A 230,686-nucleotide genomic window follows, 5' to 3' on the forward strand; every position below is an offset into this window, starting at 1 on the left:
CGTGCAATGGGGCAAGGAAGCCGCCGCTCACCTGGATGCCCTGGGCATCGATTACTAAGGAGGAGCAAGCGTGGCAACGCCAAAGAAGAAGCAGGGCAAAACGAGCGATCAGCATGGGACGACGCAGGTCAAGGGAACGCTGGCGCAGGATTATGTGACGGTGGTGGGGGCGTCTTACATCAGTCTTGTGGCAAATATTCGTGGTCAACGTGGCAATATGATGAATTTCATCAATCAAGGAATTCGTCAGCTCAAAAGCTATCCGCCCTCCACGCAGAGCTATTCCATTCAAAGGGCTTTTTTTATATTCAAGGATGAGTACGACCCAAAACTGCTGGCCGAAGTCAAAAAAATAGTGACCGAGCGTTACGGTGCCGAGTATCGCGAGTACGACTCCATTTCACAGTTGGTTGACTTTGTTGCCACGCGAAAGCGCCGGGGCAGGGAGATCAAGCAGATGGACTTTTTCTCTCATGGTGTCGTGGGCAGTATTGAGCTGGGATACGAACTCGATAAGCGCGATAGCTATCGGTTGCGTGATGCTCAGGCTCGTATGTTCACACCGGATGCCTTCGCCTATGGCGCAAAGATTTATTCCTATGCGTGCCGGACGGGGTTGGGAATCAATGCAGACTTGAAAGTGGGAGAGAATGAAAATCCTCACTACGAGCTCAGCTTGGCGCAAGTCATGGCGGACGCGACCGGAGCTGCGGTTTGGGCATTCCCCCGGCGTAGTCTGTATGACCAGACTTACGGAACCGACGAGGAACGTGCGACGGTGGAAAAAGCACCGGCCAAACTGGAAGCCGATAAGGCTGCGAGCCGCGCATACCGCAAAAAGCTTAGCGATTATCAGAGACGTTTGAGCGCTTATCGAGCGGCGCAGAAGGATGCCAATGCGCAACTGTCGAATGAGACTGCGCCCGCAGTTCCTGTCAAAACATTGAGTGAAAGGGATGCCGCGTTGTTGAAGCAGGCCCAAGGTAGGGAGCGCTACAAGGACACACTCGGGTATCCATTAGATGCTGAAGGCGCTATTCATGGGGTTCGGTCTGGCAATACACCTGACGGCGTTCCTAAAAAGCTGTGCGAATACAAGCCCGCCAAATGACCGCCTGCATGAAGAAATTGAATGTTTTTTCCGTAATAGGCCTATGTGCGGTGGCGGTGCTTATTGGTCTTGATCTCGTTGGCAAGGAAGACGAAATGTCCTCAAAAGTGATGATGTATTACGGTATCTGGAGTCCTGACGACAATCGTTTCGATGCAACCCGTTGGTTTGATAGTGGAATGTATCGCCGTCGCATCTTGGGTACGCCTCCTGAAGCGAGTGTGGAAACCATGTTGCGCAACAAGCCCCTGCCGATTACCGAACGCATGAATGAAGACCTTGTCGCTATTGCGGGTGTAGCACTTGAGTATGATTTCCCTGAAGTGAACACAGACTCATTGATTAACCAGCCTCCAGCCCTCAGCCATCGAGTCCGCTACTGGATCAGTAAATTCGAAAAGCCTGACAAACCGGTCGATCTCTACCATCTGTTTCTCAAGCTGGATCAAAAACGTTTTGTGATCGCTTTCAGCCGAGACGCGCAGACGGGGGATTTGATCGATGACAACAGTGCAACACTGGTTTATGCGAATCAGGAGTCCGACGCTGAGTACGTTCGGATATTCAAGGAACTGGATGAAGCTGAACAGCGCCAGCGTTGATTGAGAGGGCGCCGAAGCTCATTGCCCCAGAGCTGTGAAAAAAACCACTGATTGAACAGGACGCCTTCACCGGCGCCCCAAAGCCCCAATCAAAACGCAAAACACGAACACCCGAACGCCCCCCAAAACCCTTGAAAGTCACTGACCGGTGCCGACGACAACCGCGCCCGCTCGTGGCTGTGGGCATGCACCGCGCACGCGCCCACGCATTGATGAACCTGAGCCGTCAGCGGCGCCAAGGGTTTCCAGTGCCCCGGTACATTCACCACCGGCGACCACTCAGGCACGACCGGGATAGGCGCAGGCCCCAGTTTTTCGAACTCGGCTGTGCCGTAGACGATCTTGCCGTCGACAATGGTCAGCACTGATTCGATCCATTTGATGGCTTCGTCTTCGATGTGGAAGTAATCCGCCGACAGCGCAATCAGGTCCGCCAGTTGTCCGACTTTGATCTGGCCTTTCTTGCCTTGTTCGGAAGAAAACCAGGCGCTGCCGTGGGTGAACAATTCCAGCGCCGTATCCCGACTCAAACCTTGCGGGTACAGCGCCAGCCCGCCGACTGTGCGGCCACTGACCAACCAGTACAGGGAAGTCCAGGGGTTGTAGCTGGAGACTCGCGTGGCATCGGTGCCGGCGCCCACCGGTACACCCTCGGCCAGCATGCGTGCGATCGGTGGTGTCGCTTCGGCCGCCTTCGCGCCGTAACGGTCGACAAAGTACTCGCCCTGGAACGCCATGCGGTCCTGGATGGCGATGCCGCCACCGAGCGCTTTGACCCGCTCAATGTTCCGTGGGCTGATGGTTTCGGCATGATCGAAGAACCATGGCAAACCGTCGAACGGAATATCCCGGTTGACCTTCTCGAACACGTCGAGCATGCGGCTGATGGATTCGTTGTAGGTGGCGTGCAGGCGGAAGGGCCAGCGCTGTTCCACCAGATGCCGCACCACCGGCTCCAGCTCCTGCTCCATGGTCTGCGGCAGGTCGGGGCGGGGTTCGAGGAAGTCTTCGAAATCGGCTGCCGAGAACACCAGCATTTCTCCGGCACCGTTGTGCCGCAGGAAGTCATCGCCCTGACCGTAATGGGAGGTGCTGGTCCAGTTTTTGAAATCGGTCAGCTCTTCCTTGGGTTTTTGGGTGAACAGGTTGTAGGCAATGCGCACCGTGAGCTGCTGGTCTTTGGCCAGTTGCTGGATGACTTGATAATCGTCCGGGTAATTCTGATAACCGCCGCCGGCATCGATGGCGCTGGTGACGCCCAGCCGATTGAGTTCACGCATGAACTGGCGGGTCGAGTTGACTTGATACTCCAGCGGTAATTTCGGTCCCTTGGCCAGGGTCGAGTAGAGAATCATCGCATTGGGCCGGGCGATCAGCATGCCGGTGGGCTCGCCATTGGCATCGCGCTGGATTTCGCCGCCCGGTGGGTTCGGCGTGTCGCGCGTGTAGCCGACCACTTTCAACGCCGCGCGATTGAGCAGGGCGCGATCATAAAGATGCAGAACGAACACCGGGGTGTCTGGCGCGGCCTTGTTCAATTCATCGATCGTCGGCAAGCGCTTCTCGGCAAACTGGAACTCGTTCCAGCCACCGACCACCCGCACCCATTGCGGCGTTGGTGTGCGATCGGCCTGATCCTTGAGCATGCGCAAGGCATCGGCCAGAGACGGTACGCCTTCCCAGCGCAGCTCGAGGTTGTAGTTCAGGCCGCCACGAATCAAGTGCAGGTGAGAGTCGTTGAGACCGGGAATCACCGTGCGGCCATGCAGGTCGATGATTTGGCTGCCGGGACCTTGCAGGGCCATGGCCTGGGCGTCGCTGCCGACCACCACGAAGCGCCCGTCCTTGATCGCGACGGCACTGGCCTGGGGTTTCTTGCGGTCAACGGTGTGCAGGCGTCCGTTGTACAAAATCAGGTCGGCTGGGGTATCGGGCATGGCTTTACTCCCTGCGAATATTGGGCTGACCCAGGCACCGACGGCACCTACCGAGAGGCCTTGCAGTACGCGGCGACGACTGAAGTCGTTGTGCTCGTCAGGTGGGCTCATGGCAGCGCTCTCCACAAAGTTCTTCACAAAGAAGCGGGGATCAACAGCCGATGTCTGACGCATGCGGCCAGAAGGAATATAGTCGGCAAATCCACAAATAGCCGTTTTCCGAGGGCGAAAACGACGAATCCCGCCACGAGGGGCGGGATTCATTTGCAGCCAGACATGCTCCCGAAAGACGGGAGCGGCGTGCTTAGGCCGGGAACAGCTCGGACAGTTTCATCGACAGCATCATGTCGCCTTCAACGCGTAGCTTGCCGCCCATGAAAGCCTGCATGCCGTCGGTTTCGCCGCTGACGATGCCTTTCATGGTTTCACTGTCCAGCACCAGCGTGCAGTTGGCGTCGGCGTTTTCGCCTTCCTGGATTTCGCAAGTACCGTCTTTGACGATCAATGCGTAGTGCTTGTCTTCGTCGGTGATGTTGAAACCGAATACCAGGTCCAGACCGGCAGCAGCGGCTGGGTTGAACTTGGCTTTCATTGCTTGTACGGCATCAGCTACGGAGGTCATGGTTCGATCCTTTCTTGGGTAATAAGAGCTGGGTGATTACAGCCAGGGTCACAAGTAGTCCGGACTCAGCGAAATGTGATGAGTTCCGGAGCCTTCAACAGTTGCAGGTGCGCATGACTGTTGAAGGAAGCCAGGGTCACCTCGCGACCACGAAACTTGAGTAGGTTGAGCGAGGTGTTGACGATTTGCCAGTTCAATTCAAAGGCCTGTTTTGCGGGCATTTGTGTAATGAGGTGGAGCAGGGCAGTGATAGTGCCGCCGGAGGTGAACACGGCGATTTTCTGGGTATTGTCCGCTTGTTCGAGCAATCGATGCAGACCGCTCTGTACGCGATCGACGAAGCCCAGCCAGCTTTCCAGTCCCGGTGTGTCGTAGGTGCCGGCAAGCCAGCGCTCAATGATCAAGGCAAAAATGCGTTGGAATTCAGCACGGTTTTGTGCGGCATTGCGCAGGATATCCAGCGCATGAGGCTCGTCTTCCAGCATCGCCGGCAGCAGGGCGCGGATCACTGCGTCGGCATCGAATTCATTGAAAGCGGAATCGATTTCCAGGACAGGCACCGGCATGCCGACGGCCGCGAACTGTTCCAGCGCACTGTTGGCGGTGTGTTGCTGGCGGCGCAGGTCGCCTGACAGGCAGCGATCGAAGCTGACACCGAGTTCGGCAAGGTGCTGACCGAGGACTTCTGCCTGGCGAATACCGGTCGGCGACAAGACGTCGTAGTCGTCTGCACCAAAGGAGGCCTGGCCATGTCGAATCAAGTAGATACTGCCCACGTCCGCGTCATCCCGGTACGTTGAAGGTTTGGCGAGGTTATGAGGATGGCGGTGAGCTGTCAATGAAAAAACATACGCTTGTTTGAAATGCCCGTTACAGGCCTGTTGCCAGAGGTTTCATGGCTGGTCGTAGGGGCGGCGGATGGGTATGCTGGAGCTATCCCGCGCGTGTTTAACCCGCGCATTGATTGAAGGAGTCCATGTGGAGCTTTTGTTCGAATACGCCATTTTTCTGGCCAAGACCGTGACGTTGGTGATCGCCATTCTGGTGGTCCTGGCCAGTTTTGCGGCGTTGCGCAGCAAAGGTCGGCGCAAGTCGGCCGGGCAGTTGCAAGTCAGCAAACTCAATGATTTCTACAAAGGGCTGCGTGAACGCCTGGAGGAAACCCTGCTCGACAAGGATCAGCTCAAGGCCTTGCGCAAATCCCAGGCTAAAACCGATAAAAAGCAAAAGAAAAAGCCCGAGGCCAAACCACGGGTGTTCGTGCTGGATTTCGATGGTGACATCAGGGCATCGGCCACTGAGAGTCTGCGCCACGAAATCACCGCGCTGCTGACCCTCGCCACGCCCAAGGATGAAGTGGTGCTGCGCCTGGAAAGCGGCGGCGGCATGGTTCATAGCTATGGCCTGGCGTCTTCGCAACTGGCGCGGATTCGTGAAGCCGGCGTGCCGTTGACCGTGTGCATCGACAAGGTCGCAGCCAGTGGCGGCTACATGATGGCGTGCATCGGCGAGAAGATTATCAGTGCGCCGTTCGCGATCCTCGGCTCGATCGGTGTTGTGGCACAGTTGCCCAACGTCAATCGCCTGTTGAAAAAACACGACATCGACTTCGAGGTACTGACGGCTGGCGAGTACAAGCGCACCCTGACGGTGTTTGGCGAAAACACCGAGAAGGGCCGGGAGAAATTCCAGGAAGACCTGGACATCACCCATCAGCTGTTCAAGAACTTCGTTTCCCGCTATCGCCCGCAATTGGCCATCGACGAAGTGGCCACCGGAGAAATCTGGCTGGGCATGGCGGCGCTCGACAAGCAACTGGTGGATGAACTCAAGACCAGTGATGAGTACCTTGCCGAACGCGCCAAGCAGTCCGAGCTCTATCACTTGCATTACGCCGAACGCAAAAGCCTGCAGGAGCGCATCGGTATCGCGGCCAGCGGTTCGATCGATCGCGTATTACTGAGTTGGTGGAGCCGATTGACCCAGCAACGCTTCTGGTAGTAATCGTTTACGCACGACACAAAAAAGCCCTGAACCGTATTGTCGATTCAGGGCTTTTTATTGGACGGCGTGTTTAGCGGCGACGGAACAGCGGCAGCGGTTCGTCGGTGGCGGCCTGATAGGTCACCGAGAAGTCCTTGAGACTTTCCAGGGCTTCGTACGGGTCTTTATCGGCGCGAATCGCAAACGCGTCAAAACCGCAGCGGTGCAGGTAGAACAACTGGTCGCGCAGCACATCGCCGATCGCCCGCAGTTCGCCTTTGAAACCATAACGGTCACGCAGCAAGCGAGCGTTGGAGTAGTTGCGCCCGTCGGTGAAGGCCGGAAAGTTCAAGGCGATCACCTGGAACTGATCCACGTCATCACCGATTTCCTCGGCTTCTTCATCGGCATCCAGCCACACACCCAGGCCGCCATCGCGGGCCTTGAGCATACGGCTGTGTTCGCGCCACAGTTGCAACGGGACGATCAGGTCGTCGCAGTTGCTGATCTCGTCGATGTTGAAATCTTTCGGCAGCAAGTGCCAGGTTTCGTCGACGACTTCGTTGTTCTTAATTATTCGCTGCATAGACGCGCTCCTTGAAGAGGTCGATGCCGATACGCTGATAGGTGTCGATGAAGCGTTCGTCTTCGGTACGTTGTTCGATGTACACGTCGATCAGCTTCTCGATCACGTCAGGCATGGCTTCCTGTGCGAAGGACGGGCCGAGGATCTTGCCCAGGCTTGCATCGCGACTGGCGCTGCCACCCAGGGAAACCTGGTAGAACTCTTCGCCTTTCTTGTCGACCCCGAGAATGCCGATGTGGCCGACGTGGTGGTGACCACAGGCGTTCATGCACCCAGAGATGTTCAGGTCCAGTTCGCCAATGTCGAACAGGTAGTCCAGGTCGTCGAAACGGCGCTGGATCGACTCGGCGATCGGGATCGACTTGGCGTTGGCCAGCGAGCAGAAATCACCGCCAGGGCAGCAAATGATGTCGGTCAGCAAGCCGATGTTCGGTGTGGCGAAACCTTGCTCGCGCAACTCGCTCCACAGGGAGAACAACTGGCTTTGCTCAACGTCAGCCAGAATGATGTTCTGCTCGTGGGAAGTGCGCAGTTGACCGAAGCTGTAACGGTCGGCGAAGTCGGCAACGGCATCGAGCTGCTTGTCAGTGATGTCGCCCGGCGCAACGCCAGTCGGCTTCAGCGACAGCGTCACGGCGACGTAACCCGGCTTTTTGTGCGCGAGGGTGTTGCGGACGCGCCAGCGGGCGAAGCCTGGATGCTGTTTGTCGAGCTCGGCCAGTTCGGCCGCTTGATCGTCCAGAGACTTGTAGTCCGGATCGACAAAGTGTTTGGCCACGCGATGCACTTCGGCCTCGGTCAGCGTGGTCTGGCCACCGCGAAGGTGTTCCATTTCCGCGTCGACTTTCTGCGCGAACACTTCAGGTGTCAGGGCCTTGACCAGAATCTTGATCCGCGCCTTGTATTTGTTGTCGCGACGGCCGTAGCGGTTGTAGACCCGCAGGATGGCATCGAGATAGCTCAGCAAGTCCTGCCATGGCAGGAACTCGTTGATGAAGGCGCCCACCACCGGTGTACGGCCCAGGCCGCCACCGACCAGCACACGGAAACCCAGTTCGCCCGCGGCGTTGTGCACGGGCTCAAGGCCGATGTCATGGACTTCAATGGCCGCCCGGTCAGACGTCGAACCGTTGATGGCAATTTTAAATTTACGCGGCAGGTAAGCGAATTCCGGGTGGAAGGTGGTCCACTGACGGACAATTTCGCACCATGGACGCGGGTCGATCAATTCGTCGGCCGCGACACCGGCGAACTGGTCGGTGGTGACGTTGCGCAGGCAATTGCCGCTGGTCTGGATCGCATGCATCTGCACGGTCGCCAGTTCAGCCAAAATGTCCGGGATGTCTTCCAGGGCCGGCCAGTTGAACTGCACGTTCTGCCGGGTACTGATGTGGGCGTAGCCCTTGTCATAGTCGCGGGCAATTTTGGCCATCATTCGCGTCTGGCGCGAAGTGAGCTGGCCATAAGGCACCGCCACCCGCAGCATCGGCGCGAAGCGCTGGATATAAAGGCCATTTTGCAGGCGCAGGGGGCGGAATTCTTCTTCGCTCAGCTCGCCTGCCAGATAGCGTCGGGTCTGATCACGGAACTGCTTGACGCGGTCCTCGATGATCCGCTGATCGTACTCGTCGTATACGTACATATAAGTCCTGTTCTCAGGCTTGGGCCGGTTTGGATATAGCTGCGTTTTCGCTGGCTTTCATCCGATACAGCCTCGGCAATTCTGCGCGCACGGCCGCGCACTCCCAACGGAGCCGTCGCAAGATACCAGTTTGCAGTTATGCGCAAAAGTGATGTTTGAGTATATGCAAAGAACCAAAACGACTAATGAAACTCACCAGGATAAAACCCACATTTGTGGTGCGGGCAATCATCGTCTTAACTGTGCTCGAGTCTTTATGCAATCACCGATAAAACCGACAAGAGGCGATGCAATGAGCAATCCAACCAAAGCAAGGAAAAGCGATAGCACGGTCGATGCTTGGGCGATTTTGTTCCTGATTATCCTGGTCGTGGGCACAGCGGTGTTCTGGGTCAGCCATCAATAAACGACCCCGTCCGGGGCCCGGCGCCCGACGATTGTCGGAGCAAGCCGGAATGATAAGGGCCGTTTTTATAGGGCTTCGCTGGCTATCGCGCGGTGAATTTCCGGGGCTCGGACGATTGAAGTTCTTCAAGCGTGTGCAACTGATCGGTCACGGGCCGACCGACGCCGCTACCCGTTCTGCTTGTAAGCCCCGGCGAACTGATCAAAAAAGCAGGTTCATACCCCCGCCAGATGCACTATCAGTTTCACGATGGCAAACAGCGTCAACGCGAATACCGCCGTGAACAGGATTCCCAGAATCACGAAATGACTGGGCTTGCCATGAGTGAAGTCCCGGGCCCGGTTCTTTCCGCTCTGCACCCCGAACGCCGCTGCCATGACACTGTGGAGCATCTGCCAGAAGCTCGGCGGCTTGTTGTCGACTGGATCGTCCATAAATCCCTCGTTTCCTGGTATGTCCTCAAAGCATAGTCAATCAGGGCGCGACCCGGATCGAAGTCGTTCGTAACAAAAATCATCGCTCACGCAATAACTATCTACCGCAAATGCCCTGTCCTGAAATGGTGTCCTGTCGCTTCATTTGTCAGGAGATACACATGTCCGCCACGCCTCCCTCTTCGTCCATAACGGCGAACACTGCGCTTGTACCGTTAAAGCCACAGAGAACCAGTATTCATAGCGAACTTCTTGAGCAGATGGCGCCTGAATGGCTGATTAATGCCACGCCAGCAAGACGTCATGCGATGAAACAGGCCGGCACGTTCTCGCCGGACTGGTATCAGCGCGCCTCTTCTACGCAACAACAGGCACTGAAAGAATGTTTCAACGCCAGTTTTACCTCACAGACCCACTTGGACAAGGCGATGTCCTCGCTTCAGGACATCGATACATTTGCTGAGCCGTTGTTGCGCAACGCACTGAAAGATCAATTCAGCGTAGATGTAGACGTCAGCAAAACCCTGTTGTGTCTGCGGCGCCCCCTGGAAATCAGCGATCTTGAAATTGAAGTAGCAGACTTCGAGGTCTTGAAACTTTCGCTGCTGCAGGCAGCGTTGCATAACTTCGAAGCGTCCGAATGTGAGGACGATGCTTTTCATAAAAAATCCGGCTTTCTGATAGAAACTTCGACACCCGGCATTTTTCAGCCTGTCACCGTTGGTGTGACGGTGAGGCAGTTCCTGATGCTCTGTCGCAATCTGGACATCGGGGCGAAGTATCAGACGTACGTGAAGGCATTTTTCCAGGCGGCGGAAACGACACTGCGCCAGCTATTCATGACCAGTCAGAAAGACGCGCTAAGGGCGGCTGCCGAGCTGGCCCTGCTGAAAAAGGATATCGAGCGCAAAGACTACGAAATGATCTTTCCGTCATTGATGGAAACATTCATCCCTGGCAGGGCAACAAACAAGTCTGGTTTCGTGACCTGAGTTTGATGAAGCGCCGGATGACAGGTTGCGTGGTGTTCGTTATCAGTGAGAAGTATCGCTACACCGATGAATTCATTGTTTACATTCCCCATGATCCGCAGCACCCGCTCAAGCGCTATTCCACTTCGCAGTTGCATGAAGTGTTCAAGCGCCAGTTCACGGCCGGGAACGCAACGCCGTCCGGTGGTGATGGCCCGACGGCCTACCAGCGATTCTTCAGCCAGTTCGTGGCCTATGCCGACCATCCTTACTACTTCAGCCAATTCACTCGAAAAGCCGCGGACGCTCCAGCGGATCCCTTTCATTCGGTCTGGCTGAAAGTTGTGCAGTTCTTTCCGCCGTTTTCTTCCATCGCCCGTATCAAAGAGTTGCCTCCCGAGCGACAGGGCAAGCGGGAGCCGGTCGAGGATCCTTACCTCAACCCGTTCGGCATCCTTCAAAAAGGCGGTGGCCTGTGGTCTGACAATACTCATCTGTGGACCTATCTCTATGAGCAAAGCTGTGAAAAGGTCATTGCCGATGCACGCAGCCATGCAGTTCCCACTGCCGATGTCGATGCCAAAGTGCGCGCGCAAAAGATCAGTCATCTCCTGGAAGTCGGCATGCTGGCATTGAACATGGTGTCGATGTTCGTACCGGTGTTGGGCGAGGTCATGATGACGGTGATGGCGGGTCAATTGTTGTACGAAACTTTTGAGGGCGCGATCGAATGGAGTGAGGGCGACCGGGAAGCCGCCAAAGCGCACCTGATCGATGTGGCGCAAAACCTGGCGATGATTGGCGTGATGGCCGGCGTGGGCAAAGGGCTAGGCAAGCTGATGACGGTGGAGCCCGAACCGGTGATCGAGCGCCTGGAGCCGATCAAGCGAGCCGATGGCCAGGCCCGCTTATGGAAGCCGGATCTGAGCGGCTATGAAAGCGACATTGCGCCAGGCAGCCACTTCACCCCTGATGTGCTGGGGCAACACCGGGTAAACGGCAAGACCTATATCCGCCAGGCGGGCAAGGTCTATGAAACGACCTACGATGAGCCGCTGAAAAAATGGCGCGTCCAGCACCCGGCCGACGCCGATGCCTATCAGCCAATACTCGAGCACAACGGCCACGGTGCCTGGCGCCATACCCTGGAACGTCCGCTCGAATGGGATCGCCTGACGCTGCTGCGGCGCATGGGCCATGTGACTGAGGCGCTGAGCGATGAGCAACTGCTCAAGATCGCCGACGCCGTGGGCGTCAATGACAACGCCTTGCGCAAAATGCACCTGGATCATTTGCCGCCACCGCCTGAACTGGCTGACGCTTTGCGATTGTTCACGGCTGATCATGGGGCGGCGCAAATCAGTGAGCAGATCAGCGGCGAACTATTTACCGGGATGTTGCAACGAGCTTGCCCCGGGCTTAGTGAGTCCGCAGCGCAGAGGGTCCTGCTGGATGCCAATGCCGAAGAGCTGGCACGCCTGGAAACAACGCGGCGAATTCCGTTGAAAATGCTCGAGGAGGCTCGTTGGTATGCGCAACAGGGGCGAGTGAGTCAGGCTTTTGCCGGTTTGCATCTGCCGCGCATGGCATCGGCTGACAGCCAATGGCTCGCGCTGCATACGCTGGAAAAACTGCCGGGCTGGTCCGACCAGGTACGCCTGGAGATACGCGAGGGCCACGTCAACGGGCCCCTGATCGATGGCATTGGCAGCGAGTCCGCCGCAAGCCGCGCCTATGTCGTCAAGAACGGGCCGGTCTATCAGGCGTTTGATGAGCGGGGAGCTGCACTCAATGACATGCCCTCGAGCGGCGACAACTTTTTCGCCTCAATCATGCACGCGTTGCCTGATGAGTCGCGCCAGGCATTGGGCGTTCCGCGTGTCAGCCAAAGTGCCGATCTGCAGAGCGCGGTTATCGACTCGGCAACCAGGCATCGCGTTGAACTGGCGCAACGGCTGGAGAAACGAAACGGCAGGAACAAAGTGTTCAAACCACCCATACGCGTCAATGACCGCCTGGTGGGTTACTACGCCAGTGGGCGCGGACCGGGTGTCAATCCTCTGCTGGTGACTCGCGTGCGTGATGTCTATCCGGTGCTCACCGATCGGCAAGCCAACGGATTTATCCTTCGGCAGTTGCGGGCAGGAAAAACCGACGCACAGATTTATGACCTGTTGCAGGCGCGTCGGCATGAATGGGAGGCGCTTGTGTCAACCCTCGATCAATGGGTTGGAGAATCGACCGGCGACGCTTTGCTACGGTCAATGTTGGGGGGCAGGGCGAGCGTTGCGCGAAATATCAAGGAATGCTGGCGTTACTCGCCATTGGCCGAGGGCAGCGTGCACTTCAGTTCGCTTGATTTGATTTGTGATGATCCGCTTCCATCACTGTCGGCGGACTTTTCTCACGTGCGGGATTTGCATGTGCGAGGACGGTGTGTCACGGATGCCAATATCGATGCACTGCTGGGACGTTTCCCCAAGCTGAAAAACCTCAGGATCAATGCGACAGGAAATGAGTTCAGTAATGTTCCCCAGGCATTGAGCGGGATGCAGGAGCTCACTGGCCTGAGCCTGTATTCAGCCGCGCCCTATGCAGCCGATATGCCCTCAAGGCTGAGCACGTTGACCACGCTTGAGGAGCTCAGTATTTATTCTTCGGGTTACACACCCATGGTTCTGGACGTCAGCCGTTTACGCAATCTACACAAACTGGAGGTCATTGCGCCTTCGTTGTACCAATGGCCCGCCGGTGTTCTTGAATTACCTCACCTTGAACGCCTTAACCTCAAAGGCACGGGCATCAGGACATTGCCTGACGCCATGTTCGAGGCACATGAACGACTGTGGTCCGGGTTGTCGCTGGACTGGTCGAACTTTCCCCGGGACAACTTCAAACCGGCCTATGAATATGTGAAACAACACCCTGAGCACCTTATCGATCTGGAGGAAATGGTCAGCGATTACTGCAAGGGTGAGCTCAGCCGTCTAGGCGAAGGCGGGCGCGAGTCTTCCAGCGCCATGTTCAACAGGTTTGTCGAACAATGGCACGGAGCCCAGTCGAGGTTCGAGGCCGTGGACGCCCTGAGCGAGGAATATGGCGTGCTTGATCGGCAACTCAATGGATGGACCGGGCGTGCGATGCAGAGGCAACTGGACGTTGCCGAGGTGATCAAGCGATCAATGGCGTCGGTTTCCATTAGAGCCTGTTGGCGTAACGGCGTATTCGAACGCTACGGTTCGACGGCCGATGCCTCGGTGCTTGATCTCTCGAATTTGCAGGCGCAAGAGCTCCCCGAGCTGCCCGGCGGAGCGTTCTCACACGTTCAGACGTTGTACATGAAAGGCGTGCAAGCGACTACCGAGCAAGTGCGCGACTTTGTTCGCGGGTTTACCGAGCTTCAGACCCTCGATCTGAGTGCCAGCGGTTTAACCGAAATTCCCATTGCACCTGGTGATCTTGCGAAGTTGAAACGTCTGAATCTTTCCGGTAACCGAATTGTGGTCGAGCCTGCCGTTCAGCAATGTATTGATCAGTTGCAGTCCCTCGAATACCTGGACTTGAGCCATAACCCGCTGAACGTTCTGGATGTTAGTGCCATGAGTCGCCTCAAGGCGTTGAATCTGGGGGCGACGGATCTGCATGAGTGGCCCACCGGGGCACACAGTCTGCCGGAACTGACCTGGCTGGATTTGCGTGACAGCCAAATATCTTCGTTGCCGGAAGCGGTGCTTGAAGATGAAATGCTGATCAAAACCCATCTGACCGGAACCCCGTTGACCCCGCAAGCTCAAGCCGCGCTTGAAGCGGCCTGGCAGCGATTGGAAATTGCCAAAGGCCTGCCCGCCGGTGCACTGGGCAGGTTCGCCCAGGAGGCGGTGCCGACAACCTTCCCGCCGGCAGAAAGCGGCTTTTCGCTTGCTCGCCATTTGCTGGCGCTGCCACCAGCCCCGGTAGGTGAAGGCGCTGCGCAGTTTGCCAAACGCTTGCAACGGCTGAATCCGGCGCTGGCCGATGATCAAGCCTGGCAAGCGATTGAATTGCTGCGCAGGCGCGGGGCAACGGATATTCAGATCAGCGAACGGATGGCGGCATGGGATCAGACTTTTGAAACGCTGACGCGTGAATTGAATGGTTGGCTATATACCCGTGAATCCCGTGGTGCTGACTGGAGAGTGTCATCCGATACTCGCAGGCTGGCGGCTTTGCGAATCCTGCAGAGCTGGCGCGAAGGCCTGATCGTCGAGGACGGTGAAGCGAGCCATGAGTTGAACCTCAATGGCCTGCAACTGGGGGATCTTCCCGAACTGCCGGCCGTATTCGCCCATGTGAGCTCCTTGAACCTGACTGGCGTTCGGCTTTCCGCCCAGGGCAGTGACGGGTTTCTGAAGGCGTTTACCCACGTCAAGACGCTCAAGCTCAATGGCAACGAGCTGCAGGCAGTGCCCGAGCCGATTCAGCACATGGTTCAGCTTGAGCGACTGGAGTTGTCCGAAAACCGGTTGGATGACCCGGGGCACTTGTATGCATCGTTGAGCCATCTTGAGCATTTGAAATGGCTGGATCTGAGCTACAACAAACTGGAAAGCTTTGATGTCGGCGTTTTTGAACGACTTGTGACGCTCGATTTGCGCAACAACAATCTGACCGAGTGGCCGCAAGGTGTGCTCGATTCCAGCGCTCTGGAAACCCTGAACCTGAGTGGTAACGACATCACCTCGATTCCTTCGCAGGCCCTGGATGGCAGCCATGATGCATTGATGTCCGGCACAGACCTGAGGGACAACTACAATTTGTCGCTTGAGAGTCTTGAGCGACTCAGGGTGTACCGCGACACCGGTGATCGCGGCATCATTCTGGGGCTTTCGCGCTCTGAGCTTGATGACTGGATTGCCGATGCTACCGGCGATGGTTGGAGTGACAGTGCAAGTGAAAGCGTCGAGTCTGATGAAATTCTCCCTGATGTGACGCCTGACACCGCACAACAAGCGCCATGGCTGGCCAATGTGCCTCCCGATGAACTGGCCACCAAAAATCAGATCTGGAATCAATTGACGGCAGAGCCGGACAACGGTGCATTCTTTCATTTGTTGTCGCGGTTGCAGGACACGCGCGAGTTCAGTGTGGCCAATGCCGACCTGACACGACGGGTATGGACTGTTATGGAAGCCGCCGCCAGCAATACCGAACTCAGGGAGACAGTGTTCGCCAGTTCGAACACGCATGGCACCTGTGTCGACGGTCGAATCCTTACTTTCAGTGGGCTGGAAAGCAAAGTGTTCATACACAATGCCTTGCTCGATATTCCTGGCGGGCCTGCGGGGGCAAAGGGCGAAGCGTTGTTGAAGTTATCCAGGCGGCTGTTCCGGCTGGACAAGGTCGACGATCTGGCGACGAAAGCTGCCGCCCGTACGGGTCACGATGAGGCAGAAGTGCGCCTGGGTTATCGAATTGGCCTGACTCGGGGCTGGAGCGACGGCCTGGACCTGCCGGGGCAACCGAAACATATGACGTATGCCTCGGGAGTGACGCCCGGGCAATTGGCTCAGGCTCGTACCGAGGTGATGAATGCAGAGCAGGGCGATGGTTTTTTTGAAGACCTGATCCAGCGTGACTACTGGGTGGACTACCTCAAGGAGAAATATCCCGAAGCGTTCAGAGCATTCGATGAGGCGGATACTGCGCAGGAAGTTGATGATGCGGCTGACGATCCCGCGTTCATCGACAAGCTTTTTGATCTTGCGGCTGCGCGCAACGGGAAAATGATCGAACTGTCCCGAAAAGAAGTCAGGGAGATTGAAGCGGCTGCCAGCAGTGCAGGGCAATCGGGTATATCGAAGAGTCTGACCGGGGTATCAAACCTTTAAAACATGACGGCTGATCAGGCCTCCGACGCCGGTTTATCCGACGTGGGGGCCTGATCATGCTTACCGTCGCTTAGTTGTCATAGCCGAGGTTAGGCGCCAGCCAACGCTCGGTCACGCTCAACTCCTGGCCTTTGCGCGAGGTGTAGCTCTGCACCTGATCCTTGTCGATCTTGCCCACGGCAAAATACTGCGCCTGTGGGTGAGCGAAGTACCAGCCGCTGACCGCTGCCGCCGGGAACATGGCGTAGTGCTCAGTGAGAAACACGCCGCTGCGTCCGGCCTTGAGTTCTTCCGCCTCCGGGTCCAGCAGTTTGAACAGCGTGGCTTTCTCGGTGTGATCCGGGCAAGCCGGGTAGCCCGGAGCAGGGCGGATGCCGGTGTATTGCTCTTTGATCAGCGCCTCGTTGTCCAGCGACTCGTCCTTGGCGTAGCCCCAGTAGTCTTTACGCACCTGTTGGTGCAGCCACTCGGCACAGGCCTCGGCCAGGCGGTCGGCCAACGCCTTGACCATGATCGAGTTGTAGTCGTCGCCCGCATCCTGATAGGCCTTGGCCACTTCTTCGGCGCCGATCCCGGCGGTGGTGATGAAGCCTCCCACGTAGTCGGTCACGCCGCTGTCTTTGGGCGCCACGAAGTCGGCCAGGGAGAAGTTCGGTTTGCCGTCAGTCTTGATGATCTGCTGGCGCAAGTGATGCAGCTTGGCCAACGGCTTGCCGTCATCGCCGTAGACCTCGATGTCATCGTCACGCACCTGATTGGCCGGCCAGAAGCCGAACACCGCACGGGCGCTGATGAGTTTCTCGTCGATCAGCTTGGCGAGCATTTCCCGGGCATCGGCATACAGCGCGGTGGCGGCTTCACCGACCACTTCGTCGTTGAGGATGCGCGGAAACTTCCCGGCCAGGTCCCAAGAGATGAAGAACGGCGTCCAGTCGATGTATTCGGCCAGAACGTTAAGGTCGATGTTGTCCAGCACCTTGGCACCGGTGAACGTCGGTTTGACCGGTGTGTAGCTGCCCCAGTCGAATTGTGGCTTCTTGGCGATCGCTGCCGGGTAACTCAGGCGTTCGGTACGGGCGCTGCGATTGGCGGTGCGCTCACGAACGTCGATGTATTCCAGGCGGGTCTTCTCGACGAAACCGGCCTTCAGCTCTTTGGACAGCAATTGCGTCGCCACGCCCACGGCGCGGGATGCGTCGGTGACGTAGATCACCGCGTCGTTGCTGTACTTGGGCTCGATCTTCACCGCCGTGTGCGCCTTGGAAGTCGTCGCGCCACCGATCATCAAGGGCAGATGGAAGTCCTGACGCTGCATCTCGCGGGCCACGTGAACCATTTCGTCCAGCGAAGGCGTAATCAAGCCGGACAGACCGATGATGTCGCATTTCTGTTCTTTGGCGACTTGCAGGATCTTCTCCGCCGGCACCATCACGCCAAGGTCGACGATGTCATAGCCGTTACAGCCCAGCACCACGCCGACGATGTTCTTGCCGATGTCGTGTACGTCGCCTTTGACCGTAGCCATGAGGATCTTGCCCTTGGCTTCCGGTTTGTCGCCTTTTTCCAGTTCGATGAACGGGATCAAGTGGGCCACGGCCTGCTTCATCACCCGGGCGGATTTCACCACTTGTGGCAGGAACATTTTACCGGCGCCGAACAGGTCGCCGACGATGTTCATGCCGGACATCAGCGGGCCTTCGATCACTTCGATCGGGCGCGCAAAGGACTGACGCGACTCTTCGGTGTCTTCGACGATGTGGGTGGTGATGCCCTTGACCAGCGCATGCTCCAGACGCTTGTTGACGTCCCAGTTGCGCCACTCTTCGGTCTCGGCTTCCTTGACGCTGCCGTCGCCCTTGTACTTGTCGGCGATGGCGAGGAGGGCGTCGGTGCCTTCCGGGGTGCGGTTGAGGATCACATCTTCGACGGCATCGCGCAGTTCGGCAGGGATCTGGTCGTAGATCTCCAGTTGGCCGGCGTTGACGATACCCATGGTCAGGCCGTTACGGATCGCATACAGCAAGAACACCGAGTGAATTGCCTCACGCACCGGGTTGTTGCCACGGAACGAGAACGACACGTTCGACACGCCGCCGGAGGTCAGCGCATACGGCAGTTCGTCACGGATATAGGCGCAGGCATTGATGAAGTCCACCGCGTAGTTGTTGTGTTCTTCGATGCCAGTGGCCACGGCGAAGATGTTCGGGTCGAAGATGATGTCTTCCGGCGGGAAGCCGACTTCGTTGACCAGAATGTCGTAGGAGCGTTTGCAGATTTCTTTCTTGCGCGCTTCGGTGTCGGCCTGACCGGCTTCGTCGAAGGCCATCACCACCACGGCGGCGCCATAGCGCTTGCACAGTCTGGCGTGATGAATGAACTGCTCGACGCCTTCCTTCATGCTGATCGAGTTGACGATGCCCTTGCCCTGGATGCACTTGAGGCCGGCTTCGATCACTTCCCACTTGGAGGAGTCGATCATGATCGGCACGCGGGAGATGTCCGGTTCACCGGCGATCAGGTTGAGGAAGGTCACCATGGCCTTCTTCGAGTCCAGCATCCCTTCATCCATGTTGATGTCGATTACCTGGGCACCGGCTTCGACCTGCTGCAGGGCGACTTCCAGGGCTTCGGTGTAGTTGTCTTCACGGATCAGACGGGCGAATTTGGCGGAACCGGTGATGTTGGTCCGCTCGCCGACGTTGACGAACAGCGAGCTGCGATCAATGGTGAACGGCTCCAGGCCCGACAGGCGGCAAGCCTTGGGAATGTCCGGAATCTCACGCGGCGCATAACCGGCCACCGCGTTGGCGATGGCTTCGATGTGGCCCGGCGTGGTGCCGCAGCAACCGCCGACGATGTTCAGAAAGCCGCTTTGGGCGAACTCTTCGATGACCTTGGCGGTTTGCGCCGGCAGTTCGTCGTACTCGCCGAATTCGTTGGGCAGGCCGGCGTTCGGGTGTGCGGAAACGTGGGTGTTGGCCTTGTTCGACAGTTCTTCTAGGTACGGGCGCAGTTCACTGGCGCCCAGGGCGCAGTTCAGGCCAACGGAGATCGGCTTGGCGTGAGCCACCGAGTTCCAGAACGCTTCGGTCGTCTGGCCGGAGAGGGTGCGGCCGGAGGCATCGGTGATGGTGCCGGAGATCATGATCGGCAACTCGACGCCCAGTTCTTCGAACACGCCTTGCACGGCGAAAATCGCCGCTTTGGCGTTGAGGGTATCGAAGATGGTTTCGATCAGGATCAGGTCGGCGCCGCCTTCGATCAGGCCTTTGGTGGCCTCGGTGTAGTTTTCCACCAGCTCATCGAAGGTCACGTTGCGGTAGCCGGGGTTGTTGACGTCGGGCGACAGCGAGCAGGTGCGGCTGGTCGGGCCGAGCACGCCTGCAACGAAGCGAGGCTTGTCCGGGTTCTCGAGAGTTTTCGCATCGGCAATCTTGCGGGCCAGGCGAGCGCCTTCTACGTTCAATTCGTAGGCGAGTTCTTCCATGCCGTAATCGGCCATGGAAATCCGGGTGGCGTTGAAAGTGTTGGTTTCCAGGATGTCGGCGCCAGCGTCCAGATAGGCCTTCTCGATGCCGCCAATCACGTCAGGACGTGTCAGCACCAACAAGTCGTTGTTGCCTTTGACATCGCTCGGCCAGTCGGCGAAGCGTTTGCCACGGTAATCCTGCTCCTCGAGCTTGTAGCTCTGGATCATCGTACCCATGCCGCCATCGAGAATCAGGATGCGCTCTTTGAGGGCGTGCTTGAGAGCTTGAAGGCGAACGCTGCGATCGGACATTTGGACTACTCGGTAAGGCCATGACGAAGGGCCGGAATGATAACAAACCTGTGCGCTTTTGGAGCATGTGCGGGTTTTGCATGAATATCGTTCATGTTGGTGCGCAGGCCAGACCGGTAGAATCGCGGCGTTTTCTCATGATCAGGACCAGGGATATGTCGTATCGCGTCGTCACCAGCCTATTGATGCTGTTTTTAAGCGGGGGCGCCGCTGCGCAAGGTCCGGACATTTCCTACGTCCGGGACGTTCAACCGATCTTCACTGAAAAGTGCGTGGCCTGCCATGCCTGCTACGACTCCGCCTGTCAGCTCAACCTGGGCAGTGGTGAAGGGGCGGCCCGGGGGGCAACCAAGGCGCCCGTCTATGATGGCGAACGCAGACAGGCCGCAGCGCCGACCCGGCTGTTTTATGACGCCTTTGGCAAACGCGCCTGGCAGCAGAAAGGCTTTTATTCGGTGCTCGACGCCCAAGGCAGCCAGGCGGCGCTGATGGCGCGGATGCTCGAACTGGGCCACAGCACCCCATTGCAGCCCAATGCCAAACTACCGGAAGAGATCGTTCTGGGGCTGAATCGGGAAACCCAGTGCGCCATGCCGACGGAGTTCGACGGCTATGCCGTCTCTCACCCCAAAGAAGGCATGCCGCTGGCGGTCACCGGCCTGACCGATCAGCAATACCAGACGTTGCAACGCTGGCTGGCCTCCGGCGCGCCGATCGATGAGCAGGGACTGGTGCCCAGCGCCAGGGAAGCCTTGCAGGTGGTGCAGTGGGAAAACCTGCTCAACGCACCGGGCGCCCGGGAAAGCCTGGTGGGACGCTGGTTGTTCGAGCACTGGTTTTTGGCGCACCTCTATTTCAAGGACGGTGAGCCGGGGCATTTCTTTCAATGGGTACGTTCGCGCACGCCGACGGGCCAGCCCATTGACTTGATCAACACCCGTCGCCCGAATGACGATCCGGGCACTCAGGTCTACTACCGTTTATGGCCGGTGCAAGGCGTGATCGTGCACAAGACCCACATCACCTATCCGCTCAGCGCGGCGAAGATGGCGCGGATCAAAAGCCTGTTCTACAGCGCCGACTGGCAGGTCAACGCGTTGCCAGGTTATGGGCCGGAACGCCGGGCCAATCCGTTCGCCACGTTCGAGGCGATTCCGGCGCAGGCGCGTTATCAGTTCATGCTCGATAACGCCGAATACTTCGTGCGCACCTTTATCCGTGGCCCGGTCTGCCGTGGTCAGATCGCCACCGACGTGATTCGCGATAACTTCTGGGCGTTGTTCCAGGCCCCGGAGCATGACCTTTACATCACCGACCCGAATTATCGCGGTCAGGCCACGCCGCTGCTGGCGATGCCGGGGCAGAACGATGACGTCGGCAGTGTCCTGAGCCTGTGGCACGACTACCGCGACAAACGCAACGAATACGAGGCCCTGCGCCGGGACAGCTATGCCGACTTGCCAGCTCCGAGCTGGTCGAGCCTGTGGGCCGGTAACGACAATGCGTTGCTGAGCATCTTCCGGCATTTCGACAGCGCCTCGGTGAACAAGGGGCTGATCGGTGAGGTGCCGCAGACGATGTGGCTGTTCGATTTCCCCTTGCTGGAGCGCACGTATTACCAGTTGGCGGTCAACTTCGATGTGTTTGGCAACCTGTCCCATCAGGCCCAGACCCGGCTGTACTTCGATCTGATTCGTAATGGTGCCGAGCAGAACTTCTTGCGCTTGATGCCGGCCGACTCACGGGACGGTTACCTCGACGATTGGTATCAGAACGGCGGCCAGCTCAAGATGTGGCTGGATTACGAGTACATCGACAACGACAAACCCACGGCGCTGACGCTGGACGAGAAAGACCCGAAACGCGATTTCGCCCTGCAATTGCTGGCCCGGTACGGCGAGCTCAATGCCAATCCCGACCCGATCAACCGTTGTGACAATGCCTACTGCTCGCGACCGAACATCGACCCGGCATTGCAGAACGCCGAGCAGGCCCTGAGCCGCCTGACTTCGCGCCCGGCGGCGGGGATGAAAGTCATCGATCAGTTGCCGGAAGCCACGATGCTGCGTATCGAGAGCCAAAGCGGCAAGCGCGAGATCTACAGCCTGCTGCGCAACCGGGCCCACAGCAATGTGGCGTTCCTGCTGGGGGAGTCACGGCGCTATCAGCCGGGGCTCGATACGTTGACGATTTATCCGGGGGTGCTCAGCAGCTACCCGAATTTCATGTTCAACATTCCCGCCGGGCAAGTGCCCGCTTTCGTTGACGCAATGGAAGCCGCGAAGGATGCTGCCGGTTTCGAGAAAATCGTCGAACGCTGGGGCATCCGCCGCAGTCATCCGCAATTCTGGCAATATTTTCATGACCTGAGTCGCTATATCCGCGACACCGACCCGGTGGAAGAGGGCGTGCTGGACATGAATCGCTACGAGAATCTTTGATTGAAGGCCTGAAAACGCGCCCCCCGAACCCTGGCTGAACCCCTGCAGGAGCGAAGCTTGCTCGCGAAAGCGGTCTGACATTCAGCATAGATGTCGACTGTTGGGCCGCTTTCGCGAGCAAGCTTCGCTCCTACAGGGGGCGACGGTGATCAGATGTTCATCGACAGGCACACTTTCCCGACAAAAATACTAGGACTTTGTGCGGCGCGATGATTGGCGTAAACTGCGTGCAAGCCTGCGAGGAGTTTCCATGACCGCTATTACCATTACCGACGCCGCCCACGATTACCTGGCTGATCTGCTCTCCAAGCAGAACACCCCGGGTATCGGCATCCGCGTCTTTATCACCCAGCCTGGCACCCAATACGCCGAAACCTGCATTGCCTATTGCAAGCCGGGCGAAGAAAAACCTGAAGACACGGCGCTGGGGCTTAAAAGCTTCACCGCTTACATCGACTCGTTCAGCGAAGCCTTTCTGGACGATGCGGTAGTCGACTACGCCACCGACCGCATGGGCGGCCAGCTGACCATCAAGGCGCCAAACGCCAAAGTACCGATGGTCAACGCCGACAGCCCGATCAATGAGCGCATCAACTATTACCTGCAAACCGAGATCAACCCGGGACTGGCCAGCCACGGCGGTCAGGTCAGCCTGATCGATGTGGTCGAAGACGGCATCGCCGTGCTGAAGTTCGGCGGCGGTTGCCAGGGTTGCGGCCAGGCAGACGTCACCTTGAAGGAAGGCATCGAGCGCACCTTGCTCGAGCGCATTCCCGAGCTCAAGGGCGTTCGTGACGTGACCGACCATACGCAGAAAGAAAACGCCTACTACTAAGGTGTTCGCTGCGACATAAAAAAAACGGTGCCCGTGAGCACCGTTTTTTTATGGGCGATCGATACCTGTTTTTGATCGTTCCCACGCTCTGCGTGGGAACGCCTCAACGGACGCTCTGCGTCTGCTCTTGGGACGCGGAGCGTCCCGGGCTGCATACCCACGCAGAGCGTGGGAACGATCATCTCAGGGTCTGTAGAGGTGCGCATGCCCCGCGCGATACAACGACGATTCACTGAAGTGATCGCTGCCCAGCACCCGACCCACCAGAATCAGCGCGGTGCGGCGAAATCCCTTGGCTTGAACCTTCCCGGCGATATCCGCCAGGGTCCCCACCGCCCAATCCTGATCTGGCCAGGTCGCCCGATGAATCACCGCGATCGGGCAATCGGCGCCGTAGTGTGGCAGCAGTTCGGCGAGGATTTTCTCCAGATGATTAACCCCCAAATGAATCGCCATGGTCGCGCCATGCTGCGCCAGGCTGCCCAGCTCTTCGCCGGCCGGCATCGCGGTCTTGTCGGCGTAGCGGGTCAGAATCACGCTCTGTGACACATCCGGCAAAGTCAGCTCGGCGCCCAAAAGCGCCGCGCAGGCGGCGGTGGCGGTGACGCCGGGAATGATTTCGAAAGGGATGTCGAGTTCACGCAGATAGCGAATCTGCTCGCCAATCGCGCCATACAGACTCGGATCGCCGGAATGCACTCGGGCCACGTCCTGCCCGTTGGCATGGGCAGACTTGATCAGCTCGATGATCTGTTCCAGGTGCAATTCGGCGCTGTTGACCACTTGTTCGGCGTGATGGCCCTCCAGCACGGCGGCGGGCACCAGGGAGCCTGCATAGATGATGACCGGGCAGCTACGAATCAGCCGTTGGCCTTTGACGGTGATCAGTTCCGGGTCGCCGGGGCCTGCGCCAATGAAGTAGACGGTCATCGTCGTTTCCTGTCAGAAAAAGGGTATGGGCACGCTTCAGATGAAGATTGCTCATGATCGAAGGCGGGGATTATCGGAGATTTTACGCGGCGCTGGCCAATGCAAGGGTGGCCTGGGCGTATTTTTGTCGTGGAATCAGCAACTTTGCCGGTGCTTGGGCCAATTGTTCGGCCAGTGCCAGCGCGGCACTTTCCGCGACGCCGTAACAGCCGGTGCGTTCGAACGCGATGTCCGAGTGGTGGCTGAGTTGCGGTTCATAACCGGCCAATTGTTCGCTGCTGAAATACATCAACGGCAATGCCAGTTGTTCGGCCAGTTCGATCAGGGCGGGCTCTTCGCGCTTGAGGTCGATGCTGGCCAGGGCCTTGATCTCCCGAAGCTCGATTTGATGGGCCTGTAACGCTTGATCAAGCAGCGCCCGCAGCGTGCTGACGGGGCAGCCGCGCTGGCAGCCCAGGCCGACCACCAGGGTCGGCGCTGCGCCGGCGTCAGTCATGCGGAGTATTGGCCATCGCTTTTGCGGCGGAACAACCAGGCGCTGATCAGGCCCAGGGCCAGCCAGAACGCCATGTTGGTCAGCTGCGAAGCGATTTTGAACTGCGCTTCCAGGGCTTGCGGCGCCAGCATGGAATGGACTTCCGGTTGCGGCGCGCCAATCACATGAGGCACGCCAAGAATCGCCACGCCGAGGAGCTTCATCAGCCAGTGGCGGCTGAATGCGATCAGTGCGATACCGACAGCGGTGGATGCGGCGGTGCCAATCCACCAGATCTGCCGTTGCGCCAGATCCGCCGCGGCAGTGCCTGGCAGTTCAGGTGGCAGGCCGAGGGTTGGCGCCAGCACGAACGTCGCGTAACCCGCCAGGCCCCAGAGCAGGCCCTGAGAGGTACGGCGTGGCGCGCGCAACGTGTAAAGGCCCGCGAGCATCAGGGCGAAGCCGACCGCTACCACCAGATTGCCGCCGGTGGTCGACAGCACGCGCTGCCAGCCATCTTCAGGTTCCCAGGCTTCGGCATCGTGGGTGTGAGCGGTGACAGCGCCCGCGGCATGCTCGTGGATTTCAACCGCGGCTGGCTCGGATTTTTCGTAGGTCTCGGCCTGCAAAATCAGCGGAGCCACCCAGAAGCTTTGCAGCAGGGTCAATAGCAGGGCGGCCAGCAGCCCGGTGAAACCTGCGGTTTGCGCGATACGCTTGATCATTTCGGCAGGTCTCAGTGGCACGGGAATGCAGCGCTGTGACGGGTATCGTGCGCGGCGTTGTGCACCGCTTCGATGTGCGAGAAACCGGCGAAATACACAAGGCTGGCGCCAAGGATCGACGCACAAAAAGCGGCGGTCAGGCGTTGGCTCAGGGTAGAAGTAGTGCTGATCGTGCTCTTTTTATCGGTGTTGGAGCCGGTGCTGCTGATGATCGACATGGCGCTTCCCTCTGGTCTGTCAGCGGGTGAATAGAGCGCATGAAAACCGCCGCACGCCGGGGCACGCAGAGATTTCGAACAGCGCCCGCCCACCGCGGGTTTGTTATTCAGTGAACGTAAAAGTCACTTTGTGTTGCGGGCCGGTCTCCGGGCTCGCGAGGGGCAGGGCTTGCGCCCAGACCTGCAAGCATCACCTTCCCATGCCATATGACAGGCACAGTGGATCTGACGCTTCACTCGCTTACCGTTGCGGGGGCAGCACCGGACTGACATGGCTTTAGAGTAAAGCACATGATTCACCGGTTTCCCGTTTCACCCTGTGAAGGGCACCCGTAACAAGGCGTGTAGGAGAGCATGGGCGGGGGTTGGGCGTCAATTGGCAAGGGTTCTCACTTGGATGCCCAATGCTGATTGGCTCTTGTAGGAGCTGCCGAAGGCTGCGATCTTTTGATGTTGCTTTCAAAAACAAGATCAAAAGATCGCAGCCTTCGGCAGCTCCTACTCAGTGATTGACCCGCCCCCACACGATGCGTAGCCTTGCGCTTTCGAGGTTCTTCGGCGTTTGCCGAAGCTAAGAAGGGAACGCGGTCGATGCCGCGGCTGCCCCCGCAACTGTGAACGGTGATGTTCGCTGCCACGCCACTGCAAGCCCTGATCCATCAGGTTCGCGGGAAGGCGCAGCAAACGCCAGTCGAAGGATTGGCACACCGTCAGCCAGGAGACCTGCCTCGATACAGATTCTCACTACAACCGGGCGGGGTGATCCGGTGACGGAACTCTTGCGCGCGTGCATCCGCCGCTGCGATTGTCGTCCCGTATGCCCGCCATCTCGCCAAAGGGCATCCGATGAAAACACTGGCCAAACTCCCCGTCACCATCGTTACCGGCTTCCTCGGCTCGGGCAAAACCACCTTGCTGCGCCACATGCTCGACAATGCCCAGGGCCGTCGTATCGCGGTGATCGTCAACGAGTTCGGCGAACTGGGCATCGACGGCGAAATCCTCAAGCAATGTTCGATCGGTTGCACCGAAGAAGAAGCCAACGGTCGCGTCTATGAACTGGCCAACGGCTGCCTGTGCTGCACCGTTCAGGAAGAGTTCTTCCCGGTGATGCGCGAGCTGGTCGCCCGTCGCGGCGACCTCGACCACATCCTAATCGAAACCTCGGGCCTGGCCCTGCCAAAGCCTTTGGTTCAAGCCTTCCAGTGGCCGGAAATCCGCAGCGCCTGCACGGTTGACGCGGTGATCACCGTGGTCGACAGCCCGGCCGTCGCGGCTGGCACCTTCGCAGCGTTCCCCGATCAGGTCGATGCCATGCGCAAACTTGACCCGAACCTGGACCACGAGTCGCCGTTGCACGAGCTGTTCGCCGACCAACTGGCCAGCGCCGACCTGGTGATCCTCAACAAGGCCGATCTGATCAGCGCTGAAGACCTGGCCCGTGTGCGCCTGGAAGTCGCCGAAGAGCTGCCGCCAGCGGTGAAAGTCATCGAAGCCAGCAGCGGTCGTCTGCCACTGGACGTGCTGATCGGCCTTGGCGCTGGCTCCGAAGAACACATCGACAGCCGCCACAGCCATCACGATCATCACCACGAAGGTGAAGACGGCCATCACGATGAGCACGACCACGACGCATTCGATTCCATCTCGATCGAGCTGCCGCAAGCCGACGAAAGCCTGCTGCTGGACGCGCTGACTCAATTGGTGGTTCAGCACGGCATCTTGCGGGTCAAAGGTTTTGCAGCGGTGCCGAACAAACCGATGCGCCTGCTGATCCAGGGCGTGGGCACGCGTTTCGACAAGCATTTCGACCGTCAGTGGGGCGCTGAAGAAGCGCGCAGCACCCGTCTGGTGTTAATCGGTCAGGGCCTGGACGCCGCTGCGCTCGAAGCGCAATTGCGCGCTGCGCTCAGCGTTTAAGCCATGCACCTGCTCAGGACCCAGCCCGGCGGTTTCGTGTCGGATGACAACATTGCCGACCTTGGACAAACCCCCGCCGAGCTGGTGATCCTGTGCAGCGGCGATTCCAGCCTGGCGTTGCTCGCCGAAGCGGCGCAGCAGTTGCCCGACGATTACCCGAGCCTGCGTCTGGCTAACCCGATGCAGGTGCAGAATCACGCTTCGGTCGATCTCTATGTCGACGAAGTGCTGCGCCACGCCAAAGTGATTCTGATCTCGCTGCACGGTGGCATCGCCTATTGGCGTTACGGCATCGAGCGTCTGGTGGAGTTGTCCGAGCGCGGCGTGCAGCTGATTCTGGTGCCGGGGGACGATCGCCCGGACCCGGAGCTCAGTGACCTGAGCACCGTAACTGCGCAAGAACGCGACCGGCTCTGGCACTTCCTGCGTCAGGGCGGCATGGCCAACGCGCTCGACCTGTTTCGCTGCCTCGCCAGCCGTTGGCTGGGCCGCGACTATCCATGGTCCGAGCCACAAACCCTGCCACGCACCGCGATCTACCACCCGCAAAAAAGCCCCGCTGAGTTGAGCGATTGGCAAGCCGACTGGCAAGCCGATCGGCCGGTGGCGGCGGTGCTGTTTTACCGCTCGCATTTGCAGGCGGCGAACACCGGTTTCATCGATATTTTCTGCCAGCGTTTGCAAGCGGCGGGGTTGAACCCGTTGCCGATTGCGCTCGCCAGTTTGAAAGAGCCCGGCTGCCTGACGATGGTCGAGGACTTGCTGGATGACGTCGAGGCGGGGGTGATTCTCAACACCACCGGTTTCGCCCAGTCCAGCCCCGAAGCGCCGCACCTGCGGCCGTTTCGCCGCAATATTCCCGTGATCCAGGCGATCTGCGCCCAGGACAATGAACCCGGCTGGCGCGCCAGCGAACAAGGCCTCGGCCCACGGGACCTGGCGATGCACATCGCACTGCCAGAACTGGATGGGCGAATCATCAGCCGCCCGATCAGTTTCAAGGATCTGGCGTGGCGTAGCGAGCGCAGTCAGTCCGACGTGGTCTGCTACCGGCCTGCACCTGCGCGCATGGATTTCGTTGCAGAACTGGCCCGGCGCTGGATCGATCTGGCGCGGGTGCCCAATGGCGAAAAACGCATCGCCCTGATCCTCGCCAATTACCCGACTCGCGATGGGCGCATCGGCAATGGCGTCGGCCTCGATACTCCGGCTGCAGCGTTGAACATCCTGCGCGCCCTGCATGCCGAAGGTTATCCGCTGCCGGCCGAGTTGCCGCACAGCGGCACTGCGCTGATCCAGCAACTGCTCGGCGGCGTGAGCAACGACCTCGATACTCTCGACCAGCGTCCGTGCCATCAAAGCCTCGCGCTGGACGATTACAACCTGATGTTCAACGCGCTGCCCGAGGCCAATCGTCAGGCGGTGCTGGAGCGCTGGGGGGCGCCCGAAAAAGATCCAATGTTCCGTGGCGGGCGAATGATGATCGCCGGACTGCGCTTCGGCCTGACCTTCGTCGGCATTCAACCGGCCCGGGGGTATCAGGTGGACCCGAGCGCGGTCTATCACGACCCCGACCTGGTGCCGCCCCACGGCTATCTGGCGTTCTACTTCTGGTTGCGCAACACCTACGGCGCTCACGGCGTGATCCATGTGGGCAAGCACGGCAACCTCGAATGGCTGCCGGGCAAGGGCGTCGGGCTGTCGGAAAACTGCTGGCCGGACGCATTGCTCGGGCCGTTGCCGAACATCTATCCGTTTATCGTCAATGACCCGGGCGAGGGCGCCCAAGCCAAGCGCCGTACGCAGGCAGTGATCATCGATCACCTGATGCCGCCACTGACCCGCGCCGAAACCTACGGTCCGCTGCGCAATCTCGAAATGTTGGCCGACGAATATTACGAAGCGCAATTGCTCGATCCGCGCCGCGCCCGGGAACTGCAGCGCGACATTCTGCAACTGGTGCGCGACACGCACATCGACCGCGAACTGCAACTGGACGAGAAGCTGGACAGCGATGCCGATGCGGCGATCTGGTTACCGCGTCTGGACACGTACCTGTGCGACTTGAAGGAATCGCAGATACGCGATGGCCTGCACGTATTTGGTGAGTCACCAGTGGGACGGTTGCGCATCGACACTTTATTGGCCTTGCTGCGTATTCCTCGCGGCGATGGTCGCGGGGCGCAATCGAGTTTGTTGCGGGCGCTGGCCAAGGCGTTTGCGTTGGGGTTTGATCCATTGGATTGCGTTTTGGCCGAGCCGTGGAGCGGGCCGCGTCCTGCTGAGTTGCAAACCCTCACTGATGAAGTCTGGCGCACCGCAGGTGATACCCGCGAACGCCTGGAACTGTTCGCCGCTCAACTGATCTCGCAGGCACTGAGCACACCTCAAACCAACCCCGGCCCCTGTGGGAACGAGCCCTTGTGGCGAGGGGGCTTGCCCCCGTTGGGTCGCGAAGCGGCCCCAAAAAATGGGACTGCTGCGCAGTCCAACGGGGGCAAGCCCCCTCGCCACAAAGGCTCGCTCCCACAGGAGGGTGATTGGTCGCAAGTGAATGCCATCATCGACAGCCTGCGCGAAATCGTTGCCCCACGCCTGGACGCCTGCGGCCCAGCGGAAATGCGCGGCTTGCTCGACGCCCTCAGCGGCCGATTCGTCCCCGCCGGCCCGAGCGGCGCACCAAGCCGCGGACGGCTGGACGTGCTGCCCACCGGGCGCAATTTCTATTCGGTGGATGTGCGCAATCTGCCGACCACCACCGCCTGGCGCATCGGCTTCCAGTCAGCAAACCTGATTCTTGAGCGGCACTTGCAAGACCACGGCGATCACCTGCGTCAGCTCGGCCTGTCGGTCTGGGGCACCGCGACCATGCGCACTGGCGGCGATGACATCGCCCAGGCCATGGCGCTGATGGGCGTGCGACCGGTGTGGGCGACGGGCAGTCAGCGGGTCGACGATTTCGAAATTCTGCCGTTGAGTTTGCTGGACCGCCCACGGGTGGACGTTACCTTGCGCGTCTCCGGATTTTTCCGCGATGCCTTTGCCAATCTGATCCGGCTGTTCGACGCGGCCGTGCAAGCGGTCGCCGCGCTGGATGAACCCGACGATTTCAATCCGTTGGCGGCCAAGGTTCGTGCCGAGCGCACAGCGTTGATGGAATCGGGCCTGGATGAAGACGCGGCGCGGCGGCAGGCCGGCTGGCGCATCTTCGGGGCCAAACCGGGTGCTTACGGAGCGGGCGTGCAGGGCGCCATCGACGGTCGCCTGTGGCAAAGCCGTGAAGACCTGGCCGAGGTTTACCTGAACTGGGGCGGCTACGCTTACGGCGGCTCTGACGAAGGCACCGCCGCCCGCGAACAGTTTGCCCAGCGTCTGAGCCAGGTGCAGGCGGTGCTGCAAAACCAGGACAACCGCGAACACGATTTGCTCGATTCCAACGACTATTACCAGTTTCAGGGTGGCATGCTGGCGGCCGTTGAAAGCCTCAGCGGTGAAGTCGCGGCCAGTTATCACGGCGACCACAGTCAGCCGGATTTGCCGAAGATTCGCACCTTGAAGGAAGAGTTGAATCGGGTGATCCGTTCCCGGGCGGCCAATCCGAAATGGATCGACGGGGTCAAGCGCCATGGCTATAAAGGCGCATTCGAACTGGCGGCGACGGTCGATAACCTGTTTGCGTTCGATGCCACCACGCAGCTGATCGATGACCACCAATATGCGTTGCTGGCGGACGCTTATTTGCTCGATCCGGCGACCCGGGAGTTTGTCCGCGAACACAATCCCCATGCCTTGCGCGACATGACCGAACGGCTGCTGGAAGCGCAGCAGCGGGGGCTGTGGAAAGAGCCGGGCGAGTACCGCGAGGCGCTGGTGAATTTGTTGCTGGACATAGAAGAAGAAAGTTAACGCGCTTAAACCTGACGGATCGTTCCCACGCTCCGCGTGGGAATACAGCCCGGGACGCTCCGCGTCCCTTCCAGAGCCGAACGCGGAGCGTCCGTTGAGGCATTCCCACGCAGAGCGGGGGAACGATCACACCATCGACCACACGAGTAATGCCACATGACCGACACCCCACATTTCCCACTCTCTGCCGTGGTCGGCGCCGATGACTTGAAACTCGCGCTGTACCTGACCGCCATCGACCCGAAAATCGGCGGCGTGCTGATCGAAGGTCCACGGGGCATGGCCAAATCGACCCTGGCCCGAGGCCTGGCGGACCTGTTGGCCAGCGGTCAATTCGTCACCTTACCCCTGGGCGCTACCGAAGAACGGTTGGTCGGTACCCTGGATCTTGACGCGGCCCTGAGCGAGGGGCGCGCACAGTTTTCCCCCGGCGTATTGGCCAAGGCCGACGGCGGCGTGCTGTATGTCGATGAAGTCAACCTGCTGCCCGATCACCTCGTGGACTTGTTGCTCGATGTGGCCGCCAGCGGCACCAACCTGATCGAGCGTGACGGGATTTCCCATCGGCATTCGGCGAAGTTTGTGCTGATCGGCACCATGAACCCGGAAGAGGGCGAGTTGCGTCCGCAATTGCTCGACCGCTTTGGCTTGAACGTCGCCCTCAGTGGCCACACCGCACCCGCCGAGCGGGGTCAGATCATCCGTCGTCGACTGGATTTCGACAGCAACCCGCAAGGGTTCTGCGCCGAGTGGGAAAGCCCCCAACAGGCACTGCGCGAGCGTTGCCAAAAGGCGCGCGCGGCATTGGCGAGCATTCCCCTGGACGATGTCGCGCTGGCGCAGATCACCGAGCGTTGCTTTGCCGCTGGCGTCGATGGCCTGCGAGCCGATCTGGTCTGGTTGCGCGCGGCCCGGGCTCATGCGGCCTGGCGCGGAGCGCTGACCATTGGCGAAGAAGATATCGACGCGGTCGCCGAGTTTGCCTTGCGCCATCGTCGTCGCGAACACTCGCCACCGGCGCCGCAACAATCACCCGCAGCGCAGCCGCCTTCCAATCAGAACGCCAATCCGAGCGAAGGTCAGGGCCAGTGGGGCGAAATGCCCGCCCAGGCGCTGCCGGTCGGCGCACGACGTGAAGTGCCGAGCTGGCCAAAAAAGCCCTAGGCATTCGCCCTCGATCAGACGCGGGGGCGAATGCCAGACCCCGTGCAGGACGGCTTGATCACGGTAAGCAGGGCAAGCGCCACGCGGCCCTGAGCGGATCGATCAATTGGCCCGGCACCTTGCTCAATGGCCGACCGCGTCAACGCGACGATGTGTTGTTTCACCTGCGCACCCGCAGCCCGCATGAATTATGGCTGGTGATCGTCGATGCCTCGGCCTCGACCCGGCGTCATCAAGCGTTGAGCGATGCCAAGGGACTGCTGGCACAACTGTTCGACGATGCCTATCGGCAGCGTGCGCGCCTGGCGTTGCTGACGGTCAGCGGCCATGTTCCGAGATGGCAGGTGCAAGGTTTGAAAGCCTCCGCTGGTTTGCGCGACTGGCTCGATGGGCTCGGGGCCGGCGGCGGTACGCCGATGCTGGCGGCGTTGGGCGAGGCAGGGCGCTGGCTGGTGGCTCGGCAAAAACGTTTTCCGGCAGAGCAGCAACGGCTGCTGCTGGTGACGGATGGACGACTGAAGGAATGGTCAGTGTTGCCGGCGCTCGATTGCCCGGGGCTGCTGATCGACATCGAGCGCGGGCCGATTCGTATTGGCCGGGCTAAAGTGTTGGCAGCGCAGTTGCAGGTTGATTATCGACATATCGATGAGCTGATTTCAGGTTGAGTTTTGTGCTGACAGTATTGGCCCATCGCGAGCAGGCTCGCTCCCACGTTTGATTTGTGGCGTGTGGGAGCGAGCCTGCTCGCGATGGCATCACCTCGGAATCGGATAGTCGCAGCTCATCTGCATCGCTACCCCATGCTGCTGTAAGCAACCTCATCACAGGAGTGACCCATGCGCGTTCTAGCCCGTAACGATCAGGACGATTTCCGCGTCAAAGCCTACGCTGGCACCAACGGCGTGTTGCTGGCGATCGATCTGGCCGAACCCCGCCGCAAGGGCCTGCTGGGGTTCGCCATCGAAAAACAGCAAGGCAGCAAACCGTGGCTGTTTCTGTTCAACAGCCTGACCTTCCCCGGCAAGGCTCATACGTTCCCCCAGTTCCACGCCACCCCCAGCGATGCCGCGCCATTGCAGAAATTTCGCTGGGCCGATTACGCGGTCAATCCGGGCGTGACAATCCATTATCGGGTTCACCTGGCCTACGGCACCGCCGATGCGCCGCAGCTGGGTGAGTTCCTGGAACTGACGCTCACCACCGACAATGGCCTTCCAGCGGGCCAGAACGTTATCTTCAACCGGGCGGTGGCCGCGAGTCAGGCCTTCCAGCGCAAATTCGCCGACCTCGATGCGCTGCTCAGCGCCAACAAGAAACTGCCCATCGAAGAATGGCCCGATGCCCCGCGACAATGGCTGGAAAACGGTCTGCTCGCACGCTTGCTCGGGTTCATTGAACGGGCCGAGGATGGCCGGTGGGCGCTGGACGTCGCGATCTATGAGTACCAGTTGCAGGTGATCGTCGATGCGGTGAACGCCGCTTTCGAGCGCGGCGTAAAGGTTCGGATTCTGTACCACGCCCAACCGGACGAGGACACCACGGCGCTGAACGAAGCCAGCCTGGAAAAAATCCCGGCGGCGAACAAGCGCGGGCGGGTCACTCACAACATTTTTCACAACAAGTTCATGGTCCTGAGCCGGGTCGACGCAGCGGGGCAGCATCAGCCCGAAGCGGTACTGTGCGGCAGCACCAATTTCACCGCCAACGGCGTTTATCGTCAGGCCAACGTGGTGCATGTGCTGGACGACGCCCGGATCGCTGCCAGTTATCTGCAAACCTTCGAACAGGTCTGGGCCGTGCCCGCAGACGTCGGCGCCACCCGGGAATGGCTCACGGAAAACAATCCGATGCAGCCGGCGCAGGCACTGTTCGCCGGCTTCTCACCGCGCTCGGGCCAAGGCGACCTGCGTGAGTTCGTCGACATCATCAACGCCGCCAAAAAAGACCTGCTGTTCGTCACGGCGTTTGCCTTGCCAGACGAAGTGCTCAACGCCTTGCTCGGCCTGCCTCACGACGACATCTTGCGTTATGGCTTGCAAAACACCGTCAGCCGCATCACCGGTTTCCACGCTGATCGCACCGCTCAATTTGCCGCCACTGCGCTGCTCAATACCGGCCTGGAAGGCTGGCTCAAGGAAAACATGAAAGGCCAGAAGGGCAGACTGCTGGTGCACACCAAAGTCATCGTCGTCGACTTTACCAGTGACACACCGACGATCATCAGCGGCAGCCACAACTTGAGTGAGGCAGCCAGCAACGGCAATGATGAGAACTACCTGATCATCCGTGGCGACACCGACCTGGCCGATCGTTATGGGCTGGAACTGCTGCGCTTTTACGAGCATTACCGGTTCCGCTACTTCGCAAAAAAACTGGCCCTCAAGCAGGTCCGACCGTTGGCTGCGGACGACAGCTGGACCGATGATTATTACCTCGAAGGCGATCTGCGCATGTTGTCGCGGTTGCGTTTTGCCGGACGATAAACAGCCTGGCGGGCTCCCTGTGGGAGCGGGGCTCACGATAGCGGCAGATCAGTCAACATAGATGTTGAATGTAAGGCCCTCATCGCGAGCAGGCTCCCACAGAGCGAGCCCTGCTCGCGACAGCAATCTGTCAGCCGCCTCAAACATGACTCGACAGCCGTACATTCAACAGCTCCCGTGCCCGAGGTGCAGTGCGTAGAGTGCTGAGGGTTTTCTGCAACCACGGCAAGTCGTGGCGGGGTGTGCGGGTAATCGGTTGTTTGGGCCTGAGCTTGCCGATGTGCTTTTTGAAATTTTCTTCCAGGGTTTGCCGGGTGCCAATACCCTTGAGTTTCTTCAGCAGTCTCCCTTCCTTGTAGAACAACACAGTCGGTGTGCCGGTGACATCCGGATGCCTGGGGGACTCGCTCGTGTTCAGCATGTAGACCTGCGCGTGATCCCTGTACTGCTCGGCAATGGTGCGGAAAAGCGGCTCGGCCATTTCGCAGGCGGGACAGTGTTGGTTGCCGAAATACAGGATCACCGGGCGCCAGGTTTTCAGGGCTTTGCGATAGGCCGGAGCCAGCGTTGATGGGTGAGTCATCGAACTCATTGAAATCTCCTTTTCAAAGACTATCGAAGGCCTGTTGACGTTAAAGGAGGCAAGCAGGTGGGTCTACTATCAGAAATTACAGGTGAGGCTCTGTTTCATTTTGAATCGTTATGGCTTCCATCGACAGCGTCGCTGACACGTTTACCCATTGCTTCGCCGTCCCGGTCAAAGACCCGAACGGCGTGGCCATTGCGACTTTGTGCATCGTTGCTCCACGGGTCGATGCGAAGAACAATTACAACGACTATCGTCGAGTATTGATCAACAGCGCCAAAGCCTGGCCCGGCGTATCAACGAATAACGGTGGCTGCCTGCGGCCGCGAGAGTGAGGGGATCGACCATGTATTCCGCCAAACATACAGCTGCCGTGGAGAAGGGCTTTGCCCACACCGGTGCCAATCTTGTGCGCGACGTCAGCCTGCCAGCGTTGGTGCTGCACCGTGACGCGCTGGAGCACAACATTCGCTGGATGCAGGATTTTGTCAGCAACAGCGGCGCGGAACTGGCGCCCCACGGCAAAACCAGCATGACCCCAGCGCTGTTTCGCCGCCAACTGGACGCCGGTGCCTGGGGCATCACCCTGGCCAGCGCCACGCAAACCCGCGCGGCGTACGCCCATGGTGTGCATCGGGTGCTGATGGCCAACCAATTGGTCGGCACGCCGAACATGGCGCTGATCGCCGATCTGTTGGCAGACCCGACCTTCGATTTCTATTGCATGGTCGATCATCCGGATAATGTCGCGGACCTCGGCGGCTATTTCGCTTCGCGCGGTCTGCGCTTGAACGTGATGATCGAGTACGGCGTGGTCGGCGGTCGTTGCGGTTGCCGTACCGAAGCCGAAGTGCTGGCGCTGGCCAAGGCGATTGCGGCGCAACCGGCATTGGCGCTGACCGGCATCGAGGGTTACGAAGGGGTGATCCACGGCGATCACGCCGTAAGTAGCATCCGTGCGTTCGCTGATTCTTTGGTACGCCTGGCGGTGCAATTGCAGGACAGCGGCGCGTTCGCCATTGCCAAGCCGATCATCACGGCGTCGGGTTCGGCCTGGTACGACTTGATCGCTGAATCCTTCGAAGCGCAGAACGCCGGCAGACGTTTCCTCAGCGTGCTGCGTCCTGGCTGCTACGTGGCCCACGACCATGGCATCTACAAGGAAGCGCAATGCTGCGTGCTCGATCGTCGCAGCGACCTGCACGAAGGTTTGCGCCCGGCGCTGGAAGTCTGGGCCCATGTGCAGTCGTTGCCGGAACCGGGTTTTGCGGTGATCGCCCTGGGCAAACGCGACGTCGCCTATGACGCCGGTTTGCCGGTGCCGTTGCGGCGTTACAAGGCTGGTGTGGTGCCAGCAATCGGCGAGGATGTGAGCGCCTGCAAGGTGACCGCGGTGATGGACCAGCACGCGTTCATGACCGTGGCGCCGGGGGTTGAGTTGCGGGTGGGCGATATCATTTCGTTCGGTACTTCGCACCCGTGCCTGACATTCGACAAATGGCGCATCGGGTGTCTGGTCGATGAGCAGTTGAATGTCATCGAAACCATGGAAACCTGTTTTTAAGGTTCCAGACCGAGGTGCGGTGATCGCGAGCAGGCTCGCACCCACCTGATTCGCTGTGACGGTGAGTCATTTGAAGTGCCGGCGCAGAAGGTCGAACGGGGAGTCGATACCATGGTGGCGAGGGGGCTTGTCGGAATACCGCATCACCCCGTTCGGCTGCGAAGCAGTCGTAAATCCTGCGCACTCGGTGTGTCAGGTCGGTCAAGGTCACAGGTTTTGGGGCGGCTGCGCCACCCAACGGGGGCAAGCCCCCTCGCCACAGGGCCCTGAAGCCAAGCCCATCAATCCCGGTAAAACACCTGCACCAGGTGATAACCGAACTTGCTCTTGATCGGCCCATGCACCACCCGCAGTGGTTTTTTGAAGATCACTGCATCGATCGCACCGACCATCTGCCCGGGCCGTACTTCGCCCAGGTCGCCGCCGCGTTTGCCGGACGGGCACGTGGAGTATTTCTTGGCCAGCACATCGAAGGCTTCGCCCTTGGCGATGCGTTGTTTGAGCTGCTCGGCTTCTTCCGAGGTTTTCACCAGAATATGGCGGGCTTGGGCTTTCATTGGCAGTACCTTGCAACGGTGGTGGCTATGTTGGTGCCAGCGTGGGGCGCGCGATTATGCCTTAACTCAGTCCGCTTGGCCGATCATCGTGCGAATCTTGTTGGCCAACAGGTCCATTGAAAAAGGTTTGGCCACCATGTCCATGCCTTCCTCCAGGAAACCCTGGCGTTCGGCGGCTTTCTCCGCATAACCGGTCATGAACAGCACCTTCAGGCCCGGACGATGCTGACGCGCGATTTCCGCCAGTTGCCGACCGTTCATGCCCGGCAACCCGACATCGGTCACCAGCAGATCGACCCGCAGGTCGGATTCCAGCAAGGGCAGGGCGGCCTTCGCGTCTTCGGCTTCATGGGCGTGATAACCCAGTTCATTGAGCAGGTCGAGCACCAGCATACGCACCGCCGGATCGTCTTCCACCAACACCACCGTTTCACCGGCCACCGCTGCTGGAGTTTCGCCAGTGAGCGGCTCCAGAGCATGCTCCGACACCGCGACGTGCAGGCGTGGCAAATACAGGTGAACGCTGGTGCCCTGGCCCGGCAAACTGTGAAGGCTGACATGCCCGCCCGACTGTTGGGCGAAACCATAGATCATCGACAGCCCCAGGCCGGTGCCCTGGCCGATGGGTTTAGTGGTGAAGAACGGGTCGAAGGCCTTGGCCAACACTGAGGGTGTCATGCCGGCGCCGTTGTCACTGACGGCAATCATCAGGTAATCCCCGGCCCTGACCGGTTCCAAAGGGGGGACATCACGCCCGTCAAGATGAACGTTGGCGGTTTCGATCAGCAGCTCGCCACCTTCGGGCATCGCATCCCGGGCGTTGATCACGAGGTTGAGCAAGGCGTTTTCCAGTTGGCTGACGTCGGTGCTGACGGGCCAGACTTCATCGGCCAGCTTTATTTTTAGCTCGATAGAATCGCCCTTGGTGCGGCGGAACAAATCTTCCAGGGAATGCACCAGCTGATTGGCATTGAGCGGCTTGCGATCCAGCGACTGACGCCGGGAGAACGCCAGCAGGCGATGGGTCAGGGCAGCGGCGCGGTGAGCCGAGGACACCGCGGCTTCGGTAAAGCGACCGATCTCGGCGGCGCGCCCGTCGGCGATGTAGCGTTGCATCAGATCGAGGCTGCCGATGATGCCGGTGAGCATGTTGTTGAAGTCATGGGCGATGCCACCGGTGAGCTGTCCCACCGCTTCCATTTTCTGCGCATGGCGCAAGGCGTCTTCGGCGCGCTCGCGTTCGAGCATCTCGTTCTGCAACCGCTGGTTGGCTTCGGCCAATTGCTGAGTGCGAGCGCTGACGCGTTCTTCAAGGGTTTCGTTGAGGTTGCGCAGGGCTTCTTCGGTCTGTTTGCGCTCGGTTTCGTCGATCACGAAGATGTAAAAACCGTTGACCGCACCGTCCGCGCCATGACGTGGCAGGTAGTTCATCAGGGCCTGGCGGGTGCTGCCATCGCGGTGCGCGGCGCTGATGCTGAAACTGCAGGCCTTGCCTTTCAGCGCCTCGGCAATGTATTCGGCGCGCAGGGCATAGGCTTCGTCGCCCAGCACTTCACGCACGGTACGGCCGTAAAGCTCTTGGGGCGTCAGGCCGTACCATTCCAGGTAGGCGGCATTGTTGAGGCGAAAGCGCTCCTCACTGTCGACGTAACTGATCAGGATCGGCATGGCGTTGATGATCAGTTGCAGCTCGGTCTGGCTCTGGCGCAAGGCCTGCTCGATGTGTTTGCGTTCGGTCAGGTCGAGTGCCGCGCCGAGGAAACGAATCGGTCGGCCATGGTGATCCTTGTAGCAACGACCCCGGGCAAACACCCAGCGCAATTGGCCGTCGGCTTGCAGCAAGCGATATTCCTCGGCGTACTCGCTGCCATGGGTAATGCAGTGCTTGATGCTGCGGGCAATCATCGCCCGATCTTCCGGATGCACGCCGTGAAGGTATTCGCTGATCGGCAATTGGTTCGCCAGGTTTGCGTCAACGCCATGCAGTTGGGCGAAGTGGGCATCGGCGATGAAACGGTCTTCGCCGATGTCCCAGTCCCAGGTGCCGACGGCATCGGTGGCGGCCAGTGCCAGTTGCAGACGCTGCTCGGTTTCGTGCTGGGCCTTGAGGCTGGCGGCGGAGCGTTGTTCAAGTTCCAGGGCGATGCGGCGGCGTTCGTTGGTTTCGATGGCCGTGACCAGAATACCGGCGACTTCGGCACTTTCATTGCGAATGGGGCTGTAGGTCAAATCCAGCCAGAAGTCGGAATCTCGCCCATCGCGCTGCAAGGTAAAGCGTTGTTCGCTGTAGGTCCGCACCTGGCCTTGTAGGACGGCGCTGTAAATCGGGTCGGTGAAGTCTTTCAGTTCTGGCCAGATCAGGTGCGTTGGTTGTCCGAAAGCGTGTGGGTGCTTGCTGCCGGCGAGGAACGCGAAGCCATCGTTGTAGATCTGGGTGAGCTGCGGGCCCCACAGCAACAGCATCGGCATTGGCGAGTGAATCACAATGTCCACGGCGGTGCGCAGGCTCTGCGGCCAGTGATCGGCGGCGCCCAGCGGGTTGTTTGTCCAGTCCAGTCGGGCAATCAGGGCCTGGGCGTCGCTGGCGGTCGGTGGTGCGTTCATTACATTGTCCTGCGTGTCAGTCGGTGTGGCGGCGTCTACTATCCTTGCAGGGCGGTAGACGCGGGATGACCCGTAGGGGGTCATGTTTTCAATTGAATGCTTCGCGGGTGTTTTTTGCCATGGAAATCGATGCACTGTTGCAAATGCTGTCCAGCCGCAATGGCTCCGATCTTTACCTGTCCACGGGCGCGCCACCCAGCGCGAAATTTGACGGTGTGCTCAAAGCCCTGGCCGAACAACCGTTCAAGCCCGGGGAAATTGCGGCCATTGCCGCGTCCATCATGGACGCCGAACAGCGCCTGGAGTTCGATCGCGAACTGGAAATGAACCTGGCGGTTTCCCTGGCCGGGGTCGGGCGCTTTCGGCTCAATATCTTCAAGCAGCGCAACGATGTGTCGATCGTGGCGCGCAATATCAAACTCGATATTCCACGCTTTGAAGACCTCAAGCTGCCTCCGGTGCTGCTCGAGACCGTGATGCTCAAACAGGGGCTGATCCTGTTCGTCGGCTCGACCGGCTCGGGCAAGTCGACCTCGCTGGCGGCGCTGATCGATTACCGCAACCGTCACAGCAGCGGCCATATCATCACCATCGAAGACCCGGTCGAGTTTGTTCATCGGCACAAGAAGTCGATCATTAACCAGCGTGAGGTCGGCGTCGATACCCGCAGTTTTCATGCGGCGTTGAAAAACACCCTGCGCCAGGCGCCGGACGTGGTGCTGATCGGCGAGATCCGCGATCGAGAGACTATGGAGCACGCGCTGGCGTTTGCCGATACCGGTCATCTGGTGATTTCCACGTTGCATGCCCACAACGCCAATCAGGCGCTGGACCGCGTAATCAACTTTTTTCCGGAGGAGCGCAGGACGCAACTGCTTCATGACCTGGGCAATAACCTCAAGGCCTTTGTTTCCCAGCGATTGGTACGTACCCGCGACGGGCAGCGCCGGGCGGCGGTGGAAGTGATGCTGGGAACGCCGACCATCGGCGACCTGATCCGGCGCAACGAACTTGGCGAGCTCAAGGGGATTATGGAGAAATCGTCAGAAGCGGGAATGCAGACCTTCGATGGTGCGCTGTTCGGTCTGTTTGCCGAGGGCGCGATTGATGAGGCAGAGGCGTTGAAACATGCGGACTCGGTGAACAACTTGCGTCTGCGCCTGAAAATGCACGCCGAGGCTACGCCTGGGCCCCATACACCGCCAGGTGAGTGGAATTTGATGGACTGAAGAGGTGCCGACACTGATCAAAATGTCCAAACAGGCTCGTGTGGCGAGGGGGCTTGTCGGAATGCCGCATCACCCCGTTCGGCTGCGAAGCAGTCGCAAACCGGACGGATGCGGTTCCACTGAGGCACCCTATCTGCTGGCTTTGGGAGCGCTTCGCACTCCAACGGGGGCAAGCCCCCTCGCCACATAAGCCGCACAGTGGATCTACGGTTCAATCATTCAATTCAGGGCGGTCGCGAAACTGCTCCAATGCCTCGGGATTGGCCAGTGCATCGGTGTTCTTCACCTTCTGGCCATGCACTACATTCCTCACCGCCAGTTCGACCACTTTGCCGCTGATGGTCCGCGGAATATCGGTCACCGCAACAATCTTCGCCGGCACATGCCGTGGCGTGGTGTTGGCGCGTATGACCTGGCGAATCTGTTGCTGCAGCGTTTCATCCAGCTCGACACCGTCGCGCAACTTCACGAACAGCACCACCCGCACGTCATCCTGCCATTGCTGGCCGATGGCGACGCTGTCCAGCACCTGCGGGACTTTCTCCACCTGACGATAGATTTCCGCTGTGCCGATGCGCACGCCACCGGGGTTGAGCACGGCATCGGAACGCCCGTGGATCAACAGGCCACCGTGGGGCAGTTGTTCGGCGTAATCGCCTTGGGCCCAGACGCCGGGGAACAGGCTGAAATAGGACTTTCGCAACTTCTCCCCGTCAGGGTCATGCCATAAACCGATGGGCATCGCCGGAAAATGTCGGGTGCACACCAGCTCGCCTTTTTCCCCGACCACTGGCGTACCGGCGTCGTTCCAGACTTCGACCGCCATGCCCAGGCCCTTGCACTGTATTTCGCCACGGCGCACCGGCAGGACCGGATTGCCAATCACAAAGCACGAAACGATGTCGGTGCCGCCGGACATTGAAGACAGACACAAATCGGACTTGAACGCGCGGTAGACGTAATCGAAGCTTTGCGGCGACAACGCGGAACCGGTGGACAGCACGGTTCTCAGGCTGCTCAGGTCATGGCTGTCGCAGGGCTTCAGGCCAATGCTTTGCAATGCGGTGAGGAACTTGGGGCTGGTGCCGAAGACGTTGATGCGTTCGTCGTCGATCAGGTCGATCAAACGCTCCGGGCCTGGATGAAACGGCGAGCCGTCGTACAGCACCACGGCGCTGTCGACGGCCAGGGCCGAGACCAGCCAGTTCCACATCATCCAGCCGCACGTGGTGTAGTAGAACAAACGGTCGCCGGCGCCGAGATCGGTATGCAGCCCATGTTCCTTGACGTGTTGCAGCAGTACGCCGCCGGTGCTGTGAATAATGCACTTCGGCACGCCGGTGGTGCCGCTGGAATAAAGGATGTACAGCGGATGAGCGAAGGGCACGGGAACGAATTGCGGCTCGCCGCCCGGGTCGTAGAAATCGTCCCAGAGCGTCACATTGGCCTGGCTGTGGAAGTCTGCGATGCGCGCCTGGGGCCGTGCATAAGGCACAACGATCAACTGCTGCAAGGACGGCAGTTGCCCGAGGATTTCATTGACCTTGGCGGTCTGGTCAATCTCTTTGCCGGCGTAGCGATAACCGGCGCAGGTGATCAGCACCTTTGGTTCGATCTGGCCGAAGCGGTCGATCACCCCATGCGTACCGAAATCTGGCGAGGAACAAGACCAGATCGCCCCCAGACTGGTGGTGGCAAGCATCGCCACCAATGTTTGCCAGGTGTTCGGCATGCACGCGGCCACGCGATCGCCCAGGCCGACGCCGGCGGCTTTCAGGCCGTTTTGGAAACCGGCGACCAGGCTTGCCAGTTCGGCCCAGGTCAGCTGTTCCCGTTGGCCGTTTTCGCCGATGGCCACCACCGCCACGGCATCGTCGCGACGGCGCAGCAGGTGTTCGGCGAAGTTCAGCGTGGCGCCGGGGAACCACTGGGCGCTGGGCATTTGTGCGCCCTCAATCAGCACCGCGTCTGGCTGATCGTGAAAACGGATGTCGAAGAAATCGACGATGGCCTGCCAGAACGCTTCCCGCTGATCGATGCTCCATTGGTGCAGGGCAGGGTAGTCGGCGATCTTGAGGTTGTGTCGCTGATTGATCGAGCGCCGAAAGGCCTCCATGCGGGACTTGCCGATGCGCTCGGTGCCGGGTTGCCAGAGGATGTCGGACATGGCTTGGCCTCTCTCGTTCCCACGCTCTGCGTGGGAATGCCTCAATGGACGCTCCGCGTCCGCTTTGGGACGCAGAGCGTCCCGGGCTGCATTCCCACGCAGAGCGTGGGAACGATCAGTGTCAGGGGGGCTAGCGGCGGCTTACTGCGCCAACCACCCACCATCAATATTCCACGCGGCCCCACGCACCTGGCTACCGGCTTCGCTGCATAAAAACAGCACCAACTCGCCCAGCTGCGGCGGCGTCACGAATTCCAGCGACGGCTGCTTCTCGGCCAGCAAATCATGTTGCGCCTGCTGCGGGTCGATCCCGGTCGCGGCGCGATCATCGATCTGCTTCTGCACCAGCGGCGTCAGCACCCAACCCGGGCAGATGGCGTTGCAGGTGACATTCGTCGTTGCGGTTTCCAGACCGACCACCTTGGTCAAGCCGATCACACCATGCTTGGCCGCGACGTACGCCGCCTTGCCCACCGAACCGACCTGGCCATGCACGGACGCGATGTTGATGATCCGCCCCCAGCCCTTGCTGCGCATCCCTGGCAAGCTCAAACGGGTGCTGTGAAACACCGACGACAGGTTGATCGCCATAATCGAGTCCCAGCGCTCCACCGGAAAATCTTCCACCGACGCCACGTGCTGGATGCCCGCATTGTTGACCAGGATATCCACGCCGCCGAACTCACGCTCGGCGTATTCGATCATGTCAGCGATTTGCGCCGGGTCGCTGACGTCGGCGGGGTGATGGCCGACCTTGCCGCCGCTTTTATTATTGAGCTGTTCCACCTCGGCGATCACCCTGGACGCATCGCCGAAACCGTTGAGGATCAGGTTGGCGCCGGCCTTGGCCAGGCTCAGGGCGATCCCCAGGCCGATGCCGCTGGTGGAACCGGTGACCAGTGCGGTCTTGCCCGAAAGAGTCGTCATGAATACCTCACACAATGCCAGTGGCGTAGAAAGTACCGATCACCACAAAAACAGCGAGTGTCTTGATCAGCGTAATACAGAAAATGTCTTTGTAGGCCTCGCGGTGGGTCAAACCGGTGACCGCCAGCAACGTAATCACTGCGCCGTTGTGCGGCAGGGTGTCCATGCCGCCACTGGCCATCGCGGCGACCCGGTGCAGCACTTCCAATGGAATGTTGGCAGCGTGGGCGGCGCTGATGAACGTCTCGGACATCGCCGCCAACGCAATACTCATGCCGCCCGACGCCGAACCGGTGATGCCGGCCAGCAGGGTCACGGTAACCGCTTCGTTGACCAGCGGGTCGGGAATGCTCTTGAGCCAGCCGGACAGCACCAGAAAACCTGGCAGCGAGGCGATCACTGCACCGAAACCGTATTCGGACGCGGTGTTCATGGCTGCCAGCAGTGCGCCGCTGACCGCACTTTTACTGCCTTCGGCCAACTTTCTGCGAATCGTCTGAAAGCTGAACACCAGCACCATGACGATGCCCACCAGCAAGGCCGCTTGCACCGCCCAGATCGCCGTCAACTTGGCGATGTCGGTGGTCACGGGGGTTGCCATGCCTGGCAGTGCGACGCTGTGGGTTTTGCCGTACCACAGCGGAATCCAGCGGGTGAACAGCAGGTTCATCAGCCCCACCATCAACAGCGGCGACAAGGCGATCCATGGGTTGGGCAGCTTGATGTCCGGCGCGGTTTCCGGTTCGTTGCGCAGTGCTGAGCCATACCCTTCACCGCTGCGTTGAGCTTTATTGCGCTGACTCTGCAGGAACAGCATGCCGGCGCAGAACACGAAAATCGTGCCGATCACACCCAGCCACGGTGCGGCCCAGGCGGTGGTGTTGAAGAAGGTGCTGGGGATGATGTTCTGGATCTGCGGCGTGCCGGGCAGGGCATCCATGGTGAAGGAGAATGCGCCAAGGGCGATGGTCGCCGGGATCAGGCGCTTGGGAATATTGCTCTGACGGAACATCTCGGCGGCGAACGGATAAACCGCAAACACCACCACAAACAGCGATACGCCGCCATAAGTGAGCAGGGCGCAGACCAATACGATCACCAGCATGGCTTGGCGAGTGCCAAGCACGCGAATGGCCGCCGCGACGATGGAGCGCGAGTAACCCGACAACTCGATCAGCTTGCCGAACACGGCGCCGAGCAGGAACACCGGGAAATACAGTTTGACGAAGCCGACCATTTTTTCCATGAACACCCCGGTGAAGACGGGGGCAACGGCGGAAGGGTCGGTGAGCAGGACGGCGCCGAGGGCGGCGATCGGAGCAAAGAGGATAACGCTGTAGCCACGGTAAGCAGCCACCATCAGCAGCGTGAGAGCTGCCAAGGCAATGATCACACTCATGGTGTGTCTCCTTCGATTGTTATTTTTGTAGGGTGGATCTTTTGTAGGAGAGGGCTTTAGCGAGTTTCGTGCCAGAAGATAAGTTATTGAAATTTAAGTAAATTATTTGTTGGTGAGACAGTTGCGTGGGTTTTTGTCTCTGTATTGAGATTTTTGGTGGCTGGGCTGATGCTTCCGCGGACAAGCCTCGCTCCTACAGGATTGGGGATTTTCGCGCCATTTGCCTTACCCGTTGGAGCGAGGCTTGCCCGCGAAGAGGCCTGTCTACCAATGGAGATCAGTGTCTCTTTATGGAGACTCGGCAATCCCCAACGCCACCATCTTCTTGTACAACGTCGACCGCCCCAGCCCCAATCGCGCCGCCGCTTCGATAACCTTCCCATCGCATTGCGCGAGGGCAGATTCAATCAACTGTCGATCAAACCGTTCGCGAGCCTCACTGAAGGTTTCATGGGTCACCGGTTCGATGGCCAAGGGCGCCACACGTTGCACCGGGATAAAACTGCCAATCGCCGCGCGGATATCCGCCACGTTCAGCATCAAATCATCACTGAGCAACGCCGCGCGCTCCAGCACATTGCGCAGTTCGCGGATGTTCCCCGGCCAGGCATGTTGGCCCAACAAATCCAGGGCTTCGCGGTCCAGTTCGTGCTGACTGCGCAACTCTTCGAGAATCGCTTCACTGAGGGCCGGCACGTCGTCGAGGCGATCGCGCAGGGGCGGGACCTGAATCGGCAGCACATTCAGGCGGTAATACAAATCGGCACGAAACTCGCCGCGTTTGATCGCCGCTTCCAGGTCGGTGGAGGTCGCCGCGATTACCCGCACATCGCTCTGAATCACTTCATTGGAACCCACGGGCTCGAATTCCTTTTCCTGCAACACCCGTAGCAATTTGCTTTGCAGCGGCAGCGGCATGTCGCCGATCTCATCGAGAAACAGCGTGCCGCCCTGAGCAATTTGCAATTTGCCGGTGCGGCCCTTGCGATCGGCGCCGGTGAATGCGCCGGGGGCGGTGCCAAAGAACTCGGCTTCCAGCAGCGACTCAGGGATCGCCGCGCTGTTGATGCTGACGAAGGCTTTGTGTGCCCGAGGCGAGGCGTCGTGAATCGCCTGGGCCAGCAACTCTTTGCCGGTACCGGTTTCGCCCAGCAGCAACACCGGTGACTCGGCGCTGGCGCTACGCCGGGCGCGGCGTTTGACTTCCAGGCTGGCGGCGCTGGTGCCGATGAAATGGGCGAAGTTGTATTTGGTCTGCCGTGCCCGCAGCAGCGAGCGGGTGGAGGCGAGTTCTTCCTGCATGCTCAGGTAGCGCTTGAGCATCGGCGACAGGCTGCGCAACTCATCAAACAGGGCAAAGCCGATGGCGCCAATCACTGCGCCGGCATCGTCATGAATCGGCAGACGCATCACCACCAGCGGTTCCTTGGGGGTGTCTTGCATGTCCAGCAGGATGGGCCGTCCGGTGCGCACCACCTCTCGCAACAGGCTGCCAGGGATCACGCTTTCACAGGCCCGGCCAATCGCACCTGCGGCCGACTCGAGACCGAAACGCCGGGCATAACGCTCGTTCATCCAGACGATGTTCGCATCGCGGTCGACAATCACCGTGCCTTCGCTCGATTGCTCGATGATTTCGAACAGCGAGCGGATCGCCAGGGTACGAACGCGCTGGTAGTCCTTGAGGCTTTCGGTGGTGTTCATCGGGCTTCACTGTCCAGGATGTGTGGTGTTTGTTCGGGTGCCTTCGCGGGCAAGCCTCGCTCCTACGATCACCTCGACCTGTAGGAGCGAGGCTTGCCCGCGAAGGCCGCGACGCGGTCCAACGATATGACGCAGATTATGCCCACCCCGGACGCGCCGCCGCCAACAGCTCTTTGGTATACGGGTGCTGCGGCGAGTCGAACACCGTGTGGCTGGCGCCGCTTTCCACTACTTTGCCATCCTTGATCACGATCATGTCGTGGGCCAGTGCGCGTATCACCGCCAGGTCATGACTGATGAACAGGTAGGTCAGGCCGTATTTTTCCTGAAGCTGACGGAGCAGGGCGACCACTTGTTTTTGCACCGTGCGGTCCAGCGCCGAGGTCGGCTCGTCGAGCAGGATCAGCGCTGGTTTCAGCACCAGTGCGCGGGCAATGGCAATGCGTTGGCGTTGGCCGCCGGAGAATTCGTGAGGGTAGCGATGACGACTTTGCGGGTCGAGGCCGACTTCTTCCAGCACCCGGATCACCTGGGCTTCGCATTCGTGCGGGGTGGATTGGCTATGAACTTCAAGGCCTTCACTGATGATCTGCGCCACGGACATTCGTGGGCTGAGGCTGCCGAAGGGGTCCTGGAACACGACCTGCATTTTTTTGCGCCACGGCCGTAGCTGCTTTTGCGTCAGGCCATCAAGGGCCTCGCCCTGAAAGCGAATGCTGCCTTGCGAATCGAGCAAGCGCAGGATCGCCTGACCGAGGGTGGATTTGCCCGAACCGGATTCACCGACGATGCCCAGCGTCTTGCCATGCTGAACATTCAGACTGATGCCATCCACCGCGCATAGATAGGTTTTACGCTGGAACAGGCCGCCGCCGATGGTGAACCGTACGTGCAGATTATCCACTTCCAGCACGTTTTCACGTTCGCCCCGGGGCAGCGCTTCACCTTCCGGCTCGGCGTTCAGCAGCATGCTGCTGTAAGGGTGTTTCGGTTCGGTGAACAGCGTTTCGCAAGGTGCCTGCTCGACGATTTCCCCGGCGTGCATCACGCACACCCGCTGGGCCATGCTGCGCACCAGATTGAGGTCGTGGCTGATCAGCAGCAGCGACATGCCAAGCCGCTGCTGCAGGGATTTGAGCAGCGACAGGATCTTGCGCTGCACCGTCACATCCAGCGCGGTGGTCGGCTCGTCGGCGATCAGCAATTGCGGCTCGCAAGCCAGGGCCATGGCGATCATCACTCGTTGCCGTTGACCGCCAGACAATTGATGGGGATACGCCTTGAGCCGTTCTTCGGGCTTCTGGATGCCTACCAGTTGCAACAACTCCAGAATCCTTGCTTGTGCCGCTTTGCCACCCAACCCTCGGTGCAGCAGCAGGGTTTCGCCGATCTGTTTTTCAACGCTGTGCAGCGGGTTTAGTGAGCTCATCGGCTCCTGGAAGATCATCGCAATCCGGTTGCCGCGCAGCTCGCGCAAGGTCTTGATATCGGCGCCGATCAACTCCTGACCTCGATAGCGAATGCTGCCGGTGGTTGTCGTGCCGTTTTCAGGCAGCAGTTGCAGGATCGAGTGGGCAGTCACCGACTTGCCGCAACCCGACTCGCCGACCAGCGCCAGGCACTCGCCGGGGCGGATGTCCAGGCACAGATTGTGTACCACGGTCTGGCCGCTGAAGGCCACGTTGAGGTCACGGATTTCGATCAGGTTGTCGCTCATATCAATAATCCGCTTCAAGACCGAGGATCAAAGGCATCACGTAATGCCTCCCCGATAAACACCAATAAAGAAAGAATCAGCGCCAGGGTGAAAAACGCCGTCAGCCCCAGCCACGGCGCTTGCAGGTTCTGCTTGCCTTGACTGATCAATTCGCCCAGCGATGCACTGCCGGCCGGCATGCCGAAGCCGAGAAAGTCCAGTGCCGTGAGGGTGGAAATCGCCCCGGTCAAAATGAACGGCAAATAACTCAGGGTCGCATTCATCGCGTTGGGCAGGATGTGCCGCACGATCACTTTGCGGTCGGTCAGGCCCAGTGCACGGGCGGCCTTGACGTATTCCAGGTTGCGCCCGCGCAGGAATTCGGCGCGCACCACATCCACCAAAGCCAGCCAGGAAAACAGCGCCATGATCCCCAGCAGCCACCAGAAATTCGGCTCGACGAAGCCGGACAGAATGATCAACAGGTACAGCACCGGCAGCCCCGACCAGACCTCCTGCAAGCGCTGGCCCAGCAGGTCGACCCAGCCACCGTAATAGCCTTGCAGCGCCCCGGCGGTGATGCCGATCAAGGCGCTGATGAAGGTCAGCGCCAACGCGAACAGAATCGACACCCGCGCCCCGAAAATCACCCGGGCCAGTACGTCGCGGGCCTGATCGTCAGTGCCCAGCCAGTTGACCTTCGACGGCGGGCTCGGCGCCGGTTGGTTGAGGTCGTAATTGGGCGTGTCGTCGCTGAACGGGATCGGAGGAAACAGCATCCAGCCGCCGTCCTTATGAATCAGCTTCTGTACGTAATCGCTGCGGAAATCGGCCTGGAACGGCAGTTGCCCACCAAACTCCTGCTCGGTGTGGCGTTTGAACGCCGGAAAGTACAGCGAGCCCTGATAACTGACCACCAGCGGTTGGTCGTTGGCGATCAGCTCGCCGCCCAGGGTCAGCAGAAACAGGCCGACAAACAACCACAGCGACCACCAGCCACGGCGGTTTTTCTTGAAACGCTCGAAACGGCGACGGCCCAGCGGCGAGAGCTTGAACATCAGGCATTCCTCGCGGCGAAGTCGATGCGCGGGTCGACCAGGGTGTAGCACAGGTCGCCGATGAGTTTTATCAGCAGGCCGAACAAGGTAAAGATGAACAGCGAGCCGAAGACCACCGGATAGTCCCGTGACACCGCCGCTTCGTAACTCATGCGACCCAGGCCATCGAGGGAGAAAATCACCTCGATCAGCAGCGAGCCGGCAAAAAATACGCTGATGAACGCCTGCGGAATCCCCGACACTACCAGCAGCATGGCGTTGCGAAACACATGGCCGTAAAGCACCTGGCGCTCGCTCAAACCCTTGGCGCGGGCGGTGACCACGTATTGGCGGGTGATTTCATTGAGGAAGGAGTTCTTGGTGAGGATCGTCAGGGTGGCGAAACCGCCCACCACCAGCGCCGTCACCGGCAGCACCAGGTGCCAGAAGTAATCGGCGATTTTGCCCAGGGTCGACAGCGACTCGAAGTTGTCCGAGACCAGCCCGCGCACCGGGAACCAGTTCAATGAGGTACCGCCGGCGAACACCACGATCAGGAACATCGCGAACAGGAAGGCCGGCATTGCATAACCGATGATGATCGCGGTGCTGCTCCAGATATCGAAATGGCTGCCATGGTGCACGGCTTTGCGGATGCCCAAGGGAATCGATACCAGATAAGTGATCAGCGTGGCCCAAAGCCCGAGGGAAATGGTCACCGGCATTTTTTCCAGAATCAGGTCAGTAACCGTGGCACCGCGAAAAAAGCTCTTGCCGAAGTCGAGGTGGGCGTAGCTCTTGAGCATCAGCCACAGACGCTCCGGGGCCGGTTTGTCGAAGCCATATTGCTTTTCAATCTCTTTGATCAGCTGCGGGTCGAGCCCTCGGCTGGCCCGTGAGCTGCCGTGCATGGTTTCGCTGGAACCGCCACCGACACTCGCAGCGCCAATGCCCTGCAATTGCGCGATGGCCTGTTCCACCGGGCCACCGGGCGCGGCCTGGACGATGACAAAATTGACCAGAAGAATGATCACCAGCGTCGGAATGATCAGCAGCAAGCGCCGCAGTATGTAAGCCCACATCAACGCGGCCCTCCGGGTTGGCCGCGTCTGATCAGTTCGGCGGTCATCTGTTCATTGGTCAGGGGCGTGGTGCTCACTTCCCACCAACTCTCGATAGCTTCGTCATTGCTTGCCTGTACAGAGGGGATGCCAAAGCGGTTCCACCACACGGTCGAGCTGCCTGGCGGGTAATAATTGGGAATCCAATAGAAGTTCCATTGCAGGACACGGTCCAGGGCATGGGCGTAGCGCAGCATGTCAGCCTGGGTAGTGGCGCGGACCAGGCCGTTGACCAGCGTATCGACCGCCGGGTTCTTCAGCACCATGTAGTTGTTGGAACCGGGATCGTTGGCGGCCGCCGAGCCAAAGTAGTTGTACAACTCGTTGCCCGGCGATGTGGTAACCGGGTAGCCGGTGACGATCATGTCGTAGTCCCGGGACATCAGGCGGTTGACGTACTGGGAGGCGTCGATGCGGCGAATATTCAGGTCGATGCCGATTTGTTTCAGGGTGCGCTTATAAGGCAGCAGTAAACGCTCCATGCCGTTCTGGCTGATCAGGAATGTGAAGCTCAGCGGCTGATCTTGGGCGTTGACCAGTTGATCGCCATCGGGTTTCCACCCGGCTTGTTGGAGCAACCCCAGGGCTTGCAACTGTTTGTCGCGAATCAGGCCGCTGCCGTCGGTTTTCGGCGCTTCGAAGACCTGGGTGAAGACTTCATCGGGGATCTGCCCGCGCAGCGGTTCGAGAATGGCGAGTTCGCCAGCATCGGGCAGTTTTCGGGCAGCGAGGTTGGTATTGGAAAAGTAGCTCTGCTGGCGGATGTACATCTCGCGCATCATCTGCCGGTTGCTCCACTCGAAATCCCAGAGCATGGCCAGCGCCTGGCGCACTCGACGGTCCTGGAACATCGGGTTTTGCAGATTGAACACAAAACCCTGGGCCGCTTGCGGTGCCTCTTTGGCCAAGTGCGCCTTTTGCAGACGACCGTCGCTCAGGGCCGGGCTCTCATAGCCAATGGAGTAGGCGGTGGCGGAGAATTCGCGGTTGTAATCGTAGGCGCCCCCTCGCAAGACCTGACGGGCGACGTCGGTATCGCCGAAATACTCGATGCTGAAATGATCGAAATTGTAGAGGCCGCGGCTGACCGGTAAATCCTTGGCCCACCAATCGGCGTTACGCTCGAAGGTGATGCTGCGCCCGGAGTCGACCTTGCTCACGCGGTACGGCCCGCTGCCCAGTGGCAGCTCGTAACCACCGCCGTTGGCAAAGTCGCGGGTTTTCCACCAATGTTCGGGAAGCACCGGCAAGGTTGCAAGGTCGAGGGGCAGGGTACGGTTTTCGTTGCTCTTGAAGTCAAACCGAATGGTGAGTGGCGACTCTATTTCGACGCCTTTGACGTCGGCGAATTGCGTGCGATAGCGCAGGCTGCCCTGAGTCATCAGCAAGTCGAAGGTATAGCGCACGTCTTCGGCGGTGATCGGCTTGCCGTCGGCGAAACGGGCCTTCGGGTTCAGGTAGAAACGCAGAGACAAGCCATCGTCCGAGCGTTCTATCTGCTGCGCCACCAGGCCGTATACGGTATAGGGTTCGTCCAGCGAGCGCTGGGCCAAGGGCGAGTAGATCAAGCCGTCGATTTGCGTGACCCCGATGCCCTTGTCGATGTACGGCAGGATATGGTCGAAATGACCGATTTCCACCGCTGAGCGACGCATCGTTCCGCCCTTGGGCGCTTGCGGGTTGGTGTAGGCGAAATGGCTGAAGCCAGCAGGGTATTTCGCCGGTTCACCGTACACGGTCAACGCATGTTGCGGTGCAGCATTCACACCCGCGGCACTTAATAGCAGCGCCACGGCAGTGAACAACAAAGTGGGGAAAGCCAGTCGCATTGTCAGCCTTGGAGCCGGGGAGTGGAAAATCACAATTTGTACGCTAGCGGCGCGTCCCTCGCCAGCCGTATCACGTAACGAAAACACAACGGCCCGCCAAAAGGCGGGCCGTTATGGAGCAAACTCAAAGCGTTAATCAGTCCTGACGACTGGTCACTTCCAGCAGGTGGTAACCAAACTGGGTCTTGACCGGGCCTTGCACTACGTTGATCGGTGCGCTGAAGACCACGGTGTCGAATTCCTTGACCATCTGGCCCGGGCCGAACGAACCCAGGTCACCGCCCTGGCGGCTGGAAGGGCAAGATGAGTTGGCTTTGGCGACTTCGGCGAAATCGGCGCCAGCCTCGATCTGGGCCTTGAGTTCGTTGCACTTTTCTTCGCTGGAAACCAGGATGTGACGGGCAGTGGCTTTTGCCATGGGAAAATACTCCATTCAATGTTTAATAAAATGCGGAGCCTACCGGATTCAGTGGGCTATTTCTTCCTCAAAGTTCCGTCTGTTTCATGCAGCGTTTTATAGGCCGGCATTTCGCAAGCGTTCGGCATGTTGCACGTACAAGGAGATCGGGTCGATACCCCGGCGCACCTGACCGGTTGTCTGGCCGAGGCTGTCCAGATGATCCAGCGAATAATCCGAACGGATCACTTTGCCCAGATGGGAACTGAATCGACCGACCATGCCGTCATTCTGCTCGGCTTCGGTGGTGAAATAGTGAGAGAAGGCCCGCAGAAACCCATGCAGCGGATTGAGTGCGTGGAGTCCCTCATCGAGGGTGTTTCCCTGCAAAGTGCCGCTCCAGGAATAGTAGCGCACGCCATTGACCTGATCGCGCCCCTTGCCGCCCCAGGTTTTCGGCAACCCTTGTGGGTACTTGTCATTGAAGGTGCCGACGCCTTCGGTGGTCAATGCATTGAGCGCGGCAACGGCGTTTTGCGGCAGATGCCGATTGCCACTGAGCAATGACAGGAAATCGGCGAACAGCGTGGCCACCGCTGCGGCAACGTGCTCCGGCAGGCGCCCGGGGATCAACGCCTTACGCAGGAAGTCGGCCAGTTCCGAGCCATGATTCGGCCCGCTGACCGAGGTCACCGAGGCGACCATCTCGGGTGCTTGTGCCCCCGCATACCGTACCGCCAGTGCCCCCTGACTGTGACCGATCAGGTTGACTTTGCTTGCACCGGTTCCCCGTAGTACCCGATCGATCTGCGCTAACAGTTGCTCGCCGCGGGTTTCATTGTTGTGGGTCGCCGACAGATGCGGGATGAAGACCCTGGCGCCGGCGCTCCTGAGGGCCAGTTTGACGTCATGGAACAGTTCCAGGTTGCCGATGCGATCGAAGCCGAAAAGCCCGTGAACCAGCAGGATCGGATAGTGAGTGGTTGCATTCCGTAGCATGTGGATTCCTTTTTCGCAGTAGATCAGGTGTGTGCTCGAGGGGGCACTCTAAAGCACACCAGCTGCTCGGCGATGTATGAAAAAGCCGCTGTAACCCGATGAAAACGGAATAGAAAAAGTACGAAAGTTCAGATGAACACGAGGCCTTGGTCGGAATATCCGGACATCTTTTTGACGATGGTTGATCGCTTCCTCGCAATGACCTACTTGTGAGACGTCGTTTTTCCGCGCAAACCGACGCCTTTGCCCTGCATCACGAATCAGCGTCGTGGGGTTCAATAGGTTTCGTTCGATGCTGACCTTCAAGGCGGCATCTATTCCAAGGACCGGAGCGTATGAATGACTATTTACGAAGCGGCAAACGTGAACGTTGTAGAGCAATGCATGGCGCCACCACGGCTGGAGCAGGCGGAAAATGCCATGCTGGATCCATCCGAAAGGAAAGCCATTGTCACTGTTGCGCCCTATCAGGCCATGGCCTGCGGCGACAAGCTGGTCTTGTCCTGGTCAGGTATCGATGCCGAGGGTCAGGGGTATCGGCATGAAGTAACGCGGTTTGTCAGCGAAGCCCAGGTGGACAGGATCATTGTCTTTAAGGTGTCGGACGTACACATCGCCGCACTGGACGGCGGATCGCTCGAGGTTTACTACACCTTGTACAGTGCGCTTCATCGTAAGCCTTTGGAGTCCAGGCGTTTACAGTTGAATGTCGGTGATGTCCGGCCGGATTTGCTGCCTGTGATTGTGAACGATGCGGTGGGCGGCGCACTCGATCCCGACAGGGGCGCCGAGGGCGCGCGCGTTACGATCAGGCCGTATTCCCGGATGGCGGCTGGAGATCGGGTCTTGCTGTCCTGGGCTGGCGGTACGCCACAATCGAGCTTCAAAGACGCATTGAAAATCGAGTCTTTTGCAGTGGGTGGCGAACTGTCGTTTTGGGTCAGGCCCGAATCGATTGCCCCTGACCTTGGTGCAACCGTTACGATCAGCTATTGCGTCGAGCAAGAAGGCCAAGCGCCTCGCTTCTCGGAGCCTGCACAGTTATTGATCGGCCCTCTGGAGCGAGGACCGCTGTTGCCGCCCTCGGTGCTGGAGGCTGATGAGGGGTGGCTGGATCTGCAAGATGCAATCGATGGTGTCACCGTCGTGATCGACAATGCCCAGGCAGAAGAGGGTGAACTGGTTTATCTGAAATGTGACGGGGAGTATTTCAATCATCGCGATGATCGTGAGATCTCCAAAGAAATGGCCGGTCAACCGCTGGTATTTATCGTTCCTTACAGGTTTTGGCGCGAGCATCGGGATTTGACGGTCCGGGTAGCCTATTCGGTCGAACGTCTCGATGATGTGAGCCAACAGTCCGAAGTCACGTTGGTACACGTGCAGTCGTAACCGGTTCAAGGCAACCGCCATCCCGTTTTCGCTTGGAGAACTGGATGGCGGCAACGACTGGTCATTTCGATTGTTGGGTACAACGCTGCGCACGAAGTTGCTCGGCTGCCTGCTGCAACAATTGTTCTGTACCGGTCCAGCCGAGGCAGCCATCCGTTACCGACACCCCGTAACGCAGCGACGGGCTCAGCGCTTGGCAACCTTCGAACAGATGGCTTTCGATCATCATGCCAATCAACGATCGATCACCCTGCAAGCGCTGTTCAAGCACGTCGTTGAATACCGCTGGCTGACGCAATGGGTCTTTGCCGCTGTTGGCGTGGCTGCAGTCGACCATGATCCGCGCCGGAATCTTGAGCCGGGTCAAATCGCTGTGCACTTGAGCGATGCTGTCACGGTCGTAGTTCGGCCCGCGATGGCCGCCACGCAATACCAAGTGGGTATCTGGGTTGCCCTGTGTCTGGATAATTGCAGGGTGCCCTTGGCTATCGACGCCGAAATGACGATGCGGATGGGCGGCCGAGCGCATGGCGTCGCTGGCGACAGCCACACCGCCGTCGGTACCATTCTTGAACCCTACCGGCATGCTCAGGCCGCTGGCCATTTCCCGGTGGATCTGTGATTCGGTGGTGCGGGCGCCAATGGCGACCCAGCTCAGCAGGTCGTCGAAGTAGCCGGCGGCCATCGGTTGCAGCAGCTCGGTGGCAACGGGTAAGCCCAACTGGAGCATTTCGCGCATCAATTCCCGGGACAGCGTCAAACCGCCGGCCATGTCGTCGCTGCCATCCAGGTGCGGGTCGTAGGCCAGGCCTTTCCATCCCACCGTGGTGCGCGGTTTTTCGACGTAGGCGCGCATCACTAGCAGCATCTCGTCGCTGACTTCGGCGGCCAGGCGGGCAAGGTGAGTGGCGTATTCGAGGGCGGAACGGGGATCGTGAATCGAGCACGGACCGACGATGACCAGCAGACGGGAGTCTTCACCGTTGAGGATCGCGCGAACCGCTTGGCGGTGGGCGGCGACTTGCCGGGTCAGGGCGTTACTGAGGGGTAATTGCTGTTTGAGCTGCAATGAGCTGGGCAGACGCAACGTCAGCGCTTCATTGGCGGGGTTCAGAGTGGACAGCGGCAGAGCAGAGACGGACGAGTTCATATTCGGGCTTCCTGGGCTGGCGGCGGGTTCGTTCCCGCGTGCTCGGCCCTATTGGGGTGTTCGACAATTGGCCGGATTGGCTGCGTGTGTGTGCTTGCCACCTGTGGGTGACCGATCGGAGGCGGCAGGCTGTCCCGAGCGGAGGCTGGTAAATCGCCAGGCGGAAAAACTGTCGTAACGGTAATAAGTGGCGTAGTTCATGTCGTGAATCCTCAAATTGTCGGGTGTGACGCAAAAATGTTCAGGGCTGAAAAAACAAAACCCCCGGTCGGGAGGCCGACCGGGGGTTGAGAATTCTCTGGTGGCGACCCGTTTGAAGTGGGCGCCGTGTGGGTATCAGGCGCGCCAGTGGCTAAACCAATACCCAAAATAAAAGCTGACCGAAGTACAAACGTCATTCGCCCGGGCAGCCGCAACCGAGCGCGGGGCGCTGGCGGTACGAAGCTGTGAGAGGGCGTTGAGCATGGTCTGTCTCCGATGAATGCGCCGAGCTTACTAGAGGCTGGTACGCGGATTCAATCAGAAAATGCTATCGATGATCATGGGCTTGTCTATCGCTTGAGTACATCGGTGGGTGCTGATCAAAAAAACGGTTACGCTCCTGATACAGCATCGATCGATGACGGTCTAACGACTATCATGGCGGGGTTACGCAGAAGCCTGATGGTTATTGCTCGCCGCAATGCTGACGGCTGGAAAGAGCAAATCGTGGCTGTGGCGGAGGCTTGAATGGGTTTCGAATTGCGTCCGGCAACGTCCAGGGACCTGGACTTTGCCCGTGACCTGACTTGTCGAAATATGCTTCGTTACTACATTCAACATCAGCTGTTGTGGCTGGACGAGGCCTTTGATGTCGCCTGGGAGGGGCGGGAAAACTGGTTGATCGTGCGTGATGACACACTGATGGGTTATGTCAGCCTGAGCCGTGACGCCAACGCCTTGTATATCCGCGAATTGCATGTATCAGCAGCGTACCAGGGGCAGGGCGCCGGTTCCTGGGCGATCGATCAAGTATTCGCCATGGCATGCAAGGAACGACGTCCGGCATTGCGTCTGACGGTCTTTGAAAATAATCCGGCAAAAAAGCTTTACGAAAGAAAAGGCCTGAAGGTGGTCGGCAAAGACCAGTGTTTCCTGAGAATGCAGCGTGATATCAATGGACTGCATCGCTGAAACACACTGGTGGCAAGCCTCGCAAGAAGATTTGACACTTTTTATATGCTGCTTTCCGCTAGGTCTGCCAGTTGCTTTTTGCTAAGGTGTCCGACAACCAATAAGACCAATTCGCGAGGTGTCTGCTTGATTAGGGTGCTAGTAGTCGATGACCATGATCTCGTTCGTACAGGCATTACACGAATGCTGGCTGACATCGATGGCCTGCAAGTAGTCGGCCAGGCTGAGTCAGGGGAGGAATCCCTGCTTAAAGCGCGCGAGTTGAAACCTGATGTAGTGCTGATGGACGTCAAGATGCCCGGGATCGGCGGTCTTGAAGCCACGCGCAAGTTATTGCGCAGTCATCCGGACATCAAGGTCGTCGCGGTCACCGTGTGTGAAGAAGATCCGTTTCCTACCCGGCTGTTGCAGGCCGGTGCCGCAGGTTACCTGACCAAGGGCGCCGGATTACCGGAAATGGTCCAGGCCATTCGCCTGGTGTTTGCCGGGCAACGCTATATCAGCCCGCAGATTGCCCAGCAACTGGCGATCAAGTCGTTCCAGCCAACCAATGATTCGCCCTTCGACGCCTTGTCGGAGCGGGAAATCCAGATTGCGTTGATGATTGTCGGTTGTCAGAAGGTGCAGATCATTTCCGACAAACTGTGTCTGTCGCCAAAAACAGTGAATACCTACCGTTACCGTATTTTCGAGAAGCTTTCGATCAGCAGCGATGTCGAATTGACGCTGTTGGCGGTTCGTCACGGCATGGTTGATGCCAGCCTCTGAAAATGACTGAAATCTTCGATCCAAGTGCTTTTCTGTCGACGGTCAGTGGTCGGCCGGGCGTCTATCGCATGCTCGATAGCGAGGCGCGCCTGCTGTATGTCGGCAAAGCGAAAAATCTCAAGAAGCGTTTGGCGAGCTATTTCCGCAAAACAGGTCTTGCCCCCAAGACCGCTGCGCTGGTAGGCCGTATCGCCCAGGTCGAAACCACCATCACGGCCAACGAAACCGAAGCCTTGCTGCTTGAGCAGACGCTGATCAAGGAATGGCGTCCGCCGTACAACATCCTGCTGCGCGACGACAAATCCTACCCTTATGTCTTTCTTTCGGATGGCCAGTTCCCACGCTTGAGCATTCATCGCGGGGCGAAAAAGGCCAAGGGCAAATATTTCGGTCCTTATCCCAGCGCCGGGGCGATTCGCGAAAGCCTGAGCCTGCTGCAAAAGGCGTTTTTTGTTCGTCAGTGTGAAGACAGCTTCTACAAGAACCGGGCGCGTCCTTGTCTGCAATACCAGATCAAACGCTGCAAGGCGCCGTGTGTGGGGCTGGTGGAACCCGAGGTGTATGCCGAAGACGTACGCCATTCGGTGATGTTTCTTGAAGGACGCAGCAACGCTCTGGCGGACGAGTTGTCTGCGGCCATGGAGGAAGCGGCGGTCAATCTCGAATTCGAGCGCGCCGCCGAATTGCGTGATCAGATCTCATTGCTGCGTCGGGTCCAGGACCAGCAAAGCATGGAAGGCGGAACAGGCGATGTCGATGTGATCGCGGCGTTCGTCAACCCAGGCGGCGCCTGCGTACACTTGATCAGCGTGCGCGGTGGTCGGGTGTTGGGGAGTAAGAACTTCTTTCCGCAGGTGGGTATTGAGGAAGACGTTTCTGAAGTCATGGCAGCGTTTCTTGGCCAATACTTCATCAGCAGTCCTGAGCGGGACTTGCCAAGCGAGCTGATCGTCAACGTGGTTCACGAAGATTTTCCGACCCTGATCGCAGCCATCGAAGCGCTGCGCGGTCGTGAATTGACCATCAGCCATCGAGTCCGCGGCACCCGGGCGCGCTGGCAGCAATTGGCAGTCACCAATGCCGAACAAGCGTTGGGCGCACGTCTGGCTAACCGCCAACACGTTTCGGCACGTTTCGATGCCTTGGCCGAAGTGCTGAAACTGGACGAGCCACCGCAACGTCTTGAGTGCTATGACATCAGCCATTCCAGCGGCGAGGCCACTGTGGCGTCCTGCGTGGTGTTCGGCCCGGAAGGCCCGATCAAGTCCGACTACCGCCGCTACAACATCGAAGGGGTTACGCCGGGCGATGACTATGCCGCGATGCACCAGGCCTTGACCCGACGCTTCAGTAAACTGAAGGAGGGCGAGGGCAAGTTGCCAGACATCCTGCTGGTCGACGGCGGTAAAGGCCAGCTGTCAATGGCTCGTGATGTGCTTAACGAACTGGCTGTACCCGACCTGATTTTGCTGGGTGTTGCCAAGGGCGCAACGCGCAAGGCCGGTTTTGAAACCCTGTACCTCAATGACGCGGCGCATGAATTCACCTTGCGTGGCGATTCCCCCGCGCTGCATTTGATCCAGCAGATCCGCGACGAAGCCCACCGTTTCGCCATTACGGGGCACCGCGCACGTCGTGGCAAAACTCGCCGCACGTCTACACTTGAGGGCGTTGCCGGTGTCGGACCGACGCGTCGGCGCGATTTGTTAAAACATTTTGGTGGATTGCAGGAGCTGTCTCGTGCCAGCATCGAAGAGATCGCCAAAGCACCCGGAATCAGCAAAAAGCTCGCAGAGTTGATTTATGCAAATCTGCACAGCGAGTAGAATGCCCAACTCACCTCGTAGCCAGTTGTGCCGATGAATATCCCTAATCTGATTACCGTTCTACGCGTTCTGCTCATCCCGATCTTCATTTTGCTGTTTTACTTGCCTTACCACTGGAGCTATCTGGCGTCTGCCTCGGTTTTCGCCTTTGCCGCCGCGACCGACTGGCTCGACGGGTATCTGGCCCGTCGTCTGGAACAAAGCACACCGTTCGGGGCCTTCCTCGATCCTGTTGCAGACAAGTTGATGGTCGCCGTTGCACTGGTTCTGCTGGTGCAAGAACATGGCAACCTGTGGCTCACACTGCCGGCCGCCGTTATCATCGGTCGCGAAATTGTTGTCTCGGCGCTGCGCGAGTGGATGGCCGAACTCGGTGCCCGTGCCCATGTAGCGGTGTCGAACCTGGGCAAATGGAAAACCGCCGCGCAGATGCTGGCGCTGGTGATCCTGCTGGCCAACCCTTCGGACTTCAGCTTCTGGGTCCTGATGGGGTACGCCTTGTTGCTGGTGTCCGCCGGCCTGACGTTGTGGTCCATGGTCCAATACTTGCGGGCTGCCTGGCCGCATCTGAAGACGGACGTGGAAAAGAAATAAACTTTTTTTGAATCAAGGGGTTGACGGGGGATGTGGATTCTATAGAATGCGCCTCACCAAGACGCGGGAATAGCTCAGTTGGTAGAGCACGACCTTGCCAAGGTCGGGGTCGCGAGTTCGAGTCTCGTTTCCCGCTCCAATTATTTTTCTATAGACTTCCATTGAAGTATGTAGAAGTTGAAATCAGGACCTTCGGGTCCTTTTTTCGTTCCGGCGTGAACCACTGAAATCCAGCGCCATCCAGTGCTTTTAAGTCCTGAATTGAGTCTCGAATGAGAGTCTTGAATTCGGACAAGCACCGTCGCCGTGATGAGGCGCGTGCTTTGGTTGCTCAGGGCGTCACCCTTATGAGCATCGTAAACAGCAGCGTCGCGCAGTTCGTAGCGCAGCGGAGCACACTTTTGAAGCAGTGTTTGATCAGTGGGCCGAGTTCCGCAGACTGAGCCTGAAGAAAGGTCGCCAGAGCACGCTTTCGCAGATCTTGAGAATCTTCAAAAAAGAACCCCTGCCAACGCATGGCCGGCTGTCCATCTACGACAAATTGCCACGACCAGTTCGACTTTCTAAGCGGAATCGAACAACGCGAGGCGTTAACGACAGCGGAAAAATGTCGGACTTGGTTCAAGCAATTATTCCGATACGCCTTGGTGAAGGTTGGGGGCTTGACCAAAATCCACGTCGGATCTTGATGTGGTAGCGCTTCCCAAGCTTCCCCCCCACACACAATCCCTTTCTCCATATGAACGAGTTGCCTGCGCCCAGGGTTTTCCCGAAACATTGCGCAACCTCAAAGAGGTATCGCCCGCCGCCTACCTGACAGCTGCTCATTGGCCCTCGAATCATGTCTCCGAGCACCCGGTCGGCATCGATATGTGCCTTGCGATCCAGCTCAAATCCTTCGGCAAAGTTTTTGACGCATAGGCAAGCGTCTCGGCCAGAAATCCATGTTATGGCACTTTCAAGTAAGGATGGCGCCGCATTGCAATCACCAGCGGCGACGTTCCGAGAGACTGCGGGCTCAAAAAACTTCCCTCGGAGACAAAAAAATGCCCGTCATTATTTGCGAGTGCAAAGTCGGAATCGAAGCTAGCGTTAAGGCCGAGCTCGCGAGCGAGTTCACTAAGGCGATTAGAGAGATCATCCTTTCGCCGCTCGACTTAATCAGCGTCGTATTCCATGAAAGCACTTCCGAAAACACCTACCGTTCGGGAGAGCCCACTTCCGAAACACTGCTCTTCTGCCACATACGTGATGGCCGCAGCGACGGAGCCATCCTGTCTCTGGCCAAAAAGGTGAGTTTGATTTGGAGCACATCCACCGGACAGCCGGAAGATGAGGTCGAGGTTCTCGTCACACAGTATCCCGCCAAATTTGTCGTGCGCGATGGTGAGCGCCTGCCCGAGGCCCCTCGCGTGTGAGGGTCGTGCGGCTTGCTCGGACTAAGGGGAGCGCCCTTGTCTATGTAAGGGCTGTCGTTGGCCGTGAGGTCTCGGCCTCGAATGTGGTTACCTGCGCCACATGCTGAACCTCATACCGAAAATAAAAATAAAAGGAGACAAGGCAATGAAGTCAATCTGCCCCGAGCTGGCAACAGCACATTCAAGCCTGCACCGGATAGATATTCACAAACTGGCCGACGAGGCCAAGTTCAACAACTTTCACTGGTCCGTGCTGATCTGGTGTTTCGTGATCCTGGTGCTTGACGGCTACGACCTGGCGGTCTCCGGCATCGCGCTTCCGTCGATCATGGAGGCGATGAATGTCGAGGCCGCGACTGCGGGCTTCATGGCCAGTTCGGCGCTGTTCGGCATGATGTTCGGTGCGATCGGGCTCGGCGCGCTGGCCGACAAGATCGGCCGCCGCTGGGCGATCGCGATCTGCGTGTTCTTCTTCAGCGTCTTCACCGCGGCCGCCGGGTTCACCAACGACCCGATTACCTTCAGCGTGATGCGCTTCCTCGCCGGGCTCGGCATCGGCGGCGCGATCCCGAATGCGGCCGCGCAGATGACCGAATACTCGCCGAAGAAGGTGCGCAGCGTGATGGTCGCGCTGATGTGCTGCGGCTACGCGGTCGGCAGCATCCTCGCCGCGCTGCTCGGCAAGCAGTTCATCGAGACCTACGGCTGGCAATCGGTGTTCATCGCCGCGGGCGCCCCAGTGGTGCTGATCCCGTTTCTCCTGAAGTACATGCCTGAGTCGCTGCCGTTCCTGATCAAGAAGCACGACGACACGCATCTGCGCGAAGTGGTCCGGAAGATCCGGCCGGACATGCGGCTCGAGCCGCACGAGGAGTTCCTCGTTCCGGTCGAGGACAAGGCCGAAGGTCCGACCGTAGGCAGGCTGTTCCTGGACGGCCGCGGCTTCAGTTCGGTGATGTTCTGGGTCGCTTTCATGAGCTGCCTGTTTATGCTCTATGCGCTCAGTTCGTGGCTGGTCAAGCTGATGGGCATGGCCGGCTACAGCCTCGGTTCCGCGCTGAACTTCCTGCTCGCCTACAACGCCGGTGCAGTCGTCGGCGCCGTCGGTGGCGGATGGCTCGCCGACAAGCTGAACATCAAGTTGGTGACGAGTGCATTCTTCGCGGTCGCCGCGCTCTCGCTGACGCTGCTCGGCTACGGCGCGCAGCCGCTGTACCTGATTGTTGCCGTCGTCGGCGCGTCGACGCTGGGCACGCAGATCATGCTGTACGCGTATGCCGGGCAGTTTTACCCGACGTCGATCCGTTCGACGGGGCTCGGCTTTGCGTCCGGGGTCGGGCGCATCGGCGCGATCGCGGCGCCGATCGTGATCGGGCAGTTGGTCTCAATGAAGCTGCCGTTGGAGCAGAACTTCCTCGCCATTGCAATGGCCGCGATGATCGGCTGTGTCGCGACTGCTCTCATCAAGTACAAGTCGTCGGCCTCTTCGCACAGCCACGACCCGAGCGCGGTCGGGCAACGGCCTTGATGCTCGAGACCTACTCGCTGATCTGCCCGCTGGGAAGCGGTGCGGCAGCGGGCCGGCGCTGATGAATCGGGTTTCATCTGACGACCAACCACGGAGATCTCCATGTCACGCAAACTTGAAGGCAAGATCGCAATTGTTACCGGTGGATCTACCGGAATCGGGCTCGCTACGGCTAAGCGGTTCGCTAGTGAAGGAGCGCATGTCATCGTCACCGGCCGACGACAGTTCGAACTCGACGCCGCGGTGTCCGAGATTGGTAACGCCACCGGCATCCGGGTCGACTCATCGAATATGGCTGAACTGGACACACTGTTTGATTGGGTGAGATCAGAAATCGGTCGGATCGACGTATTGTTCGTCAACGCCGGCGGCGGCTCGCTGCTGCCGCTTGGGAAGATTACCGAGGAGCAGTATGACGACACGTTTGGCCGTAACGTCAAGGGCGTACTGTTTACTGTTCAGAAGGCTTTGCCATTACTTGCGGACGGCGCATCAGTGATCTTGATTGGCTCCACTGCCGCCAGCGGCGGCACCGAGGCATTTAGTGTCTATGCCGCCTCAAAGGCCGCCGTACGCTCATTCGCCCGTAACTGGATTCTCGATCTCAAGGGTCGCGGCATCCGGGTCAATACGCTCAGCCCCCGGGCCCACCAAGACACCGGGTTTCTTTGGCTTGATCGGCCCCGACGCTGCACGGCAGCAGGGAATGCTTGATGCTCTGGCCTCGCGGATCCCAATGGGCCGCGTCGGCGATCCGGACGAAATTGCCCAGGCGGCAGTCTTTCTTGCGTCCGACGATTCAAGCTTTGTCAACGGTATCGAATTGTTCGTCGACGGCGGTAAGGCCCAGATATGAGTATTGCAGCAGGCGGGCGGGGGCACGGCCCATTTCCAAAGGAGCCGCTTCATGTCCCAGCTTTGCCCCTTTGCTGCATTGGAGGTGACTGAGGAAAACTGGCTGAAGCCAAACTGCACTTCGCCTTCGCTGGTATGGCGCAAATCGGAGGGGGCGCACCACACCAGCCGTCGCACTGAACGTGTGCAGCCGGGTATGTGTTCTGGGGCACAGTAGCGTGTGTTCGACGGCATCCCCTCAGCAATTGGCAGCCGACGGAAAGCCTCTTTCCGAGAGGTTGGCGGTCGAGCGCCAGACGCTCATCTTCCTTCATACTGAGAGGCAACCATGGGCAAGACACAAGACAAAGTCATCATCACCTGCGCCGTGACGGACGCCATCCACGCTCCGAGCATGTCGTCATACCTGCCGCTGATACCCGACCAGATCGTCGAGCAGTCGATCGGAGCCGCCCAAGCAGGCGCAGCCATCCTGCACCTGCATGCACGCAAACCATCGGACGGGCAGCCGACCCCGGCCCCGGCGATCTTCGACAATCCGCGTCAGGTTTGGCCACCTTTCTTTACATAGCTAGATTTCCGTCAGTTCGAGGCCGGACATCGCCATGAAGGAGGGAGTCCTCAGGTAGAACAGCGAGGTGTAGTTGCTAAATCGAAACGATGCAGCGGAACCGCGCATCCCTGCGTTTTTGCACGACTTCACCCTGGAGCGGTTCAACCGCTACCCGCATGCGCACAGAAACTGTACGCGTATTGAGATCATGAACCAGTGCCTTCAGCGCCCGTAGTGCGCCCGGTAACGATAGTGACGCTGAGCGTTTCATGCCGCTTCCAGCGCACCGATTCTTTCATGCACCTCGCCTACCCGTGCCAGCAATTTGTAAATGGTCCTCGTCTTGAGTCGGTTTGCGTAGCGGAAATCAATGCCCCTTGAATTCGAGCTCCAGACGCGGCGTACCGGCCTTCAGGGCCTTGATGGCCGAAGCAAGCCCGTTCTTCACGTCTTCTGTCTCGAACAAGGGCATGGCAATGTTGAACATCACATCGTCGGCCGCCTGGATACCGCCGTTCGCCCAGGCTCGCAGCAAGGCTTTGTGAGCTGCGTGGGCGCGTGTGGGGCCATGCACAAACTTCGCGGCGAACGCATGCGCCGTTGCAAACAGTTCGGCATCGGCGACGACGCGGTTGATTACGCCGAAGCGCTCCATCGTCGCGGCGGGGACACGCTCGGAAGTCAGCGCCCATTCCATGGCTCGTACGCGTCCTGCACGTTCGGCGACGCGGTAGATGCCGCCCAACAGGGTTACTAGGGCAAGCGACTGTTCCGGATGGCAGAATGTTGCGCTTTCGGCGGCAAAGATTACATCGGCACGCAACGCCAGTTCGAAACCACCGCCTGCGCACAAGCCTTGCACCACGGCGATGACAGGCAAGGGCAGACGCTCGAAGCGATTGAAGACATCCATGTAACCCTCGAAGCGTGCACGCAACTGGCGGGGGGTGTCATCGGGCCAGGACGTGATGTCGCCACCAAAGCTGAAGCTCTCGCCTTCGGCGCGCACCAGCACGACGCGTGCGTCACTGCGTTCGATCGCGCTGATTGCCGTAGCCAGTTCGTCAACCATCTGGTCGTCGATGCGGTTTTGCGGCGAGCGATCAAGAATGATCGTTGCTATGCCGTTCTCGATGGTATGGGTGAGATGAGACATGTCGGGCTCCTGCGTTGTCGCAAGTTGAGGTTAGGAGAGGTGTTCCTTGAACCAGCCCAGCGCGGCGGTACTTGATTGATCGAATCTGGTGATGTACGGATCGAAGTGGCCGCCGGGAATCGTCACGAGGCGCTTTGGCTCAACGGCACGCTCGTAGGCGGCCAGCTCAAGATCGGTCAGTGTGATCGTGTCCTGCAGCGCGACGATCATCAGCAGCGGCGTGGGGGACACACGCGCAATCCACGTGCCCGGTTCGTACATGCGCGCAGCGCGCGTCGAGCGCATCGTGACGCTGTTCTCCCAGGCCCCGTCGGGTACGGGTTGCAGATAGAAGTCGATGGCTTCCTTGGTGCGGTACGAAGCAGGGACGGCCGGATCGGCGCTGACGATTGTCTGTCTACGCGGCGACTCGCCGCGTGCTTGCGCGCGCTCGTCCGCCGTGAAGGCATCCTCGATGGCAGCGACAGCATCGGGCGGAATGCGGCGCAATCCTTGCTCGAAGCCGCTGATCGTCGGCACCTGCGCGACGACCGCACGCAAGCGGCGTTCGGTTGCGCCAAGCACGAGTGCGTGACCGCCGGAATAGCTCGTGCCCCACAAGCCGATGCGCTTCGCGTCGACGGCGTCCTGGTCTTCGAGGAAGCTGATCGCGCGCCGCCAATCAGCGATCTGACACCATGGGTCGATATCCTGGCGCGGCGTGCCTTCGCTGGCGCCGAAGTTGCGGTGATCGTGCAGGAGGACGACAAAGCCGTTGGAGGCAAATTTCTCTGCGAATGGCTCCAGGCCGTGCTCCTTCACGCCGGCATAACCATGCGCCATCGTGATGGCAGGATAGGGGGCGGTGCCGCCGGTGGGAATATAGAGCCAGCCGCGCAGCGTGACGCCGCCCTCGGCTTCGAACGCGATATCGGTACGTCGAAACATGAAAGTTCTCCTTGTAGAAAGAGGTCAGGAGGCGCCGTAAACCCTATGCGCAGCGGCAGTTCATGCCTTCCACCCTTTTGCCTCGGTCACTCGATGCCAGGTCAATTGCCTGGTCGTTCAAGCGAGAAGAGCTGCTCCGCGCCGATTTCGAAGTAGTCGGCCGGCCCACCTCCGCGCAGGATCGGGCGCGCATGCGCAGTTTGATACACGCCGTCTTTGATCAGTTGCTGGTCAATGTGGATCGCTACTACTTCGCCCAACACCAGCCACGCTGGGAGCGCAGCACCGCTTTGCGCCTCAAGCTGCACGATCTGGGTGACCACGCACTCGAACTGCACCGGGCTAGCCGCAACGCGCGATGGCCGTACTTTTGCGGAGGGCAGCGTCTCCAACTTGGCCAACTCGAATTCATCGACGTCCGCTGGCGCCATCGCCGCAGAGGCGTTCATCGCCTCGGCGAGTGCTCGCGTCGCCAGATTCCATACGAACTCGCCGGTCGCACGCGCATTGGCGAGTGAGTCCTTCGCGCCAAGCGAGCAAAAGCCGATAATCGGCGGCTTGTAGCTGAATAGGTTAAAAAAGCTGTAGGGAGCAAGGTTACGTACGCCGTCGTTGGAGACAGTACTGATCCAGCCGATCGGGCGCGGAGCGACGATGGCGTTGAGCGGATCGTGCCGCAGGGAATGTCCCTGTGCCGGTTCGTAGAAATGCCAATCGGTCATAGCTTACCTCTTTTGGGACGAGCGCAAGGACTGCCGCCTACAGTGCCTCCGGCTCGGTGCGCGTGCGCAACACCATGGTCGAAGTGATGGCTGCATTCATCCCGATACCCGTCCAGAACATGGTGTCGGATCGGAGCCACATGAGCCCCACGCCTGAGAAACGAACGAGACATTCGTTTCGAGTCAATTCTGCTGCGCCGTTTCTAAAGAACGGGGCGGCTTTCGTATTTCTTACTTGTTTACCCAAGGCATGGAGAGGTCAATGTCAGAGACCAGCTTGCCACCGCCGAAGCTCATGTTCTCCAAGGGAACGGCATACATGATCAGGCTGATATCGTCCTGGCTGACGCCCACCTTTTCTACCGCGTAACGGGTGACCAACTCCGCGAGCTTGCGTTTCTGCTCCACTGTCCTGCTCGTGCCTATAGTCACCGTTACGACCATGCGCTTGTCAGATCTTTTCATGTCAGGAAAAGTCGGATGGATGAAAAGCTCATCGTCCTTGTGCTCACTGATGATGACGAAACGGTCATCCTTGGGTGTATCCATGGCTTCATGAAGAGCGAGATTCAAGGCATCCGCCAGCGCGCGTTTCTCTTCGCTAGAGAATTTTTGAGCTGGAATGTAGGCGTGAAAAACTGGCATGAGTGTTTCCTCAGTTGTGTTGTTCAGCTAATACGCGGCGACGAATTGGCCCCGACTTAGCTAAAGAAATCTTGACCGAGTGTTTCTTCGAGTCGCTCTTTCAGGCCAGCCGAGAACTCATGAACGACGGTGAACGGGCTTTGAAAGAGCTTGATATTGTGGACGAGGTCAGACTCATTCCGAGTGATGATGGTGGTGCCGGCGACCGGCTTACCACCGTGGATGGCATCCCACTCAAGGTAAGTCTTCGCACCGTCAACCGTCTCCGCAGTGAACACGAAGTCTTCGTACATCGTACTCGTCGCGGCAAAGAATGCCCCGATGGATGTTGGGCCGACCACGGCTTTGCTTAGGGCTGAGGTCTGAAGGCTGGCGTCAGCAGTGAACGACTTCGCGAAGTCGCTCGTTCCTTTCTTCTTGACGATTTGCATCCATGCTGTTCCCGGTGGGTTGGTGTCAGTAGTCATTACAATCTCCTATCTAGTGTCTGCAGTTTTTGCAGTGTGCGTGCGCGTGCTAGTCAGCGAGGTGCCCGATGAGAAACTCGCCGGCTCTCTGGAGCGCGTCGTGGGCCTGAGGCAAAGAGGCTGTCTGAATGTGCCAGACGTGCAGCATCTCCGGCCAGACCTCAAGGTGCGATTCGCCGCCGGCCGCGCGCACCTTTCTGTCAATTTCAAGCGCGTCGTCGAGAAGTACTTCGTCGCTTCCGACATGTATGAGCAGCGGAGGAAAACCGTGCATGTCGGTGAACATGGGTGAGATGCGCGGATCCTTCAAATCGTGGTTGCCAGCGTAAGCCTCTACCATCTCCCGCATCGCGCTCGCGTTGACCATTGGGTCGCGGTGAGCCAGTTGCGTTAACGAGGGCAGCGTTAGCGTTAAGTCTGCCCATGGGCTAATTAGTAGCGCTGCTCGCACGTCCTTGTGGCCTTTCGAGGCTGCATAGGCCAGAACGTTGAGAGCCATGCCACCGCCACTGGAGTCACCTGTCACGGCGAATGGCTTGCCAAGCGCACGCACTGCTTCGTAGCCGCGGATGGACTCGTCGTAGGACGCCGGAAATGGGTGCTCGGGTGCCTTGGAGTGGTCCAGAACGATGACCTGGGACTTTGCCGCTCGAGACAGCTCTCCGAGCATGCCCAAATGCGAGGCAGGAGAGCCAGCCACCCAGCCACCACCATGGAAATGGTAGATGACTCGGTCCTTAGATGCGCCAGGAGCCGTAATCGCCACTGCGGCTACGCCACCGAGTTGGATCGTCTCGACGGTTAGGTCGGCCGCCGGCGGGTTCGCTTGTGAAATTGCCTCCATGCCGACGCGGAGCGTCTCGATGGTGCGTACGGGATGCGCAAAGTCGAAGGCGAACATCGCATCCCGAAGCTCACGGGCGGAAGATGAATCGTAAGTCATGGTCAGTTCACTCCAGGTTGAGGAAAGTCGCCGGTACCCAGTCGTAGCCCTCGCCGTTGTCGGCTTTGCGAAGACGGCCCAGGCCAGGGAACGGCATGTGGGCTGCGGCAATCATCGTCTTGTCCGCAGCGAGTTTCACCAGCAGGTCTTCACGCGTTTTGACGGCCGACGCGCTGTCTGAGTCGAAGACGATGCTGATTTCCGGATGCGGCATTTGGACGGCGCCAACATGAGCTACGTCGCCCCAGACCAGCAGCGACTGACCCTTTGAGGAAATCATGTAGCCGGTGTGACCGGGCGTGTGGCCGGGGATGGCATACGGTGCAATACCGGGGACGATTTCGGCCATGCCTTCGTACGGCTTCCATTTGCCTGCAGCGATGTAAGGCGCGGCGCCATCCTGTGCGACTTTGAAGAAGATTTTTGCGTCTTCCGGGGCCTTGGCCATGATTTCCTTCGACAGCCAGAAGTCGGCGTCGGCCTTCGTCATCATCACGGTCGCGTTCGGAAAGACGCGTTTCCCGTTTTGGTAAATACCGCCAGCATGGTCAGCGTGAAGATGAGTCAGTAGAACCAGGTCGATCTGCTCCGGTTTATAGCCGGAGGCCTTCAAGTTCTGCACGAGCTTGCCCAAAGTAGGAGGGCCCCAGTGGCCGCCTGCACCGGTATCGATGAGAACGAGTTTGGAGCCAGTGTTGACGAGGAAGCCTTGGACGGTTGCCGAAACATGCTTGGGATCGTTTTGGAAGGAGCGCGCCAAGAGGGACTGAATGAGCGCGGGATCACCGTGTAGGAGGCTGGAGTCGATACTACCGCCGCCGTCATAGAGCGCGGTGACTTCATAGTCGCCAATCATAGTGCGATAGAAGCCCGGAACCTGCTTGTGCTGCATCGGCGCTGCAGCTTGGACCGGTGCCACAGCTGCGAAGGTGCCAGCGAATGCTAACGACACCGCGAGCAGGGTACGCGAAGTGATGGTGGAGAATTTCATAGTGTTTCCTAAACATTGTGTGTGTTGGGGTATATAGGTACGTACAACCGTAATGATCTTCAGCGAAACGCCAGCTCATCGTGCCATGTCGCTGTTACCGTCATTTCGGCCATACGCAGCACCGAATTGCCGCTGTTACCCGTCTTGAAAAGTCCCGATGTTCGATTCTTTTAGCACTTGCAAAGTGCAAGTGGTTGAATAATATTCGCGCTACTTGCATAATGCAAGTGGAAATTTAAGGGGAATAGCAGTGCAGCAAACAAGACGATCGGGCTGCCCGATCAACCTGACGCTTGAGCAGACCGGCGACCGCTGGAGCCTGATCGTTATCCGCGATGTTATGTTTGAGAACAGACGCACTTATGGCGCCCTGCTGGAGAAAAATCAGGAAGGCATCGCCACGAACATCCTTGCAAGTCGGCTGAAACGCTTGACCGCGTCTGGCCTGCTGACACGATGTCCGGATCCGAATCATCAGCAGAAAGGAATTTACAGCCTCACGGAAGCGGCAATACAGCTTGTACCTCTGCTCGCACATATGGCTGCCTGGGGTGTTAGGCATACGCATCCGAGCAAGGAAGCTTCTTTGCGCGCGGAGGTGCTGGAAAAGGGCGGCCCTTCACTTTGGAGTGCCTTGATGGATGAGCTACGTTACCTGCATCTCGGTGCACCACGTCCGGCACGCTCAGTTTTGGACAAGCTCCGGGCCGACGACGAGCAGGCAATTGCTACTTAGTACCAATCTGTGGCGTCATGACATCCACCATGTGGTGCAAAGCTAGCCACGCCTGAATAGCCTTAGCCCTGTGCGAGATGGGGCGCATCGAGCGCACGCTGTTCATTTTGAACTGGCTTCAAAGTGTGGAACTCCGCCGTCAAGCGAATGCAGGGTCTGCCTTTTTTTCTGCGCTTGGCGGTGCGGCTCCTGCCCTTGTAGGTCTGTGCGTGCTGGGCACTTGCCTTAGGCAGGTGTGTGAGTGATGGCGTGAGGCGGTCTTGATGTTCCCTTTACCGTACACGGCATTCTCGCCGTCAAGGGCTGCGCACGCCTTGCGTTCTGGCGGCCGTCACTACTCCCTTAACGCTTGCGCTGCTCCGCGATCCTAGAGTGCTTTCTTCCTGCTTCGGTTGAGTCCAGTATGAGATCGACAAGCGCACCAATGACGTTCAAGTAGTTTGCTTTACTTTGATCGTTGAGTTGTTGTTTGCTTTCGGCAAGCATGCGCAGCTTTCTGGACTTTGCCAGTGCTGCGTTTGGCCGAAACCCATGATCGATGAATCAACGGGTGATTTTACCTTCGAGCCTTTGAGCCTGATATCGCTTACTCCATTTCGAGCAAGTGCTCCAGGAACAATCCCGCCGCGACCGACAACGCCGCTCGCGATCTCACGCACACGCTGAGTTCGCGGGAGGCCCATGGCTCATCCAGCCTGATCGCCTTCGCACCGTCCATTTTGTAAATAGCCGCACTCCCCTCGGGCATGATGCCAATGCCCAACCCGGCCTGAACCATCAGGCACAGCGCGTCGTAACTGGAGACTTCCATACGTATTTTCAGCGAGCGTCCGAGGTCGTTGGCCGCCTTGATCAACTGAAAATTTAGGTGAGTGCCGCTGCGCAAGGCGATGTATTCGTGTTCCAGGGTTTCGCTGAATTTGACCGATTGGCGGTTGGCCAGCGGATCGCCGTTGGGCACCAGCAACACCAGCCGATCGGTGCGAAACGGGAAGACCTCGATGTCGGCGCCATGAGGTAGACGCGTGAAAATACCGATCTCGGCGCGGTTTTCAGCCACAGCCTTGGTGACCGCCAGACTTTGCTTTTCTTCGAGGCTGATGTTGATCAACGGGTACAGCTGCATGAACGACTTGATCAAGCCGGGCAGGAATTGGGTGATCGCGGAGATGTTGGCCAGGACCTGCACCGAGCCACGACGGCCGTAGGAGTATTCGCGCATCTGCACGACAATTTCGTTGAGGTTGTTCAGGGCGCTGCGAGCCATGAACAGCAGAGACAGACCGGCGTCGGTTGGCGAATGCCCTTGTTGGTGCGGTTGAGCAGTTTCGAGTCGAACAGCTCTTCCAGCTCACTGAGCCGCTTGCTGACCGCCGCCGCGGCGATGTGTTCGCGCTTGGCGGCGGCCGCAATGGTGCCTTCTTCAACGACACTGACGAAAGGTCGCAAAGAGACCGGGTCGAGTTTCATGTGAGGTTCCGGATGTCTGATCTGAATGGCCAGCATAGTACCTCCTCCGTCACTGGCTCAGAACGCCCCGGACAACAGATGGCCGGCGTTCGGTACTTTGGCCTCGAGGCCGAGGGTTTTCAGCATCTGGTAAACGGTGGCGACCGACGCCGACAGCACCGGTTTGTCGAGGCGATCCTGTACCACTTGAATCGCAGGCAGCGAAGGCATCTGCACACAGCACGACAGCACCACACCGTCGGCCTGGCCGATATTCAGCTTGTAGGCGTGGGCCACCAGGTTCATAGGGTCCAGACGACCGACTTCAAGGTTGTCGGACACTTCCAGGCTGATGGAGTCAACCACTTCGATGCCGGCCGCCTCGATGTAGTCGATGACCTGCTGGGTCAGCGGTTTCATGTACGGCGTAATGATCGAGATTTTCTTGTAGTCGAGCATGTGCAGGCTATCGATCAGCGCACCGGCGGAGCTGAGTACCGGCGCGTTCGACCGGTTAGAGGCCACGGTCTTGCCCAGGCGTTCTTGCGAGACGCTGTGATAGCCCGGGCCCTGGCACATGATCGCCACCAGGCACGCGTAGGCCATGACATCCACCCGTGCGTCGCTCAGCTCCAGCGCGCAGCGGTCACTGTCGATGTCCATTTTTTCAGCTCTTCGGGGCTGACGTGCATCATGCGCATGCGTGAAGAGTGAAAGGTGAAATGTTCTTCTGGAAACAGCCCGTAGCGCGAGGTCAACATCGCCGGGATTTCGGTTTCCATCGTGGTGTTGGAGCTGGGTACGATTTGGCCGATGCGAAAATTTTTCATGGGTTTCCCTCTGAAGAGTGCAGATCAGTTGCCGCTGGTGAGTTGAACGCCTTTGGTTTCCTGCAACGTGAACACCATGACAGCGGCGATGACGTAGGAAACGGAGGCAAGAGAAATGGTCGCGGTGAAGCCGATTAGCGGGATCAGCACTGGTACCAGCTTGATGCCGGCGATGGCGCCGCCCCGGCCGAAGTTGAAGCAGAAACCTGAGGCGGTCGAACGGATGCTGGTCGGGAATAACTCCGAATACCAAGCGCCGAAGCCGCTGAAATAGCCGGTGAAGAAGCCCAACAGTGCCGCCAGCGAACCGAGGGTGATGACGTTCTGGGTGGTGAACAGCAACTTGCCGTCCGTCAATGGCATCAGGGTCGCCGAGTAGGCAAACACCGGAACCATGATGGCCATGCCGCCAAAAAACACCGCGAACGACAAGCGACGGCCGATGCTTTCAGCCATATAGCCGTAGGCCAGGTAACCAATGGTGGCGCCGATGCCGATCCAGATGACAAATACCGGGGCCTGATCGATACGCACGTTCAGAATTCTTTGCAGGTAAGCCGCATGAAGGTTGTGATGATCCAGTAGCCGTACATGCCCAGTACTGAAATGCTCAGGCCCAGCAGGGTCACTTTCAGGTATTGCGGACGGAAGATTTCCATCAGCTGGCCCTTGTCGCTGTTATTACGCATGAATTCACGGTTGGCCAGCCAGACGGGCGATTCCTTGACGAACAACCAGATGAACACCAGTGTGAAATAGGCCGGGATCGAGGCATAGATGAACAGTCTTCTCCAGGATTCAGGATTACCGCCCTCGAGGAACGTCCAGGCGAAAATCGCCGCCAGCAGACCACCACCCGACCAGCCGGTCTGCATCACCGCAAAGGCCTTGGCGCGACCGGCCACAGGCCAGATCTCCGAAACCAGCGCCGCCGCGGCGGACCACAATCCACCCACGGCGATGCCCACACAAAAGCGGAACACATTGAGCTGCCACAGGCTGTCGGCAAACGCACAGAGCAAGGTGCCGGTTCCATAGACGAACACGGACAGCATCATGGTTTTCTTGCGGCCGATCTTGTCGGAAATGTTGCCGAGGAAGAAACCACCGATCCCGGTGGCCAGCAAAAACCAGGCAACCGTGGAGACCACGTCACCCAGGCCGACGGCGAAGGTCTTGGCGACCGCCAAAAGTACAAAACCAAAGACAGTGGCATCCAGCGCATCAAACAGCCAGGCGGCCCAGGAGCCCCCCAGAGTCACGTAACGCTGGTTGGCGGTCAGTTGGCCGACCCCGTCGACGACAGGAGCTTGCGCCGTGGAGCTGGCGATTAGGGTTTTCATGGTTCAACCTCGCGGGTTTGCGTTTTTATTCTTGGAACCCGTGTACCGAAAGGTGATCGACATCCGGGTGGTCATGTGCAATCGATGTTAGGAGAGGCAAAAGCAGTTCGTATATCAGCCATTCGCGAGCCTGCCATCGCGGATAACGATGGCGGTGAGGGCGGATCGCCGAGAGCAGGGGAGGGCTGGTTGATTACTGTGGTCGGTGCATTTGAAGTAGATCGCAGTCGCTTCGGCCGGTTTTTTTCTTTTTTGGTACCGCACAATCGAAGAGTTGTTGGGCGCCTAGCATCGGAGACACGATCGATTGATTCGCGCAGATGCTCGGCGTAGTGAAGCCCGTCGTTCCCGCGCTCCAGAGACCCGCGAGGCTGCCGGCGCGCCTCTAAGATCCCACCCCTGCAATAATCGAATATCGCGGTTGTCACCTACATATCCCATGATTTAACGAGTTGAAGGGAGTTCGCAGGTCCCAAGGGTGCGTTCGAATTACCGCTGAAATTGCAGCCACTTCGTCGTTAAGCGCCGCCACATCGACAACATGCTTAGCCGCATATAACGGGCAAACAATTACACGGAGAGATTGCGACAAGTTCCTAAATTGCCACAAGCGGGCCATACGCTACGTTGCTGCCATCCAACTGGCCACCGGGGAACCCTCGTATGCCATTTGGCCATGGGCATGGCAACGACTAGATTCCCTCTAACGCTTTTTCATGTCACTTCCATGTAAACGTTGGCGCTGCGCTGCAATCGCCAGCGGCGAAGTTCCGAGAGACTGAGGGCTCAAAAAACTTCCCTCGGAGACAAAAAAATGCCCGTCATTATTTGCGAGTGCAAAGTCGGAATTGAAGCTAGCGTCAAGGCCGAGCTCGCGAGCGAGTTCACGAAGGCGATTAGGGAGATCATCCTTTCGCCACTCGACTTAATCAGCGTCGTGTTCCATGAAAGCACTTCCGAAAACACCTACCGTTCGGGAGAGCCCACTTCCGAAACACTGCTCTTCTGCCACATACGTGATGGCCGCAGCGACGGAGCCATCCTGTCTCTGGCCAAAAAGGTGAGTTTGATTTGGAGCACATCCACCGGACAGCCGGAAGATGAGGTCGAGGTTCTCGTCACACAGTATCCCGCCAAATTTGTCGTGCGCGATGGTGAGCGCCTGCCCGAGGCCCCTCGCGTATGAGTGGTGAATATCGAATTTAGAAAGCTGCTCCTCGCCGGCTGATCTCCAGGACCCAAGAGGTTCAGGCGACCACAGCCGACAACAGGGAGTCTCATTGTGAATGAGCAATTTCCTGCAGATCGCGAGGAACAAGCAGCATTTCTATGCGCTTTCGGGACTTGTTAAATACCGGTCGTGCTTGAGTTTTCTTTGTAACGCCGCGGGGGATGTAGTCATCAATGCTCTCGGCGAGTGTGTGCTCCACAACTACCGCTAGCTAAGGGCGGTCGGGGGCGGTGAAGTTTCGGCTCCGACCGTAGTGACAGGCACAGGATGCTGGAACTCGAATAAAAATAATATGCGGAGATACATTAATGAAATCGACTCACTCTGAGTTGGCGACAACAGAGCTCTCGGTTCTACGCCAACTCCTCGTCGTTCTAGGTGCCGGCTTCGGCGTCATGCTGGGCTGCGGTCCCATCCTCTTCTATTCGTTCGGCGTGATGGTGAGACCTATTACGGAGGCCACAGGATGGGACCGCGCTCACATCGCATCTGCAGGGGGCATGGCAGCGATAGTCTTTGGCGTGATGTCGCCGATGATTGGCGCACTGCTGGACAAGATCAAACCTCGACGCATGGCCTTGCTCGGGATTCCTACGTTTGGTATCGGATTGATGCTCCTGGGGGTGCTCCCCCAAAGCTCGAGTACCTTTGTAGCCACAATGGTGGTCGCCGCAGCGCTCAGCACGCTTCAGTTGCCGCATGCCTATAACTACGTAATTGTCGGCACATTCGAAAAACAGCGTGGGCTGGCGTTGGGCCTTGTCCTGTCGTTTGCGGGCATCGGTATTGCCTTGGCCGCGCCATATGCCGCGTACCTGATCCGAACATTCGATTGGCGCGTCGCTTACATGCTCATGGGCGTGACGGTGATCCTAATCGGGTTACCCAACGCTTTTTGGCTGGTTCGGGACCCACCGGCGCGTGACCCGGTCGCTCACACCGAAACTGGTGGCCACACGCTGCAACAGGCTATGAAGGATCGTCGCTTCTGGGTCCTCATGACCGCGTTTGCACTGATTGCGGCGGCCGTAGGCGCTGCCACTGTGCATTTGCCCGTCGTGCTTGGTGATCGTGGCATAAGTGGCGAAACGGCGGCGACCGTGGTCAGCCTTGTGGGTATTGCCACCATCGTCTCTCGTGTACTTTTCGGGTTTATTCTCGATCAAGCGAACCCAGTGATAGTCACCTCGCTGGTTTTCCTCGCACCAACGGTTGGGTTACTGCTGCTGTCGTTGAACGGTGAACCAGCGTTGGCCTTTGTTGCTGCCGTGCTCATTGGGATTGGGCTAGGTGTGGAGGTGGACGCAGTGTCTTTCCTCGGCGCTCGAGCATTCGGCCTTGAGCACTTCGGTAAAATCTTTGGGGTGCTGTTTCTGGCAATCTGTCTCGGCCTGGGACTGGGCCCAGTCATCCTGGCATTCGTTGCTCGAGAGTGGGGCTATTCGCCAGCACTCCAGTTGGTCTCATTCATGTCGTTCGCCGCCTCACTGTTAGTGCTGACACTGTATTCGAGCTTTCAAGCATCGAAACATAGTTCGCCAGGTGTATCTAGGCTGCTGCCAATTTCAAGACACCTAGTTAGGGTTTCAGATTAAACCGGCTGAAGCTGCCAACGCGAAGTGGTCTGTTGGCCAGAATGAATGGCACATCGCAGTGTTCGCGAAGCGGCGCTGGTGACCTTCCTCACCACCGCGTCGGGCATGTTGCTGTGGAGTTTGCCCGCAACTTTCTGGGGGCTGATTTTCGGCATGGTCACTCACCTTTTATTAAACGCCCGTCGCGACAGCGCTGCGGCTGAAGCACTTCAACCTGTCGATCAATAAAAATAAGAGAAAAAACAATGAAACAGATTCTTCCAACAACCGGTTCAGTGTTGTCCATGGCGGTCGTCTCGAGTTTCTCCGCTGGTGCGATGGCGGCCGAGAGTGGCTTCATCGAAGACACCACCGCCACCTTGCAAGCACGCAATTACTACTTCAGCCGAGACTTTTCCGACATCGTCGGGGCCAACCAGCAATCGAAGGCTGAAGAGTGGGCGCAGGGCTTCATCCTCAACGTCAAATCCGGTTACACCCAGGGCCCCGTCGGTTTTGGTGTGGATGTTATTGGCCTGCTCGGCCTCAAGCTCGACAGCAGCCCGGATCGGGTCAATACCGGTTTGCTACCGGTGCAGGGTGACGGGCGCGCGGCGAATGAATACAGCCGTCTGGAAGGCGCGTTGAAGGTGCGTGTCTCCAAAACCGAACTGAAGGTGGGCGAGCTGCAACCGAACGTGCCAGTGCTGGCTTTCAGCGATATCCGTCTGCTGCCGCCCAGTTATCAAGGCGCGAGCATCAGCTCGAGCGAGATCAATGGCCTGACTGTGCAGGGCGGCCACTTGAGTTCCACCAGCCTGCGCAACGAGGCCGGCGACGAAAAAATGCAAGCCATGCTCGGTCATGTACCACAGCGTCAGGTCAGCAGTGATGGCTTCAACTATGCCGGTGCCGATTACGCCTTCAACGATAAACGCAGCTCGGTCAGCGCCTGGTTCGGGCAACTGGAAGATATCTACAACCAGCGCTTTCTCGGGCTCAAGCATAACGAGCCGTTGGGCAACTGGATCCTGGGCGCCAACCTTGGGTATTACGATTCGCGCGAAGACGGCAAAAAGCTGCTGGGCAACATCGACAACCAGGCGTTCTTCTCCTTGCTATCGGCCAAGCGTGGCGGCCACACGTTTTATGTCGGCTATCAGGGCATGTACGGCGACAGCCCCTTTCCGCGAGTCTTCGCCAACATCTCCCCGCTGGGCAACGAGGTGCCGACCTACGAGTTCGCCTACACCGACGAGCGCTCCTGGCAGGCGCGTTACGACTACGATTTCGCAGCCCTCGGTGTGCCGGGGCTGACCAGTACCGTGCGCTACATCACCGGCAACAACGTCGACACCGGCAAGGGGTTTGAAGGCAAGGATCGCGAGCGTGATCTGGACATCGGCTATGTGCTGCAGAGCGGCAGCCTCAAAGGCCTCGGGATCCGTGTGCGCAACGCGATGGCTCGCTCCAACTACCGCAGTGATATCGACGAGAACCGTCTGATCCTCAGTTACACCTGGACTCTGCTGTGACAATTGAAAAAGAACAGTCACCGTACAAAATCGGCTTGCACGTCAAGCTTGAGCAATTGACCGAGTCCGTGAGTGGCGTTGGACTCGATGGATGAAATGCAAAGCGGTGCGGTGGCTAGGGGGAGGTGGTCGAACGGGTCCTGGCGCGCTTGGCCGACTTGCATGATTTGGCGTTGCAGGTGAAACGGTTGATCGTGTGAGGCGTGCGGTGCCTGGTGTCACTGTTGCTGGTGCAGTTGCCCATGACTTTGGTACGTCACTTTGTGCGTCTGGCCTTGATGATCGATGTAGACCATGGTCGTCCCGAGAACCGCTTGATTTTGAATGACCCCCATTAGGTTCCTTTAGCCGTGACTAGCCCGTGACGCTTATCTGGTTACAGCTTTACGAAAATCAGACGGCGTCACGCCGGTTGCCTTCTTGAATGCGGTGCAGAAGTGCTGAGCATGGCTGAAGCCGCAATCCAGTGCGACTTCAGTTGTGGTACGACTGGGATCCAAGAGGAACAACTTAGCCTGATTGAGACGCAGACTGTAAATAAAGCGCAACGGTGTCTGCCCGGTACTTTCCCTAAAAGCCCGCATGAAATGACGGGGACTGATACCTGCGACTTGCGCCAAGCCCTCAATCGTGAACGGATTTGATAAGTCGGTTTGGATGTAGTCGATAACGTGCCGCAAGCTCGCAGGAGCGAGTCCGCCGCGCGGCTGAATACGAACTGTCTGACTACCGTCAGCCCTCGCCAGTTGGACGAGTGCCTGCATTGCCCAACCTTCGGCGAACAATTCGTAAAGGTTGTCTGCATTGCACGCTTCGCGGCAGAGGGCCGAAAGGCTATGTTGCAGGTCTTCGTTCCCAAAGGAAATTAGCGGTCGATTAAAGTGGTAACCAGCATCAGACGCAACGGTTGGGTCGAGAAAGACCACCATGTAGTCGAAATACGGAGCAACATCGAACTCGCCTTCGATTGATGTGGAGGCTGGAAAAAGCGCAAGATTAGTTCTCTGTTGAATTCCGGAATGTGTGCGCTGCCCGTCGAGCTCCAGATGCAATTCTTTGAGGCCGTTCCGAAACCAAAAGAGCGCCAGCCGCGGTTGGCGAAAACGCCAGGTGATGGGCCCATTCGCCCGGCGCGCAAGGACTTCGACATGCGTCGTGCGAGAGTCAACAATTACGCCGGAAACAAGTTCCCCCCCGACCTCGCGATATTGAGCTTGTGAGTCTAGGCGATCATGCATTGCTTGCCTCCGCTTCAGACCTCCCGTGGTCATTTTTATACGTACGTTGCTGGATAAAGGTATCGCTGATGGATGGGCTTCATCGCCTTCGCTTTGCCTCCAAACATTGTACACCTTGGTGTGCTGGCTGGACCGAGTAGCCGTTCTCGTTCGTGGCGAGGTCTCTTCGATCGGCATATGCCAATCGGCCGGATCTCTTAGGGATGGTTCGTTGGCTACTTGGCGTGGTGAGAATGCCGTGGGGATTAACTAGGGTTTCACGCCTTAAAAGCGCACGAACCAAGAGGGTAGGTCGTGGAAGTTAATCTGCCCTACGTCTATCACATGCGGAAACCGGACGAAATGAGGGACTCACAGGTCATGATGCATCGAACAGATATGGGCATGAACAGGCACTCTTATTCTGTGATTGGACTGGTTGTCGGGTAGCTCCTCCACGTGGACCTACGTGCTCCATAGTACGAACCCCGACTACTGAATACGAGGTCGTGAGCGGCCTCATAAAGGTCATAATCGGACACTGCACAACCCGATCTATTAGTTTATTTCATCGCGTATTTGACGGGGAGTTTTGCCAGTCCAGCGTTTAAATGCGCGCCGAAAATTGGCGTTGTCACTGAATCCAATTTTCGCCGCAATGTCTTCAGTACTCATTTTTGTTGTTTGCAGGTATTCGATTGCCAAGCTGCTCCTGACATCGTCGAGAATCGCGCCGTAGTCTGTATTTTCAGCTTCCAGTTTTCTGCGCAGCGTCCTGGTGGTCAAACGCATGCACTGCGAGACCTTTTCCATTGTTGGGAACTGGTTCGGAGTCAGCATCATTAGCTGATATACCTCTCCCGCTACCCCAGACGAAGTCTTGGCCTTACCTATCAATCGATCACATGTTTCCTGGAGCATGATTCTCGACAGTCGATTGGCCAAGTGTGGTGCATGGGACAGGATTTTCTGGGGGTAATGGAGTTCGGTGACAGGACAGTCAAATATGCACTCACAGCCGAGAAATCGCTCATACCTGGCCTTATCTGAGGGTAAAGGAAACGCGAAAAGCGCCTTGATGGGCTTACAATCCGGACCTGCAGCGTCTTTTAGATGAGTGACATGCTGCGCCATCTGTTGCCGTATCAAAAATTCGCGAGTCTGCGCGCTCATCAAATGGCTATAGACATCGGAGAACTCCCAGATAGCAGCCTCAGCTTCCTCGCGCCAACTGATATGAAGCGTAGGCGTAGCAAGGACGTGGTATTTCACTCCAAATTCGAAAAAGTCGCGAAGCGTCAAACTGCACATCAACGCATACCCGTACATTCCATATGCCGAGAGGTGCATGCGGGAGCCAACTTGGAAAGCTGTTGAGGAGTCGGCGGATGCTCTTATCACATTGTCACAAGCGTCGATGTACTGACGAATGGAAGTCAACGTATTTGGGTCACTGATCTGGGAGGCGTCGAGTTGGGTTCGCTGGAGTACCACGTCAGAGGTAATGCCTTGCTCCGCAACGGTTTCGACCAGCGTTGCAATCTTGTAGGGAGCGAAGATTTTCTGATTTAGAAAACCCTGAATCGGTGCAGGCATGGCAGGCGATCTCCTGAGATGTCCGAATGGGACTAGAAGCTGTCTCAATGGAACCTTACCAACTAAATCGCACACTCGTAATATGGCTCTAACAAAAAAAGCCCAATGGGCTTAATAAGATTGGAGTCAGCATGCAAAAGATTCTTCATGCTTGCATCATCGGTGCTGGCCTCATGGGCCATGGTATCGCCCAGGTGTTCGCTCAAGCTGGCCATAAGGTCACCATATTTGACCCTGACGCGGCGACCCTCGACGTCGCGCCGCAACGAGTTGCCCACAACCTTGAACAGATGGGACTCACTTCAGGCCCAGTGCTCGCCAATATCTTCCTCGCTACAGATTTGCAGATAGCTGTGGCTGACGCCGACATCGTCGTTGAGGCAGTGTCCGAGCGCCTGGAACTTAAGCAGCAATTGTTTGCTGATGTCGCCAGGTTCGCTCCCCGTCACACTGTTTTGGCCAGTAACACCTCGGTTATTCCTATTACAGCCATTGGTGAACTGCTTGATGCGGATGCGCGGGGACGCTTGGTCGGGACGCATTGGTGGAATCCGCCTCATCTTGTTCCCTTGGTTGAGGTGGTGCGTACCGAATACACCTCTGAAAAGGTATTTGATTCGACGTTCGAGTTGCTGCTGAGTTTGGGCAAATCCCCCGTCAAAGTTCATCGAGACGTCGCGGGGTTTATCGGCAACCGTCTTCAGCATGCGATGTGGCGCGAGGCTATTTCGTTGGTATCAAAAGGGGTCTGCGATGCCGAGACCATCGATACCGTTGTAAAGCAAAGCTTCGGTATGCGACTGCCCTTTTTAGGACCGATGGAGAACGCGGATCTGGTGGGCCTTCAGCTTACCAAACTCGTCCATCAGGTCATTTTTCCTGACCTGTGTAACGACCTTGAACCAAACCCTTTGCTTAATGCGTTATTGGAGCAGGGGCATGAGGGCATGCGCACAGGCCAAGGACTGCGCGCATGGACACAAGAACAGGCCGATGAGGTTCGTACGCAACTGGCGTTGCGACTGATTACTTCAGTGCAAAAACCAGCTATTTGATTGCCCTAGTCGAGAAGATGACTATGAATAATAAAAATCGCAAAATCATCATTACATGTGCTGTCACAGGCGCAATGCACACGCCGACAATGTCGGAGTATCTGCCAATCACTCCGGAGCAAATTGCACAGCAAGCGATTGAGGCTGTTGAGGCAGGTGCATCGATTGTTCACCTGCATGCTCGTGATCCTATCGATGGGCGACCATCTCCGGATCCCGCACTGTTTGATCAGTTTGTGCCGGAGATTGCCCGCCAGACAGGCGCGGTTATCAACATCACCACTGGCGGCAGCACGCGGATGACGTTGAAAGAACGACTTGCATATCCACTACGTGCCAGACCAGAAATGTGCTCACTGAACATGGGCTCGATGAACTTTTCCATCCACCCAATCGCTCGGAAAATCGATCATTGGCAGCATGATTGGGAAAAGCCCTATGTTGAGGGGATGGAAGATTTGATCTTCCGGAACACGTTCAAAGACATCAAACACATCATGCAAGAACTGGGTGAGTCTGGTACGCGCTTCGAGTTGGAGTGCTATGACGTCGGGCACTTATACAATCTTGCGTACTTTGTGGACGAAGGGCTGATCAAGCCGCCGTTCTTCATTCAGTCCATATACGGAGTTCTCGGAGGACTTGGCCCTGACCCTGAGAACTTGGCAATGATGCGCGGTGTCGCCGACCGTCTTTTCGGTCGAAGCAGCTATGAGTTTTCCATCCTCGGGGCAGGTCGTCACCAGATGCCGCTTTTGACTGTGGGTGCAGTTATGGGTGCGCACGTTCGTGTCGGCCTAGAGGACAGCATCTACCTTGAAAAAGGAGTGATGGCCAAAACCAACGCGGATCAAGTCAGAAAAATCCGCCGAATCCTCGAGGAGTTGTCATATGAAATTGCGACTCCCGACGAAGCTCGTCAGATTCTGGGCTTGAAAGGCGCAAATAACGTGGGTTTCTAAGCATTTTGGAGAGGGCTTGTTCAACGCCTTCGTACTATTGGCCGGCGGGAAGGACGTTGTAATCGGCGCCCACGACTGAGGTGTGTCTATACCCGCAGGTGCCGCCTAGGATGAAGTATCCGCTCACGCCTATCGGCCATGCACTTGGGGCGTCAATCCGGGCGTTGATTGAATGGGCAGAGATGAGGCGCGATCACGTCTAAGCACTATCGAATCCCTAGTCTTCAAGTGGAACGCGGCGTTCGAGATGCGATTGCCGAGCGCTCACTCTGATCGAGTAAGGTGTCGTGGCCGACGCCAAACGTGATCCACGTGCCGACGCACGGCTACCTCATTTAGCCGCTCGTTCACACCTATAGTAACCGTCCGGTCAGTACCCACTCCTGACCGACTCCAAAATTAGCAAAAATAGTGTCCATCATTTTTTAATGGACACTATCTTGGATACGGCTCCCGCTCGTCGCCACGGTCGCCGCCCGAACTTCCCAACCGTATTTAAACGCCAGGTCGTCGAAGCTTCATACCAACCCGGCACCTCAGTGTCGATGATCGCAAGCTTATTCCTTTATGAAATAAGCATAATAAAATATATTCCTTGATCACAGTGGTCACCATGCTACCTTGCTGTCACCGGACCGCCGGATATGTTCAATCCTATTCTTATGGTACGACTATGTCCGGCGCCCGAATCTTCCAAATCAGCCTTGAGGCTCTGTCTTATGACAGAGCTCATGTCGCGATTTCTCACGCCGGCAGTATCCGCATCAGTCCTTGTGCCTCCATTGCCGTTCCATTCGTTACCGGCAAACCTCTCCCTTGTCAGGCCAACAGCGAAGCCTGCAGTGCAATCAGCGAAGGCTTGGCATTTCTGCTCTACGCCATGTGAATCATCGCTGTTGGGCACTTCCATACCGTTAGTCCAGCCAATCATCTTCAGATAATGCCCGGTGTATGGGGTTGCAGCTTGAAGTGTGAGTGATTGGACGCTTGTTCCGAGCAAGATCTATCACGACTAACAACAATGCCAAACTATTTGAGAGTACACAGGTAGGTTTTTGATTTCTTGCTCGGGGCTGATGGCCGACCGCGTTGTGAAAATGCTTGGGATAGAACCGGACTTCACAATCTGTCCGTTCAGGGGTGAATACTATCTTTTGCCTAAGCAGCACAACAAAATTGTCAATCACCTGATCTACCCAATACCTGATCCTTCGATGCCGTTCCTAGGCGTTCATCTGACACGCATGATTGACGGTACAGTGACTGTCGGGCCAAACGCGGTATTAGCACTCAAGCGCGAGGGGTACAAGAAATCGGATGTTTCGCTCCGAGATGTGGCCGAGATGCTCACAAACCCTGGGATTTTGAAGGTGCTGAAGAATAACCTGAAGCCGGGCTTGGTTGAGATGCGGAACTCGCTATTCAAGGGCGGTTACTTGAAGCTGGTACAAAAATACTGCCCTTCGATCACAAAGACGGATCTGATGCCTTATCCTGCTGGAGTTCGAGCACAAGCTGTATCTCGGGATGGTAAGCTGATTGACGACTTTTTGTTCGTTACAACTCCACGAAGCATTAATGTGTGCAATGCTCCTTCTCCTGCTGCGACTTCCGCCATCCCTATCGGTGCGCACATCGTTAGTAAGGTAAAGGAGCAGGTTGGCTCTAAATCGTTCTTTCCTCTTCGGGGTGAATTATCCGCGAAGCAAACTAGCTAGGTCGTAAGCGTCCAGTGGACACACTTTCAGAATTCAAGAGTTAAGGGCGATGGCGTCCGCCTATGTTTGATCTGACCCCGAAAAGTTGGACGCCTTCTATGCCCGCCGTGCTTGAGTCCTGTATTCCACAGGGCTCAGGCCGCTTAGCTTTAGCCTGATTCGCGAATGATTGTAGTAGTGTATGTAGTCCCCCAGCCCCGCTTCAAGCTCATCGAGATTGTTGAATTTGTTCAGATAAAAGAACTCGGATTTCAACGTACCGAAAAAACTTTCCATAGCTGCATTGTCATAGCAATTTCCTTTGCGGGACATGCTTGGCTTTACTGCACGCTCGTTCAGCACGCGGCGGTAAATAGGCATCCGGTACTGCCATCCCTGGTCGGAATGCAAGATTGGTTTATCGCGCGGCCGCAGCCGCTCAAAAGCTTGCCGTAGCATCGCACCGACCATGTCGAACAGCGGGCGCCTGGCGGTCTTGAAGGCGATGACTTCGCCGTTGTACAGGTCAAGTATCGGTGAGAGGTAAAGCTTCTGCCCGCCGACCCGAAACTCCGTCACATCGGTTACCCATTTCTGATTCGGTCGTTTGGCATCGAACTTCCGCTTCAGCAGGTTCGGCGCTACCTGACCCTCTTCGCCTCTGTAGGCGCGGTATTTCTTTATGCGCACACGGCTTTTCAACTGAAGTTCGCCCATGAGGCGCTGAACAGTCTTGTGGTTCACGAGGTGGCCAGCTCGTCGAACGGCAGCAGTGATACGGCGATAGCCATATCGGCCCTTGTGCTCGTCGAAAATTGAGCAAATTCTGGTCTTCAACACCGCGTATTTATCAACAGCTTGCTGCACCTTTTGTTGATAGTAAAACGTGCTACGGGCCAGGCCCGCCAGCTTCAGAAGGCCTTCCAGAGGGTGCTGTTGCCTCAGTTCAATCACGATTTGCGCTTTTTCCGCTGCGCTGCTCGTTCCTTCGCTTGAACCAAGGCATCGAGCTTTTTTAAATAAGCATTTTCCATCTGCAACTGGTTCAATTCGGCCAGCAAATCATCACGCGTACGAGCTTCGTCGTCCGAAGATTCAAGCTGGGTGGACGGGTTGGGTTTTGTCATTTTTTTGTGAAGTCCGCTTCCTGGCTGCCGAGACAAGGCCTCCAAACCGCCTTCATCATACCGGCGCTCCCATTCGCCAATGATGTCGGATTTCCGGATATCAAACAGTGAGGCGACTTGGCGATAGGACAGCTCTTCCTCTCGCATGCGCTGCAATACACTCAGCTTGAATTCAGGGCTGTAGTTCTTCTTTCTCTTACTTTTGAGACCTGCGGCACCAAGCGCCTGATATGCCGCGATCCACTTTCGAAGCGATGAAGCATCTACCCCGTGACGATGCGCGACCTCTCTGTGACCTGCGCTGCCCGAGCAGTAATCCTCAACAACCGACAATTTCGTCTGCTCTGTGTATTTTTTCATGACACCCCCCGATGGTGATGTCCAACTTTTCGGGGTCAGATCAGTTTTAGCGGACGCGATTACTCTAATTGCTAGGATTTCCATGCCCCAACGATGCTCTTAGTCTAAACCCGTTAAAATCCAAGTTGTGCAGGAATGCCTCCAACTTGGCGCCACGTTTCGAGCGTCGCCATCAGCCACGGCATCAACGCCAACGTCTTCCGCAAGTGGCTGCTTATTTACCGCGACAAACGCGCAGCATCGCTGCCAGCATTCGTGCCACTGCAACCGATGCGCAAGCGTCACGCTGATGAGGTGATAGTTATCACGCCGCCGCTGGACGACAATTCCAACACGGTCAGATGGCCCGTCTCCGACCCGTACGGCTGCGCCCGCTTCACTCGCAGTCTTTTTCGATGATGCGTATCGGCGCCATATAGTTCGCCACCGAGCCCATGGGCGTGCGCGCAGGTACTGATACGGCGCTGGCCCGGGTGATGGCGGTAGTTGGTGTGGCGAAGCCGCACTGCGCCTATCTGTTTGCCAACCAACGCGCCAATCGGATGAAAGTACTGGTGCATGATGGTGTAGGCATCTGGCTTGCAGCACGGCGATTGAACCAGGGAGCATTCCATAGGCCTGGCACTGACCGTGGGCTGGAAGTCGAACTCGACGCTGAACAACTGCAACCGCTGATGCTCGGGTAGGTGCTGCGGCGGTCGGTCTTAAGACCGCGCAGGGTGACTATGCCGTCGACGTTGTAGGCCCTGTCTGGGGAGGATGGAAAAGTCGATGCCTGGGATCAGAGCTGCGCTATTGGATTGCCAAAAGAACTTGAGCAAAGCGCTTCGAGTTGTGTCCTGACGCATGCAGGAACTGCCGATGCCGACGGCGATCGGGTCTTGATCGCCGCCGGCATACCTGTTGCCGCTCGTGTGGAGTCAGGCGAGTTGATACGCCGTTTTCACACGGGTGAAAAATTGCCTAGCGTGCGTGCCTTGCTCTCGAGAGCCTAGGCTCGAAGCACCATTGCCACCAAATGGCACATGGTAGTCCACGCCTGCCGTAGCCAGGTTTACCATCACCATGCCAGCTGAGCTGTTACGTTTGAAGTGCTCGGAATGCTTCAGCGACGTGGTGATGATCCCGGCAGACAGGCCAAAAGGTGTATCTTCCGCTGCGGCAAATGCCTCCTCATAGTTTTTTACTTTCAGCACGCTGAGAACGGGGCCGAAAATCTCCTCCCGGTAGATCCGCATCTTTGGGCTGACGTCAGTGAAAAGCGCTGGTGAGAAGAAGAAACCTCCAGATTCATGATGTAGGTGCTCGCCACCGCACACCAGTTTGGCACCTTCCTCGAGGCCAAAGCGGACATAGGAAAGGTTCTGTTCTAGCTGTCGGCCGTCTACGACAGGACCAACATTTGTGCTTGCGTTCAGCGCATCACCGATTGTCAGTGCACGGGTTTTTTCGGCTAGAGCTGCTACGAGACGGTCATGAATTTGCTCGGTGACGATCAGTCTGGAGCTTGCGGTACAGCGTTGACCCGTGCTGTAGAACGAACCATTGAGCGCTGCTTCAACTGCTACGTCCAGGTCAGCATCGTCCAATACAACCAGCGGGTTTTTTCCCCCCATTTCTAGTTGCACTTTCTTCATTCCCTCTGCGGCCAGCTGGGCGATTTGTCGGCCAGTGTGCTCGGAGCCAGTGAAGCTGATGCCATCGATCTCTGGAGAGCGAATGATGGTGTCTCCCACGCTGCGTCCTGGGCCTATCAGCATGTTGAACACGCCCGCTGGCACGCCGGAACGAGAGATGATCTCCGCAAGAGCCCAGGCGGACGAGGGCACGAGTTCCGCTGGCTTGAAAACCACGCAGTTGCCGTAACACAGGGCGGGAGCAATCTTCCAGGCCGGAATTGCGATAGGAAAATTCCAGGGCGCGATGATCCCGATTACGCCAAGTGGTTGGGTAAAAACGTCAATCCCAACATCGTCCCGGACGGATGGGTACTTTTCACCTTCGGCTCTCAGCGCTTCTTGAGCGTAAAACTTGAAGGATCGACCAGCACGCTCTGCTTCGCCGATAGCCTCGCGCAGAACTTTGCCTTCTTCTCGAGCCAGAAGGGCGCCCAGCTCTTCCTTGCGTTGGAGGATCTCGCTCCCGATAAAGTCAAGAGCGTCCGCTCGCAGTTGCGGGTTACTCCGAGCCCAGGCGGGAGCGGCACTTCGGGCCGCTTGAATTGCCCGCTCTGTAAGCAATTTGTCTGCTCTTGCAAAACGTTCAACAACTTCACTAGGGTTGGATGGATTCCGATTTTCCAGCAGATCAGTGCCGTGGTCGTACGAAACAAACGAGCCGTCTACAAAGCTGCTTTTAATTTTTGATGTCACAGAATGATGTCCTTTACCTGCTGGTTTAGGTCGATCTAGATGGAGGCGGTGGTGGAGAGACAACGCTTGCCCCAGACGTTTCACGCGCCGCAGCCGGTGGCTCACTTGTGTGGCGTGAGAAAATGGGAGCAGCCTGCTATCGCATTTAGGCCTCGTGGCATCCGATCATTACGAAGAGAGCCCTAGCTATCTTGTCGCTCTTGTTACGCCAAGCATGTCGAGTGGCTTGTTGTACTACCACATCACCAGGCAAGACCCGTCGAGATTCACCATCGTCTAGCTCCAGCCACAGCTCACCCTCGAGAAGAATGCCGTAGTCAATAGTTGGGGTTGTATGCATTCCAGGGTTGCTCGAGTCGAAAGTGTCGAAAAGGCCGGGGAGATGCTGACCTAACTCCGCTGCTGCGCTCTGACCATCAAGGGGATTTGCCATGACTGAGTCGGGAGGGAAGTCGAAGATTGCGATGCTTGTGCCACCTAGCGGTGGAAGCAGTGAAGGCGAGTTGAAGGTTGGGTCACTCTGGAGTGAAACTGGCACTGGGCGCGGAGGAGTGGTCCAGAGCTGAGCCATAGCGTGCCCTGGAATCGAAGCAAACGAGTGAGCGCGTGGAGCCTCACCGTCCGATAGGAACACTGACTTTCCCGATTGATCGTGACCCGTAACGATGCGCCTAATTTTCATTAGTTTTCTCGCGATGAAGGCTGCGTATGGCTTGAAGAAGCGAGGGGAAGCCCTCGCTGCTTAATCTCAAGGGCAGATGACGTAGTTGCTGAAGCCACCGTGGCGATTCTCGATGCCGGAAATCGCGTTGTTGACCTGATCCAGGGAGAAGGATTGGTTCTCGAAGAAAGAGAGGTCCAGCACACCTGAACCAACCATGTCAGCCATAGCTTGACCCTGGCCAGTGGTGAACCAGGCGGACCCACTGATCTGAATGTCGTTGTCCATGATCCAGTGCAGATCGATGGGCACTTCTCCCGCGACAGCGCCAATGTTCACGAGGTGCCCACCCCGGCGCAGCGATTTGAGCGCATGAACCAAGCTTTCGTGTGGAGCACCAGGGCCGAGAGCGTCGATTGCGACGTCAACCCCTTCGCCTTGAGTAACTTCGTTGACCCACTCGTTGGTTGGTAAACTACCCAGGGTGTGGATCTCGATACGTCCAGGGGCGGCAAGATCTTTCACCTTCTGGAAAAGCTCAACATTTCGAGCCGTGCCGAGGATCTTGCGAGCACCCATCGCTAACGCCAATGCAACTGCGCCGAGGCCCAGAGTCCCACTGATGCCGTTGATCAACACCGTCGAGCTTGGCCCTACGTTGGCTTTGAGCAGTGCTTTGTACGCAGTACCCAAGTAACCCAGCCTGGCGGCCGTTTCAAAGCCCAGGTTGTCTGGGAGTTTTACGAGGCTGTACTGAGGGGCTGGAATAAATTCGCACAGACCGCCGTATGGGTAGTCCTCGAACATCCGTGGGCTCCGTGGCGTGAAGCCGAAGTACCCATTGAACGTGTAGGCATTACAGGCGACGAAATTCCCTGACCGGCAGGCGCGGCAGGACCCGCAATAGCGGCCAGGGTTTACGTAAACTCGGTCACCTACTTTGAAGTCGTAGACCTGGTCGCCCACTTGTTCGACAACCCCGGAAGGGTCGAGACCAAAAATGGCTGGCAGCTTTGGCAGAGGGTTTTGTGGGAACCACTTGACCCAGTTTGTAAGGATGTTGTGGAGGTTCGGGACGATCCCGCAGGCCTTCACTTTTACCAAGACCTCGGTCGGACGGATCGAGGGGACAGGCAGGTTTTCCACAACCATAGGCTGACCGCCTTCGTAAAGGCGCGCGGCACGCATTGTTGTTGTCATTTCACATCTCCAGCTTCTGTTGTTTTTGTAATAAGCGTGCGTCGTCGAGGACGCGCTTAGAAACGTGCAGCAGGGTTATCGCAGGCCGTCTTCTCCTTTGACTTGGCTCACTTCCAAGCCGCCCAGGCGAGCATGTATACGACCACCGGTTGCCATTGCTAGACCGAAAGCAATTTCCCCGCGGCGTGGACCGTCCCAGACAGTCATCTCTGCTACCCCGAAGTGGCTTCGAACGTAGGCGGCTTGAATGTGGCCAAGCGGAATCATGATGCGGGTGCCGATCCCGCCGATCGTTTTTGCAGCAGGTACGATCGCAAGGGGATTTCCGAGCGCTTCTCGCATCGCCCAACCGCCGGCTTCATGCCATACAGCGCCGTGTTCCAACTCACCGTCCTCACCTACCACTGCACCTTTTCCGTAGGCCTGGACGTGCTTGGCACCTCCTAGTGCAGCGATAAGACGCTCCGACAGATCTGCCCCGAGCGCACGCAGCTCTTGCATGAACGGGAGCAGGTTCTCTTCGTATCCACCAGCGTAGGGGTTAGCTACCACTGCGGTGGCTACGGCAATTGTCAGCGGCTGGGCTACGGCAGGCCCACCCTCGTGGTAGACCGTTTCGACATCCAGCTTAACCTTCCGAACCTTCACTAACGACATCTCTCAATACTCCATACCTTGAGCCTTTGGTGCTCATTTGGTTAACAGGTCTATTCCATTATGCATCTTATGGTGTATGGTGCAAGAAATAACGTTTTGTGCACAAAAGTGGAGAAAGCCATATGAAGCTGATTTCTTATTACAAAGAGGGTAAAGCCCACTACGGCGCTATCGTTGAGGGTGGGGTGGTCGAGCTGACTAAGCGCTTCCCGGCGACACCTGATCTTGCCTCGCTGGTTGCTGATCCAGGACTTGTGCAGCAAGCGGGCTTGCAGGTACAGAGCGCCAAGGCGGATTACCCAGTCTCCAGCATCGTTTTTGCCCCTGTCATTCCAAATCCTGGAAAAGTGATTTGCGTGGGCATCAACTATGTTGCGCACGCTGAGGAAGCTGGCCGTAAAGTGGGTCAGTACCCGGTTATCTTCCAGCGGTTTGCTGAGACGTTGTTGGCCCATGATGAGCCTCTGGTGCGACCCAAGGTTTCGAATGAGTTCGACTTTGAGGCCGAGTTGGCTGTCGTGATCGGCAAGGGCGGTGCTCACATCGATCCATCGAATGCGATGGATCACGTAGCGGGTTACACCTGCTTCAACGATGCGAGCGTGCGTGACTGGCAATTCCATACTCACCAGTACGGAATGGGGAAAACCTTCCGTAAGACCGGTGCGCTTGGCCCGTGGCTTGTTCCGGCTGCTGAAGTTCCTGATTACCGCCAGCTTGTTGTGCGCGGCATTCTGAATGGTGAGCAACTACAAGAGGGCTCGCTGTCGGAGCTTGCCTTTGACATCCCGCACCTGATTTCTTACGTCTCGAAGGCTCTTACTTGGAATCCGGGTGACATCCTGGCAACTGGTACCCCAAGCGGCATCGGCTTCAAGCGAACCCCACCAATTTTCCTCAAGCCAGGTGATGTCTTTGAGGTAGTCATTTCTGAGATCGGTACGCTGTCCAACAGTGTCATTGACGAAGCTTGATGGCTCCTTTTAGACAATCATAAGAACCGGAGAAATAAGATGACGGCATTACCTACCATCAACTTTACCCACACTGGCGTTTTCTGCGCTGATCTGGACAACATGGTTGATTTCTACTGCCGAGTGTTGGGCTTTGTAGTGAGTGACAAAGGGGTTGCCTCCACTGGGCATCGTTTGTTTTTCATGACCCAGAACCCCGAGCTTCACCACCAAGTCGTTCTGTTTGATGGCAAGCCTACCGATCTGCCTTTCAACCCGATCAATCAGTTGTCGTTTTTGTTGGATTCCCTTGAGGATCTAAAGACCTATTACCAGTTCGCCCAGAAGAACGGTATCACTGGGTTGGTACAGGTCGACCATGGCAATGCCTGGTCGCTGTACTTCAAAGACCCCGAAGACAACCCGATCGAAGTGTATGTTGATGCGCCGTTCTACACGGCTCAACCTTGCCGTGAGCCACTAGATCTGGATCAGCCTGTGGAGGCGATTTTGGCCCAAACTGAGGCAATGTGCCGACGCCGTCCCGGCTTCCAAACCCGCGAGGAATGGATGCAATCGATTCGTGAGCGAATAGAGGCGCAACGCGTCAAGCTCAGTTCATCTCTGAGCTAACCGCGATACTGCGGTAACTGAATATGGCTGACGCCTAGTGTTGCGCTCAAGCTTGCTGACCTAGGTGTCACTCTCAATAACAATAAAATTCGGAGTACGTCATGCACTACGATGTCGTAATTGTTGGGATGGGCCCGGTAGGCGCACTCTGTGCAAACCTGGCCGGGATGTGGGGGCTCAAAGCCCTCATCATTGATAAGTCAGAAGACGTCTATGCAAATCCCCGAGCAATCGGGTTTGACCACGAAGTGATGCGAGTTCTCGGCAACATTCATCTGGCCGATGAGCTTGCAGACCACATCATGCCCTACCGGCCGTCGGAATACAGGACGACTGGTTCCCATCTGATCAAGCGAATCGACTCGTCCAAGCCCCCGCATCCACTGGGCTGGGCGCCGAACTATGTGTTCTCACAACCCCCGCTGGAAAAAGCTCTCCGAAGCAAACTGATGCACCTCGAAGGCGTAACGGTTGAGTTGGGGGGGGAAGTTTTGCAGGTAGACGATAGCGATAAGCTGGCTACTCTCAAGATCCGAAGCAAAGACGGACGGGAGCGCGAAGTCACTACGGATTACGTGCTTGCTTGCGATGGAGGCACAAGCCCGATTCGCATGGACCGCAATCTTGAAATGGAAGATCTCGACTTTGACGAGCCGTGGCTAGTCGTCGACGTCCTCCTGGACGAAGGTGCTGGTCAGGATCTGCCGCAGACTAACGTCCAATTCTGTGAGCTTTCACGCCCCTGCACATTCGTGGTGGGTCCTGGTCAGCACCGTCGCTGGGAGTTCATGATCAACCCGGACGAGTTGCCTGCTGAAGTCGTTAAAGAAGAAGCTATCAAGAAGTTGCTTGATCGGTGGCTGCCAGATGGCGGCTACAAGATTTGGCGGGCTTCAGCCTATCGGTTCCACGCATTGATCCTCAAGAAATGGAAGGTAGGGAATATCTTCTTCCTTGGGGATGCTGCGCATATGACCCCTCCATTCTTGGCGCAAGGCATGTGCCAAGGGATCAGAGATGCGCTGAACCTCGTCTGGAAGCTTGCTTTCGTAAAGAAAGGTCTTGCTTCAGCGAGCCTGCTTGACACCTATCAGGCTGAGCGAATTCCTCACGTGCAAAAAACGACGTTGGCCGCAAAGGAATTTGGGAAGGTGATCTGTGAACGTGACAGTGTGCGGGCGGCAGCTCGGGATGCTGAGTTGCTCAAACTGATGGTTGAAAACCCAGGTGGCACAATCCGTCAATCGCTGATTCCTGGCCTCACGACAGGTTTGATTAGCGACGAACACTCGCCGGCTGGCGAGCTTTTCCCTCAGCCTATGGTCATTGATAGCACCGGATCGAAAGCGCTTCTGGATGTGTTCACCGGTCAGTCGCTGCGGCTAGTATTCGCACCAGGTTTCGAGCCTTCCCGTGTGCTCAAGCAGATGAGCGAAAGTGAGGCCATCAACCGCTTGCCATTCAAGGTTGTCCGTCTTGTCACTGAAGCTGCCAAGGGGCTTCGCACCGCTGACGACTTCCAGGAAGTTGACGGAGTGCTATCGAGTTGGATGGAAGCTCGAGGCTGTGAAGTAGTCGTCGTGCGACCGGATCACTACGTTTACGGTGGGGCAGTGACGGCGCAAGGTGCGGTCAAGCTGCTGGAGTCGCTGGCTAACGCACTTACCCCCGCAGCGGCGTCAGCCGAGCATCCGTCTAAGAACCTCTCGTGCGCATGAGCCTTAGCTGGTGAACTTCTGATTTCGCTGTACTGTAAAAGGCAATAACCCCTTCGTTTCACACTATCCACGCAATAGTGAAGAAGCGGAGGGTCCTTTTGCATCACTGGAGGGTGGCATCCTGCCGATCAATAGCCTCCACAACGCGGTCCAGGGTACTTGTGATGTGATTGCGAAGCAGCACCACAGCCTTCTCGGAATCCCGCTCCAGCGCTGCGTTCATAAGCGCTTGATGCTCTCCCGACTTATCTCTTGATTTGACGCGCTGGTGCGCAGAGAAGCGACGGTAACGCTCGGCCCTGTCGAAGAGCGAGTCCACCATGCGCAGTAGCAAGTGCGAGCTACACCCACCGAATAGCGAAAAATGGAAGGCTTTGTGCCGCGCGGACCACTCATCATCCAGCGCCAGGGTGCTGCCTGTGAGCTTCTTTTCAATAAGATTAAGTCTGTGAAAGGCTCCAAGTACTGCTGCCTCCCATTCATCGTCACCGTGCTGAATTGATTCGCTCAGGGCCTCTGTCTCAAGAAGGCATCTCAGTCTGGAGATCTCCTTGTAGTCCTCTTTGGAGATAGGGGCGACCTTAAACCCCTTGTTTTCGCTGGCTTCAACAATCCCATCTTGAGTAAGCCGATTGAGCGCTTCTCGGATGGGTGAGCTGCTTAAGCCATAGGCTTTAGATAACTCCGCAACCTTCAGCTTCTCGCCCGGAGCTAATTCGCAGCAGACGATAGCTTTCTTCATTTTCATCAATGCGACGTCGATGAGTGGCGCACTGGCGGGGGCGTTCATGAGAGGTTATCCAAAAAAATATGCATGAAGAGTATTTTATGCGCAAAACACTTGTTGATGCAAAGCATGATTATCAAAATTGGGCATAGTTTTTCGCCATTGGCAAGCATTTACGATTGAAGCGTGAGATTTGTCACGTTTTATTTGTTATTAACGGCGGCTCGCTTGATTTGGACAAGAGCCTGAGAACGCCCACCCTTATAGGTGCGTGCCGGAAACGCCTGGATATGAGATTTGTGCGCAAAGTATATTTTTATGCACTAAAATTGTTTGTGGCTAATTTCATTCAGAAGGAGAGACGTATGCGGAGCGTTGAGCGGCTTCAGTTGGCAGAGGCAGAAATCATCACCCTAGGCGCATTTGATAAGGCCGATTTAGAGAGCTGGAAGGTATCGATTGCCGTCGTGGACGACGCAGGCGTACTGCTGTCCTTCAGGAAAATGGATGGGTCTTCGAACTCGTCAGTGCAGACAGCGATCGATAAGGCGCGAAGCTCAGCAGTGACCAGGCGTCCTACCAAGTTTTTCGAGGAGATGGTTGCCCAAGGCCGTCTTGGAGCATCAATGATCGACGGAGTGTTCCCGATAGAGGGGGGGCTTCCAATAGTGGTAAATGGCGAGGTGGTAGGCGGGGTCGGCGTTAGCGGGCTCAAGTCTGAGCTGGACATCGAAGTCGTCCAAGCCGGGCTCGACGCCCTGAGTAAAATTCATGCCTCTTGGGCGTGATGTTTTGCGCTGAGAGCCCAGGACCTTCGATCGATGATCAAAGGTGTGCGACGAAATTTTAATGCGGGAGTGGCCAGCTTTTCCTTTATAAGCTGGCTCGCTGCGAGACAAGGTTGGAGACGTTGCGTGGTCCAATTTTCTGCTAGTTTGACATTGATGTTCCAGGAATGGGTATTCGCGGATAGATTTGCAGCTGCCCGTGACGCCGGATTTGAGGCTGTCGAGTTTAGCCACCCACAAGGCATGTCAGCTGAACGCGTGGCAGGCCTTCTGCGTCAAAACGATCTCATCCAGGTACTGGCGACTGCTCCTGTCATCGCCGGCACAAAAGGCGTTGCGGCTGTAATCGGTCGCGAGGCTGACTTTCGAGACGCGCTCGAGCAGGGGCTGGAATTCGCGTCTATCGCCACGGCTCCTCTTCTGCATGTGCTTACAGGTGTGGTCGATCAAACCCACTATGCATCCTCCTGCGGGCGTTTCGTGGACAACATGCAGTGGGCTGTAGAAGAAGCGCGGCGGTACGATGTGAAGATAGTGATCGAGGCCATTAACCAGATGGCGGTGCCTGGATATTTCATCCGTTCGCTCTCAAGCGCTGCGCACTGGGCCCAGCAAATTCATGGGTTAGGTCTGATTTTGGATTTGTACCACGCCGCGGTAGAAGGGTTGCCTGCGGAGTCCTGTCTAGCGCAGTACGCTGACCAAGCGTCGCATGTGCAAATAGCGAACCTCCACGGTCGAAGTGAGCCAGACAGTACTTTACTCGCAGCTGTTGCGAGGGCTGGCTACAAGGGGTGGGTCGGAGCTGAATACGTGCCTAAAGCAGGAACAGTGGAAGGCCTGACGTGGATGAACGGGGGGACACAGCCTTCCTTGGCTAACTGCTGATCTGGATAGTTGCGGCGAGGAGATCTCGCCGCTATTACGGCACAGTGATGCGTTAGAACCGGTAATTCAATTGCATCCCAAATCCATGCCCAGCGGCGGCGTAGTCACCTTGGAAGCTGTTGCCGATTTCATCTTGCTGAACTAGCGTGAAGTCCTTTTGCTTCACGTAAGCGTAAGCCACATCGACAGTAATCTGATCACTTGCTTTCCAGCCAGCGCCGAGACTGAAGCTCTTGCGATCAGCAATTGGGAAGCGAACGTTCTGAGTGCTACCTGCTGGCGAGTCATCCAGCGCTACGCCTGCCCGGAGCACCAATTCAGGAGTCAGCTGGTAGCTTGCACCTAGCGCGTAGGACCAGCTGTCGTGCCAGTTCATCGGTTGGTCCAGCGTTTCGAACAGAGCGGACGGCGAGCCGGGGTTCTTCACGGTAAGCGCTTTGAATCTGCTCCACCTAGTCCAGGTGGTACCTGCGTAAACGGTCCATCGATCATCAATCTCGTGGGTGATTGAGAAGTCGACAGATTCAGGCATCGTTGAGCTGAGGCTCCCATTGATGTCCATGTTCTGCGGGCCAAGCGACGGCGCGAGATCTCTGATTTCCGTCTTTGTATTGAAGTCGTATTTCACTTTTGAGCGGTACACCAAGCCAGCTCTGGTTTGAGGCGTGAGCTGGTAGAGAAGGCCAATGGCGTAGCCAAAGCCCCAGTCGTCGCCGGTGATCTCTAGTTTTCCGTCAGTGCCTGGGAGCCGTGCGCTCATCAGTGTCTCGCTGTAGCTCGCGATCACACCCAATCCGATCGAAAAATCTTCATTGACGGCATAGCTCACGGAGGGCTGGAAGTGAATTACCGTTAGCTCCGACTTGTCCGCAAGGTACCGAACTGCTGAGTCATTGTCGTAGTTAGAGCTAAGGCCACTCGGTGAGAACACTCCAAAACCGAAGTGCCATTTGTCATTCAGGGGTTTGACGTAGTAGTTAAACGGGATTGGGGTGGGTGGGGTGATATCGTTGTTAACTCTTCCGGAAACCGGACCGGCCGCATTCGTGGCCGAGTAGTTGCTAATATCGACGTCGGGTACTATAAGAACAAAGCCAAACGAGGCTTGCTCTTCCTTGAGTTTAGACATGCCCGCAGGGTTCCCGTAAACCGTGGAGGCATCTAGGGCCGCAGAGGAACGCCCAGCAAACGAGGTTCCCATGCTGCTCACACTTTGTTCGTTGAGAGCGAAACCGTTGGCAAGAGTTTGCTCGCTAAGCAGAAGGCATGCGGCGGTGAGAGGAGCGAAGAAGACTATTTTGTTCATTATTATTTTCCACTTGCTTGGTGATGTGCAACTAAGTCGCTAGTAATTGGGCGATGCGTTCAAATGGGTGATTGCATTTCCATCTCCTGCGAATTTCTTATTTTTAGGGTGCAGCAAGTCGTGACGCTATCGAGCGTCAGACTTGCTGTTGTGTTGCGGGCGTTACCTAAGTGTCGGAAGCTATTAACTACCGAGCGTTAATGGCGCTTCACATGTTCCATGTCGGTGGTTTCATGACGATGCGAGCTATCGTGTGTCGTGGTAAGAACAAGTGTTAAACCTATTGCAGCAACCAAGAAACTTCCGCACAACAATGTTCTGTGCTGTTTCACGAATCGGTAAAGAACCAGCAGCTGAGACATCATTATTGCACCAAGCACGCAACAGACCATGGTTAGCTCCCCGAGAGTACAAATCGAACAGGCGTACGGCCGCTGAGGTATACGGCAATTTTCAGGCGGCCATTCTCGTCAGAGACGCAAGTGTCAATCGAGGCACCTTCGACGCTGTAAGAGCTATTTGGTTGCAGGCGCTCGATAGTCAGCGTCTGCTCACCTGGTTCTGAACCGTTGTAAAGGACCAGATCCAAATCATTTCCATCGCTTACTGCTCGGGCAACAAGCACTTGGGGGTAGGAGCAGTCTGACAAAATGGGACCAGTGAAAGCTCCACGTCTAGGACCCTCGTTAATGAGCCGTTGCCAGTCACCGCGTTTGGACCACGTAGCTGTCGCAAGCTTAATGTTCGAAGAGGTGGAAATTTCTTCGTAATAGAATTTTTGCTCATCTTTGCCACGAGGCAGCAGATCCTCCGCAGTAGCAAGAGTTGCCTTGAGAACGACCTCATCACCCTGTTCGGCAGCTGCTTGAGCAATGTTCGCCAGGGTGTAACTTGGGTTTTTCTTGTAGTTGCCGATGTCCATCTCTTTCGACCAAGGCGTTTTCAGCTTAATTCGACCACCGGCCACCTCAAGCAACTCACGCTTGGCAATAGCGTAGGTTTGTCGAGCGTAAGCTGGACTGACTGCGCTCCCATGGAAAGCGACCGCGAACTGGCTCAGGAGCTGAATAGCAGGCATCGGTCTAGAGAACCTGTTCAACCCTGTCATTGCGGAAACGATAGGAATCATCTCTCCGTTAGCAGCTATAAATTCATTATCAAACTTGTTCATGAACTCGTCGTAGTGCTTGCCCGCCACATCTGTGTTGTTGGTCCTGTCGTATGGGAACAGACCACACATTGCGTAGATGTTGCAGATGCCAAAAGTCCAGTGTGGTTCGCATGGGTAAAGAAACAGGCTGTTGCGATTCCAATTATTGACTATTGATTCAACAAAAGTGTGCGCGCTGTGCGAAAAGCGACGTTCATTATTTTTTGAAGGCTGGAATTTGAGGCTGCCTTCTTGCTGATAGCGTGTGTCACCAGTGTTCGCGGCGTAGGTGGTCAATGGGATTAGCGACCAGCCCGTCAGCATCACGTTGTCTTTTGTGCCAATAGGATCGAGGGTCCAGGTGAAATTTCCCACCAGGCTTTCGTATTTCCAGTAGCCGCAGACCTCTGGGAGGGCCAAGCTTTCGATCGCGAAACGCTGGGCTTGGTTGAGGTAGCCGTGGAAGTTAGGCGTGATGTTGCATTGCATTTGAGCCAGGCCGTAGCTGAGCCAGTTCAACTGGTAGCGCAGCGCTGCACCCTGAATGTTGTCAATCCGCACGAAACCGTCAAATTTTCCCACGGGTTGCAATGCAAGGTCGAACAAATACCTTGCAGCGCGGACTGACTCCGGGCTCAACTCCCGGTCCTTTTCTAGTGCAAGAGGGGATGAGGACTGATCGAGCTGCGACAGCTCGTATTCCAACCACTCGTTTCGCGCGAGCCGTGATTTTTCGACCTTTCGCTGATCTGACTTTGTCACCAGCAACTGGTAGCACCAGAAAACCGGGACGCACAGAGCAACAGCCAAGCGCCCGTATTCCGTGGAGCTGCTTTCACCTATCAGGCTCGCGACTGCTGCGGAGCCGATCCAGATGGTGAGCGGCAGGATCAATGCGCCGGTCATTAGCCAAACAAAAACAGTGAACCGGAACAGCAGGATGGTAAAAATAAACCCCGCGATACCCCATCCTCCCATAGCTAAGAAACTTCCACCTGGAGCCCATAAGGTCCAGCCGAGAAGTTCAAGCTTCGGTGAGACTTCAGTCAGGCCGAAGTGGCTGGCAATGAAGGGCAGGGCGCCGACAAGGCAAATGATGATATGGATCAGGATAGTTCGGCGTCTCAAGCCTCGGGTTATCGGCCCCACAAACGTTGCTGGCCGGTCAAGCGGGCGATATTGATCGCGAGTCAACCACCGTGAAGCTTTGACCTGCGCCGCGAATCGGGCGACCTGTTCATTCATCAGTTTTCTCCTGCTGTCTGTTGCCCTTCGCCGCGGGGCCTTTGGAGGCCGGCGGGCGGTTCTTATGGTTGGTGTAGCTGTATGGGCTTCGAGTGACCTTATGGAAGCTTGCGTTCCTCGGCAGGGTTCTAAAGGCTCGAAATCGCCGCTCAAATCATTTTATGCACAAAGACGATCTATTTGCACTCATATATTTTTTGTGCAGCTTTGGTAGTGCTACGCCTAAATTCGGCAGGCGCGTGTCGCTTGGTGAGCGATCGAGAAAGCGAGGGGGTATCGGGAGCAAGCCTGATCGTTGACGGTGGGTGGGCGCTCACGGGTTACCCTGACTTGAGCACACTGCCAGGCAATTGAAGCAAGTTTTTGCACAGCTGTGGAAAGCCGCAGTCGGTGAGTTTCAGCTGACTGCGGCTTAGCCCGATTAGGTGCAGTTCCAGGTACGCAAGCCAGTTAGGCCGGACTCGATCACTCCGGTGGAGCCTACGGCTTCTACTTCCCCCGATGTCAGCAGGCGAATTGCCGCTTGGTCTCCCGCGGAGACTATAGCGAGCGTCCTGGCACCTTCAGGAGTCCTTGCGACCACTACACCCGAGCGTGCAGATCCATCACGGTTGTACAGAACGGTGTACGTCTCCAGGGTTGCCGGGCCCACGTACTCTTCAATGACCACCGGAATTTTGCCGCGTTTACTGTCGGCTTGGGCTTGGTAGTCGTAGTCCTGTGGAAACTCGGCGCCTTCAACAGGTGAATTGGAGAGAATGATTGTGTGATTGTGGGTGGCGAGGCCGCCATTAGCGAAGAGCAGGCCGTGCCTCCCTTCAATCCGCAATTTTTCCACCATAGAAGCAACTGTGTGGGACATGTAGTTGCCGATTGGCCCTCCGCCGAAGGTCAGGCCGCCGCTGACAGTTGCTGGCTCAGACGCGGGCCAGCTCAGTATCCGGCGAGCCATCTTGGGAACGCAGGGAAAGCAGCTGTAAAGCTCTATAAAGCTCAGATCCTGGGGCTGAAGGTCGTTAAGCCTTAGAGCGGTATTGATTGAGGTCTCCATCGAGACAGAATGGAAGAACCGATCTCGTGCCAAGACGTCTTCTGGCTCGTGCGCAGAAGCGCCGAGACCTACGTAGATGATCTTGCTCTCGGCCACGCCACGCCGTCTGGCTTCGGCAAGGCTCGTCACGATGAAGCCAGCTCCCTGATTCACTGAGCTGTTAGCGACCATAAGCTTGGTGTAAGGATGCGCAATCGGTCGGTTTGAAAGCGATGGGGTAAAAATCTCCTCGGCAGCCGCCCCCTTGCGTAGCCAAGCTGCGGGATTATGCTTCGCAACCTCGGCAAAATTTGACCAGATGGTGGCGCTCTCTGCCTGACCTTCTGCCAGCGTCTGGCCGTAGAATTTTCGTCCTGCGTTTTCGTACAACGGGTAGACGTCAGTAGGGACCGCCAGGCCGTACTTTTCACGATACCCAGGAGCATACACTTCGGCTGAAGCATCTCTGAGCGGATCGTAGTCAGCGGCTTCACCCACAGCCGCAGCTGCTTTGGCCAATTGCGCGGCTGTGCGCAGCGCCTCTCCGCCGACGATGGCTGCAACCTTGATACTTCCGCAGCCAATTAGGTTAGCCGCATCGTTGAGAAGCCGAATAGGGCTGTCACCGGACGCTTCGGGCGTAGTTGTAGAAAACCGAGGGTGAGCTTGAAAGCGGCTGGAAAGATCAGTTGCGATGTCGCCAAGGTTCGGCCACGAGATCTGTTTCACAACAGCTAGCGAATCGATGTCGGCAAGCCAGCCTCGACCTGCATCAATATCAGCCAAGCGGAGAGCTTTCTCCATCAATCCGGTGGAGTTCAGTCCTTCTTGAAGGTTGGCAGGTCGGTCATTGCACTGACCCACTCCCACAATTACTGGGATCAACTCAGGATTAGTGGTTGTCATCACTTTCCCCTCCAAATTGGTGCGCGTTTCTCCGCGAACGCAGTGGTGCCCTCAAGCGCATCAGCTGAAGCCATCAATCTTGAGTTTTCTTCCTCGGTTCGTTCCCAGTGATGCGCGTCTGATGCAATTACACCATTCGAAATTCCTAACGCGATTCGCTTGCTGGCCTGTACAGATAGGGGAGCGTTCTCGCTGATCCGCTTCGCCAGGCGCAAAGCTGCTGCGAGCAAATCTTGCTGGGGGACAACCTGGTTGACCAGTCCCAGTTCTTTGGCGCGTTCAGCGGTTATTGGGTCTCCTGTCAGCAACAACTCCATGCCGATTTTCTTTGGGAGCTGTTCGACTATCCGGAATGCGCCGCCGGCTGCGGCAGCGATCCCGCGCTTGACCTCCGGAAGCCCAAATGCAGAATTCTCGGAGGCTACGATGAGATCCGATGCAAGCGCGATTTCAGTTCCCCCACCCAACGCAAATCCGTTGACGGCAGCGATAACTGGCTTGCTGATAGGATGAGAAACAAAGCCGGCGAAGCCCCACGCTCTTTGCGTGGTGTCCTCTGGGTAGATGCTTTCACCTTTGGCGACTGCCTTAAGATCGGCGCCGGCGCAGAAGGCTTTGTCCCCAGCCCCAGTAATTATCACTACTCGTACATCTGGATCGGCCTCGGCTTCTTCGAGTGCTAAGCCGATTGCTGTATGAACTTCGGCGTTGATGGCATTTCGTGCCTCTGGCCTATTTATTGTGATGACAAAAGCGCTGCCTAGCTTTTCAGCTAGAACATTTTTTTCAGCATTCATTGATTTGATCCTCAAGCTATTGCAGCTTTCTAGGAACTAACGAACTTCCACAATGGCATCAGCGACCAGCCTGTCAATCTCACACAAAGAGATGCTCAGCCAATCTGACAGGACTTCTCTGGTGTTCTCTCCCATCAACGGCGCTGGGACTTCCGCAGGGTCAGATATCTCTTCGCACTGCATCGAAGCACGCTCAGTCAAGAAGCATTCATCGAGTGAAGGGTGGGATTCCTTTCGGAAGAAATTCCGTTCCTTGAAATAAGCGAAATCCGGCATGTCAGAAACTCGGAGCATGGCGCCTGCCGGCACACCTACCTCTTGCAATGCCGTCATGGCCTCAAGGGGCGTCCTGCTAGCAAGCCAGGAGAGGAGCTTTGACTCGATAGAACTGCGATTTTCCGCGCGGTGCTGCTTGGAGTTGAGGTCGCGTGCAGACGCGGGGCTGAACCCAATAGCAGTTGCAAGTGAGAACCACTGCTTAGAGTTCTCAACAGTGACAGCGCACCATTCATCGTCACCTTTGCAGGGATATACGCCCCAAGGTGTATCAATTGTCTTTCCTTCATTTGAGGCTGAGAGCAGAGCTACTTCAGCGGCCATCTGGCTCAGCATGACCTCTGTCTGCGCTACGCTGGCAGTGCCTCCCAGCTTCGTGCGGAGCCTGCGAATTAGGAGGGAAGTGACTCCGATTGCGCTGTAGCGCGCCGCAGTATGATCGGGATAGATGGTGACGGAGTCTGAGAAACCATCGCTTTCGTCCGGGTAGCTCCAAAGCTCAGTTAATCCGGCAGATGCGCGAACGAGTGGGCCGTACCCCATCCGGCGGCTCCACGGCCCTGTAGGGCCAAACGCGGAGCTATCTACCATGATGATGGCTGGGTTGTGCTGCACAACTGTCGAGTAGTCCAAGCCCAAAGAGACCAGAGTGCCGGGCTTGAAGTTGGACAGAATCACATCTGCCTGTTGAGCTAAGCGCAGGAACAGCGCTTTCCCTTCGGGACTTTTGAGGTCTAGAGCTAGGCTGCGCTTGTTTCGATGTCCCGCGGCGAAACTGGCTGACATCAGCTCTTCATTCAGGGCCTGTCGGCTTCCGTCCGGGAAGGCGCTGCTCTCGATCTTGACTACGTCTGCGCCTAAATCACCGAGCAGCCTGCCAGCTTCCGCTCCGGCGACGATCACACCGAGATCCAGTACCTTGAGTCCAGCGAATGGTAGGGCGTCCGTTTCGCGCGTAGCCAGTGCCCTAGGGATGCTCTTCCCAACGGATGATTCAGTGCTGATTCCAGGCCCCATGCGCTGCCCATCGATCACCAGCACGCCGTTTGGTACTTGGATAGGTTGGCTGCCAGGCATCGCAAGCTCTACTACGGCCTCGCGTGATATAACGTGATCCGATTTGATGAATTCGGAGAGGGACCTGACAGCTGTGATTGGCACGCCGTGGTCTCGACCACCTGCTTCCAGCTCTTCGCGAGTTTGCGCGGAGAAGAAACGCTCAATGGCTGGAGTCAGGTCAGGGCTGTCGAAGCGCTCGTTCAACTTTTCAAATTTCGGATCAGCAAACTGTGCAGGGCTGCCCATCCACTTGAACATCCCATGCCACTGTCTGCTGGAAAGTACGCACAGACGCACTTTCCCGTCAGCACAACGGAGCACTGGGTAAAAGCGGCCTTTCGGCGGGCGGCTTCTTGGGAGGTCAGAAGCACGTGCACCTTGCGCGGCGCTCCCACCGATGCCGTAACCAGGGTCTAGCGTTTGGCAGACGCCATCGAGCGTCGAAAAGTCGAGCAGGCATCCACTTCCAGTGGTCAGGGCTCTATACAGTGCCACCACAACGTTGTAGGTCGCTTGAGACGACGACGCGGCCGTTGCCAGGCTGGCAGGAGGAAGTAGGGGGGCTCGTCCCTCAAGTCCCGACCGCGCTAACTCACCGGAAAGGGCATAGAAGACTGGATCAGTGCCGATCCAGCTTGAGAACGATGTGCCTCTGCCAAAGTCGCTGATTGTCATCACGACTTTTGCAGGGAAATCCCGGCTAATCGTTCGTGCACCGGCTAGATCTTCAAAGCCTGTTGAAGGCGACGTCAGAATAACGTCGGCCCGTTCAAGATACTTGCTAAGCTGCAAAACTCCTTCGGCGCTCAGTGGGTTCAACCGTACCAAATTTTTCCCTACATGCCGAGTGTGCTCAATGACTTGAGCCTCGCGATCAGTCTCTTCTACTTCATCGCTGACGGCAGTGATATGAAAGACCTCAGCTCCAAGCTCGGCCAATGTTCTTCCGACTGCGGCCATTGGCCTATTCACGAGGTCAAGCACAAAGATGCCATCAAGTGGCCTTGCGTCTAAAGAAGCCATGACGTCAGCCACCTATTAAAGAGGGATCTTGTTGCGAACGATGGTCTTGGGATTGGTGTATTCAAGGAGACCAGCCAAGCCGTTCTCTACGCCCAAGCCAGACTGTTTGTGACCGCCGAAAGCGAAATTCGGACCCAGTTCATGAATCGTGTTGATCCAAACAGTTCCGGCTTCAAGCTGGTCCGCGACCTCTTGAGCTTTCTCGAGATCTTTACCCCAGACCGATGCGCCCAAGCCATAGATGGAGGCGTTTGCTCGTTGAATGGCTTCTTCAGTCGAGTAGTAGCGCAGGAGTGGCAGGACTGGGCCAAACGCTTCCTCCGCCACCACACGGCTATCCTCTGGCGGGTTGTCGGCGATCGCTATCGGAACGAAGTAGCCTTTGGTTTCTGGTACATCACCGCCGAGAATGAAGCTGACACCTTGAGATTTTGCTTCGCTGAGCAGTGCTTTGACGCTCTCAAACTGTGGCTTGTTTTGGATTGGCCCGATTTGAGTACCTTCCAAGGTGCCGTCACCTACCTTGACAGTTTTGGCGTAGGCGACGAAGGCTTCCTTGAAGCGCTCGTAGATGCTTTCGTGCACGTACATCCGCTTGGAGGCCAAGCAGAACTGGGCATTGTTCCGGAAAGCAGCCCAGAAGAGTTGTGGTACAACCTTTTCGATATCCACATCAGGCAGAACGATGGCCGGGTCGTTGCCCCCAAGCTCAAGTGTGATTCGCTTCAAATTAAGCGAAGCGCTGCGCATGATTGCTTTACCCGTTGCTGTCGACCCGGTAAACGCTACCTTGTCGATGCCAGGGTGCTCAGTGATCCATGGACCCAGTCGATCACCGCCAGTCACAATGTTCAAAACACCTGGTGGCAGTACATCTCGCAGAAGCTCGCCCAATTTGAGCGACGTGAGGGGAGTGAAGGGGGAAGGCTTCAAGACTAGGGTGTTGCCGGCGACCAGGGCTGGAGCGATCTTCCAAACCGACAAGGTCATAGGGAAGTTCCAGGGGGCGATGCCCCCGACCACGCCAATCGGGACGTGGTGAGTCTCGATTCGGCGATCAGCTGTTTCGCTGACAAGCTCCACCGTAGGGGCCTGCTTAGCGACTTCCGTCAGCCAGTGAATGCACGCCGACATTTCAAAACGTGCGTCTGCCAGCGGCTTGCCTTGTTCACGAGTCAGAAGTTGAGCGAATTCTTCTGCATGTTCAGCAATTTTGTCAGCTATTTGCTTAACCCGGCCTTGACGGACTTCGAGTGGTTGCGCGCGCCACGGGCCGAATGCTTCTCGGGCTGACTGAACTGCTTGGTCGAGTTGCTCGCGGGAAATATCTGGGACTTCAGCGATGACTTCTTCAGTGGCAGGGTTGATAACTTGCAGGAATTCCGAGGCACTAGCTGCCCGGCCAGCGATCGTCATGGTGTAATCTTTAAAAAAATTCAAAACGCATCTCCTATTATTATGGGCGCATTACTGCTTTGAGAACTCCACCATGTTCGGAGTCATCAATGGCCTTATTAATGTCAGCTAGGGGGTAAAACTTGATAAGGCGATCGAAAGGGAATTTCCCTTGACGCCAGAATTCAATCAATTGAGGGATAAACAGCTCAGGAATGCTGTCCCCCTCCATCACACCTTTGACCGTGCGGCCCATCAATACCGAGTTGATGTCTAAGGCGACCTCAGCACCGGCTGGTGCAGCGCCTACGACCCCGCAGACGCCTCCAATTGCGAGTGCATCAACAGCTTGGCGGACCACCTTAGGGACGCCAGTGCACTCCACGCTGAAGTCGGCACCCTGTTCGTTGGTGATGGTGCGGATTGCAGCAACTGCGTCTACTGCGCCGCCATTCACTGTGTGTGTGCCGCCAAGCTCGATGGCCAACTCAAGCCGCGAAGGTTGGAGATCAACGACGATAATCGGGTAGCAGCCGCGAATCGCCGCAGCCAGGACGGCTGCCAGGCCCACCGAGCCCGCGCCGAAAATCACTACGCTTGAGCCTGCCTTAGGCTGCAACGCGTTCAAGATGGCTCCAGCGCCTGTCTGAATGCCGCAGCCTAGCGGCCCCATCAGCTCAAGAGGAACATCCCTCGGTATTTTTACGACATTTCGTTCATGAGCCAACGCGTGGCTGGCGAAGGAAGATTGCCCGAAAAAGCATCCGCAAACTCGTTCTCCGGACTCGTCCTTCAGCGTAGCTTCCCCGTTAGGTCTACTTCCGCTTACGTTGAGCTTTCCGAACTCAAGGCAATACGAGGGCTTGCCTTGCAGGCAGCTTTTACACTGCCCGCAGGAGGAGAACGTAAGAACAACGTGATCGCCAGGAGCTATCTTTGTCACGGCTTTGCCAACACGCTCAACTACTCCCGAGCCTTCGTGCCCGTAAACCGCGGGAAGAGGATGTGGCACCGCTTGATCTCGGAACACGACGTCCGTGTGGCACAAACCGACGCCAACGATTCTGACGAGCACCTCATTGTCTAGAGGATCATCAAGTTCCAAAGCTTCTAAATTGAAGGGTTGCTTGCTCTGGCGGCTTACAGCGGCATGGATTTTCATTTCAAGGATGTCCTTGCTAGAGCGGTCTTAGGAGTGTGCCGCTTGGTCTCGCCTCAATATCTTACGAGCGCTTCTAGATGTCTAAGACGAATCAGTAGATTATCTAGACGGTTTTCGTATAAATTGCGCGAGCACTCCATCCACTAAGCGTTACTAAAACCGGTAGAATTACCGATCAGCAGCAGCTCTTGAGGAAATCAGTTGAGCATCGATCCCAGAACGCTTGTGCAGTTCGTGGTCATCGCGGAGGAAGTATCCTTTAGTCGAGCTGCCATGAGGCTTGGCATCGCCCAGCCTTGGTTGTCTAGCCGGATACGCAAGCTAGAAGAGCAACTAGGCTTTGCTTTGTTCGCCCGTACCACTCGGCATGTCTCACTTACTGAGCAAGGGGCTCAGTTCCTCGAAGGCGCGAAACAGGTAGCTTTGTCTCTTGATTCTGCATCCATGCTGGCTAGCCAGATCCGCAGGAAGACCGAACGAAGACTAGCTATCGGAGCGCCGCCGTATAGCAATCAGATTGGGGAGCGGCGAGCTTTAATCGACCGGTTTTCGTCAGCGCACTCGGACGTACGTGTAGAGCTAGAGATCGGGTGGTCGCCGACCTTGGTTGAGCGTGTTGCATCAGGTCGGCTCGACTTGGCGTTCGTAATGGGCGTGATTCCCCCTCATCTAGAGATCCTCACGCTGTGCAACTTTTCTCTCGATATCATCGTCGGCAGCTCAGACCCACTCGCCGCCCGTTCCACTATCAATCCAGTTGAACTAACAAATCGCTCAGTCGCGATTTTCACGCGAGGACTTCACCCAGCGCTTTATGACCTGATCGCTAATCCACTCATTGAAGCGGGCGCTAATATGATTCCTGTGACTGAGCTTGATGATGCGCACTGGGAACGGCTGAAGGTCGACAGTCGCTTAGTCTCAGTGCAGCCACACTTCAGTGAAGTAGTCCCACTTCCAGGGCTCGTGAGCATTCAGTTGCAGGGCATGCCCACCGTGCCTTTTTCTTTGGTGAGAAGGCCTAGCGGCAGCACACCGCTCAGCAGAGCTTTTTGGAGTTTTGCATCCCAGACCTCAGAATAGAGTGCTAATGGTCCGGGGGGCCAGTCTTCATCTGCTGAAGCAGTTGCTTTCAATGTTCATTGCCAATGGGCGGTGCTCAGTGAGCATTCGGCTTCACCTTGCTTTAAAAACCGGATTGTCATGGCGCCGATGACTAGGCAATTTTCGCCGGAGGGCATCCCCCGGCGAAGCGAGCGCTGCATACTACCGGCGGCGCGCGGAAGGTCGTGCCGGATTAATCTTGTCAGAAGGGACCGTTATCGATCGTCCCGCTTCACGTAACGGTTCCGGTATTCCTTTTTTCCACGGTGAAGCAGCGCTGGCCGGATGGAAGAACGTGATCGATTCTGTCCACAATGCGGGTGGCCTGTACTTCAGGTGTGAGCTCCGGCGATAACGCGTAAAACACACAATGTAGGTCGAAGCCGCATGTCACACCAAGCCCGTACGGCCTCGCCTACACTCAAGGCAGTGTGTCTCACGCTGTGCCATTGACACACCTTCCGACCTGAGTGCTGAACCCACGGTAAAGCAATCGTGCTTAGGATTTTGAGCTTGGTCGGCCCGGGATATGACTCAGTATCGATTTGGAGAAGCCACCATCGACACAGATATCCTGTCCCGTGACATATCCGGATAAAGGGCTAACGAGAAATTCGATCACGTTCGCGATATCCACGGGCTCGCCGATTCTCGCCAGCGGGATGATTGCTTCCCGTGCTTTCTTGATCTGGGGATCGGCGTACATTTTTTCGGACATCGGCGTGTGGGTCATGCCCGGAGACACCACGTTTACACGGACTCCGTCAGGTGCCCACTCCAGCGCGAGTGTCTGGGCGAGCATTGTCAATGCCGCTTTAGTGGGGCTGTACGCGCCTGAGCCGGCATGCGGAAGCTGGCCAGACATCGACGAGGTAAAGCACGCCGAGCCTCTGCTCTCGCGTAAATACGGGTAGCTGGCTTTGGCAAGCAACCAAGCGCCGCGAAGATTGACCGAGAACATATCGTCCCAGTCCTCGATGGACAAATCACAGATCGCGCCAGGACTGGCGATGCCGGCATTCGCAACCAACGCGTCGAGCCCGCCGAACTCCGCCACTGCAGCCGCCACCAGCTGGCTCGGCACCTCAGGGTTGCCGATATCTCCGGACAATGCGATGGCGATACCGCCCATGGCCTTGATGGATTGAACGACTTCTTCCTGCGTAGTAGTGAGTGTGTGTCCGCATACCGCAATTTTCGGCTGCGAGCCCCGGGCAAGGGCCGCCTCCGCGATCCTCAGGCATGTAGACGCACCGATACCGCTACTACCACCACTGACCAAAGCTCTCATTGGACACTCCTTTTTATAGTTAGACATTGAGGTAAAAGAGGTTTGTAAAATACAAAAATTGGATTCGATATGCAATCAAATTGACAATGGAAATTGATTCCGATATCTTTTTTTTCGCGGTCGGATACCCTTGCCAGTGCAGTGGCTATCGCTACCCAGATCTATCCATCCATCGTCGCGTCTTCCCGCTATCGATAGTGCTCCAGGTACAAAATCCACAATACGAATGGCCCTTTTCACTCCAGCGAATACTCAACTGAAAGGATGTTTCGATATGATCATCAGCACGTTCTCCTATCTATGGTCATCCACGGCAATTGATGCAATTGCGCAACTGGCCGAGCACGGGCATCGTGTGTTTGAGGTGCCCGTCAGCTCGCCACATTGCTGGCCGGTAGAAATCTCGACGGCGGAACGTTCTGCCGTAAGCCTGCGTCTTCATGAGTACGGCGCAAAGATCAGGTCTCTCAACGCCGGCGGCTATGACATCAATCTGGCCAGTCCCGCCGCAAATATGCGTCACAAGAGCATCGAGCACATCAAATCGGTGATTGACCTGGCTGCAGTTTGGGGTACCCAGGAAGTGGTGATATCCCCCGGCACCAGGCGTCCCATGATTTCCCCGCCGCTCGAGAAAACCTATGATTGGATGTACGAGAGTCTGGCGGTCCTGATTCCAATGGCCAAACAGGCGGGCGTGCGCTTACTGCTGGAAAACACCCCGTACTGCTTTACCCCCACCATGCCGGAACTGGCGGAGGTTGTAAGCACCCTCAACGACGAGGTGGTCAGGGTCGTCTACGACATCGCCAATGCCGCTTACATCGGTGAAGATCCGGTGGCGAGTCTGCTGGCTTATCACGCCAGCATCGACTTTGTGCATGTGTCCGATACGGGTACGGACGTGTGGGGGCATGATCCAGTCGGCACCGGTGTAGTGGACTTTATCGGGTTGGGCGAGGCCGTTCACGCAACCTGCGGTATTGAAAACTGCGTACTGGAAATCATCCGCGAAGAAAATGCTTTGTATGAGCTGAACAAGGGCGTGCAGGATCTGCGTGCGAAGGGCTGGAAAATTCCGTAATCGGCTACCGGTCGCTTGTCGCTACCGCCTGCGACCGGATGTCAAGGAGCCTTGAGGCACGCAACGGGTCCAGGTGACAGCGTTTACACCAGCAATACACGCTCGCGATCATAGGGGTTTCGCAGGCTTCGGCCTGCTGGAGCCAGTCATGATCGCGACGGTGTGCGCGGTACTACCGCAGAGGTAGCGAATCACCACCACTGACCGAAGTCCAGAGCGACCAGCATTCGCCTACCCTGATCGCCGAGCGCTTCAAATGTTCGATATGAGCACTCAGGGTTTCCTCCCGCATGCGTGCGATGGGACCGGCGACGCTCAGGGTGGCGACCGGGCCGGAGTTATCTGGCCGCGAGGTATCGAATACAGCAACCGCCACGACGCACACACCCACTTCACCTTCTTCTCGAACTAACGCGTGCCCCTCTTTGCGGATCTGAGCGAGGTCATCAAAGATGTCGCGAATCGAAACGCGCGCATTGGGCCCCGCGTAGTCTCGGCTGTTCTCGATGTTCCATGCGGCGAGAATTCGCATGGCGCGTTCATCGCGCATAGTGGAAAGCCATACTTTGCCCGCCGCTGTTGTGTGGGGAATGATTTTTTCATCCAGGGCTCGGCGGTACTGAAGCCCTCTGGTGTTTTGCGTGGCTTGCAGCACCCAGGTCAGATGATCTTCTGCAACTGCCGCCAACCGGACGTGCTCACCGGTTTCGCTGGCCAGCTCGTTGAGCAAGGGTTGCATGATCCTGGCGAAGCCCGTTTCAGAGATGAAGTTCACGCCCATGCTGGGGATTTTTAGCGTCAGGCGGTAATGATCCTGTTCGTCCTGGTAAACGTAGCCTCTTTCTCGCAGCGCGCTCAATATGCGGTGGGCCGTGGCCATGGCAACTTGGGTCTGCTCGCCGATTTCAGACAGGGAGAGACCGTCCGGATGGGACAGCAGCAGTTCCAAGGTGTTGAAGTAGCGGCCAATGTGTGACAATTTTTAAGTCCTCTTTTTTGCCGGCAATGGCCAGCCAACGTCGTGTCAGGGGTGCTGGAGCGTGATGGGAATGCCACCGAGGCGGTCTGACTCATAGGCCGCCTCGATGATGCGCATGACGTGGTGCATGGTTGCAAGTCCGGCACCGGTGTAGGCTGTCTCTCGGTCAGGGGAGAGGACATCGGTTACGAAGTTTTCGTAATACACATCAGAGTTCAGGCTCATGGTCAGGTCGCTTGCCCCTCCAACCGCATCGATCAGCCGCAAGCCATCCGGGGTCGAGCGCACGTAGAACTGATCGGTTGATAATGAAAACGAGTACTCCCGTTGCTCTGGCGTGTTAGCCGGGTAATTGTAGCCAGTTTCGATGGTGCAGATGCAGCCGCTCTCGGTCACCAGGGTCATCATTGAGGCGATCTCTACGGCGGTCAGCTGCGGGTCGCGATGCATTACGGCGGACACGCTGTATATGCGCTCTCCGGACATTTCCTGCGCCAGATCGACGAAATGAGGGGCAAGGTTGATCGTGCATCCGCCACCCGAGCGTTTCGGATCAAGCATCCAGGAGCAACTGTTCGTCAAGTAGCGTCCGGGCGGGCCGGCGTTGAATCGAAACGACTGGGTTCTCCATTTGGCGCCACTCTGCAACGCCGCATGCTTGACGCGGTTCAGTAATTCACTGTGCCTCCAAACCAACGGCACCGCCGCGAACACGCCGGCGGCTTCGGCGCGTCGGTGCAGGTCCAGTACTTCATGCTGGGTAAGCCCGCAGGGCTTCTCCATCGCGAACGGAATGTTGCGTTCGATCAATGCTTTGCCCATGGCATACAGCTCATCGTGCGGACCAAAAGCGAACGCAAAATCAGCTTCTTCGTTATCCAGTAGGTTTTTCCAGTGATCGTAGCGCTGCGCTCCAAAGCGCTGAGCGAGGGCAGGAGCACGCGATCCCGTGGCGTCGGATACCGCCGTGACGGTCACATCAGGCAAACGCTCAAGGGCGTCAAGGTAGAGCGGGGTGTGCCAGTGGCTTACTTCCAGAAGAACGACTTTCAAACATTCATTCCTTATAAACAAGTGTGTTTGACGAACTTGCCGGTGCCCTCGGGATTGCGGGTTAGGTACAAAAATAACAGCGCGCGAGCCACGATTGCGAGGTTGCACAATAGGCTAGCACGAGCCGATTATGAACGGAAGTCAGTTTCGTTTTGCTGCCGAGCAGTGCGTGACAGCTAAGCTGAGATGCAATTTCAACAGGCACACAAAAATGTGCACATACGGGGGTATGTGCACATCGTACTGGTTCTATAGAGGTTATGAAGAGGTGGGGCAGGGTGACAGTCGGGGGGGGCGGGATCGTTACAATCCGCTCGAGTAGCGACGCTCTATATCTTCGAAACCTAGAAAGCTTAATGCCAGCAGGGCTTGGCCTACGTGCATAGGGTGGCCATCAAGGGTTCGGCAGCCACGCGATTGCGCTTCGAGCAGCAAGGCGGTCGGCTCGGACCTGGTGATGATGTCGACCACCACCGTAGTTGGGGCCAACTGCTTTGCGTCTATCGGCATCGGGTCATTAGGGTTCATGCCGAGCGGGGTGGCATTGATCACGATGTCATGGCCTGCAGCATCTGCTGGGCCTACATGCACAGCGCACGGACCCTCTTTGGCAACACATTGCGCTAGGTCCAGGGCGCGGTGCGGATCTAGGTCTGAAATGATCAACGAACGGGCGCCAGCGGCGGCAACGGCAAACGCGATTGCCCTTCCCGAGCCGCCCGCACCGATGAGCAGAACGGATTTCCCCAGCAGGGTAATGCCTTCGCGCTGCATGCCCAGCACGCAGCCAAGCCCGTCGAACACGGCTCCCACCCAGCGCCCGTCGTTATCACAACGAATGACATTGATTGCGCCGATCTGACGCGCGGTAGGGTGAAGAACGTCCACAACGTCAAGCATGCTCTGCTTGTGCGGCATGGTGACCAGAAGCCCGGCAAGGTTGCTCACGGCTCGTATGCCTCTCACAAAGTCAGCCAGGTCGCCGGGACCGACCTCCAGTGGAATGCAGACGGCGTCGGACTGCGCTTCGGCAAATAACTTGTTCAACAGCATTGGGGACTTGGCGCTCTTGAGGGGGGCGCCAATTAATCCATATATACGAGTGCTGCCGGTAATACGTGGATGCATGTCAACCTACTGGCGTTGGCAGTGGCACCCAATTGTCAGTAGGGGGATGTCGGAACCCACTACTGACAACGTGTGCATTATCACTGCCGTATTACTCTAAGCGCTGTGCAGAGAAATTGAACAGCGCGGTGGTGGTAACAGAACAGGCTGTCAGGAGCGTGTCGCTGGCACTGATGGGACTGCATTGGGTTGCGATTTGGAATTGGACTGTTCCTGCACCCGTTCGTATTCCTCTTTGGACATCGGGACCGCATTAGGGTCACCGAGGTCCTTCAGGCGAATCCGGTATGTTTCGCGGGTAGTAAAAGCCGCGATCGCAGAGATTACGCAGATGCCAAAAGTCAACGCTCCGATTTTCAGCGGGATATTCTCGGTCCCGGGAGGCGCAATCGATACGAAAAGGGCTGGCAGAAATGCTGTGCATGCTACGCCGATATTCTGACCAATAGCCATGCCGGTAACACGTACGCGTGTACGGAACAGTTCTGGGAACAGGCTTGGGAAGACGCCATTGAAACCCTGGTAAGCCACACCCCACATGAGGAGCGAGAGAATCAACGAAAGCCATAGGTTGTGGATGCTGATCGCATAGAGATACGCAAATGACAGAAGTCCGCCGCTAAGAACACCCACAATTACCGGAGGCCGGCGACCAATCCTGTCAGAGAGCTTGCCTACGAAGGGGATAAGTATCACGGCGCACAGATTGCCTAACACCGGTATCCACATGAACACGCCGGAAGGAAAGCCAATGCCGTAGGCCGGTTGGACTGCATAGGTTGCTCCGAATACGGAGGCGACGATTGCAAGGACCGCAGACAGCGCCATGCAAATCACTCGTAACACATCTCGCCAGCTCTGCGTGAACACTTCGACCACAGGTAATTTGCGTGTCTCGCCTTCGGTCTGCGCCTCGGTGAATACTGGAGCTTCATGAACTTCACGCCGAATGATCCATCCGGCGACTAGCACCAGGGCGCTGAGCAGAAATGGAATTCGCCAGCCCCAAGCAGCAAATTGATCAGCTGGCATGAACTGGGCGAGAGGCAGGAAAACCCCAGCCGCTAGTAGTTGTCCGGCTTGTACGCCTTGAAGCGTAAAGCTTGCGAAATAACCTCGACGTCCATCGGGCGCGTGTTCCAGGGTCATGGAGCTGGCACATGACACCTCTCCAGCGACTGCAAATCCTTGAATCAGACGCAAAAAAATCAACAGTGCAGGAGCCCAGACACCGATCTGCTGATAGGTAGGAAGCAGTCCGATGCTCACGGTCGAAAAGCCCATCAAGAACATGCAGTAGACCAGTACGGTCTTGCGTCCATGTCGGTCGCCCAGGTGCCCTAATACCACTGCTCCGATTGGACGAGCGATGTACCCTACGCCGAAGCTGGCCAGCGAAACGATGATGCCTACGGTCGGATTGTCTGTCGGGAAAAACAGCTGCGGGAAAAGCAAGGCCGCCGCAGTGGCGTAGATGAAAAAGTCGTAATACTCCAAAGCCGAACCGATCCAGCCGCTGGCAGCGGCCTTCCTTGACTGTCGTTTGGAATGAGACTCAACCAGTGTGCTTTGATTCATGACGTGTCTCCGTCTTTCGGATTTTTATTGTTGTAACCGTGTTCCATTAGTAATGTTGTTACTTTTGAGAAACGATTGTCAAGGGGCAGTTGACTGGATCAGCCAGTGATAAATTCGGCCATGATTTATGCGACGAAATTCTCAATGCTGGCTTCGTCACGGTGCGAAAGCAGTGGGTATCAGCCGTGCACAGCAACCCGACGGGAGGACAAAACTTGTCCGCCCGTCAGGTGCCTTTGAGGTTGTCTACAGGTCTCTTAGCAAGCCTGTAGGTTTACAAGCTGTCTCGAGAAAGATGCCCGTCGACCAGTCTGAAAATGTTTAACGGATTGGCGTTCTTGAGAGCATCGGGCAGCAATGTGTCAGGGTAGTTTTGAAAGCAGACGGGTCTCAGGAAGCGATCGATGGCCAAAGTGCCGACCGAGGTGCCGCGACTGTCGGACGTCGCAGGATAAGGGCCGCCGTGCACCATTGAATCGCAGACCTCGACACCCGTTGGGTAGCCATTAATGAGGATGCGACCAACCTTCACCTCCAGCAAAGCAGTCAACTCTGCGAATTGGGTAAGGTCTTCTGGCTCACCAATCAACGTTGCGGTCAATTGTCCGTGAAGGGCATTGATGGCCGCGTTGAGTTGCTCCTGGTCAGTGACCTCGATGAAGATAGACGTGGGGCCGAAGATTTCTTCTTGAAGAACTTTGTCGCCGTTAAGCAACAACTCTACGTCGGCCTTGAACAACTGTGGCTGGGCCTGGTGACCCTGTTGGTTGCTGCCAGCCAGGTGCGCGATGCCGGGGTGCGCGTGCAGGTTCTGCAAGCCAGCCGCATAGCTACGCAGGGTGCCTGCGTTGAGCATTGTTTGTGCAGGTTGGTCGCTGATCAACGCGGCCACGCTATTCTGAAAGGCACTGAATGCAGCCGAACGAATACCAACCACCAGCCCGGGATTGGTGCAGAACTGCCCACAACCTTGAACCACCGAGGCGGCAAGATCGTGAGCGATACTGTCGGCTCGACGCGAGAGTGCCTCGGGCAGGATCGCTACCGGGTTGATGCTCGACATCTCGGCGAAGACTGGGATGGGCTCGGGGCGAGCGGCGGCCATGTCGCACAATGCTCGGCCACCTTTGAGCGAACCGGTAAAACCAACTCCCTTGATGAGCGGGTGTTTTACCAAGGCTTCGCCTACGCCGCTGCCATAAATCATGTTGAAGACACCGGCGGGCATGCCGCTGCGCTCGGCCGCCCGGATGATCGCGTTGGCGACCTGTTCTGCAGTGGCCATATGGCCGCTGTGGGCTTTGAATATCACCGGACAACCCGCCGCGAGTGCCGAGGCGGTATCGCCGCCGGCCGTGGAGAAAGCCAACGGAAAATTACTGGCACCAAACACAGCAACCGGACCGATTGCGGTGCGGTACTGGCGAAGGTCAGGGCGCGGCAACGGTTTGCGAAGGGGTAACGCTTGGTCGATGCGAGCTCCATAGAAGTCACCACGGCGCAGTACGTTTGCAAACAGGCGCATTTGACTGCTGGTACGTGCGCGTTCGCCCTGGATGCGAGCTGCAGGCAATGCTGTTTCACGGCAAACCAGCGCAATAAACTCATCGTCCAAAGCCTCTAGCTCTTCAGCAATGGCATCAAGAAATTCAGCCCGTTTGCTCGCGCTCAGGGTGCGGTAGCTGGAAAAGGCGTTGTTGGCTGCATGAGCCGCGTCCTCGATTTCTTGCGGAGTCGCCTGGTGGAAGGCATAGGGTAAGGTTTCCCCCGTGCTGGCATCCACACTCTTGACGATAATACTGCCGGCGGCGCTGCGCTGACCGCCGATAAAATTCTGGCCGGTGATGAGGGACATGGTTGTCTCCAGGTTGAATGTGCAAGAGATAGGTGGGCGAGGTATTCCCAGGACTGAAAATCAGGTGACGGCGCCGATCTGCCACGGCACGAACTCATTTTGTCCGTATCCGTGTTGTTCGCTCATGCTGCGTTCGCCCGAGGCAATGCGCAGCATGGTTTCAAAGATCGCTGCACCGCACGCCTCGATGGTCAAAGTGTCTTCGGCTATTTCGCCGCAGTTGATGTCCATGTCTTCTCGTTGACGAGCCCATAAGGCGCTATTGGTCGCCAGCTTGATTGATGGGGCAGGGGCACAGCCATAGGCCGATCCGCGACCGGTGGTAAACGCAATCAGGTTCGCACCACCGGCGACCTGACCGGTTGCGGAGACGGGGTCATAGCCAGGGGTGTCCATAAAAACCAGCCCGTTGGCCGTGACGGTCTGGGCGTATTCGTAGACATCCATCAGGTTGCTCGAGCCAGCCTTTGCCACAGCGCCCAGCGACTTTTCCAGAATGGTGGTCAAGCCACCGGCCTTGTTGCCGGCAGAGGGGTTATTGTTCAACTCGGCCCCCATACGCTCGCAGTAGCGTTCCCACCAATGAATTCGAGCGATAAGTTTTTCGCCAACCTCTCGGCTGACAGCCCGCCGTGTCAGCAAGTGTTCGGCACCGTATATTTCAGGGGTTTCGGAAAGAATCGCGGTACCGCCGCAGGCGACCAGACGATCTACCGCATTGCCCAGCGCAGGGTTGGCAGTGATACCGGAGTAGCCATCCGAGCCGCCGCACTGAAGCCCTACGATCAGATGGCGAGCGCTGACCGATTCACGCTGAATCCGATTGGCCTCGCCAAGTAATTCCTTCACATGGCCAATGCCACTGGCGATGGCCTTGGACGTACCACCACTGTCCTGAATGTTGAACGTGCGCAGCGTATTACTACGGGTGAGTCCTTGCGTCGTGAGTAATGAGTCGATTTGGTTCGTTTCGCAGCCCAACCCGATCACCAACACGGCCGCAAAGTTGGCATGGGTCGCATATCCCGCCAATGTCCGGCGCAACATGCTCAAACCGTCGCCCGCGGGATCAACGGCGCAGCCGGCGGAATGCGTCAGAGCAACAACACCGTCGACGTTTGGATACGCTTGCAGTGCGGCGGGATTGATGTCCCGACGAAAATGGTCTGCGATGGCCCGGGCTACTGTGGCAGAGCAATTCACTGACGTAAGAATGCCGATGTAGTTGCGCGTCGCGACACGTCCATCCGGGCGTACGATACCCATGAACGACGGGGCTTCACTCGGCTTGACGTTGGGCTTCGCGTCGACGCTGAAAGCATAATCTCGAGTGAATTCCCCCATCGCCAAGTTGTGCACATGGATGTGCTCGCCTGCTTCTATGTCGACAACAGCAAAACCAATGATTTGCCCATAGCGCCTCACCGGTTGACCGGCTTTGATACGCCGGGAGGCAACTTTATGGCCCGGGACGATCGCTTGCCGGATGGTCACGCCTTCTTGCTCAAGGATTTCGCCCGCGAGTAGAGGTCGGCGTGCAATCAGCACATCGTCCAGCGGATTCAAACGCAGCACAGCTGCTGCGCCGGTTTTCATGATCAGTTCCATCGCATCCTCACGGGCTGCTGGGGGGGGGCGCGATCGCTAATAGCGCCGCACTTGTGTGCCGGCACTATAGGATTCATAGAAATGGCTGCCTAATGAGAGCTTTCGATTGCTCGATAACTTTGCCTCATCGACTTTTACTGGGATCGCTGCAGTGCCTCTTCTCTGTAGCCGTTTGCCGCAGTCTGGCGAACTCTAATAAGGTCGCAACAAACATCCGCGTTGGCTCTGACAGGGGCTCATCCTTGCGAGTGATAACCCCGTAATCCTGAGATTCAACTTTGAAGGGCGTATTGAGGATTTGAAGCTGCCCATTTTGCAGTTGCGACTGGACCATGGACTCGGGGAGCATGGCGAGCATTGGCCCAGACTGCAGCAACTGCAGGAAGGTTTGCATCGAAATGGTCTCAACGGTGTTGGTTGGCGGGGCGATCTTGAACAGTGTGAATGCGCACTCCATGCGTTGTCGGATCGGCGTATTGAAGGGATACATGACCCATGGCCATTCGCTGAGTGCTTCGGTGGGGACTTCCTTCAGTCGGCACAGAGGGTGTGTGCTGTTCACGACAAGACAAAAGGGCTCAGGTCCCAGCGATGTAAATTCGAAAGGCTGACAATCCTCATCCGTGAAGCGCGCGATGATCAAATCAAGTTTTTTTTGTTCGAGCATTTCCAGCAGTTGGTTACTGGTTTGTTCGATCACCTCAATAGAAAGCAGGGGGCGATCGCGTTTTATGCTGGCGATCGCTTCAGGCAGCACCACTGATGTTGCGGCGAAAATGGTGCCGATTTTTAAATGGCCATGCCCGCCTTTTCGCAGCTTGTTGACTTGGTCGACGAACGATTCCGCGTCTTCCAAGGTAATACGCGCATAACGGGCCACGAACTCTCCTAGTTCAGTAAGGACCAGGTTGCGCGTTTGACGCTCAAACAGTGGGAAACCCAGGAGTACTTCCAGATCGCGAAGCAATTTACTGATGGCCGGTTGCGTAACATTCATCTGTTCTGCGGTCGTGTGCATATTGCGGGTCTTGGCCAAGCTATTGACCAGTACCAAATGTTTGATCTTCAGCCATCGGGTGACACTGCCAAAAGTAATTTGATCGTTTTCCATCGGATAAGGCCTTGTCTGTCGATAACGAAACAGCATTGATTAGTGAGATTCTTTCATTGGGATTTACGGGGGCGGTCCATTACTTTTACGGCTCTCATGGCTGACTGATCTGGAAGCTCTATGTCGAATCTGAAACTGACGCGCGAAAACACACTGCCATCGGATGGCTTGGCCGGAACGCTGATCGGCCGCGCCTGGATTCCGGGTGCGATTGCAGGCCCCTCGCCGGTGCTGCTGCGTGAAGACGGTGTGTTTGACCTTTCTGAAGTCTTTTCGACAATAAGCGAACTGCTGGAACACGCCTCGCCGCTGTTGGCTGTTCGTCAGGCGCCTGGCAGGTACATCGGGACCGTCGAGGAGCTGCTTTGGAACACCGGCAACCATTCGGATCCCGGCAAGGCATCTCTGTTGCCCCCAGCGGATTTGCAAGTCATCAAGGCGGCTGGGGTGACCTTCGCGTCCAGCATGATTGAGCGGGTAATTGAGGAGCAGGCCCGAGGTGATGCTGCCAAAGCTGAAAGTGTTCGCCGCTTGGTGCAAGAAGCAATAGGCGATAACTTGCGGGCAATCAAACCGGGCTCGCCAGAAGCGATGCGCCTTAAAGCTGTGCTGATCAAGCAGGGCATGTGGTCGCAATACCTGGAGGTCGGTATCGGCCCGGACGCGGAGATCTTCACGAAGGCACCGGTTCTGGCCGCAGTGGGCAGTGGCAGCGAAATCGGCATCCATCACAAGTCTGAATGGAACAATCCAGAGCCGGAAATCGTGCTCGCGGTAAACAGTCGAGGCCAAGTGCATGGCGTCACCTTGGGTAATGACGTCAATTTGCGTGATTTCGAAGGCCGCAGCGCACTGCTGTTGAGCAAGGCCAAGGACAACAATGCGTCCTGTGCGATCGGCCCGTTCATTCGTCTGTTCGATGAAACGTTTACCCTCGATGACGTGCGCAACTGCGTCGTGGATTTGCAGGTTCAGGGCGACGACGGCTTCATCCTTAAAGGCAGCAGCTCCATGGCACTGATCAGTCGTGACCCGTTGGATCTCGTGGCCCAGACTGTCGGCGGCGATCACCAATACCCTGATGGCTTCATGCTTTTTCTCGGGACATTGTTTGCGCCTACCCAGGATCGTGAGGCGCCGGGAAGCGGCTTTACGCATAAGCAGGGTGATGAAGTCAGCATAGGGAGCCCTTTGCTGGGCACGCTGCGCAACACAGTTACCTACAGCCATGAGGCTGCGCCCTGGACTTTCGGCTTGCGAGCGATGATGCACAATCTTGCTGCCCGCGGACTTCTGTAGGTAAGGCGGGATGGTGAAATGCATTGGGCGTTCTTCCGCAAAGATTGAACAAACACAGGTGCACGTCTATTGATAAAAGAGCCGAATCCGAAGAGTTCGGTTTTTTTATCCGTCAGGCGTTCCCACATCCTGGAGACCCGGCTGCGTTGCCAGCTCCGTCTCGATAATGCCAACCCGGTACAAGCAGGTTTGACTTATCGGGTGACGCCTGCATACTATTGGAACGTCGTTCCAGTACGAACAATGTTGCTCACATTCACCTCATTGTCAAAGATAAGTCGAGAAAAATATGAGAGTCGTCAAAGGTGCTGTTGACCGTTGTCTGGAGGCTATTGAGCTGCTGGCACGTGAAGCTCGCTGGATGCGGATGTCCGATATCGCAGCTGAGTTGGGCTTGGAAAAGGGGCCCGCTCATCGAGTGCTTGCTCAGTTGGTCGAGCAAGGGTGGGCAGAGCAGGATGAGGCCACCTCGCAATACCGCTTGACTCTCAAGCTGGCACTGCTGGGGCAGCGTTATTTACATGGGATTGGCTTGCCTGAATTGGTCCAGCCGATCCTTGAGCAAGTGGCTGTTCAGTGCCATGAGTTGGTGCGGCTGACGGTGGTCAACGAGGGCACCTTGTCCTGGCTGTCTTCGGCCCAAGGCGCCGCGCCGGGGCTCATGTATTCGCCGGCCATGGATCAACCGATCAATCTCTACGCCACCGCCAATGGCAAAGCCTGGCTGGCATCAATGTCTGATGAACTGGCCATTGAGCATGCGCTGCGTAGCGGACTGGGGAAAGCTGACGCCGGGATGGGGCAGGGGCCGAAAGCGATCAACAGCATCGAAGGTTTGTTGGCCGAGCTGGCACTGACCCGAAAGCGCGGGTATGGCTTGGTCATTGAAGAAGCCGAGGCGGGTGTTTGGGCGATTGCCGTACCGGTCAAGCTGATTCCGTCCGGCACTGTGGTCGGCACGATGAGTATCGCCGGCCCGGTGTTGCGCATGCAGCCCGAACGTTATGACGAATTGCATGCTCTGCTGGAAGAGGCAGCCAACAAGCTGGGTACGGTATGGCCGCGCCAGAACAACGTGCATCCGGAGAGCGTATGAGCCAACTCGCACCTGCATCGATTGAGGCGGGGTCAGGGCTGGAAGTCGCCGCTGCCGCTCTGGTCCGTGCACGGCTAGAGGGGGTTCGGCTGGCATCCTTGCCTGGCCCGAACCTGCCAAGCAGCCTCGCACAAGGTTTTGCCATCCAGCAGCATGTGGGGCCATTGGCTGGAAAAACCGTGGGGGGGTGGAAGTGTGCGTTACCCCCGGCTGGCAAGTGGATCGTCGCCCCGATCTACAGCGACAGCATTGTAAAAGGCGAACGTTACCGACTGGCCGCCGACGCCGATAAGGCGCGCATCGAGCCTGAACTGGCGTGCGTCCTGGCCCATGATTTGCCGGCTCGTGTCGAGCCTTATACAACTGAACAGATTGTTGCTGCGATCAGCGACGTGCATTTGGCATTGGAAGTGATCGACTGCCGTTACACCGATCCACACACACTGCCGTTCGAGCAATTGCTCGCGGATGGTCTATTCAATCACGGCCTGGTACTTGGGGCGCCAATCACGCTGTCGAACTCTGCCAGCATGCCCTCTGAACTGGATATCACCCTGAGCGATGCAACGGCAGAACTTCTGAATATCAAGGGCCGCCATCCGGACGGGGATCCGTTGTTGCCGATCGTATGGCTGGCCAATTTTCTGTCTACACAAGGGATAGGGCTGCAAGCAGGGCAGGTGGTTATCACCGGGTCCTATGCAGGTGTTCTCGATGTGCCCGTTAATCAGCCACTGCATGTTCAGTTCGGCGAAGCAGGCTCATTGTCTGTCCATTTCTCAACGCTGGAGGAGTAACAAATGCGCTTAGTTCGTTTTGGTTTACCGGGGCAGGAACAGCCGGGAGTTTTGGATTCGCAAGGGATCGTGCGAGACCTTTCGGGCATTGTCGACGACATCGATGCGTCGGCCCTGAGCCCGACAGTGCTGGAAAAACTGCGTGCTGTTGACGTTGAAAAGCTGCCGGTGGTGGCGCCTGGCACACGTCTTGGTCCATGCGTAGGCAGCGTACCGAACCTGATTTGCATCGGTCTGAACTACTCCGATCACGCGGCTGAAACAAATACACCTATCCCGAGCCAGCCGGTGGTTTTCAACAAACACACCGCGTCCATCAGCGGATCCAATGACCCGGTCATTTTACCAACGGGCGCTCAGAAGCTGGATTGGGAAGTCGAACTGGCCATCGTCATCGGTACGCCTGCCTGGCAGATTGATGAGTCGCAGGCTTTGGATCACATTGCCGGTTATTGCCTGGCCAATGATGTTTCCGAGCGGGCTTATCAGCTTGAGTACGAAGGCCAGTGGGCCAAGGGGAAAAGCAGTTTTTCTTTCGCACCACTGGGACCTTGGCTGGTCACCCGTGACGAAATTGCCGACCCGCAGGCACTTGACCTCTGGCTCGACGTGAACGGCAAACGTCTTCAGACCGGCAATACCCGCACGATGATTTTCAGCGTTGCACATATTGTCGCGTACCTCAGTCGCTTCATGCCGCTAATGCCGGGTGACGTCATCATTACAGGTACGCCACCAGGTGTGGGGCTCGGGCAGAAGCCGCCGGTATTCCTCAAGGCGGGTGACACCATGCGGGTCGGTGGCCAAGGCCTGGGTGAACAATTTCAGACCGTGGTTCCGTACGTTGCTGAAATGGGGGCTGCATGGGTCGCCGGTCGCCATCCCAATGTTGACTGACTATCACTAGAGGAAAACGCTATGAGCTTTGCTGGAACAGGTGTAGTCGCAATCTGGCACGATCTTTTGCCCGAAGCGCGGGATGAGTTCTATGAGTGGCATAACCGTGAACACATGCCTGAGCGGGCCGGCATTCCGGGTTTTTTGCGGGGACGCCGATACATCGCTTTGGATGCAGGGCCAACCTATTTCAACCTCTATGAGGCTGACACTGTGCAGGTGTTGGGAGGACAGGACTATTTGTCGCGTCTCAACAGTCCGACGGCCTGGACCCAACAGTCGGTGCAGTCCTATCGCAACGTCGCGCGATCCATCTGCGAGGTCACTTACACCAGCGGTGTAGGGCAGGGCGCGTATTTGTTAACCGTCCGTTTCGATGTTGTCGAAGGGCGACATAAATCGGTTTCAGACGCATTGCGCCAACGCGTGCTTCCTCCCCTTGCGGATAAACAAGGTATTACCGGCGTGCATTTGTGTGTGGCTGATGAGGCCGTGAGCAAAGTTGAAACCGCAGAGAAAAAGGCCCGTTCCGAAGGGACCCAGATACCGGCCTGGATCGTCATGATCGAAGGTTGTGCGCCTGACTACGTTCGCGTCGCCGGCGAGTCTTTTGTAGCCGAGCTGCAACGGCTGTTGGAGGGGCAATCGATGGGACCAGAAACCACGCTTTATCAATTGGAATACACACGTTGCAAAACGCCGGGGAGTGCGGGTTGATCGCCGGGCGTTAGAGCACGTTTTAACTTCCAGTCATTGTTACTACGCAATTCCCCACGAGCGTGCCAATACAGGCATTGAGTTAGGCTCGCGTTTGCGCACGCTCGGGTTTTGCTTAAGGCGATATTAAATAATTATCAAATTGTTCAATAAGGGGTTGTTACAAGAGAGATAAGGGACGCCCGCAGTCGCTCGGTAGTTAGCTTTTCTAGCTGCGTGCATAAGTTGAATGACGAGATAAAAATCGCAACAAAAACAATAATAACTCATTGTGAGAAAACATCATGCGCTACCCTGTTATTTCCCGCAGCGTGCCTGCACACCAATCTCTGATCAGTCTGACTCTTGTGGTCTGCGCAGGGTCATCAGTGGCTGTTCAAGCCGATCAGAGTAGCGGCTTTGTCGATGGCGCTACGGCCACGCTCAATTTGCGCAACGCTTACATCAATCGTAACTTCATCAATCCTGCCTATCCCAACAGCGCTGCACCACAGAACAAAGCCGAGGAGTGGACACAGAGCTTCATCCTTGACGCTCGCTCTGGTTATACCGCCGGGCCGATAGGATTTGGTGTTGATGTATTGGGTCTTTATTCTCAAAAGCTTGATGGTGGCAAAGGCACCGGCGGTACCCAACTGTTGCCAATCCACGATGACGGCCGACCAGCCGATAATTTCGGCCGCCTCGGGGTGGCTCTGAAAACCAAACTGTCAAAAACCGAGTTGAAGGTGGGTGAATGGATGCCCGTGCTGCCGATCCTGCGCTCTGACGATGGCCGTTCTCTGCCGCAGACCTTTCGTGGCGGCCAGGTGACCTCCAGTGAAATCGCCGGCCTGACCCTCTACGGCGGCCAGTTCCGTGCCAACAGCCCACGTAACGACGCGAGCATGGAAGACATGTTCATGAACGGCAAGGCCGCGTTCACCTCCGACCGTTTCAACTTCGGCGGCGGCGAATACAGCTTCAACGACAAGCGCACCCAGGTCGGCCTGTGGTACGCCGAACTCACCGACATCTACCAGCAACAATACGTCAACCTCACACACAGCCAGCCCGTGGGCGACTGGACCCTGGGGGCCAACCTCGGTTTCTTCAACGGCAAGGAAGACGGCAGCGCCATGGCCGGTGACCTCGACAACAAAACCACATTCGCCCTGCTCTCGGCCAAATACGGCGGCAACACCTTTTACGTGGGCCTGCAAAAACTCACCGGCGACAGCGCGTGGATGCGGGTCAACGGCACCAGTGGCGGAACGTTGGCCAACGATAGTTATAACGCCAGTTTTGATAACGCTCAGGAGCGCTCATGGCAGGTACGCCATGACTTTAACTTCGTTGTGTTCGGTATCCCGGGACTGACATTAATGAACCGATATATCAGCGGTGATAATGTCCATACAGGTTCGATCACAGATGGTAAAGAATGGGGCCGAGAATCAGAATTGGCCTACGTCGTGCAGTCCGGCGTGCTGAAAAATCTCAGCGTTAAATGGCGAAATTCGAGTGTTCGCAGGGATTTTAGCGCCAATGAGTTTGATGAGAACCGGATTTTTATTAATTATCCTATATCGTTATTGTGACGAATATTCTGCACGCTCAATACTTGGCAGTGTTGCGTCTGCGATCGCCTGAGCCAGCAATAACCTCATCAGGCGGTTGCAGATAAACCTAGAGTCAATTAGGCACTTAATGTAGCGTTGGTAGGTTTAGGGGATCTGCGGATAAACCTACGAAGTAATGCGTTGCAGATGGGCAGTGGCGGCGAGTCATTAAAAAATCATTCCGTCAGGCTTACCTGCGCCGCCTCGTCAAACTTCAACCGGGCCGCTTCAACCTCGGGCAATTTATCGAGCGTCCATTTATGCAATTCGCGAAATGGCTGCTGCAATGTTCGCCCCAGTTGGGTGACCTCATACTGGACTGCCACAGGCGAGAACGAAATGACCTTGCGCGAGACAAGACCATTTCGTTCCAGCCGTCGCAGGCACTGTGTCAGTGCCTTCTGAGTGACGCCCTCCAGGCGGCGTCTGATGGCATTAAAGCGATGCGGTCCGTCATCAAGTACTGCCAGAACCATCATTGACCACTTATCTGCGATTTGGTCGAACAGCGCCCGGCTTGGGCACTCCGACGAAAAACATTGCGGCTTTAATTCCAGCATCGAAGTTTCCTCATGTATACCTAGGCGACTCTAGGTGCCTAATTGACATTTGGTTTACAAAATATACTTATATGGCTTCCAAAAGCAAATGGAGTCCATCCGATGTCAAACCCTGATACCAGCATTTTATTTCGTCCTTTTTCCATCCGGTCGCTTGAACTGAAAAACCGGATTGTCATGGCGCCGATGACGCGTCTGTTCTCACCCGAAGGGATCCCGGGTGAGGCGAGCTCTGCCTATTACCGGCGGCGGGCAGAGGGAGGTGTCGGGCTGATTTTGTCGGAAGGCACCGTGATTAATCGCCCAGCATCACGCAATGATGCCGGCATCCCTTTTTTCCATGGCGAAGCGGCGCTGGCTGGGTGGAAAAACGTGATCGATGCGGTCCACAACGCTGGTGGGCGCATGGCACCGCAAATCTGGCACACTGGCTCCACGCGTTACATCAACGACTGGGAGCCAGATGCGCCAGTGGAAAGCCCGTCGGGCCTTGTTTCGCCAGGGGACCTGCGTGGCGTGGCGATGACTGAAGAAGACATTGCCGACACCGTAGCAGCGTTCGCCAAGGCCGCCGCAGATGCCAAACGACTGGGCTTTGATACCGTTGAGATCCACGGAGCCCATGGTTATTTGATCGATCAGTTTTTCTGGTCTGGTAGCAATCTGCGCACCGACCGCTACGGCGGCCCGACAATCAAGGAGCGCTCGCGTTTTGCCAGTGAGATCGTATCTGCTGTTCGTCAGGCTGTTGGCCCTGAATTTCCGATCATCATGCGCGTCAGCCAGTGGAAGCAACAGGACTACGGCGTACGCGTCGCTGAAACGCCAGCTGTGATGGAAGACTGGCTGCTGCCACTGGTCGAGGCCGGTGTGGATGTCCTGCACTGTTCGCAACGACGCTTCTGGGAACCTGAGTTTCCCGAAATAGATGGTGAGAACGGGTTGAACTGCGCGGGCTGGGCGAAGAAAGTCACTGGAGCCACAACCATTAGCGTCGGTTCGGTTGGGCTGGATAATGATGTCACTCACGCCTTCGCCGGCAAGGGATCAACCCCTGCGAGTCTGGATCGGCTCGTGGAGCGTATGGAGCGCGAAGAGTTTGATCTGATCGCAGTAGGGCGTGTTCTGCTGAGTGACAAGGATTGGGTCGCCAAAGTGGAAAAAGGCGAGTACGCGGATCTGAAGGGCTTCAATCCGGCATCTTTAGCTGAATTGGTTTGAAGCAAGTGTTGGCCAGCTTATTACCGGGGAAGCGCTAACAAATAGCGAACGCCTGGGAACCTGTGTAGCCAAAGCTGGAATGCCGTTTGTCTGCGTTGCTCTACATCAGAGGGAGGGCGATCTGGCTCGACGCCCTCACTTCCAAGTAGAGACCAGGGACTTCGCCGTCGGCGGTTTGCCGGTTTTGGTCAGCGAGCGTCGAAGGCTATCAAGGGTTTCTGAAAATGGCTGGAATTCTGTTGCAGGCTATCGAGCTCCCCACCTAACCATACAATCGCTGTTCAATCTCCTCGAGCGTGCTGCCTCGTGTCTCCGGTACCCATACCGCGACGAAGGTCAGAGACAGGAGTCCTGCTCCCACAAACACAAAGAAGGTTTGGCCGATCCCGATCGTTGCAACCAAAGATGGAAAGAACATGCCGATCATCACGTTGGTCAACCAGAACGCTGCGATCGCCATACCCATGCATCCGCCGCGGATGCGCATTGGGAAAATTTCCGCCAAAAGTACCCAAAAAGCAGGCCCGATCAGCCCTTGCATGGAGGCAAGGAACATCGCCATGGCGCCGAGGATGAGCATGGCGCGGGTGACGGAGGGATCGACAAAAACTGAAACCAGGCCAATCAACAGTAAAGACAATGTGGTGCCAGTGAAGCCGAGCAGCATCATTGGGCGACGGCCGACGCGGTCCAGCAGAGCAATGCCCACGAACGTTGCGCCAATCGAGATAACGCCGTTTACGACATTGGCGATCAGTGCACTACGTTGCTCCAGGCCTGCTTCTGTGAGGATCTGGGTGCCGAAGTACATGATTGAATTGACTCCGGTCAGCTGCGACGTAACAGCGATACCGATGCCAATCAAAAAAATTCGTCGCGCGCCCTTTTGAGACAGGTCACGCCAGCCGCCTTTTTTGATGAATCGTTCGTTGCTGATCTGCTGGGTGATGGCCTCGATCTCAGCCTTGGCGTAGTACTCCTCCCGTACCAGTTTCAGCACCTCCAGGCCCTCTCTGAAGCGCCCTTTGGTGGCTAGCCAGCGCGGGCTTTCCGGCATGTAGAGCATGCCCAACCAGAGTGCCACTGCTGGCAGGGTTGCCAAGGCAAGCATCCATCTCCAAACACCGTCGAGATCGCTAAATAAATTGCCCAGTGTGGCGTTGGTGGTGAAGGCCAGGAATTGCCCGGTGACGATCATCAGCTCGTTGCGAGTAATGATGCGACCGCGGATGCTGGATGGCGCCATCTCTGCAAGATACGCTGGCACGACGACCGATGCGCCGCCCACCGCTAACCCCAGCGTGAAGCGGGCCGCCACCATGACGTTGAGGGTGGGCGCCAGCGCACAAGCCAAGGCGCCAAGAAAAAACACTACGGCGAGGAAAAGAATGATACGGCGGCGACCCTTGAGGTCCGATAGGCGACCGCTGAGCAGCGCCCCCATCATTGCGCCGATCAATAGGGCGCTGGCAACCAAACCTTCCGTGAAGGGTGTCAGGCCCAGGTCATCTTTCATGTAGAGCAAGGCGCCATTGATGACGCCGGTATCGAAGCCGAATAGCAGGCCGCCAAACGTGGCAATCCAAGTGATTTTTTGCAGGTAGCGCTGTGCCTGGTGTTTTTCAGGACTTACATAGGCGGCTGAAGTGTCTGCCGTATTTCCGTAGGAATTAATTGTCATTGTGATATTCCTGACTGAAACTCATGGGATGCTCACTCGCCATCGCGGTGAGCGTTTTTATATGCAATTACATTGGTTTTTCTCGTGGTGCGATTCAGATGGGTTGGGGTTTGAAATCGCTGGTGGCTACCGGCATGACGCTCTGTAGCAGTCTTACGGACTTTTCCAAACCCTCGAGGCTGTTGAGTAAAACGTCCTCATGCTCGATCGATAGCCAGCCATCGTAGCCAGCCATCTTCAAGCGGTAGCAGAACTGTCGCCACCATTGCTCACCGTGGCCGAATCCAAGCGTGATGTAGGACCAGCTTCGGGATGAGATATCCATCAACGAGCCATTTTCCAGGAGTGAATCCACAGCCTGGACTGGCGCATTAAGCAAAGTGTCTTTGGCGTGCACATGGTAAATGGCGTCGCCCAGCGCCTCGGCGGCGACCAGTGGATCAGCGCCCATCCAGAACAGATGAGAGGGATCAAGGTTGGCGCCAATCACCGGTCCGATTGCGTTGCGTAGCTTCAGCAGCGAACGGACGTTGTAGACGCACTGGTTACCGTGCAATTCCAAAGCGATGCGCTCCACACCATTTTCCTTGGCCAGATCAGCTATCTCGCTCCAGAAGGGCAGCAGGCGTTCTTCCCATTGATAGCGCAGCATTGCCTGGGTTTCGGGAGGCCATGAGGCAACCACCCAGTTCGGCATCTTGTCGCCGGCCTGACCTTCAGGTAAGCCAGACATGGTGCAGACGGTCTTGACTCCCAACTCACCGGCTACGCGTATCGTGTCCTTAAGACACTGGCCTTGTGCAGGCTGCGTGGGATGCAAAGGGTTGCCGTTGGCGTTCAAGGAAATGATTTCCAGACTGTGTTCCTGGAAGCTGCGTTTGAGGGCTTTTCGTTCATCGGCGCTGGCGAGCATCTGCGCCAAGTCAAAGTGCGGCGCGGTCGACCATCCACCGGTGTTGATCTCCAGGCCCGACACTCCCAACCGTTCAGCCTGCTTGAGCATCTCCCGCAGGGGCAAGTTGCCGAGGCTATCGGTGACGAATCCCAGCTTCATGACGTAGCTCCTTCTCGCGATCGGTAGAGGGGCGGTGCCTCCAGCGTCGGCAAAACTACCCGGCGACGCTGATTGAGTGCCTCGATGCCGGCTTGAGCGACAATGGCTGCGCAATAGCCGTCCCAGGCACTTGCGGCATAGACGGGGAAACTACCTGTGGTGATGAACTCCACGAATGCTTTGTTCTGCAGACGGTAGGCGTCGGCGAAACGCGGCCGCCAATCGGCAGCGTACCTTTCAAAACCCTGAAGACGGGTGTTGAAACGAGCATGTACAGGTGTGGCCAGTTGCACGGAACCTAGCTCACCCACCAACTCGCCACGGACGTCGTACCCGTAATGGGCGTTGTTGTTGATTTCAATGTTCACCAGATGGCCTTCCCGGGTTTCCAGCACCATGAATACCGGGGCGCCGACGCCGTCCTTAGACGTGTGGGTGGGTTGGAACACCGAGATGGCAACGTATTCAGTGTCGAGCACGTGACGTGCCACATCGAACTCATGCGGCGCGGAGTTACTGATCGCCATTTGCCCGCTGAAGTTGGCGGGGGCTTCTACGTTGCGGTGGAAGTTGTGCATCATCACAGCCCGACCTATCAGGCCGTCGCTCAAAGCGCTTTTCATTTCCCTGTACGAAGGGTCAAACCGGCGCATGAAGCCCAGTTGCACGAATTGGCGACCCCGGGAGGCCTCTTTGTCGATGACCGCCAGGCACTGGTCCGGGCTTTGAGACAACGGCTTTTCACACAGTGCGGGCTTCCCTGCATCAATGGCTGCCATGGTCAGGACCGCATGGGTTTCGTCCGGGCTGGCGATGATGACTGCATCTACATCGGATCTTGAAAGGGTGAACAGTGGATCAGTGGAAACGTCAGCGGCCCCATAACGGTCAGCTATCAGCTTTGCTCGCTCTGGCGACGCATCACACACCACATGCAGATTGGCCCCCGGAAGGTCCTGGGCAATGATGCGGGCGTGATCCTCCCCCATAATTCCCGCGCCGATAACGGCGATTCGTATGCTCATATTCAACTACCTATCAATGGGCGAAAGTCATCTACGCAGCGTCGAACGCGCGAGCACGTTGACTGAGAAGGGAGGTTCAAAGTGGGCCACGAGCGGCGTGGCCGTGGCGGTCGAAACCAACCGATGAGGCGAGTTATTCATGGGGCTATCCTGGCGGTTTGTTGTGTTTGTTATGCCTCGATTATTAGCGCCGAAAAAGCAAGCATCAAGGAGCACCATAGGCGGTTTATGATGTGAAAAACCTCAAATTTAAGAGTGCAGTACCGTTTTTCATTGCTCTTGAAGCTGACCATCGGGAATGTTTATATGGTGTAAATAACATCAAAAGAGGGTATGCCATATGACCACGCAAACATCAGCGCGCTTATGGAAGGGCCCCACCGTTCAACAGGTCGCCAAGGTGGCCAGGGTCGGGCCTGCGACCGTCGATCGCGTGCTGAACAACCGTCCCGGCGTTCGGGAAAACACCCGTCTGAAAGTCCTGGCTGCACTGGATAAGCTAAAGAAAGACTTGGCTGACGGCATGGCAACGTTGCAGATCAAGCTCTTTTGCGATTCGGGCGAAACCTTCAATGCAACGTTGGCCGACGCCGAGGCATTGGTGAACGCTTCGACACCAGGCGTCGTCGTGCATGGCTACTATGAACCGACTAACCAGGTCGATCCCGCCACTTTTGCTGATCAGGTTCAGGCTGAGGGCGCTTCAGCGGATGGTGTGATCGTCGTATCGCGCGAGCATCCGGCGATCAACCGAGCGATTCGCAAACTCTGCAGCCTGGGTATTCCAGTTGTGTGCCTGACCACCGACCTGCCTAACTCCGGGCGTAGTGCTTATGTTGGCAATGATCAATATGCGGCGGGCAGTGTCGCCGGGTTGCTGATCGGCAATGCGTTACCCAAAGCGCCCGCGAAAATCCTGCTGGTGACCAGTGTGCCGTTTCGCTGTCAGCAGGAACGGGAGATGGGATTTCGCAGGGTGCTCCGCTCCGAGTTTCCGTATCTGAAAATCGACGAACGAGTGATGTCCGACGATCGCCCTCAGACCACGACTGAACAATTGACGCGTTATTTTTCCAAGCACGACTACCCGGCAGCCATCTACAACGTGGCCGGCGCCAATCGGGGCGTTGCTCAGGCAATAGAGACTATTGCGGCTGAGGATCGGCCTATTTTCGTCGGTCATGAGCTTACGATTCATACGCGGGCGATGCTTGAGTCCGGCGTCATGGATTATGTTATCTCTCATGATTTCGTTGGCGAGACTGCCGCAGCGGTGCGCTGGATACGAGGAGCGATTGAGCGAGCGGCGACCACGCCACCCTCAACACAGATCTTGATTCACACACGATATAACTGTGGTGCGTAAGGCCACGTTGCGGTCGCTTTCTCATTTTTACTTTGAACATTGTTTTGAATGCAGCTCAGGATACTGAAAGGGGACAAAGAAGGCTTACTGCATTTGATACGGACTGAGCCTGGCTATGGAAACCCTGTTCTGACGGAGGGCATACAAGCTCTCGCTCGGAACTGGATCAGCGGAGGCCTATGTCTGCCAATAACGCCTACCTGAGGTCGTAGCTGAAAGTACGATTTCTGGCCGGCAAGCTTTCGGGAGTGGGACTTGGTGGTCGTTCTCGGAGTGACTCCTTCCTGGCCCTTGATACACTCCAAAAACAAGTCCAGAATTGAGTCTTTTCCTGCTCTGGGAAGAAAAGAAACCCCTTAAATTTCAATGAGTCGGACGCTAGATACGAGTCTCGTTTCCCGCTCCAAATATTGCTCCATGGAGTTCCACTGAATTCCATGGAGAAAGAAAAAAGGACCTTAGGGTCCTTTTTTTGTTTGTGTTGTATTCCGCTAACGTCTACTGCGTTCCAGCAGCATCCAGTGGTTTTAAGTCCATTTTCCTTTCTATTTTTCGGCGTTTCTTAGGTCAAGACTTCTTCGCGAGGAAGCAACGGCCTGAAACTTACTGTCATCAATGGCCACCAAGTCGCCTACTATCGAACGAGATGATCCTCGGGGATCAACTCTTCCAGCGAAACCGGAAACAGACTGCTCTGGTTCCGAGACTCGCCTTGGATGTAAGCCATTACGAAAAATGCTCCGTATCTTTCGACACGGAGCATTTTCTTTGAGCGCCCCTCGCAGATTGCTAGGTTTTCACACAGTCTGCGAGGCCTCTTTTTTCATTAATGCGGTCAGGGTTTGTGCGCAAGCGGGTTCGCCGTCCTGAGCTCGGGCTCGGTCAGCGGTGTCGAACGGACAATCACACTGATGATAGTTAACGCCGCAATCACCAACCCCGGTGAGGTCGCCAGCAACACCCCTGTGGTACCGGCCCCGGCCGCCAGAATCTGCCCCGCGGCCAAGGGGCCGGCCACCGACCCCAGGCGCCCGATGGCCACCGCTGCGCCGACGCCGGTGGCACGCACCGAGGTCGGGTACGACGGCGGTGCCAGGGCGTAAAGCACCAGTTGCGCAGCCATCACAAACAACCCCGCGGCAAACCCGGCGATGGCCATTGGAACGATGCCCACCGACAGGCCGACCCCGGCCAGCGCCGCCAGTAACCCGGCGTATACAAACATCACCACCTTGATGCCGTTACAGCGGTCCAGCAGCAGCCCGCCGAGCAGGGAACCGAGGGCGCCGCCGATATTGAACAGCATCTGCACCAGGCTTGCCTCGGGTTTGCTGAAACCCTGTTCCAGCAGCAGCGATGGCAGCCAGTTGAGCAACATGTACATCACGGTCAGGGTGAAGAAATAGCTTAGCCACAACGCCAGGGTGACACGGCCCCGGCCTTCGCCGAACAGCGCCTGGCCGGTTGAGGTGCGCGCCACGTTGGCGGTGCCTTGTTGCTGGCGAAAGGCACAGGACTCGGGCAGTAGCAAGATCATCAATGGCACCACCAGCAAGGGCGCGAGACCGCCGATGATGAAGGTCGTTTGCCAATGCTCGGTGAAGAGCATGGCGACCACCGCCGCCAGTGCGCCACCCAACGGCACGCCGGCATACATGATGCTGATGGCGGTACCACGGCGTTGTTCACCCACGGCTTCGGCGCACAGGGCGATCAGGTTGGGCAGGGCGGCGCCCAGGCCCAGTCCCGTCATGAAGCGCGCCAGCAGTAGGGCGGAGAAAGTGCTGACATAGGCAGTGCTGAGGGAGAACACGCCGAACAGCAGCACGGCGCCGATGAGGATTTTTTTGCGGCCGATGCGATCGGCGATCCAGCCGCCGAAGAAGGCGCCCGGCAGCAAACCGATGATGCCAGCACTGAATACCCAGCCCATCAGTTTCGGGTCCAAGGCAAAGGTCTGGCGCAGGCCAGCAGCGGCAGTGCCGGCTGCTTGCAGGTCGAAGCCTTCGATCAGTGCAACGATAAAACACAGGGCGATGGTCAGCGTCGTGCGACGTGATGGGATGTCCATGGCGAACCTCATTATTGTTTTTGTTGGGGCTGACGGGTGAATGCGAGCCTGATTGCAGCGATAACAGGCTGAAATTAAGATTAACAAAGATAACTAAAAAATGAACAGTCAAGTTTTTCGGCTTAAAAATGTAATTAATTTCATGTAAATCAATGTGATGTCATACAGATGATGATGAGTTTAAAAAATAGATAATAATATTAATGTTCGGTTATCGGTCATTGTGGGTTGACGCCACCCTCAAGCGTTTCCATTCTCTGACCGGAGATCCTTGGGGCAACCCCCGACGATCCCGTTCAAAAAACAACAACAATAAGTGGACATCGAACATGCCAAATCTCCCTCGGGGCGCCCTTGTGGCGACCTCAGTCTTACCTGTTCGCGCACGTCGTCTGGCCCTGTTGGGTTTGAGTGTGATTGCCACTCCGGCGCTGGCCGAAGGCTTTATCGATGACAGTCAAGGCACCTTGACCCTGCGCAATTACTACCTGGATCGGGACTACAAGGACGACGGTGCGAAAACCGCAGCCCGGGAGTGGGCCCAGGGTTTCATCATGAATGTGGAATCGGGATTTACCCCGGGGACCGTCGGCTTCGGCCTCGACACCCGCGGCTTGATGGGGGTCAAGCTGGACTCGTCGCCGGACCGCAGCGGCACCGAGTTGCTGCCGGTGTCCAGGAGCGACAAGCGCGCGGCGGACGAATATTCGCGCCTGGCCATGACCGCCAAGATGCGTTTTGCCCAGACCACGGTGAAGACCGGTGATGTGTCGATCTTCCTGCCGTTCGCTTTCGCCAGCCCGTCGCGACTGTTGCCGCAGACTTTTCGCGGTACCACCCTCAGTTCCAAGGACATCGACGGACTGACCCTCAACACCGGCTACATCGATCGCATCAACAAGCGTGATTCCACGGACTATCAGCCGATGAGCATCGCCTCGCCGAACCGGCGTTTCAACGGCGCGGCCACTTCATCGCACATGGCCTATGTTGGCGGCGATTATCAGGTAAACAAGGACCTCAGTCTGCGTGCCTATCACGCCGAAGTGGCGGACCTGTACCAGCAGAACACCCTGGCCTTGCTGCACAATCTGCAGGTGGGCGAGGGCACGCTGACCACCGATCTGCGCAGTTTTTTCAGCGACGAAGATGGCAGCGCCAAGGCCGGCAAGGTGGACAACCGCAACTTGTCGGCGCTGTTCGGCTATCGCTTCGGCGGTCATCGCCTGAGCCTGGGCTATATGCACGCCAGTGGCGACACAGCAACGCCTTATGTGTCGGGCACCGAGTTGATGGGCATGAGTGAGCTGACCATGAGTTCGGACTTCCTCAATGCCAAGGAGCGGACCTGGCAAGCGATGTACGACTATGACTTCACTGCCGTCGGGGTGCCCGGACTGAAGAGCCGGCTACGCTATGTGCGCGGTGACCACATCGAGCTGACGGCGCTGAATGCCGACGATCGCAAGGAGCGAGAATTCCAGATGGAGCTGGGGTATGTCATCCAGAGCGGTCCGCTTAAGAACGTCGGGCTGATGGCACGCAAGTCGATCTATCGCAATGACTTCCCCGCTGGCGCAGCGTTTCGCGATGAAAACCAGACCCGCTTTCTGGTGCTCTACACCGTGCCGATCTGGTAAGTCGTTTTACCTGCCAAGTAGCCGGCCGTTCCCCAGGAACGCGCCGGCGTTGGCGTTTCAGGCCTGGTAGACCTTTTTCAACAACCTGAGCAATTCTTCGCGCTCCTGGCTGTCGAGGTTGGACGTTGCATCCAGGTCGCTCTCGGCCGCGATCAGTTTCAGCTCCTTGAGCAGGGCTTCACCGGTCTTGCTGAGAAAAATCCCGTAGGAGCGCTTGTCCGGTTTGCAGCGCACCCGCACCGCCAGTGCCCGGCTTTCCAGTTTGTTCAGCAGCGGCACCACTTGCGGTGGCTCGATGGTCAAGGCCTTGGCCAGGTCGGCCTGCATCAGCCCGGGATTCTGGTCGATGATCGCCAGGGCCGAGAACTGCGCCGGTCGCAAGTCATGGACCGAGAGCCGGCCAATGAGGTTCTGGAACAGTTTCAGCTGCGCCCGGCGCATGGCGTATCCGATCAGATCGTCCAGGGCGGAATCCAGCGGCACCTGGGTTTCGGCGCTGTCGGCAGGGGCCTCGGGGGCGGCGGCAATCTTGGAAGACTTGGCCATTGCAGGGTGAATCCTCAGGCTGGCGGTTAAGAAGACTATCTAGTTTGCCGAGATTGGTCGGGGATAGCCACGACCTCTTTCAGATATCTGGGCGTTGCGCTTGTTTTCGGGACAAAAAATATTCGGTTAATTTCATTAATAGTTAATTGACATAACTAATATTGGGGTTTAGTTTTTACCCATCGTCAAGCCAAGAACAAGAGAGCATCGCCATGAGCAATTACGAAGGTCGCTGGACAACGATCAAAGTGGAAATCGAGGAAGGCATTGCCTGGGTCATCCTCAACCGCCCGGAAAAACGCAACGCCATGAGCCCGACCCTGAACCGCGAGATGATCGACGTTCTGGAAACCCTGGAGCAGGATCCAGACGCCGGTGTACTGGTGCTGACGGGGGCGGGTGAAGCCTGGACCGCGGGCATGGACCTCAAGGAGTACTTCCGCGAAGTGGACGCCGGTCCGGAAATTCTTCAGGAAAAAATCCGCCGCGAAGCCTCTCAATGGCAATGGAAACTGCTGCGCATGTACGCCAAGCCGACCATCGCCATGGTCAACGGCTGGTGCTTCGGTGGCGGTTTCAGCCCGCTGGTGGCCTGCGATTTGGCGATCTGCGCCGATGAAGCGACTTTCGGCCTCTCGGAAATCAACTGGGGCATCCCACCAGGCAACCTGGTGAGCAAAGCCATGGCCGACACCGTGGGCCATCGTCAGTCGCTGTACTACATCATGACCGGCAAGACCTTCGGCGGGCAGAAAGCCGCCGAGATGGGCCTGGTCAACGAAAGCGTACCCTTGGCGCAACTGCGCGAAGTGACGATCGAGCTGGCGCGTAACCTGCTGGAAAAAAACCCGGTGGTGCTGCGGGCGGCCAAGCACGGCTTCAAGCGTTGCCGCGAACTCACTTGGGAGCAGAACGAAGACTACCTGTACGCCAAGCTCGATCAGTCGCGCCTGCTGGATACCGAAGGTGGCCGCGAGCAGGGCATGAAGCAGTTCCTCGACGACAAGAGCATCAAGCCCGGTTTGCAGGCTTACAAACGCTGAACCCCGCGTTGAGATCAAGGCGAGCTGGCCGGGCGATCGAGCGTCCGCCAGCTGTTCGCCCCGGCGCCCAAGGCGCTACTGTGAACCCTCGACTGTATTCCCGATAAAGACAATAAAGAGGAATCACCATGCTGGACGTGCCCCTGCTGATTGGCGGCCAGTCGTGCCCCGCCCAAGACGGTCGAACCTTCGAACGGCGTAATCCGGTGACCGGCGAAATCGTGTCGCGGGTTGCCGCTGCCACCCTGGAAGATGCCGACGCCGCGGTGGCTGCGGCCAAAGCGGCATTCCCCACCTGGGCGGCCCTGGCCCCCAATGAACGACGCACCCGGTTGCTGCGTGCGGCCGAGCAGTTGCAGGCCCGCAGTGCGGAATTCATCGCCGCCGCCGGCGAGACCGGTGCCATGGCCAACTGGTACGGTTTCAATGTGCAGCTGGCGTCGAACATGCTGCGTGAAGCGGCATCCATGACCACCCAGATCACCGGCGAAGTCATTCCCTCCGATGTACCCGGCAGCTTCGCCATGGCCCTGCGTCAACCGTGCGGCGTGGTGCTGGGCATCGCGCCCTGGAACGCCCCAGTCATCCTCGCTACCCGCGCTATCGCCATGCCGTTGGCCTGCGGCAACACCGTGGTGCTCAAGGCGTCGGAATTGAGCCCGGCGGTGCACCGGCTGATCGGCCAGGTGTTGCAGGACGCCGGCCTCGGTGACGGCGTAGTGAACGTCATCAGCAACGCGCCCCAGGATGCCGCGGCGATTGTCGAGCGGTTGATCGCCAACCCGGCGGTGCGACGGGTCAACTTCACCGGCTCGACCCATGTCGGGCGCATCGTTGGTGAATTGTCGGCGCGTCATCTCAAACCGGCGTTGCTGGAACTGGGCGGCAAGGCGCCGTTCCTGGTGCTGGAGGATGCCGACCTGGATGCAGCTGTGGAGGCCGCAGCCTTCGGTGCCTTCTTCAATCAGGGGCAGATTTGCATGTCCACCGAGCGCCTGATCGTCGATGCCAAGGTGGCCGATGCCTTTGTCGCCAAACTGGCGGCGAAGATCGCCACCTTGCCCGCCGGTAACCCCAACGCCGAAGGTTCGGTGCTGGGTTCCCTGGTGAACAGCAACGCTGGCGAACGGATCAAACTGCTGATCGACGATGCCCTCGACAAGGGGGCAACCCTGGTCACCGGAGGCCAGCTTGAGGGCAGCATTCTGCAGCCGACCTTGCTCGATGGCGTCACCGATGCCATGCGCCTGTATCGCGAAGAGTCCTTCGGCCCGGTGGCGGTGGTGCTGCGCGGTGAGGGCGACGAAGATCTGCTGCGCCTGGCCAACGATTCCGAATTCGGCCTGTCGGCGGCGATATTCAGTCGCGACACCGGCCGCGCGTTGGCCCTGTCCCAGCGGGTCGAGTCGGGTATCTGCCATATCAACGGCCCGACCGTGCACGATGAGGCGCAGATGCCTTTCGGCGGGGTCAAGTCCAGCGGTTATGGCAGTTTTGGCGGCAAGGCGTCCATCGAGCACTTCACCCAATTGCGCTGGGTGACCTTGCAGAATGGCCCGCGGCATTACCCGATCTGAGCATCCGCCGCACCGTCGGGCGACGAATGCTTGAGGGCAATCGCTGCCCGCGTGCAGGCAGACATAACAATAAAGAGGCTGCAGCCACGCATTTGTGCGAGCCGGTGGTATGCCTTGATGGAGAGCAAGCACGTGAGTTCCGAATTCAGATCGCCACCCCAGACCGAAGCCAACACGCCGCGCTATCGCCAGGTGTCCATCGGCAATCCTGCGATCGAGGTCAGCGAAGAGCAAGGCATCCTGCATATGCGCTCCCTGGAACCCTTGGCCAAGTTGCCCGTACGTTTGCTCGACCGCCTGGTGCATTGGGCCCGGGTGCGCCCGCAACAGACCTTTATCGCGGCTCGTCAGGAAGGCGGTGATTGGCGCCGGGTGAGTTACGCCGAGATGCTGACCAGCGTCCGCGCCATTGCCCAAAGCCTGCTTTGTTATGGCTTGTCGGCCGAGCGACCGCTGGCGATCCTCTCGGGCAACGACATCGAGCATTTGCAGATTGCACTAGGCGCGATGTACGCCGGCATTCCCTATAGCCCGATTTCCCCGGCCTATTCGTTGTTGTCCCAGGATTTCGCCAAGCTGCGGCATGTCTGTGACCTGCTGCAACCGGGCCTGGTGTTCGTCAGCGACGCCGCGACCTATCAGCGGGCAATCGATGCGGTGCTGCCGGCCGAAACGCCGCTGATCACCGTGCGCGGTCAAATTCCTGGTCGCAATCAGGCGAGCTTTGCCAGCCTGCTGGAACAACCCGGCAGTGCCGAGGCCGATTGTGCTTTCACGGCTACCGGGCCGGACAGCATCGCCAAATTTCTGTTTACCTCAGGTTCGACCAAATTGCCCAAGGCGGTGGTCACCACCCAGCGCATGCTCTGCGCCAACCAGCAGATGTTGTTGCAAACCTTCCCGGTGTTCGGCGAAGAACCTCCGGTGCTGGTGGACTGGCTGCCGTGGAATCACACCTTCGGCGGCAGCCACAACGTCGGCATCGTGCTTTACAACGGTGGCACTTTTTACCTGGACGACGGCAAGCCGACCGTACAGGGTTTTGCTGAAACACTGAGCAACCTCAAGGAAATATCGCCCACCGCCTACCTGACCGTGCCCAAGGGCTGGGAAGAACTGGTCAACGCCCTGGAGCAGGATGGCGAGTTGCGCGAGCGTTTCTTCTCGCGCATGAAGCTGTTCTTTTTCGCTGCCGCCGGTTTGTCGCAACGGGTCTGGGATCGCCTGGACCGGGTCGCCGAACAGCATTGTGGCGAACGCATTCGCATGATGGCCGGACTCGGCATGACCGAGGCGGCCCCGTCCTGCACGTTCACCACCGGGCCACTGTCCATGGCCGGTTACATTGGCCTGCCGGCTCCCGGTTGCGAAGTGCGGCTGGTACCGGTGGACGGCAAGCTGGAAGGACGTTTTCGCGGGCCGCATATCATGCCGGGCTACTGGCGTGCGCCGCAGCAGACCGCCGAGGTGTTCGACGAACATGGCTTCTACTGTTCCGGCGATGCGCTGAAACTGGCTGACGCCCGTGATCCGCAACTGGGACTGATGTTCGACGGGCGCATTGCCGAGGACTTCAAACTCAGTTCCGGCGTGTTTGTCAGCGTCGGCCCGCTGCGCAATCGCGCGGTGCTCGAAGGTTCTCCTTATGTTCAGGACCTGGTGGTGGCCGCGCCGGACCGCGAGTGCCTGGGGGCGCTGGTCTTTCCCCGGTTGTTTGAATGCCGACGTCTGGCCGGTTTGAGTGTCCACGCCAGCGATGCCGAGGTTCTGGCCAGCGCGCCGGTGCGTCAGTGGTTCAGCGATTGGCTGCAACGGCTCAACCGCGACGCCACCGGGAATGCCAGCCGTCTGGAATGGATCGCGCTGCTCGACGAACCCGCCTCCATCGACCGCGGTGAAATCACCGACAAGGGCTCGATCAACCAGCGCGCGGTGTTGCAGTGGCGCGCCGACAAGGTCGAGGCGCTGTATCGCGGCGAAGAACCTTCCATCTTGCGTGCCGGACCTTTGCCGTGAGCGGTGCGGGGCAGTATTCGAGCTTTGGTGATGTCGCCATTTACGAAGCCCTGCGCACGCCTTGGGTCGACCTCGGCGGGGCCTTGGCTCAAGTCTCGCCGATCGATCTGGGGATCAAGGTCGGGCGCGAGGTATTGGCCCGCGCCGCTGTCGATCCGTCCTCGGTGGACAGCGTGCTCGCCGGCTCCGTGGCTCAGGCCAGTTTCGATGCTTACCTGCTGCCTCGACATATCGGCCTTTACAGTGGCGTGCCGCAAGAGACTCCGGCGCTGGGGGTGCAGCGCATCTGCGCCACCGGTTTCGAACTCTTGCGGCAGGCCGCCAGGCAGCTGGATGACGGCGTGCAGCTGGCCCTGTGTGTGGCGGCCGAATCGATGTCGCGCAACCCGATTGCCGCCTACACCCACCGCTGTGGTTTCCGGCTCGGTGCCGAGGTGGCGTTCAAGGACTTTCTCTGGGAAGCCCTTTACGATCCGGCCCCAGGCGTAGACATGATCACCACCGCCGACAACCTGGCCCGGCGGCATGGCCTGAGCCGTGAAGAGGTGGATCGCTACGCGCTCGGCAGTCATCAACTGGCGTTGCAGGCGCAAACCGACGGTTGGTTCGAACCGGAATTGGTGGCGGTCGACAATGAGTGTTTTGATCTGGCCGGCTATCAGCCACGAAGAATTCAGTTGCCACGGGGCGTGGACCGCGTGACGTGCGACAGCCATCCACGGCCTACAGATCTGGACGCCTTGCGCCGATTGCGGGCGGTGCATGCCGGCGGTGTGCAAACGGCCGGCAACAGTTGCGCGGTGGTCGATGGCGCGGCTGCCGCGCTGGTGGGGCGAGCTTCTGCGGCGCGGCGTCCGGTGTTGGCTCATTTGCTGGCCAGTTCCGAGGTGGGCGTGGCACCGGAGTTCATGGGCATAGGGCCGGTGCCAGCCATCCAGTTGCTGCTGCAACGCCGCGGGCTGGCTCTTGGCGACATCGGCTTGCTGGAAATCAACGAAGCCCAGGCGGCGCAGGTGCTGGCCGTAGCGCAGGTGCTGGAACTGGACGGCGACCGGCTCAACCGGCGGGGCGGCTCAATCGCCCTGGGGCATCCCTTGGCCGCCAGTGGATTGCGTCTGGTGCTGACCTTGGCCAGGCAACTGCGCGAGGGCAATCTGCGTTATGGCATTGCCGCCGCCTGTGTCGGCGGCGGGCAGGGCATGGCGCTGCTGATCGAGAACCCGGCCTATCAAGGCTGAGGCAGGAACACCGCGGCTTCTGCCCAAGCCTGGCGTCACTATCTTGCGTTACTATGCAGGCCCACCTTTCTGGAAGTTGCCTGGATGAGTAAGCCCGGTCAAACGGTGCTGGTCGCATTGCGCAAGATGATCGCCTCGGGCGAGCTGGCGGCGGGCGAGCGGTTGATGGAAATCCCCACGGCGCAGCTGTTTGGCGTCTCGCGGATGCCGGTGCGCATGGCGTTCCGCACGCTGGAGCAGGAAGGCTTGCTGGTGCGCTTTGGCGGGCGTGGGTTTCAGGTGCGTTCGGTCAGCCCCGATGACATTGCCGGTGCGGTCGAAGTGCGGGGCGTACTCGAAGGCCTGGCGGCGCGCCAGACCGCCGAGCACGGGCTCTCGGACGAAGCCCGGGCGACCCTCGAACAATGCCTGGTGCAGGGTGATCAGCTGTTCGACAAAGGGTACGTGACCATAGAGGACCTGGAGGTCTATCACGACCTCAACATGCGTTTTCACGAGGTGATCGTCGAAGGCAGCCACAACCCCGCGATCGCCGACGCCTTGGCACGCAACGATCATTTACCCTTCGCTTCGGTGAGCGCCCTGGCTGTGGACCGCAACGACATGGTCCGGGAATACCGACGCTTCAACTATGCCCACATGCAACACCATTCGGTGTTCGATGCCTTGGTCAATCGCCAAGGCGCGCGTGCCGAAGCGATCATGCGCGAACACGCCAATGCCACGTTGCGCTATGCCGAGGTCTTCGGCTCAGCGAAGGCTGACGAGCGGATGAAGGTCATTCTCCGCTCGGAATAAGCGCGGTTCATCAGATATCCAGCACCAGCAGCGGCGTTTTCGAGCGCGAGCAGCAAGGGGTGAACTGGTCGTTGCAAGCCTGTTCATCCTCGGTGAGGAACAGGTCGCGATGTTCCGGCACGCCCTCCAGAACCCGAGTCAGGCAAGTGCCACAAATGCCCTGTTCGCAGGAAATGGCGATCTCGATGCCCTGGTCTTGTAGCACTTGCACCACGCTCTTGTCGGCCGGCACCTCGAAGACCTGACCGCTGCTGGCGACTTTGATCGAGAAACTGCCATCGGCGCCAGTGTCGACGGGCACAGCGGCGAAGTACTCGCGGTGCAGGCATTGCTCGTGCCAGCCCTGCTTCTTGGCCGTGTCCAACACGTGCCGCATGAAGCCGCCGGGGCCACACACATATAAATGAACGTCGCTCTGAGGCGTGGCCAGAACCTTGGCCGCGTCCAGCGCGGTGTCGGGTTCCTGATCGAAATGCAGGAATACCCTGTGGGCAAAAGGCGAGTGCTGCAGGCGTTCGACAAAGGCTGCACGGTCCCGTGATCGGGCGCAGTAATGCAGCTCGAAATCCGCGCCGCTGTGGGCCAGTCGCTCGGCCATGCACAGGATCGGCGTGATTCCGATACCGCCCGCAAACAGCAGACTGCGCCTGGCCTCATGGACCAGCGGGAACAGGTTGCGCGGTTCACTGATCGGCAGGCGCATGCCGGGGTGGATCTGCTCGTGCATGGCCAGTGAACCACCGCGAGAGGCCGGATCCTTGAGCACGCCAATCAGGTAGCGATGGCGTTCTTCGGGGTGGTTGCACAGGGAATATTGCCGGATCAAGCCGCCGGGCAGGTGCACATCGATATGCGCACCGGCGCTGAAGGTCGGTAGCGGTCGATCATCGACACTGGCCAGCTCGTAGCTGCAGATGTCTTGGGCTTCGTTGTTGCGCGATATCACCAGTACTTCGATCATGCCATTGACTCCTGCGTGGCCCGTTCCTCGGCGATCAGGCGCTCCAGAATGCGACGCGACTGCACGCCGCCAGCGTCGATATTGAGCTTGAGCAAGTTGCGCGCGGGATGGCTGAGCAGGTTCTGTTGCTGGCGTTCGAGCATCTCCAGGTCCTCGCTGAAAATCTTGCCCTGTCCCTCGCGAATGCTCGCGGTCAAGGCTTCATCCTGCGGATTGAAATTGCGCGCCATGCCCCAGAAGTACCAGATCGAGGTCTCGGTTTGCGGCGTGATGAAGTCGACGACGATGCTCGACGCCTTGAACTGCCGGGGAGCGTGATAACCGCCATGGCCGGCATGGGCCACGCCGACTTCGATCAGCACATGGCTGGGTGGGGTGAAGCGGCAGATCTGCCAGCGGTCCACCGGCACATCGTCGGCCAGGTTGTTGCCGCGCAGGGCCATGCGCCAGAAGGGCGGGGGCATGATGTTTTCCATGTGGCGGGCAGTGACCACCTCGTCGCCGTCGACCGTGGTCACCGGCGGCGCTTCGTCGATTTCCTTTTGGCCGATGCTGGACGCATGAACGTAGGTTTCATGAGTCAGGTCCATCAGGTTGTCGATCATCAGGCGGTAGTCGCACTGGATGTGGAACAGGCCGCCGCCATAGGCCCACTCGTCACTGACCGCCCATTCCAGATGATGGATCAGCGCCGGGTCGGCCAACGCCTGATTGCCGGGCCAGACCCAGATAAAGCCGTAGCGCTCGACCACGGCGAATGTCTTGTTGCACGGGAAACCGCGAACCCGCTGCCCGGGCATTTCCACGGTCTTGCCGTCGCACCCCATCACCAGTCCGTGATAGCCGCACACCAGATTGCCGTTTTCCACGTAGCCCAAGGACAGCGGCGCGCCGCGATGAGGACAGAAGTCCTCGACAGCCGCCACCTTGCCCTCGAGCCCGCGGTAAAAAACCATCTTTTCACCACAGATCTGGCGGCCCAGCGGCTTTTCGGCGATTTCATCGGGCGTGCAGGCGACGTACCAGGTGTTCTTGGGGTACATGGAGATTCTCCAAGGTTGTTTGTTGTTATTTAGTGGATCCATTAGTGGTGATTTTTGGTGGTATTGTCAAATTAATTCTGGCTTGTTAATGATTTAATGGATCCATTGACGGTTTGTTAGCGCTCCCGGATCAGTTGCGGCGGGAATCTCTGAAATTCCGCACCATCCGGTCGCCAGGAAATTGAGTGCACGCTAAGATCGCCTGCAAACGCTTCGACGCCATCGAGGCACTTTCACGGGGCTCTGTAGTGAACATCGACACCCGCATCAAATTCCGTCACCTCGTGTGCTTTCTTGAAATGGCTCGTCAGGGCAGCCTGGCGCGGGCGGCGGATACCTTGGCAGTGAGTCAGCCAGCGATGTCGAAGACGCTCAAGGAACTGGAGGAGCTGCTGGCGGCAAGCCTGTTTATACGCAGTAAAAGTGGTGTCAACCTGACCGAAGCCGGGGTTGCCTTTTTGCGTTATGCCGGGCCTTCGGTGCAGGCGCTGCGTGATGGGGTGAATACCTTGCGCGGTGGCGAATACGCGGCGGGCAAGGTTCGACTCGGCGTGTTGTCGACAGTGGAAAGCTTGCTGGTGCCTGAGGTTGTACGGCGCTTGCACGAGCGCCATTCGGCGCTGGTGGTAAGTGTGGTGACCGGGCCAAGCGCCTATTTGTTGTCGCAGTTGCGGGTGGGCGACGTGGACCTGGTGGTCGGTCGTATGACCGATAGCCCGGAGATTCAGGGATTGACCTTCGAGCATCTTTACAGTGAATCCATGACGCTGGTGGTGCGCCCTGATCATCCCTTGCTGGCCGAGCCACTGGAGCGTAGCGCCCTGGAAGATTTCCCGCTGGTGCTGCCACTGGCAGGGACGACGATTCGCAAATATGCCGACAGCCTGTTCGTGCAATGCGGCATCAGCCAGTCGCGGCAGCGTCTGGAAACCTTGTCCGTGGCCCTGAGCCGTCGTTATGTGTTGTCCAGCGAGGCGATCTGGATCGCGCCACTGGATGCAGTGCGCCTGGATCTGGCAAGCGGCGAACTGTTTGAGATCAATCTGGGGCAGCGCGAGCCGGGTGGTTCGGTGGGGATTTCCAGTAACGCCAGCTTGCCCTTGTCACTGGCGGCCCAGTGGTGTGTCGAGGTGCTGCGCGAGGTAGGGCAGGCGTATCGCGAAGGGTTTTATCCATAACCGTTTGGTTATGTATTGAAGGTGACTTTTCAATATTCCCCAGCCTTCTGTTGTTTGAAACTGCGCAGGCAGTGCTCCATAAATCAAACAACAGGAGATCGACATGTCTGATGCAGACAGCAGTCGTTTCGTTATACGTGACCGTAATTGGCACCCCAAAGCCCTGACCCCTGATTACAAAACCTCTGTCGCCCGTTCTCCACGCCAAGCCTTGGTGAGCATTCCCCAGTCGGCCAGCGAAACCAGTGGCCCTGATTTCTCTCACCTGAAGATGGGGCGGTTCGATAACGACTTGCTGCTAAATTTCAACAACGGCGGTTTGCCGGTGGGCGAGCGCATCATCGTTTCCGGCCGGGTCTGTGATCAATATGGCAAGCCAATCCCACATACCCTGGTGGAGATGTGGCAGGCCAACGCCGGTGGTCGCTACCGGCACAAGAATGATCGCTACCTGGCACCACTGGACCCGAATTTCGGCGGTGTCGGCCGGGCTCTGACTGACCGCGATGGCTACTACAGCTTCCGCACCATCAAGCCGGGTCCTTACCCATGGCGTAACGGCCCGAATGAGTGGCGTCCGGCGCACATCCACTTCTCTATCAGTGGGCCATCGATCGCCACGCGCCTGATCACCCAGCTGTATTTCGAAGGCGATCCGCTGATCCCTATGTGCCCGATCGTCAAGTCGATCGCCAATCCAGAGGCGGTACAGAGCCTGATCGCCCGGCTCGACATGGGTAATGCCAATCCGATGGATTGCCTGGCCTATCGCTTCGACATCGTGCTGCGCGGCCAGCGCAAGACCCACTTCGAAAACTGCTGAGGAGTCCGTCCATGCCTATCGAACTGCTACCCGAAACCCCTTCGCAAACAGCCGGCCCTTACGTACATATCGGTCTGGCCCTGGCGGCTGCCGGCAACCCGACACGGCCGGAGGAAATCTGGAATCAGATGGCCCAGCCGGGTGCCGAGGGCGAACAGATTTTGCTGATCGGTCATGTCTATGACGGCAACGGTCACCTGGTGCGAGACTCATTTCTGGAGTTTTGGCAGGCCAATCATGAAGGGGTTTACGACCCGGTCTTCGACTCGGAAAAAACCTTCAACAGCTTTGGCCGAACCGCCACCACCTTCGATGCAGGAGAGTGGACACTCAATACCATCAAGCCTGGCGTGGTGAAGAATGCCGCCGGGGTGCCGATGGCGCCGCACATCAATGTGTCGCTGTTTGCCCGCGGGATCAATATTCACCTGCAAACCCGGCTGTACTTTGCCGATGAGCCACAAGCCAACGCGAAGTGCCCGGTGCTTAATCTGATCGAGCAACCGCAGCGTCGAGAAACGCTGATAGCGCAACGTTGCGAGGTGGATGGCAAGGCGGCTTATCGTTTTGACATACGTATTCAGGGGGAGGGTGAAACGGTGTTCTTCGATTTTTAAATCCGCTTAGTGCCGAGTCAGTGAGTTCAACGAGCCAAGCATGCAGACAACAAAAAGCCGCTGCCACCCTCACAGGGCGGCAGCGGCTTTTCAGGTGTTACGGGGTTACTGGCTATCAGGCAGCGCGTAAGCGATCACATAATCGCCGCGATCGGGCGACTGACGCGCACCACCTGCGGTGATGACAACGTACTGCTTGCCTGTTTTCGGCGACACATACGTCATCGGGCCACCCTGGCTACCCACGGGTAGCCGGGCTTTCCAGGCCTCTTTTCCGTTGGCGGAGTTGAAGGCGCGCAGGTAGTAGTCCTGTGTACCGGCGATGAACACCAGGCCGCCCTGGGTGGAGAGCGTACCACCCAGCGTCGGCATGCCGATCGGCAACGGCAGATGCATCTTGATACCCAATGGGCCAGTATCCTGGACGGTGCCAACCGGCACTTGCCACGCGATTTTCTGGGTTTTCATGTCGATCGCGGTCAGTGTGCCAAAGGGCGGTGCCTGGCAAGGGATACCGGCGACCGACAGGAAGCGGTTCTTGTTCACTGCATACGGGGTGCCTTTGAGCGGTACCGCGCCCATGCCGGTGTTCAGTGCTTCACCACCGGAAGAAGCCTTGGCATCTTTCTTCGCCGCAACCATCTGGATCCACAGGCCCAGACGCATGTCGTTGACGAAGATAAAACCGTGTACCGGGTCAGTCGAGATACCGCCCCAGTTCATCCCTCCCAGCGAACCCGGGAAGCTCAGCGAGATATCGGTGCCTGGTGCGGTGTACAGCCCGTCGTAACGCATTTTCTTGAACGAGATACGGCAGAGCAGTTGATCGAACGGCGTCGCCCCCCACATGTCCGACTCGGTCAGCGTCTGTGCGCCGATCTCTGGCATGCCCACCGATTTCGGCTGAGTCAGCGAGTAAGGTTCGTTCGGGATGTTCGACGTTTTGACCGGAACCTCTTCCACCTTGGTCAGCGGTTTGCCGGTGGCGCGGTCAAGCACGAAGATCTGCCCGGCTTTGGTGCCGATCACGACGGCGGGCACCTTGCTGCCGTCAGCTTTGGTGAAGTCGATCAGGCTTGGCTGCATGGGCAGATCGAAGTCCCACAGGTCGTTGTGGACGGTTTGGTAGACCCACTTTTCTTCGCCAGTGGTTGCGTTCAGTGCAAGGACGGAAGCGCCGTACTTGTGGTTCAGTGCCGTACGTTCCACACCGTAGATGTCGGTGGACGAACTACCCATCGGCAAGAACACGGTGTTCATCGCCGGGTCGTAAGACATCGGTGCCCAACTGTTGGGGGTGCTGCGCACGTACGTGCTGCCGGCAGCCGGAGCTTGCTTGTCTTCGGTGTTGCCCGGGTCGAATGCCCAGCGCATCTCGCCGGTGACGACGTCGAAACCACGGATCACGCCACCTGGCATGTCGGTCTGGACGTTGTCGGCGACACGGCCGCCTACGACTACGGTGGTCCCGGCCATCAGCGGTGCCGACGACAGCTGGTAATAGGAGTCAGGGACGTCGCCGAGACCGGCTTTCAGATCAACCTGGCCATTGTTACCGAAGCCCTGGCAGAACTCCCCTGTGTCGGCGTCCACTGCGATCAGGCGCGCATCGATGGTGTTGGTCAGCAGACGGCGCTGGCAGTTGGCGCCGGCCGGTATCGACACTGGCTTTACAGGTGTGCTGCCGTCAGCAGGCTGGGCGAGCGCGGCGGTAGCGTCGAAGTAGGCGATACCGCGGCAACGTTGCCAAACACGGGTCTTGGCGTTGATCTCATTTTTCCACAGCTGTTTACCGGTGTCGGCATCCAGTGCGATGAGGTTGTTGTGCGGGGTGCAGATGAACACCTTGTCGCCAACCTGCAGCGGAGTCATCTGATCTTCGGCGCCATTGCCGTCGCTGATCGCGATGTCCCCGGTATTGTAGGTCCATGCCGGCACCAGCTTCGAGACGTTGCTACGGTTGATCTGGTCCAGAGCGGCGAAGCGGCCGCCACCTTCGTCGTTACCGTAGTGTTCCCAGTTTTTCTGGGCCTTGGCAGGGTCGACCGTTGTCAGGCCTGGGCCGTCACCGGTCGGCGAGACAGGGGCATGGGGGACGAACATACCGGCTCCACCTGCCACCACGGCGATTGCCAGCACACCGCTCAGAGCGTAGCCACTGCGACCGCTGGCCAGGCTATTGGCCTTGCGCAGGTGGGGGTAGATCAGTGCCACAAACAGGCTCAGCACGCCCAAGGCGAACAAGCGAGAGATCAGTGGCCAGAAGTTCAGTCCGACATCGGCCAGCGCCCAAATCACGGTAAGCACCATCACCGCCGCGAACAGCCAGGCACCCTGCAGACGCTGCTTGAACAGCAGTATGGCAGACACGATCAAACCGAAACCGGCGAGCAGGAAGTACCAGCTACCGCCAAGCGTGGCGAGGTAGCCACCACCTGCTGCGAAGAATAATCCAAATACCAGCACGCCGAAGGCGACGACCCAGATGGGCCAGCGACTGATGGATGCCGAAGGTCGAAACTTAGTCATGTTGCATGATCCTACTGGCGCATGAACGTTTGTGGGGAGGGTTAAGAGTAGTGAAGGCAAGTTTGAAAATAGTTGTTAACTATTTGGTTAATTGCGCAAAGATATCAAAAAAAGCGAGCCCTGCGACAAATTGTCATTTACCGGAAAGGAGAAACACTGTTGCGGCGATGGTAACAATCGAGAGGGATGACTCTAAATATGCGGGGCGAGCTTGCGAAGATTGCCTTCAGCCAGGTGTGATTGGCCTACCGCAACGAGCGATAGGCAATGGGGTCCGTCTGCAGGTCCCGCACCGGGATCTCCCAAATGATTTGCTTGGGTGGCGTTTCTTTGTAGGCCCGGGATGGAAATTACCGACGTCGGTCGGGAAGTGCTGGCCCATGCCACCCGAATCATGGAGGAAATGGAATCGATCAGAAGCTCGGTTGCCGGTGGCCGATCGTCTTTTCGTGGAACGGTGGTCATCGGTACGACGCCGACGGTTGCCGAGATTGTCACCGTACCGTTGGTGCGCAAGATCCGCGAGGCGCATCCCAATCTGGCTGTCCGTTTTTCCTCGGCCTACAGCGGGTATCTGCTGGATTGGGTGCAGCGCGGTGAATTGGAACTGGCCATTTCCTATGATCCGCAACCCCTGCATACGCTCAGGATTGTGCCGGTGATGATGGAAAACCTGCTGCTGGTCGGCCCCGCCAGCGCCAACCTGCGCATCGACACGCCGGTAACCTTTGCCTCCCTGGCCGAGCAGCAACTGGTATTGCCAAGTGCCCGACATGGCCTTCGGGTCATTCTGGATAACTGTGCCAGAGAAGCCGGAATCAAGCTCAAGACCAGCGTTGAAGCCGACTCGTTCGGTGCAATGATCGATCTGGTCCGCAATGGCTTCGGTATGACGGCGTTGCCACTGGCGTCGATTTACGCCCAAGTCGAAGCCGGGGTGCTGTGTGCGGCGCCGCTGATCGATCCGGTGCCCATGCGCAAACTGGTTCAGGTTTTTCCGGCGGACAGGCGCGTCAGCCCGGCTGCTAAATTCGTCGGAGACGCCTTCATCGAAATTGCTGCCGACCTGGTCAATCGCAAGATCTGGGCTGGACACCTGCTTTGAGCCATCGGCCAATCGGTTAGCCCCTGCCCTTAGTTGCGCAACTGCTCACGACTTCTGCTTTTTCTCACCACTGATGACACTGTCTTAAACCATCAAATGCAACAGCATTTTTATATTGGGGATGCTGCAAGTACTGGTCTGGGGAGGTTCGTTCTTCCTGATGGCCATCATGGCCGATCCGATCATGAGAGAGACCGGCCGGGCCAGCCAATGGGTGTATGGCGCGCTGTCGCTTGGCGGCATTGACCAGCCGGCTTATTGCTCGCTATGGCGATCGCCCCATCCTCGCCAGTAGCGGCCTGGGCGTCGCCATCGGGCTGTTTCTGATGGCTAGCTCGACCTCATTGCCGATGTTTCTTTTGTGCAGCCCTCAGGCCTCGACGGCGTTACTCAAGCCTTGCACAAAATCCAGGAAGCCATCCTGCGACCGATTCAGCTCAGCGGACATACACTCCACGTCACCGGCAGCATGGGGTTGGCCACCTATCCCACCGACGGCAGCGATACCGACACGTTGCTCAGCAACGCGGACGCCGCCATGTACCGGGAGATTTTCAGTCAGGTCAATAATCGGCGTAGAGGCAGTTGCCCCTGCGGTGACTCAATAGTACCGTCGCGGGTCGGAATCGATCAGGCTGGCCAGTTTGGTCAAGGCGAAGCGCAGTTCGTCTTGGCTCGTGGGTGACATCAATACCAGCCGCACACAACGGGTAATCCCGGAGCGTTCAGCCTGGAACTGGGTGCCACTGAGTACAAGCACACCATTGGCTCGGGCGAGCATGGTGAACTCGTCACTGGTCCATGGCTCGGGCAGCGTCAACCAGACGTGGTACGAATAGGGTTGGGTCTTGAGCTCGAAATTGGCAAAGATTTCCTGGGCAATCGCTTGCCGCCCGGCGGCTTCGTTGCGCTGGATACGGATCAGTTTTTTGTCCAGGCCTTCGGTGATCACGTTGCTGGCCAGTTGCGCTGTCAACGGCGACGGCATCCAGACGCTGCTGCGCACCATCGAGGTCAGGCGTGACAGCAGTTTCGGCGGGCTATAGATGTAACCGACACGCAGCGCCGGCATGACCGACTTCGACAGGCTGGTCAGGTACACCGAACGGTCTGGTGCAAACGCCGACAGCGGCTTGATCGATGGATCGGTGGCGAGGAAGCCATAAATGTCATCGTCGAGGATGATGAAGTCGAACTCTTCGGCCAATGCCGCGATTTGGGCCCGGCGCTTTTGCGACATGATCGCCGCCGTCGGGTTCTGGCAGGTTGCCACGCACACCAGCATCGCCGGTTTCTCTCGCTCGCACAGTTCGCGCAACGCTTCGGGAATGATCCCTTCGTCGTCCATCGGTACGCCACGCAGGCGGCGCTCAAGGCCATGGGCCAGGGAAATAATGCCGGGGTAGCAAAGTGCTTCGCAGAGCACGAGGTCACCGGCGTTGGTCAGAGCGCTCATCGCGACCATCAAGCCATGCTGGGCCCCGGCGGTGATCACCACTTGCTGCCATTGCGCATCAGGCAACGAATGGCGCAACCACTGCGCGCCCGCTTCGCGATGCGCCGGGTGACCGCCGTCCGGTGCGTAATCCAGGGCTCGGGCAAAATCGGTGCTCTTGGCCATCCCCACCAGGGCGCCGCGCAACCAGTACTCCAGGGTTTCGCTGTAAGGCTTGATGATCGAAAGATCGAGTAACTCGGATTGCCCCAGATTCAGCGGCGCGGCGCTGTTGCTCGCCGGCAGTTCCAGCTGCTTCTGGTTGAGCACATAAGTACCACGCCCCACTTCCCCCCGCACCAGACGACGCCGATGGGCTTCGCTATAAGCCCGGCTGATGGTACCCGGCGTGACATTCAGAGTAGTGGCCAGCTCCCGCAGGGTCGGTAGGCGATCGCCTTCATTCAACACGCCGTTGCTGATATCGCGCGCCAACGCATCGGCAATCGACAAGTACATCGGCTGGCTGAACTCGCTTAGCTGGGGAACCCACATGGATGATTACTGCCCATCGTAGAAATGATGAATATCCGAGCATATCACATGGAGGTTAGGCAACTAATAAATCGACCCAATCGATAAATTGATTCGATTGATTTGGTGATTGAGTCGATTTCCATTGTTCGAAAAAGATATTTTTCACGAAATTAATTTTCTTATAAATCAATTAAATAAACGGACAATCATCGAAAAACAGGCACTGATAGCAAAAAAACATCTCGTAACAACCCTGCCGTCTATTGAATCAACTAAATTCATTCAAATACACTCATATCGAATCGAGTCAATCGACTCAATCCACCCCGGTCACTGCGCGACTCTGCCGCGCCAAGTCGAGACATCATGGACACACTCAGAAAGGATCTATCCCTGTCAGCCGTCATTGCGGGCTTTATTGCCGTAATCATTTCCTACGCCGGCCCCTTGATCATCGTGTTTCAGGCAGCCAAGGAAGCGCACCTGCCCAACGACGTGGTGTCTTCGTGGATCTGGGCCATTTCCATTGGCAGCGGTATTACCGGCCTGTTCCTGAGCTGGCGCCTGCGAGTTCCGGTGATCACCGCGTGGTCGACGCCGGGCGCGGCGTTGCTGGTGTCAATGCTGCCCACTGTTACTCTGCCTCAAGCCATCGGCGCCTATCTGGTGGCATCGGTGATCATTGCCGTAGTCGGTTTGTCCGGGGCGTTCGACAAACTGATGAGTCGCCTGCCCAAAGCCATCGCCGCCGCCATGCTCGCTGGCATTTTGTTCCGCTTCGGTGCCGAGCTGTTCACTTCGATCAAGCTACAACCGGAACTGGTGCTGGCGATGATCGCGGCCTACCTGATCTTCAAACGCTTTTCGCCGCGCTACGCGATTCTGTCGGTACTGATTGTCGGCTGTGCTGTGGCCGCCTCGTTCGGTGAACTGAACAGCAACTCGATCACCATCGCCGTGGCCCATCCGGTCTTCATTACCCCCGAATGGAGCTGGCACGCGATCATCAATATTGGCCTGCCACTGGCATTGGTGACCCTGACCGGCCAGTACGTGCCGGGCATGGCGGTATTGCGCACCTCGGGTTACAACACCCCGGCGCGCTCGATCATTTCGGTCACCGCGATCGGCTCGATCCTGATGGCGCCGTTCGGCTCCCATGGCTTTAACCTGGCAGCTATTACAGCGGCGATCTGCACCGGCCGCGAAGCTCACGAAGACCGCGACAAACGCTACATCGCCGGGATCGCCTGCGGGGTGTTCTACATTCTGATGGGCACTTTCGGCGCGACCCTGGCCTCGGTATTTTCCGCCCTGCCCAAAGAGTTGATTGCCTCCCTTGCCGGCCTGGCCTTGTTCGGTGCAATCAGCGCCGGGCTGACCGGTGCCATGGCGGACGAGAAACAACGGGAAGCGGCATTGATTACCTTCCTGGTGACGGCCTCGGGCATGAGCTTCCTCGGTTTGGCCGCTGCGTTCTGGGGTTTGATCTTCGGCCTTGCGGCGCACTTCGTACTGACCTACACCCGGGAAAGCAAAGCCGCTGCCCTGGCTGAGGGCAGCCGATCATGACTGCTCGTTACGACTTCATTGTGGTGGGTGGCGGCATCGCCGGTGTGTCCGCAGCGTATGAACTGGCGGCCCACGGCAGCGTCTGCCTGCTCGAACAGGAACGGCAACTGGCCTACCACACCACCGGCCGTTCGGCGGCTATCTCGATGGAAAGCTACGGCAATCAGCAGATCCGCTCGCTGACCTGTGCCTCTCGGCAGTTTTTCGAGAACCCGCCCGAGGGCCTGGCGGAGCATCCGCTGTGGGCGCCACGGGGCGCGTTGATCGTGGCCCAGGCCGCGCGGGTGGACAAACTGACGAAGCGCTTTACCGCGGTGCTCGGGCAAGTGCCAACGGCTATGTTTCTCGACGATAAACAGGTGTTGGAACTGGTGCCGTACCTGGCCGAAACTGCCTGGAGCGCCGGGATCTACGAGCCCAGCGCCTTCGATCTTGACGTGCATGGCATTCATGGCGCCTACCTCGGTGGCCTGCGTGCCCGTGGCGGTGTGGTCAAACGAGAGACCGAGGTGCTGCGCGGTGAACACCGCTCCGGGCACTGGACCTTGCATACCCGGAACGATCAGCGACTGGAGGCCGCCATCGTGGTCAACGCCGCTGGTGCCTGGGCCGACGAATTCGCTGAACGCTGCGGTGTGCCCAAGGTCGGCGTGCGACCGTTACGGCGCACGATTCTGGCGGTCGATCCGACGTGCACCACACGCGGTGGCGAGTTCATCTGCGTCAGTGACTCGAGCATCGTCGCCGCCGCATCTCGATTGGCTGCCAGCACCGGCGTGTTTCCCGAAGCCGGTGCCGCCAGTGCCTTCGCAGGCCTGCTCAAGTACGCCGAAGAACACCCCGATACCGCGCAGACCGCCGTGATCCTGATCACCGGCAGCGGTCTGAAAGACACCTCCATTTTTCTATCCGACTCAACCAGAGGCCAGTCGCGGGTGCCGTCGCATCACGTGACTGCACCGCTGGCCGAAGCGCTTACCTAAGGAATCACACCATGAGCCTGCAAAATTTCGACCCCGCCATTGCCCGCCTGATCGACCGCGAACGCAATCGCCAGGAAACACATCTGGAGCTGATCGCTTCAGAAAACTATGTCAGCGAAGAAGTACTCCAGGCCCAGGGGTCGGTGCTCACCAACAAGTACGCCGAAGGCTATCCGGGCAAGCGCTATTACGGCGGTTGCAAGGTGGTCGACGAGATCGAAAACCTGGCCGTCGAACGCGCACGCAAACTGTTCAACTGCGAATACGTTAACGTCCAGCCGCACTCCGGATCTCAGGCCAACCAGGCGGTTTTTCTGGCGGTGCTCGAACCCGGCGACACGATTCTGGGGATGTCCCTGGCCCACGGTGGGCACCTGACTCACGGCTCCTCGGTGAATTTTTCCGGCAAGTTTTACCGGGCGTTTTCCTACGGGCTGGAGAAAGAAACCGAAACCCTCGACTACGCCGAAATGGAAGCGCTGGCCCGGGAACACCGGCCGAAAATGATCATCGCCGGGGCCTCGGCGTATTCCCGGACCATCGACTTCCAGCGATTTCGCAACATCTGCGATGAGATAGGCGCTTACCTGATGGTCGACATGGCGCACTATGCCGGGCTCATCGCGGCGGGCGCGTACCCGTCGCCGGTCGGCATTGCTGACTTCATCACCTCCACCACCCACAAAACATTGCGGGGCCCACGCGGCGGTTTGATCCTGGCCAAGGCGAAATACGCTGCGCTACTCGATAAGACGATTTTCCCGGTGTACCAGGGCGGGCCGCTGATGCACGTCATCGCCGCGAAGGCCGTGGCGTTCAACGAAGCCTTGAGCGATGGGTTCAAGCATTACCAGCAACGGGTGATCAGCAACGCCAGGATCATGGCCGACATTCTCACCCGCCGGGGTTTGCGGGTGGTGTCCGGTGGCACCGATTGCCATATGTTCCTGCTTGATCTGCGTTCGATGAACATCACCGGCAAAGATGCCGAAGCGCTGCTGGAAAGTGCTCATATCACGCTGAACAAAAATGCGATCCCCGACGATCCGCAAAAACCGGCGATCACCAGTGGCATTCGCATCGGCACGTCGGCGTTGACCACCCGTGGTTTCGGTGAAGCGGAATGCGCGGAAGTGGCGAACCTGATCGCCGACCTGCTGGAACAACCGAATAACGCGGCGCTGCTGGATAACATCCGGTGCCGGGTGATGCATTTGTGTGAATGTTTTCCGGTGTATCTGCTGGTTTGATTGCTGGAGGCAATTAATCCGTCTGCTTTTGGCCCGGAGCGTGTAAAAAACGCTCATGGGTGCCTTGATCGCCGCACTACGTCTGGGAGGCCTGAGGGTGTCGACAATGCGCGCGCAGCGTTGGAAATCAGATACTGCGGCATGCTCAGTGTCCTCCCTCGCGGGGATACCTCCAGGCTCAACCCCTCGACGTAGTGCTCCAGATCCCCTTCACAGCGGTTCGACCGAATGCGATTGGCCTACCGCAACGAGCGATAGGCAATAGGGTCGATGTAAGCCGACTGCAGGTCCCGCTCCGGGATCTCCCAGATGATTTGCTTTGGCGGCGTTTCTTTGTAGGCCGGGTTGTTGAGGTAGCTGTTTGCCGCCCCAGAGAACGCTCCGCCGTCTTTGGCAAAGTTACCCACGGGGGCGCCCAGTGCCTGCTGCAGAAACCCTGCGAAGTTGGAGTTGCGCGAGAATGAGGTGCCGATGAGCGCTGTGTTGGGCAGGTCGGCATCGCCAAAGAGGTCGGCCTCAGTATCAGGGCTGTCGGCTGATGCAACGGGAAGTTCGTGGGTGCTGGTATGGGCGACCATTTCGGGTGCGGGTTGCCAGTCGAGCGGCAGCCAGTCGATGCCTGCCAGATGGACCAGATCGCCAGGTCGCACCGCGAGCGGGGCATGACTTTCGTTGAACGACCTGCGTGGCGTTGCGCTGATGCCCAGGGTCTTCAGGCGCTGGGTGATGGCGTCGGCCGCCGCCTTTGCACCGGATTCGCTCCAGTGCGTATCGGTACGCAACCAGGCACTGGCCCCCAGTGGCGTCAGCGCACCGGTGAGGTCCAGATTCGATACGCCAGCCACCTCCAGTTTCGCGATCCAGGCCTGGATGCGCCCTTCGAGAACGGCGGGACGGTGCAGTGCGCAACGCTGCCCGGAAGCGATGCGGCTTTTGTCTGGGACGATGACCACCAGCAGGTTGATGTCGCGTTGGGAGAGCTGCTGCTTCAAATCAATCACCGCCTGGACTTTGGCGTCGGCATTGCGCTGCGCTTGATCATTGACCTTGAGCTCATCGGCCAAAAACAACCAGTCAGGACAACCCGAGCGAACCCTCGGCCCGGTGTCACCGAGGAGCAGCCAACTGGCACCGCGCTCCAGCTCGGCGAAGGTCGTGGGGAGTTGAGCGTTCGACAGTTCCTTGGCGATTCGATGCGTGATATCGCCGTCAAGCATCTGCGGGGGCAGCATGTTATCGGGTAGCGAGATCTGCCCTGAAACGATCAGACGGCCAGAGGACAGCAGCCCCACGAACAGGAATACCAGCAGCGCCACGCCTGCCAACCGACTGCTGCGTATTGCCAGATCATCTGATTGAGTGGGCATAGGTATCTCCACAACATTGAAACACGGTGTAGTGCTGTGCCCGTAGCAGCTGCCGAGCCCGCGAGGCTGCGTTCGACTGCGAAGCGGTCGTTAATTTCTTCCACGCAAACGGTGTGCGCAGGATTTGCGAGGACTTCGACCTCGAACGCAGCCTCGCGGGCTCGGCAGCTGCTACGGGGGCTGGAGTGCGTGTTGGGGGCGTCATCAGAATTGGAAGTACAGGAAGGGGACGGTTTCGCGGCTGGCGATCAGTGCGAACGACAGCATGAAACCGGCGATGGGCCAAAGGGCGGCGGTGAAGAGAAAAAAGCCGCCCAGTTGTTTCTCACAGGAAGGGCGCAGCAGCGGTGCGACGATTCCCATCACACCCAGCAAGCCCGCAAGGCCGTGTACCGGGCGCAGGGTCACGGACAGTTCATCACCGAGGGCGATGCCCTGCAGGCCGAACTGTCCGGCATACAGGTTCAGCGCGCTATGAAAGTCGGGGGCGCGGAACAGCGTCCAGGCCAGGCAGACAAACAGCAGTGTCAGCCCATGGGAAAGCACCGGTGGTACCGGGGGCAGGGTAGAGCGGTTCCAGGCACGATTCACGCACAACGCAATGCCATGGGCGCTGCCCCACAGCAGATAATTCCAGCTATCGCCACCGTGCCAGAGGCCGGCGATGGCCATGATCAGGAACAGGTTGCGATAGGTTTTCCAAATGCCATGGCGATTGCCGCCCAGCGAAATATACAGATAGTCCCGTAACCAACTGGACAGCGACAGGTGCCAACGACGCCAGAAGTCCTGGATGCTGTTAGCCAGATAGGGACGGTCGAAGTTCTCGGGAAAGTGAAAACCCAGCATCAGCCCCAGCCCGATCGCCATGGCACTGTAGCCGGCGAAGTCGAAGAACAGCTGCAGGGAATAGGCAAGGCAGCCAATCCAGGCGTCGGAGAAGCTGGGGTTTGGCAAACTGAACGCCACATCGACCACCGGCGACAGAGTGTCGGCCACCAGCACCTTCATGCTCATCCCGACCATGAACCGGCGTGCGCCCAGTGAAAAATTCTGCAGGTTGAAGTAACGCTGATTCAGCTCACGCCGAACCCAGTCATAGCGAATGATGGGGCCGGCGACCGAGTGGCCGAACATCGAGATATAGGTGGCGTAATCAATGAAGCTGCGTTCCACCAGCACGGTGCGGCGGTTTACATCCACCAGATAGGAAATCGCCTGCAATACGATAAACGATAGCCCGGCCGGCATGATGACCCGCTGCCAGTCCAGCGGCATGGCGCCATGCCAGTTGACGACATCGATCAACGTGCCGGCGACGATGTTGGCGTACTTGTACCAGCACAGCACTGCCGTGTTGAGCACGATCAGCATCACCAGTAGCCGCACGCGGCCCTTGCCTTTTTCCCGCAAGGCGTCAATCAGCAAGCCGCCGGCCCATGCTGTGATCGTCAGCACCACATGCACGGCGAGGAACCGGGGGCTCAACCAGCCATAAAACAGCCAGCTGCCGATCAGTAACGTGGCGTTGCGCCAGGCGGCCGGGCCCACTGCATACGTGCACAAGAACAGCGGCAGGAACAACGTCAGAAACTCGAGAGAGGCAAAAACCATGTTGGTGGCGCGATCCGATCAGTGGGCCAGGACGTCAGTCGCGAGCAACAGGTGCGGACCCTTTGCGCCAGGTAGCAGCACAACGCTGTAGCGCTCGCCGGCCTTGAGCTGGCCCAAGTCAAGCGGGGCGCCGACGTTGGTTTGAGCGCAGACCAATTGAACCGACAGGCTCACCGGATTGATCGCGCGACGTTGCACGCCGCCGTCGGCGACCTCCTTGAACAGGTCGGCGTTCTTGCCCGCCGCGCGCAAACCGGCGTGGGCGCACGCTGGGTCGGCGCTGATAAACGCCAGCGAGGCTCTCAGGCTATTGAAGTCGTCGGGTTGCTCGCGGATGACAACCTGGCGGATACCTTGAGCGTTGTCTGGCAAAGCGATCACGCTGGCGAATTCGCCTGCTGCCACCTGAATGTCCAGCGGCTGGCTTTTGCCGTTGCGTTCCAGGGTGCCCTTGATCGGCTGATTGGCGGGCACGGCCAGGTAGTCGGACACGGCATTCGAACCCTCGAGTCTGAGGCTGGCCTGCGAACCTTCGGCCAGCAGCTGCAACGGTTGGTCAGCGGCGTTGATAAAGCGCAGAAAGGCCGAGTCCTGATCCGGGCCGGTCGGGTACAAGGCGATGTCGGCGGCCTGGGCGTGCAGACTCAGCATCAAGGGCGCGAACAGCGCCCAGCCACATGCGAATCGGGTCATTTGCCGGCTCCTGTGCTGCTGACCCGGTCGGCGGGCAGTTTGGCCAATGCACCCGCTATTGCAGTGCCCCATGCTTGATAACCGGCGACAGTGAAGTGCTGCCCATCAGTGGTGATCCACTGCCCGGGTTTGGAGAGCGTCAGCGAATCGATGTAGGTGCAAGGCGCCACGTTCGCGGCCAGAAACTGCGACATCAACTGGGTGCGGGCATCATTCTTCTGGTACATGCCACCGGCCTTGCCCCAGGCTGGGCCCACCCAGGCGCAACGGGTGCCGGTGGCCGCGATGGCCTTGGCCAGTCCGGTGACGCTTTGCCATGCCCAGGCCTTCGGAAACACTGGCTTGTCATAGGACGCCATGGTGTCGCCGATGACCAGTACCACCAGGTCGGGTTTGTCGGCGGCGATCAGGTCCTGGATGGGTGTGGTGGTTGCCTCGCGCCCTTTGATCACGATCTTGTCGTTAGCTTTGCGCTCGGCGCCGCAGTCCACCTTTTTGCTGATCAGCCAATCGCCGGCGCTGGCACCGCAGGCACCGATAGAATGAACCAGGGCGCCTTGGCGAGTCAGGTTGTCGTGCAGCGGCTCCAGCAAATGGTCCGCGAGGCTCATATGGCTTTCCCCAAGAACAAGGAGAGTCAGGCCGGCAAGGGCAGAAGTGGGCATCGAAAGCTCCAGAATGATCAGTTGGAATAAGGCGAGGTGTAAGGGCTGACCGGCAGGCTCATGGGGCCGCTGATGTCTTCGAACTGGTAGCGCAAAGACAGGGCACCGCTGAGTTGTTGGTAGTCGTGGGCGTTGTCCAGGCCCAGATTGGCGCCCAGCAGGAAGTTCGAAGCGACCTTGTATTCAGCCGCCGCGGCGACGCTGTAGCCGATCCCGGTTTTGTTTTGCCCTTCGTAGCGCAGGCCCGAGGCCGCTTGCAGGGCTTTGTCGTTAGGGAAATAGTCGGCGCTGTCTTGCTCGAAATGCTGCACGCCGACCGAGCCCTTGACTTGATACGTCAAGCGTCCGGTGCGTTGTGCCCAAGTCACCGGGATACCCAGGGCGAAGAACGTCTGCGGGCTGAAATAGCCGCCGTGGCCATAGGTGAAATAGTCCTGATTGTTGGCATAGCTGATGCCAGTCATGCTCAGGCCGACGGTCAGCTTGCTGTCCGTTGCATTTTGCAAGTACCAGTAGACACCGCTGCCCAGCTCACCGCGGCTGTTGGACTCGACATGGTTGCCCAATAGCTGGTGCCAGGAGGCGTAGCCATAGGCGCCGACTTCGTTGTCGTCAAAGCTCAACTGACCACGCCCGCCGTTGGCGGTCACGCCGCCCCAGGACTGCCCGCTGCGTTTGTCCGTGGTGCCGGCAAACGAGGTGACGCTGTCAGTCACCGGCCGCCGGGAAACGCTCACGCCGTAACGGACGTTAGAGGTGTCGCTCACGGGGCGATCAATGCTGATCCCGCCAGTGGCGGTGGTGTATTTGAAGCCGAGCGGGGTGGTGCCGAGATCAGCTTTTAACCCATCCGCGGGCCGTTGAATGGCAACGGAAAGGCCGACACCCTCGGCTTTTTGCGACCCGGTGCCGTCGCGTTGCGCACCGCTACCAAAGCGCGACAGCGCATCGTCGCTGACACTGCCGGCGTTCAGCGAGACGGGCGTCACGCGCAGGGCGACGCGGCTTTCGTCCAGCGGGATATTGATTTCCAACGGTGTTTCAACATCGGTCAGTTTGCTCAACCCCGACTCACTGTTGTTGCTGCGAATGCTCACGCCTTGAGTGATGTAGGCACTGCGCTCTTGAAGAATTTTATTCAGCGCCAGTTGCGCCGGACTGATGTCCTCGCTCACCCGTGCTGCGCGCGGCAGCTGCGACTCGAATTGATTGCTCGCTTGTTGCGGCCGTGGCGGGGCGTCGATGCCAAACGGGGTGTGAGACGTCAGGCTGCCCGGCATCTGCTGAACCGGTGGCGGGATCGCTGCCAGCAAGGTGTCGCGACTGACCTCGCTACGGTGACCCGAAATCCCGGCAAAAGGGTTGGGCGCCACCGTCGACCCGGTCAGTTGGCCGCTCTGGCTTCTGCGTTTCTCGTTCTGTTCAATGGCCACCGCTTTGCGCAACAGATCGGTCGCCGTGCCGGTCTGGCCCATGTTCTGATAGCGGCGGGCGGCCTCTGTCAGCGTTTGAGGGTTACCGGATTCAGTCTTGAGCAACTGTTGCAGTGCCTGTTCGGCAAAGGCCGTGTCCTGTGCCAATACCGCCGCATCGGCGGCACCCAACAGCAGTTGCGGGTCATTTGGCTGACGCTGTAACAGCGGTTTGTAGAGTTCGAGGGCTTTGGCCGTGTCGCCGTTGGCCGAGTACATCCGCGCCAGGGCCGCGACGGCAGCGCTGTCACCGGGGCGTTGCGCCAGGGCCGGCGCTAGCGTGTCATAAGCGCTGGCCAGATTGCCTCGTTCACGCAACTGGTCCGCCTGGCGGATGCGATAGAGATAGAGCAGGTCGTCGAAACGCTTGCGCGCCGGCGCGTTCAAGGGCCTGTTTTGAAGGTCGCGCAGAATCTCGTTGACCTGTACGTCTTCTCCGGCTTTAAGCAGGACAGCCGCGTATTGCAGGATGAAGTCCGCCGAGGGCGCCGTGGTGTTTTGCAATTGGCCGCGCATGAGGGCCAGCGCACGGGTTGGCTCACCGATGTCGACATACGCCGAAGCCAGGCTCGCTGTGCGATCCGGACTGTTGTTGGCCGTCGGCTGAATACGATCGAGCAAGGTCAGGGCTTCCTGGCGCTGTCCGCGCTTGCCCAACTCGATCGCCTGGCTGAGTTGCAGGTTGAGGCTGACATCAGCGGCCAGCGCGTCCATGTCCGGGGTGCGCTGGTCGGGGCGCAAGCGTCCTAACGTGGTCTGAGCGGCTTTCCACTCACCCATCTGCACTGACAGCAAGGCGCTGACGTACAGCGCATCGGCATTGTCAGGGCGGGCCTGGAGCATGGCGTTGATCAAATCCCGAGCCTTTTGCGGTTCGCCCATCGCCAGGTTCAGACGGGCCAGGGCGAAACGTGTCCAGATGTTGTCCGGCTCAACGCGCAGCGCGTCTTGCAAGGCGTTGCGCGCAGCGGGCAAGTCGTTGCGTTGTTCGGCGAGGGCGGCCAATTGCGTCGCGCGCAAGGCTTGCAGGCGCGCGGACTGGCCGATCTTCGCCTGCCCGGTGGCGGGCAGGCTGTTGATCAGTTGCAGGGCTTCATCGTTCTTGCCGCTCTTGAGCAGCACATTCACCAGCCCCTCCTGTGCGTGAGGGTCGTCGCGGCGCTGGTTCAAAATCTGCCGGTAGTTGCGCTGAGCGTCATCGAACTGGCCCGCGCTGGCCTGAATATCCGCCAGAGTGAGGCGAGCATCGACCCCGTTTGGATTCAGCCGCAGCGCCTGGTTGACCAAGACCTGCGCCTGGGCTGTCTGGCCTTTGGCCCGGGCGTCGCGAGCCTGCTGCAACGCAGACCAGTAGCGCACTTCGTTCAGCGCCACTTGCCAGTGGCTGCCATCGTGTTGTCGCGTGGCCCGCCCCAAGAGCTGTTCCGCTTCGGCCAGTCGGTGTTGCTGCTGGCGAATAACCCCAAGGCCACCCAGCGCGTCAGCATCGTCGGGCCGGGTTTTCAAGCGTGCTTGAAAAGCCTGTTCGGCGGTGGCCTGATCGCCTTCTTTGAGCGCCTTCAGGCCGCGTGCGACTTCGGCAGGCGGTTGCCACTCCTTGCTGGCCGTCGTTGCCGCCTGGTGCTTGCCCTTGTTCATCTGCGCCCGGATTTCCACGTCATCCGGATGCGTCTTGAGGTACGCCTCGAACAACGGCACGTGTGCCGGATCGGGTGGGCCGATCCAGGTCAGCGCCAGGCGCCAGCTTTCGTCGGCATCACCGGCAATGTCGGCACGCTGGGTCAGTGCCGCCAAGGCGCGAATGCCCTCGGCACGGCTGTCTTCACGGCGGACCAGATGCTTGGCGTAAAACAGCGCGACGATCGAATCGTTGGGCATCTCTCGTTGCAGGCGCTCAAATCCGCCGCGTGCTTCAGCCCAATCCGCCTGATTGAAGGCTAGGTTGTTGTAATACTCGCGACCGATCGTACCTTGAGGTGGACGGCCATCGAACAGTGAGCGAAACACGGCAGTCGCCTTGTCCCGCTCACCGGCATCGACGAGGCGCCGAGCCTCTTCCAGACGCTGCTGATTCTGCGGTTGGGCCACGCTGATGTCCTGCGCCAATTGCAGTGCCTGCCGAGGCGGTGGCTGGATAGCCTGCAAGCGGGCGAGGTATTGCTGCGCCTGGTGTGGCTTGCCCTGTTGCACGCCAATCAAGCCCAGGCCATACAGTGCGTCAACCTGGGCCGGGTCCAGCAGCAGGACCTTCTGCCAGACTTCCGCCGCGCGTTGAGGGTTTTTGTGCACCTGCCAGTATCGCCCTTGCTCAACGAGTAATGCCTGTGGTGTTGGACTTTGCGCGTGGGCAGCAGCGGCCGTCCATGTGCTCATGACGATGATGGCTAGCGTGCGGTGGTGCGCGTGCATGCGGTCTCCCAGGAAAGTTTCAGCGTTCCGTCTTCCCGGAATCGGTAATGTTTATCTGCCCATCCGAGGGCGAACAGGCTGAGCATGAAGTTGTAGTAACGCGGCGCACCGGCTTCGCCATCAGGCCTGGCCAGCGCTTCGTGCAAGGCGAGCTCCACGCGACGTCGCTGCTGATCGGCCAACCCGGGGTACCCTTTCGCCTGAAGGTAGGGAATCAGTGCGGCCCAGAATCCGAACGGGCTCTGACCCTGAACAGTGCCATGGCGAACCTGGACTGTTTCTGGCGCAGACCCCGTTGCGACAGTGCTGCGGGCCATGCCGTCCAGCCGTTTGAGCAGGCGCGCGGCCAGCGGTCCAGAGCTCTCACTCATGCCCAGCCAGAGGTACACGCGAATGGCATCGTAGCTGCCCGTGTCGCCATGGATCGGGTCACTTGTGAAGGCACCCGATTGCGCCGAAGTGCCTTGATAACCGACCCAGTCAGCGACGAAACCATGGCGGCTTGATTGGGTAATCATCGTCGCGGTGTTGTGGGCAATCGCTTGCCAAGGCCCCGAGGGTGCTTCCTTGGCCAGCCGTCGTAACAGTGGCAGTGGCAGGTAGCTGGGGTTCAGGCGCCAGAGAGCGTCCGGCTGGACGAAGCCCTGTGGTCCAGGCAACACCATCGGGCCCAGCCCGGGGAGCTTGACGACCAATTGCGCTTCAATCGTCGCCATCAGGTGCAGGGCGTCCTGGTGATAGTCCGGCCGATGCCACAGGCGTGCGGCTTCAAGCAAGGCATAGGTGATCCACAGGTCGGCGTCGGCCGCCGAATTGGCGTCTTGCAGGCGCCACTGACCGTCCGTGCCTTGCCCCCATAACCAGCCCGGCAGGCGTGTGGTGGTGGCGGAGCCTGCGAGGTTGGCTGAGGTCCAGCGCCAGAGTTTGTCAAAGCGTGGCTGATCGTTGCCGATCAGTGCGAAGAGCATGCCGTAGGACTGCCCTTCAGAGGTGCTGTGATTGTTCTGCTGGCTCGATTCCAGAACCCGGCCGTCGGCCTGGACGAAGCGTGTTGCATAGGTTTGCCACAATGGCCAGGCCGGCAGCTCACAGGAGTTTGCGGCCGCTATCGCAGGCGCCAGCAGGGCAAGCACAAGCGCAGCGCTCAACCTGCGCGTGTTACCACGCAGGCACTGGCGAAGTGAAACACCTCGGCGGCTCATGGACGACACAGGCATGCGCGACTCATTGACCAAGACGACGTCTGGCCTGTACCCGCAGGGCCAGGTAGGCCATCGAAGCAAGCAGCAGGATCCCCAGGAGCGTGAACAGCATGAGCGCCATTACGTTTTGCGAGAGGTACCACTGCAGATAGCGCAATGGGCCCAAGCTCCCGACGTAGTAATCCTGCTCGGCGACCAGCGACTCGACATGCTTGCCCCTGACCACCACCAGACTGCCTTGCAACTCGCGGGCGTTTTCTTCGTTGCTGAGCAGGGCGTTGGTCACGTCTGCCAAGCCGTTGGGCCTTGCGCTGGCGATAAACACCACACTGCGTCCACTCTTGAGCGGCGATTCGAATCCAGTCAGATACGCACTGCCATCGTCCGCGGTAAACCTGAAGCTGCTGCGCGCTTCACGCAGATTGGTTTTCGTATCCGGGCTGATCCAGTTGCGCAGGCGCAAGGGCAGGTCAGACAGTTCAACGTACTGCGCAGCGTCTTCGCCCTTGGCCGGCAGCAGGCTTTGCCATTGCTCAAGCAGTGGCTGATTGTTGCCAGAGGCGAGCACCAGCAAATCCCGGTCGCTTTGCTCAGCCACCTGGTCGGCGTGGACCACCTTCACGCCGGTGGCCGGGTAACCGGTGGAGTCGCCGAAGCGGCCCAGCAGGGTCAGGTAGGCACTCAGATCGGCTGCGCCTGGCTCGTTCGGCAGGATCACCGAGGTTTCAGAAAGGTCAGCCATGCGAGTGAACGGGAAGCCACTGTCCTTGAACACCCCAAGATTGGGCATGGCCATGAAATGTTCGTATTGGCTGAGGTCCAGGGTCGAGTCCGGGTCGATCACACCGCGCATGTTGTCGATGATGATGTCGCGGCATTCGCCCTGTTTGATGTAGTCATACATGAAGCGAAATTGCAGGCGTGATTGCAGCGCAACGGAATTGAGCGGCAACAGCATGCGCGACGTGCGGGCCAGGCTGTCGTCGGTTTTGAGCATCGCCAGCAGGCTGTCGCTGTTGCCGAGTTTCTCGATCGAGGGCAGATCGATCGACTTGATGAAGGTGTCGTTGAAGTTGACCAGCAACGAGGAGTTGGTGGAGACCGGTTGCGGCGTATAGCGGTATTTCAAGTCCAGTTGCGCACCGGGCTCACGCCAGTTGAACAGGTCCGGTGGCAAGCGCAGCGCAACCGTCATTTGCCCCGGGTTATAACCCGACACATTGAGTTCTGCGGGCTTGGCCAGTTCACCCAGGCGAACCGGGCGATCGGAGGGCAGCCAGTTAGGCGCGTCGTACGGTTGGCGTGGCTTGAGCGAATCGATCCGGTCAATCACTACACTCTGCCCGGAAAAGGCCGAGCCACCAAGGGCCAGCGCTGTCGCGGCAATCTTGAGATCGGCGCCATCGCGCCCGGAGACGATCAACAGTTTGCCCTGAGCATCATTGGGGTTGCTCACAAGCGTCAATGTCGGCCCCGTGACCTCTTTGATCGGTAAGCCACTCACGGTCGTTGTTTCGCTGCCGCTGACAAACACCACGGCGTTGCCTTTGGCCGGCAGGCTGGTGAGGCTGGCGGGGAAGGTTGCGCCGCGGTAGCTGGCCAGGGCGCCAAACCAGGACGACAGGATACCGGCGGCCTCAAGCTCAGGGCCGGCCGGGCGCGTGGCGAACACGAAGGGCAGCTTCAGGGGCGAGGCGTCTCGACGATCGAACAAGGGTAGCGGCAGGGCGGACAGGTCGTTGGGCTGTTTAATCGAGGACACCTGGAGGCTCAGCTGGCTCTCGTTGCTGATCCGGGCCCAAAGGCTGGAGTGCAAAGGGTCTTCACATTGCATCGTGTAGTGACCGATGAACTGCAAGCTGAGCCGGTTGAATTCGGTGATGGTCTGCGGCGGAATCTGCACGGTCCGGGTCTGCAATTTACCGGCCTCTTCCTTCGGGAGGGGCAGGCTGGCGGCCACTTGATCGTTGACCAGCACATTGATCTGCGAAAGGTCGGCCAGCAGGGCTGGTGAGTAGCTGTACTGCAGCGTGACCTGCGCCGCCGTGACGACTTCATCGGCGCGCACATCGAAGTTCACACTGTCGGTAGCCTCCACGCCTTTAAGAGTCATCGAATAGCTTTTGCCCAGCTCCTTGAGGGTGCGGGTATAGCTGTTGCCCGGGGCATCGGCCACGGGCAACGAGGCCACCGGCATCATCGCCGGGTCTGTGGCGTTGAGTGGGGCGGCAGCGCTCAAAGCCCAGCCGCTCCAGCCCATTAACGAGCAGGTGATCAGCATGAGTGAGCGACGAGGAAGAAAGGTCCGGCGAGTGGAAGGCTTCAAGATCGTTGCGTGTCCGCGGTGGAGTCGATAGGTGATGGAGTGTCCGGGCGTTTGCGCAGCAGCGCCTGGCTGTCTTTCAGGGCTGCAACGAACAAGCGCAGGATGGCGCGAAAGCCAATGCTGCTGACCTCGCGCAACGCCGACATGGGCGCGTCGAGGCGGCCGTTACCCCACGTGTTGGCCCAGGTGTCGGCCCGTGAAAAGGTCAGTCGCACCAGTTCGCTTTGCTGGCGCAGGGTCAACGCCTCGAATTGCACGCCCGCCACGTTGTCGTTGCTGAAGACCGTTTTTGCGGGAAAGAGGCTGGAGGGCGGTGTGCGCAGAATGCACAGCTGCAGCTTCTCATTGACGTTGAGCAGAACCTGCGGTGGCAGTGCCAGACCCACGCCGTTTTGTGAAAAGTCCCGGGTTACGCAATCGAACCAAGTGCCGTCTTCGCGATAGATGCGCACGGGCAGGTCCGCGGGCACCCGGGGTTCGTTGCGCACCTGAGAGGACTCAGTGGCAACCGCCACAGCGGTGCTGACGATGACGATGTTGTACACGGTCCAGGCCAGGTTGATCAGCAGGGTCGTGGCCTCGGCAGAATCACTCCCGATGAGTTTCACCACGCCGATCGCCAGACCGATCATGTTCAAGGCCAGCAGGACGATATAAGGCCGCGCGAGCTTCCAGTTGAAATAGTCCTTTTCGATGGTGCCGCCCTTGTCGGTCACGTTGAATTTGCCCAGCGAAGGGCTGATCAGGGCCAACAGCACCGGTCGCATGATGTACCAGGCCAATACCGACTCATACACTTCGTTCCAGAAGGAATGACGGAATCGCCCCTGGATGCTGGAGTTGGTCAGGCTGGAATGGAAAATATGCGGCAGTACATAAACCGTGACCATCAACGCCGAGGCATGGAAAATCTGCGCGTCAAAAAACAGATAGGCCAAGGGGGCGGTCAAGAACACCAGGCGGGGCAGGCTGTAGAAGAAGTGCATCATGGCGTTGAGGTAGCAAATGCGCTGCCCCAGGTTCAGTCCTTTGCCAAACAACGGATTGTCGGTCCGAAAAATCTGCGCCATGCCCCGCGCCCAGCGTATGCGCTGGCTGATGTGTCGGGAAAGGCTTTCGGTGGCCAGTCCCGCCGCTTGTGGAACGGCGAGGTAAGCGGTATTGAAACCACGGCGATTGAGCTTGAGTGCCGTGTGCGCATCCTCGGTCACGGTTTCGGTGGCGATCCCGCCGACTTCCAGCAAATGAGACCGCCGGATGACCGCGCACGAGCCACAGAAGAATGCCGCGTTCCACAGGTCGTTGCCGTCCTGCACCAGGCCGTAGAACAGTTCACCTTCATTGGGGACCGAGCGAAAGGTATCGAGGTTTTTTTCGAACGGATCGGGTGAATAGAAAAAGTGCGGCGTTTGCAGCAACGCCAGGTTCGGGTCCTTTAAAAACCAGCCCATGGTGATCTGCAGGAAGGAGCGGGTGGGCACGTGGTCGGCGTCGAATATGGCAATGAATTCGCCATCGGTGACTTTGAGTGCCTCGTTGAGGTTGCCGGCCTTGGCATGTCGATTGTTGTCGCGGGTGATGTAGTTGACACCAATCTGCTGACAGAAAACCTTGAATTCTTCCCGGCGTCCGTCATCGAGCATGTGCACCCGCAGTTTGCCCTCGGGCCAGTCAATGGCTTGAGCTGCGAGCACCACCAGTTTGACGATACCCAATGATTCGTTATAGGTCGGAATGAAGACGTCTACCGTCGGCCATTCTGCGGGTGGCTGTTGCAGAAACTGCGGTTTGCGGTGCAACGGCCAGGCGGTCTGTACATAGCCGAAGATCAGGACGAGCAAGGCATACAGTTCGGCCAGCACCAGACCGTAACCAAATACGGCATCCTGCCAATTGTCGAAATTCAAGGTGTCAGTCAGACGCCAATACATGTAACGCAACGAGGCGATCAGCGAGAGGGTGATCAGGGTCAGGATCGCCAGACGCCCGGCCTGCTTGCGGATGAACAGGCTGGCCACAAAACAGACGGCAGCGAACACGGCCTGGGAATACAGATTCAGCGGCGCAGTGAGAATACCCAGCACCAATAATGCGGCGATCAGCCCGGCAGATATCTTCAGGCCCTGGCGCCAACGCAGGGGCCATCGACTGACGCGAGCCTGGAAAGTATCCAGCAGCCCCTGCAACCACCATGTCTTTGCAGGTAGCTGGTTCAGTTGGGCGGTCATGGCGTGCCCTGCTGGCTGCAAGTGTCCGCGAAAAGCAGGGCATGGACCGCGCCGGACAGCGAAAGAATGTCGTGACAGCCAATGCTCTCAGGTGCGTATTGGAGGAGGTCCCGACCATAGGCCAGCGACTCGTTGAACTGGTGATCGAGGCGAATCGTCCCGATCAGGTCCGCGCCGAGCCGCCGCACAAACAGCACGCCCATGTCCCTGCTGAACGTACGCGAGTCATCCCGTTGATTGAGCACATAGCGGTGCCGTTGCCCACGTCGACGGGTGGTTTCCAGCCACTGGGTCATGGTGTCCAGTGCCAGGTAGGAGGCCGCATCGGCCACCGTCATCACCAGCACCAGATCGGCGGCGTCGAGCGCCTGTTGCGAATAGACGGTCGCACCGGAAGGTGTGTCCAGGATCACGGTATCGTTTTCGCTGAGGTTCATGGACGCAAGGTGCTGATTCAACCAGTCAGAATCTTCAAGCATCAACTGCCTGAGCAAATGGCGGTCATCCATCTCGCCAGTGCCGAAGGGCAGGCACTCACTGTCGCTAAAGCCTGGCAGGCGATGAGCGCCCCAGTCTGCATCCTGCTCTTTGAGCTGGATCAGTCCGGGAACCTGCCGGGTGATACCCAAGTGGCTGGACAGCGCATTCTGAGGGTCCAGATCAATCGCGATGGTGCGCCCGCCAGGGCGCCGAAGTGTTTTTGCCAGGCCAGCGGCGACGGTGCTTTTACCCACTCCGCCATTCGCCGAAACGATAGCAATGACCTTTGCCTTGGTCCGCTTGCGAGTCGTTTCTGGCAGACCGTCTCGACGAACCTGGTTGAGTTCACGCAACAGATCGCTCAATCGCTGACGGTCACCCGTACCAGAACTCGCAGGTGGCTCGGTCAGAAGAGGGAACCTGGGCGCGCCAATCAATAGGGAAGGCTGTGGCTCGTCCGGTAAAAACGCAGCGGGCGTTGGCGTTGATGTGGGGGAAGGCAAGACTACCGACGGTTCTGGCTTAGGCAGTACAGGTGTAATCGGATCGTCTTTGAAATCTTTATAGTTCGGTTGTATTTCCTGGTAGGTCTCTGTATTGGCGCCAAAACGTGTAAAGAGTTTCGTAATATCGTCTACATATTTCATGCGTTGTACCAGGAATGAAATAACTCTCAGAAACTCAGCATTCCATTAACTTAACAAAGTTGATGTGTCGTCTTGGCGTTGGCAGAGTGCCATTAATCTAGGATGCCGGCGTCTGGGTGTCAATGATTGTTATAAAAAGTCAGCGAGGTCTGTTAGTGTTAATTTGAGTGTTATTAAGATGTTATGTTATTCGGGAAAAGTATGGAGTGCTGGAATGGGTCTAATAATGACGGTTGGGCGGGGGCAGTGTGATGATGGGTAATGGAGGTGCTTCGTTCAGGGGCTTTCGGCGCAATGGCGTGTTGATCGCCTTCAATGATCTGATGCCGGGTTATGCATTAAATAAGTTGACTGATGTATTAAAAATGGGAGTGGCGATTTCAGCGGAGTTTATACAGCTTGAAAATAAATCCATTCCTGCTTCAGTAATAATAGAAACCTTGGGTTTTACACTCTCGGGCGCTAGAGGGAATTTCGTTTCCCGCTCCAAGCATTAAAAATGGACCGTTGAAAAGAGGCCCATTTTTTTTCGACTGAAGAACAGTCTTTCTTGGCTGTTTGCGCGACGTTCCATCGGGGTTGGCGTGAAAAGCCGGTCGCTGGATTGAATAACTGGCACTTGGCCGGGCTTGACGAACACGCATCAATCTCCTTGCGAGGGCGTTTCCTCCAGCGCAATCACATCCAGCATCACGCCCGTGCGCGCCACCACCCGGACCTGTTGGCCCAGGCGCAGGGGCGAGCGACTCTGTACTTGCCATCTTTCACCCTGCAATTGCACCCAGCCGCTCATCGGCATACCCGGCAGCAGTCCCGTCACCGTGGCCTGGCTGCCGACCAAACCCGCATCGCCGCTGACCAAAACACGGCGTCTGGCCTTGAGCGCCATGCCGACCAGCGTCATCAGCAACAAGGCGCTGATCAGTGCGACGCCGATGATCAGTGCCAATGGAATTCCGAAGCCCGGTACATCGGTGTCGATCAAAATCACTGCGCCCACTACAAAAGCAACCACCCCACCGAAGCCGATTACACCGAAACTCGGTAGAAACGCCTCGGCGATCATGAAAGCGATTCCTAGCAGAATCAGTCCGACCCCGGCGTAGTTCACGGGCAACAGTTGCAGGGCATACAGCCCCAGCAACAGGCAGATGCCACCGAGCACTCCACCAATGCCCGACCCTGGGTTCATGAATTCGAAGATCAAGCCATAGACCCCCAGCATGATCAGCAGCAACGCCACGCTGGGGTTGGTGATCACCGCCAGCAGTTGTGTGCGCCAATCAGGCGCATGGTCGATGAGCGCAGCCCCGGCGGTGTTCAGCTTCAACGTCTGACCAGCGACATTCAGGCTCTTGCCGTCCAGTTGCTTGAGCAGGTCTGCCACATCATTGGCCACATAATCGACCACCTTGAGTTTGAGCGCTTCGTGGGCGGACAGGCTGAGCGACTCACGTACCGCTTGTTCGGCCCAGTCGGCATTGCGTCCACGTAGGTGCGCAAGGCCACGGATATAAGCCGCCGCATCGTTTATCTGTTTTCGAGTCAAGGTGTCCTGCTGTTCACGCGCAGGATTCTTGTCGGTGCCGGGTGGGCCCGGCGGCTCAGGCGCGGTCCCGGGCAGGCCGCCGATCTGCACCGGTGTAGCAGCGCCTAGGTTGGTGCCGGGGGTCATTGCGGCAATGTGACTGGCATACAAAATATAGGTGCCGGCGCTGGCCGCCCGTGCGCCACTGGGGGTGACGAAACTTGCCACTGGCAATGGGCTGGCCAGAATCGCCTTAATAATCAGGCGCATCGAGGTATCCAGCCCGCCAGGGGTGTCGAGGCGGATGACCACCAACTGCGCGCCCTCGGTCACCGCACGCGTCAAGCCGCGCTCGACGTAGTCGGCACTGGCCGGGCCAATAGCATCGTTGACGGTCAGGACCACGACACTGCCTGCAGCCGTTGTTGAACCCATCGGTAACCCGATCAGCATTATCAGCAACAGCAGGCGGCACCACCAGTGACTGTTCACGGGACCTCCAGTTGCGTGTATTACGGCCTGCAATCCTCACTTAAAGCGTAGTTGAGTCCATTATGGGCGACACCGGCGTGATGGTTAGTCCATTGCCTCTGCAGATAGGAGCGATTCTGAATTTCGAATAACACGTCATTGGTTGGCGGGCTAGCATCTACTCTGGACTGTCAGACAGTACTTCCTGTGTAACCCTGTGGAGCCTGCAATGTTCAAGAACTGGAGTGGTCAGGTCGCATTGGTCAGTGGAGCAGGTAGCGAACATGGGATTGGTCTAGCGATCGCGCGACGGCTTGGGGACTTGGGCGCAAAGCTGATCATCACCGGCAGCAGTGCCCGTATCCATGATCGCGTCGCGGAACTGAGCGCGGCAGGTTACGAGGTGCAAGGACGCGCTGCAGATCTCACTCATCCGGCTCAGGTTGTCGAACTGGTAACCTGGGCTGAGTCGCTATGGGGGCGAATCGATGTACTCGTGAACAACGCCGGTATGGCGATTCAGGGTGAAGCCGAAACGTTTTCTGAAGTGGCCAGTATGAGCGTCGATATGTGGAACACGTCGATTGCCCGTAACTTGACCACTGTATTTTTGCTGACCCGCGCTGTGTTGCCGGGGATGCAGAATCGTCGTTACGGACGCATCGTCCATATCAGTTCTACGACCGGCACCCGCGTCAGCAACCCTGGCGAGGCCGCGTATGCGGCGGCGAAAGCGGGGATTGTGGGCATGAACATGAGCTTGGCGCTGGAAGTCGCGCCATACGGCATCACCGTGAACTCTGTTGCCCCAGGGTGGATCGCGACGCAATCGAGCACAGCAGAGGAAATGACCGCAGCGCAGTATGTTCCCGTGGGGCGTGCCGGTAGACCAGACGAGGTCGCTGCGGCGGTAGCTTTTCTTGCTTCTCCAGAGTCCAGCTACATTACGGGTGAGCTGCTCGTGGTCGACGGGGGCAACTGCCTCTCTGAGAACAAAAGCCCCCGTTGAGGGCCAGGAGCTTGTTAATTTCTTGGTCAATTCAGCCAGAGCGTTTCAGAACGCCAGTCCTCAGCGTGCATGACACGACAGAATGGGCCGGCCAGGGTTGCGTTGTGATGAGCGATGATACTTTCGGCCTTCAACGCAGGAGTGTCAGCGCAGGTATGACCATCGGCGATCAGCACTGCATCGAATCCAAGATCGCGTGCAGCGCGACAAGTACTGTCGACACAATACTGGGTCTTCATTCCGGCAATAACCACGCCCTGAGATCCACAAGCTTTTAACCGATCGGCCAGATCAGTCCTGTAGAAAGCGTTGGGTCGGCTTTTTTCGAAGATCACCTCGTCGCCTTCCAGTAACAGTTCCTGCACCAGTTGCGTCAACGGGCTTGCAGGTTCGATAGGCGAGCCAGGCGGACCTACGTGGCGAGCAAGAAAAATAGGTGCGCTTGCCCTGCGGGCTTTGCTCAACAGGCTATTCAACGTGTTCAGCAGCGCTTCGCCATTCCATGGTTTATCCGGGCCATGAAACAATCCAACCTGCATATCGAGAATCAACAGTGCATGCATCGTGCTTTTCCTTGCGTTTGGGCCAGCGACACAAGGGCAAAGAAAAGGCCCTGTCCATCGCTGGCGGGCCTTTGAAGTTCGTGCGTTATGGGTTCACGACACCTCTCACGACTCGCCTCTGGCGGTCGTGGTCGTGGTGGTCGAGGCAATGCGTAACTGATTCATAGAACCGACAGTATCCGCAGGGTGCCTGGTTGGCAAGGTGGCATGACCTGCACAACGACTACTTTTTGTATCGAGTGCGCTCAAAAACGTTTTTACCCACCCATTGCGGACGGTCGTGGGTTGTTCCAGGGCTTCGCACTAGCGGCGATAGTAACCGTGGGCGTCATTGTAACGATGCCGCATGGCCCGATCCTGGTGGCGCTCCCAATCACGATGGCGTTCAGCTTCTCGGCGGGCTTGCTCCCTTCGCCATTGATCTCTGCGCCACTGATCTCTGCGCCAGTCGTCTCGGCGCCAATTGTCTCTACGATCATGCCAATGGCCGTCATGCCGGTATCGGTCGTCATGGGCAAGCATCAGTCCTGGTTGCTTGTCGGCCATACTGCCCACGGTCAGCCGAAGGTGGTCGGCGGTCTGGACAGGAGCCTGAATGGCTGGGACTTCAGTTGCGAAAACAGGGGTTGAGGTCTTCATCTGTGTGGCTGATGCCGAGCCCATTGCCGCGAATGCGAACAGGCCTAAGAGCACCATCCGTGGGACATGGAATTTCATGAGCGAAGGCAACCTCTGAATGACAATTGGGCGTGTGGCCATCTGGCGGCGGGAAGCCTGCGGGGGCGTGCTTACCTGGCGAATGTGCCTATCCACATAGACCGACAAATAGGGAAAAGTTCTAGGGAGCCGTTGCTTAAATAGCCAACGTGTTCGAACACTTTTGAAGTTTGCTTTCTCCACGCCTGTTTCTGGCCGTTTTCTGCTCCGCGCGAAGTGCAGCAATAGCTCATGCCTGGATGTGGGGTTGATAAAAAATGATGCTGGTTGCGACGGCCGTTGCCCCAGGAACTTCGAGATATTGGCCAGGTCAATAGCGGCCCGGTATCAGAAGTGCCGAGTAGCGTTGTGGTCTGTTTTACGGCAGTGCCGTCCGAATTCACTCGAGTCCACCCCCTGATGCCAACCAAGAGTTTTTTGCCAGGTCTCCTTTTGGTGTGCTGCGCCGTCGCATCGCTTTGTTCGTCTGCTGCCGAACGAAGAGCACCCGCCCAAAGCAACAGTGCATCAACGACCCTGATCGAAACCGCCTCGCGGCAGTATGAAAATGGCCAACTGGATCAAGCCGCCGCCACGCTTGAGCGTGCCCTGCATATCCAGCCGAACAATCCCGCGACGCTGCATTACCTTGGTGTGTTGCGTCTTCAGCAGGGGCAGTACCAGCAGGCTGAAACCTTGGCGGTGCGCTCGAACATGCGGGTGGGGCGCAATATCGAATTGCGCAACCGCAACTTCCAATTGATCCAGGCGGCGCAGGCCCGGTCTTCGGGTATTTCACCTGGCAGAGCCGGGCCCGAAGGACAATTGCAAATGGTGAATGTCGAGCCAGAGCCTGCGTACGGTGAGGTTGAGATGCCCCGCGGCCTTATGCCACCTCCGGGTAAATGCCGGATCTGGTTTCCTGATCGCCCGCCGGGGCATCAGCCTGCACCGGGCAAGTGCAAGAAGCTGCGACATCGGGTTCCGTCAGGGGCCTACCTGGTGCGCGGTTGAGTTGCTGGTGTCCTCTTTTGGCTCCTAAGTCTTGGTGTCCTGCTTAGGCTTCCCCCATCTATTTGGACATTTAGGCCCGCCACGGGGGAAGAGCCCCTTCGAAAAGTGAAAAGGCTCGATGCAGGAAATTGTTGAAGCGAGCGGCATCACGGCGCAGCCCTGCCTGTTGACCCCCAATCAGGCACAGATGGGCCATCTGACCAATCACTTCTGCTCCGCCTGGCATATGGACCAAGCGGCGGCACGTCCGTACCGCGAAGTCCAGTCGTGTTGTGTCAACACGCTGCTGAAACTCGCCTACCAGCGGATCGTGCAGCGACCAGGCTCGGATGGAAATTTCCCGCTCAGGTTGTTTCTCAGCGGCAATACTCAAGTAGCGTTTCAAGATTTCGCCCGCGCTACGACCCTGCGCCGCATAAGCGAGCATGCGCTCCGTGTAGTCTTCTTCCCAAGCAGCCAGCAAGGTGCGGACAAAGTCTTCGCGATTGCGGAAATGGTGATAGAACGATCCGCGGGTCACATTCAATCGGCGGGATAGACTCTCGGCCGAAACGCCGATATGTCCTACTTGATCGAGAGCCTCAAAACCAGCCGCGATCCAATGGTGACGAGTTAGTTTTCTCACCCGTTATTTCGCTCCCTATTTAGCACCATACAGACTGTGTATGGTGCGCAACCGATTGATACGCTGCGAACACCAGCAAAAATGGCCGTTGCGTTTTGCACGCCAGCACTTTTCATGGAGCTCGCCTTGAAAAAAATCGTCCTGGTTGCTTTCGACCAATTCACTGATATTGATCTATTCCTGATGTGGGACATTTTAGGCCGCAACACTGAAGACTGGCACGTGCGAATATTGGGTTCCAGCTCTATCGTGCGATCGGCGCACGGCCTGCCTGTTTCAGTACACGGTCCGCTTTGCGAGGCCAATAGTGCTGACGCGGTATTGTTCGTTAGCGGCAAGGAAGGGATACCCGCTGCACTTGCCGCCCCGGACTTCCTGCCGTCGTTTGAACTTGACTCCAAACGCCAGCGAATCGGCTCCATATGCGCCGGAGCGTTTATTCTCGAACGGCTTGGGCTGCTCAGCGGCCAAGCAACTACACACCCGGATGCACGATCGAGCTTGCAAGCTCTGGGACTTGAGTCCGTGAACCAGCCTCTTGTATGCCAGGGGAACGTTGCAACCGCTGGCGGATGCCTTTCGGCGCTCTATCTGGTGGGATGGCTGGTTGAATCTTGGTTCGGTGTCGACAAGCGCCGTGCGACGTTGCTCCCTGTTCTGCCAGCTGGACAGCAAGAACTTTATGATGCCTTGATCGGGCTCAGTATCCGACAGGGAATGAGCAATGAGCGCGGTGTCCCTGTCCGGCTTGAAAGTCGGTAACCGTCACTTCTAAGCTAGATAAGCACTTACAGGGCGACAAGGAGCGTTACACGACAAACCATCGCAACAAGAAACGCGACATGGCATGTCGTCTAATTAGTAGTTAGAACTCAGGAGAGATCCCCGATGCCACGAGAATTTGAGCTCGTTATGTCCGTGCCAGTCCCCTCGAGGTCCGGCATCACCTACCTTTACAAGTCGATGAACCTAGCGGACGCTTTTGCGATTCGGCTCCCTGCGGGCGCATCTAGCAATCCAGATTTGTTAGCTCGATTCATCCTTTCCCACCAGCCATCCTGGATCGGATGGCTCATGAAAGTCCGAGACACTATCGTTGTCTGTTTTGGTCTCAAGACAGCCAAACATTTGGCATCACTTGCTAATCGGATTGGAATCTTCAAGGTCTACAGCACGAACCAGACTGAAATCGTGTTGGGAGAGGATGACAAGCATCTCGACTTCCGGATATCGATCCTATGTTCTGCAGAGGCAGAGCCAGAAGGCAGTCGCCAACTCGTTTTTTCAACCGTGGTCCAGTGTCACAACCGCTTAGGCCGGGCCTACATCTTCGTTATTGCCCCATTTCACCGCCTGGTGGTGAAGGCCAGCCTGCTTCGTGCAGCGCGCGTCGGTTGGCCTCTGGCTACCTGCCCCTAAGGCTGAGGGCGTTGTGTGCACCCTGAGGTCTAACCCTTCCATCGAAAGGCTGTTCTGGCAAGCCTGGCCAAGTCTCTCATGTCAAACGTTAGGCCTCTAAGATTCATGGCCCGCGAAAGGAAGACGGACAGTTTGATCGGTTACAGCCATTACCAGCATTTCTGGCGCCATCGCTTCTCGGGCCTGCTTGATCGTCAAGCTGAGTTGGTCGCGGTTGGAACCGACGATAGATGGTCATCTCACTTCAGGGTATTACCCCTCTTGTCTGCATTTTGCAGATAGAGTTCCGCTCGATAAATTTTGACATGACTCGGGGCCTCGAATCCTAGAGTCACCTTGTCGCCATTAGTCCCAAACACTTCGATTTGAATTTCGTCGTCGATGCGTATGGCTTTACCGGTATTCAGAGTGAACACTATCATTAGGTTTTCTCTTTGGTTAGGGGCTGAGTTAACTATGAGCGCTTGATTATCAATGTACTTTCAGTGCCAAAGATCTAGGAATTATCTGATTTTTTTGCTGAACTATCTGCATTGTTCCTTGGCCTTGCTGCTCAGCAGGCTTTTTATTTCTAACGCGGGTGATCGCTGCAAGTCAGCACGTTTCAGGGTGCCGGAAGGTGATGTGCTGGGAACGACTGGCCCGCAACAGCAAGCATCAAAACTGTCAGCAGTGCTGCGAAAGAGTTTTTATTTATATATCTATTAGATCGAAGTAATGGGGTCGTGAAGCACGAGTTGAAATGTAGAGAAGGGAGGGGTGGGGTATCAGATGATCTTGTTGGTCGGTGTGACGGGAGGGCGACGCAAAAATTATTAAGAGTTGCGTTTGATGTTGTTAATTATGCATGAAGTTGTTTCAGAATCGTCTGATGGTGGCTGGCCAAAGTGCCAACTTAAGCTACTCGGTGGAGGGGAGGTTTCGTTTTAATAACGAGCGTTATTTTATTTTAAATGCGAACCCCCCTGTGGGCACTCTGCCGGCCACAGTGAGTAAACATGAATACAGACGACACTTTCTTGAAAATCAACCGCAGGCGCCTGCTCGGACTTGCAACCGGAGCCGGTTTGGTTAGCCTGCTGCCTAGGCAGGCGCTTTCGGGGTCGCCGGACTCGGTCATTGCAGGCCAGACTGCATTGAGGGAACAGGTGCGCTACCCGGAAAAGACCGGGATGATTCTGATCACCGATCGGCCGCCGCAACTGGAAACCCCGCTGCATTTCTTTCGTCAGGATCTGACGCCCAATTCGGCCCATTTTGTGCGCTGGCACTTGTCTGGTTACCCGACCGAAGTAGATACGCGAACCTTCCGTTTGCGTCTCGACGGCCTCGTCGACAAACCGCAATCGTTCACGCTCGAAGAACTGGTCAAGGGTTTCGATCCGGTCACGTTGGTGGCGATGAATCAATGCTCCGGTAACGCACGTAGTTTGTTCAGTCCGCAACCGCCTGGCAGCCAATGGCAATTCGGCGCGATGGGTAATGCGCAATGGACAGGCGTGCGGCTCAAAGATGTGCTGGCGCGTGCCGGGGTCAAGTCCGGCGCAGTGGAAGTGGCGTTTTCCGGGCTGGACGAGTCGCCCATGCCGGGGTTGCCCAAAGTAGTCAAATCGTTGAAGTTCGATCATGCCGTCGACGGTGACGTGATGATCGCTTACGCCATGAATGGTGAGCCGTTACCTATGCTCAATGGCTTCCCGCTACGCCTGGTGGTACCGGGCTGGTACGCGACGTACTGGATCAAATCGCTGGCGCACATCGAAGTTCTCGAAAAGCCTTTGAGCAATATCTGGATGGACGTGGCCTACCGCATTCCCGATAACCCGGAAATCAACGAAGAGCCGGGCAATCTGGCGAAGAAAACCGTTCCGATCAATCGCTTTGCTACCCATTCGATTTTCGTGCGCCCCGAACCCGAAGAGCAGTTGTTGCTCAATCATCCGATGATGCTCGAAGGATTGGCCAATGACGGCGGCGACGGCATAGCCCGCGTCGAGGTGTCGGTGGACAACGGCCGCACTTGGGTCGACGCACTACTGGATCCTGAGATCGGGCGCTTTTCCTGGCGGCGCTGGCGTTACCTTTGGACGCCACGCGAGAAGGGTCGTTATACCTTTCTGGTTCGCGCGACCAATCGCGCAGGCGAGGGGCAACCGGTCACGCAGTGGAATCGTGGCGGCTTTGCGCGTCGCATGATCGAGAGCACCAGCGGAATGGTGGTCTGACATGGCCCGCCATTATCTGCCGTGCCTATTGGCATGCGCACTCAGTCCGACGCTCCACGCGCAAGAGTCGCCGGATGTGAATTTCGGCCAGGCGGTACACAGCATCACCGTGCCGCACAACGAGCCGTACCTGCTGGACGGGCCGGGACGTGCAGAGTTTCTTCAGCAGTGCGTTATTTGTCATTCGCCACGCTATGTCGTCATTCAGCCTACCTATCCACGCAAAACCTGGGCGGCGGAAGTGGCGAAGATGCGCGACGAGTACGGCGCGCCGATTCCCGATGCGGCGGTTGAGCCGATCCTCGATTACCTAATGTTCCTGCAAGGTAAGCCCACGCTATGAGTGATGTTGAAACCACCGCCCACTCGAGCATCTCACGCGCGGCGTTGGTCATGCTGATTGGCGTATTGAGTCTGGGTACCGTTATTGCCTGGAGCGTGGTGAGCATGCCCGCGAGTTCGACCATTAGCCCGCGTGGCGACACCTTGCCCCGTGTGTCCCAAGGGACGGCGTTCGACCCGGGCCGAGCGTCTGCCCTGATCCAAACCGGCAAAGTGGTGGTTCGCCAGCGTTGTGCCGGTTGCCATGACGCGCAGCAACGTCTGGAAGGGCCGTCCTGGCAAGCGATTGTGGCGCGCTACCAGCAACATGTTGGTGCAGATCCCATGGGCGCCGATGCCTTGGCACTGATGAATACCGCCATTAGTCACCCGCGTCCGGGCTGGGACGGATATACCCCGGGACCTTCAGCCATTGCTCTGACACCCGATGCACAACTGGGCGTGGCCGCCTGGATATTGAGTCATGCACGAGAAGAAATTAAATGAGAAGTCTTGATTCGGCATCGACCGGAATTGCTCAACGACAGCTGGAATATCTACCGCGCACCGACTACGACCTGATCAAGGCGCACAGTTACGCAGCGGTCATCACGCTGTTTCTGTCCGCCATAGCCGGTCTGCTGGTCGCGCTCAAACTGACCCTGCCGGAGCTGTTGGGTAACCACGCGGCATTATCGTGGGGCAGACTGCGATTCGATCACACCCAAGGCATCTTCTTTGGCTGGTTGGGTAACGCGTTTTTCGCGTTCTGCTATCACATGGTGCCTCGTCTGGCTGATCGTCCGGTGTACAGCCGCAAGCTTGGCTGGGGGATTTTCCTGCTCTGGAACCTCGGCGTGCTCTTGCCGGGATGGGTGTTGATTTCGCTGGGCCTGGATAACCAGTGGCTCGCGGTGCAGTCGCTGGAATGGGCAGAGTTCCCGATGCTCATCGATCTGTTCGCGGTGCTCGGCTTGCTGCTGATCTGCGTGCAGTTCGCCGGACCTTTCGTGCTCAAGCGTCAGTCCGGGGGAGTGTATATTTCCGTCTGGTACCTGGTAGGCGGCGCAGTCTTCAGTTTGCTGGCCTATCCAGTTGGCAACTTCGTCCCGGCCTTTGTTCCGGGGGCGCAGGGAGCGGCCTTCAGCGGACTGTGGATTCACGATGCGGTCGGGCTGTTTGTTACGCCGTTCGTGTTGGCGATTGCCTATTACATTATCCCGGCGACCACCCAGCGACCGATCTACAGCCATTTTCTGTCGATGATCGGCTTCTGGTTTCTGTTTTTCTTCTACCCCTTGAATGGCACCCACCATTACGTCTACTCGGCAGTGCCGATGGATGCACAGAAGGCAGCGATCATTGCCTCGGTGTACTTGGGGATGGACGTGATCCTCGTGGTATTCAACCTGTTGATGTCGCTGCGCGGTCAGGCGGCGAAGGTGGCCAGTGACGTGCCGTTGCGGTTCGTCTGGACCGGCATCATTTTCTACCTGCTGGTCAGCCTGCAAGGCGCTTTCCAGGCTTTGATGCCAGTCAATCGCTTGACGCATTTCTCAGATTGGGTCATCGGTCACTCGCATCTTGCGATGCTCGGTTTCGCCACCTTCATCGCGGCTGGCGGCATTGCCCATGCGTGGCAGCGTATACCGCATGCGCGCTACAACGACGCCGCCATGAATTGGGCCTTCTGGCTGATTACCGTTGGCCTGTTGCTGATGTTCGTCACGTTGACGGCTGGAGGGCTGGTTCAGGCGCACCTTTGGGCGAGCACCGCGCCGTGGATGGATTCGGTTCGCGCATCACTTGCCTACTGGTGGCTGCGAGACCTATCGGCAGTGCCGCTGCTGGCAGGTTTTGTATTGTTTTTCTTCGGGCTGACCACGGGTCCGCGCTCGACTTCGTGCAGCGTCCCAGACCCTCGCTTCCACAGTGCAATGGCAGGAGCCTGACCCCATGCAAACGGCTAATAGACACCGTGTTTTCAACAGCGTTTACCTGGTCATTTTTGTTGCCGGCATTGGTTTTTTTGCGTTGTCGTTCTACCTGCTGGGGATCTTGCCCGGCCAGGAACTGCAAAAGGAAATTGACGCGCGCGCACCCGCTGACATGGCCGATTACACGGCACAGGAAGAGCGGGGTAGAACTGTATATGGCCGTGAGGGCTGCGGTTATTGCCATACTCAACAGGTCCGTTTTGTCGCTGAGGACGTTGCCCGTTGGGGCGCGCCAACGCAGGCCTGGGAAACCCGATTTGATTATCCGCAGTTGTGGGGCACGCGGCGCATCGGCCCGGATCTGGCGCGCGAATCGGGTGTGCGCAGCAACGATTGGCAGCTTACTCATTTGTTCAACCCGCGCTTCGTCGTAGGCGACTCGGTGATGCCGGGGTATCCATGGTTGTTTGACGGCGATCCTGCAAAACCCAAAGCTGATGCGGTGAGTCTGGTGGCTTATCTACAAGCGTTGGGGCGGCCACGGATTGTCTCCGGTTACGACGATGAAACGGCGCCAGCGCCATCGCCAATGGCTGCGGGACATGCCGACAGCATGGACACATCCACGCTGGCAGCGCGGCGCCAGGCGATCTCGGCACAAGCGCGGCTAGACGCAGGGGTGCCGCAATTCTCTCTGCCAGACAATCCGGAAGATTACTCAGTCGCTTTGGCCGCCGGGAAAATCGCCTTCGAGCAAAATTGTACGGCGTGTCACGGTTCGACAGGGGCCGGTGACGGACCAGGCGCTGCATCGCTTCTTCCACGACCGGCAGATTTGCGCGCCGCCAGCTTCACCTCGGGGCACATAGCAGATGCACTGTGGAATGGTCGCTATGGCAGCTCCATGCCGGCGTGGCGCGATCTCGACAACTCAACGCTCGCCGCGTTGACGGTGTACGTTCAGAGCCTGCATACATCGCAAGCCTTGCCAGAGACCGCTACCGGCGAAAGCACTGTGCAGACCGCCACACTCTTCGAGAAAAACTGCAGCAGCTGTCACGGCGCAACTGGGCAGGGCGATGGCCCGGCAGCTCGCAGCCTGGCTCCGCGCCCGGCTAACTTTCAGCTCAAGCAAGGCAACCCTGACTATCTGGAAATGGTCCTGCGCAACGGCATCCCCGGCACCGCCATGCCTCCGTGGGAGGAAGTCTTGACCGATCAACAACGCCACAGTCTGGTGCGTTACTTGCGTTCTCTTTATCAACCTTCTGCTCAGGAATAGCCCATGTTCGCTTTTATGGTCATTACCATGACGTTGATCGTCTTTACCTGCACAATCGCCTGGCTGTCCAGCAAGACAATGAGGAATTGGTCGGAGGTGCCTAAATACCAGATGCTCAAGCGAGAGCAGACCTACGAGCGGGCGCAACGGCGTGACGTCGCCTTACTCGGTTGCGAAAGTGCAGCGAAGAAAGCGACTGTTTGAATAGATTGATTGAGATCTGAAAGTCCGATGTCGGCGTTCACGCTTATCCAGGTGAACGCTTTTTTTTGATAGAGTTCGGCTGACAGATCAGCCTCAGTTAAACACGTTATTTTCCAGGCAATACGTCAGCAGATCCTGATCACTGGAAACATCCAGCTTGCGCATGGCCGCAATCTTTTGCGTGCTGATGGTTTTTGCACTACGGGAAAGGTTGCGGGCAATCGTGGTTACGCTCTGCCCGGCGACAAACATGCGCAAGATTTCGAACTCCTTGGGCGACAGCCGAGAGAGCCTTTCATCCAGCGCTACATTGGGCTCCTTTACGCACGTCGGCGCCGGCTTGGCGCTGTTGAACGAACGACCTTGCGCCACGGCCATCAATGCCAATTGAATCTCGTCATGCAACTGGCTTTTCTGAATGACCCCGACGACGCCCAATTCATGTAGTCGCGTCAGGATCAACGGGCTAGAGATCATGGTCAGTATCAGAATTTTCACATCGGCAAAATGCCTGAGCAGGTATTCCACTAGCTTCAGGCCATCTCCATAAGGTGAATCAGCGGGCATGTTGAAGTCGGTGATCACAAGATCAACGGATTGACGCTTGAGTAACTCGATCAGCTCGTTCGAGCACATCGCTTCACCCACGACGCAAAAGCGTTCATCGCGCTCTATCAGCTCACGTACACCCAACAACACGATAGGGTGATCATCGGCGATCACGACGTTGAGTTTTGCCATGTTCGGCTTTCCCTGATTTATTTTTGAATGCATACGGACTACTCCAGCGCGTCGAGCATGGCTGTCAGTTGCCCCAGCATAGCGCCAATCTCGGTGGCCAAAGCCGGAGTAAGAGGACGGCCATCCAGGCGGCTCTCGAGGCTGACGCAAACGTCCGCCAACTTGTCCGCCCGTACGGCGCCCAAAGCTCCGGCCATGCTGTGCAGATGGCGACCAAGTGCAGCCGCGTCGTTGTCTTGAAGTGAGGCCGTGACCTTGCCAATGTCCTGTTGCATGGTGCTGAAGAACAACGCACGCATTTTCGGCGAAAACTGCGGCTGATCAGGGCGAGGAACATCAGGTGCACACTGGTCGGGATCAACGGCGGGTAATGGATCGGCGACTTTGCAATGTTTGAGCAATTGTGTGCGCAGCATGTGCAGGTTCAATGGCTTGACGAGCCATGCGTTCATGCCCACCGCCGCACAATGTTCGCCTTCATCGCGCAGGGCATTGGCTGTGACGCCGATGATCGGCAAATCAGCATCGTTCCTGCGCAGCGCCCTAGCCAGTTCATAGCCATTCATGACAGGCATGTTGACGTCGGTCAGCACCATGTCAAACACGCCTGGCAGCCATTGGTGGAGGGCTTGTTCGCCGTCGGCCGTGGCGACCACTGTGCAGCCCAGCGCCTCCAGTTGTTCTTTGATGATCGCCCGATTGATCGGGTTGTCTTCGGCAATCAGAATGTTCAGATCCAGGCGTCGGACCTGCTCCGTGAGCGCCGTTCGGCTTCGTTTACCCGCACCTTGTTGGGCGAAACTGACCGCCCAAGCCATCGCCCGGATGTCATGTGCATCGACCGACCAACCCTGGGCGGTGTATTCCGCCGGATTTGCCCCCGCAGTCGTGGCGATGACGCGCGGGCCGGCCCAGGCAGGTTGCGAGGACGGCAACACATCCAGCAGCAGTGCTGAAGAGCCGGGCAAGTGTTTCGCGTCCGGCCCGAGGATGCGGGTTTCCTGGCCCAGTCGGTTGAACCATTTGCAGACATGCTGTGCCAGTTCGGGCGCCGGTGCCTGTACGTAAATCGGCGGCGCATCAGGCGCGAACTCAGGGCAGTCGGTCAATTGGCCTTCTGCGCAAGCGACATGCAAATGCAAAGAGAAACTACTGCCCAGTCCGGGTTCGCTGACCACTTTCAATTGTCCGGCCATCAGTTCACACAACCACCAGCAAATCGCCAGGCCGAGGCCGGCGCCGGCTTCGCTGGACGCATCGCGCACTTGATAGAACGGGTCGAACAGCTGCGTTTGCTGCGCTTGGGAAATCCCGATTCCGGAGTCGCTGACCTGCCATTGCAGATTGGCGCCACCGGCGTTTTGATCCAGCAGCCGTAGTCGCAATACCACGCGACCGTTGTCGGTGAACTTGATCGCATTGCTCAGCAGATTATTGAGAATCTGCCGGATGCGCAGCGGATCGCCTTGCACCCTGTCCGGGACCGACGAATCAATGCAGGCATAAAGCTGCAAGCCTTTGGCCTCGGCGAACGCACTGTAGGCGCGCAAAGTATCTTCGGTAAGCTCCAGCGGGCAGAAGTCCTGAGCTTCAATGGTCATCTGCCCGGATTCGATTTTCGATACATCGAGTACGTCGCTGATCAGCTGAAACAGGGTGGCCGACGAACGATGAATGGTGCGCAAGTATTCCTGTTGACGCGGCCTGAGATCGGTCAGGCCCAACAGTTCGAGCGTGCCAAGAACGCCGTACAACGGCGTGCGGATTTCATGGCTCATGGTCGCCAGAAAGCGCGTTTTCGCCTCATTCGCCGAATCGGCCGCACGCAATGCCTGCTCCAGTGCCGCGGCATCATTTATATGCCGGGTCACGTCATGGAATGCGCAGATCCAGACATCTTCGCCATGGTAGCGTGCGCCTACCACCCCCGCGTGCAGATGGCGTCCATCGATTTCGAGGTCGGTCTGCCCGGGGCTGGTCAGCGGGCGTTTCTGGTTGAGGACCGCGATCAGTCGATCGCTTTGATGCCACTCCTGAATACGCTGGTTTTCCAGCAATACTCGATGATCACTGCAATGCACCACACACAGCCCGGTGGGGGCAGCGTCGATGACCGCGCGGCTGAATGCCTCGCTTTCGGCAATGCTCTGATGCGCTTGATGCGCGGGCAGCACCACGCGGGTTTTGTACCAGCGATTGAAGGCCCAGCCACCACCAATGGTGGCAATCATTAACGTCAAAACGCCGAGCAGTGGCCACCACGCGTAATCGATAAAGCTCTTGAAGCCGACTACGTAAACCGCTGTCCAGCGTTGTGGGCCTTCATTGGAAATCTTGAACACCAGACCGTCGAGGCGAACGTTCAGCCCTTCGCTCAACGTCCGGTCCGGCGGCTCGGTGCCGACCAACAGATTGCCGTTTGGCGCGGTGAGACTGAAGCGGTCGTAGATCGACCATTTCATGATGCGCTCGATATCGTTGATCTGGCTCAGGTTCAACAGCGATGCCACGACTACCCACGTACTGGCACCGTCAATGTCCAGTTGGCTTGCCGGCAGGTCGACATTGATGTAAGCCAGTACCCTCGGCGCGAGGTCTTTATCCACTTCAGCACCATAGCGAACCCAGTGAACCCGGCTGTCCACTGGTTGCGGATTTTTCTCCTGCAGGCGCTGCAATACGTGCGTCACTACTTGCTGGAAGCTGACCCCCTGGATCTGCCCGGCGCCGCGTAATTGCCCGGCGGCGGGCACGGCGATATCAAAGTTGTCGGGGACGTTGAATAGAAACACCTGGGGCGACTGATAGTGCGAGGCCGACCAGAATGCGCTGTAGTAGCTGGCCAGATGCGCGCCCAGCGCGAACACCTTGGCGCGCTCAGCCGTTTCAATCGCTGCCGGGTTGATCTTGACGCTGAAGGGGAGGGAAAAAGACTGCTCTTGAGCCCGGTAAATCCCGCTGCCTTGCTCGGGCATAGGTTCTTGAACAGACATGCTCATCCGCTGCGTATTCAGCGTGAGTCCCTTGGCACTCTGCTTGACGATAGCGCTGAGGAAAGTGTCTTGTTCGCCAATGTTCTCCATCAGTCGGGCGAAGTGATAACGCACCGCATCACGCTGTTCGGCGACCATACGATTCAGGCCCCAGACGCTGAGACCAACCAACACTGATGCCAGACCGCACAGCACCACGACACCTTTATTCATGCGCAGCGAGCTACTGGCCAGTTTGTGCAGACGCGCATTGGGATGAGTCATTGGACCAGCCTGTTGGAGACGTTTAGATAAGCCTTGGACACCGCTACCTCTGATGCAAACAAAATCTGTGCGCCAGGGATTCAATCCACCACAGCTGGGCCGTCCTGGGTCAGCAGTTGCTGAAATTCGGATGATGACACCGCATGGGAAATGAGAAACCCCTGAACCTGAGTGCAGTTGATTCTACGCAATAGCGCCAGCTCCTGTGCTGTTTCCACGCCTTCGGCCACCACCGTGAGACCCAACTGACGTCCAAGTGCGACGATGCTGGTCAGGGCCAGACTCAACTCTTCATTTTCGCCGCAGCCGTGCACCAGCGCCCGGTCAATCTTCAATTCAGTGAACGGCGTCGACACCAGATTCATGTACGAACTGTAGCCCTGACCGAAATCGTCCTGTGAAAGCCCGAATCCTTTCATGCGCAATCGGCACGCACCGGCGTAGAAGTTGCTGATGTCGTCGGGTTTCGAACACTCCATCAGCTCAAAACAGATCATCGCCGGGACACCATGGTGATTGAGGACAAATTGCAGAATCCGGTCCGGCAGGTCCGCACTGTTAAGCAAGTGGGTAGGCAAGTTGATTGACACGGGAATCGCGTAACCTTGAACGTCCCATAGTTTCTGCGCCTTCATCGCTTGCTCGAGAATACTCCAGAGCAGGCTTTCCTCCAGGCCAAATGCCTTGAAGGCGGGCAGAAACACACCCGGCAACAGCACCCCATGCTCGGGATGGATCCAGCGCACCAGCGCCTCTGCTGCGACGATATTGCCGTTGGCCAGCGACTTTTTTGGCTGGAACCAGGCTTGCAATTCACCCTTGTCCAGCGCCCCGAGTATTGCCGGGAGATCAATTTGCGGGCCGGGCGGAGGCAGTGTTGCTTGATGCATTTTTCTCAACTGCTCGGTTAGCTTATGCAATGCACCGCTCTTGACCGGTTTGGAAATCAGGCCGATGACGCTGATGCCCAGATTGCGCGCGGCGAGGCTGGCGCTAGTCAGCATGCGTCGGGAGGCGACGCTCATGATCGCCAGCGCGGGCCTCGAACCTGAAGCTGCCAGACCCTGAATGAACTGGACGCCGTCCATCCCCGGCATTAGCAAATCAGTCAGCACCAGATCGAAGTCGTGTCTTTTAAGGACGTCCAGCGCTACGCTGCCTTCTTGAGCGAACTTCAGCTCAAAGTCTCCCAGTTCGCTGAACAGATTCCGTAAATACCGTTGCTGGAACGGGTGATCTTCAACGATCAGGATACTAAGTGGTTTCATTAGGAGTTCTTTCGTAAGGCGCCAGTTGGTTGTGCAAAGCCTGCAACGTGAAAGGTTTGACCAGGCAATGGTTCATTCCAGCAGCCAGACACAGGGCTTCTTCGCCGCGCATGGCGTTGGCGGTTGCGCCGATGATCGGCACGTGGCAACCCATACGGCGCAACTCTCGCGCCAGTTCGTAGCCATTTTTGCGCGGCATGTTGACGTCGCTCAGAATCACGTCGAAGCGACCTCTGCGCCACATCGTCAGTGCCTCCTCACCATTGCCGGCCAGTTCTGCCGTACACCCTAGTTCCTGCAATTGGTCATGCAGTATCAACCGGTTGATGACGTTGTCTTCAGCCACCAGTATGTGTAAATGCAACTTTTTCAGCTGCCATTGCAGATTGTCTTTTTCCGGTTTGATTGCCGAAAGCCCTTGGGCGCGACTGACGGCCTGATGAATGGCCTCCAGATAGTTGATGTTGACGACCCAGCCGCCGGAACCTGCCTGGGGTTCGTTGTAGCCCTCGCCAGTGGCCATCACCAGCGGCCCCGTCCATTCAGTGACCAGGCGCGCTTTGTAGCAACCGGGATGCAACTCAAGCAGCACGCTGTCTGGCGTATCGGCGCCGCGCGAAGGGCGATCGAGCTGCGGGCGTGCGCCCCATCGACGCAACCAGCCGCTCATGGCTTCCGCGAGTTCGCGAACGGGTGAAAGCACAAACACCACTTTTGGCAACAATGGCGTGAAACTGTCATTCAAGGCGGGGCTTGAGGGCTGTTCCAAAGAGAGAGTCAGCGAAAAACTGCTACCCAGTCCGGGTTCGCTGACCACGCGGATACTGCCATTCATCAAGTGAGTGAGGCGCTGGCAGATGGGCAGGCCGAGGCCAGTGCCGGCGATCACGTTGGCGTGGCCACGAGTTTGATAGAAGGGTTCAAAAATTCGTGTCTGGTCCTCCTGAGTGATGCCTTTTCCAGTGTCCGAGACTTGCCAGAACAAATTGGCGCGCTCGCCGTCGCGGCCAATCAGACTCACGCGCAGGACGATATGGCCCGCGTCGGTGAATTTGACGGCGTTGCTCAGCAGGTTGTAGAGAATTTGGCGGATGCGCGACACATCGCCGATCATCCGTTCCGGCAGTTTCGGATCAATCACCGCATATAGGTCAAGGCCCTTGCCGTGGGCTGCTGCTGCGTATCCCTGGATCACTTCGTGAATCAGTTCGAGTACGCTGAACTCCGTGAGTTCGAGCGCCAGTTGCCCGGCTTCGATTTTCGATACATCGAGTACATCGCAGATCAATTGCAACAGCGTCGCGGATGATCCTTCGATGGTGCGCAGATAGTTGGTTTGTTGCGCATCCAGTTCGGTTCGGGCCAGCAATTCCAAGGTGCCCAACACGCCGTATAAAGGCGTGCGGATTTCATGGCTCATGGTGGCCAGGAACAGGGTTTTTGCTTCGTTCGCTGCATCGGCCAATTGCCGCGCCTGATCCAACGCATCTTCAATCTGAGTGCGGGTGCTGATGTCACTGAAGGCGCAGAGCAAGACGTCTTCGCCCTTGTAACGGGTGGGCGCGCAACTCAGGTACAGGTGACGACCGTCGGCAGCTTCGAAGTAGTCAGTGACTTGCGGGTTCATCTCATCGAATGCCTGGTAGATCCAGCGCGGACTGAGCCGTTCACGCTCACCACTTTGGCCCAGCCATTGCTGTGACAATGTGTTTTCCAGCACCACCTGGCCGTTGACGCGCCGCAGCACACACAGCGCAACGGGTGCGGTCTGGATCACGTCGCTGCTGAATAGTTCGCTTTCGACCAGCGCCTGGATACGACTGATGGTGGGCGTGATGAACCGGTATTCGAGGCGTCGAATCACAATCCACACCAGGCTGATGCTGAACAGGCAAAACAGTAGGGCGCCGCCAAGTCGTGGCCATAGTGCGATGAGCACATCGCGCAAATCGATGGAGTAGACCAACTGCCAGTCGGATGACTTCAATTGTTTGCGCATCACCAGATTATCGGGCAGAAAATTTTTGCCGACGAAGCCAAAGAAATTCTGACGCTGCATTTGCATGAGATTTTTACAGATCTGTGCAGGTTGGCTGTTGCTGAACACCAGCATGCCGTCGGGGTTGAACATCATGAATTGCCCGGCGCTTTGATCATCCAGCGCGTGGGATACTTCGCGGCCGTCCATCTCAAGACCCAACCAGCCGGAATCGAGGTCGTGCGTATCAAGGCGAATGAATATGTATAACTGAGAATGGCTGGACGATTGATTGGTCAGCCACAGCTCGTCCATCGCACTTGAGTTCTCACCTTTCAACGCTTGCAAGCGTTTGAGCATTGCCTGTGGAAAATCGGCCACGACCGGTGTTGCCGTATAAAGCCTTTTCACCTGAAGATTGTTGCCACTGCTGACGTACAGCAAGTTGACCTGCTTGCTCGTCAGATATTGCCGAATCCGCTCGCTCAGCCAAATGCTCCATTGCTTGCCGCGCGTATTGCCCAGCAGCAAATGGACTTCCTCGGGTGATACTTGCGGCTTTACGCCATCTGGCTTGCGAATTGCCGACAGGCTAAGGCTTTCGAGCAGCGCTTGGCGGATGGTGAAAAATGTATGGGCTTCTGCAATCGCACTGCTCATGTGGCTGCGTCTGCGCGACACTTCGGCGTTGAACGTGAGCAGCAGGAAACTGTAGACGCCGCTTAGTATGCCGACGAGCAAAATCACGCCAAAAATACGCAACAAACGTCTTGCGGCGTTTGGCGTAGAGAGGAGGGGGTTGATCTGGTAAAGGTAGTTCTTCAGTTTCATCTGACTACCCTATCGACAGGGTATTTGAGGGGGTATCAGTCGATTCCTAAAACTGGCGCTCTTTACCTTTGTTCGCCGTCGGTACATTAACATCATCCACGGTTACATCATCTCGAAGCTTTAGTTTGGTGTTGCTAGAATGTATAAGCCGCAGGACTACCTGACTCGTTAAGATTTTTTGTGTGGTTTTATAGGGTGTTCCATTGATTGATCACACTAACTCACGGCTATAACTATAAGAACATAAGACGATTCCTAAATGGCAATAATTTATTTATTTGCCGTTCTGTGGTCGATTTTCGGGGTAAGTGGGCATGCGTATATAGGAAGATTCTTATATATATTCGGTAGTATATTTCACGTGAACTGTGTAAAGTCTGTGACGTAGACTAAGCTTCGCAGACTTGGCCGCGCCAGGCGGCGAGTTGAATTATGTCGTAGGAGGCAATGTGAGTAACCGTATTGAGCAGACACTGCTCAAACAATCGACCGCGCTGATGTTTGCTGTGGCAATTGCCGCTATCATCACGGGTTTTTTTTCTGGCTCCCAGTCGATTTTGTTCGATGGGTTTTTTTCGTTGATCGCAACCTTCATCAAGGTTCTAATGCTGATCACCGCCAAATTGATTGCCAAGGAGAGCAACCAGCGCTTCCAGTTTGGCTTCTGGCACCTGGAGCCGATGGTACTGCTCATCGAAGGCAGCTTTCTGTTATTGATTGCAATTTACGCCTTTCTCAGCGGTATGTTTGGCATAATCAATGGTGGTCGCGAGGTCGAATTGGGCATAGTGATCCCTTTTGCGGCACTGCTTAGCGTGGTCTGTTTGGGCTATTTCTTCTATGTCCGATATCGCAATCGTAAGTTGAAATCTTCGCTGATCCAGTTCGACAATATCAGTTGGTTGGTGGATGCAATGCTTTCGATCGGCTTGCTGGTCAGCTTTCTCACCGCGTTGGTGCTCAAGTCGCAAGGCTATGGCGCATGGGCCGCTTACGTCGATCCATCTATCCTGATCCTGTTGGGTCTGAGCATGCTCGCACCGGCGCTTAAGATCTTAAGGCCAGCTTTACGCGATGTACTCGGGATCGTCCCGGATCAGCTGGATGAAAAAGTTCGCCGAGTGATGGATGAGGTTAAAGCCGATCAGGGTTTTTCCGAATACGTCTCGTATGTTCAGAAACATGGACGCGCGCGGTTTATCGAGATCCATGTAGTGTTGCCGATGGATTATCAATTGCAGGATGTGGGAAAGCTAGATGCACTCAGGGAACAGATTTCCGCCAAGCTTGGCAAGCCGGACAATACACGATGGTTGACCATCTGCTTTACCGGAGATCGAAAGTGGATTGTCTGATTTTCTTAGGGATCAAACGAGAGCGCGCATGAACGCATGCGACCATCAATAGTAATTAAGTGAACCAGTATTGTTGCCTTGCCGCGCATTTTTATTCGTGCAGATTAGTGACGTTTAAGGATCGTCTTATGGGTTGGGTGCATGTGCCAATGCATCATTGATTCACCTGCTACGGCAAGCCGTGGAACAGGGACGTTAAATGATGAAATTGCACATCTACTACAGCTAAAGGTAACTTTCATGGTTAAGAATATCTGTAAATGCACCGCCCTGTGTGGCTCCTCGTTGTTGATCCTGATGGCCGCCGTCAGCGCGCAGGCGTCGGACGGCCAAGTTGAATTCACGGGTTCGATCAATGACAACGCTTGTACCATCAGTACCGAAAATGTGAAGAAGTCGGTTGATTTGGGCCAGGTTCGCGTGGCTGACTTTGCCAATACGGTCGGCGCCACCGCTGGCTCCGCTCCGTTTTCCATCTCGCTGGAAAACTGCAGCAGTGCCACGTTGAAAAATGCGGCGATCACCTTTCGCGGGCAGCAGTCGTCTTCCGATCCAACGATCCTGGGCATGACCGGTGCCAATCAGGTAGCGGGAGTCGGTATTCAAATCAACGATGCCCGCACCGGAGCCAAGCTACCCCTCAATACCGCCAGCACGGATTACGTGTTGCGTCCGCAGTCCAATACCTTTGACTTCACCGCATCCTACGTGCGCCTGGTTGCAGACACAGAAGGGGCTGATGGCAAGCCTGGTGTTCGCGGTATCGGCACCGGCCAGGTAAATGCACTGGCCAGTTTCGATGTGACCTACAAGTAATCATGATATTAACGCCAGGGGTCGAATTCAGCAGCGAGCCCTGGTGTTAACCGAGGACTATTTATCATGCGCTTAAAAGTTGCGGCCTTTACGGCTTTGGCGGCGTGTTTTTGGTTGCCCCAGCTTCAGGCGGGCGTCAACGTGGGCACCACACGCGTGGTTTACCAAGGTAAAGACAAAGAGGCGAATCTTTCTCTGGCCAACACCGATGATGATTCGCCTTATTTGGTTCAGTCTTGGGTAAGTCCTTATGACAATCGCGACATCAGTGCCGATGAATTTATTATTACTCCGCCGTTGTTTAGACTCGATGCGAAAAGTCAGAACATTCTGCGAATAATCGCAACCAACGTACAGCACTTGCCCGGCGATAGGGAGAGTTTGTTCTTTGTCAATGTCAAGGCTATCCCGGCGGTGAGCGCCGAGCAGCACAGTCAGAACGTACTGCAGATTGCATTGAAAACGACGATCAAACTTTTTTATCGCCCGGAACACTTGAAGGGGTCACTGAAGGAGGCCGTTGATCAACTGCAGTGGAGCGTTGACGATGGCAAGCTGAGTGTTCGTAATCGCTCAGGTTTTAATGTGGTGGTGAGTGAGGTATTGGTTAATAACACCCTTAATAAAGATTTGCCTGAAGTTATTAGGCCTGTTAGTACACTGCAGTCCTCGCAAGCACTTAAAGCGGGCGATAAGATTGTACTAAGTTATATAAATGAATACGGCAGCACCGTCAAGGCAGACCCCGTCACAGTTCACTAAGTATTAAGGTTCTAAATCTTAAGGAAAGGACTCTCTCATGCCTCGTTTGCGCATGTGTGCCTATGCGCGCCTACCCAAATATTGGAGTTGTTTTGCCCTGATTACTTCAGGTTTGACAACCCCTGCGGTTTACGCGGATTACGGCTTTGATGCTTCATTTCTTGAAATTGGCGGAGGTAACACTTCAGCCGAAGTGGTCGAGCAAGTCAAGACCATGAGCAAGGGGCAACTGCCGGGCGTGTACCGTGTCAATGTGACCGTCGATAATCGGAAGGTAGAGCAACGTGACGTGCGATTCGTTCAGGAAACAGCGAATCAGAAACCATCTCCCACGGGATTGTTCCCCTGTTTCAGTGTTGATGACCTGGCAGCGTTGGGGGTTGAATCGAGCCGGTTAGCTCAGGCCGATATCAGTGTCGACCAATGTGTCTACTTCAACAATGACTTGGCTGATATCACCTATACGTACGACTTTCATAAGCAGCATCTGGATCTGCAGATTCCGCAGGCGTACATCGGCAGCGTTCCGTTTGCAATCAGGCGTAAAAGCTGGAGTGACGGGGAGCAAGTAGCCTTTTCCAACTATAATTTTTCCGGTAGCCATTACGAAGCGTCGTACGGCAATCGTCAGTCACAGTTCGGTAGTTTGCGCAGCGGTATCAATACCGGTGCCTGGCGCTTGCGTAATTTTTCGACCTGGCAGAAAAGCACCAACGTCGATGGCAATTGGAAATCGGTAGATACTTATGCCCAGCGCGATCTGGGCGACATGATGGCCATTGCCACAATCGGCGAGAGCTCTACCGATAGCGAATTATTCGACTCCATTTCCTTTCGCGGTGTTGGCATCGAGTCGGACCTGGACATGCTGCCTGAAAACTCGCGCAACTTCGCGCCCGTCGTGCGTGGCGTGGCAAACGGTCGATCATTGGTCACGTTACGCCAGCGCGGTTACGTAATCAGTGAACAATGGGTGCCTTCCGGTCCGTTCGCGTTAAAGGATCTTTATTCAACTTCCAGTAACGGCGATATCGAGGTGACTGTCGAAGGCCCCAATGGCGAGCGTCAGGTCTACACCCAGTCGTTTTCTTCGGTGCCCTACATGATGCGTGAAGGCCAGCAAAGCTACTCGTTGACGGCAGGGCAGTATCGACCGGCTGATGAGGCAGTCAGTCAGGAAAAACCAGCCTTTGTGCTGGGCACGTTGCGCCGCGGATTGAGCGACGGCACGACGCTGTTTGGCGGCGCCATAGTCAGCGATCAATACAAGTCATCGCTATTGGGTTTTGCTTACGATTTTGCCGGCGTCGGTGCGATTTCCGTCGATGTGACCCATGCGGTCAGCGATGACATGGGGCCTGAGGCTAAAACGCTTTCGGGTCAGTCCTATCGTTTTCGCTATTCCAAAACGTTAGACCTGACAGACACCAACTTCAGCCTGATTGGCTATCGCTATTCCACGAGCGGTTATTACAGCTTCAATGAGGCGGTCAATGCGCGCAGTAATCGTTCGTTAACCCCCTATGTCGATGAGTCCCTGGACAGCGGTCGGGTATTTTCGCCGTACCTGCAAGGCCATATGAAAAGCAGCTTTACAGCCAGTGTATCGCAGCAATTAAACGATTACGGTGGCATGTTCGCCAGCTTGACCAAGACCGATTACTGGAATATGGCCCAGAGCAACACGTCGTTGCAGCTGGGTTACAGTTTCAGCGTCGGTTATGCCTCTTACAACCTTGGGCTGGCGCAGAACAATAGCAGCGGTGATGACACTCGCAGCCTGTCCTTGAGTGTGAGCATTCCTCTGGGACAGCCTGGCAGCAGCAGCCGTATTGGTTTGAGCAGCACCCAGGATTCCAACGGCGGAGCCACTCGCTCAGCCACTTTCAGCGGCTCCAAGTTCCAGGACGATGCGCTGTCCTACACCTTGGGCGTCAACCAGCAGGTCAGTAATGATGAACGGGTCGTGGGAGGTTCGGTTGCCGCACGTTACAACGGTGCCAATGGAATTTGGCACGGTTCGTACAACAGCGATAAAAACAATCGGCAATTGGACTATGGCGTAGAAGGGGCTGTCGTCGCCACGCGGGATACAGTGATGTTTTCTCAGCCGCTGGGGGAGACGAATATTATCGTGGCCACACCTGGTGCCGCCGATGTCGGCGTATTGACCCGAAGCGGCGTCAAGACCAACAGCAGTGGCTACACGATTATTTCGTCGGCCCAGCCTTATCGTAATAATCGAGTGTCACTCAACACTGACTCGTTATCCGATGATGTCGATATTCCTGGACTGGTCCAGGAAGTCACGCCTAACCGCGGCGCTTTCGTGTTGGCCAATTTTCAGACCCATAACGGCCGTCGCCTCTTGGCCAGCGTCACCACACAGCAGGGCGCGCCCGCGCCGTTTGCGGCACAAGCCCAAGTATTCGATCTTGAAGACAACTTGCTCAGCGACGCGATGATTGCAGACAAGGGCAGGGTGTTCCTGACCGGTGTACCGGACAGGTTTCGACTGGTCATCAAGGTTAACGACAAACTTTGGTGTAGCGAGAACCTGGACCTAAAACAATACAACCTGCCGCCAACGGGCATTGGTCAGTTCAAAGTCACTTGCACCCCCTCCAAAAAGATAACGGCTGACGATAACGAATGAGAGGTGCTCCTATGCGTGATCTGACAATGGGAAAATTTATCTGGTTAATAAAAATCAGGCGCTGCTTATTTATTGTTTTTTGCAGCGTTGCCAGTCAATACGCTATGTCTGCGGATCCAATACTTGATTTAACTTGCAGCAACCGCCAAACGGTCTTGTCTCTAAAAGAGGTTGGTCCACTCAGTCCTTTTCAGACCCGTTTATCAGGAACTTGCAAAACGAACTCAATCATCGCGCTGGGTGGGTACTATGCCCAAACACAGACCGTAAAGAGTATTCCGGGGCAATATGTAACGGTAGTGGCAGCAGCAACCGGTGATCCCGTGCCTTATGAAAGTGCTCTATCAGCAACTAATTGCTTTGAACCGCGCAATTGTGAAGGGTACCTGGATGTCGACGATACTTTTCCATACGATTTCATGATTTCTGGAATTACGATGTCCACGCCAGGATTTCAGCATATCGAGGTGAGTATATATGGATACGATAGAGCTTTTTCTACTAAATTCCTCGTTGGGACGGTACTAGTCGCCTATACCGTCGTTCAACCCGCCTGCTCCATGAACTCGGCGTCTCATCTTTCTCTTGGGTTCGGTGCGCTTACGAGCAACGATTTCGCCTCGTCGCAGCAGGTGGCTGAAATCAGCTTGAACTGCACCGCAGACACGCAAGTCAATGTCACGCTCGTACCGACGCAAAGCGCGGTCAATGGTTCCCCTGGTGTATCCGCAACCACCCTTGACGGTTTATCCATGGCCGCCACATGGGTCGACAGCAGCAGCGCCGTTGTTTTTAACACGCCACGCAGTTTTGCAATGAGCGCGGGTACCAACCTCATACAACTTGGGTTCCGGCCCCAACTCAATGCTGGCAGTTCCCCTGTCGGGGAATTTTCCAGCCAGTACACACTGAACATTGTCTATCCCTGATCTTACAAAGGAACTTGATCATGAAATTGCCTCTGTCGCTGACCGCTGCCGTTGTCGTGATGCTGACCTGCCGGTCTGCACTCGCGATTACCGATACTGTCACCATTAATGTATCTGGCACTCTCACCAGGCCGCCTTGCACGGTGACCAGCAGCAAGACGTTGAGCGTGAATTTCGGCAGCCTGCGTTATGACCAAGTCTCCTCCGCGCCAGTGATCCCTGTGCCCATTACGCTATCTTGTCCGGCGAACTCTTCCTTGAGTGTCAGCGTCAAGGCCTCGAGCGCCACGGCCGGCTCGACCACCCGGGCGGCAACGAACAAGGCCAATCTAGCGTATACGCTGACGCTGGACAGCGACAGTTCGGAAGTTGATATCACGGGGGCGAAACGTACGCTGACCGCGCAAAGCGGCGCCGTAGACTTGAGCATGAAGGCAAAGCTCGTTGCGACGGGTGCGCTCACCGAGGGTGATTTCAGTGCTTCGACGATGATCAGTATCGAGTACTTGTGATATGTCAACGGTCATCAGGGTGATGCTGTGGGGGACGTTATTGTCTGCGGTCATGCTTTGCTCCACCAAGACCATAGCCGCTGATACCACCCGTCTCGACATCAGCGGCAGCCTTATCAAGCCGCCCTGTACCGCCAATTTTGGGGCTATGCAAAGCGTTGATCTTCCCAGCGTGAGTCTCAACTCATTGAGAATGGGGCTTAACGAGTGGACAGACGTTGCCCTGGGTTTCCAATGTACGAAAGGCAGTAATGTGCAATTGCGCTTTACTGCCGGCAACGGCGCCTACGACGCCTCTACATTGCGTACCACGTTGGACAAACTGGGATTGAAAACCCGTCTGAGCGACGTGACAGGCACTGTCCGCGAAGTGGATTTCAACCTTGGCGAGCCACTTACTTTTTTGGTAGAGGAGACAGCGCTCAATCTCAAGCTTTCGGTCAAGCCGGTACTCGGCGCACAGGAGTTACCTGCGGTTGGCAGTTATAACGCAACCCTGATGATGGAGATCGTTTACCTGTAGTAGCAGTAGGCTCTCATTTATGTAACAGGTTGGTGGTTTTGTAACTGCATCTCTCCCTCCATTAAAGAGCCTGGATGCCGGCATATTCGAAAGAAAAAATGTCTCGACCTTTGTAATAGTTTCGGGCGGTTACCCTTGTCAGCGATTTAGCTTCTGTTTTTTTATGCGCCTCGTCTGGATTAAATTGCGTTAAGCATCATGCAAGGAGAGATACCCCGTTTCAAAAGCCTTATCGGTAAAACAGATAAGCCTTGCCGGTAATACGGTGAAAAGCCGATAAGAAAATGACTTAAACTACATACCTTCACATCAGGAGGACTGCTATAACGCATTATCACGCATAAGAGGTATGAACACCGTACAGATCGCTGCTGTTCTTAATGGCTTTGCGGAGTTCCATTTCTAGAGTTCCTGGAAAAAGCGAACTGTGGGTGTTTATGGATGGTTAGTCTCGCGTGATTTAACACTCATTCAAGGGGTGGGGTCTTTAAGTCAAGACTTATCGTGCTCCAATGACTTGCGTTTTGTATTCAATTCTGGTGATTGAAGTTGGGCTTATGATCTTTTGCTGATTTAAAAGACTTGAGCCGGATTACCTTCCGTGATTCTGCGTGCCATCTCGGCAGAGAAAGTACATCGGTAATGTAGAGCGCAGTCACTTACTTAAAAGTGCTGTTGCAGTCATGCTTTATCTGCATATAAGAGGGCAGTATGTTTAACCTACAGGCATTAGACTTGGCGCGAATGCAGTTCGCATTCACGGTGTCGTTCCATATTCTGTTCCCGGCTATCACCGTCGGTTTGGCGGGTTACCTGGCTGTTCTTGAGGGGTTGTGGCTCAAAACCCGTAACGACACCTACCGTGATCTGTACCACTTCTGGTCGAAGATTTTTGCGGTCAACTTCGGCATGGGCGTGGTGTCCGGCATTGTGATGGCCTATCAGTTCGGTACCAACTGGAGTCGGTTTTCGGACTTCGCCGGTCCCATCACCGGGACTTTGCTGACCTATGAAGTGCTCACCGCCTTCTTTCTTGAGGCGGGCTTTCTGGGCGTGATGTTGTTCGGCTGGGGCCGCGTCGGGCGCGGATTGCATTTCTTCTCGACTGTAATGGTGTCTCTTGGAACGCTGATATCGACCTTCTGGATTTTGGCGTCCAATAGCTGGATGCAAACCCCCAATGGTTTCGAAGTCGTTAACGGACAGGTGATTCCGACGGATTGGCTGGCGGTAATTTTCAACCCGTCGTTTCCCTACCGCCTCGCACACATGTCGATCGCTGCGTTCGTCGCCACCGCCTTTTTTGTCGGTTCATCGGCTGCCTGGCATCTGTTGCGCGGCCGTGATAACCCGGCCATCCGCACCATGCTGTCGATGGCCATGTGGATGGCGTTGATTGTCATGCCCATTCAGATCATGGCCGGTGATATGCACGGCCTGAATACGCTGGAACATCAGCCGGCGAAAATTGCTGCGATTGAAGGTCATTGGCAAAACCGTGGTAACGAACCGACGCCGCTGATTCTGTTCGGCTGGCCGGACATGAAAGCGGAGAAGACTGGATACACCGTCGAAATTCCGTACCTGGGCAGTCTGATACTGACCCATAGCCTGGAAAAACAGGTTCCCGCCCTGAAATCGTTTGCCCCTGAAGATCGGCCGAACTCGACCATTGTGTTCTGGTCGTTCCGGGTCATGGCCGGCCTCGGCATGTTGATGCTCTTCACCGGATTGTGGAGCTTGTGGTTACGCAAACGCGGAACGCTTTACCAGTGCCGCCCCTTTCTGTACTTGGCGATGTTCATGGGGCCGTCCGGTTTGATCGCGATTCTCGCTGGTTGGTTGACTACGGAAATCGGTCGTCAACCGTGGGTGGTGTATGGACTGCTGCGTACTGCCGATGCTTCCTCAAACCACAGCGTGGCACAAATGAGCCTTACCCTGGTGCTGTTTGTGGTGGTGTATTTCGCGCTGTTCGGGACCGGTTTCGGCTACATGATGCGCCTGGTGCGCAAAGGTCCGAAGACCAACGAAAGCGCAGAAATCAGCCACGCAGGTCCTGGTCAGCAACGTACGCCGGTTCGTCCACTTTCCGCTACTGACGACAACGGTGAAGGTGATCACCACCTTAGCCTGAACAAGGGGAATTGAGTTATGGGTATCGATCTTCCATTGATATGGGCCGTGGTCATCATTTTCGGCATCATGATGTACGTGATCATGGACGGCTTCGACCTGGGGATTGGCATTCTCTTTCCGTTCATTCCGGGCAAGACCGATCGTGACGTGATGATGAACACCGTCGCCCCGGTCTGGGACGGTAACGAGACCTGGCTCGTACTGGGTGGCGCGGCGCTGCTCGGTGCTTTCCCGTTGGCTTACTCTGTGGTGTTGTCGGCGTTATATCTGCCGCTGATTCTGATGCTGTTCGGGCTCATATTCCGGGGCGTGGCCTTTGAGTTCCGCTTCAAGGCCAAAGAACACAAGCGTCATATCTGGGACAAAGCCTTCATAGGTGGTTCGCTGGTCGCCACCTTCTTCCAGGGCGTGGCGCTGGGAGCGTTCATCGATGGTATACCGGTGGTCAATCGGCAGTTCGCTGGTGGTGAGCTGGACTGGTTGACACCTTTCAGCCTGTTCTGTGGCGTGGCCCTGATCGTCGCGTATGCCTTGCTGGGGTGTACCTGGCTGATCATGAAAACCGAAGGCAGGTTGCAGGAACGAATGCATAACCTGGCTCGGCCGCTGGTGCTCGTGCTGCTGGCGGTAATTGCCATCGTCAGTATCTGGACCCCACTCACCCATCCCGAGATTGCCTCGCGTTGGTTCACCTTGTCGAACCTGTTCTGGTTTCTGCCGGTGCCGATCCTGGTGCTGGTCACAACCTGGTGCCTGCTCAAGGCGGTGGCGCGCAACGCGCACTACACGCCGTTCCTGCTGACCCTGCTGCTGGTATTTCTGGGCTACAGCGGTTTGGGCATCAGTCTGTGGCCGAACATCGTGCCACCGTCCATTTCAATCTGGGAGGCTGCTGCCCCACCGCAAAGCCAGGGCTTTCTCCTGCTGGGCACCTTGTTCACCATCCCGTTCATCCTGGGTTACAGCTTCTGGAGCTACTACGTGTTCCGCGGCAAGGTCACCCACGAAGACGGTTACCACTAGTAGAGGAGGGCTCCAATGGACAGTAAGACAATTGTTGAACCGGCCGAGCATAAGCCACTACTGCGGCAGAAGTTGGGCTGGATGCTGGTGATTTATGTGGGCAGCGTGGCGGCACTGGGTGTGTTTGCCATGCTGATCCGACTGTTCATGCAGGCGGCGGGAATGAAGTCGCACTGACTACCGTTCTGATTCCGGATACAGCCTCTTCAAAAGTCGAGCGTTTGGCCGAAGAGGCTGTTCTTTGCTGTCGATGCATATTCATTCGTGGGGGGCATACCCGTATTAACCAACGAACGGCGAAATTGCGATAAGCAACTCACCCAAAAATGAGCGCACGCTCAGTCACACATACATCAGGAAGATTGTCATGTCGCTTAAAGATCCCGCAACTATCAATGCGGGAGCCAAACCCCTTAGCCATTTGAGCCGACCTCGCGATGCGATACGCCAGTTCACGCCGAACTGGTTCGCAGCGACCATGGGCACCGGCATTCTTGCCTTGGCCCTGGCTCAGTTTCCTCTCGCCATTCCTGGCTTGAGGTCCATTGCCGAAGGGCTCTGGATGTTCAACATCCTTCTGTTCTGTACATTCAGTGCGATGTACATGGCTCGGTGGATCATGTTTTTTGACGAGGCCAAGCAGATTTTCGGGCACTCCACGGTCTCGATGTTCTTCGGCACTATTCCGATGGGGCTTGCGACCATTATCAATGGTCTTCTAGTGTTCGGCGGTGCTCGTTGGGGCTCAGCGGTCATACCGTTGGCTGAGGCCCTATGGTGGATTGATGTGGTCATGGCGCTCGCTTGCGGTGTGCTGATTCCTTACATGATGTTCACCCGTCAAGAGCACAGCATCGATCAAATGACGGCCGTCTGGTTGCTGCCAGTTGTCGCGGCGGAAGTCGCGGCTGCAAGTGGTGGGGCGCTGGCTCCGCACCTGCTCGATACCGGCGCGCAATTCGTTATGTTGATTACCAGTTACGTACTGTGGGCCTATTCGGTTCCTGTCGCGCTGAGCATTCTGGTCATCCTGCTGTTGCGCATGGCGTTGCACAAACTGCCCCACGAAAGCATGGCCGCATCCAGCTGGTTATCCCTGGGGCCTATCGGTACGGGCGCGTTGGGCATGCTGGTCATAGGCAGCGACGCTCCCGCGATCTTTTCGATGCAGGGATTGCAGGGGATTGGCGAGGTTGCTCAAGGCATTGGCCTGATTGCCGGCATTCTTTTCTGGGGCCTGGGGTTGTGGTGGATGGCAATGGCCACGCTCATCACGGTCCGTTACTTTAAGGCGGGTGTTCCTTTTAACCTGGGGTGGTGGGGGTTTACTTTTCCTATCGGCGTCTATGCCCTCACGACGCTCAAATTGGGCGCTATTCTGCATTCCGTGTTTTTCAATATTTTTGGCGGATGCTTGGTGTTGGTGTTGGCGGCCCTGTGGTTGATCGTGGTTTCCAGGACGATTGCTGGCGCCTATCGAGGAGATCTTTTCGTCTCGCCATGCCTCGCGTCTTTGGCTAAATAGTCAACTCATCAATAGCTGCCTCAGGCTTGCGAGCCTGAGGTCAGCGGCCTACCTGACCTCCTGCATGACCTCTCTTTATTTACTCAGCCTGGGTGCCAAGTGAGTGCTGTTTCATTAGCACTGACTGCATCGTCCAGATTCTGGACAGTCTGAGTACCCGCCAGCATTTGCCTCCAGTCATGATTATTTCTCTTATATGAACCTTCATCACCTCTTAATCTTTCATACGATTACCAAGACCGGCAGCATCACTGCCTGTGCAAAGGCGTTGCACATTTCGCAACCGGCGTTGTCTCGCGAATTGCGAAAACTTGAGGAGCGCTTCGGTCTAACACTGTTTGAACGCCAACCGCGTGGTATGCGTTTGACGCATGCAGGGGACGTTCTTGCCGAATATGCCGATCGGCTCTTTGATATTGCCAGAACGGCCGACCTGGCAATGAAGGAGCTCGAAAGCGCCAAGATTGGGCACCTATCCATCGCGGCGAGCAGCACTATCGGCACCTATGTCTTGCCGCGCGTTCTTGCACGGTTTCGCAATAACAATCCAGGTATAAAGGTCAGCCTTTTCGTGAACAACACGGAACAGGTTTCTGAGGCCGTTGCGGATATGCGCTACTCGCTGGGCTTTATTGAAGGTCCGTTGCATATAGAAGGATTGACCGCTACCCGTTTTCGCGAAGATGACTTGGTGCCAGTAGTCGCCGCGTGGCACCGGTTGGCCGATGCTACTGCCATTAACCCCGGTGATATCGATGACGAGCCATTGCTGATGCGCGAGATGGGATCGGGCACCCGCGAATTGGTGGTGGCAGTGCTCGAAGACCTGGGTGTGCAGCAAGGATCAATCATGGAGTTCGGCAACACCGAGGCCATCAAACAGGCTGCGATTCATGGTGCCGGTATCGCTTGGCTGCCCTCCATCAGTATCACCGATGAAGTGGCCAATGACGTACTCATCCCTTTAACCTGCGCGCAGCTCACGCTTCGCCGAACGTTGAGCATTGTGCGGCGCGCGGCTGTTCCTGACGGGCCGGCCGAGCGCGAATTACTCTCCTTGCTCGGACAGTAACTGCAAACGAAGGGCAAATAGAGGTGCTGCATGAAAAAGGCTCGCTATCTTTTAGATGCGTTTGCTCGCGCGACGATCATCAATCAGTGGCGTTCTCGTTTCTGTGTCTTTTGATCTGTGTGAAGAGGCAAAAAAAGGGCTGAGTAGCGAACTCAGCCCGAAACTCTTCAAACGGAACCTGCAGAGCGGCTTGGGTTTAGCGATTGCCCGTCGCCGGCGGTTGATGGTGCTGCGGGGTGACATTGACCATGAGGCTACCTGGCGCGTTCTGAATTGAATCGAACAGCCACGCAGGCCTATGGGTCACTTCGGCCAACGCGGGAAGACCTTGGCCAGCCAATGGTCCGCGCTGACATAGCGACCTGCGCCATAGAAGAACAGCACCATAATCATGATGGCGTAGGTCACCGTGAATTCGATGCCGTTGTTGAGGATTATCGGGTCACCCAGTTCCGTCACATAGTTGAAGCGGCCCGGAAAGGATTGCTGCAGCCATGTCATCAGACCACTGAACCGCATACTGGCTTCGCTGGATTTGTCGGCAATCGCGGCCCAGCCGTGCGACCAGTGGACGGACAGACCGGCGACGGTCATCAATATCGCCAACGGAATGGTGACGATGCGGGTGAACAGACCCAAGGCAATGCAGATGAGTCCTGCTACTTCGGTTCCCGTCGCAAGCGTGGCCATCAGCGTAGGCAAAGGCATGCCAAGGCCGCCTTGAGCCGTTGGAGTGGCGAACCACTCGATCAGGCCACTGAAACCGGTAACTTTAGCGTGGGCGCCCTCGTAGAGGGTGGGCAGCAGATACAAACGGATGGAAAGGAGCGCTACGAAATCCAACTTTTTGGACTTTTCGAGGCCGCGATTCAGAAGTGCGATCAGTTTAGCCATGGTGATGCCTTAGTGTTCGTGGTGTGAGGTAATGAGTTCGTGTGCAAGTGCGTGCGTGAACCAGTGTGCTGACTCTTCTGACGAGATGAACCGCTCGCCGTCTGTGAAGGAGGACAGTGCTGCGATGTCTTGATTTGAAAGCCGTTGCGTCATGACCCTGTGGTCGAATGTGCGAAAGATGGCGTAGGCATAAGGCGCATCGTTGTTCAGTAGCGCTTGCGCCGCCTGTTGGTCGTCCGCGTACAGATCAAAGGGAGTGGCCAGCCATCGCAAAGTGGGGTTGAGGTAAACCTGGGTTGGGCGACGCGCCTCCTGTCCATAGGGGCGGGGGACTGGGGTCTTATCGACCTCAACGTCAAACAGCATCCATTCGTACTCGATAAGGGGCCGCCCGATACCTGGCGGCAAGCGCGGCTGCATGAAGCGGACAAACTCGGTCGCGAGGTGAATGAATTCGGCCCGTGTTGCGCCAAAGCATGTGTAGAACGCATCGATATCCTGGCGTAGGCGCTCGGCACCGCGATGTTGGGTAAACCGCGGGAACATCGTGGTGACGAGCTCTTGGGCGTTCACCCGGACCAACTCGCCATACGGGCCGAGATCACCACGGCGAACGGCCTGACACCGACGCTCTGCTTCGCTGGCGACATCTGCTGCGATGCGAACGTTCATTGCAGGTTCCTGGTCGAGCCGGTCATGGCCTCATGGATGCTGCGCAGTTCCTCACAGAGCTCGTCAAGGCTGGGTATATTGTTGTCGCGCTCCAGCACAATGGGCTGCTCGCCGAACCGATGAACCGCATAGGCACCCAGATTAAGCACGGCGGCCGAAACGTCGGTTCCATGGGTATCCAGGACCCGCTCTTGAGGACCATTATCCAGATGGCCGGCAACGTGAAAGTAAGTCACCGCATCCGTGGGTAATGCATCTATGAATGTGTACGGATCGAATCCGTGATTGCGCGAGTTCACATACGCATTGTTGACATCCAGCAACAGCCCGCAGCTTGAGGCGTCGATCAGCCGAGCGATGAATTCGGTCTCGGCCATCTGTCCCTCCTCATCGTAGTAGTAGGAGATGTTCTCCAACGCGATACGCCGGGATAGGTAATCCTGCACTGCCTTGATCTTATCGACCATCAGCTGCAGGCTGGCCTGCGTGCGACGTACCGGAATCAGCTCGTAAAGGTAGCCGCAGCTATCACGTGACATGCTGACGTGATCGCTGTAGATCGCAATGTCGTAGGTGTCCAAGAAGGTCTTCACAGCGCTCAAGTAATTCATATCCAGCGGTTGTGCGTCGCCGATGGACAGGCTCAAGCTGTGGGCCACCAGTGGATATTTATCTGCGATGGCATCGAGTTGTTCCAGGCTCTCTCCACCCAACCCCATCCAGTTGTCGGGTACGACTTCCAGAAAGTCGAAGTCATTCCGGATGGGGCCGTTGGCGAGAGACGAGGCAAACTCACGTCGGAGCCCAAGCCCTCGTCCTTGGATAATCATTGGCCACAAACCCCTTCGGAGAGCTTCTTCTGGGGCGTTTCGACGATGTCGTAACCCTCGGCGGTCAGGCCACATTTACCGTCACGTGTGCGGACCAGGCGACCCTGCGGGTCTTGACTGAGTTTGGTCTGACCGTAGATCTTTTCGGTGCCGCACTTGCCGCTGGCACACTTGCCGCCACCCGTGGCGGCCTTGGCGGTGGCCGGTGGTGGGGTTTCACTGGCATGAGCCGGCTGGCTGATGACGGCGAACGAGGCGAGCGAAGCTACGGCGATGGACAGTGCGAGTGTGTGTTTCATTGGATGCTCCTGAGTCATGGCATTTCGAAGCGCGACAGATCACGACCTGCGTAAACCGGGCCGTGGTAGTAGCGTTTGATGATTTCGACATTGCTATCCTTATCCTTCAAAGACTTACCCATGAAGTGATTGAGGATGAGCATTTTGGGATTGACGGCTGCGGCAATCTTGCCGACGACCGTGGGTGTTGCATGGAGGAATTTAGAGGTGTCGTCGGCATCGTCATCGATGGCAGCCGGCATAACCAGGATGTCAGCGCCCTTGGCAAAGTCGACGAAGCCGGCACGACTGCCGTTCTGATCCGCGGAGATCACGATCGTGCCGCACTTGCCTTCGATGCGAAACGCCAGGGTCGGCACATCACCGTGCGGAATGCCGTACGCATAAACCTTAACCTCGGCGTCTTGATAGACGAGGGAGGCTTTCTCGGCGTGGCGATCCACGTTGATAATCGGGCTGACCTTTAGATTCAGCCCATCGCTGCCATCATGCAGGCCCTCCAGGTAGGCAAACGAGCCCGTCTTGGCAGCAAACGTGTCATGAAAGAATTCCGTCATGCTCGGGAATGAATCAGAGCCGTCCGGCCCGACCAGTGCGGTTGTATGGCCCGAGGCCATAAAATACGCGCCCTTCAAGATGGCGGGTAAGTCGACGCTATGGTCTGTGTGGAAGTGCGAAATGCCGATGAAGTTCAGGTCTTCCAATCGGGCATGCGCCTGACCAAAGCGAAGGTACGTACCGCCGCCAGCGTCAATGAGCAGTCGCGACTTTCCATCAATCCAGACTATTTCCCCCGATGAAGCACGAGCGTCGTCAGAGATTGGGCCACCAGAACCGAGCAGTTGAATGCTCATGGAATGCGATGTGTCACAGCTGGTTGTAGCGGCGAATGCACCGCTGGAGAGTACCGCCAAGCTAAGAGCGGTGGCGATTCGCATAATTTTTTTCACAGTGAAGCTCCAAGCGGACTGAAGTGGAATGTGCGGGTCACCGAGTGGTGCCAAGCAGCACCAATGAGGTGTGACACATCGTCATCTACAGTTGATGTATGCACCATTGCTTGTTTTTGATAGGTCGCATGCCTTTTTGGTATGCATTAGCGCGATGTTGCCGTGTGGGCAGATTTCACTCTCTCGCTGGGCAGGGTACGCAAGCCATGCCGATAGGGCATGGCACACATGCGAAAAATGTCATCGTGCAAATCGAGTGAAAGTGGAAGGATGAATTCGTATCAATCATCGGCCCATCCCGCATTACTTGCTAATGGAAATACCATGGTCATTTCTCGTCCCTTTTTTCGCGCTGAACTTGTCCCTGGAGGACGTTCCCCCGTTCATCCCGATGGGGAATCAGACTTTTCTAGGCAGTATCACAATTGTGAGTGTCCGGCTTATTAGCCCTCTACACATCTCATGCAGTGACGCCTCATGAGTTTCAAGGTGGGGCGAGATTGCACTACAACTTTTGCATTGTTCTGTTCGTAGATGGTTTGAGTCGGATTAGTTGCAGCAGGCGATTTATCAGCTAACAAGAAACTAACCGATAGAGAGATGATTCAATGAAATTGTTTATGCTTGGATTTACTACCTTGCTCACCAGCGGTTCAGTTTTTGCTGATACTGCCGAGCACTCATCGGTGATTCACGACAAGACCGGCTTCTATGTTCATATGGATGTCGCAAAAGTCATATCAATTACTGATGTCTCGGACCAGTGCGGTGTGATTTTCGCACGTCTCGATTACCTGGATCATCAGGGGCGGGAGCATGTTTTGGACTATCTGGTTCAAGGAAGTTGCACGAACGAAAACTGATGATCACTTAACGGTCAGTTAAGTTTCATATAGCCCAAGCAGCAGCCTCTTTTATCACCTCAGGAAAATGTATCCTATGAAACTGTCTACTCTTGTCATTACCGGCCTATTATCCGTTATCCCTGTCGCGGCCTTTGCCGAAGACGGTTCTGACCGGGCCCGTGCCCGTTGGGAGGCGTTCCAGGCCAGTCAGGTGGAGACCCACGCTGAAGCCGCGCAAAAGACCTTGGCAGGCCAGACCAAAAAATCCGCAGCAGACACTACTGAACAGAAGCAACAGTCCGATATCTGATCATTCGAACCGGCTCACTTGGAACGGGTGTTTAATTTAGCGCCCGATAATACGGGCGTTTTTTGCTTGTGCGCAGGAGACGTGGACGAAGGCGGAGCCGGACACGCTGATGGCACGGCTGCTTGCACCCGCCAATTTCAAGCGTGCGTATCAGTACGTTGAAACGAGAGAGAACTTCCAACCCATCCGGTTTGATGTCGAGGATGATCAGGTCAGGCATTCGCGGAGGCACTCCGTATGAAATGATGGTGAAAGATTTTGGTCGAAAGTAGCCGGTAGCGGATGACGCTACCGGTTAAAATCAGGCACTCAAATGCGTCCGCAGAATCGAGGGGAACTCAAGTAGATCTTGTTTTTTATTAGTTGCTTAAGACGTGGGATTACTGCCGAGTATTGTTCTGTGCTCGCTGAGTTTCTTTTTCCTTTTTGTGATTATTGATGTCTAGCCAGGCACCCCAAGCGATGATGATGACTCCAAAAACGACCAATAGAATCAGTTGAATGGTAAGCATGGCTGTCTCCCTATAAAGGGTCTATTGGACTTGCAATTGCATTCCATGCCAAATTGAAGTTGTTACAGTATCTTTCAGCGATGGACGGATATGGCGAGCCGTGCTCAATAACGGGGTGGTCGTTTTCTGAATTTATACGAATGAGCACTAAGCCCTGCCTGTGCGACACTCTGATTTTAAGAATCTTCTTATATCCAATCAGATAATGCAGCTGTCACATTCTTCTCCATTAGTCTTCTCGCTATTGAACAACCATGAAAATAGATAGATCCATAAAAACTTTACACAACCCTTTTTATGCTGGCTGTTTTCTATTCTGCGACTGCTGTTGGCGCCGCCCCGACGTGTCATACCGTTACGTAGTAAATCATACTCAAAACTCCCGACTTTTTCGAAGTGGTGCAGGGGCAGGCCGTCGACGTATTTGGTCGCCAGCTACATCGCCAACACATTGGGGCTGACCATGGTTGTGGCAGGGCCTTTGAGCGCCAAGGCCAATTGATCGCAGGCCTGGCCGACGGTTTGCGGGATGGCCAGCCCGGCAACAAAGCGGGTCCGGACGCACCAGGGCAATGGATGTCGAACCACGGGCGAACCATTCCTTGAGGCGGCCGGTGCTGTCACCGACGCGAATCACACCGGGGCTGGCGTTACTGGCGGCCTTGAGTTGCACCTCTGGCAACACCTGTATAAACCGCGTGCCTAGCGCTTGCCATTGCTCGATTTGAGCGGCCGTCAGGCCCCAAGTCGGATTGCAGCCCCAAGCAATGATCGCGAAGTGTCCACCGATCAACTTCATCGAGCAATACCGTCTCGCCGTTGTCGGTCAGCAGGCGGGGTTGAATGAACATCTAAAAGTCTTTTCGCTCGGTACGATCAAGGCGCCCTGGGTATATTGCGGCATCGGCTTGAAACGCATGTCCAGAAAGTAGCGTTTGACCGGCGGCCTATATTTGAGCAGCCACGACACACCATCACGCAGGATGTCTTGCCAGCGTTTGGGTGGCGCCAACACATAGCCGGCGAGCACGGAAAGGTCGATCATCGCCTCCGTGCAATAACTTCACGGCTATTCAGCCGATGTAATCTGCACGGCGTTCGTCTTCCGCGCACGCATGATCCAAAAAATCAGGAAACCAGCTACGCCGAAGGCGGCATTCAGAGCGACCATCGGAAAGGCCGTGTCGTCCTGCAGACGGCTAAGCAGCAGGCCAGAAACAGTCGCGCCGGCCATTTGAGCAAAACCGATAAAACCCGCCGCAAGACCAGCGCGAGTCGGGTTAGGAATTACTGCGCCTGCAACCGAACCTGGCAAGACCATGCCCGAGCCTAGCGTCAGCACCATCTGCGGCAGCATCAGGCCGGCCACCGATGGGCCGATGAGTTCATGAAGTACCAGTACCGAACCGGCGCCAACCGCAACCAGGCTGGTGCCGATGGCCACGATTTTTTCCGGACCGAACTTCATGATGGTGCGGTTGGTGAAGATCGCGCCAGCAATCAATCCCGAAACGATACCGCCGAAAACCAGGCCGTACTGGGTTGGACTCAATCCGAGTTGCCCGACGAGCACGCGCGAGGAGCCGGCAATAAAGCTGAACATTGCACCGTAGGTGCAGGCAATGGCAATGGCGAAGCTGCGCAGGGATGAGCCTTTGAGCAGCACTGCGTAGTTGCCCAGAAGCGTCTTTAACCTTCCCGCCTGCGAGTCGAGCTGCAGGTTGGTCTCCTTGAAGAACAGTGAGGCGACGAGAGCGGCAGCGCCAAACAATACAGTTGTGAACAAGACCGCGCGCCAGCCACCGGCATGGGTGGCAATCATTCCGCCAAGCACCGGCGAGAGCATAATCGCACTGAGCATGCCAATCACCGTGATGGCCATTACCGGACCGGCTTTTTCTTTCCAGACGTCGCGCACGATGCTACGTGCTACCACTAGCGCAACACAGGCTCCTAGTCCCTGGAGCGCGCGGCCGCCAATGAACTCAGGCATGCTCCCGGCGAATGCCATCCACAAGGAGGCGAGTACATAGGTGGCAACGCCGGCGAGCAGCATCGGTCGGCGACCGATGCGGTCCGACAGCGGGCCGAAAAACAATTGCCCGAGACCAAAGGCCGCGACAAACACCGACAACGCCGCCAGGGAGGCACCCGGCGCGGCGCCGAGCCCTGCCTCAAGGTCGCGCAGGCTAGGGATCAGCATCTGAGTGGAAATCTCCCCCAGTGCGCAGAGCCCGATCAATAGTGCAAGCAATATGCTGGAACGACTGGGAAGTTTCATGGCTTATCCAAGAGTGGAATGGAAAGATGCATGCCCGACTCTGTCGGGATTTCCGGCTGGCGTTCGAGGTGTAAAAACACCAAGGTGACAGCGGGGCAGGGCCTATCTATGGTTGCGTTCATAGCGAAAATCTCTTGGGGTGCTGCTGCGCAGCCGCGCTGGAAACTCTCCCTGTTTGCGCGGAATTATGGGCATAATAAAATTTCTTGTAAATATGATGTTTATAATATTTTTTGGCCGGCTGCTTCGGCACACAAACGTTTTGGTCATAGCCATGGTTGCGGAACGGGGCTATCGCAGCAATGAAATGAAGCTGGCGGAACAACTGATCGCCACTACGCCCGTGCCATTGCTGCTACTGGTTTAGAGAATCAGCAGGAATTCAAATCAGTCGATTGCTGGGATTGATCAGGCCACTTTGCTGATTGCGGAGATTACCGATAGCGCGGTCGACCTTGAACCACTCGAAAGCCTCCAGAGGTTCCCACTGCAATAGCATTATTTGCTCAGCACGCTTTTCCGATGTAGCTGGATTCAGCCATTCCCGGGCCAGCTCGGGATTGAGCGTCACCGGCTGCCAGTCGTGTAAATCTACCAGGCCACCCTTGCTGTCGGCGCTGATGAACACGAAGCCGTCATGTGCCTCCGGCTCATGCTCTGCGGTGGGAAACTGGCCTATCGCGGCGCAGAGAATTGGGGCGCAATCCTTGCGGCGAACCAGATAAGGCTGTGTTTTCGCTCCATCCTCATCTATCCATTCAAACCAGTTGTCGATCGCGACGATTGCCCGATGCGGCCATATCGCTGCAAAGAATGGATTATGGGCAACTCTGTCTACTCGGGCCTTGATCGGCGCGGCACGCTCCATTGCCCAGCGCGGCCGCCATCCCCAGCGCACTTTGTCGGCTCGCAGAAACTGACCTTCCTGGTGAAAGAGGGCGAGCTGAGCGGACGGCGCGACGTTGTAGAGCTCTAAAGGCTGGTCTCCTGCATAGTTGATCAATGCGTTTGGAATGTTCAGCGCCGCGACAAAGTCATGAATGCTTCGGTACTGGGAAAGACGTCCGCACATAGTTGGAAGCCTCCGATTGTGTTTTCAGCGTAGACCAGAACCTGGCGGCTTGATGAGGTAAACGTCGACCCGAACATCGGTTTGCGCTGTGGCGGCACTGATCCGCGGTCCAATCTAAAGATAGAAAAAGAGACTTCTGTTTCTTTTTTTCGTTAATGCACCACACGCAATACACGCAACGCGTGTCGAAATCAGACTCGAAAGTGGCGCACTCGGGCTATTGGCTTCCAGGTCAAGACGCGTAAGGTGACGCGTCACTTCATGGCTGTGTGCGGCTGTGATGCTTGATTTAGAAACTCCGGAGCGTTGAGGTACGCCGCGTTCGAGACGCGGCTACAGGGAAAAATGATGATCGCCTGACCCTCAGTCAGTACGCCCTAACGTCGATCACCAGAGAACAAAAAAGAACAATGAATAACCTGAACTCCAGAGATTCGAACGGTCAGTTGGCGCAGGGTTTCAAACCGCGTCACGTCACAATGCTTTCTATTGCCGGGATCATCGGCGCAGGTTTGTTTGTTGGCTCCGGACATGCCATCGCTGCGGCGGGGCCGGCGGTATTACTGGCTTATCTGTTTTCCGGCCTTTTGGTCGTTCTGGTCATGCGCATGCTGGGCGAAATGGCGGTTGCCAACCCGGACACCGGATCTTTCTCTACCTACGCCGACCAGGCAATCGGGCGTTGGGCTGGGTTCACCATCGGCTGGCTCTATTGGTGGTTCTGGGTGCTGGTGATACCCATCGAGGCGCTCGCGGCCGGGCATGTATTGAACCAATGGTTCCCGCAGATCGATACCTGGTTGTTTGCCTTGACGTCAATCATCCTGTTGGTCGTGACCAACCTGTTCAGCGTGTCCAAATACGGCGAATTCGAATTCTGGTTTGCGATGGCCAAGGTCGTGGCGATCATCGGCTTTATCGGTCTTGGTTTTGCGGTGTTGATGGGTTGGATTCCCGAGCGCGAAGCCAGCGGGTTGAGTCGACTCATGGAGGAACATGGCGGTTTCGCGCCCAACGGTTTGTCCGCGGTTGTGGGGGCATTCATCACCATCATGTTCAGCTTCATCGGTACAGAAGCGGTAACCATTGCAGCCGCCGAATCCAACAACCCGGCGCAGAACATCGCCAAAGCCACACGCTCGGTGATCTGGCGGATCGGGGTGTTCTACCTGCTGTCCATTTTCGTGGTCATTTCCGTGGTGCCCTGGAATGATCCGTTGCTGGCGTCGGTGGGCTCCTACCAGCGAGCGCTGGAACTGATGAACATTCCCCACGCCAAATTCATGGTAGATGTCGTGGTGTTGATCGCCGTGGCCAGCTGCATGAACTCCTCGATCTATATTGCCTCGCGCATGTTGTTCTCGCTGGGCAAGCGCGGTGATGCACCGAAACCGCTGAAGGCGACGTCATCGGATGGCGTGCCGAGGGCTGCGGTGATCGCCAGCACCGTACTGGGCGCCGGCGTGACCTTGTTCAGCTACTTCATGCCCGCCGGACTGTTTCAGTTTCTGCTCGCCAGCTCCGGCGCCATAGCCTTGGTGGTGTACCTGGCTATCGCAGTGTCGCAACTGCGCATGCGCAAGATTCTGCGTCGGCAGAATGTCACGCTGACCTTCAAAATGTGGTTGTTCCCCTGGCTCACCTGGTTGGTCATCGCCTTCATCTGCGCTGCGTTGGCGGTGATGATGGTGACGCCCGAGCACCGTATGGAAGTTACTTCGACCATCGGCCTGGCATTGGTGATTTCCTTTATCGGCCTTGTGACCTCGCGTCAGCATGGGCAGCCGCAGCGTGCAGTGTCGGCGGAAAGCGCATAGCAGCTGTATCTGCGTAAACCTGCTTGCGATCTTTTCAGTGTGCCAGCAGTGGCGGGGCGGTTAACGCCGCCAGCGCCACGGGCCATTACCGCTCACTGCGAGTAAACACTTCGATGGCTTACGACACCTCCAAGGCCGTTCCTCTTCAAACCATCGGTTTTTTGCTGCTGGACCAGTTCACGCTGATTTCTTTGGCATCTGCCATAGAGCCTCTGCGAATGGCCAATCAGTTGACCGGACAAGAGCTGTACCGTTGGCACACTTTCAGCTTGGGAGGCGAGCGGGTGTGGGCAAGCGATGGCATGCCGATCACTCCGGATGCGGCTATCAATAACGCACCGATACTGGATACCGTGATTGTCTGCGGTGGCATTGGCATTCAAAGTGCAGTGACCCGTGAGCACATTACCTGGTTGCGAGCCCAGGCGCGGCGGGCGAAGCGAATAGGGGGCGTGTGCACAGGGAGTTGGGCCTTGGCCCAGGCAGGCTTGCTCGATGGCTTCGACTGCAGTGTGCATTGGGAGTTTCTGGCGGCCATGCAGGAAGCTTTTCCGCGAGTGAACCTCAGCTCCAGTCTATTCACCCTTGACCGAGACCGCTTCACCAGCTCCGGTGGCACCGCGCCAATGGACATGATGCTGCACCTGATCAGTCGCGATCATGGTCATGAGCTGTCAGCGGCCATCTCCGACATGTTCGTCTACGAGCGAATCCGCAACGAACAGGATCATCAACGTGTACCCCTTAAACACATGCTCGGTACCCACCAACCGAAGTTGCAGGAAATCGTCGCCTTGATGGAGGCCAATCTGGAAGAGCCGATCGACCTCGACGAACTGGCGAATTATGTCAGTTTGTCCCGTCGACAGCTGGAGCGGTTATTCCAGAAATACCTGCATTCCTCACCCTCGCGCTACTACCTCAAGTTGCGTCTGATCCGCGCTCGTCAGTTACTCAAGCAAACGCCGATTTCGATAGTAGAGTTGTCGGTGGTGTGTGGCTTTGTGTCCACACCTCATTTTTCAAAGTGCTATCGCGAGTATTTTGGCATCCCACCCAGCGACGAGCGCTTGGCAGCGCAAACGCAACCTCAAGCGACATCAAGACCGGTTGTACAAGCACTGCCAATGGCAAGGTCGATGAGTTTGCTGGATCAGGCGCGTGACGAATCAACGTTCGCCAGTATCAAAATTCTGAAACCCTGAACGACCCGGTACGCGATAAAGTCAGCCTCTGCAGCCGAAATTGCGTCGATACTTCCCCAGCGATGAAGCATTGCATCGTGTTCGAGAAAGCCGCCGCCGTTTGAGCTGCCGCTGACGCTGGCTTCTGGATCCAATCAAGGACGGCTCGGCGAACTGCGCTCTCTGCTCTTTCGATAAGTTGCCAGTGAAGGCACAATGCGCATCCTTTTTTTGGCTGGCCTTGCCGGAGGCCTCGAAATGATCAAGACGCCGTACTACCTCATCGACAAACAAAAGCTGCTGGCGAACATGCAGAAGATCGCTTATGTGCGCGAACAGTCCGGGGCCAAGGCCCTGCTGGCACTCAAGTGCTTCGCCACCTGGTCGGTGTTCGACCTGATGCAGCAATACATGGACGGCACTACGTCGTCGTCGCTCTACGAGCTCAAGCTCGGTCGACAGAAGTTCGCTGGCGAGACCCATGCCTACAGCGTGGCCTGGGCCGACGACGAGATCGAGGAGATGCTCGACAACTGCGACAAGATCATCTTCAACTCCATCGGCCAGCTGCAGCGCTACGCCGAGGCTTCCGCAGGCAAGGTGCGCGGTCTGCGGGTCAATCCGCAGGTGAGCAGCTCGGATTACCTGCTGGCCGATCCGGCGCGGCCGTTCAGCCGTCTGGGTGAGTGGGATCCGGTGAAGATCGAGCAAGTCATCGAGCAGATCTCGGGTTTCATGTTCCACAACAACTGCGAGAACGCCGACTTCGGCCTGTTCGACCAAATGTTGAGCACCATCGAAGAGCGGTTCGGCCATCTGCTGCATAAGGTCGAATGGGTCAGCCTGGGCGGTGGCATTCACTTCACCGGTGAAGGCTACGCGATCGACGAGTTCTGCGCGCGGCTCAAGGCCTTCTCACAGAAATACGGCGTGCAGGTCTATCTGGAGCCGGGCGAAGCTGCCATTACTCAGAGCGCCTCGCTGGAAGTCACCGTGCTCGACACGCTCTACAATGGCAAGCAACTGGCCGTCGTGGACAGCTCCATCGAGGCGCATATGCTCGATCTGCTGATCTATCGCCTGAATGCCAAGCTGGCGCCCAGCGCGGGCGAACACACCTACATGGTGTGCGGCAAATCCTGCCTGGCCGGCGACATTTTCGGTGAATATCAATTTGATCGTCCCTTGGCCATTGGCGATCGGCTGTCGTTCGTCGACGCGGCGGGTTACACGATGGTCAAGAAGAACTGGTTCAACGGCCTGAAAATGCCGTCCATCGTAGTGAAACAACTCGACGGTAGTGTCGAGGTGGTTCGTGAGTTTGGTTTCAACGACTACATGTCCAGCCTTTCGTAAGCTGGCAGTGAAGGAGAGAGAGAAAAATTGAAGAAGAACGTACTTATCATTGGTGCAGGAGGTGTCGCCAAGGTGGTGGCCCACAAGTGCGCGCAGCACAACGATGAACTCGGTCGTATTGCTATCGCGTCGCGCAACATCTCCAAATGCCAGGCCATCATCGACAGCGTCAAGGCCAAGGGCAGCCTCAAAGAGCCCGCTGACATCAAAGCTTTCTCGCTGAACGCTCTGGATGTCGAAGCGACCAAGGCGCTGATCCGCGAAACCGGATCGCAGATCGTCATCAACGTCGGTTCTGCCTTCCTCAACATGTCGGTGCTGCGTGCCTGCATCGACACGGGCGCGGCCTATCTGGACACCGCCATTCACGAAGAACCGGGCAAGATCTGCGAGACACCGCCCTGGTACGGCAACTACGAGTGGAAGCACCTCGAGGAATGCAAAGAGAAGAACATCACCGCCATCCTCGGTGTGGGCTTCGACCCGGGTGTGGTCAACGCCTATGCAGCGCTGGCGCAACAACAGTATTTCGACCGTATTGATTCGATCGACATTCTCGACGTCAATGCCGGTTCCCATGGCAAGTATTTCGCCACCAATTTCGATCCGGAAATCAACTTCCGCGAATTCACCGGACAAGTGTGGAGCTGGCAGAACAGCCAGTGGACCAGCAACACAATGTTCGAAGTCAAACGCACCGACGACCTGCCAGTCGTAGGGGCGCAGAACCTGTACCTGACCGGCCACGATGAAGTGCACTCCCTGTCCAAGAACCTCGGCGTGCCCAACGTGCGTTTCTGGATGAGCTTTGGCGAGCACTACATCAATGTGTTCACCGTACTCAAAAACCTCGGCCTGCTCTCCGAGCAACCGGTCAAAACCGCTGAAGGCCTGGAAGTCGTGCCGCTGAAAGTGGTCAAGGCCGTGCTGCCTGATCCGAGCTCGCTGGCGCCCGGCTACACCGGCAAGACCTGCATCGGCGACCTGGTCAAAGGCACCAAGGATGGCCAGTCGCGCGAAGTGTTCATCTACAACGTGGCCGACCACGAAGAAGCCTTTGCCGAAACCGACAGCCAGGGCATTTCCTATACCGCTGGCGTGCCACCTGTGGCGGCCGCCCTGTTGGTTGCCCGTGGCGAATGGGATGTGCAGCGCATGGCCAACGTCGAGGAGCTGCCGGCCGAGCCGTTCCTCAACGCACTGGATGTGATGGGCCTGCCGACCCGCATCAAGGATGAGAATGGAGACCGTCCCTGGAATTGCAACGCCTGAGGCGCGCAAAATCCAGGTGAAACTCGTGTTCGCTCTAAACGCAAAAACGCCGCTCTTTGAGCGGCGTTTTTGTTTGTGCGTCTTGTGTGTCAGTCCCGGTACGGGACTTTACTGCAGGGGGGATTGCGCCTGATACACGTCCTGTTTTTTGCTCACGCTGGCGAGGCGGGGTTTGTCGCCTGGCGTCAGTAACCGCTCGATCGCACCACTCACCATGTTTTCCAGCAGACTGTCGCGCTCTTGTTCATCCAGCGAATAGTGCGTCAGCCAACTGGGCGCGCTGTTAAGCAAGGCGCCAATGGCATGACCGGCGGCCATCACGCCCTGTTCACTGAACCGGGGACGGATACGCAATATCAGCAGCAACTTGCGTTCGTACTGCTCGCGCAACTGCCGCACCCGTTGCTGCTGCTCTTCATTCAGGCAGCCGCTGTCGCGCTCCACCAGACGAAAATGCCAGGGCATTTCCTGATGCAGAGTGAGGTGCGCGCGAATCAATTGATTGAGTCTGTCGCGTTTTGCCGGGGCCGTTTGTTCGATGCGCCCCAACGTGGCCAGCAGCTCTTCGTAAAACTCCTCGATCAGATCTAGCAGCAAGTGCTGCTTGCTGGGGTAATGGTGATACAGCGAACCTGGGGAAAGCCCCAGGCTGGTCGCGAGCTCACGCATGCCGACTTGACCGAAACCCTTGCTGGCAAAGAGCTCCAGCACCTTGTCCCGGTATTCGGCGAAGCGCGAGCACCGCTCAGGCATAGGCATGGAAGCCACGCCCCGTTTTGCGTCCCAGGTAACCGGCGGCGACCATTTCCTTGAGCAGTGGAGCGGGGCGGTATTTGCTGTCGTTGAAGCCATCGTAGAAGGCCTCAAGGATTGCCAGCACGGTGTCCAGGCCGATCAGGTCCGCCAACGCCAGCGGGCCGATCGGCTGGTTGCAGCCCAGGCGCATGCCGGCGTCGATGTCGTCGACACTGGCCAGGCCTTCCTGAAACACCAGGATCGCTTCATTGATCATCGGCACCAGAATCCGGTTGACCACGAAACCCGGACGGTTGCCGGCGGTGATCGCGGTTTTGCCGAGTGTGGTCGCCATGTCCAGCGCCAGAGTGTGGGTGGCATCGCTGGTTTGCAGGCCACGAATCACTTCGATCAGGCCCATCACCGGCACCGGATTGAAAAAGTGCAGACCGATGAAACGCTCAGGCTGGCTCACACTGGCGGCGAGCTGGGTAATGGACAGCGACGACGTGTTGGAGGCGATCACGCAGTCAGCGCTGACCTGCGCGGCGATTTGTTGCAGCACGCGCAATTTCAGGTCGAGGTTTTCCGTGGCGGCTTCGATCACCAATTGCACGTTTTGCAGGCTGTTGTAATCGGTGCTGGTGCGAATCTTGTCGAGGGCAGCGAGTTTTTGCTCGTGCGTCAGCGTGTTTTTGGCGACCTGCCGATCGAGGTTTTTATCGACAGTCGCGATTGCCTTTTGCAGGGCGCTCTCGGCAATGTCGATCAAGGTCACGTTGAAGCCGGCCAAGGCGCAGACTTGCGCAATGCCATTGCCCATGGTGCCGGCGCCGATAACGCCAATGTTCTGAAGAGTCATGCGCATGTCCTTATTAAACCCGCTCGAACAACACAGCGATGCCTTGGCCGCCGCCGATGCACATGGTTGCCAGGGCATAACGGCCTTGGCAGCGATGCAGTTCGTGAATCGCTTTGGTGGCGATGATCGCGCCAGTGGCGCCCACCGGATGGCCCAGCGAGATGCCCGAACCGTTGGGGTTGACCTTCTGTGGATCGAAGCCCAGTTCTTGCGCTACGGCACAGGCCTGGGCAGCAAAGGCTTCGTTGGACTCGATCACATCGAGGTCGGCAACGGTCAGGCCGGCGCGCTTGAGCACCAGGCGGGTGGCGGGAATCGGTCCCAGCCCCATCATCGACGGTTCAACGCCTGCATGGGCATAACCCACCAGTCGAGCCATAGGTTTGAGGCCTTGTTCCTGAACAGTCTGGCCCGTGGCCATGATCAGTGCGCCGGCACCGTCATTGAGGCCGGACGCGTTGCCGGCGGTGACGCTACCATCTTTTTTGAAGGCGGGTTTCATGCGGCTCAATTGCTCGGCGTTGACCTCGGCCCGCACATGCTCATCCGTCGCGAACGTAACCGTGCCTTTACGGGTTTCGATTTCGATCGGCACGATCTGCCCGGCAAAACGCCCTTCGGCAATCGCCCGGGCAGCGCGCTGCTGGCTGAGCAGCGCCAATTCATCCTGGGCCTGACGCGTGATGCCATAGTGTTCGGCGATATTTTCAGCGGTGATACCCATGTGGAAACCGGCAAACGGGTCTTGCAGCACCCCAAGCATGTAGTCGATGGCCTGCATGTCGCCCATGCGTGCGCCCCAGCGCGCCTGTGGCAACAAGTACGCGCCTCGGCTCATGGACTCGACGCCACCCGCCAGCGCAGCGCCTGCATCGCCCAGCATCAAACTTTGCGCAGCGCTGACAATCGCCTGCAAACCCGAACCGCACAGGCGGTTGACGTTGAAGGCGGGCGTCTCTTTCGTCAGGCCGGCATTGATTGCTACGGCGCGAGAGATGTAGGCATCACGCGCCTCGGTCGGGATCACATGGCCCATCACCGCATGGCCGATGTGCTCGGGCGCCAGGCCTGAACGCTCGATGGCAGCACGGCAAACGTCGGTTGCCAACTGAATAGGCGGCACATCCTTGAGTGAACCGCCAAAGCTGCCAATGGCTGAACGGACGGCGCTCACTACAAAAATATCGGAATGGTTCATGTTGGCTCTCTGAATAGGTCTTTTTTGTTGGCACGAGTCTAGAATCAGCAGCGCCACTGGCCTATGCCAAAACTGTTCAAGGGTGATGGCGTTTTTTGCCATGTTCAGATGTGACGAGAGAGGCATTCAAATGCGGGAAACGGATTCGGTGGCGGTTTACTTCATGTACCCCATGATCCATGCGTTACGTGAGCAACCGCAGCGTCTGCGGTCAGTGCTTGAACAGGCGGGCATTGATCCGGCACTGATGGACCAGCCGACGGCACGGGTGCCGGCCAAGGCTTTCGCCGCGTTGTGGCTGGTGCAGATTCGTGAATTGAACGATGAATTTTTCCGGCTGGACTCCCATGGAATGCCGCCGGGCAGTTTTGCCTTGATCTGTCGGGCGTTGATTCAGGAACCGACGCTGGAAAAGGCCATGCGCCAGTGCCTGGCCAATTTCGGCCTGTTCTTGCGTGATTTTCGCGGCACATTGAGCGTGCGGGGCAAGCGTGCGGTCATCAGCTTGCAGACCCATGCGCAGAACAGCGAGGTCAGCCGGTTGGGCGAGGAAACGTTTCTGGTGTTGATGATCAGCCTGTTGTGCTGGCTGGGCGGGCGGCGCATTCCGATCGATCGGGCGGACTTTCGTCATCAGCGTTTGTCGTTGCGTGACGATGCCATGCTCTGGGGCCCCAACCTGACCTTTGGCACCGAACGCACCGAAATCGAGTTCGCCAGTCACTACCTGCGCCTGCCGGTGATTCAAGACCTTGCTTCGTTGAAAGTGTTTTTGCGCACCGCACCGCAATGGCTGGTGATTCGTTTCCGCAACCAGCATGGGCTGACTTCGCAGGTTCATCAGCGCCTGCGCCACAGCCATTACAGCGAATGGCCGACCTTGCAGGCCTTTGCCCTGGAGCAGCACCTGAGCCCCAGCACCTTTCGCCGCAAACTGGGACGTGAAGGCTGTTCGTATCAGGAAATCAAGGATGAAGTGCGGCGAGCGGTGGCGTTTGAACGGTTGCGCCAGAGCAAGGCGAGCATCAGCGATATTGCCGAGCAGTTGGGATTCCAGGAGCCGAGTGCGTTCCATCGCGCATTCAAGAAGTGGACAGGGGAGAGCCCGGGGCGGTATCGGGCGCGGTTTCAGGCATCGGAGGCGATTGATTGATAAATGGTGCTTGCTCGCGATGCGCAGGCCCGCGAGCAGTTCTTCCGTGCCATGACACTGAACACCGGCTCTGCCACTGCTCAACCGCTTACGGCTGCGTTGTCGTTTCGCAGGCCCGTCGTTGCGCCATCACAAACAAAATCGATGAACGCTCGTAACTTTGGCGTCAGGTAGCGGCTCGACGGCCATACCACCTGGATGTTCAGCGTGCGCAGCACTTTGTCGTCCAGTATCGACACCAGCGCTCCGGTCGCCAGTGCCTCGCGTACCGCAAACTCCGGGACGCAGGCGATGCCCAGGCCTTGGCGGGCCATGTGGATCAGCATTTCCAGATTATTGCAGACCATCGTGGCCGGTACTTTCAACTCGCTGCCTTCGGCAAGCCCCGGCAGTGGCCATTTTTCCAGCTTGCCTGTGGAAGGCAGTTTGTAATGCAGGCAGTGGTGCTCCTGCAGTTGCTCGACATTCTGCGGGTAGCCGTGGCTCGCAAAGTAACTGGGGGCGCCAACCAGGTAGAAGCTGAAGCTATCGAGTTTCCTGGCCATTAACCGGGAGTCGTGCAACTGGCCAGTGCGCACCACGGCGTCGAAACCTTCCTCGACCACATCCACCAGCCGATCGGTGAAGTCCAGCTCCAGCTGGACTTCCGGATAATGCTGCATGAATCGTGAGAGCTGCATGAACAGAACGTTGCCCAGCAGCGGCAGGCTGATGCGCAGTTTACCTCGCGGTGTCTCGCTTGAGCTGGAGAGTTCCTGCTCGGCGGCTTCCAGTTCGTTAAGCACCCGGCGGCAGCGCTCCAGAAACAACGAGCCTTCGCTGGTCAGGTTGATGCTGCGGGTATTGCGATGGAACAGGCGTACGCCGAGTTTCTTTTCCATGCGCGCGATGCTCTTGCCCACCGCGGAGGCGGAGATCCCCAGCAAACGGCCGGCCCCAACAAAACTGCGGCTTTCGGCAACCTGCACAAAC

192 protein-coding genes, 1 tRNA gene, 13 pseudogenes and 2 riboswitches (2 of these 208 running past the window's edge) are annotated in these 230,686 nt (G+C 57.4%); of the genes and pseudogenes, 103 read left to right on the plus strand and 103 right to left on the minus strand.

The features are described 5' to 3' along the window. The 3 genes in view from FHW68_RS07440 to FHW68_RS07450 are tightly spaced (at most 12 nt apart) and all read left to right on the plus strand, a layout consistent with a single transcriptional unit that may run on beyond the window. Positions 1-58, plus strand: partial view of a PAAR domain-containing protein gene (locus FHW68_RS07440; protein ID WP_095631919.1) — the 3' portion only. The gene continues 470 nt to the left of window position 1, outside the view; 58 of the gene's 528 nt are visible here — the last part of the coding sequence; the start codon falls outside the window, past its left edge; it ends in the stop codon at positions 56-58. A gap of 12 nt (positions 59-70) precedes the next feature. Further along, a complete protein-coding gene (locus FHW68_RS07445; RefSeq protein ID WP_183679632.1) occupies positions 71-1,111 on the plus strand; it encodes a hypothetical protein in 1,041 nt (346 codons plus the stop codon). 8 nt (positions 1,112-1,119) lie between these two features. Then, positions 1,120-1,713 carry a hypothetical protein gene (locus FHW68_RS07450; RefSeq protein WP_143517841.1) on the plus strand — a complete coding sequence of 198 codons (594 nt, stop codon included), beginning with the start codon at positions 1,120-1,122 and terminating at the stop codon, positions 1,711-1,713. A gap of 89 nt (positions 1,714-1,802) precedes the next feature. Here FHW68_RS07450 and FHW68_RS07455 read toward each other — a convergent pair whose 3' ends face one another. From FHW68_RS07455 to FHW68_RS07465, 3 genes are all read right to left on the minus strand, one after another. Further along, positions 1,803-3,650, minus strand: a complete 1,848-nt coding sequence (locus tag FHW68_RS07455) for an amidohydrolase (RefSeq protein ID WP_183679951.1) — start codon at positions 3,648-3,650, stop codon at positions 1,803-1,805. 304 nt (positions 3,651-3,954) lie between these two features. After that, positions 3,955-4,272 carry an SCP2 sterol-binding domain-containing protein gene (locus tag FHW68_RS07460; RefSeq protein ID WP_095631922.1) on the minus strand — a complete coding sequence of 106 codons (318 nt, stop codon included), beginning with the start codon at positions 4,270-4,272 and terminating at the stop codon, positions 3,955-3,957. Between the two features lie 65 nt (positions 4,273-4,337). After that, entirely contained in the window at positions 4,338-5,048 is a 711-nt protein-coding gene (locus FHW68_RS07465) for a histidine phosphatase family protein (RefSeq protein ID WP_183679634.1), read from the minus strand. 202 nt (positions 5,049-5,250) lie between these two features. Between FHW68_RS07465 and sohB the strand changes: the two genes are divergently transcribed. Then, a complete protein-coding gene (gene sohB, locus FHW68_RS07470) occupies positions 5,251-6,273 on the plus strand; it encodes a protease SohB (protein ID WP_095631924.1) in 1,023 nt (340 codons plus the stop codon). Between the two features lie 73 nt (positions 6,274-6,346). On the opposite strand, the gene FHW68_RS07475 is transcribed toward sohB, so the two are convergent. The 3 genes from FHW68_RS07475 to FHW68_RS07485 all read right to left on the minus strand — a co-directional run bounded on the left by FHW68_RS07475 (position 6,347) and on the right by FHW68_RS07485 (position 9,323). Next, positions 6,347-6,841 carry a DUF934 domain-containing protein gene (locus FHW68_RS07475; RefSeq protein WP_095631925.1) on the minus strand — a complete coding sequence of 165 codons (495 nt, stop codon included), beginning with the start codon at positions 6,839-6,841 and terminating at the stop codon, positions 6,347-6,349. After that, the gene (locus FHW68_RS07480; RefSeq protein ID WP_095631926.1) at positions 6,825-8,483 is read right to left on the minus strand and encodes a nitrite/sulfite reductase; all 1,659 of its coding nucleotides are present in this window, start codon (positions 8,481-8,483) and stop codon (positions 6,825-6,827) included. Before FHW68_RS07480 ends, FHW68_RS07475 begins: the two co-directional genes overlap by 17 nt. 621 nt (positions 8,484-9,104) lie before the next feature. Beyond that, on the minus strand, positions 9,105-9,323 hold the full coding sequence (locus FHW68_RS07485; RefSeq protein WP_095631927.1) for a DUF2970 domain-containing protein: 219 nt from the start codon (positions 9,321-9,323) through the stop codon (positions 9,105-9,107). Positions 9,324-9,484: 161 nt separating this feature from the next. Between FHW68_RS07485 and FHW68_RS27490 the strand changes: the two genes are divergently transcribed. Beyond that, positions 9,485-10,315 (plus strand): dermonecrotic toxin domain-containing protein, encoded by an 831-nt coding sequence (locus FHW68_RS27490; RefSeq protein WP_260296367.1) that lies wholly within the window; start codon positions 9,485-9,487, stop codon positions 10,313-10,315. A 5-nt stretch (positions 10,316-10,320) separates the two neighbouring features. Then, positions 10,321-16,161 carry an NEL-type E3 ubiquitin ligase domain-containing protein gene (locus FHW68_RS07490; protein ID WP_260296368.1) on the plus strand — a complete coding sequence of 1,947 codons (5,841 nt, stop codon included), beginning with the start codon at positions 10,321-10,323 and terminating at the stop codon, positions 16,159-16,161. 70 nt (positions 16,162-16,231) lie between these two features. Here FHW68_RS07490 and metH read toward each other — a convergent pair whose 3' ends face one another. Then, the gene (metH, locus tag FHW68_RS07495; RefSeq protein WP_183679637.1) at positions 16,232-19,942 is read right to left on the minus strand and encodes a methionine synthase; all 3,711 of its coding nucleotides are present in this window, start codon (positions 19,940-19,942) and stop codon (positions 16,232-16,234) included. Between the two features lie 155 nt (positions 19,943-20,097). On the opposite strand from metH, the gene FHW68_RS07500 reads away from it, so the two are divergent. Both FHW68_RS07500 and nfuA read left to right on the plus strand, forming a co-directional pair. Next, positions 20,098-22,383 carry a fatty acid cis/trans isomerase gene (locus FHW68_RS07500; RefSeq protein ID WP_183679639.1) on the plus strand — a complete coding sequence of 762 codons (2,286 nt, stop codon included), beginning with the start codon at positions 20,098-20,100 and terminating at the stop codon, positions 22,381-22,383. Between the two features lie 250 nt (positions 22,384-22,633). Then, entirely contained in the window at positions 22,634-23,218 is a 585-nt protein-coding gene (nfuA, locus tag FHW68_RS07505; protein WP_095631931.1) for a Fe-S biogenesis protein NfuA, read from the plus strand. Between the two features lie 183 nt (positions 23,219-23,401). Here the strand turns inward: nfuA and cobM are convergent, their stop codons facing one another. The 4 genes from cobM to FHW68_RS07525 all read right to left on the minus strand — a co-directional run bounded on the left by cobM (position 23,402) and on the right by FHW68_RS07525 (position 25,566). After that, on the minus strand, positions 23,402-24,148 hold the full coding sequence (cobM, locus tag FHW68_RS07510) for a precorrin-4 C(11)-methyltransferase (protein WP_095631932.1): 747 nt from the start codon (positions 24,146-24,148) through the stop codon (positions 23,402-23,404). 82 nt (positions 24,149-24,230) lie between these two features. Then, positions 24,231-24,644 carry a cobalamin biosynthesis protein gene (locus FHW68_RS07515; RefSeq protein WP_095631933.1) on the minus strand — a complete coding sequence of 138 codons (414 nt, stop codon included), beginning with the start codon at positions 24,642-24,644 and terminating at the stop codon, positions 24,231-24,233. After that, complete coding sequence (locus FHW68_RS07520) at positions 24,641-25,348, minus strand: CbtA family protein (RefSeq protein ID WP_183679641.1); 708 nt, start codon at positions 25,346-25,348, stop codon at positions 24,641-24,643. The genes FHW68_RS07515 and FHW68_RS07520 overlap by 4 nt, the downstream gene beginning before the upstream one ends. Positions 25,349-25,359: 11 nt before the next feature. Beyond that, complete coding sequence (locus FHW68_RS07525) at positions 25,360-25,566, minus strand: CbtB domain-containing protein (protein WP_007898228.1); 207 nt, start codon at positions 25,564-25,566, stop codon at positions 25,360-25,362. A gap of 120 nt (positions 25,567-25,686) precedes the next feature. Further along, a riboswitch (cobalamin riboswitch) is annotated at positions 25,687-25,915 on the minus strand. A 182-nt stretch (positions 25,916-26,097) separates the two neighbouring features. Continuing rightward, a riboswitch (cobalamin riboswitch) is annotated at positions 26,098-26,312 on the plus strand. 100 nt (positions 26,313-26,412) lie between these two features. Here FHW68_RS07525 and cobW point away from each other — a divergent pair. The 5 genes from cobW (at position 26,413) to FHW68_RS07550 (ending at position 35,039) form a co-directional block, all read left to right on the plus strand. Continuing rightward, entirely contained in the window at positions 26,413-27,486 is a 1,074-nt protein-coding gene (gene cobW / locus FHW68_RS07530) for a cobalamin biosynthesis protein CobW (RefSeq protein ID WP_095631936.1), read from the plus strand. Between the two features lie 3 nt (positions 27,487-27,489). After that, complete coding sequence (gene cobN, locus FHW68_RS07535; protein WP_183679643.1) at positions 27,490-31,392, plus strand: cobaltochelatase subunit CobN; 3,903 nt, start codon at positions 27,490-27,492, stop codon at positions 31,390-31,392. 156 nt (positions 31,393-31,548) lie between these two features. Continuing rightward, positions 31,549-32,556, plus strand: a complete 1,008-nt coding sequence (locus FHW68_RS07540) for an ATP-binding protein (protein ID WP_183679645.1) — start codon at positions 31,549-31,551, stop codon at positions 32,554-32,556. Between the two features lie 119 nt (positions 32,557-32,675). Further along, positions 32,676-33,221 (plus strand): VWA domain-containing protein, encoded by a 546-nt coding sequence (locus FHW68_RS07545; RefSeq protein WP_183679647.1) that lies wholly within the window; start codon positions 32,676-32,678, stop codon positions 33,219-33,221. Positions 33,222-33,392: 171 nt separating this feature from the next. Then, complete coding sequence (locus tag FHW68_RS07550) at positions 33,393-35,039, plus strand: phospholipase D-like domain-containing protein (RefSeq protein WP_095631939.1); 1,647 nt, start codon at positions 33,393-33,395, stop codon at positions 35,037-35,039. 139 nt (positions 35,040-35,178) lie between these two features. Here FHW68_RS07550 and FHW68_RS07555 read toward each other — a convergent pair whose 3' ends face one another. Beyond that, positions 35,179-35,631 (minus strand): co-chaperone YbbN, encoded by a 453-nt coding sequence (locus FHW68_RS07555; RefSeq protein ID WP_183679649.1) that lies wholly within the window; start codon positions 35,629-35,631, stop codon positions 35,179-35,181. 116 nt (positions 35,632-35,747) lie between these two features. On the opposite strand from FHW68_RS07555, the pseudogene FHW68_RS07560 reads away from it, so the two are divergent. Next, positions 35,748-35,932: pseudogene (locus tag FHW68_RS07560) on the plus strand (IclR family transcriptional regulator); the annotation flags it as partial. A 39-nt stretch (positions 35,933-35,971) separates the two neighbouring features. Continuing rightward, positions 35,972-37,189, plus strand: coding sequence for an amino acid deaminase (locus FHW68_RS07565; protein ID WP_183679651.1), 1,218 nt, complete (start codon positions 35,972-35,974; stop codon positions 37,187-37,189). 281 nt (positions 37,190-37,470) lie between these two features. On the opposite strand, the gene FHW68_RS07570 is transcribed toward FHW68_RS07565, so the two are convergent. Next, entirely contained in the window at positions 37,471-37,746 is a 276-nt protein-coding gene (locus FHW68_RS07570) for a peptidylprolyl isomerase (RefSeq protein WP_007933743.1), read from the minus strand. Positions 37,747-37,812: 66 nt separating this feature from the next. Next, a complete protein-coding gene (locus FHW68_RS07575) occupies positions 37,813-40,350 on the minus strand; it encodes a PAS domain S-box protein (RefSeq protein WP_183679653.1) in 2,538 nt (845 codons plus the stop codon). Between the two features lie 119 nt (positions 40,351-40,469). On the opposite strand from FHW68_RS07575, the gene FHW68_RS07580 reads away from it, so the two are divergent. Further along, positions 40,470-41,579 carry a PilT/PilU family type 4a pilus ATPase gene (locus FHW68_RS07580; protein ID WP_183679654.1) on the plus strand — a complete coding sequence of 370 codons (1,110 nt, stop codon included), beginning with the start codon at positions 40,470-40,472 and terminating at the stop codon, positions 41,577-41,579. A 211-nt stretch (positions 41,580-41,790) separates the two neighbouring features. Here FHW68_RS07580 and FHW68_RS07585 read toward each other — a convergent pair whose 3' ends face one another. From FHW68_RS07585 to FHW68_RS07630, 10 genes are all read right to left on the minus strand, one after another. Next, positions 41,791-43,746 (minus strand): acetoacetate--CoA ligase, encoded by a 1,956-nt coding sequence (locus FHW68_RS07585; RefSeq protein WP_095631943.1) that lies wholly within the window; start codon positions 43,744-43,746, stop codon positions 41,791-41,793. A gap of 141 nt (positions 43,747-43,887) precedes the next feature. Then, positions 43,888-44,673 carry a 3-hydroxybutyrate dehydrogenase gene (locus FHW68_RS07590; protein WP_095631944.1) on the minus strand — a complete coding sequence of 262 codons (786 nt, stop codon included), beginning with the start codon at positions 44,671-44,673 and terminating at the stop codon, positions 43,888-43,890. A gap of 7 nt (positions 44,674-44,680) precedes the next feature. After that, complete coding sequence (locus FHW68_RS07595; RefSeq protein WP_095631945.1) at positions 44,681-46,072, minus strand: GntP family permease; 1,392 nt, start codon at positions 46,070-46,072, stop codon at positions 44,681-44,683. 288 nt (positions 46,073-46,360) lie between these two features. Then, positions 46,361-47,776 (minus strand): sigma-54-dependent Fis family transcriptional regulator, encoded by a 1,416-nt coding sequence (locus tag FHW68_RS07600; RefSeq protein WP_183679656.1) that lies wholly within the window; start codon positions 47,774-47,776, stop codon positions 46,361-46,363. Between the two features lie 136 nt (positions 47,777-47,912). Beyond that, positions 47,913-49,493, minus strand: a complete 1,581-nt coding sequence (locus FHW68_RS07605) for an ABC transporter ATP-binding protein (RefSeq protein ID WP_183679658.1) — start codon at positions 49,491-49,493, stop codon at positions 47,913-47,915. A 14-nt stretch (positions 49,494-49,507) separates the two neighbouring features. Beyond that, positions 49,508-50,530: an ABC transporter permease gene (locus tag FHW68_RS07610; protein ID WP_183679660.1), complete on the minus strand. Its 1,023-nt coding sequence runs from the start codon at positions 50,528-50,530 to the stop codon at positions 49,508-49,510. Continuing rightward, positions 50,530-51,591 carry a microcin C ABC transporter permease YejB gene (locus FHW68_RS07615; protein WP_095631948.1) on the minus strand — a complete coding sequence of 354 codons (1,062 nt, stop codon included), beginning with the start codon at positions 51,589-51,591 and terminating at the stop codon, positions 50,530-50,532. The genes FHW68_RS07610 and FHW68_RS07615 overlap by 1 nt, the downstream gene beginning before the upstream one ends. Then, the gene (locus FHW68_RS07620) at positions 51,591-53,459 is read right to left on the minus strand and encodes an extracellular solute-binding protein (protein WP_183679663.1); all 1,869 of its coding nucleotides are present in this window, start codon (positions 53,457-53,459) and stop codon (positions 51,591-51,593) included. The genes FHW68_RS07615 and FHW68_RS07620 overlap by 1 nt, the downstream gene beginning before the upstream one ends. A 136-nt stretch (positions 53,460-53,595) precedes the next feature. Beyond that, positions 53,596-53,877, minus strand: coding sequence for a peptidylprolyl isomerase (locus tag FHW68_RS07625; RefSeq protein WP_007898306.1), 282 nt, complete (start codon positions 53,875-53,877; stop codon positions 53,596-53,598). A gap of 96 nt (positions 53,878-53,973) precedes the next feature. Continuing rightward, positions 53,974-54,855, minus strand: coding sequence for a triacylglycerol lipase (locus FHW68_RS07630; RefSeq protein ID WP_183679665.1), 882 nt, complete (start codon positions 54,853-54,855; stop codon positions 53,974-53,976). A 339-nt stretch (positions 54,856-55,194) separates the two neighbouring features. On the opposite strand from FHW68_RS07630, the gene FHW68_RS07635 reads away from it, so the two are divergent. Continuing rightward, on the plus strand, positions 55,195-56,247 hold the full coding sequence (locus FHW68_RS07635; RefSeq protein WP_183679667.1) for a hypothetical protein: 1,053 nt from the start codon (positions 55,195-55,197) through the stop codon (positions 56,245-56,247). Between the two features lie 61 nt (positions 56,248-56,308). Here the strand turns inward: FHW68_RS07635 and FHW68_RS07640 are convergent, their stop codons facing one another. Continuing rightward, positions 56,309-57,397: a 3-deoxy-7-phosphoheptulonate synthase gene (locus tag FHW68_RS07640; RefSeq protein WP_183679669.1), complete on the minus strand. Its 1,089-nt coding sequence runs from the start codon at positions 57,395-57,397 to the stop codon at positions 56,309-56,311. Between the two features lie 477 nt (positions 57,398-57,874). Between FHW68_RS07640 and FHW68_RS07645 the strand changes: the two genes are divergently transcribed. The 11 genes and pseudogenes from FHW68_RS07645 to FHW68_RS07690 form a co-directional block, all read left to right on the plus strand. Further along, the gene (locus FHW68_RS07645) at positions 57,875-58,126 is read left to right on the plus strand and encodes a hypothetical protein (RefSeq protein WP_095631953.1); all 252 of its coding nucleotides are present in this window, start codon (positions 57,875-57,877) and stop codon (positions 58,124-58,126) included. After that, positions 58,127-58,570, plus strand: coding sequence for an N-acetyltransferase (locus tag FHW68_RS07650; protein WP_095631954.1), 444 nt, complete (start codon positions 58,127-58,129; stop codon positions 58,568-58,570). Positions 58,571-58,696: 126 nt separating this feature from the next. Beyond that, positions 58,697-59,338, plus strand: coding sequence for a UvrY/SirA/GacA family response regulator transcription factor (uvrY, locus tag FHW68_RS07655; protein ID WP_008015884.1), 642 nt, complete (start codon positions 58,697-58,699; stop codon positions 59,336-59,338). A 2-nt stretch (positions 59,339-59,340) separates the two neighbouring features. After that, positions 59,341-61,164: an excinuclease ABC subunit UvrC gene (gene uvrC, locus FHW68_RS07660; protein WP_095631955.1), complete on the plus strand. Its 1,824-nt coding sequence runs from the start codon at positions 59,341-59,343 to the stop codon at positions 61,162-61,164. A 33-nt stretch (positions 61,165-61,197) separates the two neighbouring features. Further along, positions 61,198-61,758 (plus strand): CDP-diacylglycerol--glycerol-3-phosphate 3-phosphatidyltransferase, encoded by a 561-nt coding sequence (gene pgsA / locus FHW68_RS07665; RefSeq protein ID WP_008066866.1) that lies wholly within the window; start codon positions 61,198-61,200, stop codon positions 61,756-61,758. 63 nt (positions 61,759-61,821) lie between these two features. Further along, a tRNA-Gly gene (locus FHW68_RS07670) sits at positions 61,822-61,897 on the plus strand. Positions 61,898-62,060: 163 nt separating this feature from the next. Then, a pseudogene (locus FHW68_RS27495) lies at positions 62,061-62,515 on the plus strand (tyrosine-type recombinase/integrase); the annotation flags it as partial. Between the two features lie 289 nt (positions 62,516-62,804). Beyond that, on the plus strand, positions 62,805-63,176 hold the full coding sequence (locus FHW68_RS07675) for a tautomerase family protein (protein WP_183679671.1): 372 nt from the start codon (positions 62,805-62,807) through the stop codon (positions 63,174-63,176). Between the two features lie 187 nt (positions 63,177-63,363). Continuing rightward, positions 63,364-64,704 (plus strand): MFS transporter, encoded by a 1,341-nt coding sequence (locus FHW68_RS07680; protein ID WP_183679953.1) that lies wholly within the window; start codon positions 63,364-63,366, stop codon positions 64,702-64,704. 102 nt (positions 64,705-64,806) lie between these two features. Next, positions 64,807-65,560, plus strand: a pseudogene (locus tag FHW68_RS07685) (SDR family oxidoreductase). A gap of 327 nt (positions 65,561-65,887) precedes the next feature. Further along, positions 65,888-66,091, plus strand: a pseudogene (locus tag FHW68_RS07690) (3-keto-5-aminohexanoate cleavage protein); the annotation flags it as partial. 388 nt (positions 66,092-66,479) lie between these two features. Here FHW68_RS07690 and FHW68_RS07695 read toward each other — a convergent pair. From FHW68_RS07695 to FHW68_RS07725, 7 genes are all read right to left on the minus strand, one after another. Continuing rightward, the gene (locus FHW68_RS07695) at positions 66,480-67,268 is read right to left on the minus strand and encodes an enoyl-CoA hydratase/isomerase family protein (protein WP_183679674.1); all 789 of its coding nucleotides are present in this window, start codon (positions 67,266-67,268) and stop codon (positions 66,480-66,482) included. A 30-nt stretch (positions 67,269-67,298) separates the two neighbouring features. Next, the gene (locus FHW68_RS07700) at positions 67,299-68,195 is read right to left on the minus strand and encodes an alpha/beta hydrolase (RefSeq protein WP_183679676.1); all 897 of its coding nucleotides are present in this window, start codon (positions 68,193-68,195) and stop codon (positions 67,299-67,301) included. 101 nt (positions 68,196-68,296) lie between these two features. After that, positions 68,297-68,917: a flavin reductase family protein gene (locus tag FHW68_RS07705; protein WP_183679678.1), complete on the minus strand. Its 621-nt coding sequence runs from the start codon at positions 68,915-68,917 to the stop codon at positions 68,297-68,299. Positions 68,918-69,148: 231 nt separating this feature from the next. Beyond that, the gene (locus FHW68_RS07710; RefSeq protein WP_134104841.1) at positions 69,149-69,562 is read right to left on the minus strand and encodes a tautomerase family protein; all 414 of its coding nucleotides are present in this window, start codon (positions 69,560-69,562) and stop codon (positions 69,149-69,151) included. Between the two features lie 56 nt (positions 69,563-69,618). Beyond that, a complete protein-coding gene (locus tag FHW68_RS07715) occupies positions 69,619-70,029 on the minus strand; it encodes a hypothetical protein (protein ID WP_183679680.1) in 411 nt (136 codons plus the stop codon). Positions 70,030-70,078: 49 nt separating this feature from the next. Continuing rightward, a complete protein-coding gene (locus FHW68_RS07720; RefSeq protein WP_183679682.1) occupies positions 70,079-70,972 on the minus strand; it encodes an alpha/beta hydrolase in 894 nt (297 codons plus the stop codon). 7 nt (positions 70,973-70,979) lie between these two features. Continuing rightward, on the minus strand, positions 70,980-71,963 hold the full coding sequence (locus FHW68_RS07725; protein ID WP_183679684.1) for an MBL fold metallo-hydrolase: 984 nt from the start codon (positions 71,961-71,963) through the stop codon (positions 70,980-70,982). Positions 71,964-72,213: 250 nt separating this feature from the next. On the opposite strand from FHW68_RS07725, the gene FHW68_RS07730 reads away from it, so the two are divergent. Then, a complete protein-coding gene (locus FHW68_RS07730) occupies positions 72,214-72,699 on the plus strand; it encodes a helix-turn-helix domain-containing protein (protein WP_183679686.1) in 486 nt (161 codons plus the stop codon). 56 nt (positions 72,700-72,755) lie between these two features. Next, positions 72,756-72,854 (plus strand): annotated as a pseudogene (locus FHW68_RS27500) (Tn3 family transposase); the annotation flags it as partial. A gap of 187 nt (positions 72,855-73,041) precedes the next feature. Here FHW68_RS27500 and FHW68_RS07740 read toward each other — a convergent pair. From FHW68_RS07740 to FHW68_RS27245, 6 genes and pseudogenes are all read right to left on the minus strand, one after another. Further along, positions 73,042-73,185 (minus strand): hypothetical protein, encoded by a 144-nt coding sequence (locus tag FHW68_RS07740; protein ID WP_183679688.1) that lies wholly within the window; start codon positions 73,183-73,185, stop codon positions 73,042-73,044. Positions 73,186-73,285: 100 nt separating this feature from the next. Beyond that, entirely contained in the window at positions 73,286-73,966 is a 681-nt protein-coding gene (locus tag FHW68_RS07745) for a LysR substrate-binding domain-containing protein (RefSeq protein ID WP_260296370.1), read from the minus strand. Beyond that, positions 73,948-74,169, minus strand: a complete 222-nt coding sequence (locus FHW68_RS27235; RefSeq protein ID WP_260296371.1) for a LysR family transcriptional regulator — start codon at positions 74,167-74,169, stop codon at positions 73,948-73,950. Before FHW68_RS27235 ends, FHW68_RS07745 begins: the two co-directional genes overlap by 19 nt. A gap of 57 nt (positions 74,170-74,226) precedes the next feature. Next, a pseudogene (locus FHW68_RS07750) lies at positions 74,227-74,978 on the minus strand (Asp/Glu racemase). Between the two features lie 24 nt (positions 74,979-75,002). After that, positions 75,003-75,512 (minus strand): hypothetical protein, encoded by a 510-nt coding sequence (locus FHW68_RS27240; RefSeq protein ID WP_260296372.1) that lies wholly within the window; start codon positions 75,510-75,512, stop codon positions 75,003-75,005. A gap of 2 nt (positions 75,513-75,514) precedes the next feature. Beyond that, on the minus strand, positions 75,515-76,321 hold the full coding sequence (locus tag FHW68_RS27245) for an MFS transporter (RefSeq protein ID WP_260296373.1): 807 nt from the start codon (positions 76,319-76,321) through the stop codon (positions 75,515-75,517). An 814-nt stretch (positions 76,322-77,135) separates the two neighbouring features. Between FHW68_RS27245 and FHW68_RS07760 the strand changes: the two genes are divergently transcribed. The 4 genes and pseudogenes from FHW68_RS07760 to FHW68_RS07775 all read left to right on the plus strand — a co-directional run bounded on the left by FHW68_RS07760 (position 77,136) and on the right by FHW68_RS07775 (position 80,661). Further along, positions 77,136-77,507, plus strand: coding sequence for a tautomerase family protein (locus FHW68_RS07760; protein ID WP_183679671.1), 372 nt, complete (start codon positions 77,136-77,138; stop codon positions 77,505-77,507). A 353-nt stretch (positions 77,508-77,860) separates the two neighbouring features. Next, on the plus strand, positions 77,861-79,147 hold the full coding sequence (locus FHW68_RS07765; RefSeq protein WP_183679690.1) for an MFS transporter: 1,287 nt from the start codon (positions 77,861-77,863) through the stop codon (positions 79,145-79,147). 45 nt (positions 79,148-79,192) lie between these two features. Continuing rightward, positions 79,193-79,375 (plus strand): annotated as a pseudogene (locus FHW68_RS07770) (benzoate/H(+) symporter BenE family transporter); the annotation flags it as partial. A 17-nt stretch (positions 79,376-79,392) separates the two neighbouring features. Further along, a complete protein-coding gene (locus tag FHW68_RS07775) occupies positions 79,393-80,661 on the plus strand; it encodes an OprD family porin (protein ID WP_183679692.1) in 1,269 nt (422 codons plus the stop codon). 223 nt (positions 80,662-80,884) lie between these two features. Here FHW68_RS07775 and FHW68_RS07780 read toward each other — a convergent pair. From FHW68_RS07780 to FHW68_RS07790, 3 genes and pseudogenes are all read right to left on the minus strand, one after another. Further along, positions 80,885-80,972 (minus strand): annotated as a pseudogene (locus FHW68_RS07780) (DUF2790 domain-containing protein); the annotation flags it as partial. Positions 80,973-81,029: 57 nt separating this feature from the next. Then, positions 81,030-81,899: a helix-turn-helix domain-containing protein gene (locus FHW68_RS07785; protein WP_183679694.1), complete on the minus strand. Its 870-nt coding sequence runs from the start codon at positions 81,897-81,899 to the stop codon at positions 81,030-81,032. Positions 81,900-82,436: 537 nt separating this feature from the next. Beyond that, entirely contained in the window at positions 82,437-83,474 is a 1,038-nt protein-coding gene (locus FHW68_RS07790) for an AraC family transcriptional regulator (protein ID WP_183679696.1), read from the minus strand. A 131-nt stretch (positions 83,475-83,605) separates the two neighbouring features. Here FHW68_RS07790 and FHW68_RS07795 point away from each other — a divergent pair, with 131 nt between their 5' ends. From FHW68_RS07795 to lhgO, 4 genes and pseudogenes are all read left to right on the plus strand, one after another. Beyond that, positions 83,606-84,529 (plus strand): 3-hydroxyacyl-CoA dehydrogenase family protein, encoded by a 924-nt coding sequence (locus tag FHW68_RS07795; RefSeq protein WP_183679698.1) that lies wholly within the window; start codon positions 83,606-83,608, stop codon positions 84,527-84,529. A gap of 23 nt (positions 84,530-84,552) precedes the next feature. Continuing rightward, positions 84,553-85,491 (plus strand): 3-keto-5-aminohexanoate cleavage protein, encoded by a 939-nt coding sequence (locus FHW68_RS07800; RefSeq protein WP_183679700.1) that lies wholly within the window; start codon positions 84,553-84,555, stop codon positions 85,489-85,491. Between the two features lie 98 nt (positions 85,492-85,589). Next, positions 85,590-85,694, plus strand: coding sequence for a winged helix-turn-helix transcriptional regulator (locus tag FHW68_RS07805; protein WP_311655272.1), 105 nt, complete (start codon positions 85,590-85,592; stop codon positions 85,692-85,694). Between the two features lie 834 nt (positions 85,695-86,528). Next, positions 86,529-87,209 (plus strand): annotated as a pseudogene (lhgO, locus tag FHW68_RS07810) (L-2-hydroxyglutarate oxidase); the annotation flags it as partial. Positions 87,210-87,305: 96 nt separating this feature from the next. Here lhgO and FHW68_RS07815 read toward each other — a convergent pair. Beyond that, positions 87,306-88,675, minus strand: a protein-coding gene (locus tag FHW68_RS07815) for an IS3 family transposase (protein WP_183679704.1) whose coding sequence is annotated in 2 segments (ribosomal slippage) — positions 87,306-88,207 and positions 88,207-88,675 — 1,371 coding nt in all. Because the reading frame shifts where the segments join, the coding sequence is not laid out codon by codon here. 135 nt (positions 88,676-88,810) lie between these two features. On the opposite strand from FHW68_RS07815, the gene FHW68_RS07820 reads away from it, so the two are divergent. Together FHW68_RS07820 and tnpB are read left to right on the plus strand one after the other, a co-directional pair. Further along, positions 88,811-89,074, plus strand: a complete 264-nt coding sequence (locus tag FHW68_RS07820) for a hypothetical protein (RefSeq protein WP_183679706.1) — start codon at positions 88,811-88,813, stop codon at positions 89,072-89,074. A gap of 35 nt (positions 89,075-89,109) precedes the next feature. Next, positions 89,110-89,361 (plus strand): IS66 family insertion sequence element accessory protein TnpB, encoded by a 252-nt coding sequence (tnpB, locus tag FHW68_RS07825; protein ID WP_183679709.1) that lies wholly within the window; start codon positions 89,110-89,112, stop codon positions 89,359-89,361. Between the two features lie 234 nt (positions 89,362-89,595). Here the strand turns inward: tnpB and FHW68_RS07830 are convergent, their stop codons facing one another. The 4 genes from FHW68_RS07830 to FHW68_RS07840 form a co-directional block, all read right to left on the minus strand. Next, complete coding sequence (locus tag FHW68_RS07830; protein WP_183679711.1) at positions 89,596-91,047, minus strand: aldehyde dehydrogenase family protein; 1,452 nt, start codon at positions 91,045-91,047, stop codon at positions 89,596-89,598. A gap of 145 nt (positions 91,048-91,192) precedes the next feature. Beyond that, positions 91,193-91,729, minus strand: coding sequence for a cupin domain-containing protein (locus FHW68_RS27505; RefSeq protein ID WP_409258742.1), 537 nt, complete (start codon positions 91,727-91,729; stop codon positions 91,193-91,195). Positions 91,730-91,795: 66 nt separating this feature from the next. Further along, positions 91,796-92,908, minus strand: coding sequence for an alcohol dehydrogenase catalytic domain-containing protein (locus tag FHW68_RS07835; RefSeq protein WP_183679713.1), 1,113 nt, complete (start codon positions 92,906-92,908; stop codon positions 91,796-91,798). Positions 92,909-92,983: 75 nt separating this feature from the next. Further along, entirely contained in the window at positions 92,984-93,565 is a 582-nt protein-coding gene (locus tag FHW68_RS07840; protein ID WP_183679715.1) for an amino acid synthesis family protein, read from the minus strand. A gap of 122 nt (positions 93,566-93,687) precedes the next feature. On the opposite strand from FHW68_RS07840, the gene FHW68_RS07845 reads away from it, so the two are divergent. The 3 genes from FHW68_RS07845 to FHW68_RS07855 all read left to right on the plus strand — a co-directional run bounded on the left by FHW68_RS07845 (position 93,688) and on the right by FHW68_RS07855 (position 96,869). Continuing rightward, positions 93,688-94,539: a fumarylacetoacetate hydrolase family protein gene (locus tag FHW68_RS07845; protein ID WP_183679717.1), complete on the plus strand. Its 852-nt coding sequence runs from the start codon at positions 93,688-93,690 to the stop codon at positions 94,537-94,539. Between the two features lie 39 nt (positions 94,540-94,578). Continuing rightward, positions 94,579-95,151 (plus strand): VOC family protein, encoded by a 573-nt coding sequence (locus FHW68_RS07850; protein WP_183679719.1) that lies wholly within the window; start codon positions 94,579-94,581, stop codon positions 95,149-95,151. Between the two features lie 101 nt (positions 95,152-95,252). Then, entirely contained in the window at positions 95,253-96,869 is a 1,617-nt protein-coding gene (locus FHW68_RS07855) for a bifunctional 3-(3-hydroxy-phenyl)propionate/3-hydroxycinnamic acid hydroxylase (RefSeq protein WP_183679721.1), read from the plus strand. A gap of 103 nt (positions 96,870-96,972) precedes the next feature. Here the strand turns inward: FHW68_RS07855 and FHW68_RS07860 are convergent, their stop codons facing one another. Next, entirely contained in the window at positions 96,973-97,659 is a 687-nt protein-coding gene (locus FHW68_RS07860; RefSeq protein WP_183679723.1) for a GntR family transcriptional regulator, read from the minus strand. Between the two features lie 116 nt (positions 97,660-97,775). Between FHW68_RS07860 and FHW68_RS07865 the strand changes: the two genes are divergently transcribed. Together FHW68_RS07865 and FHW68_RS07870 are read left to right on the plus strand one after the other, a co-directional pair. Further along, positions 97,776-98,384: a heme-binding protein gene (locus FHW68_RS07865; RefSeq protein ID WP_183679725.1), complete on the plus strand. Its 609-nt coding sequence runs from the start codon at positions 97,776-97,778 to the stop codon at positions 98,382-98,384. Between the two features lie 33 nt (positions 98,385-98,417). Next, on the plus strand, positions 98,418-99,272 hold the full coding sequence (locus FHW68_RS07870; RefSeq protein ID WP_183679727.1) for a TIM barrel protein: 855 nt from the start codon (positions 98,418-98,420) through the stop codon (positions 99,270-99,272). Between the two features lie 52 nt (positions 99,273-99,324). On the opposite strand, the gene FHW68_RS07875 is transcribed toward FHW68_RS07870, so the two are convergent. From FHW68_RS07875 to FHW68_RS07905, 7 genes are all read right to left on the minus strand, one after another. After that, the gene (locus FHW68_RS07875) at positions 99,325-100,578 is read right to left on the minus strand and encodes an OmpP1/FadL family transporter (protein ID WP_183679729.1); all 1,254 of its coding nucleotides are present in this window, start codon (positions 100,576-100,578) and stop codon (positions 99,325-99,327) included. A 394-nt stretch (positions 100,579-100,972) separates the two neighbouring features. Then, positions 100,973-102,973, minus strand: coding sequence for a hypothetical protein (locus tag FHW68_RS07880; RefSeq protein WP_183679731.1), 2,001 nt, complete (start codon positions 102,971-102,973; stop codon positions 100,973-100,975). 421 nt (positions 102,974-103,394) lie between these two features. Continuing rightward, positions 103,395-104,909 (minus strand): acetyl-CoA acetyltransferase, encoded by a 1,515-nt coding sequence (locus FHW68_RS07885; protein ID WP_183679733.1) that lies wholly within the window; start codon positions 104,907-104,909, stop codon positions 103,395-103,397. Beyond that, positions 104,909-105,706 carry a crotonase/enoyl-CoA hydratase family protein gene (locus tag FHW68_RS07890; protein WP_183679735.1) on the minus strand — a complete coding sequence of 266 codons (798 nt, stop codon included), beginning with the start codon at positions 105,704-105,706 and terminating at the stop codon, positions 104,909-104,911. The genes FHW68_RS07885 and FHW68_RS07890 overlap by 1 nt, the downstream gene beginning before the upstream one ends. 36 nt (positions 105,707-105,742) lie before the next feature. Continuing rightward, the gene (locus FHW68_RS07895) at positions 105,743-108,064 is read right to left on the minus strand and encodes a CoA transferase (RefSeq protein ID WP_183679737.1); all 2,322 of its coding nucleotides are present in this window, start codon (positions 108,062-108,064) and stop codon (positions 105,743-105,745) included. 15 nt (positions 108,065-108,079) lie between these two features. Continuing rightward, positions 108,080-109,504 carry an aldehyde dehydrogenase family protein gene (locus FHW68_RS07900; protein WP_221217048.1) on the minus strand — a complete coding sequence of 475 codons (1,425 nt, stop codon included), beginning with the start codon at positions 109,502-109,504 and terminating at the stop codon, positions 108,080-108,082. A gap of 16 nt (positions 109,505-109,520) precedes the next feature. Beyond that, positions 109,521-110,621, minus strand: coding sequence for an NAD(P)-dependent alcohol dehydrogenase (locus FHW68_RS07905; RefSeq protein ID WP_183679739.1), 1,101 nt, complete (start codon positions 110,619-110,621; stop codon positions 109,521-109,523). A gap of 201 nt (positions 110,622-110,822) precedes the next feature. On the opposite strand from FHW68_RS07905, the gene FHW68_RS07910 reads away from it, so the two are divergent. Both FHW68_RS07910 and FHW68_RS07915 read left to right on the plus strand, forming a co-directional pair. Next, positions 110,823-111,704, plus strand: coding sequence for a LysR family transcriptional regulator (locus tag FHW68_RS07910; protein WP_183679741.1), 882 nt, complete (start codon positions 110,823-110,825; stop codon positions 111,702-111,704). Positions 111,705-111,776: 72 nt separating this feature from the next. After that, a pseudogene (locus FHW68_RS07915) lies at positions 111,777-112,050 on the plus strand (12-oxophytodienoate reductase); the annotation flags it as partial. Between the two features lie 174 nt (positions 112,051-112,224). On the opposite strand, the gene FHW68_RS07920 reads toward FHW68_RS07915, so the two are convergent. Continuing rightward, entirely contained in the window at positions 112,225-113,016 is a 792-nt protein-coding gene (locus FHW68_RS07920) for an SDR family NAD(P)-dependent oxidoreductase (RefSeq protein WP_183679742.1), read from the minus strand. 274 nt (positions 113,017-113,290) lie between these two features. Between FHW68_RS07920 and FHW68_RS07925 the strand changes: the two genes are divergently transcribed. Continuing rightward, positions 113,291-114,100 (plus strand): sugar phosphate isomerase/epimerase, encoded by an 810-nt coding sequence (locus FHW68_RS07925; protein ID WP_183679744.1) that lies wholly within the window; start codon positions 113,291-113,293, stop codon positions 114,098-114,100. A gap of 172 nt (positions 114,101-114,272) precedes the next feature. On the opposite strand, the gene FHW68_RS07930 is transcribed toward FHW68_RS07925, so the two are convergent. From FHW68_RS07930 to FHW68_RS07960, 7 genes are all read right to left on the minus strand, one after another. Continuing rightward, positions 114,273-115,079, minus strand: coding sequence for an IclR family transcriptional regulator (locus tag FHW68_RS07930; RefSeq protein WP_183679746.1), 807 nt, complete (start codon positions 115,077-115,079; stop codon positions 114,273-114,275). A gap of 45 nt (positions 115,080-115,124) precedes the next feature. Beyond that, positions 115,125-116,132, minus strand: coding sequence for a Gfo/Idh/MocA family protein (locus tag FHW68_RS07935; RefSeq protein ID WP_183679748.1), 1,008 nt, complete (start codon positions 116,130-116,132; stop codon positions 115,125-115,127). A gap of 303 nt (positions 116,133-116,435) precedes the next feature. After that, positions 116,436-117,260 (minus strand): shikimate dehydrogenase, encoded by an 825-nt coding sequence (locus tag FHW68_RS07940; protein WP_183679750.1) that lies wholly within the window; start codon positions 117,258-117,260, stop codon positions 116,436-116,438. A 150-nt stretch (positions 117,261-117,410) separates the two neighbouring features. Continuing rightward, a complete protein-coding gene (locus FHW68_RS07945; RefSeq protein WP_183679753.1) occupies positions 117,411-118,838 on the minus strand; it encodes an MFS transporter in 1,428 nt (475 codons plus the stop codon). A gap of 274 nt (positions 118,839-119,112) precedes the next feature. Then, positions 119,113-120,693 carry an aldehyde dehydrogenase (NADP(+)) gene (locus tag FHW68_RS07950; protein ID WP_183679755.1) on the minus strand — a complete coding sequence of 527 codons (1,581 nt, stop codon included), beginning with the start codon at positions 120,691-120,693 and terminating at the stop codon, positions 119,113-119,115. 60 nt (positions 120,694-120,753) lie between these two features. Next, positions 120,754-122,301: a UxaA family hydrolase gene (locus FHW68_RS07955; protein ID WP_183679757.1), complete on the minus strand. Its 1,548-nt coding sequence runs from the start codon at positions 122,299-122,301 to the stop codon at positions 120,754-120,756. Between the two features lie 124 nt (positions 122,302-122,425). Beyond that, positions 122,426-123,412: a LysR family transcriptional regulator gene (locus tag FHW68_RS07960; RefSeq protein ID WP_183679759.1), complete on the minus strand. Its 987-nt coding sequence runs from the start codon at positions 123,410-123,412 to the stop codon at positions 122,426-122,428. A 120-nt stretch (positions 123,413-123,532) separates the two neighbouring features. Between FHW68_RS07960 and FHW68_RS07965 the strand changes: the two genes are divergently transcribed. From FHW68_RS07965 to FHW68_RS07990, 6 genes are all read left to right on the plus strand, one after another. Beyond that, positions 123,533-124,711: a fumarylacetoacetate hydrolase family protein gene (locus FHW68_RS07965; protein ID WP_183679761.1), complete on the plus strand. Its 1,179-nt coding sequence runs from the start codon at positions 123,533-123,535 to the stop codon at positions 124,709-124,711. Positions 124,712-125,000: 289 nt separating this feature from the next. Next, positions 125,001-125,807, plus strand: a complete 807-nt coding sequence (locus FHW68_RS07970) for an IclR family transcriptional regulator (protein ID WP_183679763.1) — start codon at positions 125,001-125,003, stop codon at positions 125,805-125,807. After that, on the plus strand, positions 125,804-126,604 hold the full coding sequence (locus FHW68_RS07975) for a 2-keto-4-pentenoate hydratase (RefSeq protein WP_183679765.1): 801 nt from the start codon (positions 125,804-125,806) through the stop codon (positions 126,602-126,604). The genes FHW68_RS07970 and FHW68_RS07975 overlap by 4 nt, the downstream gene beginning before the upstream one ends. A 3-nt stretch (positions 126,605-126,607) precedes the next feature. Continuing rightward, on the plus strand, positions 126,608-127,501 hold the full coding sequence (locus tag FHW68_RS07980) for a fumarylacetoacetate hydrolase family protein (RefSeq protein WP_183679767.1): 894 nt from the start codon (positions 126,608-126,610) through the stop codon (positions 127,499-127,501). A 21-nt stretch (positions 127,502-127,522) separates the two neighbouring features. Further along, positions 127,523-128,218: a DUF4286 family protein gene (locus FHW68_RS07985; protein ID WP_183679769.1), complete on the plus strand. Its 696-nt coding sequence runs from the start codon at positions 127,523-127,525 to the stop codon at positions 128,216-128,218. 284 nt (positions 128,219-128,502) lie between these two features. Continuing rightward, entirely contained in the window at positions 128,503-129,798 is a 1,296-nt protein-coding gene (locus FHW68_RS07990; protein ID WP_183679771.1) for an OprD family porin, read from the plus strand. A gap of 197 nt (positions 129,799-129,995) precedes the next feature. On the opposite strand, the gene FHW68_RS07995 is transcribed toward FHW68_RS07990, so the two are convergent. Then, positions 129,996-130,379: a helix-turn-helix domain-containing protein gene (locus FHW68_RS07995; RefSeq protein WP_183679773.1), complete on the minus strand. Its 384-nt coding sequence runs from the start codon at positions 130,377-130,379 to the stop codon at positions 129,996-129,998. Between the two features lie 102 nt (positions 130,380-130,481). On the opposite strand from FHW68_RS07995, the gene FHW68_RS08000 reads away from it, so the two are divergent. Beyond that, entirely contained in the window at positions 130,482-131,600 is a 1,119-nt protein-coding gene (locus tag FHW68_RS08000) for an NADH:flavin oxidoreductase (protein ID WP_183679775.1), read from the plus strand. A gap of 262 nt (positions 131,601-131,862) precedes the next feature. Here FHW68_RS08000 and FHW68_RS08005 read toward each other — a convergent pair whose 3' ends face one another. The 3 genes from FHW68_RS08005 to FHW68_RS08015 form a co-directional block, all read right to left on the minus strand. Then, positions 131,863-133,281, minus strand: coding sequence for a sugar porter family MFS transporter (locus FHW68_RS08005; RefSeq protein WP_183679777.1), 1,419 nt, complete (start codon positions 133,279-133,281; stop codon positions 131,863-131,865). 94 nt (positions 133,282-133,375) lie between these two features. Beyond that, positions 133,376-134,335, minus strand: a complete 960-nt coding sequence (locus tag FHW68_RS08010) for a sugar phosphate isomerase/epimerase (RefSeq protein ID WP_183679779.1) — start codon at positions 134,333-134,335, stop codon at positions 133,376-133,378. Beyond that, positions 134,332-135,360: a Gfo/Idh/MocA family oxidoreductase gene (locus FHW68_RS08015; protein ID WP_183679781.1), complete on the minus strand. Its 1,029-nt coding sequence runs from the start codon at positions 135,358-135,360 to the stop codon at positions 134,332-134,334. Before FHW68_RS08015 ends, FHW68_RS08010 begins: the two co-directional genes overlap by 4 nt. A 340-nt stretch (positions 135,361-135,700) precedes the next feature. Here FHW68_RS08015 and FHW68_RS08020 point away from each other — a divergent pair, with 340 nt between their 5' ends. Next, positions 135,701-136,726: a LacI family DNA-binding transcriptional regulator gene (locus FHW68_RS08020; protein WP_183679783.1), complete on the plus strand. Its 1,026-nt coding sequence runs from the start codon at positions 135,701-135,703 to the stop codon at positions 136,724-136,726. Between the two features lie 835 nt (positions 136,727-137,561). Here FHW68_RS08020 and mhpT read toward each other — a convergent pair. After that, positions 137,562-138,797: a 3-(3-hydroxy-phenyl)propionate transporter MhpT gene (mhpT, locus tag FHW68_RS08025; RefSeq protein WP_095631956.1), complete on the minus strand. Its 1,236-nt coding sequence runs from the start codon at positions 138,795-138,797 to the stop codon at positions 137,562-137,564. 329 nt (positions 138,798-139,126) lie between these two features. Here mhpT and FHW68_RS08030 point away from each other — a divergent pair, with 329 nt between their 5' ends. Further along, the gene (locus tag FHW68_RS08030) at positions 139,127-140,437 is read left to right on the plus strand and encodes an OprD family porin (protein WP_183679785.1); all 1,311 of its coding nucleotides are present in this window, start codon (positions 139,127-139,129) and stop codon (positions 140,435-140,437) included. A 57-nt stretch (positions 140,438-140,494) separates the two neighbouring features. On the opposite strand, the gene FHW68_RS08035 is transcribed toward FHW68_RS08030, so the two are convergent. Then, positions 140,495-140,983, minus strand: coding sequence for a MarR family winged helix-turn-helix transcriptional regulator (locus FHW68_RS08035; protein ID WP_183679787.1), 489 nt, complete (start codon positions 140,981-140,983; stop codon positions 140,495-140,497). A gap of 212 nt (positions 140,984-141,195) precedes the next feature. On the opposite strand from FHW68_RS08035, the gene FHW68_RS08040 reads away from it, so the two are divergent. The 5 genes from FHW68_RS08040 to FHW68_RS08060 all read left to right on the plus strand — a co-directional run bounded on the left by FHW68_RS08040 (position 141,196) and on the right by FHW68_RS08060 (position 147,655). Continuing rightward, positions 141,196-142,026, plus strand: coding sequence for a p-hydroxycinnamoyl CoA hydratase/lyase (locus FHW68_RS08040; RefSeq protein WP_183679789.1), 831 nt, complete (start codon positions 141,196-141,198; stop codon positions 142,024-142,026). A 128-nt stretch (positions 142,027-142,154) separates the two neighbouring features. After that, a complete protein-coding gene (locus FHW68_RS08045) occupies positions 142,155-143,603 on the plus strand; it encodes an aldehyde dehydrogenase (protein WP_183679791.1) in 1,449 nt (482 codons plus the stop codon). Between the two features lie 132 nt (positions 143,604-143,735). Next, positions 143,736-145,619, plus strand: a complete 1,884-nt coding sequence (locus tag FHW68_RS08050) for a feruloyl-CoA synthase (RefSeq protein WP_183679794.1) — start codon at positions 143,736-143,738, stop codon at positions 145,617-145,619. After that, positions 145,616-146,857 (plus strand): thiolase family protein, encoded by a 1,242-nt coding sequence (locus FHW68_RS08055; RefSeq protein ID WP_095631961.1) that lies wholly within the window; start codon positions 145,616-145,618, stop codon positions 146,855-146,857. Before FHW68_RS08050 ends, FHW68_RS08055 begins: the two co-directional genes overlap by 4 nt. A gap of 84 nt (positions 146,858-146,941) precedes the next feature. Then, positions 146,942-147,655 carry a GntR family transcriptional regulator gene (locus FHW68_RS08060; RefSeq protein ID WP_183679795.1) on the plus strand — a complete coding sequence of 238 codons (714 nt, stop codon included), beginning with the start codon at positions 146,942-146,944 and terminating at the stop codon, positions 147,653-147,655. A 10-nt stretch (positions 147,656-147,665) separates the two neighbouring features. Here the strand turns inward: FHW68_RS08060 and FHW68_RS08065 are convergent, their stop codons facing one another. Continuing rightward, complete coding sequence (locus FHW68_RS08065; RefSeq protein ID WP_183679797.1) at positions 147,666-148,616, minus strand: PDR/VanB family oxidoreductase; 951 nt, start codon at positions 148,614-148,616, stop codon at positions 147,666-147,668. After that, positions 148,613-149,659, minus strand: a complete 1,047-nt coding sequence (locus tag FHW68_RS08070; RefSeq protein WP_183679799.1) for an aromatic ring-hydroxylating dioxygenase subunit alpha — start codon at positions 149,657-149,659, stop codon at positions 148,613-148,615. The genes FHW68_RS08065 and FHW68_RS08070 overlap by 4 nt, the downstream gene beginning before the upstream one ends. A 248-nt stretch (positions 149,660-149,907) precedes the next feature. Between FHW68_RS08070 and pcaQ the strand changes: the two genes are divergently transcribed. The 3 genes from pcaQ (at position 149,908) to pcaG (ending at position 152,277) form a co-directional block, all read left to right on the plus strand. Then, positions 149,908-150,837: a pca operon transcription factor PcaQ gene (gene pcaQ, locus FHW68_RS08075; protein WP_183679960.1), complete on the plus strand. Its 930-nt coding sequence runs from the start codon at positions 149,908-149,910 to the stop codon at positions 150,835-150,837. 103 nt (positions 150,838-150,940) lie between these two features. Beyond that, entirely contained in the window at positions 150,941-151,660 is a 720-nt protein-coding gene (gene pcaH / locus FHW68_RS08080; protein ID WP_008073748.1) for a protocatechuate 3,4-dioxygenase subunit beta, read from the plus strand. A gap of 11 nt (positions 151,661-151,671) precedes the next feature. Next, on the plus strand, positions 151,672-152,277 hold the full coding sequence (pcaG, locus tag FHW68_RS08085) for a protocatechuate 3,4-dioxygenase subunit alpha (protein WP_183679801.1): 606 nt from the start codon (positions 151,672-151,674) through the stop codon (positions 152,275-152,277). Between the two features lie 105 nt (positions 152,278-152,382). Here pcaG and FHW68_RS08090 read toward each other — a convergent pair whose 3' ends face one another. Continuing rightward, entirely contained in the window at positions 152,383-154,806 is a 2,424-nt protein-coding gene (locus FHW68_RS08090) for a glucose/quinate/shikimate family membrane-bound PQQ-dependent dehydrogenase (protein ID WP_183679803.1), read from the minus strand. Positions 154,807-155,146: 340 nt separating this feature from the next. Here FHW68_RS08090 and FHW68_RS08095 point away from each other — a divergent pair. The 3 pseudogenes from FHW68_RS08095 to FHW68_RS08105 form a co-directional block, all read left to right on the plus strand. After that, positions 155,147-155,911: pseudogene (locus FHW68_RS08095) on the plus strand (LysR substrate-binding domain-containing protein); the annotation flags it as partial. A gap of 121 nt (positions 155,912-156,032) precedes the next feature. After that, positions 156,033-156,273, plus strand: a pseudogene (locus tag FHW68_RS08100) (MFS transporter); the annotation flags it as partial. After that, positions 156,264-156,455 (plus strand): annotated as a pseudogene (locus tag FHW68_RS08105) (diguanylate cyclase domain-containing protein); the annotation flags it as partial. The pseudogenes FHW68_RS08100 and FHW68_RS08105, both read left to right, overlap by 10 nt. A gap of 57 nt (positions 156,456-156,512) precedes the next feature. Here FHW68_RS08105 and FHW68_RS08110 read toward each other — a convergent pair. Further along, on the minus strand, positions 156,513-157,901 hold the full coding sequence (locus FHW68_RS08110) for a PLP-dependent aminotransferase family protein (protein WP_183679806.1): 1,389 nt from the start codon (positions 157,899-157,901) through the stop codon (positions 156,513-156,515). A 348-nt stretch (positions 157,902-158,249) separates the two neighbouring features. Between FHW68_RS08110 and FHW68_RS08115 the strand changes: the two genes are divergently transcribed. Genes FHW68_RS08115 through glyA form a run of 3 tightly spaced genes read left to right on the plus strand, consistent with a single transcriptional unit; the run spans position 158,250 to position 161,688 of the window. Continuing rightward, a complete protein-coding gene (locus FHW68_RS08115; RefSeq protein ID WP_095631967.1) occupies positions 158,250-159,455 on the plus strand; it encodes a benzoate/H(+) symporter BenE family transporter in 1,206 nt (401 codons plus the stop codon). Next, positions 159,452-160,438 carry an FAD-dependent oxidoreductase gene (locus FHW68_RS08120; RefSeq protein WP_260296374.1) on the plus strand — a complete coding sequence of 329 codons (987 nt, stop codon included), beginning with the start codon at positions 159,452-159,454 and terminating at the stop codon, positions 160,436-160,438. The genes FHW68_RS08115 and FHW68_RS08120 overlap by 4 nt, the downstream gene beginning before the upstream one ends. Before the next feature lie 11 nt (positions 160,439-160,449). Next, on the plus strand, positions 160,450-161,688 hold the full coding sequence (gene glyA / locus FHW68_RS08125) for a serine hydroxymethyltransferase (protein ID WP_183679808.1): 1,239 nt from the start codon (positions 160,450-160,452) through the stop codon (positions 161,686-161,688). A gap of 239 nt (positions 161,689-161,927) precedes the next feature. Here glyA and FHW68_RS08130 read toward each other — a convergent pair whose 3' ends face one another. From FHW68_RS08130 to bcsQ, 9 genes are all read right to left on the minus strand, one after another. Then, positions 161,928-163,055 (minus strand): alginate O-acetyltransferase AlgX-related protein, encoded by a 1,128-nt coding sequence (locus tag FHW68_RS08130; RefSeq protein ID WP_183679810.1) that lies wholly within the window; start codon positions 163,053-163,055, stop codon positions 161,928-161,930. A gap of 204 nt (positions 163,056-163,259) precedes the next feature. Next, positions 163,260-164,669, minus strand: a complete 1,410-nt coding sequence (locus FHW68_RS08135; protein WP_183679812.1) for an MBOAT family protein — start codon at positions 164,667-164,669, stop codon at positions 163,260-163,262. A gap of 18 nt (positions 164,670-164,687) precedes the next feature. After that, entirely contained in the window at positions 164,688-165,362 is a 675-nt protein-coding gene (locus FHW68_RS08140; protein WP_183679814.1) for an alginate O-acetyltransferase AlgF, read from the minus strand. Continuing rightward, entirely contained in the window at positions 165,359-166,027 is a 669-nt protein-coding gene (locus FHW68_RS08145) for an SGNH/GDSL hydrolase family protein (RefSeq protein WP_183679816.1), read from the minus strand. Before FHW68_RS08145 ends, FHW68_RS08140 begins: the two co-directional genes overlap by 4 nt. Positions 166,028-166,044: 17 nt before the next feature. After that, positions 166,045-169,908: a cellulose biosynthesis protein BcsC gene (locus FHW68_RS08150; protein WP_183679818.1), complete on the minus strand. Its 3,864-nt coding sequence runs from the start codon at positions 169,906-169,908 to the stop codon at positions 166,045-166,047. Further along, a complete protein-coding gene (gene bcsZ / locus FHW68_RS08155; protein ID WP_183679820.1) occupies positions 169,884-171,125 on the minus strand; it encodes a cellulose synthase complex periplasmic endoglucanase BcsZ in 1,242 nt (413 codons plus the stop codon). Before bcsZ ends, FHW68_RS08150 begins: the two co-directional genes overlap by 25 nt. 7 nt (positions 171,126-171,132) lie before the next feature. Further along, a complete protein-coding gene (bcsB, locus tag FHW68_RS08160; protein WP_260296375.1) occupies positions 171,133-173,436 on the minus strand; it encodes a cellulose biosynthesis cyclic di-GMP-binding regulatory protein BcsB in 2,304 nt (767 codons plus the stop codon). After that, the gene (gene bcsA, locus FHW68_RS08165) at positions 173,433-175,664 is read right to left on the minus strand and encodes a UDP-forming cellulose synthase catalytic subunit (RefSeq protein WP_183679824.1); all 2,232 of its coding nucleotides are present in this window, start codon (positions 175,662-175,664) and stop codon (positions 173,433-173,435) included. The genes bcsB and bcsA overlap by 4 nt, the downstream gene beginning before the upstream one ends. Further along, positions 175,661-176,791, minus strand: coding sequence for a cellulose biosynthesis protein BcsQ (gene bcsQ, locus FHW68_RS08170; protein ID WP_183679826.1), 1,131 nt, complete (start codon positions 176,789-176,791; stop codon positions 175,661-175,663). The genes bcsA and bcsQ overlap by 4 nt, the downstream gene beginning before the upstream one ends. 251 nt (positions 176,792-177,042) lie before the next feature. Between bcsQ and FHW68_RS08175 the strand changes: the two genes are divergently transcribed. Then, a complete protein-coding gene (locus FHW68_RS08175) occupies positions 177,043-177,288 on the plus strand; it encodes a hypothetical protein (protein ID WP_183679828.1) in 246 nt (81 codons plus the stop codon). A gap of 146 nt (positions 177,289-177,434) precedes the next feature. Here the strand turns inward: FHW68_RS08175 and FHW68_RS08180 are convergent, their stop codons facing one another. Next, a complete protein-coding gene (locus FHW68_RS08180; protein ID WP_183679830.1) occupies positions 177,435-178,811 on the minus strand; it encodes a nodulation protein NfeD in 1,377 nt (458 codons plus the stop codon). Positions 178,812-179,019: 208 nt separating this feature from the next. On the opposite strand from FHW68_RS08180, the gene FHW68_RS08185 reads away from it, so the two are divergent. Further along, a complete protein-coding gene (locus FHW68_RS08185) occupies positions 179,020-179,799 on the plus strand; it encodes an SDR family NAD(P)-dependent oxidoreductase (RefSeq protein ID WP_095631984.1) in 780 nt (259 codons plus the stop codon). A gap of 26 nt (positions 179,800-179,825) precedes the next feature. Here the strand turns inward: FHW68_RS08185 and FHW68_RS08190 are convergent, their stop codons facing one another. After that, the gene (locus FHW68_RS08190; RefSeq protein WP_183679832.1) at positions 179,826-180,362 is read right to left on the minus strand and encodes an isochorismatase family protein; all 537 of its coding nucleotides are present in this window, start codon (positions 180,360-180,362) and stop codon (positions 179,826-179,828) included. A 321-nt stretch (positions 180,363-180,683) separates the two neighbouring features. Here FHW68_RS08190 and FHW68_RS27420 point away from each other — a divergent pair, with 321 nt between their 5' ends. After that, positions 180,684-180,992, plus strand: coding sequence for a hypothetical protein (locus tag FHW68_RS27420; RefSeq protein WP_183679834.1), 309 nt, complete (start codon positions 180,684-180,686; stop codon positions 180,990-180,992). Positions 180,993-181,478: 486 nt separating this feature from the next. Next, positions 181,479-182,072 carry a tetratricopeptide repeat protein gene (locus tag FHW68_RS08200; RefSeq protein ID WP_095631986.1) on the plus strand — a complete coding sequence of 198 codons (594 nt, stop codon included), beginning with the start codon at positions 181,479-181,481 and terminating at the stop codon, positions 182,070-182,072. Positions 182,073-182,142: 70 nt separating this feature from the next. On the opposite strand, the gene FHW68_RS08205 is transcribed toward FHW68_RS08200, so the two are convergent. Further along, on the minus strand, positions 182,143-182,697 hold the full coding sequence (locus FHW68_RS08205; protein ID WP_095631987.1) for a TetR/AcrR family transcriptional regulator: 555 nt from the start codon (positions 182,695-182,697) through the stop codon (positions 182,143-182,145). A 126-nt stretch (positions 182,698-182,823) separates the two neighbouring features. On the opposite strand from FHW68_RS08205, the gene FHW68_RS08210 reads away from it, so the two are divergent. Both FHW68_RS08210 and FHW68_RS08215 read left to right on the plus strand, forming a co-directional pair. Then, on the plus strand, positions 182,824-183,459 hold the full coding sequence (locus FHW68_RS08210) for a DJ-1/PfpI family protein (protein ID WP_183679836.1): 636 nt from the start codon (positions 182,824-182,826) through the stop codon (positions 183,457-183,459). A gap of 126 nt (positions 183,460-183,585) precedes the next feature. Beyond that, the gene (locus FHW68_RS08215; protein ID WP_095631988.1) at positions 183,586-184,116 is read left to right on the plus strand and encodes a DUF2867 domain-containing protein; all 531 of its coding nucleotides are present in this window, start codon (positions 183,586-183,588) and stop codon (positions 184,114-184,116) included. 239 nt (positions 184,117-184,355) lie between these two features. Here FHW68_RS08215 and FHW68_RS27510 read toward each other — a convergent pair whose 3' ends face one another. Beyond that, a complete protein-coding gene (locus FHW68_RS27510; protein ID WP_183679838.1) occupies positions 184,356-184,538 on the minus strand; it encodes a carbon storage regulator in 183 nt (60 codons plus the stop codon). A 576-nt stretch (positions 184,539-185,114) separates the two neighbouring features. On the opposite strand from FHW68_RS27510, the gene FHW68_RS08225 reads away from it, so the two are divergent. The 6 genes from FHW68_RS08225 to FHW68_RS08250 are packed head-to-tail and all read left to right on the plus strand — an operon-like array spanning position 185,115 to position 190,085. After that, positions 185,115-186,341: a molybdopterin-dependent oxidoreductase gene (locus FHW68_RS08225; RefSeq protein WP_183679840.1), complete on the plus strand. Its 1,227-nt coding sequence runs from the start codon at positions 185,115-185,117 to the stop codon at positions 186,339-186,341. 1 nt (position 186,342) lies between these two features. Next, positions 186,343-186,684 carry a hypothetical protein gene (locus tag FHW68_RS08230; protein ID WP_183679842.1) on the plus strand — a complete coding sequence of 114 codons (342 nt, stop codon included), beginning with the start codon at positions 186,343-186,345 and terminating at the stop codon, positions 186,682-186,684. Further along, the gene (locus FHW68_RS08235; protein ID WP_183679844.1) at positions 186,681-187,169 is read left to right on the plus strand and encodes a hypothetical protein; all 489 of its coding nucleotides are present in this window, start codon (positions 186,681-186,683) and stop codon (positions 187,167-187,169) included. The genes FHW68_RS08230 and FHW68_RS08235 overlap by 4 nt, the downstream gene beginning before the upstream one ends. Then, positions 187,166-188,614 (plus strand): cbb3-type cytochrome c oxidase subunit I, encoded by a 1,449-nt coding sequence (locus FHW68_RS08240; protein ID WP_183679846.1) that lies wholly within the window; start codon positions 187,166-187,168, stop codon positions 188,612-188,614. The genes FHW68_RS08235 and FHW68_RS08240 overlap by 4 nt, the downstream gene beginning before the upstream one ends. Positions 188,615-188,618: 4 nt before the next feature. After that, positions 188,619-189,881, plus strand: a complete 1,263-nt coding sequence (locus tag FHW68_RS08245; RefSeq protein ID WP_183679848.1) for a cbb3-type cytochrome c oxidase subunit II — start codon at positions 188,619-188,621, stop codon at positions 189,879-189,881. A gap of 3 nt (positions 189,882-189,884) precedes the next feature. Then, complete coding sequence (locus tag FHW68_RS08250) at positions 189,885-190,085, plus strand: hypothetical protein (protein WP_183679850.1); 201 nt, start codon at positions 189,885-189,887, stop codon at positions 190,083-190,085. Between the two features lie 93 nt (positions 190,086-190,178). Here the strand turns inward: FHW68_RS08250 and FHW68_RS08255 are convergent, their stop codons facing one another. The 4 genes from FHW68_RS08255 to FHW68_RS08270 all read right to left on the minus strand — a co-directional run bounded on the left by FHW68_RS08255 (position 190,179) and on the right by FHW68_RS08270 (position 198,160). Beyond that, on the minus strand, positions 190,179-190,826 hold the full coding sequence (locus tag FHW68_RS08255; RefSeq protein ID WP_183679852.1) for a response regulator: 648 nt from the start codon (positions 190,824-190,826) through the stop codon (positions 190,179-190,181). A 38-nt stretch (positions 190,827-190,864) separates the two neighbouring features. Then, positions 190,865-194,083 carry a hybrid sensor histidine kinase/response regulator gene (locus tag FHW68_RS08260; RefSeq protein ID WP_183679854.1) on the minus strand — a complete coding sequence of 1,073 codons (3,219 nt, stop codon included), beginning with the start codon at positions 194,081-194,083 and terminating at the stop codon, positions 190,865-190,867. Between the two features lie 80 nt (positions 194,084-194,163). Further along, complete coding sequence (locus tag FHW68_RS08265) at positions 194,164-195,351, minus strand: EAL domain-containing protein (protein WP_183679856.1); 1,188 nt, start codon at positions 195,349-195,351, stop codon at positions 194,164-194,166. Then, complete coding sequence (locus FHW68_RS08270; RefSeq protein WP_183679858.1) at positions 195,338-198,160, minus strand: ATP-binding protein; 2,823 nt, start codon at positions 198,158-198,160, stop codon at positions 195,338-195,340. Before FHW68_RS08270 ends, FHW68_RS08265 begins: the two co-directional genes overlap by 14 nt. A 449-nt stretch (positions 198,161-198,609) precedes the next feature. On the opposite strand from FHW68_RS08270, the gene FHW68_RS08275 reads away from it, so the two are divergent. The 12 genes from FHW68_RS08275 to FHW68_RS08330 all read left to right on the plus strand — a co-directional run bounded on the left by FHW68_RS08275 (position 198,610) and on the right by FHW68_RS08330 (position 211,472). Beyond that, a complete protein-coding gene (locus FHW68_RS08275; RefSeq protein WP_183679860.1) occupies positions 198,610-199,515 on the plus strand; it encodes a cation diffusion facilitator family transporter in 906 nt (301 codons plus the stop codon). A 240-nt stretch (positions 199,516-199,755) separates the two neighbouring features. Beyond that, positions 199,756-200,331 (plus strand): fimbrial protein, encoded by a 576-nt coding sequence (locus FHW68_RS08280; protein WP_183679862.1) that lies wholly within the window; start codon positions 199,756-199,758, stop codon positions 200,329-200,331. A gap of 66 nt (positions 200,332-200,397) precedes the next feature. After that, on the plus strand, positions 200,398-201,093 hold the full coding sequence (locus FHW68_RS08285) for a molecular chaperone (protein ID WP_183679864.1): 696 nt from the start codon (positions 200,398-200,400) through the stop codon (positions 201,091-201,093). A gap of 37 nt (positions 201,094-201,130) precedes the next feature. Further along, on the plus strand, positions 201,131-203,749 hold the full coding sequence (locus FHW68_RS08290; RefSeq protein WP_183679866.1) for a fimbria/pilus outer membrane usher protein: 2,619 nt from the start codon (positions 201,131-201,133) through the stop codon (positions 203,747-203,749). A gap of 11 nt (positions 203,750-203,760) precedes the next feature. Continuing rightward, a complete protein-coding gene (locus FHW68_RS08295) occupies positions 203,761-204,678 on the plus strand; it encodes a fimbrial protein (protein WP_183679869.1) in 918 nt (305 codons plus the stop codon). A 20-nt stretch (positions 204,679-204,698) separates the two neighbouring features. Continuing rightward, positions 204,699-205,190, plus strand: a complete 492-nt coding sequence (locus FHW68_RS08300; RefSeq protein ID WP_183679871.1) for a fimbrial protein — start codon at positions 204,699-204,701, stop codon at positions 205,188-205,190. Position 205,191: 1 nt separating this feature from the next. Further along, positions 205,192-205,713, plus strand: coding sequence for a fimbrial protein (locus FHW68_RS08305; protein ID WP_183679872.1), 522 nt, complete (start codon positions 205,192-205,194; stop codon positions 205,711-205,713). Positions 205,714-206,424: 711 nt separating this feature from the next. Next, a complete protein-coding gene (locus FHW68_RS08310) occupies positions 206,425-207,864 on the plus strand; it encodes a cytochrome ubiquinol oxidase subunit I (protein WP_183679874.1) in 1,440 nt (479 codons plus the stop codon). 3 nt (positions 207,865-207,867) lie between these two features. After that, on the plus strand, positions 207,868-208,875 hold the full coding sequence (gene cydB / locus FHW68_RS08315) for a cytochrome d ubiquinol oxidase subunit II (protein ID WP_183679876.1): 1,008 nt from the start codon (positions 207,868-207,870) through the stop codon (positions 208,873-208,875). Positions 208,876-208,890: 15 nt separating this feature from the next. Continuing rightward, positions 208,891-209,052, plus strand: coding sequence for a DUF2474 domain-containing protein (locus tag FHW68_RS08320; RefSeq protein WP_008041684.1), 162 nt, complete (start codon positions 208,891-208,893; stop codon positions 209,050-209,052). 190 nt (positions 209,053-209,242) lie between these two features. Beyond that, positions 209,243-210,400 carry a TDT family transporter gene (locus FHW68_RS08325; RefSeq protein WP_183679878.1) on the plus strand — a complete coding sequence of 386 codons (1,158 nt, stop codon included), beginning with the start codon at positions 209,243-209,245 and terminating at the stop codon, positions 210,398-210,400. 196 nt (positions 210,401-210,596) lie between these two features. Beyond that, complete coding sequence (locus tag FHW68_RS08330) at positions 210,597-211,472, plus strand: LysR family transcriptional regulator (protein ID WP_183679880.1); 876 nt, start codon at positions 210,597-210,599, stop codon at positions 211,470-211,472. A 303-nt stretch (positions 211,473-211,775) separates the two neighbouring features. On the opposite strand, the gene FHW68_RS08335 is transcribed toward FHW68_RS08330, so the two are convergent. Genes FHW68_RS08335 through FHW68_RS08355 form a run of 5 tightly spaced genes read right to left on the minus strand, consistent with a single transcriptional unit; the run spans position 211,776 to position 215,117 of the window. Further along, a complete protein-coding gene (locus tag FHW68_RS08335; protein ID WP_183679882.1) occupies positions 211,776-212,366 on the minus strand; it encodes a DoxX family protein in 591 nt (196 codons plus the stop codon). A 9-nt stretch (positions 212,367-212,375) separates the two neighbouring features. Further along, a complete protein-coding gene (locus tag FHW68_RS08340) occupies positions 212,376-213,038 on the minus strand; it encodes a hypothetical protein (RefSeq protein ID WP_183679884.1) in 663 nt (220 codons plus the stop codon). Then, on the minus strand, positions 213,035-213,868 hold the full coding sequence (locus tag FHW68_RS08345; RefSeq protein WP_183679886.1) for a DUF692 domain-containing protein: 834 nt from the start codon (positions 213,866-213,868) through the stop codon (positions 213,035-213,037). Before FHW68_RS08345 ends, FHW68_RS08340 begins: the two co-directional genes overlap by 4 nt. After that, positions 213,865-214,167, minus strand: a complete 303-nt coding sequence (locus FHW68_RS08350; protein ID WP_183679888.1) for a hypothetical protein — start codon at positions 214,165-214,167, stop codon at positions 213,865-213,867. Before FHW68_RS08350 ends, FHW68_RS08345 begins: the two co-directional genes overlap by 4 nt. A gap of 14 nt (positions 214,168-214,181) precedes the next feature. Beyond that, positions 214,182-215,117, minus strand: coding sequence for an MBL fold metallo-hydrolase (locus tag FHW68_RS08355; protein WP_311655259.1), 936 nt, complete (start codon positions 215,115-215,117; stop codon positions 214,182-214,184). 608 nt (positions 215,118-215,725) lie between these two features. On the opposite strand from FHW68_RS08355, the gene FHW68_RS08360 reads away from it, so the two are divergent. Next, positions 215,726-215,980, plus strand: coding sequence for a DUF2790 domain-containing protein (locus tag FHW68_RS08360; protein WP_183679891.1), 255 nt, complete (start codon positions 215,726-215,728; stop codon positions 215,978-215,980). Between the two features lie 76 nt (positions 215,981-216,056). Beyond that, the gene (locus FHW68_RS08365; protein WP_183679893.1) at positions 216,057-216,272 is read left to right on the plus strand and encodes a hypothetical protein; all 216 of its coding nucleotides are present in this window, start codon (positions 216,057-216,059) and stop codon (positions 216,270-216,272) included. A gap of 380 nt (positions 216,273-216,652) precedes the next feature. Here the strand turns inward: FHW68_RS08365 and FHW68_RS27255 are convergent, their stop codons facing one another. From FHW68_RS27255 to FHW68_RS08375, 4 genes are all read right to left on the minus strand, one after another. Continuing rightward, a complete protein-coding gene (locus FHW68_RS27255; protein WP_260296378.1) occupies positions 216,653-216,784 on the minus strand; it encodes a hypothetical protein in 132 nt (43 codons plus the stop codon). Positions 216,785-217,219: 435 nt separating this feature from the next. Further along, entirely contained in the window at positions 217,220-217,372 is a 153-nt protein-coding gene (locus FHW68_RS27260) for a hypothetical protein (protein WP_260296379.1), read from the minus strand. A 238-nt stretch (positions 217,373-217,610) separates the two neighbouring features. Next, positions 217,611-217,829, minus strand: coding sequence for a hypothetical protein (locus FHW68_RS27265; protein WP_260296380.1), 219 nt, complete (start codon positions 217,827-217,829; stop codon positions 217,611-217,613). 24 nt (positions 217,830-217,853) lie between these two features. Continuing rightward, the gene (locus FHW68_RS08375) at positions 217,854-219,065 is read right to left on the minus strand and encodes a multidrug effflux MFS transporter (RefSeq protein WP_183679895.1); all 1,212 of its coding nucleotides are present in this window, start codon (positions 219,063-219,065) and stop codon (positions 217,854-217,856) included. A 30-nt stretch (positions 219,066-219,095) separates the two neighbouring features. Between FHW68_RS08375 and FHW68_RS08380 the strand changes: the two genes are divergently transcribed. Beyond that, on the plus strand, positions 219,096-219,371 hold the full coding sequence (locus FHW68_RS08380; protein WP_183679897.1) for a hypothetical protein: 276 nt from the start codon (positions 219,096-219,098) through the stop codon (positions 219,369-219,371). Between the two features lie 76 nt (positions 219,372-219,447). Here the strand turns inward: FHW68_RS08380 and FHW68_RS08385 are convergent, their stop codons facing one another. Continuing rightward, the gene (locus FHW68_RS08385; protein WP_183679899.1) at positions 219,448-220,137 is read right to left on the minus strand and encodes an SOS response-associated peptidase family protein; all 690 of its coding nucleotides are present in this window, start codon (positions 220,135-220,137) and stop codon (positions 219,448-219,450) included. A 410-nt stretch (positions 220,138-220,547) separates the two neighbouring features. Here FHW68_RS08385 and gabP point away from each other — a divergent pair, with 410 nt between their 5' ends. From gabP to FHW68_RS08405, 4 genes are all read left to right on the plus strand, one after another. Next, on the plus strand, positions 220,548-221,954 hold the full coding sequence (gene gabP, locus FHW68_RS08390; protein WP_095631993.1) for a GABA permease: 1,407 nt from the start codon (positions 220,548-220,550) through the stop codon (positions 221,952-221,954). A 113-nt stretch (positions 221,955-222,067) separates the two neighbouring features. Then, positions 222,068-223,159 (plus strand): GlxA family transcriptional regulator, encoded by a 1,092-nt coding sequence (locus tag FHW68_RS08395; RefSeq protein ID WP_183679901.1) that lies wholly within the window; start codon positions 222,068-222,070, stop codon positions 223,157-223,159. A 237-nt stretch (positions 223,160-223,396) separates the two neighbouring features. Beyond that, on the plus strand, positions 223,397-224,494 hold the full coding sequence (gene nspC / locus FHW68_RS08400; protein ID WP_183679903.1) for a carboxynorspermidine decarboxylase: 1,098 nt from the start codon (positions 223,397-223,399) through the stop codon (positions 224,492-224,494). 27 nt (positions 224,495-224,521) lie between these two features. After that, positions 224,522-225,766, plus strand: a complete 1,245-nt coding sequence (locus FHW68_RS08405; protein WP_183679905.1) for a saccharopine dehydrogenase family protein — start codon at positions 224,522-224,524, stop codon at positions 225,764-225,766. A 108-nt stretch (positions 225,767-225,874) separates the two neighbouring features. Here the strand turns inward: FHW68_RS08405 and FHW68_RS08410 are convergent, their stop codons facing one another. The 3 genes from FHW68_RS08410 to FHW68_RS08420 are packed head-to-tail and all read right to left on the minus strand — an operon-like array spanning position 225,875 to position 228,561. Next, positions 225,875-226,525 (minus strand): TetR/AcrR family transcriptional regulator, encoded by a 651-nt coding sequence (locus tag FHW68_RS08410; RefSeq protein WP_183679907.1) that lies wholly within the window; start codon positions 226,523-226,525, stop codon positions 225,875-225,877. Further along, positions 226,512-227,363, minus strand: a complete 852-nt coding sequence (locus FHW68_RS08415) for a 3-hydroxybutyryl-CoA dehydrogenase (protein WP_095631997.1) — start codon at positions 227,361-227,363, stop codon at positions 226,512-226,514. Before FHW68_RS08415 ends, FHW68_RS08410 begins: the two co-directional genes overlap by 14 nt. Positions 227,364-227,376: 13 nt before the next feature. Then, positions 227,377-228,561, minus strand: coding sequence for an acetyl-CoA C-acyltransferase family protein (locus tag FHW68_RS08420; RefSeq protein WP_095631998.1), 1,185 nt, complete (start codon positions 228,559-228,561; stop codon positions 227,377-227,379). Positions 228,562-228,691: 130 nt separating this feature from the next. On the opposite strand from FHW68_RS08420, the gene FHW68_RS08425 reads away from it, so the two are divergent. After that, entirely contained in the window at positions 228,692-229,714 is a 1,023-nt protein-coding gene (locus FHW68_RS08425; RefSeq protein WP_183679908.1) for an AraC family transcriptional regulator, read from the plus strand. Positions 229,715-229,794: 80 nt separating this feature from the next. On the opposite strand, the gene FHW68_RS08430 is transcribed toward FHW68_RS08425, so the two are convergent. Further along, positions 229,795-230,686, minus strand: the 3' portion of a protein-coding gene (locus FHW68_RS08430; RefSeq protein WP_183679910.1) for a LysR family transcriptional regulator. It continues 26 nt past the right edge of the window; 892 of the gene's 918 nt are visible here — the last part of the coding sequence; its start codon lies off the right edge, out of view; its stop codon occupies positions 229,795-229,797.

This window comes from Pseudomonas sp. Tn43 (assembly GCF_014192635.1).
In the GTDB taxonomy this organism is placed as follows: domain Bacteria; phylum Pseudomonadota; class Gammaproteobacteria; order Pseudomonadales; family Pseudomonadaceae; genus Aquipseudomonas.

Excerpts from the sequence above, each read along its gene's own strand:
- FHW68_RS08395 (WP_183679901.1), top strand. The coding sequence starts at position 222,068 with ATGGCTTACGACACCTCCAAGGCCGTTCCTCTTCAAACCATCGGTTTT.
- FHW68_RS07820 (WP_183679706.1), top strand. The coding sequence starts at position 88,811 with ATGCCTCCAACTTGGCGCCACGTTTCGAGCGTCGCCATCAGCCACGGC.
- FHW68_RS27265 (WP_260296380.1), bottom strand. The coding sequence starts at position 217,829 with ATGATCGACCTTTCCGTGCTCGCCGGCTATGTGTTGGCGCCACCCAAA.
- FHW68_RS07455 (WP_183679951.1), bottom strand. The coding sequence starts at position 3,650 with ATGCCCGATACCCCAGCCGACCTGATTTTGTACAACGGACGCCTGCAC.
- FHW68_RS07620 (WP_183679663.1), bottom strand. The coding sequence starts at position 53,459 with ATGCGACTGGCTTTCCCCACTTTGTTGTTCACTGCCGTGGCGCTGCTA.
- FHW68_RS27235 (WP_260296371.1), bottom strand. The coding sequence starts at position 74,169 with ATGAAACTCGACCCGGTCTCTTTGCGACCTTTCGTCAGTGTCGTTGAA.
- FHW68_RS07700 (WP_183679676.1), bottom strand. The coding sequence starts at position 68,195 with ATGTTTCGACGTACCGATATCGCGTTCGAAGCCGAGGGCGGCGTCACG.
- FHW68_RS07945 (WP_183679753.1), bottom strand. The coding sequence starts at position 118,838 with ATGAATCAAAGCACACTGGTTGAGTCTCATTCCAAACGACAGTCAAGG.
- FHW68_RS07970 (WP_183679763.1), top strand. The coding sequence starts at position 125,001 with ATGAGAGTCGTCAAAGGTGCTGTTGACCGTTGTCTGGAGGCTATTGAG.
- FHW68_RS08145 (WP_183679816.1), bottom strand. The coding sequence starts at position 166,027 with ATGCCCACTTCTGCCCTTGCCGGCCTGACTCTCCTTGTTCTTGGGGAA.
- FHW68_RS08045 (WP_183679791.1), top strand. The coding sequence starts at position 142,155 with ATGCTGGACGTGCCCCTGCTGATTGGCGGCCAGTCGTGCCCCGCCCAA.
- FHW68_RS08305 (WP_183679872.1), top strand. The coding sequence starts at position 205,192 with ATGTCAACGGTCATCAGGGTGATGCTGTGGGGGACGTTATTGTCTGCG.
- FHW68_RS07800 (WP_183679700.1), top strand. The coding sequence starts at position 84,553 with ATGAATAATAAAAATCGCAAAATCATCATTACATGTGCTGTCACAGGC.
- FHW68_RS08280 (WP_183679862.1), top strand. The coding sequence starts at position 199,756 with ATGGTTAAGAATATCTGTAAATGCACCGCCCTGTGTGGCTCCTCGTTG.
- FHW68_RS07905 (WP_183679739.1), bottom strand. The coding sequence starts at position 110,621 with ATGAAAATCCATGCCGCTGTAAGCCGCCAGAGCAAGCAACCCTTCAAT.
- cobM (WP_095631932.1), bottom strand. The coding sequence starts at position 24,148 with ATGACCGTCTACTTCATTGGCGCAGGCCCCGGCGACCCGGAACTGATC.
- FHW68_RS07585 (WP_095631943.1), bottom strand. The coding sequence starts at position 43,746 with ATGTCCGACATCCTCTGGCAACCCGGCACCGAGCGCATCGGCAAGTCC.
- FHW68_RS08235 (WP_183679844.1), top strand. The coding sequence starts at position 186,681 with ATGAGTGATGTTGAAACCACCGCCCACTCGAGCATCTCACGCGCGGCG.
- FHW68_RS07925 (WP_183679744.1), top strand. The coding sequence starts at position 113,291 with ATGATCATCAGCACGTTCTCCTATCTATGGTCATCCACGGCAATTGAT.
- FHW68_RS08420 (WP_095631998.1), bottom strand. The coding sequence starts at position 228,561 with ATGAACCATTCCGATATTTTTGTAGTGAGCGCCGTCCGTTCAGCCATT.
- FHW68_RS08040 (WP_183679789.1), top strand. The coding sequence starts at position 141,196 with ATGAGCAATTACGAAGGTCGCTGGACAACGATCAAAGTGGAAATCGAG.
- FHW68_RS07710 (WP_134104841.1), bottom strand. The coding sequence starts at position 69,562 with ATGCCAGTTTTTCACGCCTACATTCCAGCTCAAAAATTCTCTAGCGAA.
- FHW68_RS08335 (WP_183679882.1), bottom strand. The coding sequence starts at position 212,366 with ATGGCTAAACTGATCGCACTTCTGAATCGCGGCCTCGAAAAGTCCAAA.
- FHW68_RS07975 (WP_183679765.1), top strand. The coding sequence starts at position 125,804 with ATGAGCCAACTCGCACCTGCATCGATTGAGGCGGGGTCAGGGCTGGAA.
- FHW68_RS08175 (WP_183679828.1), top strand. The coding sequence starts at position 177,043 with ATGATGGGTAATGGAGGTGCTTCGTTCAGGGGCTTTCGGCGCAATGGC.
- FHW68_RS07595 (WP_095631945.1), bottom strand. The coding sequence starts at position 46,072 with ATGAGTGTGATCATTGCCTTGGCAGCTCTCACGCTGCTGATGGTGGCT.
- FHW68_RS08190 (WP_183679832.1), bottom strand. The coding sequence starts at position 180,362 with ATGCATGCACTGTTGATTCTCGATATGCAGGTTGGATTGTTTCATGGC.
- FHW68_RS07795 (WP_183679698.1), top strand. The coding sequence starts at position 83,606 with ATGCAAAAGATTCTTCATGCTTGCATCATCGGTGCTGGCCTCATGGGC.
- FHW68_RS07955 (WP_183679757.1), bottom strand. The coding sequence starts at position 122,301 with ATGGAACTGATCATGAAAACCGGCGCAGCAGCTGTGCTGCGTTTGAAT.
- FHW68_RS08225 (WP_183679840.1), top strand. The coding sequence starts at position 185,115 with ATGAATACAGACGACACTTTCTTGAAAATCAACCGCAGGCGCCTGCTC.
- pcaG (WP_183679801.1), top strand. The coding sequence starts at position 151,672 with ATGCCTATCGAACTGCTACCCGAAACCCCTTCGCAAACAGCCGGCCCT.
- FHW68_RS07765 (WP_183679690.1), top strand. The coding sequence starts at position 77,861 with ATGAAATCGACTCACTCTGAGTTGGCGACAACAGAGCTCTCGGTTCTA.
- FHW68_RS07745 (WP_260296370.1), bottom strand. The coding sequence starts at position 73,966 with ATGGCTCGCAGCGCCCTGAACAACCTCAACGAAATTGTCGTGCAGATG.
- FHW68_RS08150 (WP_183679818.1), bottom strand. The coding sequence starts at position 169,908 with ATGCACGCGCACCACCGCACGCTAGCCATCATCGTCATGAGCACATGG.
- FHW68_RS07960 (WP_183679759.1), bottom strand. The coding sequence starts at position 123,412 with ATGGAAAACGATCAAATTACTTTTGGCAGTGTCACCCGATGGCTGAAG.
- FHW68_RS08415 (WP_095631997.1), bottom strand. The coding sequence starts at position 227,363 with ATGACTCTTCAGAACATTGGCGTTATCGGCGCCGGCACCATGGGCAAT.
- FHW68_RS08115 (WP_095631967.1), top strand. The coding sequence starts at position 158,250 with ATGGACACACTCAGAAAGGATCTATCCCTGTCAGCCGTCATTGCGGGC.
- FHW68_RS08135 (WP_183679812.1), bottom strand. The coding sequence starts at position 164,669 with ATGGTTTTTGCCTCTCTCGAGTTTCTGACGTTGTTCCTGCCGCTGTTC.
- FHW68_RS08020 (WP_183679783.1), top strand. The coding sequence starts at position 135,701 with ATGACCACGCAAACATCAGCGCGCTTATGGAAGGGCCCCACCGTTCAA.
- FHW68_RS07570 (WP_007933743.1), bottom strand. The coding sequence starts at position 37,746 with ATGAAAGCCCAAGCCCGCCATATTCTGGTGAAAACCTCGGAAGAAGCC.
- FHW68_RS07630 (WP_183679665.1), bottom strand. The coding sequence starts at position 54,855 with ATGCTACGGAATGCAACCACTCACTATCCGATCCTGCTGGTTCACGGG.
- FHW68_RS07615 (WP_095631948.1), bottom strand. The coding sequence starts at position 51,591 with ATGTGGGCTTACATACTGCGGCGCTTGCTGCTGATCATTCCGACGCTG.
- FHW68_RS07580 (WP_183679654.1), top strand. The coding sequence starts at position 40,470 with ATGGAAATCGATGCACTGTTGCAAATGCTGTCCAGCCGCAATGGCTCC.
- metH (WP_183679637.1), bottom strand. The coding sequence starts at position 19,942 with ATGTCCGATCGCAGCGTTCGCCTTCAAGCTCTCAAGCACGCCCTCAAA.
- FHW68_RS07480 (WP_095631926.1), bottom strand. The coding sequence starts at position 8,483 with ATGTACGTATACGACGAGTACGATCAGCGGATCATCGAGGACCGCGTC.
- FHW68_RS07920 (WP_183679742.1), bottom strand. The coding sequence starts at position 113,016 with ATGAGAGCTTTGGTCAGTGGTGGTAGTAGCGGTATCGGTGCGTCTACA.
- FHW68_RS27490 (WP_260296367.1), top strand. The coding sequence starts at position 9,485 with ATGTCCGCCACGCCTCCCTCTTCGTCCATAACGGCGAACACTGCGCTT.
- FHW68_RS07600 (WP_183679656.1), bottom strand. The coding sequence starts at position 47,776 with ATGAACACCACCGAAAGCCTCAAGGACTACCAGCGCGTTCGTACCCTG.
- FHW68_RS07625 (WP_007898306.1), bottom strand. The coding sequence starts at position 53,877 with ATGGCAAAAGCCACTGCCCGTCACATCCTGGTTTCCAGCGAAGAAAAG.
- FHW68_RS08140 (WP_183679814.1), bottom strand. The coding sequence starts at position 165,362 with ATGACCCGATTCGCATGTGGCTGGGCGCTGTTCGCGCCCTTGATGCTG.
- FHW68_RS07790 (WP_183679696.1), bottom strand. The coding sequence starts at position 83,474 with ATGCCTGCACCGATTCAGGGTTTTCTAAATCAGAAAATCTTCGCTCCC.
- FHW68_RS07715 (WP_183679680.1), bottom strand. The coding sequence starts at position 70,029 with ATGACTACTGACACCAACCCACCGGGAACAGCATGGATGCAAATCGTC.
- FHW68_RS08290 (WP_183679866.1), top strand. The coding sequence starts at position 201,131 with ATGCCTCGTTTGCGCATGTGTGCCTATGCGCGCCTACCCAAATATTGG.
- FHW68_RS08410 (WP_183679907.1), bottom strand. The coding sequence starts at position 226,525 with ATGCCTATGCCTGAGCGGTGCTCGCGCTTCGCCGAATACCGGGACAAG.
- FHW68_RS07610 (WP_183679660.1), bottom strand. The coding sequence starts at position 50,530 with ATGTTCAAGCTCTCGCCGCTGGGCCGTCGCCGTTTCGAGCGTTTCAAG.
- FHW68_RS07460 (WP_095631922.1), bottom strand. The coding sequence starts at position 4,272 with ATGACCTCCGTAGCTGATGCCGTACAAGCAATGAAAGCCAAGTTCAAC.
- pgsA (WP_008066866.1), top strand. The coding sequence starts at position 61,198 with ATGAATATCCCTAATCTGATTACCGTTCTACGCGTTCTGCTCATCCCG.
- bcsZ (WP_183679820.1), bottom strand. The coding sequence starts at position 171,125 with ATGCCTGTGTCGTCCATGAGCCGCCGAGGTGTTTCACTTCGCCAGTGC.
- FHW68_RS08330 (WP_183679880.1), top strand. The coding sequence starts at position 210,597 with ATGAACCTTCATCACCTCTTAATCTTTCATACGATTACCAAGACCGGC.
- FHW68_RS08320 (WP_008041684.1), top strand. The coding sequence starts at position 208,891 with ATGGACAGTAAGACAATTGTTGAACCGGCCGAGCATAAGCCACTACTG.
- FHW68_RS08345 (WP_183679886.1), bottom strand. The coding sequence starts at position 213,868 with ATGATTATCCAAGGACGAGGGCTTGGGCTCCGACGTGAGTTTGCCTCG.
- FHW68_RS27505 (WP_409258742.1), bottom strand. The coding sequence starts at position 91,729 with ATGAAAATTAGGCGCATCGTTACGGGTCACGATCAATCGGGAAAGTCA.
- FHW68_RS07525 (WP_007898228.1), bottom strand. The coding sequence starts at position 25,566 with ATGTCGATCATCAGCAGCACCGGCTCCAACACCGATAAAAAGAGCACG.
- FHW68_RS07500 (WP_183679639.1), top strand. The coding sequence starts at position 20,098 with ATGTCGTATCGCGTCGTCACCAGCCTATTGATGCTGTTTTTAAGCGGG.
- FHW68_RS08310 (WP_183679874.1), top strand. The coding sequence starts at position 206,425 with ATGTTTAACCTACAGGCATTAGACTTGGCGCGAATGCAGTTCGCATTC.
- FHW68_RS07740 (WP_183679688.1), bottom strand. The coding sequence starts at position 73,185 with ATGCTTGCCGAAAGCAAACAACAACTCAACGATCAAAGTAAAGCAAAC.
- FHW68_RS08065 (WP_183679797.1), bottom strand. The coding sequence starts at position 148,616 with ATGATCGAAGTACTGGTGATATCGCGCAACAACGAAGCCCAAGACATC.
- FHW68_RS08270 (WP_183679858.1), bottom strand. The coding sequence starts at position 198,160 with ATGAAACTGAAGAACTACCTTTACCAGATCAACCCCCTCCTCTCTACG.
- FHW68_RS07645 (WP_095631953.1), top strand. The coding sequence starts at position 57,875 with ATGAATGCGCCGAGCTTACTAGAGGCTGGTACGCGGATTCAATCAGAA.
- FHW68_RS07950 (WP_183679755.1), bottom strand. The coding sequence starts at position 120,693 with ATGTCCCTCATCACCGGCCAGAATTTTATCGGCGGTCAGCGCAGCGCC.
- FHW68_RS08340 (WP_183679884.1), bottom strand. The coding sequence starts at position 213,038 with ATGAACGTTCGCATCGCAGCAGATGTCGCCAGCGAAGCAGAGCGTCGG.
- FHW68_RS08385 (WP_183679899.1), bottom strand. The coding sequence starts at position 220,137 with ATGTGCGGACGTCTTTCCCAGTACCGAAGCATTCATGACTTTGTCGCG.
- FHW68_RS07860 (WP_183679723.1), bottom strand. The coding sequence starts at position 97,659 with ATGAACGCCCCCGCCAGTGCGCCACTCATCGACGTCGCATTGATGAAA.
- cydB (WP_183679876.1), top strand. The coding sequence starts at position 207,868 with ATGGGTATCGATCTTCCATTGATATGGGCCGTGGTCATCATTTTCGGC.
- FHW68_RS07775 (WP_183679692.1), top strand. The coding sequence starts at position 79,393 with ATGAAACAGATTCTTCCAACAACCGGTTCAGTGTTGTCCATGGCGGTC.
- FHW68_RS08325 (WP_183679878.1), top strand. The coding sequence starts at position 209,243 with ATGTCGCTTAAAGATCCCGCAACTATCAATGCGGGAGCCAAACCCCTT.
- FHW68_RS08185 (WP_095631984.1), top strand. The coding sequence starts at position 179,020 with ATGTTCAAGAACTGGAGTGGTCAGGTCGCATTGGTCAGTGGAGCAGGT.
- FHW68_RS07840 (WP_183679715.1), bottom strand. The coding sequence starts at position 93,565 with ATGTCGTTAGTGAAGGTTCGGAAGGTTAAGCTGGATGTCGAAACGGTC.
- FHW68_RS08295 (WP_183679869.1), top strand. The coding sequence starts at position 203,761 with ATGCGTGATCTGACAATGGGAAAATTTATCTGGTTAATAAAAATCAGG.
- FHW68_RS07490 (WP_260296368.1), top strand. The coding sequence starts at position 10,321 with ATGAAGCGCCGGATGACAGGTTGCGTGGTGTTCGTTATCAGTGAGAAG.
- FHW68_RS08425 (WP_183679908.1), top strand. The coding sequence starts at position 228,692 with ATGCGGGAAACGGATTCGGTGGCGGTTTACTTCATGTACCCCATGATC.
- FHW68_RS08240 (WP_183679846.1), top strand. The coding sequence starts at position 187,166 with ATGAGAAGTCTTGATTCGGCATCGACCGGAATTGCTCAACGACAGCTG.
- bcsA (WP_183679824.1), bottom strand. The coding sequence starts at position 175,664 with ATGACCGCCCAACTGAACCAGCTACCTGCAAAGACATGGTGGTTGCAG.
- FHW68_RS08200 (WP_095631986.1), top strand. The coding sequence starts at position 181,479 with ATGCCAACCAAGAGTTTTTTGCCAGGTCTCCTTTTGGTGTGCTGCGCC.
- FHW68_RS07695 (WP_183679674.1), bottom strand. The coding sequence starts at position 67,268 with ATGTCTCATCTCACCCATACCATCGAGAACGGCATAGCAACGATCATT.
- FHW68_RS08265 (WP_183679856.1), bottom strand. The coding sequence starts at position 195,351 with ATGAAACCACTTAGTATCCTGATCGTTGAAGATCACCCGTTCCAGCAA.
- nfuA (WP_095631931.1), top strand. The coding sequence starts at position 22,634 with ATGACCGCTATTACCATTACCGACGCCGCCCACGATTACCTGGCTGAT.
- FHW68_RS07520 (WP_183679641.1), bottom strand. The coding sequence starts at position 25,348 with ATGATCAAGCGTATCGCGCAAACCGCAGGTTTCACCGGGCTGCTGGCC.
- FHW68_RS27255 (WP_260296378.1), bottom strand. The coding sequence starts at position 216,784 with ATGCTTACCATTCAACTGATTCTATTGGTCGTTTTTGGAGTCATCATC.
- FHW68_RS08365 (WP_183679893.1), top strand. The coding sequence starts at position 216,057 with ATGAAACTGTCTACTCTTGTCATTACCGGCCTATTATCCGTTATCCCT.
- FHW68_RS07870 (WP_183679727.1), top strand. The coding sequence starts at position 98,418 with ATGATCAAAGGTGTGCGACGAAATTTTAATGCGGGAGTGGCCAGCTTT.
- FHW68_RS08120 (WP_260296374.1), top strand. The coding sequence starts at position 159,452 with ATGACTGCTCGTTACGACTTCATTGTGGTGGGTGGCGGCATCGCCGGT.
- FHW68_RS07980 (WP_183679767.1), top strand. The coding sequence starts at position 126,608 with ATGCGCTTAGTTCGTTTTGGTTTACCGGGGCAGGAACAGCCGGGAGTT.
- FHW68_RS07760 (WP_183679671.1), top strand. The coding sequence starts at position 77,136 with ATGCCCGTCATTATTTGCGAGTGCAAAGTCGGAATTGAAGCTAGCGTC.
- FHW68_RS07450 (WP_143517841.1), top strand. The coding sequence starts at position 1,120 with ATGAAGAAATTGAATGTTTTTTCCGTAATAGGCCTATGTGCGGTGGCG.
- cobN (WP_183679643.1), top strand. The coding sequence starts at position 27,490 with ATGCACCTGCTCAGGACCCAGCCCGGCGGTTTCGTGTCGGATGACAAC.
- tnpB (WP_183679709.1), top strand. The coding sequence starts at position 89,110 with ATGGGCGTGCGCGCAGGTACTGATACGGCGCTGGCCCGGGTGATGGCG.
- bcsQ (WP_183679826.1), bottom strand. The coding sequence starts at position 176,791 with ATGAAATATGTAGACGATATTACGAAACTCTTTACACGTTTTGGCGCC.
- FHW68_RS27510 (WP_183679838.1), bottom strand. The coding sequence starts at position 184,538 with ATGATAGTGTTCACTCTGAATACCGGTAAAGCCATACGCATCGACGAC.
- gabP (WP_095631993.1), top strand. The coding sequence starts at position 220,548 with ATGAATAACCTGAACTCCAGAGATTCGAACGGTCAGTTGGCGCAGGGT.
- FHW68_RS08090 (WP_183679803.1), bottom strand. The coding sequence starts at position 154,806 with ATGACTAAGTTTCGACCTTCGGCATCCATCAGTCGCTGGCCCATCTGG.
- FHW68_RS07540 (WP_183679645.1), top strand. The coding sequence starts at position 31,549 with ATGACCGACACCCCACATTTCCCACTCTCTGCCGTGGTCGGCGCCGAT.
- FHW68_RS07785 (WP_183679694.1), bottom strand. The coding sequence starts at position 81,899 with ATGCATGATCGCCTAGACTCACAAGCTCAATATCGCGAGGTCGGGGGG.
- FHW68_RS08285 (WP_183679864.1), top strand. The coding sequence starts at position 200,398 with ATGCGCTTAAAAGTTGCGGCCTTTACGGCTTTGGCGGCGTGTTTTTGG.
- FHW68_RS07890 (WP_183679735.1), bottom strand. The coding sequence starts at position 105,706 with ATGAATGCTGAAAAAAATGTTCTAGCTGAAAAGCTAGGCAGCGCTTTT.
- FHW68_RS07705 (WP_183679678.1), bottom strand. The coding sequence starts at position 68,917 with ATGACCGATTGGCATTTCTACGAACCGGCACAGGGACATTCCCTGCGG.
- FHW68_RS07550 (WP_095631939.1), top strand. The coding sequence starts at position 33,393 with ATGCGCGTTCTAGCCCGTAACGATCAGGACGATTTCCGCGTCAAAGCC.
- FHW68_RS08250 (WP_183679850.1), top strand. The coding sequence starts at position 189,885 with ATGTTCGCTTTTATGGTCATTACCATGACGTTGATCGTCTTTACCTGC.
- FHW68_RS07635 (WP_183679667.1), top strand. The coding sequence starts at position 55,195 with ATGACTATTTACGAAGCGGCAAACGTGAACGTTGTAGAGCAATGCATG.
- FHW68_RS08300 (WP_183679871.1), top strand. The coding sequence starts at position 204,699 with ATGAAATTGCCTCTGTCGCTGACCGCTGCCGTTGTCGTGATGCTGACC.
- FHW68_RS07835 (WP_183679713.1), bottom strand. The coding sequence starts at position 92,908 with ATGACAACAACAATGCGTGCCGCGCGCCTTTACGAAGGCGGTCAGCCT.
- FHW68_RS08245 (WP_183679848.1), top strand. The coding sequence starts at position 188,619 with ATGCAAACGGCTAATAGACACCGTGTTTTCAACAGCGTTTACCTGGTC.
- FHW68_RS08010 (WP_183679779.1), bottom strand. The coding sequence starts at position 134,335 with ATGAAGCTGGGATTCGTCACCGATAGCCTCGGCAACTTGCCCCTGCGG.
- FHW68_RS08350 (WP_183679888.1), bottom strand. The coding sequence starts at position 214,167 with ATGAAACACACACTCGCACTGTCCATCGCCGTAGCTTCGCTCGCCTCG.
- cobW (WP_095631936.1), top strand. The coding sequence starts at position 26,413 with ATGAAAACACTGGCCAAACTCCCCGTCACCATCGTTACCGGCTTCCTC.
- FHW68_RS08005 (WP_183679777.1), bottom strand. The coding sequence starts at position 133,281 with ATGACAATTAATTCCTACGGAAATACGGCAGACACTTCAGCCGCCTAT.
- FHW68_RS08375 (WP_183679895.1), bottom strand. The coding sequence starts at position 219,065 with ATGAAACTTCCCAGTCGTTCCAGCATATTGCTTGCACTATTGATCGGG.
- FHW68_RS07725 (WP_183679684.1), bottom strand. The coding sequence starts at position 71,963 with ATGAAATTCTCCACCATCACTTCGCGTACCCTGCTCGCGGTGTCGTTA.
- FHW68_RS07875 (WP_183679729.1), bottom strand. The coding sequence starts at position 100,578 with ATGAACAAAATAGTCTTCTTCGCTCCTCTCACCGCCGCATGCCTTCTG.
- FHW68_RS07720 (WP_183679682.1), bottom strand. The coding sequence starts at position 70,972 with ATGACTTACGATTCATCTTCCGCCCGTGAGCTTCGGGATGCGATGTTC.
- FHW68_RS07880 (WP_183679731.1), bottom strand. The coding sequence starts at position 102,973 with ATGAATGAACAGGTCGCCCGATTCGCGGCGCAGGTCAAAGCTTCACGG.
- pcaH (WP_008073748.1), top strand. The coding sequence starts at position 150,941 with ATGTCTGATGCAGACAGCAGTCGTTTCGTTATACGTGACCGTAATTGG.
- FHW68_RS07845 (WP_183679717.1), top strand. The coding sequence starts at position 93,688 with ATGAAGCTGATTTCTTATTACAAAGAGGGTAAAGCCCACTACGGCGCT.
- FHW68_RS07985 (WP_183679769.1), top strand. The coding sequence starts at position 127,523 with ATGAGCTTTGCTGGAACAGGTGTAGTCGCAATCTGGCACGATCTTTTG.
- FHW68_RS07565 (WP_183679651.1), top strand. The coding sequence starts at position 35,972 with ATGTATTCCGCCAAACATACAGCTGCCGTGGAGAAGGGCTTTGCCCAC.
- FHW68_RS07895 (WP_183679737.1), bottom strand. The coding sequence starts at position 108,064 with ATGGCTTCTTTAGACGCAAGGCCACTTGATGGCATCTTTGTGCTTGAC.
- glyA (WP_183679808.1), top strand. The coding sequence starts at position 160,450 with ATGAGCCTGCAAAATTTCGACCCCGCCATTGCCCGCCTGATCGACCGC.
- mhpT (WP_095631956.1), bottom strand. The coding sequence starts at position 138,797 with ATGGACATCCCATCACGTCGCACGACGCTGACCATCGCCCTGTGTTTT.
- FHW68_RS08030 (WP_183679785.1), top strand. The coding sequence starts at position 139,127 with ATGCCAAATCTCCCTCGGGGCGCCCTTGTGGCGACCTCAGTCTTACCT.
- FHW68_RS08215 (WP_095631988.1), top strand. The coding sequence starts at position 183,586 with ATGCCACGAGAATTTGAGCTCGTTATGTCCGTGCCAGTCCCCTCGAGG.
- FHW68_RS27245 (WP_260296373.1), bottom strand. The coding sequence starts at position 76,321 with ATGAAAACCCTAATCGCCAGCTCCACGGCGCAAGCTCCTGTCGTCGAC.
- FHW68_RS08260 (WP_183679854.1), bottom strand. The coding sequence starts at position 194,083 with ATGACTCATCCCAATGCGCGTCTGCACAAACTGGCCAGTAGCTCGCTG.
- FHW68_RS08015 (WP_183679781.1), bottom strand. The coding sequence starts at position 135,360 with ATGAGCATACGAATCGCCGTTATCGGCGCGGGAATTATGGGGGAGGAT.
- FHW68_RS08360 (WP_183679891.1), top strand. The coding sequence starts at position 215,726 with ATGAAATTGTTTATGCTTGGATTTACTACCTTGCTCACCAGCGGTTCA.
- FHW68_RS07590 (WP_095631944.1), bottom strand. The coding sequence starts at position 44,673 with ATGACGACTCTTTCGGGCAAGACCGCACTGGTCACCGGTTCCACCAGC.
- FHW68_RS08130 (WP_183679810.1), bottom strand. The coding sequence starts at position 163,055 with ATGCCCACTCAATCAGATGATCTGGCAATACGCAGCAGTCGGTTGGCA.
- FHW68_RS07855 (WP_183679721.1), top strand. The coding sequence starts at position 95,253 with ATGCACTACGATGTCGTAATTGTTGGGATGGGCCCGGTAGGCGCACTC.
- FHW68_RS08380 (WP_183679897.1), top strand. The coding sequence starts at position 219,096 with ATGCCCGACTCTGTCGGGATTTCCGGCTGGCGTTCGAGGTGTAAAAAC.
- FHW68_RS08255 (WP_183679852.1), bottom strand. The coding sequence starts at position 190,826 with ATGGCAAAACTCAACGTCGTGATCGCCGATGATCACCCTATCGTGTTG.
- FHW68_RS07640 (WP_183679669.1), bottom strand. The coding sequence starts at position 57,397 with ATGAACTCGTCCGTCTCTGCTCTGCCGCTGTCCACTCTGAACCCCGCC.
- uvrC (WP_095631955.1), top strand. The coding sequence starts at position 59,341 with ATGACTGAAATCTTCGATCCAAGTGCTTTTCTGTCGACGGTCAGTGGT.
- FHW68_RS08070 (WP_183679799.1), bottom strand. The coding sequence starts at position 149,659 with ATGTACCCCAAGAACACCTGGTACGTCGCCTGCACGCCCGATGAAATC.
- nspC (WP_183679903.1), top strand. The coding sequence starts at position 223,397 with ATGATCAAGACGCCGTACTACCTCATCGACAAACAAAAGCTGCTGGCG.
- FHW68_RS08230 (WP_183679842.1), top strand. The coding sequence starts at position 186,343 with ATGGCCCGCCATTATCTGCCGTGCCTATTGGCATGCGCACTCAGTCCG.
- FHW68_RS07605 (WP_183679658.1), bottom strand. The coding sequence starts at position 49,493 with ATGAGCGACAACCTGATCGAAATCCGTGACCTCAACGTGGCCTTCAGC.
- FHW68_RS07850 (WP_183679719.1), top strand. The coding sequence starts at position 94,579 with ATGACGGCATTACCTACCATCAACTTTACCCACACTGGCGTTTTCTGC.
- FHW68_RS07555 (WP_183679649.1), bottom strand. The coding sequence starts at position 35,631 with ATGAGTTCGATGACTCACCCATCAACGCTGGCTCCGGCCTATCGCAAA.
- FHW68_RS07650 (WP_095631954.1), top strand. The coding sequence starts at position 58,127 with ATGGGTTTCGAATTGCGTCCGGCAACGTCCAGGGACCTGGACTTTGCC.
- FHW68_RS07990 (WP_183679771.1), top strand. The coding sequence starts at position 128,503 with ATGCGCTACCCTGTTATTTCCCGCAGCGTGCCTGCACACCAATCTCTG.
- FHW68_RS08000 (WP_183679775.1), top strand. The coding sequence starts at position 130,482 with ATGTCAAACCCTGATACCAGCATTTTATTTCGTCCTTTTTCCATCCGG.
- FHW68_RS08110 (WP_183679806.1), bottom strand. The coding sequence starts at position 157,901 with ATGTGGGTTCCCCAGCTAAGCGAGTTCAGCCAGCCGATGTACTTGTCG.
- FHW68_RS08035 (WP_183679787.1), bottom strand. The coding sequence starts at position 140,983 with ATGGCCAAGTCTTCCAAGATTGCCGCCGCCCCCGAGGCCCCTGCCGAC.
- FHW68_RS07475 (WP_095631925.1), bottom strand. The coding sequence starts at position 6,841 with ATGCAGCGAATAATTAAGAACAACGAAGTCGTCGACGAAACCTGGCAC.
- FHW68_RS07995 (WP_183679773.1), bottom strand. The coding sequence starts at position 130,379 with ATGCTGGAATTAAAGCCGCAATGTTTTTCGTCGGAGTGCCCAAGCCGG.
- FHW68_RS08060 (WP_183679795.1), top strand. The coding sequence starts at position 146,942 with ATGAGTAAGCCCGGTCAAACGGTGCTGGTCGCATTGCGCAAGATGATC.
- FHW68_RS07485 (WP_095631927.1), bottom strand. The coding sequence starts at position 9,323 with ATGGACGATCCAGTCGACAACAAGCCGCCGAGCTTCTGGCAGATGCTC.
- FHW68_RS07885 (WP_183679733.1), bottom strand. The coding sequence starts at position 104,909 with ATGACAACCACTAATCCTGAGTTGATCCCAGTAATTGTGGGAGTGGGT.
- FHW68_RS07940 (WP_183679750.1), bottom strand. The coding sequence starts at position 117,260 with ATGCATCCACGTATTACCGGCAGCACTCGTATATATGGATTAATTGGC.
- FHW68_RS07515 (WP_095631933.1), bottom strand. The coding sequence starts at position 24,644 with ATGACTGACGCCGGCGCAGCGCCGACCCTGGTGGTCGGCCTGGGCTGC.
- FHW68_RS07965 (WP_183679761.1), top strand. The coding sequence starts at position 123,533 with ATGTCGAATCTGAAACTGACGCGCGAAAACACACTGCCATCGGATGGC.
- FHW68_RS07575 (WP_183679653.1), bottom strand. The coding sequence starts at position 40,350 with ATGAACGCACCACCGACCGCCAGCGACGCCCAGGCCCTGATTGCCCGA.
- FHW68_RS07675 (WP_183679671.1), top strand. The coding sequence starts at position 62,805 with ATGCCCGTCATTATTTGCGAGTGCAAAGTCGGAATCGAAGCTAGCGTT.